We start from the raw sequence: 228152 nt of genomic DNA, 5'->3' as shown, positions 1-228152 counted from the left end.
CCGGCTTCGGCGCGCCCGGGGACGTCGTCGGCCACGGCGATCAGCCGCGGGTACCGCGCCGAGTCCGGGTAGTGCTGCCGCAGCCGGGTGTACGCGCGCGCATGTACCGCGCCCATCCATCCCATGCCGATCACCGCTACTCCCAGAGCGCGCTCATCACCGGACATCTGAACCTCCAAGGTCTTGTCTTCGATCGCCGCCCCGGCGGGGCGCAACCGGTCCTTTTGCCGTCGCCGGCAACTACTCGCTGAACGCGGAAACGAATGCGTCCAGTGCGGCATCGGAGTCTCCGGATGCCCACGCTTCCATGGCGACGACGCCGTCGTAGCCGCACTCACGCAATGCCTGCGCCACCGCCCGGTAGTTGATCTCCCCGGTGCCCGGTTCCCGGCGTCCCGGCACGTCTGCCACCTGAATCTCGCCGATGTACGCGAACGCCTCGGTGACGAGTTCGATCAGGTTCCCCTCGCCGATCTGCGCGTGGTAGAGATCCAGGTTGAGCCGCAGGTTCGGGTGATCCACCGCGCGCACCAGGGCCAGCGTGTCCGCGGCGCGAGCGAAGGGCGTTCCCGGGTGATCGACGGCCAGGTTCAGGTTCTCCAGGACGAATGTGCGGCCCGCCGTGGCGCCGAGCTCGGCGACCTTCGCCAAGGTGTCGGCGGCGGTCAGCCACATCTCGGGCGTCACCACCTCCACCGGCCGCACCGGCAGCCCCTCCGGGCCCAGTCCGGTCCCGTGCAGATTCAGCCGCGGGCAGTTCAGCTTCTCGGCGACCGGCAGCGACGCCTCGGCGCTCGCCAGCAGTTCAGCGATGCCGTCCGGCGTCGTCAGATCACCGGTGAGGTAGCCCGTCATCGACGAGAATTCGGCGCCGGTCGCCGCGAGCGCGTCGACGTCCTTGGTGCTCCAGTCCCAGATCTCGACCAAGAGTCCTCGCTCGTCGATCCGGCGCACCCGGTCGACGAAATCGAGGTCGAGGTAGAGCATCTCCGCGCATGCGGCGAGGCGGATTCCACTCATCAGATCTCCTGCGGCTTCCAGTTCGGACGCGAGGGCGCGAAGCCGCGCTGCGCGATGTCAGGACAATCTATCATTAAGTCTAGTGTCCTCCGACACTTTCACCGGGCAGGTTGTACGGCGTCACCACCGTGGCCGCCGCCGGACGCGGCCGGTGCTCGGGCAGTGCACCGTGAAATCCCATCAGCGCCCGCGCGGCTGAACGCAGGTCGGCGCGCAGTTCGTGGTGCAGCACGACGGTGATCACCCCGTCCCGCAACAGCTCGACGTTGTCCGGGGTGAGGTCGTGGGCGACGAAGGCGGCGCAGTCGCAGCCGGCCGCAGCGAAGGCTTCGGCGATCCCGCGGTTCCCGCCGCCGATGGAGTAGACGGCTGTTCTGGCACACCCGTCGAGCACTCGCGCCACCCGCAGCCGGGAGGTCGCGTCGAGACCGTCGGAGGTCACCGCGATCACCTTCCGCTCGGGGTCGAGGCCGGTGAGGGCCTGCCGGAAACCGATTTCCCGCTCGGACTCGCCGCGAAAGTCGTCGCCGCTGGTGATCACGAGCACCGGTGCCCGATCAGCGCCGAGGAAGCGGTTGAGCAGATAGGCCGCGGTGGCGCCGGCGGCGCGATTGTCCATACCGACGTAGGCCAGCCGCAGGCTGGTGGGCACATCGGTCACCAGAGTGATCACCGGGACTCCGGCCCGGGCCAGGCGACCGATCGCGTCGGCGATCTCCGGCACATCCGGCGCCTTGAGCAGCACCCCGTGGCTGCCCCGCCGCGCGATGCGGTCGAGCTCGGCGATCAGCTCGGGCAGCCGCCACCGCTCGGCCACGCGGTAGCGCGCCCGGAAGACCGCGGGCCGCAGTCCCGGCAGTTCGGCTTCCAGCGCACGGCGGGTCAGGGTGGAGAACCGCTGCGGTGTCTCCATGACGACGTCGATCATGAACTGGCGGCCGGACAACCGCAGCTGGCCGCGCTGAACGTCGAGTTCGGCGATCGCCTGCTCCACCTGCAGAACCGTGCCCGGGCGCACCCCGGGCCGGCCGTGCAGGACGCGATCGACGGTCGCTTCGCTGACGCCGGCCTGCCGCGCGATCTCCCGGACGGGGAAGCGATGAGCCATGCCGACCATTGTGCGCCCGCGCTGAGGGATTCTTGAGGGATTTCAGGTCTTGGATCACAGTCGGCCAGAGGTCACCATCGATGCATGACCATCGCCTCCGCTCCCACCGTCGCCACCCCGTCCGCCCGCCGGATCAGCCCGGCCGACTGCCGCCTCGCCGACTTCGTCGCAACACTGGAATCGGCCACCGACCTCGCCGAGTACCCGCACGCCACAGGCACCGAACGCGGCGTCCTCTTCTACGACTCCGCGCGGGTCCGCCAGATCGCGGCCGATCCGCAGCAGCGCATCGCCCTGCAGGACGAGCTCGCCCAGGCCCTGCTCACCGGCCCCGGAATCGTCGTCTTCACCGGGGCCTTCGGCCCCGAGTCGGCGCTCGACGAGAGCACGGGCGCCTTCACCGAGATGGTCGCCGACCAGCGCGCCGCCGGTGCGGCCGGCGGCGATCACTTCGCGGCCAACGGCGTCAACGACCGGATCTGGAACGCCCTCGGCAAGCTCGCCGATCGCGATCCCGCCCTGTTCGCCCGCTACTACGCGAACGACGTCCTCGCGCTGATCAGCGAGTCCTGGCTCGGCCCGATGTACCAGGTGACCTCAGCCATCAACGTCGTCAATCCCGGCGGCGTCGCCCAGCAGCCGCACCGCGACTACCACCTCGGATTCATGTCCCCGGAGACCGCGGCGACGTTCCCGATGAACGTGCACCGCGTCTCCCCCGCGCTGACTCTGCAAGGCGCCGTGGCCCACGTCGACATGCCGATCGAGTCCGGCCCCACCAAGTACCTGCCCTACTCGCAGCGCTACGAACTCGGCTACCTCGCCTTCAACCTCCCCGAGTTCCGCGAGTACTTCGAGACGAACTACGTGCAGTTGCCGCTGAACGCGGGCGACGCGGTGTTCTTCAACCCGGCGCTGTTCCACGCCGCCGGCAGCAACGTGTCCAGCGACATCGCACGCATGGCGAACCTGCTTCAGGTCAGCTCGGCGTTCGGCCGCGCGATGGAGTCCGTCGACCGCTCGGCCCTGCTGCGCGCCGTCTACCCGTCGCTGATCGACCTCTGGGCCAGTGACCGTCGTGCCGCCGAGAACGTGATCGCGGCGAGCGCCGAGGGCTACGCGTTCCCGTCGAACCTGGACCTCGATCAGCCGCTGGACGGCATGCACGGCGAGACCCAGGCCGAGCTGACCCGCCGCGCCCTCGACTCCGGATTCGATGCCGAGGCCTTCGCGGCCGCCCTCGACGCGCTCGACGCACGCCACCGCGCCTGACGATCGCGCGCGCACGGAGCGCACATAGGCTAGAAAGTACATATGAACGAACAATCTTTGGCCGGACGATCCGTGCTCGTCAGCGGCGGCACCCAGGGAGTGGGTGCCGCCGTCGTTCGCGCAGCGGCTGCGGCGGGTGCCGCCGTGGCCTTCACCGGTCGGCGTCCCGAACTCGGTGAGGCCCTGCGCGACGAACTGCTCGCGGGCGGCACCGAGGCCCTCTTCATCACCGCCGATGTCGCCGACCCCGCGTCGGCGATCGCCTCGGTCGAGCAGGCCGCCGCCCGTCTCGGGCGCCTCGACGGGCTGTGCAACGCGGCCGGTCTCACCACGCGCGGCACCCTCCTGGACACCACCCCCGAGTTGTTCGATCAGCACATCGCCGTCAACCTGCGCGGCCCCTTCTTCACCATGCAGGCAGCGGTGAAGCAGATGATCGAGCAGGGCGAGGGCGGCAGCATCGTCAACATCATCAGCCTCGACGCACACGGCGGGCAGCCGTTCCTGGCGCCCTACGTCGCCGCGAAAGCCGGGCTCGCGGGACTCACCAAGAACGCGGCGCACGCGCACCGCTTCGACCGAATCCGGATCAACGGTCTCGCCATCGGCTGGACCGAGACCGAAGGCGAAGCGCAGATTCAGCGGCGCTTCCACGATGCCGACGACGACTGGGCCGAACAAGCGTCCGCACGGCTCCCGATGGGACGCCTCAACCAACCCTCGGAGATCGCCGACCTCGTCGTCTTCCTGCTGTCCTCGCGTAGCGGCGTGGTCACCGGCTCCGTCATCGACTGGGACCAGCAGGTGATGGGGTGCTACGGCTGACCGCAGCCTCCACCCCGTCTCGACCGCACGTTCGCACGTCGCCCCGACCACCTCCTCCTCCTCCGACGAGAGACTCATGACCACCGAGCAGTCCGCATCCGTCCCCACCACTCCGCCCGCCGGCTCGCCACCCCTGCGGATCGGCCTCTTGGGCGCCTCGCGCATCGCACCCGAATCCGTGATCGGCCCGGCCGCCGCGCTGGGGCACCGCGTCGTCGCCGTCGCCGCCCGCGACCGCAGCCGCGCCGAGCAGTACGCCGCCGAACACGGGATCGAACGTGTCCTCGACTCGTACCAGTCCGTGATCGACGACCCCGAGGTGGAGGTGGTCTACAACCCACTGGCCAACTCGCTGCACGGTGAGTGGAACCGGAAGATCGCGGCCGCCGGAAAGGCGATCCTCAGCGAGAAGCCGTTCGCCCGCAACGCCGACGAGGCCCGGGAAGTCGCCGCCGACATCCAGGCCGCAGGCGTGCCGATGCTGGAGGGCTTCCACTACTACTTCCACCCCGGCTTCCTGCGTTCGATCGAGCTGCTGCGCGGCGGCGCCGTCGGCCGCGTCCGGGAGATCCGGGTGCACATGAGCATGCCGACCCCACCGGACACCGATCCGCGCTGGTCGTACGAGCTGGCCGGCGGAGCGATGATGGACCTGGGCTGCTACGCGCTGCACGTGTGCCGCACCGTGGGCGAACGGCTCGGCGCCGGGACACCCGGCCTCACCAGCGCCTCGTGCGAGACCCGCGGCGGACAGGTCGACACCTCGGCCGACTTCGCGCTGTCGTACACCGACGGCACCGTCGCCCGCGCGCACGTCTCGATGGAGGGCGAGGAGTACGACTTCACCGTCACCTACACCGGCGACGAAGGCACCCTCCACGTCCACGACTTCCTCGGACCGCACCGCTCGGACCTGCTGACCCTGACGCGCGCCGACGGCACCGAGACGGTGGAACAGGTTCCGGCGCGCTCGACGTACACCTACCAGCTCGACGCCTTCGCCGCCGCGCTGCGCGGCGGGGCGCCGCTCCCGGCCGGCCTCGACGACGCCGTGGCGAACATGACCATGATCGACGAGGTGTACCGCACCGCCGGCCTCCAGCCGCGCTAGCGTCCTGTGACGCCGAAGGACGGGTTCTCACGCCCGCTCGCGCTGCTCGCGGCGGGCGCGCTGTTCATGGAGAACCTGGACGGCACCATCCTGGCGACGGCCGCTCCCGCGATCGGCCACGACCTCGGCGTCGCCCCGGAATCGGTCAACACGACGATGGTGACGTACTTGCTGGCCGTCGCGATCTTCGTCCCGGTGACGGGCTGGCTGGCCGACCGGTTCGGCACCCGCCGCACCTTCCTGTGGGCGATCGCCGGCTTCACCGTCGCCTCGGTCGCCTGCGCGTTCGCGCCGGACCTGTTATGGCTGTGCATCTTCCGCGCGTTCCAGGGCATCGCCGGCGCGCTGATGGTGCCAATCGGGCGTCTCGCCGTCCTGCGCGACCTGAAGCCGACGCACCTGCTCGCGGCGATGGCGTATCTCACCTGGCCGGCGCTGATAGCCCCGGTTGCCGCACCGTTCCTCGGCGGCGTGATCACCGACGCCCTCGGGTGGGAATGGATCTTCCTGATCAACGTGCCGATCGGCATCGCGCTGGCGGCGGCCGGGCTGTGGCTGGTGCCGCGCAGCGAACCGCCCCCGGCCAAGCGCCTCGACTGGCCCGGCTTCGTGCTGGTCGCCGGGTCGATCACTTGTCTCACCGGCGCGATGGAGGTCGCGGCGACCGGAGCCCCCTGGCTGGTCGCCGTGCTACTGGCGGCCGCGTTCACCCTCGCGGGCGGCGCGATGATCATGCTCCGGCGCCGCACCCACCCGCTGTTCGACATCGACGTGCTGCGCATCGTCACCTTCCGGGTCGGCAATGTGAGCGGCAGCGTGTACCGGATGATGATCACCGCGGCACCGTTCTTGTTCGCCCTGCTGTTCCAGGCCGGATTCGGGTGGAGCGCCGCCGCGGCCGGCGCGGTGATCACCGCTGTCTTCGCCGGCAATCTCGGGATCAAACCGCTCACGACGCCGATCATCCGGCGGCTCGGCTTCCGCACGACGCTGATCTGGTCGAACATCGCCGGAGCACTGCTGCTGACGGTGTTCGTCGTCGTCACCGCCGCCACGCCGGTCTGGCTGATCGTCGTACTGCTGGTTCTCGGTGGGGCCTTCCGGTCCATCGGCTTCAGCGCCTACAACACGGTGCAGTTCGCCGACGTCCCACCCGACCAGCTGTCCGATGCGAACACCCTCAGCTCGACGCTGCAACAGGTCGGCACCGCACTCGGCATGGCCGTCGCCGCGCTCGCCGTCCGGATCAGCGTCGTCGCGATCGGCGAAGACGGCGCGCACGATGACGCCTCCCTGCCCTACCGGCTCGCCTTCGTCGTCGCCGGGGCGATCATGCTGCTTCCGCTCGCGGGCGCACTCCGCATGCCCGCCGACGCCGGCCGGCATGCCACCCGCCGCTGACCACAAACCGATCCCTCGGTGCGATGTCGGCGAAACCGGCTTTCACCGCACTCGGCCCGCCGGACACAAGCCTGCTCAGCGGAGCAGAGGGAGATTCTCTCCCCTTGTTCCCGCCATACGGCCGCTATCCGGCGGGCCGGACGGGCGAGTCAGCGCGGAGGCGCGGTGGTGCCGCGCACCGTCAGGGCCGGCGGCAGCACCACGCTCGAGGGTTCGGTCGCACTCCCGCGCATCCGGTCGAGCAGCAGTGCGCCGGCCCGCTCTCCCACCTCGAAGCTGAGGTCGTCGACTGTGGTCAGGCTCACCAGCCGGGCGGCGGCGAGCGAGGTGTCGTCGTAACCGACCACCGACAGGTCGCCGGGCACTACCAGCCCCAGGTCACGTGCCGCCGCCAGCGCACCGACGGCCAGCACGTCGTTGGCCGCGAACAAGCCGGTGATCTCGCGATGGTCGGCCAGCAGTCGTTTCGCCCCCTCATAGCCTGCTTCGTCGCTCGCCGCCCCGTCCCATCCGGTGGAGTGCACGTGCGCGCCCAGTGCCGTCGCCTCCGCTTCGAACGCGGAGCGCCGGACCCGGGCGGCGCCGGACCCCACCGAGAGGTGCCCCAGCCTCCGGTGCCCGAGCCCCACCAGGTGGCGGGCGACCAGCCGGCCGCCCTCGGCATCGTCGTTGGCCACCGAGTCGAAGGCGGGCACCGGTGCCTCCGGCAGATCCCGCGTTCCCACCACCACGATCGGCGGCAGACCGTCTCCCGCCAGCGCGTGCGGCGGGTCCATGCCGACCACCATCCCGTCGACCCGCATGGCGAGGAACGATTCGACGGGGTCCTCGGCTTGGTCGTCGGTCGCGACGTCCACGACGCTGAGCCGATACCCGCCCCGGCCGAGCGTGGCGTGCAGCCCCCGCACCATGTCCACGAACCAGAGGTTGGTGTAGTCGTCGATGAGCACCCCGACCGAGCGAGTCCGCCCCGCCGCGAGATTCGCCGCCGCCCGCGAGGGCCGGTAGCCGAGCTCGGCGATCGCCGCCCGCACCGCCCGCCGGGACTCCTCGCCCACCTTCGGCGAATCCTGCAGCACCAGGGACACCAGCGACTTCGAGACGTCGGCGGCCTTCGCGACGTCGTAGATCGTCGGACGTTTCGCCGCCACGTTCACCTTCCCTTCCGCCGGGAAATCTAGATCTATTGACAGGACATAGTATGCCGGGTCACAATCGGTGTCACGCTCAATTGGAGCGGTCCAACACATCTTAGCCCCACCCTGGAGAGTCATGAGCAAGGACAGCATCGGCGTCGCCGTGATCGGCGGCGGCATGGCCGGCAAGGCCCACGCCGCCGCCTATCGGCAGGCCACCGCGACCTATGGCCCCGGCCTCCCGCCGGTCCGGCTGGTCTCGATCGCCGACGCCTACGAACCCCTCGCCGCAGACGCGGCCCGCCGCTTCGGCTTCGAGCGGCACGACACCTCGTGGCAGGCGATCGTCGACGCCGACGACATCGACGTGGTCAGCGTCGTGGTCGCCAACCACCTGCACCGCGAGATCGTCGAAGCGCTGCTGGCCGCCGGCAAGCACGTCCTCTGCGAAAAGCCCCTCGCGGCGAGCCTCGACGACGCGCAGGCCATGGTCGCCGCCGCCGATGCCGCCGCCGAGCGCGGCCTCGTCGCCCGCATCGGACTGACCTTCCTGCGCTCCCCCGGTATCGCCTTCCTCGGCGATCTGGTGCGCAGCGGACGCCTGGGCGAGTTCGTGAACTTCGACGGCGAGTACTGGACCGACTACGCCTGCAATCCGGACGGGCCGATCAGCTGGCGATTCAAGGGCGGCCCGGGAACCGGCGCACTGGCGGACGTGGGCAGCCATCTGAGCTACATCGGCGAGCTCTTCGGCGGCCGCGTCCGCGCTGTCCGGGGAGGCACCCTGCACACCGCGTACCCCACCCGCCCCAAGCCGCTCGGCCAGGTGGTCGGGCACGAGGGCGGCGCCGTCTCCGACGAGCGCGAGCCGGTCGAGAACGACGACGTCGCCGGCTTCTTCGTCGACTACGCCGACGGCGGGACCGGGTCCCTCCAGGTCTCGCGCGTGGCGCCGGGCCACCCGAACACGCTCAAGTTCGAAGTGTTCTGCACCAAGGGCTCGGCCTCCTTCGACTTCCGCAATCCCGGCCAGGTCCACGTCAACGTGGTCGGCGACGGCGACGCCGATCTGGGCGGCACCCGCACGATCGTGCTCGGCCCGGAGCACCCGTACTGGCGCGGCGGACTCGCCATGGATGCCCCGGGAGTGGGCGTCGGGCAGAACGACGGCTTCGTCTTCCAAGCCCGGGCCTTCCTCGACGAGGTGGCCGGCGTGCCGGCGAGCGATGGCCTCCCGCCGAACGCGGACTTCGCCGAAGGTCTGCACAACATGCGGCTGCTCGACGCGGTGACCCGGTCCGCACTCGCCGGCGGAGCCGAAGTACCCGTCCCCTGATCATCCACCGCAAGCCCTCAACCACCACAAGGAACTCACCATGAAGCACACCCTCGGCGTTTACACCGCCATCCTCCACGACCGTTCCCTCCCCGAGGCCCTCGACGTGATCGCCGGCCTGGGCCTCAACGGCGCCGAGATCAACGCCGGCGGTTTCCTCCCGCCGGTGCACATCCCGCAGATCGACGACATCGTGACCTCCACGACCGCCGCGCAGGACTACCTCGGCGTCTTCGAGGAGAAGGGCGTCCGGCTGGCCGGCCTCAACGTCAACGGAAATCCGCTGCACCCGAATCCGGTCATCGGCGACCAGCAGGCAAACGACCTGCGCCGGGCCATCCGCGCCGCGGGCGCCCTCGGCCAGAAGCGCGTGGTCACCATGTCCGGGCTGCCCGGCGCCGAACCGGGTGCGACGCGCCCCAACTGGGTCGTCAACGCCTGGAGCTCCGGCGCCCTGGACGTCCTCGACTACCAGTGGGACGTGGCCGTCGAGTTCTGGAAGGAGATCGCGCAGCTGGCCGAGGAGAACGACGTCAAGGTCGCCATCGAGATGCACCCGCAGAACCTGGTCTTCAATCCGCCCACGCTGCTGCGCCTGATCGAGCAAGTCGGGACCGACCACGTCGGCGCCGAGATGGACCCGAGCCACCTGTTCTGGCAGTGGATCGATCCGATCGCCGCCATCGACTACCTCGGCGACCGCGTCTTCCACGCCGCCGCCAAGGACGTCCGGATCAACGACAACGCGAAGATCTACGGCGTCCTCGACGAGCGGTTCCGCCGGCTCGGCCCGGACGAGAACCGGGTGAACCTCGGCGGCGACGAGTGGGTCAACGAGTGGCCGAAGGACTCCGCGTGGGACTTCGTCGCCCTCGGCCAGGGGCACGACACCGAGTTCTGGGCCGAGTTCCTGCGCGCCCTGTATCGGGTGGACCCGGACATGGCGTGCAACATCGAGCACGAGGACACCGCGTTCGGCCCGATCGAGGGCCTCGAGGTGGCCGCCAAGGTGCTGCTGGATGCCGAGCGCAGTCTCTGACCCGGAAGACCCCCGAAGGCCCGCGTCCAACCGCCGTAGCGGGAGGTCGCGGGCCTTCGATGCACCCACTGCCGCGGGTGACGTGTGCTCCTACTCGGGCGCCTTCACCCCGAGCACCGGGACCGGCGCGTCGAGGATGAGTCGCTGGCTGACGCTGCCGAGGAGGGCCTTCCCGACCGCCGACCGCTTCTTGAAACCGACGACCAGACGACTGGCGCCGGAGCTGGCGATCTCCCCGAGCACCAGTTCCGCCGGATCGCGATCGTCACGTTCGCTGCGCTCGACCACCCGGATCGCGACCTTGTCGGACACCCCGTCGACGTCGAGGGCGCGCAGGCCGAGGTTGACGGCGACGACGTCGGAGTCGAACCGCTCCGCCTCGGTCACCGCAGCGTTGAGCGCTGCCTTGCCTTCGGGGCTGTCCGCTACCGCAACGACAATGGTCATGGTCTCTCCTTCAGTGAGTCGGGCCGGGGCGGCCGCTGTGACGCCGGCACTCCCGGCGGAACATCCCGCCAGAATGACCGGACTATCGGTCTATTCTCTCTCGATGTCGGCCATTTGTACAGACAAACGGCCGAGGTATTCGTCGCGCTACGACAGCGCCTCGCTGATCACCGCGAGCGCGGAATCGTGCGCATCCCGCAGCGCGGTGACGACGTCCTTGGCGCGGTGTTCGTTCGAGATGAGCTCCACGCCCCAGGGGCCGGTCCAGCCGAGGCCGTGCAGGGTCTGGATCAGTCCGACCAGGTCGAACGCCCCCTCCCCGCACGGCAGTCGCCGGTCGCGGGTGTCCTCGAACATCGTCCCCGACACCTCGGCGGCGGCATCGTCGAGTTCGACGCCGAAGATGATCTCCCGACTCAGCGATTCGCGCAGGTCGGCGAGCGGCGTTCCCGCACGGAAGACGTGCCAGCTGTCGACCAGCACACCGCAGTTGGGCCGGTCGACTGCGTGAACCAGGTCGGCGGCCATCGGAATGGTGCTGACCATCGAGAACGGCATCGCCTCGATGGCGACCCGCACCCCGCGGTCGGCGGCGGCGTCGGCGAGATCACGCAGGGGCGCCACGAGCGGATCGATCGAGTCGAGCGAGTCCCCGAACGCCGTGCCGATCTTGATGTGCGCGGCGTCCAGGGCGACGGCCGCGTCGAACAGCAACTCGCGCATCGCGTCCGACGCCTCCCGGCGCGGGCCGGTCTCCCACCAGTCGCCGAGAATCTCCACCTCGGTGTACTTCAGTCCGGCGTCGGCGATCTTGGTTCGCAGCGCATCGAATCCGATCTGCTCCCGGAGCAGCTTCAGATCGTCCTGCACGAAGCCCATCCCCGCCCATCCGGTACTCGCGACGGCCGCGATGCGGTCGTCGACGGGCACCGGGCTCACTTCACTGGCCATCAGCGGTGCCACGTCGCCGGCACTCGTCCAGCAGGTGGCGAACAGTTCGATTCCGTTGTCTGGCATGGTTTCTCTTTCTATCGAGCCTGGTCGGTGCGGGTCACGCGACTCGTCCCGAGCAGATGTACGTGTTCTCGCGGGGGTCAGTCGGACTCGATGCCGACTTCGGCGCCACGGGCCTGCTCCGACCGGTAGCAGGCGTCGACGATGCGCGCGACGGTCAGCGCATCGGAGACCGGCGAGACCACCGGGCTGCCGTTGCGCATGCTCTCGACCCAGCCGCGCATCTCCGGATGGAAGTTGCTGAGGTTCTCCAGTTCAGGCAACTCGGAGAACTTGTTGTCCTCGGTGCGGGCGAACGGCGGAGTGAAGTAGCTCTGGGTCCACTCGGTCCACCCGGCGCGGTAGCCGTTCCGGTCGGCGTCGACGTACACGCGCAGACGCTGGGGCAGGACGCCCACTTCGAGCTGACCCGCGGTGCCGTAGACGGTGATCCCCGAGCTCTCGAACCACTCGCGGTTGTCGTGCCCGTCGAAGCTGAACGTCATCGACATGTCCGGGTAGTTGAGCAGCACCGCGGCCGAGTCCTCACGGCTGTCGGCGCCGGAGAGCTTCGGCGACTTGTGCACGCGTGCGTTGACCGACTCCGGCGCACCGAAGACCCGGACGAGCGAGTCGAGCATGTGGCAGCCGAGGATCCACAGCACACCGCCCATGTCGGCCGGCTGGTTCAGATGCTGGGTGAGGTGCTCGCCGACCAGGGCAGCGCCGCGCGCAGACACGGTGACGACGTCACCGATCACCCCGTCGTCGATGAGGCGTGCGGCTTGCTCGATCGACTCGGCCAGCCGGACGTTGTAGCCGACCTGCACCACCAGCCCCTTGGCGTTCGCCTCGACCTCCAGCTCACGCAGCCGCTTGAGGTCGGCGACGTCGCCGCCGCCAGGCTTCTCGACCACCACCGACTTGCCGGCGGCGATCGCCCGCTCGGCGTGGGCCACCATGTCCTTGCTCTTCGAGTGCACCATGATCGCGGTGATCTCGGGATCACCGAGCACTCCGTCGATGGTGCGCGCCTCGAGTCCGTACTTGTCGGTGAAGTACTTCAGGCGCGAGTCGTCGTCGGCCGCCGCCACGACGGAGACGCCGTCGATCTCCCACAGCGCCCGCACACGGGCGGAGGCGTGGGGATGTGTGATGCCGAGCAGGCCTACGACGATCGGTTCGGACACGGGAGCTCCTCTATGGCAGTGGTCAGACTCCGACTCTCACAGAGCGGACACTTCGTACGGAATACTACTCCGCACCTTTGACAGGTCAAGCTGTTTCTCCGGTTACTCGCCGACCGGGATGCTCTGCGGCGCCTCCGCGGCCCATCCCAGATACCCGCTCAGCTCTGCGGCACCGGTCCGCACCAGCGATTCCACCGATCTCCCGTCCGCCCTCTCCCGGAGAATCCCCTCACGCAGTCCGCTGACCGACAGCGACGCCACCACCTCACCGCGATGATCGAGGATCGGCGCGCCGATCGCCGCGATCCCGGGCGTCACGGTGTTGTCGCTCACCGCGACGCCCCGCGACCGGATCTCTTCCAGTTCGGCGAACAACTGCGCGCGCCAGGCGATGTCACGCGAGGACTCCTCGTGCGCGGCGGTGGCCGCATACTCCTCCCACACCTTCCGCGGCTCCATCGCGAGCATCGCGCGGGGAGCGGCCCCCACGTGCAGCGGCAGCGACCGGCCCAGCCGCAGCACGCGACTGTTCACCCGGATGCCGTCGAGACGTTCTATGCACACCGCCCGCGTACCGTTCCGGACGCACATGAACGTCGTCTCCCCCAGCTCCTCGTGGATGCGGGTCATCACCGGCAGCACTGCGCGCCGGATGTCGAGCCGCCGTGTCAGGAGTTCGCTGAGGCCGAGGATCTTGGCGCCGATGCGATAGGCGCCGCGCCGTTCGACCTGTTCCACCCAACCCACTTCGATCAACGTGGCGAGCAGCCGGTACACCGAACTCGCCGGTTCGCCGAGCAGCTCGGTGAGCCGGGCCGAGGTGGCGACCACCTCGTCGCTCAGGGCGTCCATCAGTGCACCCGTCTTCAGGATCAGCGCGGGGCCTCGGCCCGTCTCGGGCGCGGCGTCGACCAGCTCGCCGACCGGCTCCGTCCGGCTGCGGCGCATCGCCCCCGACAGGCCCTCTGCAGCACCGGACAGCACCTCGACGGCTCCGGCTTCCCGCGCGATGACGCTGTCACTCAGGCCTGCCACGGCCAGGGCACCCAGGACGGCGCCGTCGAGGCCCCGGACCGGCACCGCGAGCGACGCGATCCCCTCGGTCACCTCGCCGTCGTCGCTCGCCCAGCCCCGCTTTCGCGCGGCCTCGACGCGCCGATTCAGCTCCGCCGTCATCGTGGACGTGGCGGGCGACGAGGCACTGGCCGGCTCGGCGGCCCGGCCGTCGTCACCGGCCAACAGAACACGGCCGGCGGCGCCCGCGTGCCAGGGGACCACCTTGCCCGGAGCCAGATCCAGCATGTCGACGACGGAACCGTCGACATGCCCGATGCACAGGGCCCCGCCCGCCGACGGAACGAACAGATACGCGTTCAGCCCGAGCAGGTCGCGGACCCGCTTGAGCTGACGGCGCAGCTCGGCGCGGTCGACGTGCGCCGCCACGGCCGAGTCTCCCCACCGGAGTACGGCGGTGCCCAGTTCCAGCGCGCCGGCCGCGTCGGCGCGGACGACGTCGATCTGCTCGAGCGCGTCGAGGGTTCGATAGATCGTGGGCCGCGGTTCGCCGACGATCTTCGCCAGCTGTGCCGGCGTCGACGGCCCGACCCGGCTGACCTCGTCGACCAGCTGACTCGCCTTCACCAGCAGCTGGATCGCACTCATCGTGGAACCCCGTTCAACTCTGCGCTCCTTCTTCAGCCGGCCGTGCAATGCAGATCGCACCGCGTGCCGGCGCCGATGAACCTCGTCGACTCGTGCAGTTTTCTATACGCACCATTGTCTCTCATGCTACCTTGTGGACATGATGTCTACCTGACGATAGTTAATTCTGACGGTGTGGAAGTCGCGACACCTCCCAGGAGCTCTCCATGCACCTTGACTTTCTGTATCAAGCCCTTCCCATGCGCGTCCGGTTCGGGGCCGGCGCACTGGCGGCCCTGCCCGACGAACTCGACCAGCTCTCCTTCCGGCGAGTGCTCGTGCTGTGTTCGCTGGAACAGCGGGCCACCGGCGAGTCGGTCGCGGAAGTCCTGGGTGAGCGGTCCGTCGGCGTCGCCGCGGACGCCGTCATGCACGTCCCCGCCGAGGTCGCCGCAGCGGCATCCGACCGCGCCGCCGAGCTGGGCGCCGACGCCTGCGTCACCGTCGGCGGCGGCTCGGCCATCGGCCTCGGCAAGGCGATCGCCCTGCAGCACGGCCTGCCCGTCGTCGCGGTGCCCACAACCTATGCGGGCTCGGAGATGACGCCCGTGTGGGGTTTGACCACCGACGGGCGCAAGGAGACCGGCCGGGATCAGCGAGTGCTGCCGGCCAGCGTGGTCTACGACCCCGACCTCACGCTGACCCTTCCGGTCGCGATGTCGGTGACCAGCGGCATCAATGCGATGGCGCATGCCGTCGAAGCGCTCTACGCCCCCGACGCCTCGCCGATCATCTCGCTCATGGCCGAGGAGGGCGTCCGTGCCCTCGCGGAGGCTCTGCCGCAGATCGTCGCCGACCCGGGCAGCACCGGGGCCCGCAGTTCCGCGCTCTACGGCGCATGGCTGTGCGGGGCCACCCTCGGCGCCACGACCATGTCGCTGCACCACAAGCTGTGCCACGCGCTCGGTGGTTCCCTGAACCTTCCGCACGCGCCCACGCACACCGTGGTTCTGCCGTACGTCCTCGCCTTCAACCTCGAGGCGGCTCCGGCGGCGGCGGCCGCGCTCGACCGCGCGCTCCCGGGCAGCGGGGATCCCGCGCACCGGCTCTGGGAGCTGGCCGGCGAGATGGGCGCACCGCGCTCGCTCGCCGAGCTCGGGATGGCGGAGTCCGACATCGACCGGATCGCCGAAGAGGCGACCAGCAAGTCGTACGGAAATCCGCGGCCGGTCACCTACGACGATGTGCGCGCGCTCCTCCGATCCGCATGGTCCGGATCCGAACCGAACTCCCGCACGTGATCCCTCACGCCTGATTCCCAGCCCGACCACCCATCGATCAGCACGCCGGTCAGCCCACCGGCCCAGCCAAGCGAGTCACCATGAACCACCCCACCGACAGCACCGCGAGCACCGCCGTCTCCGAGCAGCAGACCGCGATCGAAGAACGGCTGATCCGTATCGTTCAGCAGTCCTTCGCCGACTGCGAGGACCCGCGGCTGAAGTTCCTGATGCAGGAACTGGTCGCCCACCTGCACGCGTTCGTCCGGAGCACCCGGCTGACCGAGGCCGAGTGGAACACGGCGATCGAGTTCCTCACCGAGGTGGGACACATCACCGATGACCGCCGGCAGGAGTTCATCCTCCTCTCGGACGTCCTGGGGTTGTCCATGCAGACGATCAACGTGAACAACGAGGCGTACGAGGACGCGACCGAGGCCACGGTGTTCGGCCCGTTCTTCGTCGACGATGCGCCGCGCATCGAGCTCGGCGGCGACGTGGCCGGCGGCGCCGCCGGACAGCCCTGCTGGGTCGAAGGCACCGTGCGCGACACCGACGGGCGGCCCGTGCCGAACGCCCGGATCGAGGTCTGGGAGGCCGACGACGACGGCTTCTACGACGTTCAGTACGACGACGACCGGGTCTGCGGCCGCGCGCACCTCTACAGCGATGAGGACGGCGGGTACCGCTTCTGGTGTCTGACCCCCACGCCCTACCCCATCCCCCACGACGGGCCCGTCGGGCGCATGCTCGCCGCGACCGGCCGCTCACCGATGCGGGCGTCGCACCTGCACTTCATGGTGTCCGCGCCCGAGCTGCGCACCCTCGTGACCCACATCTTCGTTTCGGGCGACGAGTTGCTCGCCTCCGACACCGTCTTCGGCGTGAAGAAGTCCCTGGTCAAAGATTTCGTCGAGCAGAGCCCCGGCACCCCGACGCCGGACGGGCGCGACCTCGGCGACCACACCTGGGCGCGGGCCGACTTCGACATCGTCCTGGCCCCGGCCGACAGCTGAACCGCCCGCCCCCGGTCCGAGGTCAGTCCGCAGCCGCTTCCCGGATCGCCGGGGCGAAGAGTGCCGTCAGATTCGCGGCCACTTCGGGAGCCGGCACCTCCGGCGGCATCGCCACGTAACTGAGGGCCATCCGGGCGATCGCCCCGGCGATCGGGCCGGCCGTCTCCTCGGACAGGTCGATCCACGAGGTCGTGACGATCTCGGTGAGCCGCTCCTTGGCGGCGGCGATCAGCGGCGCCGCATCGGTGGTGACGAGTCGATGCAGATCACTGTTGCCCTCGCCGCCCAGGAGGGAGGCGATCATCGGGTCGGCGGCGGCGCCGGTGAAGAATCCGACGAACCCGTCGGTGAGGGCCTGGTCCAGATCGCCCGGCGAGGAGTCGACGCCGACGGCGATCTCGGCCGTGAACTCGTCCACCAGCCGCAGCGCATAGGCCTGCGCCAGTCCGTTGCGGGAACCGAACTCGTTGTAGACCGTCTGCCGGCTGACTCCCGCATGCCGGGCGACGTCGGACATCGTCACCTTTGACCAGTCCCGCTGGATCAGCAGGTCCCGCAGACCGTCGAGCAGAGTGTTGCGCAGCAGCCGCTTGCTGGCCTGCGCGTAGGTGGTCGGAAGGCTCACGCGCCCCAGCGTAGTCGCGCCCGGCCCGCCGACCGCGGTGCTCACACCGCCGACCCGAGGCCGGCCGCGATCTGGGCCCGCAGAGTGCGCGCCGCGGCGGCCCGGCCGACGGTGACCGCACCGAGCAACCCGCCCGGGCCGGTCACCGTGACCGTGGCCGACCGCTCCGCCAAGGAACCGTCGACCAGCACCTCGCCGGCGGCCGTCGGCCGGCCGACGATCTGCACGTTGACGCCGTACTGCACGGTCCACGCCCGCGGAACCTCGGCGTAGACCGGAGCCGGTTCGCCCGCCAGATCCGCGATGATCGATCGCGCCACCACCGCTCCCTGATCGAGGGCACCGAACCAGTGCTCGCACCGCGCCGGATCACCGGTCAGCGGATCGGAGACCACCACCGCGTCACCGGCGGCATAGATGCCCGAGACATCGGTGCGCAGAGCTTCGTCGACGACGATCCCCCCGTCGGAGACCCGCACACCGACGCCGGCCGCCAGGCCCACCTCGGGGGCCATGCCCACCGCGGCGACCACGGTGCCGCGCACCGTCGAACCGTCTTCCAGTTCCACCCCGTCGGCACCGGCTCTGACCACCCGGCTGCCACACCTCACATCGACCCCGTTGTCCCGGTGCAGGCTCTCGACGAACTCCGACACCTCCGGTGGCACAACACGATTCATCACGCGATCGGCGGCTTCGAGGACTGTGACCGCGTGTCCGGCGGCTGCCGCCGAGGCGGCCAGTTCGAGTCCGATCAGGCCGCCGCCGATCACCACCAGCGCCCCCGAGGAGTTGATCGCCGACCGGATCCGCTCGGCGTCGCCGACCGTGCGGAGCGCCAGGACGTCCTCCTCGAGCCACGCGGGCCGGATCGGCTGTCCTCCGGTCGCCAGGACCAGCACCCGATAGGCCAGAGTGGTGCCGTCGTCGAGATCGACTGTCCTGCGCGGCGCGTCGACGTCGAGAACCCTGGTACCGCCGAGGATCTCGATCTCCTTGTCCGCCCAGGCCGCGGGCTTGAGCAGGGAGATCCGGTCCGGACGCAGGTCCGCGCCGAGCAGGTCCTTGCTGAGCGCGGTCCGGCGGTACGGGAGGCCGGGCTCGCCGCCGACGATCGTCACCGGCCCGGCGAAGCCCTCGGCGCGCAGCGTCTGCGCGGCCGTCGCGCCGGCCACGCCGGACCCGACGATGACCGCGCCGGCAGTCGGCGTCATGAGCGGCTGACCTCGACCATCTCGAAGTCGATCTTGGCGGCACCGCAGTCCGGGCAGCTCCAGTCGTCGGGGATGTCGTCCCAGCGGGTGCCCGGCGGGAAGTCCTCCTCGGGCCAGCCTTCGGCCTCGTCGTACTCGAATCCGCACTGGAGGCAGCGGAACACCTTGTAGTCGTTGACGGCGCTCATGTCATTCTCCGATCGGGACGAAGTCGATCTTCTCGCGAACCCCGCAGTCGGGGCAGGCCCACGCGTCGGGCACGGCGGCCCAGGCTGTTCCGGCCGGGAAACCCTCGCGCGGTGCGCCGTCGGCGACGCGATAGACGAACTCGCAGTTGGGGCACCGGTAGGCGCTCGGCGGCCGGCCCGTTCGCTGCTTCGGGGCGACGGCCACACCGCCCGCGGTGGAACTCGGTGCGCCGGCGGCGTTCACCGGGCCCGGCCCATCCTCTCGGACGGAGGGCGCCGCGCCGTACTTGGCGAGCAGGGCTTCCTCCTTGCCCGGCTGCAGATTCGCCTTGGTCAGATCACCGTCGTAGTGCGCGATGACGCGCTTGTCCATGACCTTGCGCCACAGCGGCGGGAAGTAGGCGATGGTGATCATGCTGGCGTAGCCGCTCGGCAGGTTCGGCGAGTCCTCGAAGCTCCGCAGCGTCTGGTACCGCCGGGTCGGATTCGCGTGGTGGTCGCTGTGCCGCTGCAGGTGGTACAGGAAGATGTTGGTCGCGATGTGGTCGGAGTTCCAGCTGTGCTGCGGGGTGCAGCGCTCGTAGCGGCCGCGGGCGTTCTTCTTCCGCAGCAGGCCGTAGTGCTCGAGGTAGTTGACCGTCTCCAGCAGCGAGAAGCCGTAGACCGCCTGCAGCACCATGAACGGCAGGATCTGCCACCCGAAGATCACCGCGAGGGCGCCCCACAGGACGATCGACATCGCCCAGGCGTTGAGCACGTCGTTGCTCGGGTGCACCACTGCGCGCTCGAGCCGCTTCATCCGGTTGGCCTCCAGCGACCATGCGGACCGGAGCGATCCCCACACGCTGCGCGGCAGGAAGGACCAGAAGGTCTCACCGAAACGCGAGCTCGCCGGATCCTCGGGAGTGGAGACGCGGACGTGGTGGCCGCGGTTGTGCTCGATGTAGAAGTGCCCGTAGAAGGTCTGGGCCAGCGTGATCTTGGAGAGCCAGCGCTCCATAGTGACCTTCTTGTGGCCGAGCTCGTGGGCGGTGTTGATACCGATGCCGCCCATCGCGCCGATCGAGAGGGCCAGACCGATCTTGGACACCAGGCTCAGGCCACCCCCGTCGACTCCCAGCCAACTCAGATCGTTCGCCGTCCAGAGGTAGCAGGCGAAGATCAGGCTCGCGAGTTGGAACGGGATGTACACGTACGTGCAGTAGCGGTAGTACCTGTCGTTCTCCAGCTGCTCGATCAGCTCCTCCGGCGGATTCTGGCCGTCGGGGCCGAAGAAGACGTCTAGCAGCGGGAGCAGCAGATAGACCAGCATCGGGCCGATCCACCACCACACCGGCGACAGGGTGTTCATCCAGCTCCAGTCGAGCTGGTGCCCGATCCAGTTCATCAGCGCGATGAATCCGGTCGCGACGAAGATCGCCGTCGGGGGGATCAGGCCCAGCACCCAGAGATGACGCTTCTTGTCGCGCCATTGCAGGTCCGGGGCGTCGGGGCTGTCGATCGTCGGATGTGCCATGTCTTCCTCTCCTCGTCTGAACTACGAGTCAAGTTGACACTAGGCCGTATTGCGTCCGTTGTCTATACAGATTGGTAAATTTGTACACTCGCGGGTGGCCTACCTGCATCGGGTCTGCCGGACGCCTACCATCTAGGCCGTGCAGTATTCGCGTTTCGTCGCCCTCGGCGACAGTCAGACCGAAGGCCTGTGCGACCCGGATCCGCGGTACGAGTACCGCGGCTGGGCGGACCGGCTGGCCGAGCGATTGGCTCAGCTCAACCCGGAGTTGCGCTATGCCAATCTGGCGGTGCGCGGCAAGACCACACGCCAGACGCGAGAGGAACAGCTCCCGCGCGCCCTCGCGATGGAACCGGATCTCATCACCGCGCCGCTGGGCATGAACGACGTGCTCAGCAGCTCGGACATGACGCGGATCCACGACGACCTCGAAGCGGTCTACGACGTCCTCGCCGGGACCGGTGCGACGGTACTGATCTCGACCTATCCCGACGTCGCCCGCACCATTCCGCTGGGCCGGCGGCTGGAGGACAAGCTGCTCGCTCTGAACGACATGATGCGCGGCTTCGCCGACCGGTACGGCTTCGTGCTGGTGGACCTGTACACCGCCCCGGTACTCACCGACCTGAGGACATGGGCGCCCGACCGGCTGCACGCGTCACCGCTGGGCCACGAGCGTTTCGCCGCGGGGGCCGCGCACGCCCTGGGGCTGCCGGACAGCTCTCCGGAGTGGGGCGCTCCCCTTCCGTCGCTACAGGATCCGCATCGCCTCTACCGGCACGTCCGCGACGGACGCTGGGCCGTGCAGTATCTGACCCCCTGGATGATCCGCCGCCTCCGCGGCCGCTCCCTCGGCGACGGCCGCACCCCCAAACGGCCCGACCTCACTCCGGTCATCGAGGGGCAGCCGCTGTCGTAGGGTCGCATTCATGACCTACACGCACTTCGACGTCGCCGACTCGGGCAAGATCCGGACGGTCACCTTCAACCGGCCGGAGAAGCGCAACACCTTCACCATGGAGATGTGCCTGGAGCTGGGGCGACTGTTCGATCGGGTCGATGCCGACGACGACGTGCGGGTGGTGATCTTGACCGGCTCCGGCCCCGCCTTCTGCGCGGGCGCCGAGCTCAGCGAGGGCTTCATCAGCGACGCCGAGCTCACCGAGGAGCAGCGCGCGATGGTCGCCGAGGTCGGGACCGTCGACGGCGTCTCCCGCGATCCGGGCGGCTGGCTCGCCCTGAAGATCGCCCGGTCCACCAAACCGGTGATCGTCGCCTTCAACGGTGCGGCCGTCGGCATCGGCGTCACCATGAGTCTGCCCGCCGACATCCGGATCGCCGCCGAGTCCGCGCGGTTCGGCTTCGTGTTCACCCGGCGCGGGATCGTGCCCGAAGCCGGTTCGACCTGGTTCCTGCCGCGGCTGGTCGGCATCTCCCAGGCGGTGGAGTGGGTGGTCACCGGACGGGTCTTCGGGGCCGAAGAGGCGCTGCGCGGACGGCTGGTGAACTACGTGGTGCCCGATGACCAGTTGCTGACCAAGGCCCGCGAACTCGCTACGGAGATCGTCGAATCCACCTCGGCCGTGTCCGTCGCGGCGGCCCGCCGCATGCTGTGGCACGGCCTGGAGCTCCCGTCGCCCTGGTACGGCCACGCCGCCGAGTCCCACGGCATGTTCGCCATGGGCGCCTCCCCGGACGGCCGCGAGGGCGTCGCCTCGTTCTTGGAGAAGCGTCCCGCCGAGTTCCCGATGTCGGTGGCCGACGAGCTGCCGGGCTTCGTCCCGGACTGGCCGGCCCGCCCCGCCGACCTGTAGCCCCGTCTCGCCGCTCGAGCGGCCCTTCCTCGCAGATCGAGGATCAACGGAAGAGCAGACCGCCGTCGATCAGGCCGGCCTGACCGGTCATGTAGTCCGAGTCGGGCCCGGCCAGGTAGCTGACGTAGCCGGCGACGTCGTCGGGGGTCTCGGCGCGACCCAGGGCGATGCCGGAGACGAATTTGTCGTAGGTCTCGCCGATCTCGGCACCGGTCAGTTCGGCGAAGCGGCGGTCGATGTCGACCCACATGTCGGTGCCGACCACTCCCGGACAGTAGGCGTTCACGGTGATCTTCTTATCCGCGAACTCGCGCGCCGCGGCCTGGGTGAGGGCGCGTACCGCGAACTTGCTGGCGCTGTAGCAGCCGAGCATCGGGAAGCCGTCGTGCCCGGCGATCGACGAGGCGTTGATGATCTTGCCGGGGCGGCCGAGCTCGATGAACGTGGCCGCGGCCGCCTGGATCCCCCAGAGCACGCCGTTGATGTTGATCCGCCACAGGCGATCCACTTCCTCGGGTCGCACATCGGCCAGCGCCTCCACCATCGCGATGCCGGCGTTGTTCACCATGATGTCCAGACCGCCGAGGTCGGCCACCGCGCGCTCCACCGCCGCGAAGACCTGATCCCGGTCACTGACGTCGGCACCGACCGTGGTGGCGCGGACACCGAGGGCCGCGACCTCGTCCTTGACCGCCTCGGCGGACTCGGCCGTCAGGTCGACCAGGCAGACGTCGGCGCCGTCCCGGGCCAGACGGAGCGCGATGCCCCGGCCGATCCCGCGGGCGGCGCCGGTGACCAGCGCGACCTTTCCGGCGAGCGGGCGGGCGGGATCGGTGTCGGCCATGAGAACCTCCGGGTCACTGCGGCGCCCCTCCGGCGCTCGACTGACCTCACCGTAGGAACGGGCCTCGCCTCCCGGCGAGAGTTGCAGGGGGTTGCACCCGCACGGGCTCCGGGTCAGCCGGCGAGGTCGTCGGGGCCGATGTCGTGGTCGGGGAAGGTCAACACCGGCTGTGCGCTCTCCAACTCGGTACGGAAGCGACGCGCCTGCAGATCCTCGGCGGCGGCGCCGATGAGACGGTCGGCGGCTGCGCCCGTCCGCGCGAAGCGCATGTCGACCAAGACTCCGTCGATCCGCACGTCCACGCACCACCGGGCGGCACCGAGCACACGAGCGGTCAGGACGAAGGGCGTCGCCACCAGCGCCGCGAGACCGGAGATCACGTACACCAGCCCCAACACCAGCGGAAGCAGCACCGCAGTCTCGACATGGCCCGGCAGGTTGACCAGATCGACCACCCGGTCGAGCAAGGTGGGCTTCTCCCGTTCGGCCGCCGCACAGGTGTCCTCTACCGGATCGGGATCGGGCAGCGGAAGGGTCTGATCGATCCAGTGCACGGATTCGACCCCGAACCCGCCGTGGCCCACGGCCGGGCGCCACGCCAGCAGCCGGCGCCGCACCGACCAGGACTCGCCGCCGAGTGTCGTTCCGGATCGCATGCCGGTCGATCCTAGCCAGTCGGCGGCGATCTGCGACCGAACGGCTCGGGCCACAAGAGCGAACCGGCCCCGGCGGACGGAAAGTCCACCGGGGCCGGTCGGCACCACAGTCAGCGGTGTGTCACTTCTTGACCAGGTTCTCGTTGGTCAGCTTGGTGACACCCTGGTCGGCCTTCTCCACGAGCGAGGCCGGCGGCTCGAAGTGGCTGCCGTACTTGCTCGCCAGATCCTTGGCTCGCGCGACGAAGCCGGGGACGCCGCCTTCGTAACCGTTGATGTACTGGATGACACCACCGCTCCAGGCCGGGAAACCGATCCCGAAGATCGAGCCGATGTTGGCGTCCTCGACGGAGGTGAGCACACCCTCGTCGAAGCACTTCACAGTCTCCAGCGCCTCGGCGAAGAGCATGCGCTCCTTCATGTCCTCGAGCGGAATCTCCACCGAGCCCGAGTTGAAGGTCTCGCGGACGCCCGGCCAGATCAGGCCGCGCTTGCCGTCGGCGTAGTCGTAGAAGCCCGCGCCGTCCTTCTTCGAAGTGCGGCCCAGCTCCACCATCTTGTCGATGACGGCGTAGGAACCGTGCGACGGGATCTCGATGCCCGAGGCCTTGGCACCGGCCTCGGTCTCCTTGCGGATCTTCTGCATCAGGGTCAGCGTCAGCTCGTCGGACAGCTGCAGCGGCGCGGCCGGGTAGCCGGCCTGGCTGCCCGCCTGCTCGATGAACGCCGGCTCCACACCCTCGCCGACGGCCGCGATGGCCTCGTTGATGAAGGTGCCGATGACGCGGCTGGTGAAGAAGCCGCGGCTGTCGTTCACGACGATCGGGGTCTTCTTGATCTGCAGGGTGTAGTCGACGACCTTGGCGAGCACCTCGTCCTTGGTCTTCTCACCGCAGATGATCTCCACCAGCGGCATCTTGTCGACCGGCGAGAAGAAGTGGATCCCGATGAAGTCCTCGGAGCGCTTGACGCCCTCGGCGAGGATGGTGATCGGCAGGGTCGACGTGTTCGAACCCAGCACGGCGTTCGGCTCGACGATGTCCTCGATCTCCTGGAAGACCTTGTTCTTCACCTCGACGGACTCGAACGCGGCCTCGATCACCAAGTCGACGCCCTTGAAGTCCTGCGGGTCGACGGTCGGGTGGATCCGGTCGAGCAGAGCCTTGCTCTTCTCTTCGGTGGTCTTGCCACGCGAGAGAGCCTTCTCCTCGAGCTTGACCGAGTAGTCCTTGCCCCGGTTGGCGGCGTCGATGTCGATGTCCTTGAGGACCACGTCGATACCGGCCTTGGCCGAGACGTAAGCGATCGCGGCGCCCATCATGCCGGCGCCGATCACACCCACCTTCTTGGCCTGCCACTTGTCGAAGCCGTCCGGACGCGAGCCGCCGCCGTTGATGTGCTGCAGATCGAAGAAGAAGGCCTTGATCATGTTCTGCGCCACCTGTCCGGTGACCAGCGACACGAAGTAGCGGGTCTCGATCAGATCCGCGGTGTCGACGTCGACGTAGGCGCCCTCGATGGCCGCGGCCAGGATGGCGCGCGGCGCCGGCATGTTGGTGCCCTTGATCTGCTTGCGCAGGAGCGCCGGGAACGCCGGGAGGTTGGCCGCGACGGCCGGGTTGGTCGGCGCGCCGCCCGGGATCTTGTAGCCCTTGACGTCGAACGGCTGCTGAGCCTCGGGGTTGTCCTTGATCCAGGCCTTGGCCGCCGGAATCAGGGCGTCGACGCTGTCGACCACCTCGTTGACCAGGCCCAGGTCCTTGGCCTTGGCCGGACGCAGACGCGGACCCTGCAGCAGCACGCCCATCAGGGCCTGCTGCATGCCGAGGAGGCGCACGGTGCGGGTGACGCCGCCGCCGCCGGGGAGCAGGCCGAGGGTCACCTCGGGCAGGCCCACCTGGGCGCCCTTGACGTCCGCGGCGATGCGGTAGTGGCAGTGCAGCGCCAGCTCCAGGCCGCCGCCGAGCGCCGCGCCGTTGATGGCGGCGACGACCGGCTTGCCCAGAGTCTCCAGGCGACGCAGCACGGCCTTCATGCCGTTGGTGCGGTCGGTGATCGCCTTGGCGATCTCCTCTTTGGTCTCGGTGCGGTCGGCGGTCATGTCCTTGAGGTCGCCGCCGGCGAAGAAGGTCTTCTTCGCCGAGGTCAGCACCACGCCCGCGATGTCGTCCTTCTCGGCCTCGAGACGGTCGACGGTGGCGGCCAGCGAATCCATGAACAGCTGGTTCATCGTGTTCGCGCCCTGATTCGGGTCGTCCATGGTGAGGATGACGACGCCGTCGGCGCCGGACTCCCACGCGATCATGTTGTCACTCATGTGTTCAGTCGTTTCCTTAGTCTCTCTGGTCTTCAGACGCGCTCGATGATGGTCGCGACACCCATGCCGCCGCCGATGCACAGGGTCACCAGGCCGTAGCGGCCACCGGTGCGCTCGAGCTCATCGAGGCAGGTGCCCAGGATCATCGCGCCGGTGGCGCCCAGCGGGTGACCGAGGGCGATCGCGCCGCCGTTGACGTTCACCTTCTCGTGGGGGATGCCCAGATCCTTCTCCCACTTCATGACGACCGAGGCGAAGGCCTCGTTCAGCTCGAAGACGTCGATGTCGTCGACGGTCAGTCCGGCCTTCTCCAGCACCTTCTCGGTGGCAGGGGTGGGACCGGTGAGCATGATGGCGGGCTCCGAGCCGACCTCGGCGTAGGCGACGATGCGCCCGCGCGGGGTCAGGCCGTTGCGCTTGCCGGCCTCTTCCGAACCGATCAGCACCAGGCCGGCGCCGTCGACGATGCCGGAGCTGTTGCCACCGGTGTGAACGTGCTCCACCTTCTCGACGCTCGGGTACTTCTGCATGATGACGTCGTCGAAGCCGGCCATGTCGGCCAGCGCCTGGAAGGCGGGCTTCAGCTTGCCGAGGCTCTCGGCGGTGGTGCCCGGACGCATGTGCTCGTCCTGCTCCAGGAGGGTCACACCGTTGATGTCCTTGACAGGGATCACGGAGTTCTTGAAGCGGCCGGCCTTCCATGCCTCGTCGGCACGGCGCTGGGACTCAGCGGCGAAGGCGTCGACGTCCTCGCGGGAGAAGCCCTCCATGGTGGCGATCAGGTCGGCACCGATGCCCTGCGGGGCGATGTAGTTGTCGTAGGCCGTGGCGGGGTCCATGAAGAGGGCACCGCCGTCGCTGCCCATCGGCACGCGCGACATCGACTCGACGCCGCCGGCCAGGACCAGGTCGTCGAAGCCCGAGGCCACCTTGGCACCGGCCAGGTTGCAGGCCTCCAGGCCCGAGGCGCAGAACCGGTTGATCTGGGTGCCGGGAACGCTCTGGCCCAGCCCCGAGGTCAGCGCCGCGGTACGGGCGATGACCGCACCCTGTTCGCCGACCGGCGAGACCACGCCGAGGACGACGTCGTCGATGGCCTTCGGGTCGAGGTCGGGGTGCCGCTCCAGGAGGGCGTCGATCAGACCGGAGATCAGGTCGATCGGCTTGACGCTGTGCAGCGCACCGCCGCGCTGCTTGCCACGAGGCGTACGCACCGCGTCGTAGATGAATGCTTGGTCAGGCACAAGTGTTCCTTTCACACGAACCTAGATGGTTACCCAGTGAGGCTAACGCGGATTAACGCATTTGGCTATACCCACAGGTGGATCCGTAGGAATCCGTTCCTTCATCAGCTATGGTCGGTTCACAATGCCGTCCCCCAGAAGCCCTCGCCGCGATCGCGCGGAGGATCGTCGCCGCCAGCTGTCCGCCGCGGCCGCGTTCCTCTTCGCCGACCGCGGCTACCCGCATGTCGCGGTCTCCGACATCGCCGCACGCGCCGGAGTCAGCACTCCGACGGTGTACCGGTACTTCGCCGACAAGCAGGCGCTGCTCTTCGCGGCCACTCAGTCCGGGGTCGACACCTTCGAATCGCACACGCGCGAGGCCCTGCGTCGCGAAGAGCAGCGCGATCACCCCGACTCCGCCCAGGCGGTGGTGACGGCGGCGACCGCGCTCAGCGCCACCGACCCCGGCGCCACCTCGCTGTGGCGCTGGTCCGGCCAGCATCTGTCCGACGAACAGAACCGCGAGGTGGTGCGCCGCACGCGCAGTGTGCTGCGGCGCTGGGCGGCGGCCATCGCCGAGAGTCGTCCCGACCTGTCCGAGCGCGAATCGATGTATCTGGCCGGCGCCGTGCTGTCGGTGGCCGGCAGCGTGATCGGCCGCCTCTCGCGGACCGACCGTCAGCTCGCGGAATCGACTGTGGAGCAACTGGTCTGGCGACTGTTCACGTTGCGTCCGGCGCTCGCACCGCCGCTCCCGGAGCCGATGGCGACGCCCGCCGCGGGCGACGGTCGGCGCGACGAGATCCTCGACGCGGCAGCCCAGCTGTTCGCCGACCGCGGCTATCCGGGAACCGGCATGGACGACATCGGTGCGGCCGTCGGGATCACCGGCCCCAGCGTCTACAAGCATTTCCCGTCCAAGGACGCGATCCTGGTGGCGATCGGCCGGCGCAGTGCGCTGCGCCTGGAGGCCGGTGCGATGGCCGCCGCCCTCGTCACCTCCGACCCCGCCGAGCTCCTCGATCTGCTGGTGGACTCCTATGTCCGGGCCATCACCGCTTCTCCCGACCTTCTCGTCGCTCTGACCAGCGGTTACGCCCTGGCCGAGCAGCCTCAGGCAGCCGACCTGCTGGCCAGCCAGCGGCAGTACGTCGCCCGCTGGATCGAACTGCTGAAAGCGGCCCGCCCGGAGCTTCCGCCGCCGGTCGCGACACTCACCGTGCACGCGGCACTGGCCGTGGTGAACGACGCCGTGCGGATGCCGCGCAGCACTCCACGGCCCGAGTTCGCCTCCCGCATGGCCTATCTCGTGAAAGGTTTACTTCATGAGTGACGACGATCCGCCTACCGCCGGCCCGTCCATCGACTACACGCGCGATCAGATCGTGCAGCGACTGCGGGTGGATCCGGAATTCGCGACTCGCCTCTGGTCGGCGTTCGGCTTCGCCCACGATCCCGACACCCACGAGCCTGACCGCGACACCGCTGCGGATCCCGGCGAGCCCGACTTCGCGTTCACCGAACGGGATGTAGCGGCACTGGCCGTCTTCGTCGGCAAGGATCGCGAGATGGATCCGGCCGCCCAGTTGGCCGCGGCCCGGTCCATCGGCCAGGCCACCGCCCGCCTGGCCGAATGGGAGGCCGAACAGATCCGGACCCTGGCCGCCGATCCCCGCGTCGAGATGAGCACCGAGCAACTGACCGACGCGGTGGCCCAGATCCACAACTTCATCTGGCGGCGCCACCTGCAGGGCTTCCTCGAACGCGGTTCGGTGGCCGACACCGGTTCCGGTGAGCACGGCGACGTGATCATCGGTTTCGCCGATATCGTCGGTTACACCTCGCTGTCGCGCCGGCTGCAGCTCGGTGAGCTCGAAACACTGCTCGAAGCCTTCGAATCCGCGGCCCACCGGATCATCACCTCGGGCTCGGGACAGGTGATCAAGTCCATCGGCGACGCGGTGATGTTCACCGCGCCGACCCCGTCGGCGGCCGCCGAGATCGCACTGGAACTGCACGCCCTCACCTCCGACGGGCAACTTCCCACCCTCCGGATCGGTATGGCCGCCGGTCCCGCGCTGATCCGGATGGGTGACGTCTTCGGCGAACCGGTGAACATCGCCGCCCGGCTGGCCAGTGCGGCTCGGGCCGGAACCACCCTGGTCGACCAGACCCTGGCCGACGCCCTGGCCGAGGATCCGGCGATCCACCTCAACCACCTCAGCTCGCTGTCGGTCCGCGGCTATCGCAGGCTCAAGGCGCACGCCCTCACCCGCGGCCGGCAGGCCGTCGGCGATCCGGACGGCACCGGACCGGCTCCCGAATCCGAGGAGAAGCGGCATCGCAAGCGGGAGAAGAAGGCGCGGCGCAAGGGTGCCAAGGAGTTCACCAAGAAGCTCGAATCCGACGAGTCCCGGTGATTCACGACGGAGGAAAACCGATAGCCGGGTGTCGTACGTTCGGTCTACCCTGATCGGGTGAATGACGAACCAGCCGCGGTAGAAGCGATCGACCTGGTGAAGCGCTTCGGCGACTTCACCGCCGTGGACGGGGTGAGTTTCTCGGTCCCGGCAGGGACCGTACTCGGCATGCTCGGTCCGAACGGAGCAGGTAAAACCACCACCGTCCGCATGATGACCACCCTGTCCCAGCCGACCTCCGGCACCGCCCGGATCAACGGTTTCGACGTGCGCGAGCAGCCCGGGCAGGTCCGGCGCAGCATGGGCCTGACCGGGCAGGCCGCCACCGTCGACGAACTCCTGACCGGTCGCGAGAATCTCGCGATGATCGGCGGCCTGTACGGGATCGGCCGCAGAGAACTGCGCGCACGCAGCGACGAGTTGCTCGAGCAGTTCTCCCTCACCGAGGCCGGCGACAAAGTGGTGCGTGACTATTCGGGCGGCATGCGCAGACGCATCGACCTGGCCGTGAGCCTGATCAGCGCGCCGCCGGTGCTGTTCCTGGACGAACCCACCACCGGCCTGGATCCGCACAGCCGAAACGAGTTGTGGGACGTGCTCCGCGGGCTCGTCGCCCGGGGCACCACCCTGGTCCTGACCACGCAGTACCTGGAGGAGGCCGACCAGCTGGCCGACCGTATCGTCGTCGTCGATCAGGGTCGGATCATCGCCGACGGCACCCCGCTGGCCCTCAAGGACCAGGCCGGCTCGGCCAGCGTCGTCGCGACCCTCACCCACGCCGCTGACCTGGCCACCGCCCATGCGCTGATCGCCCCGATCGCGGGCGGGCTCAGCGGCTCGGGGAGCGCCGAGGTCTTCCTCGACGAGGCCGGCCGGTCGCTGACCCTTCCCGCGGGTGGCCTGGCCGACCTGACCACAGTGGCCCAGCTGCTGGACGAATCCGGCATCGCCGTCGACGACCTGAGCCTCTCACGCCCCAGCCTCGACGACGTCTTCCTCTCCCTGACCGGCCACCGCACCGCCCCCGACGAACCCACCGAGGACGAGACATGACCGCCCCAGCCACCGCCACCGTCGCCGCCGACAACCCCGCGCCGGTCGCCTTCTCCCCGCCCAGCCTGTGGCGGCAGACGGCGATCATGGTGAAGCGCAGCCTGATCCATACCCGCCGCATGCCCGAGATGCTCGCCGACGTCACGGTGCAGCCGATCATGTTCGTGGTGCTGTTCGCCTTCGTCTTCGGCCCGGCGATCCCGGTGGCCGGCGAGACCAGCTACAAGGAGTACCTGCTCCCCGGCATCATGGGCCAGACGATCGCGTTCACGGCCTTCATCGTCGCCACCGGTATCACCGCCGACGTGGACAAGGGCATCGTCGATCGCTTCCGCTCGTTGCCGATCTCCCGGATCTCGTATCTGTTCGGCCGCTCGATCGCCTCGGTGCTGCACTCGATGATCGGCATCGTGGTGATGGCGCTGACCGGTCTGGCGATCGGCTGGCGGATCCACACCTCGGTGGCCGAGGGAATCGCCGGCTTCGCCCTGCTCGTCCTTTTCGGGTTCGCGCTGATCTGGTTCGGCGTGCTGATCGGATCGCTGCTGCGCTCGGTGGAGGCGGTCAACGGCGTCATGTTCACGACCATCTTCCCGCTGACCTTCCTGTCCAACGCCTTCGTTCCGACCGCCCCGATGGCACCGTGGCTGCGAGCGATCGCCGAGTGGAATCCGATCTCGTCGCTCGTCCAGGCGCTGCGCGTGCTGTGGGGCAACGGACCGGCCGCCGGTCCGGACTCCGCCCTGCCGCTACAGCATCCGGTGATCGCGACGGTGCTCTGGTCGGTGGGCCTGACCCTGGTCCTCGCACCCTTCGCGCTGCGCGCCTATCACCGTCGCACCGCGGACTGAGTCTTCCAGGACACGATCGGAGCGCTCAGGTCAGCCGACGGCGACGGCGGACTCCCGGACCGGCGAGGTCTGCTCCACCTCGCCGGGCGAGCGGGGAACCATTGTGGTGGCCGCGGCGCCCAGCAGCGCGATGACTCCGAACAGATAGAAGGCCGCGTTCGCCGAGACGCCCGCCCCGATGAGCAGGCCGCCGAACAGCGGGCCGACGATACCGCCGAGCCGACCGAAGCCGGCACACCAAGCGACGCCGGCGCCGCGGGCTCGGGTCGGGTAGTAGTTCGCCACGTAGCCGTAGATCAGTACCTGAGTGCCGATGGTGCCCACGCCGGCGACGGCCACCGCCGCGAGAAGCACTCCCACCGGGAGCCCCAGGGTGAGACCGATCATCGCCACCGCCGCCAGGCAGAACGAGGTCGCCACCACGCGCTGCGGGCCGCGCCGGTCCGCCAGTCGCGCCGCGATCAGCCCGCCGACGATCGCACCGCCGTTGAGGACCAGTAAGAACGCGATGGATCCCTTGGCGTCGAACCCGGCCGACTTCATGATCTGGGGCAGCCAGGTGTTGAGTCCGTAGGTGAGCAGCAAGCCGGCGAAGCTCATCGCGCCCAACAGGAGCGTCGGCGCCAGCAGCGGGCGACGGGCGAGAGCACCGAATCCGATGTGGGAGGACTGCGGCGCGGTGGGGGCTGCCGGAGCGGTGTCGACGTCGATGCCGACGCGGGCTCCGACCTCACGAGCCTCCGCGAGCCGCCCGCGGCTGGCCAGCCAGCGCGGAGACTCCGGCATCTTCACCACGGCCAGCGGGAGCAACGTGATCAGCGGCAGCGCTCCGATCCAGAACAAGCCGCGCCATCCGACGGCGGACTCCAGCCCGATCGCCGCCAGCGCGGCCAGTACACCGCCGGCCGGGATACCGCTGTAGACGATCGCGTTGAAGACGTTGCGTCGCCCTTCCGGGGCGAACTCGGCGATCATCGCACCCACGGTGGCGACCACGCCCCCGATCCCGATGCCGGTCAGGCAACGAAGTACGCCGAAGACCGCGACGTTGGGTGCCAGCGCGGTGGCGCCCATGCCGACCGAGAACCAGACGATGCTGGACAGCATCATGGTGCGGCGGCCGAGGCGATCTCCCAGGCCGCCGGCGAGGAAGGCACCGATCATCATGCCGACGAGCGCATACGACCCCAGCGCCCCCGCTGTGCCCGCGCTCATCGGACCGAGTTGGGACGGGTCGTCGAGCAGCGTGGGGAGGACGGCACCGTAGACCACGAGGTCGTAGCCGTCGAAGACGACGGCCACCGTGGCGAGGGCGACGACCCACAGGACGTTGCGGGGTATCGGCGCCGCGGTCGGGGCTGGGCTGGTGTTCATGGGACTGCCTCTCAAAGGTCGGGTACCGACAACCTTTGTGAATCAGGCCATAGAGAACACTGGGGCCTTGCCTAGTCCTGACCCCGGCCCGGATTGATAACCGGCGGCACCGGATCGAACGCGCCCGTGCATGACCGCTGGTCGCGGCCCGGCTACGCGGTGTGACTGAGGGCTTCGAGCGGATCGGCGTAGATCGCATCCAGGGCGACGGCGCCGGCGGCCTTCTGCTGCACGGTGATCGCCGACCGGGCGACGCGCACGTCGCGGTTGGTGATCACCGACGTGGCGCGCAAGGCCTTGGACACCACCGGCAGGGCCTCCGGATAGTCGGTGAACGCCTGCCCGCCCAGGATCACGTGGTCCGGGTTGAAGATGTCCGAGATCAGTGCGACGGTGCGGCCGAGGATCTCGGCACGCTCGGCCAGGATGTCGTGCGCGACGGTGTCGCCGGTGCGCGCCGCATGCCGAAGACCTTCCAGGGTGTCCACGTCGAGACCGGCGGCTGCCGCGGCCCGCAGGACACCCGAGTCGCCGATGGCCTCCTCGAGCCTGCCGGTCTTGTCCGGGTCCAGCAGCCGGGTCTCGCCGGTCGGGAAGTGCCCGATGGTGGGCGGACCGGCCGCCGGGGTGTGCACGGTGCCGTCGACGCTGAACGCGATGCCGGCCATTTCGCGGGCGTAGAAGTACAGGAAGTTCTGGCTCGACTCGGCCGGGTTCACCACGAGTTCGGCGGCGGCCATGGCCTCGACGTGCGAGGCCACCGAGACCGGCAGTCCCAGCGACTGGGCGATCAGCTCGCCGACCCGCACCCCGGACCAGCCCAGACGCGGATGGTCGACGACGCCGGAGCCGGACACCCGGCCGCCGATGGCTACCCCGCCCCACAGCAGGCGCTTGCCCACCCAGCGGTCGGCGAACCGGCGGGCGCTGGTCCCGATGGCGGTGATCACCTGGTCGGGCGTGGCGGCCTGCGGCGTCGGGATGTTGATCGCGCCGACGACGCGGTGCTGCAGGTCGTGCGTGGTGATCGCGGTGGTCCGGTAGCCGATGTGGATGCCGACCGTGAGGAACTCTCCGGTGTTGATCTCGAAGGGCACTCGCGGGCGGCCGACCGCGCCGGGCGGGGTCAGATCGGCGCGCTCACGGATCAGTCCCGCCTTGAGCAGCGCGCTGACCTGGCGGTTGACGGTGGAGATCGACAGTCCGGTGAGGGCTGCGGTGTCGTCGCGGAAGACCGGCCCGGAGACGCGGGCGGTCCGCAGCACCAGGGCCGCGGCCTTGGTGGACAGCTGCAGGCTGGCGACGCCCGAGTGTGGGGTACTCACGCGGACCGCCGGGCGTGCGGGTGCCGACGTCGCGCGCCGAACCTTGACGGTCTTCGCTCTCTGAGCAATCTTCGCTCCCTGAGCAGCAGTTCTCGTTCCCTGAGCAGGTCCGGGCGCGATGACACTTTTTTCGAGTGTGGAAGTCATTTTGTGTTGTCCTAGGGGTGCCGAGTGCGCGGCCGAGGGACGGCACAGCGCAGCGTTGATCGAATGCCCGCGAGCGGGCCGGGGCTGGGTTCAGCGCATTCGGCAACAACACAGGACACGAGCCAGCGGCAGGCGGCACCCCAGAGCGGTGGTCATATAGGTGACCTCCGGGATGGCATACGGCTGACCGGTCATAGCGCTCAAGCTAGCAAGCTTGTGCGCGGTCGGCAACATCGGGTGGCCGGCCGCCCGCTGGTCAGCGGAATGTCGCGAGACCGACATCGGTGGCGGCGAGGTGGCCGTGCTCATTGGTCGAGACCACGGTGATGCCGCGGCGCCCGACGATCAGCTTGGTGATCGAGGCGTTCACCATGGCCCGCGCCAGCGCCGGCCAGGACTCGGCCGGGACGCCCCACAGGCGGGCGACGAGCGCGGTGATGGTGCCGGCAGAGGAGACGACGAGCACCGTCTGGCCCGACCCGGCCAGTTCCACCGCCCGATCGGCGGCTGCGCCGGTGCGCGCGACGTACTCGGCGTAGGACTCCACCGAATCCGCCGCACCGGCCGTCCAGCGCAGCAGTGCGGCGTCGAGCACCTGCTGATAGCCGGCCGGAGTGTCGTACAAGTCCGGCGACGGCCCGCCGGGCAGCGCCGGGATCACGTATTCGTCCCATCCTGGATCGACGGCTGAGGCGGGCAGTCCGGCGGGGTGCACCTCGCCGAAGGCGGCCAGGACACCGTCCAGAGTCGCGCGCTGCCGGGGCAGGTCACCGCTGACGGCGGCGGTGAACTCGGGCACCTGCCGCGCCAGTTCGAGCCCGGTGTGCCGCGCCTGGGCGAAGCCGAGATCGGTCAGTCCGGGAGCATCGGGGGCCGCCGGTTCGGACGAGTAGGCGTGCATCGGCGCCTGACCGTGGCGCACCAGATAGAGGACACCCACGGCTCAGGCCCGATGCAGGTTGGTGCCGGGCCGGCTCAGCACTGCCTGCGGCAGCACCGCGTAGCGGCCGAGTTCGGTCACCGCGAAGGCGATCGCGGCGACGTCTGCGCCGGTGATCATCTCGCCGGCCGGGATCGCACCGTCGCCCTTGGTCCACTCGGACATATCGGTGTCGACGAAGCCCGGGCATATCGCTGTCGCGGCCACGCCGTTGACGGACTCCTCGAGGTTGAAGGTCTCGCACATCGAGATCAGCGCCGCCTTGGTGGCGCCGTAGGCCGTCATGGTCGGCTCGGGGTAGACGCCGGTGATCGACGACAGCGCGATCACCTTCGCCGCACCGTCCTCGCCGGCGGTGGCCCGCAGGGTCGGCAGCAGCCCCTGCATCAGCAGGAACGGAGCGCGGACGTTCACCTGATAGAGCTTGTCGAAACGACGGACCGGGAAGTCGGCGACAGCGCCCAGCGTGCCCATGCCGGCGTTGACCACCAGCGCATCGCACCGGCCGTACGCCGCGACGTGGGCGTCGGTCAGGGCGGCGATCGCGGTCTCGTCGGTCATGTCGGCGGGGACCGCCTCGACGCGGACACCCAGCGCGCGCAACTCGGCGGCCTTGGCGGCGAGCGCCTCCTCCCCGCGCGCGCTGATCGTCAGGTCCCAGCCCGCGTCGGCCAGGCGCTCGGCGATGGCCGCGCCGATGCCGCGCGAGCCGCCGGTGATCAGTGCTGCTTTCGGTGTGCTCATTTCAGTGCTTTCAGTCCGTCGGCGATGAACGAGGCGGTGGCCTCGGCGGCACGCTCGGCACCGGAGGCCCCGGAGGAGCCGCCCTGCAGAGCGCGGTGGGTGATGCCCTCGGCGATCACCGCGAGTTTGAAGTCGGCCAGGCCCAGGTAGAAGCCCCAGTCGCCCAGGTCCACCCCGGCCACCTCGGCGTAGCGCTGCGCCATCGCTTCGCCGTCCGGGTAACGATCGCTGGTCCAGGCGGCATCGAAGCCCAGCACGCGGGAGAACACCGGCTCCCGGTAGACGGTCATCAGGGCCACATCGGTGAGCGGGTCGCCCAGCGCAGACAGTTCCCAGTCGACGACGGCGGCGATGCGCGCCGGGTCGTCGGCGGCGATGATGGTGTTGTCGACGCGGTAGTCGCCGTGCACGATCGTCGATCGCGCGGACTCGGGGACCCGCTCGGCCAGGGCGGCGGCGAGACGCTCGACGTCGGGCAACTCGCGCGTCTTCACGTGACCCCACTGCCGGGTCCACAACTTCACCTGCCGGGCCGCGAAGCCCTCCGGGCGACCGAAGTCGGCGAGCCCGACCGCCTTGTAGTCGACGGCGTGCAGGTCGGCGAGCGTGCGGACCATGGCGTCGAAGTTCGCCCCCACCTCGGCGTCCGACCAGGATGCGAGGTCGTCGGTGGACCGGATCACCTGACCGTCGACGAACTCCACCACGGTGCAGGGCGCGCCGATCACGTCACCGGTGCGGTCGAGCGCCACCGGCGTTGCCACCGGAACGTCGGTGTCCACCAGCGCGGAGGTGACGGCCCATTCGCGTTCCATGTCGTGCGCGGACGGCGTGAGACCGGCCATCGGCGGCCGGCGCGCCACCCAGCGATGCACGTCGTCGTTCACGGCGAACGTCAGATTGGAGCGTCCACCGCTGATCAGGTCGATGTGCAACTCGCCTGTCACCTCGACGCCGTTGTCCGACAACAGCTTCCGCACATCGTCGGCGCGAAGTCCCAGATGATCAGCCATGCCGGACTCCCGCTTCCTTCTGCTTGCGGGCGCGGCCGACGGCCCGCTTGGCCAGCGCCCAGCGGTGCACTTCCGAGGGGCCGTCGTAGATCCGGAAGGGCCGCACCTCGTTCGCCAGGCGGGCGAGCGGAAGATCCTCGGAGACGCCGAGTCCGCCGCACATCTGGATGCAGCGATCCAGGATCCGGGAGAACGCCTCGGCCCCGAAGGTCTTGGCGATCGACGTGGAGTCCGAGGCGTGCTCGCCGCGGTCGAGTTCGTAGCAGGCGCGGGTCAGCAGCGCGCGGCTCGCGGCGAGGTCGATCTCGTTGTCGGCCACCATCTGCTGGATCATGCCGAGGTCGCCGAGCTTGCCGCCGAAGCCCTCGCGGGTGCTGACGTAGTCCAGCGCGATGTCGTGCGCGCGCTCGGCGATGCCCATCCAGCGCATGACGTGGGTCATTCGCGCCGGACCGAGCCGCACCTGGGCGTAGCGGTAGCCCTCGTCCACCTCACCCAGCACGTCCTCGTCGGGTACGAACACATCGGTGAAGGTCACCTCGCAGTGCCCGCCGAGCATCCCGCGGTCGTAGGTGCGGACGTGCCGGTCGACGCTGATCCCCTCGGTGTCGCCGGGGGCCAGGAACATGGTGGCACCGCCGCGGTCGCCCGGCTCGCCCTTGGTGCGCGCCATGATGATCCACATCCCGGCGCCGTCGGCGCCGGTGATGAACCGCTTGACGCCGTTGATCCTCCAGCCGCCGGGGGCGCGGACCGCATGGGTCCGCAGGGCGTTCGGGTCGGCACCGGCGCCCGGCGCCGGTTCCGTCATGGCGAAGGCGCTGCGGATCTCGCCCTTGGCGAGAGGCTCGAGGTAGCGGTCCTTCTGCTCGGGGCTCGCGACGTGGGCGAGCATGTGCACGTTGCCCTCGTCCGGCGCACCCAGGTGCAGGGCCACCGGCCCGAAGGTGGAGCGGCCGGCCGCGGTGAACACCGGAGAACGATCTGACATGTCGAGCCCCAGGCCACCGAACTCGATCGGCGCGTGGGGCGCGAAGATCCCCAGCTCCTTGGCCTGAGCGTTCAGCGAACGCCGCAGATCGTCACCGCCGGCCGCCTCGATGTCGCCGGCGAATTCGTTCTCCAGCGGCAACACCACGTCGTCGATGAAGGCCCGGGTCCGGTCGACCAGGTCGAGGACCTCCGGGTTGTAGGACAGATCGACAGCCATCTCACTCACTCCCTACCGAACGCTCGCTCGGTGGATCTACCGTGGCATCGCGCGTCTGGTTCGTCAAGCCGGCGGCGTGTACCCGACCAGTTCGCGGGCGAACGCGAGGTTCCGGGCGATCAGCTCGTCCGGCCCCAGCGGGCCGTCCGGCCGGTACCAGGTGGAGACGCCCACGCACATCGTGGTCAGCGCGCGCGCCGCGTCCTTCGGGTACGGAGTGGTGAACACCCCGGCCGCGACCCCGGCGTCCACCGCCTCGTCGACCAGCCGCTGCTGCGCATCCCGATGTCCGACGTACACGGCGCGATAGTCCCCGTCCATGCTGCGGATCTCGGTGGACCCGACGAAGGCCTGCTCTCGGCGGTACATGTGGAACCGCAGCAGCGACTCGACGAGCGCCTCGAAGCGCGCCAGCGGATCGTCGCCGGCCTCGGCCAGGGCCGCCGCGCTCCGGTCGAGCAACTCCGACATCGTCAGCTCCGAAAGACCTTGGAGCAGCGACTGCTTCGACGGATAGTGGTGATACAACCCGGGGACCGACAGTCCCGCGCGTGCCGCGATCTCGCGGACGGTGGTGCCGTGATACCCGTGCTCGGCGAAGGCTTCCAGAGCGGCAGCGAGCGGAGCGGGCAGCTCCGGCGGTCCGTAATCACGCCAGGTGGTCATGCCCCGACACTAATCGCCACCCGGGACCACGCCCGCGAGGCCGTCCGGCAGCAACATCCGGACACAGACCTCGATCAGTTGCTCACGGTCGAGATCGACGGCGCCCTCGGTCCACGAAGCCAGAACTCGACTCAGCCCTCCGACCTGGAAGTATGCCGCCGCCGTGGTCTCCGGACCCCGGGGGACGCCGATCGCCTGGACAGCCGAATCGGTGGTCAGCTGAACGAACAACCGGGTGGACTCGCCACGCTTGGCGGCCACCACCGGACTACGCAGGGTGTCGGTGAACAGCAGTCGCCCCTTGCGCCGGTCGGTGTCGATCACCCCGACGACGGCGCGCACGGCCTGCGCCACCTTCTCGCGACTGTCCCCGCCGGCGGCGAATGCCGCGAGCGCCTCCTCGGCGATCTCGGCGATCACCCCGTCGTAGGTGGCCGCGACCAGTTCGTCGACCCCGGCGAAGCTCTCGTAGAAGTAGCGCGGAGTCAGGCCGGCGTGCGCACAGATTCCCCGCACGGTCACCGCGCCGGCCTCCTCGCGCGCCAGCAGGTCCAGAGCCGCGTCGATCAGGGTGGCGCGCCGGCGCGCGACCCTGGTGTCCCCGGCCTCTCCACCATAGGAGCGCAGGGACGGTTCCGGACGAAACGAACTCACCCCCTCATCTTGACACCTGGAGTCCACGGGAGTTGAATCAAACGCAATAAGTGGTAACATGTGTTATCAGATGAAGGGAGCGGCCATGACCGCAGATGCCGTCAGCCCCAGCCAGGCGCACAGCCTCGCCCGGGACGCCGAGACCATGCCGCGCTCGACGCGTGACGAACTCGACCGTGTCCAGATCGACGACCTGGACATGCTGGGCCTCGCGGTCCTCGCCGGGCCGGCGAACGTCATCATGCAGCTGGCCCTGCCCGCCGTGGGCTACGGCGTCTACGAATCGAAAGTGGACTCGGGCAATCTGTTCAAGCGCCCGACCAAGCGGACCCGCACCACGCTGACCTACCTGGCCGTCGCCGCGATGGGCTCACCGGATATCCGCAAGGCCTACCGCCAGGCGGTCAACAAGTCGCACGCCTACGTCCGTTCCGACGCCGACAGTCCGGTCAAGTACAACGCCTTCGACCCGAAGTTGCAGCTGTGGGTGGCCGCCTGCCTGTACCGCGGCTGGGAAGACATGCAGCGGATTTACGGCGATCCGGCCAAGATCACCGAAGAGGCCTACCAGCAGGGCGCCGTCATGGGCACCACCCTGCAGATGCCGCGCGACCTGTGGCCGGCCACCCGCGCCGATTTCGAGGCGTACTGGCAACAGACCGTCGACGAGCTCGAGATCGACGACACCATTCGCGAACATCTGATGAAGATCGTGCGGATGGACTTCACCTACCCCGCGCTGCGCCTGCTCTTCGGCCGGTACTCGGAGACCATGACCATCGGCTTCCTGCCCGAGGAGTTCCGCAAGAAGATGCGCATCGAGCAGACACCGATGCAACGGCGGATCTTCAACGCGCACAACGCCGTGGCCCGCCAGGTGATCCGGTTCATGCCCAAGCCGCTCCGTGAGTTCCCGTTCAACGTGATGCTCGTCGACCTGGAGTGGCGCCGCCGCACCGGCCGCCCCCTCGTCTGAGGGCGGTCAGCGGAGGTCTTTGAGCGCCGAGCGATCCAGGCCGGCGACGTCGGTGTGACCGGTCAGGCCCAGGGTGAGGTCGAGTTCGGCGATGATGTTGGCGACCGCGTCGCGGGCGCCGTCGGCACCGTTGAGCGCGAGCCCGTACATGTGCGGCCGCCCGATGCAGACGGCGTCCGCCCCGAGTGCCAGAGCTTTGAAAACGTCTGCGCCCGTGTAGAAGCCGGAGTCGGCGAGGATCGTGGTCCGGTCGCCCACCGCGTCGGCGATGTCGACCAGTGCGTCGGTCGAGGAGATCGATCCGTCGACCTGCCGGCCGCCGTGATTGGAGACGACGATCCCGTCCACGCCGAGGTCGACTGCCTGCCGCGCATCGTCGGGATGCAGGACGCCCTTGAGCACGATCGGCAAAGAGGTCCGCTCCCGCAGGGAGGCGATGTCGTCCCAGTTGAGCGACGGTCGGGAGTAGATGTCCAGGAAGGTCTGCACCGCCGCCCGCGGCTCCGGTGCTGCCAGGCGCTTCATCAGCGACGACTGCGGGTTCTTCCACAGGTCGCCGGGCACGTTGCGCGCGATGGAGAACAGCGTTCTGATGGCGCCGAGCGAGATCTCCGGCTTCTCGCCCGTCGCCTCCCGCAGACGCTCGCCCACGATCTCCCAGAACGACGGATCCGACGTGTACTGGTCGATGCCCTCCCCGCGGGCGAACGGCAGCGAGCCGAGGTTCAGATCCTGCGGGCGCCAGCCCAGCATGGTGGTGTCGAGCGTGACGGCCAGCGCCGCCGCTCCCATCTTCTCCGCGCGCGTGATCAGGCTCTCCACCAGGCGGTCGTCGGTGGACCAGTAGAGCTGGAACCAGCGAGGCGCCCCGGGCGAGGTCGCGTCCATCGCGGCGGCGACGTCTTCCATCGGGGCGCACCCCTGATTGGAGAAGATGTACGGCACACCGAGTTCGGCGGCCGCGCGCCCGATGTGCACATCGGCATCCGGATACGCCAGTGCGCCGGCACCCACCGGCGCGAAGAGCACGGGAGCGGGGAGCTTCTGGCCGAAGAGTTCGATCTCCAGGCTGCGACGGCTCACATCACGCAGTACCCGTGGAACGATCGCCCAGCGATCGAGTGCGGCACGGTTGGCAGCCATGGTGCGACCCTCACCCGCACCACCGGCGATGTACGCCCAGCCGCGGCGGTCCAGCTTGGCCCGGGCCCGGCGCTCCAGCTCCGCGAAATCTGCGGGGACCGTGGGCTTCCGGCCATGGATCCCGGCCGTGTAGACGTCGTTCTGCCGGGACCGCCCGAAGTTCACCGAGACCATCTGCGCGTCACTTCCCGCCCTCGTCGGCGTGGTCGTCGTCGCGCTGCAGATAGAAGTAGAAGTGCCGATCGCGCACCAGCGAGGTCTTGCCGTTCATGATGCCCATGAGCGTGTTCTCGTCGACCCGTTTGAAGTGGTCGATCACCGGCTGCCCGTCGTAGACCATGGAAGCCGTCACCTCACCGCGGAAGCCGACGGGCCAGAGGCTGGCCTCCCCCTTCCCGATCTCGGTGTTGGAGTACAGCTTTCCGTCCGCGTCACGACAGACCATCGGGGCGACGTCATACCAGCTGCGGAACCACTTGCCGTGCCAGCCGACCTTCTCCAGTTGCCCGTCCATCGGGTGTCCCGACGGCAGTTCTCCACCCCGCCAGTCGCCGAGGATCTCGTCCACGGTCACCACGGGCAGGGCGGCCCAGATGGCATCGAGTTCGGCAGGTTCGCTGATCTGCTGGGAGGCGACGCGCTCGAAGAAGCCGGCCACCGCCTCGCTGGACGTGATTGGGGTCATACAGCGAGCTTAAGCGGGCGGTCAGGAGAAGTACATCTCCTCGGTGACGTCGTACCGGCGCGCATCGATCGCGTCCAGGAAGGCGTTGTGCCGCACCTGCCACGGCGCCTGGTCGGCGGCTTTGGGCAGCCGATCGCCGGCGCGTTTGACGTAGCCGGAGTCGAGCTCGAAGAAGGCGTGCGCGGCCGGCTTGCGCCCCTCGAGGGTGGGGTAGGCGCGAGTGAAACCCTCACTGCGCATGTGCGCGATCAGGTCGGCCACCGCCTTGCTGGTCAGGTCGACCCGCAGGGTCCACGAGGCATTGGTGTATCCCACCGACCAGGCGAAGTTCGGCACATCGTTCAGCAGGTAGGCGCGGTACCCGTAGTGCTCACCGGGTTCGACGGCCCGGCCGTCCACCGAGAGTGCGATCCCGCCGAACGCGATCAGATCCAGTCCGGTCGCGGTGACCACGACGTCGGCTTCGAGTTCACGGCCCGAGCTCACCTCGATACCGGTCGGAGTGAACCGTGCGATGGTGTCGGTGACCACCTCCGCGCTGCCGTCGGCGATCGTCTTGTAGAAGTCGCCGTCGGGAATCACGCACAGGCGCTGATCCCACGGCGCGTAGGCGGGCTTGAAATGGGTGTCGACGTCGTACCCCTTGGGCAGGTAGTGCATCGCCAGCCGCCGGAAGAACTTGCGGGCGGCGTTCGGGAAGCGCCGACAGAACAGGAACAGACTCAGGGTGATGGTCGCGTTCCGGTATCGGATGAGGTCGTGCGCCAGTTGCTTCGGCAGAAAGCGCTGCGCCAGCCTGGTCATCGGGTCCGACCACGGCTGCGGGAACATGTACGTCGGCGACCGCTGCAGCATGGTGACGTGCCCGGCGTCCGGGGCCATCGCGGGTATCAGGGTCACCGCCGTCGCCCCGCTGCCGATCACCACCACCTTCTTGCCCGCGTAATCGAGGTCCTCGGGCCAGAACTGCGGATGCACGATGGTGCCGGAGAACTCGTCCTCGCCCGGGAAGTCGGGGCGGTACGCGGCGTCGTACCGGTAGTAGCCGGTGCACAAGTAGAGGAACCGGGTCGTGATGGTGCGCGGCTCTCCGTTCACCAGGAGATCGACCGTCCACAGATCGGTGTCGGTGTCGAAGTCGGCGGAGACCACTTCGGTGGAGAACCGGATGTGCGGATAGATGCCGAAGTCGCGGGCGGTGGACTCCAGGTAGTCCCGGATCTCGTCCCCCTCGGCCATGGTCCGGTCTCCGCGCCACGGGTTCCACGGGAAACTGAGCGTGAAGATGTCCGAGTCGCTCCGGACACCGGGATACCGGAACAGATCCCAGGTGCCGCCGATCTGCTCGCGGCGCTCCACCATCAGGTAGTTGAGTTCCGGGTTGCGCTCGCGCAGCCGGTAGGCCGCATCGATTCCGGACAGCCCCGCACCCACGATCAGAACATCAAAGGACTCGGATTCGTTGTGCACCATGGTCTCTGAGGAACCTCTCGTTGATCGACGTCGTGGCCGCCGGTGACGGTGTCAGGCGGATTTGGCTGTTCCACCGGATTTCTTGGCGGCCGTCTTCTTCGCCGCGGTCTTCTTCGCCGCAGTCTTCTTCGCTGCAGTCTTCTTCGCTGCCGTCTTCTTGGCGGGCGTCTTCTTCGCTGCTGTCTTCTTGGCGGGGGCCTTCTTTGCCGGGGCCTTCGCGGCGGCGGTCCCGGTGCCTGCCTCGTCGGCTTCGTCGGCAGCCGCCCGGTCCTTCACCGAGGCGCGCAGCGCCGCAAGCAGATCTGCGACGTCGTCGTCACTGGCCTCAGGCGCGGACTCCGGTTCGGGAAAGGCCTGTCCCCCCTCGGCTTTCGCCTCGATCAGCTTGCTCAGTTCGGTCTCGTAGACGTCCTCGTACTGGGACGGATCGAAATCGGTGGCCATGGTCTCGATCAGCGAGGAGGCCATCTCCAGTTCCTGCGGGCGGATCTGCACATCCTCGTCGAGGAAACCGAACTCGGGGGTGCGGACCTCATCGGGCCACAGCAGAGTCTGCAGGGTCATCACGCCGTCGATCACGCGCAACGCGGCCAGGCGGGTCCGGCTGCGCAGGGTGAACATCGCGATCGCGAGCCGGTCGGCGCTCTCCAGCGCTTGTGCCAGAAGGGTGTAGGCCTTGGGCGACTTCGATGCCGGCTCCAGGTAGTAGGCCTTGTCGAAGTAGATCGGATCCACCTGGTCGGCCGGGACGAACTCGAGGATCGAGATCTCCGGGCTCCGCGTGACCGGCAGTGTTGCCAGATCGTCTTTGGTAAGGATGACCGGCTTGCCCTCGTCGCTCTCGTAGGCGTTGGCGATCTTGCCGTACTCCACTTCGGTGTCGGTCCCCTCGCGCACGCGCCGATAGCGGATGCGGGTGCCGTCGCTGGCATCCACCTGATGCGAGGACCGATCGTGGCTCTGCGTCGCGGAGTAGACCTTGACCGGCACATTCACCAGGCCAAAGCTCAGATCACCCTTCCAGATCGAGCGCATGGGCCCATTGTGCCAAAGAACACACTCCCTGCGGAGACCGGAGCCCACACCCGGGCGCGCGGGCCCCTATCGGCGCTACCGCCAGACCCAGAAGTCCACCGCCTTGTCGCCGCCGAGGAAGCCGTACCCGAGGTACACACCGTTCGGCAGGCGGCGAAGTTCGTCGTGCGCGAACGGCAATCCGCTGCGCCGGTAGTCGATGCGGATCACTCGCCTGCCGTCGACCGCCGAGGGCGCGTAGTAGACGTCGGCCGGAAGGATCTGCCCGCCGAACGCCCGGTTGGTCAGCCACCCGCGGTGGAAGACCTTGCCCGCCCAGACGGCGGAGGCCGCGGCCGACGCCGCATCGTTGGGAGGTCCGACCGGGCGGGTCTGCCCCCGCATCACCCCGAGCGGCACCGGGCCGGCGTCGGCGGTGCGGAACAGTCGGTCGAACTGGGCTTGGGTGCAGCTGTCGCGCAACGCCGCAGCAGTATCCGACCGGGACATCGTGGTGTCGGCGGTGGGACATCGTGGCGCCGCCTGCGCGGGAGCGACGCCGACGAGCGCGCCGGCCCCGAGGGTGACGGCGGCGAGCGCACTCGCCAGCAGGGTTCGGTGGTTGGATCTCATGACGACTCCTCAAGTCGATGTTCGACCCCTGATTTCCACGGTAGACCTGCCGGAGCTCGAAGAGAACAGGCCAGAATGAATCCATGAGCGGTTCTGAACTGGAGGTCGATGGGCACGCGATCGCGCTGACGAACCTGGACCGCGTGCTCTACCCGGAGGCCGGCACCCGCAAGTACGACGTGATCTCGTACTACCTGGCGATCGCCGACGCCATGCTTCCCCATCTGGCGTCGCGGCCGGTGACCCGCAAACGATGGCCGTCCGGCACCGAGGGGGCTCCATTCTTCGAGAAGACCCTGCCTGCCGGCTCGCCGCCCTGGATCCCGAGGTTCACCATCGCGCATGCGGCGGACGACAAGGTGTACCCCGTCGCGCAGAACGCCGCCGTGCTCGTCTGGTTCGCACAGATGGCGGCATTGGAACTGCATGTGCCGCAATGGCGGATCGACCTGTCCGACGACGACGGTGATCGGCACACCGACCGGCTGGTCCTGGACCTGGATCCGGGGCCGGACGTGCCGCTGACCCAATGCGGGCAGGTGGCGCTGACCATTCGGGACGTACTCACCGACACCGGTATGGCGTCGTACCCGGTCACCAGCGGAGGCAAGGGGATCCACGTCTACGCGCGCCTGCCCGCTCCGGTGCGGGCCGACTCGGCGCGCGCGGTGGCCAAGGAGATCGCGTCTGCTCTGGAACAGGCCTACCCGGCCGATGTCACCGCCTCGATGACCAAAGCCGCGCGGCCCGGAAAGGTCTTCATCGACTGGAGCCAGAACAGTGCGGCGAAGACCACCCTCGGGCCGTACTCGTTGCGGGGGCTCGCGCGGCCGTGGGCAGCGGCCCCGCGCGCGTGGTCGGAGCTGTCCGACCCCGACTTGACGCAGTTGCTGTATCCCGAAGTGCTGGAACGGTATTCCGAGTCCGGCGATCTGCTGGCCGGGTTGTCCGGGCCGCGGCCCAGCCCGTCCGACGGTGTGGTCGACCTGGGTGCCTACCGGCGGCATCGGCGCGTGAGCAAGACCTCGCCGCCCCGGCCCGCACCGGCGTCCCCACCGGACGCGGAACCGAAGACCGAGTCCGCCGGCACGGTGGTGTCGCTGCGCCCGATGCTCGCCGTCGACGAGGCGATCGATGGGCTCGATCCACAGGAGTGGGCCTTCGAGGGCAAGTGGGACGGGTACCGCATCCTGGCGAGCGTCCACGACGGCCGGCTACGCCTGCAGTCGCGGTCCGGGATCGACATGACCGGGGACTTCCCCGAACTGGCCGGCCTGTCCGACGTACTCGCCGGCCGCGATGCGGTGCTCGACGGCGAAGTGGTCGCACTCGATCCAGCCGGGCGGACCGACTTCACTCTGCTCGCCGGGCGCCGCCGGCGGCGCGCCGAGCACACCGTCAAGCTCTACCTGTTCGACGTCCTGGCCATCGACGGGGACCATCTCGAGGGCGCCCCGTGGGAGCAGCGCCGGGCGGTGCTCGAAGACTTGGCACCGTGGTTCGACGACGTCCCGTTCGTCGAGATCCCAGCCCTGTTGGACGGGCCGGGGCAGCGGGCGGTCGACGAGGCACGACGCAACGGCTGGGAGGGCGTGGTGGCCAAACGCCGCTCGTCCCCGTACCGGCACGGCTCCCGCAGCCCCGACTGGCGCAAGCAGAAGAACTGGAGCGACGTCGAGGTGGTGATCGGCGGTTTCCGGCTCGGCCGGGAGGGCGCCCGCACCCTGGGCTCGGTGCTGGTCGGGCTGCCCGAGGAGACCGGGCTGCGCTACATCGGGCGGGTGGGTACCGGGTGGACGCACGCACAGGCGGCCGACCTGCTCGCCGAGTTGAAACCGCTGGAGATCAGCCTCTGTCCGTTCCTGGGCGGGGTGGATGCTCCGGTCGCCTCGAGTGCCACGTGGGTCCTGCCCAAACTGGTCGCCGATGTGCAGTTCATGGACTGGACGTCCACCGGCCACCTCCGCCACCCGTCGTGGCGGGGACTGCGCCGCGACAAGCTCCCCGGGGATCTGTAGTCCCCGGGGAGCAGCAGGGGTCAGCTCAGATGGTGGACTTCCTGCAGGCCGTAGACCGGGGTGTCGAGGCCCTCGAAACGCGCCTTCAGCTGCAACGCCAAGTACAGCGAGTAGTGACGCGACTGGTGCAGGTTGCCGCCGTGGAACCACAGGCCCGGCTGCTGAGTGGGCTTCCACATGTTGCGCTGCTCGCCCTCCCACGGACCGGGATCCTTGGTGGTCTCCGAGCCCAGGCCCCAGACCTTTCCGACCCGGTCGGCCACCTCCTGGCCCATCAGGTCGGCGGCCCAGCCGTTCATCGAGCCGTATCCGGTCGCGTAGACCACCACGTCGGCCGGCAGTTCGGTGCCGTCGGACAGCACCACCGAGTCCTCGGTCAGATGGTCGACGCCACCCTTGGCCAGCTTGATGGTGCCGTCGGCGACCAGATCGCAGGCGCCGACGTCGATGTAGTAGCCGGAACCGCGGCGCAGGTACTTCATGAACAGACCGGAGTCGTCGTCGCCGAAGTCCAGGTCGAAGCCGGCGGCTTCCAGACGGTCGTAGAAGTCCTTGTCCCGCTCGCGGATCTGGTCGTACAGCGGGATCTGGAACTGATGCATGATCCGGTAGGGCAGCGAGGCGAACGTCAGGTCGGCCTTCTTGGTGGTCATCCCGTCGGCGACGGCCTGCTCGCTGTAGAGCGCCCCCAGCCCGATCTCCATCAGTGAATCGGACTTGACGATGTGCGTGGACGACCGCTGCACCATCGTGGTGTCGACGCCGTTCTCCACCAGCGCCTTGCAGATGTCGTGCGCGGAGTTGTTGGCGCCGATCACCACCACCTTCTTGCCGGCATAGCCGTCGGGGCCGGGGTGCCGGCTGGAGTGGTGCTGCTCGCCCGCGAAGACGTCCTGCCCCGGGAAGGTGGGCACGTTCGCCTTGCCCGACATGCCGGTGGCCAGCACCAGCTGCGTCGGGTGCAGGGTCAGTTCTTCACCGTCACGGACCACGTGCACCGTCCAGCGGCCGGAGGCCTCGTCGTACGACGCCGAGGTGCACTCGGTGCGAGACCAGTACGGCACCTCCATCACCTTGGTGTAGAACTCCAGCCAGTCGCCGATCTTGTCCTTGGGCGCGAAGACCGGCCAGTTGGACGGGAACGGCAGGTACGGGAGGTGGTCGTACCAGACGGGATCGTGCAGGCAGAGCGACTTGTAGCGCTTGCGCCACTGATCGCCGGGGCGGTCGTGCTTGTCCACCACCAGTGACGGCACGCCGAGCTGCCGCAGGCGCGCGCCGAGCGCGATGCCGCCCTGCCCCCCGCCGATCACCAGGACGTACGGCTGCACCGCGCGCCCGAGTTCGAGTTCCTCGTCGTCGCGGCGCTGCGCCCACGACCTCTGGTCGGGCGCCGAGCCGTGCACCGCGCCGAGCGGACGGCCGAAGCCGTTGGGCTCTTCGTGCCCCTTGAGTTCCTGCAGGGTGGTGAGCAGGGTCCAGCCCTGATCGGTCCCGTCGGGGCCGGGCTTGATCCGCAGGTGTCCCTCGCAGCGGCCCACGGAGGTCTCGAGCGCGATGAAGGCCTCGGCGACGTCATCGGTCGCGGTGGCCGGCTCGGTGGTGCCCCAGTTCGACGGCGCGGTGTCGGCGAGCCTCTCGGTGAGCATCGCCGCGATCTCGTCGTGCCCCTCCGCGGTCTTGAGATTCCAGGTGAAGGCGACCAGATCACGCCAGTAGCCGTCGGCGGAGAACATGGCGGTGGCGCCCTCGACGTCGCCGGCCTCCAGCGCCGCCGAGAACCGCGCCAGCCACGCGTCGATCCGTTCCTGCGGCGTCAGCAGTTCGGTGGCTGCCGTGTCGGATGCGGGTGTCGTGACCTCGGGTTCCAGGGTCTGAGTCATCGGAGACTCCTTTCATCGGTGATCGGAATCACAGTTGAGCGGTGTGATGGCCAGCACACTCCGCCGGGGGGCGAGCGGCAAGGGTTGCAGCAGGTTGCAACGTCCGCCGGCGCTCCGGCGCTTGACGGCGCCGCGACACCGGAGCATGGTCGATGTGACCGCAACCACACCTGGAGGATCCGTCGCAGTGTCCTTGACCCCTCCCCCGGAACCGGCCCTCGCCGCCGGCGACGACCCGCGCGCCTACGCCGCGGTGCTGCACGCCGTCTACGACGCCTCCATGGCGGGCGAGAAGCCGCCCGCCCGGCCGCGCTCGGTGATCGGCGAGTCGTGGGATCGGGTACGACAGGCCGGGGTGCGCCCGGACGCCGACACCACCGATCCGGTGCTCGACGTGGTCGATCTGCAGGAACGACGCACCACCTCCGGTCTGCGCGAGCTGCTGACGCCCCTCATGGCGCACCTGGACACCCTGATCGTGGACGGCGAGAACATCCTGGTGGTCGCCGACGCCGGCGGGCGGGTGCTCTGGCGCAACGGGGTCAACCGGGTACTGCATCGCGCGGACCGGCTCGGCTTCACCGAGGGGGCGTCGTGGGCCGAACGCTCGGTGGGCACCAACGCGATCGGCACCGCGCTCGCCTCCGGCCGGGCGGTGCAGGTGTTCTCCGCCGAGCACTTCGTGCGCAGCCACCACGAGTGGACGTGCGCCGGCGCTCCCATCCACGATCCGCGCACCGGCGGCGTCCTGGGGGTGATCGACGTCAGCGGCCCCGCGGCGACCATCCACCCGACCACCCTCGCCCTGGTCGACACCGTCGCCAAGCTCGCCGAGTCCACCCTGCGCGAGGCGCACCGGGCCAGGCTCGACGAGCTCCGCGCGGTGGCCGCCCCCATCCTGGCCCGGGCCGCGGGCCCCGCCTTCGCGGTGGACTCCTACGGCTGGGTCGCCGCTCTCGACGGCGTCGATCCGCGCACCCGGCTCCCGCTGCCCCGGCTGCCCGCCACCGGCCGGCACCACCTGACCGGCATCGGGGATTGCGACCTGGAACCGATGCCCGGCGGCTGGCTGGTGCGCGTCGCCGACCCGGACACCGCGCCCGGCCGCGTGCAGGTGGAACTGCTGGGCGGTGACGAGCCGCTGGTCCGGGTCTCCAGCGCCGGCGGCACCTGGGTGCACCGGCCGTCGCCCCGCCACGCGCAGCTGCTGCGGCTCCTCGCCGACCATCCGGCAGGGCTCAGCGCCGCGCAGGTGGCCGAGCTGCTCTTCGGCAATCCGGAGCAGCGCATCACCGCGCGCTCGGAGATGTCCCGCCTGCGTAAGCACCTCGGCGGACTCCTGGCCGCGAACCCGTACCGGTTCGCCGAGGGAGTCGTGGTCACCTCCGCGGACTGACTTATGGCCCTGGTCACCGCGACCCGGTCGTGACGTGCAGCCGCGGCACGGAAAGGTCTAGCCTGGGTTCCGTTCGTCCGCGTTCGCGGAAGCGGTATTCGAAAGGCACAGCCGATGAGGGTCGTGGCGCAGATCAGCGATCTGCACTTCAACGGGACCGACGAGCACCGGAACCGGTCGGCCGCCGTTTTCGACTACGTGCACTCCACCACCGGCATCGCCGCGCTGCTGGTGACCGGCGACCTGGCCGACGAGGGCTTGCCGGCCGAGTACGCCGAGGCCGCCGCCACCCTCGTCACCGACATCCCCACCCTGACGCTGCTGGGCAATCACGACGACCGCGGCGCCTTCACCGCCCAGCGCGACGGCGTCGCGACGACCGGTCCCGTCAACTCCTCTCTGCTGTTGGACGATCTGCTGGTCCTCGCATTGGACTCGTCGATCCCGGGCCGCTCGGACGGCTACCTGTCGGACGAGACGCTGGGCTGGGCGCGCGAGCAGATCGTTGCGGCCGGCGATGTGGACGTCCTGGTCTCCTGGCATCATCCTCCGGCCGACATCGGCCTGCCGCACATGGATGCGCGACGCCTGAACGACCCCGACCGCGCGGCGGCGCTCCTGCAGGAGCACCCGAACATCGTCGGCGTGGCGACCGGTCACGCCCACACCCCCGCGGCCACCGTCTTCGCCGAGCGCCCGCTGGTGGTGGCCCCCGGCGTCGCGTCGACGCTGAACCTCCCGTTCGAGGGCAGCGACTGGGTGAACTCGACGCAGGGGCCCGGCCTGGCCTTCCACGTGATCGACGACCACCGGCTCACCACCCACTTCCGGGTGCTGTCGCACTGGTGACCGGTCCGGGGACCGCCTGACAGCGAGGCACCCTTCCGCCCCGACCCGCGCGACTGCGCCACCCCACCGATGCAGACCGCCCCGCGATCGGATGATCGCGGGGCGGGCCTGGCGGCGCCTGCTCACAGGTGGGAGATGATGTCTTCCACTCGATCCTTGGCGTCACCGAACAGCATCTGGGTGTTGTCCCGGAAGAACAGCGGGTTCTGCACACCCGCATAACCGGCGGCCATCGAGCGCTTGAACACGATGACGTCCTTGGCGTTCCAGACCTCCAGCACCGGCATGCCGGCGATCGGCGACGAGGGATCCTCGGCGGCCGCCGGATTGACCGTGTCGTTGGCGCCGATCACCAACACCACGTCGGTCTCCGGGAAGTCGTCGTTGATCTCGTCGAGCTCCATCACGATGTCGTACGGCAGCTTGGCCTCGGCCAGGAGCACGTTCATGTGCCCGGGCAGCCGGCCGGCGACCGGGTGGATACCGAACCGGACGTCGACGCCCTTGGCCCGCAGCTTGGCGGTCAGATCCGCGACCGGGTACTGCGCCTGTGCCACGGCCATGCCGTAGCCGGGGGTGATGATGACCGACTTGGCGTCGCCCAGGAGCTCGGCGGCCCCGTCGGCCTGGATCTCCCGGTGTTCGCCGTAGTCGGTGTCGTCGGCCGGACCGGCCTCGATCCCGAAGCCGCCGGCGATCACCGAGATGAACGAGCGGTTCATGGCCTTGCACATGATGTAACTCAGGTAGGCACCCGAGGAGCCCACCAGCGCACCGGTCACGATCAGCAGGTCGTTGCCGAGCAGGAAGCCCGACGCAGCCGCGGCCCAACCGGAGTACGAGTTCAGCATCGAGATGACGACCGGCATGTCGCCGCCGCCGATCGAGGCGACCAGGTGCCAGCCCAGGAACAGGGCCAGCGCGGTGATCACCGCGAGGAGCACGTAACCGGTGGTGTCGTCCTTGACGTCGCGGGCGACGTAGACACCGGTCAGCACGATGAAGGCCACCAGCGAGCCGACGTTGATGAGGTTCTTGCCCGGCAGCATCAGCGGGGCGGACTTCATCCTGGCCGACAGCTTCAGGTTGGCGACGATCGAACCGGTCAGGGTGACCGCACCGATGAAGATACCGATGGCGACCTCGGCGGCGTGGATGCCGATGATGGCGCCATGATCGTCCGGCGCGACACCGTCGAAGTGAGCACCCTCGATGGCGCCGTTCCAGCCGATGAGCACAGCGGCCAGACCCACGAACGAGTGCAGCAGCGCGATCAGCTCAGGCATGCCGGTCATCTCGACGATGCGGGCGCGCCACAGACCGATGGCGGCGCCGACCACGATCGCTCCGGCGATCAGCACCACCGGCAGCCAGTGCATGTCGTAGTCGGGGAGGTCGAAGATGTTGTCGACGGCCAGGGCGATGGTCGCGACCAGCGCGATCGCCATGCCGGCCATGCCGTAGGTCAGACCGCTGCGCGCCGTCTCGTGCTTGGACAGCCCGGCGAGCGAGAGGATGAACAGCAGCGATGCGACGATGTACGCCGCAACAGTGATTTCAGTGATTCCCATGAGTTATCACGCGCCCTTACTGAACATGGCGAGCATCCGGCGCGTGACCGCGAAACCACCGAAGACGTTGATGGAGGCGACGAGGATCGCGATGGTCGACAGCACCAGGACGGTCGTGTTGTCGGTCGCGACCTGCAGCAGCGCACCGACGATCACCACACCCGAGATCGCGTTGGTGACCGACATCAGCGGCGTGTGCAGCGCGTGCGCCACATTGCCGATGACGTAGTAACCGATCACGATCGCCAGCATGAGCACGGTGAAGTGCTGCGGGATCGGCGGCGGCGAGAAGGCCACCACCACGCCGAAGAGGATGATGCCGACCAGCGCCAGGGCCACCTTCTTGGCCGGGGCCATCGGTTCCTTGGGCTCGGCGGCCGGAGCCGGCGCCGCGGCGGCGGCCTTGGGGGCCGCCGACACCTGGACCGGGGGCGGCGGCCACATGCCCTCGCCGTCCCGGGTCACGGTGATGCCGCGCTGCACCACGTCGTCCATGTCGAGCGTGAGCTCGCCGTTCTTCTCCGGCGTGAGCAGCTTGAGCAGGTTGACGATGTTGGTGCCGTACAGCTGCGAGGTCTGCGCGGCCAGCCGGCCGGCCAGATCGGTGTAGCCGATGATGGTCACACCGTTGTCGGTGACGACTCTCTCGTCGGTGACGGTGCCTGCGGCGTTACCGCCGTTGGCGGCGGCCATGTCGACGATCACCGAGCCGTTCTTCATGGCGGCGACGGTGTCCGGGGTCAGCAGCTTCGGTGCCGGGCGACCGGGGATCAGCGCGGTGGTGATCACGATGTCGGCGGCGCGGGCCTCCTCGTCGTACATCGACGCGGTGGCGGCCTCCTGCTCCGGAGTCATCTCCTTGGCGTAGCCGTCCTCGGACTTCTCCGCCTCGAAGTCGACGTGCACGAACTCGGCACCCATCGACTCGACCTGCTCGGCCACCTCGGGGCGCACGTCGAAGGCGCGGACCACCGCGCCCATCGCCGACGCCGCACCGATCGCGGCCAGACCGGCGACACCGGCACCGACCACGAACACGCGCGCCGGCGGAATCTTGCCCGCGGCGGTCACCTGACCGGTGAACATCCGGCCGAACTCGTGCGCGGCCTCCACGACGGCGCGGTAGCCGGCGACGTTGGCCATCGACGACAGCACGTCCATGGACTGTGCGCGCGAGATACGCGGCACGGCGTCCATGGCCAGCGCGGTCACTCCCGCGTTCTGCAGCTTCTCCAGCAGTTCGGGGCTGCGGCCGGGCGCCATCATCGAGATCAGCACCGCGCCGCGGCGCATGCGCGCGATCTCGTCGTCGGTGGGCGCGTTCACCTTGACCACCACGTCGGCGGCCCATGTCTCGTCGGTGGAACCGATTCGGGCGCCTGCCTCGACGAAGTTCGCGTCCGGCTGTTCGGCGCGCTCACCGGCATCGGCTTCGACGATCACGTCGTAGCCGAGTTGGTTGAGCTGCGCCACGGTCTTCGCGGTCGCCGCGACGAGCGTCTCGCCCGCCTTCGACTCCCGGGGGATACCGATCAGCATGTCACTGCCTCTCCCACACTCATATCTGTTAACTCACCTAAATCTCATTGACGCCGACACCCGGTGGCGGACGCGGCCCAGCACAGCGACCAGCGACACGGGGTTGCGGAGCCGGTCTCCATGCGGCGGCCGGAAATCCGATCGGATTCGGCGCGATCTGCCGCGGGCAGCCATGGTGAGGCATCGTTCCCGCAGATAGAAGACGTGGCAAAAAGGTAGCACGGTGATCGGCAAGGACCATTCCCAGGGTTAGAAAGGTCACTTACCTGTCAGTACGCCGCGGAATTCAGTCTGCGCGTTCAGTTCCGGCGAGAACCCTGGTCGACGCAGCGTGCCGTCCGGCGCGGCGCCCGAAGTACGATCCCTCGCCCAACTGCGTGCCGCTGGCGTACCCCTTGCCGTCCTGCGCGATGTTGGCCGCGCAGGCGCCGGCGGCGTAGAGACCGTCGATCACCGACCCGTCCGGGCGCTGTACCCGGCCGTCGACGGTGGTGGCCATTCCCCCGATGGTGAAACCCGCGTACAGCGCCTTGCCCAGGGTCATGTCGAAGGCCGCCCACGGCCCGGTGTCCTGGGCGGCAAGGAACTCCGGGCTCTTGTGGAAGTCGGGGTCCTCGCCCCGCGCGGCGTGCTCGTTGTAACGGTCCATGGTGGCGTGCAGAGCGGCCCGGTCCAGACCGAGGTCGTCGGCCATCTCGTCGATGGTCTCCCAACCGTCGATGAACGGCGCCAGGGGGAACTCCGGGCGCTCCATGTGCGCCTCGTCGACGATCAGATAGGCGGCGGCACCCGGCTGGTCCATCACGAAGCCGGAGGTGCGGGAATGGTAGGAGTCCTCGGCGACAAACCGCTCGGCGTTCTTGTTGACCACCAGCCCGGTCAGCAGCATCGACGGCGGATACACGGGCGCGGTGATGAAGGCCTGGTCCATGTGCTTCAGTTCGGCGCCCACCGAGGCGCCGAGCCGGATGCCCAGACCGTCGTCGTAGGTGCTGCCCAGGGTGAAGGGTTTTTCGGCCAGCTGCGGCACGTACTCGGCGACCATGTCGGGATTCATCACGAAGCCGCCCGCGGCCACCACGACGGCCCCGGCGCGGATGAAGCCCTCGGCGCCGTCGGTGTTCTTCCAGGCAGCGCCCACCACCGCGTCGCCGTCGGTCACCAGCTTGCGGCCACCGGTCTCGTACCGGATCTCGACGCCCTCGTCGGCGAGGCGGTCCACCAGCAGGCCGATCACCATGCCGGCGCCGCCGGTGTCGCCGGGGACGGGCACCTTGTGCCCGCGCGGGGCGGGGACGGCCTGGGTGCTGTACGGCCAGACCTTCTCGTTGCCGGTGAACATCAGCCCCTGAGTCTGCGGCTGGATCACGGCCTTCTCCGGGTAGAAGCTGCGCTCGAACTCGAACCCGAGCGCTTCGAGCCAGTCGAAGTGCTCGACGCTGTCCGCGCAGTAGGCGGCGATCTTCTCCGGCTCCGGATCGCGGGAGACCGCGGTCAGGTACTTCTCCATCTCCGCGGCGCTGTCGTCGTGGCCGGTGGCCTGCTGCACCTTGGTGCCGCCGCCCAGGTAGAAGTGCCCGCCGGCCATGCAGCTGGTGCCGCCGGCGGCCGCCGAGCGCTCCAGCACCAGGACCTTCGCGCCGTCTCGCGCGGCTTCGAGCGCAGCGCAACAGCCGCCCATGCCCGCCCCGAGGACCAGCACGTCCACGGTGTCGCTGAATTCGGGAACGTCGTCGACGTCGATGGTCTCCGGAAGGTCCAAACCGCTCATGGACCCCAGAGTAGAACACGTTATAGAACTTGTTCTAGCCGTCGCGGCGATCCACCGGCGCGAAGGCCCGCAACCGGAGGCTGTTGGCGACCACGAACACCGACGACAGCGCCATCGCGGCACCGGCCATCATCGGGTTCAGCAGGCCCGCCGCAGCCACCGGAATCGCGGCCACGTTGTAGGCGAAGGCCCAGAACAGGTTGCTCTTGATGGTGCGCAGCGTCTTGCGGGAGAGCGCGATGGCATCGCACACCGACCACAGGTCGCCGCGGACCAGCGTCAGATCGCTGGCCTCGATCGCCACGTCCGTGCCCGTCCCCATCGCGAGGCCGAGATCGGCGCCGGCCAGCGCCGCGGCGTCGTTGACGCCGTCGCCGACCATGGCGACCACGTGTCCCTCGGCCTGCAGGTCGGCGATGGCCGCGATCTTGCCGTCCGGGGTCACGTCGGCGATCACCCGGTCGATCCCGACCTGGCGGGCGACGTGTTCGGCCGCGCCGAGGTTGTCGCCGGTCAGCAGCACCGGGGTCAGCCCCATCTTCTTGAGTTCGGCGATCGCCGCGGCCGAGCTGGGCTTCACCTCGTCGGCCACCACCACCACGCCCACGGGTTCGTCGTCGCGAGTCACGATCACCGGGGTGCCGCCGGCGGCCTGCGCGGCGGTGATCGCGGCGGTCAGCGACGACCCGAGAGCCGCGGTCACGTCGCGCGGCCCGCGCACCGCGACGGCGGCGCCGTCGACCTGCGCCAGCACTCCGGCCCCGGCCAGATTGGTGAAGCCGGCGGCCGGTGGAACGTCGAGCCCCCGGCTGTCGGATTCGGCGACGACGGCGCGGCCGATCGGATGCTCCGACCCGGCCTCCACCGCGGCGGCCAGCGCCAGCACCTGCTCCTGCGTGACCCCGTCGGCCGGGATCACCCGGTCCACCGCCATCACGCCGGTGGTGACGGTGCCGGTCTTGTCCAGGCAGATGGTGTCGATCCGCCGCGTGGACTCCAGCACTTCCGGCCCTTTGAGCAGAATGCCCAGCTGCGCTCCCCGGCCGGTGCCGACCATGAGCGCGGTAGGGGTGGCCAGGCCCAGGGCGCACGGGCACGCGATCACCAGGACCGAGACCGCGGCGGTGAACGCGAGCACCGGGCCGCCGCCCACGCCGAGCCAGAATCCCAGGACGCCCGCGGCGATCGCGATGACGATCGGCACGAAGATGCCCGACACCCGGTCGGCCAGGCGCTGCACCGGGGCTTTGCCCGTCTGCGCGTCGGCGACCAGTTTGGCGATCTGCGCCAGGGCGGTGTCCGACCCCACCGCCGCGGCCCGGACCACCAGGCGGCCGTCGGCGTTCACGGTCCCGCCGATCACCTCGTCGCCGGGCATCACCTGCACCGGGAGTGATTCGCCGGTGATGATGGCCTGATCGACCGCCGACGCGCCGTCGATCACCACTCCGTCGGTGGCGACCTTCTCTCCGGGCCGGACCACGAACTCCTGGCCGACGGCCAGTTGCTCGATCGGGATCGTCTGCTCCCGGCCGTCCACCAGCACGGTGACGTCCTTGACGCCCACCTCGGCCAGCGCGCGCAGGGCGTCGCCGGCCTTGAGCTTGGATCGCTTCTCGAAGTACCGCCCGGCCAGCAGGAAGGTGGTGACCCCGGCGGCCGCCTCCAGATAGATGTGCGAGGCGCCCTCGCCGCGCGAGGCGATGAAGGTGAAGCCGTGCCGCAGGCCGGGTACGCCGGCGGTGCCCCAGAACAGGGCGTAGACCGACCAGCCGAAGGCTGCGGTCACGCCGACCGACACCAGCGTGTCCATGGTGGTGGAGCCGTGCCGCAGGTTGGTCCACGCGGCCTTGTGGAACGGCCAGGCGCCCCAGACCACCACCGGCGCGGCAAGCGTCAAAGACAGCCACTGCCAGTAGGTGAACTGCCAGGCCGGAACCATAGCAAGCGCGATCACCGGCACCGTGAGCAGCGCCGAGACGATCAGCCGCTCGCGCAGCGAGGCCAGCTCGGTCTCCGCGCGCGAGGGCGCCGCCGCCGTATCCGCGGCGTCCTCTCGGGTGGGCTCCGGGACCGGAGCGGCGTCGTAACCGGCCGCCTTGATCGTGTCGACCAGGTCGGCCGGGGAGACGTCGCCGCCGTATCCGACGTGCGCGCGTTCGGTCGCGTAGTTGACCTGAGCGGTGACGCCGGGCAGCTTGTTCAGCTTGCGCTCGATGCGGTTCGCGCAGGAGGCGCAGGTCATGCCCATCAGGTCGAGATCGATCTCCCGTTCGGGCGCATCGGTGGTGGTGTCAGTGACCGTCATGCCGCACTTCCGTGGTCTGTTCGTTCTGGTGGGTGTCGTGTGTGGGCGCGGTGTCCAGGTCCCAGGGGCCCACCGCCCGGCCGATGCCGAAGGTGATGCCGAGGACCACGCACAGTCCGACGACGAAGACGGCGATGCGCACCGCCGGGCGGGTGAACGCCGCGGAGGCACCTGCTCCCGGCCCGCTCATGCGAGCTGGTAGCCGGCCTCGGTGACGGCGGCCGCGATCGCCGCGCCGTCGAGGTCGGCGGTACTGGTGATCTCGACCCGGCCGGAGTCGACGTCTACCGCGACGCCGGTGACGCCGGGGATCTCCTCGATCTCCTCGCGCACCGACATCGCGCAGTGGTTGCAGGTCATACCGGTGACGGTGACGACGGTGGTGCTCATTGTTCTGGTTCCTCTCTGTGGCGCGGGCCGCGCCCGCGACGATTACTGCACCCACCCGGACGGGCGGTCAGCTCTTGACCAGGCGGGAGATGGCCTTCATGGCCTCGTCGATCTTGACCGCGGCGGCCTCGTCGCTCTCCCGGGCGGCTCCGACGACGCAGTGGTTCATGTGGTCGTTCAGCAGGCCGAGGCTGACCGCTTCGAGGGCCCGCTTCATGGCGGTCACCTGGGTGAGAATGTCGATGCAGTAGGCCTCGTCCTCCACCATGCGCTGCAGTCCGCGGGCTTGTCCCTCGATCCGCTTGAGGCGCCGGACGTAGGCGTCCTTGTCGTCGATGTAGCCGTGGCCACTGCTCATGTGAATCACTCCTCGTCGATACCCTCCCACGGTATCTCCGAGCCTCCGGGACGTCAACCCGTACCCGGTAGGGGTATACGTTCTTGACAAGTCACCGCCGCCCGGCGGGTGCGGAAGGATCAGCGCGGGTCGAGGCTGTCGGCCAACTTGGCCAGGGCCGCGGCGACGTCCTGGAGGGCGTCGGCCACCTGCCGCCGGACCAGGAACTGATCGTCGGGGATCGCCGAGGCCGCCTGGGCGGCGATGGCGGTGAGCCCGGCGACCTCCGTCGCGACCGCGACCGGCACCTCCGGCGCGACCGTCGGCTCCGGCTCCGCCACGGCCCGCACCGCGGTCACCGGCGCGACGACTGTCCGCGGGCGACCGTCCGCATCGATCACCTCGATCAGCGAGGTCCGGGTCGCATCGGCGTAGTCGTTGATCTGAATCATGGAGCCCAGCGCATGCGCACCGACCGTGGGCACGGCGCCGTCACGGCCGAGTGGTGGCGCGTGCTTGCCCTCATGTTTGTCCCGGCCCTTGCGCTTGCCGTCCTTGTCCTTGCCGTCCTTGTCCTTGCCGTCCTTGCCCTTACCGCCCACGTGATCCTCCTCTTGCGTGCCGGCCGCCGGCCCGGACGGCCCGTCGGCCGAGGCCGTCGCGTGTCGGGCCGGAGGCACAGTCGCCGGACGCGGCGGATCCGCGGGCCCGGGCGCCGGAGCGGTTGCCGGAGGGGGTCCGGACCTGCTGCGGGCAGTGGGCATCGGAAACCCCCACCCCGGTGTTGCGGGAGCGGTGCGGTCGGCCGGGAGTCCGCGGCCGGCATACGACGGTCGGGCACGAGCCGGCGTGGGAGCCACGGCCGGGCGGGACTGTGCCGGGCGGGGCTGTGCCGGGGCGGGGCGCGGCGCCGTCACTCCGAACGTATGCGAGCCGCCGTGCCCGTCGAACAGCGTGCACGGCGAGTCGTCGATCGACTTCACCGAACAGGGCGGAAGGTCCCGGCGGGCCTGCGGCGTGCGCGCGAAGTCCCCCCACAGCAACCAGGGGCGGGGCGCGGTGCCGCCGCGGCCGCCGTCGCTGGCATGCGGACCGGAATGTCCGGCCGGGAGTTCACAGCCGATCGGCCAGGAAATCTGCAGTTCGATGCGCAGGGCCGCGCGGTCGGCGGGGCCGGCCACGATCGACGACCAGCAACGATCTCGCTCCATGCCGATCCCCTCGTTTCGCGTGTGATGGCTGCAGTCTACGAATATCCGGCAACAGACACTAGGGAAACACACACGAGCGGAATGGCGCGCAGGCGCGACTCACGCCGGCACCGTGTGCGCTCCGACCGCGTCGGGCACCACCATGCCGTCGCGGAGCACGAACGGCTGCGAGACGGCGGAGCCGGCCGGGTTCGGGTGGTCGCTCCGAAAGTGGCAGCCGCGGGACTCCTCGCGAGCCGATGCCGCCGCCACCACCGCGCGGGCGGTGAGGGTCAGGGCCGCGTCCTCGGTGTCCGGGCGTTCGCGCTGCGGGCGCCCGGGGGCCGCGTCCAGGACCTTCACCACCGCGGCGAGCCCGTCGGCGTCACGGCGCAAGGCCACCCGGGCGGACATGAGGTCTTGCAGGACGCCGCGTTCGGCCGCCGGGCGCTCGGCCGGCACTTCCGCCGGTGCCGCCGGCACGGGCACCGAACGCCGTGCGACTGCAATCTCCGCCGCCCGCCACCCCATCACCAGACCCTCGAGCAGACTGTTGGAGGCCAGCCGGTTGGCGCCGTGCAGTCCCGTCCGGGCCACCTCGCCGGCGGCGAGCAGCCCCGCGACGCCGGTGCGTCCGTGCGCGTCGGTCACCACACCGCCGCAGAGGTAGTGCGCCCCGGGCACCACCGGCAGCCGGCCGTCGTCGATGCGCACGCCCGCCGCGCGCACCCCGGCCAGGACGGTCGGGAACCGGTTCTCGAAGTCGTCGATGGCACCGGCGTCCAGGTAGACGCAGGGAGCGCCGGTGCGCTCCATCGCCGCGGTCACCGCCCGGGCGACCACGTCGCGCGGGGCCAGGTCGCCCAGCGGATGCACGCCGCGGGTCACCGAGTGGCCGTCGGCGTCGACCAGCCGCCCGCCCTCCCCGCGCAGCGCCTCACTGACCAGGGTCCGGCGGCCCCGTGCGCCCGGCACGTACAGCATCGTCGGATGGAACTGCACGAACTCCAGATCGGCCACCGCCGCGCCGGCCTCCAGGGCCAGCGCGATGCCGTCGCCGGTCGCGCCGGCCGGGTTGGTGGTGGCCGCGTACAGGTGCCCCACCCCGCCGGCCGCCAGAAGCACCGTGGGGGCGCGCACGACTCCGTCGCCGGCCGCATCGGCGTACGACACGCCCACCGCGGCACCGTCCGGTGCGGTCACGACCGCGGTGGCGCGGGCCTCGTCGAGCACCGTGATCTGCGCCCGCGCCACGGCCGCCCCGAGTGCCGCCTGCACCTGCGCCCCGGTCGCGTCGCCGCCGGCGTGAATGATCCGGCGGACGGAATGGCCGCCTTCGCGGGTGCGGAGATACCGCCCGTCGGCGCCGGTGTCGAAGCGTGCTCCCCAATCGACCAGCCGCCGCACCGCGGGCCATCCCCCCGCCACGATCTGTTCGGTGGGACCGGCGGCGGTGAGCCCGGCGCCGGCGGTCACCGTGTCCTGGACGTGCAGGGCCACGCTGTCGCCCGGGTCGTCCGGCAGGACCACGGCGATGCCGCCCTGGGCGTAGAACGTCGAGGTGGACTGCTCGCGCTCCTCCGGGCGCCACGACCGCCCCTTGTTCAGCACCACCACTCGCAGGCCCGCTTCAGCAGCGGTGAGGGCCGCGGTCAGGCCCGCGACGCCGGCACCGACCACCACCAGGTCCGCCCGGATCTCCGCGCTCATCGTCCACCTGCCCTTCGCCGCGTACGTCTTCGGTTATCGACCCGCGGTCGAAAACTCGGCGTCCAGCCTACGCCCGCGCGACCGCGCACATGAGCACGGGCACATCCGGTGACTCGACCGACCCGGCGCCGGGCGTCTTGACCCAGGTCACGAAACTCCATTCCCCGGCGAACCCCGACTACACTCCGTAACGGTGATGACTCAATCGCCAGTCGACGACGCCCGGAAGCAGTTGCCGGCGGTCTCTGCGGCCACGGAGGTCACCCGCTTCACCTCCACCGCGTCGCATACCGCCCTCGGCGTCGGACGCTTCCTGTTCAACTCGGCCCGCGGACTGCGGCACGGCCGACTGCCCGGCACCGGCACCGTCGCGCACGAGGTCCGCGTGATCTTCGAGAACCTCGGTCCGACCTACGTCAAACTCGGGCAGCTGATCGCCTCCAGCCCCGGGGTGTTCAGCCCGGAGATGTCCGAAGAGTTCGAATCCCTCCTCGACCGGGTGCCGCCGGCGCCCATCGACCAGATCCACCGGATCGTCGAATCCGAGCTCGGCCGGCCGGCCCGGGAGGTCTTCGCCACCTTCGACGACGAGCCGATCGCCTCCGCCTCCATCGCGCAGGTCCACACTGCGACCCTGCTGAGCGGCGAGGAGGTGGTCGTCAAGGTGCAGCGCCCCGGCATCGCCGACCGCCTGGCCCCCGACGTGGCCATCCTGGAGCGTCTCGCCGGACTGGTGGAGCTGTCCGAATACGGCCGCATGCTCAGCGCCCGCCACGTGGTTGAGGACTTCGCCGACGGTCTCAACGCCGAACTCGACTTCCGCAACGAGGCCACCACCATGGCGGAGTGGTTCGATTGTCTGCAGCCGGGGCCGTTCGGGGACCGCGTGCGCGTGCCGAAGGTCTACCACGACCTCACCACCGCGCGCGTGCTCACCATGGAGCGGATCTACGCCACCCGCATCGACGACGCCGCGGCCGTCCGCGCCGCCGGGCACGACGGCGAAGCCCTGTGCCGCAATCTGCTGCTGTCGCTGCTGGACTCGGCGTTCCACGGCGGCCTCTTCCACGGCGACCTGCACGCCGGCAACGTCCTGGTGGACGACGAGGGCACGCTCGTTCTGCTCGACTTCGGCATCGTGGGGCGCTTCAACGCGCGCACCCGCCGGATCCTGCGGCAACTGGTGGTGGACCTGATCGTCAAGCAGGACTACGACTCCGCCGGCCGCGCCATCTTTCTGCTCGGTGCGGTCCACAAGCCCGGCTCCACCACCAAGGGCGGCGAAGATCTCAAGAAGGTCACCGTTCCGTTGTCGACCACCGAGATGGGCTCGATGAGCTACACCGACCTGGGCCGCCAGCTGGCCGCGGTCGCCAAGGCCCATGACGCGCGGCTGCCCCGCGAACTGGTGCTGGTGGGCAAACAGCTGCTGTACGTGGAGAAGTACATGAAGCTGCTGGCCCCCCGGTGGAAGGCGATTTCCGACCGCGAGATCTACGGCTACATGGCCGGGATCATGAAAGAGGCCGAGCGCGACCGCCGCGCCGACCGGGGCGGACCGGCACGATGAGACCACAGACCTAATAGTCTGAACACCGACAGGACGATCCCAGCTGCTTGGAGCCCGACACATGAGACGATTCTGGATGGCCCTGCTGGCCTTCCTCGGAATCGCGTGCATCGCCGCGGCGATCACCATTCCGACCTACCTGGTCCCGAAGCTCAAGGTGGTGCCGCTCGACCTGGACATCACCTCCGATGCGAGCACCGTCTCGGACGAGGGCCAGGCCGGGGAGCGGTTCCCCGCGGTGATCTTCGATCGCTGCTCGGTGTCCGAATCCAAAGCGGCACAGCTGAACGTGAACCTGCGTCAGCAGCGCCGGTCCATCATCGTCGAGCCCTCCAACGCCGACCAGGCCACCCTGCAGTCCGCGCAGACCGTACTGATCGAGCGCGTCGAGGACGCCGACGGCGCTGAGACCACGCCCACCGTGGCCGCGGCCGGCGACGAACGCACCTGCTCGGACGGTCTGCTCACCGCGAACATCGACCGCGTCTCGGTGGACCGGCAGACCTCGGCGCCCAACGGGGACGTCAGCTCGCTGCAGTTGGAGGCCGACCCCGAGGGCGTGCCCGTGGAAGACGTCTCGGTCCGACTCGACGACCGCAAGGGTTTCCAGTACAAGTTCGGCTTCGGCGTGCAGCAGCGCGACTATTACTACTACGACCTGAACACCCGCCAGGACACCGTCGCCAGCTTCGTCGAAGAGAAGACGATCGACGGCCTGGACGTCTACCACTTCAAGACCGAGGTCCCCGAGACCGATCTGTCCGACCTGCCGAATCCGCAGGACGAGGCGCCGCTGGGCACCATCTTGAACATGCCCGCCAAATGGTGGGGCATCAGCGGCCGCGGGGTCCGGGCCAACGACCTGATCGAGATGCACCGCTTCGGTGCCGCGGTCCGGCACGTCTACGTGGAGCCGGTGACCGGCACCATCGTCGACGGCTACGAGGAGCAGCACCAGTACTTCCGCTCGGTCGACGACAGCGAGGATGCGCCCGCCGCGATCCGCGACTTCCGGATGGATGCGCTCAAGGCCAACTTCAAGTGGTCCGACACCACCGTCTCCCAGCAGGTCGCGCGGGCCGACAAGTATGTGGGCCAGCTGCGCTGGGGCGGCACCTACGTGCCGATCATCCTGGGTGTGCTCGGCGCCCTGTTCCTTCTCGGCTGGGGCTGGCTGTTCTTCCGGGGCCGCAAGGACGACGCCGGAACCCCGGCCGACCCCGACACCCCCGATGACGGCACGCCGGGCGACCACGACTACCGGCCGGCCGCTGCCGGCGCGGGCGCCGCGGCGGCAGGGGCGGCTGCCGCCCCCACCGAGTATCTGGGCGATGCCGAGCAGACCACCGAGTTCGGCGGCGAAGCCCCACTCAGGGCCGACGAGTACTGGGCGCCCGGGGCGGCCGGTGAGCAGACGACGGGACTGCCGCCGATCGACCCGACCGCCGACACCGTCGCCTTCGAGCCGCTGCCGGATCTGACCCTGCCGCCGATGCCGGCCGCGCCGGCCGACGACTTCGGACCGCTGGATCTCCCGGACCTGCCGGATCTCCCGGACCAGCCCGCCGAGCAGACCGGAGACGATGAGTTCTGGGCCAACCCGCTCGGCGACACCGATTTCCGGGACAATCCGTTCGGGGACGACCAGCGCGGCCGGCACGAGCGGCCGGACTGACACTCCGGTTCTGCGCGGCCGGATCGTTGAGGCGCACTGACCGCGGCCGCACGCGCAGCCACTTCGGGTACGCGCAGACTGCAGTCTGCGCGTACCCGAAGTCAGTGCGCGGGGACTTCTCGGGCGGTCAGGTGTTGCGGGCCGCCGCGCGCCCGGCCGCCCGGCCGGAGAAGATGCAGCCGCCCAGGAAGGTGCCCTCGAGCGCGTTGTAGCCGTGGACGCCGCCGCCGCCGAAGCCGGCGACCTCGCCCGCCGCGTACAGCCCCTCGAACACCTGACCGTCGGGCCGCATCACCTGCGAGTCGAGATTGGTCTCCAGCCCGCCGAGCGTCTTGCGGGTGAGGATGTTCAGGCGCACCGCGATCAGCGGGCCCCGCTCGGGATCGAGGAGCCGGTGCGGCTTGGCCACCCGGACCACCTTGTCGCCGATGTAGTTCCGCGCGTTGTGCATCGCCATGATCTGCGCGTCCTTCGAGTACCCGTTCTCCACCTGCGTGTCACGGGCGGAGATGGTGCGCTCCAGGTCCTGCAGGTCGATGTGACCGCCGCGGCCGATCTCGTTCATGCCGGCCACCAGCTCGGGCAGGGAGTCGCGCACCACGAAGTCGATGCCGTGATCGACGAAGGCTTTGACCGGCCCGGGCATGCCCTTGGCCAGTCGGCTCTTGGCGGCGGTCTTGAACGACTTCTCGGTGATGTCCGGATTCTGTTCCGACCCCGAGAGCGCGAACTCCTTGGCGATGATGTCGGCGGTCAGAATGAACCACGAGTAGTCGTATCCGGTCGCCAGGATCGCCTTCATCGTGGAATTGGTGTCGAAGCCGGGGAAGTTCGGTGCGGGCAGCCGGTTGCCGTTCGCGTCGAGCCACAACGACGACGGTCCCGGAATGATCCGGATGGCGTGATCGGGCCAGATCGGATCCCAGTTGTGGATGCCTTCGGTGTAGTGCCACATGCGGTCGCGGTTCACCAGGTTGGCGCCGGCGCCCTCGGCGATCTGCAGCATGCGCCCGTCCACGTAGGCCGGGACTCCGGCGATCATGTGCTCGGGGACCGGGCCGAGCCGCTCGGTCGGCCAGTTCTCGCGCACCATCTCGTGGTTGTGCCCGATGCCGCCGGTGGTGACGATCACCGCGCCGCCGCGGATCTCGAAGTCACCGGCCTCGGTGCGCGAGGTGGCGATGCCGCGGTCGGCCTCAGTGGGTTCCAGGACGGCGCCCCGCACGCCGACCACGGTGTCGTCGTCGATGACGAGCTCGTCCACACGGTGCCGGAACCGGAACTCCACGAGCCCCTGCTTCTCGGCCTCCAGCACCGGTTCGGCGAAGATCCGGACCACTTCGGGGCCGGTCCCCCAGGTGAGATGGAAGCGCGGCACCGAGTTGCCGTGCCCGTCGGCGAAACCGCCGCCGCGCTCGGCCCAGCCGACCACCGGGGTGAATCGGAGTCCCAGCTGGTGCAAGTAGTCGCGCTTGATGGTGGAGGCGAAGTCGACGTAGGCCCGTGCCCACTGCCGCGGCCAGTAATCCTCGTCCTCGCGGTCGAATCCGGCCGAGCCGAGCCAGTCCTGCAGTGCGAGCTCCGGGGAATCCTTGATGCCGAGACGACGCTGTTCGGGGCTGTCGACCAGGAACAGTCCGCCGAGTGACCAGAAGGCCTGTCCGCCGAGGTTGTTCCTGTTCTCCTGGTCGACGACGATAACCTTCTTGCCGGCTTTGACCAGCTCGTACGTGGCCACCAGACCCGCCAGACCCGAACCGACGACCACCGCGTCGGCCTGACTTTCCTCGCCCACAGCAGATTCCCTTCCCCGAACGTCACCGGGCGCACGCATGTGGCCCGCCCCACAGCCTAATCGCCGCCGGATGGGTCACACTCTTTTGCGGGTCCGTTATCCGTCCGTTACTCTTCGAGTCGAAGGAAGTCCCCGGGTCCTTGTACCCTGTGATGGCGCGCCGTTCCGGCGCTCTGGAACGTCGGGGTTTCACCACACGACCGAGACCGCCCACGGTCAAGATCGCCCTAAGGAAGATGTATGTTCTCCAGCGTCCGTAAGCGCATGCTTGCCGCTGCTCTCGCCACCGCCACCGCTTTCGGTGCCGCGGCCGTCGTCGCTCCGTCCGCGCAGGCCGCGCCCGGCTGCAACGTGGAGCAGGTCCGTTCCAATGCGATGGGCCGCAGCGTTCCGGTCTGCATCATCAGCGCCGCCGGGAACAACAACCCGACGCTCTACCTGCTCGACGGTCTCCGCGCCCCGCGCAACAACAGCGGCTGGCTGATCGAGACCAACGTCGCCAACTACATGCAGGGCAAGCGCACCAACGTCGCCATCCCGTTCGGCGGAGGCGGCAGCTTCTACACCGACTGGGAGCAGCGCGACCCGGCCCTGGGCAACAACAAGTGGGAGACTTTCCTCACCCGCGAGCTCCCCCGCTACATGAAGGCCCGTCACGGCTCGGACAACCGCCGCAACGGCATCGCCGGTCTGTCGATGTCGGGCACGTCGGCGCTGAACCTGGCGTCGCGCCACCCGAACTTCTACCGGGCCGTCGCCTCGTACTCGGGCTACCCCACCGTCACCATGCCGGGCTTCAACCAGGGCATTCAGGCCTCGGTCGCCGAAATGGGCGGTAACCCCACCAACATGTGGGGCATCTGGCCGGCCGGCCAGTGGGCCGCCAACGACCCCTTCCTCAGCGCAGGCAACCTCGCCGGCAAGCACGTCTACGTCTCGTCCGGCACCGGTGTCGGCAGCCGCTACGACAGCACGCTGACCCCGGGCAGCGCCGGCTTCAACCCGGTCAAGTTCGCCCAGATGGTGCCCCTCGAGGTGGCCGCGTCGACCAGCAGCCAGCTGTACATCGGCCGCCTGGCCACGGTGCCCGGCGTCCGCCTGACCACTCACATCAGCCCCGACGGTGCGCACTGGTGGGACTACTGGCAGTCGCGCTTCAAGGAGTCCTGGACCAAGACCTTCCGTCCGGCGTTCTTCTGACGCCCGAGCCGCAGTCCAACCGGGACTGACTGCGGCGCAGGACCGAACAACGGCTGAGGCCGGGCTATCGCAGAAGATAGCCCGGCCTTAGCCGTTTCTGCCGGCCCGGCCCGGTTAGGCTGGTGGGCGTGGCAACCGGACAGACGATAATCACCCGCAAGACCCGTTCGGCGATCTTTCTGACCCTGTGCATCAACCCCGGCGGCGAAGAAGGCGTGCGCGACGGCCTCGAGAAGATCGGGGGCCTGACCACCGCGGTCGGTTCCCGCGCCCCCGAGGCTGCGCTGGCGGCGATCGTCGCGATCGGCTCGGACGCCTGGGACCGCCTGTTCACCGGGCCGCGCCCGGCGCTGCTCACCCCGTTCACGCAGTTGGAGGGCCCGGTGCACACCGCCCCGGCCACTCCCGCGGACATCCTGGTGCACATCAAGGCCGACGACATGGGTCTGTGCTACGAGCTGGGCCGCCAGCTCACCGAGGTCTTCGGCGACGCCGTACGCACCCAGGAGGAGGTCCACGGCTTCCGGTACTTCGATCTGCGCGACCTCACCGGGTTCGTGGACGGCACCGAGAACCCGGTCGGCCAGGACGCCATCGATGCGATCACCGTCGGCGACGAGGACCCGGCGTTCAGCGGCGGCAGCTACGTCGTGACCCAGCGTTATGTGACCGACTTCTCGGCCTGGGACGCGATCTCCGTCGAGGAGCAGGAGAACGTCTTCGGCCGCACCAAACTCGACAACATCGAGATGGACGACGATGTGAAGCCGGCCAACTCGCACATCGCCCTCAACGTCATCGAGGACGCCGACGGCAACGAGATCGACATCGTGCGAGACAACATGCCGTACGGAGCCATCAACGGCAGCGGCGACAAGGGCACGTTCTACATCGCCTATTCGCGCGGTCCCGAGGTGAGCGAGGAGATGCTGCGCAACATGTTCCTCGGCGACCCGCCCGGCAACTACGACCGCCTGCTCGACTTCACCACGGCGGTGTCCGGCGCCCAGTTCTTCGCCCCGCCCGCCGAGTTCCTCGAAGAGCTGCCGTCGGCCCCGCCGTCCGCCGTCGCGCCCGAGCCGGAGCCCGGCCCGGAACCGGTCGCCGACGGTTCGCTGCGCATCGGCAGTCTCCGCAGGCCCGACTGACCGCGCGGCACCCCGTACCGCACCACCCGCCACCCACCACCAGAGGAGCCACGATGAACAATCTGCACCGCGAACTCGCCCCCATTTCGTCCGCCGCCTGGGCCGAGATCGAAGAGGAGGCGAGCCGGTCCTTCAAGCGCAACAGCGCCGGCCGCCGCCTGGTGGACGTGAAGGGCCCGCTCGGCCTGGACGTCGACTCGGTGACCCTGGGTCGGCGCGCCAAGATCGACTCCCCGGCCGACGGGATCCAGGCCTACATCCGCCAGGCGCAGCCGCTCGTGGAGTTCAAGGTGCCGTTCTCGGTCTCTCGCGAGGCCGTCGACAACGTCGACCGCGGCGCCCCCGACTCCGACTGGGATCCGGTGGTGCGCGCGGCCAGCGAACTCGCCCGCGCCGAGGACAAGGCGATCTTCGAGGGCTTCGCGTCGGCAGGCATCACCGGCATGACCGAATCCGCCAAGCAGGAGGCGCTCACGCTTCCCGAGAACGTGGTCGACTACCCCGAGGCGATCAGTGCGGCCATCAACCGCCTGCGCCTCAACTCCGTGGACGGCCCGTACTCGCTGGCGCTCAGCGCCGACCTGTACGCGGAGGTCAACGAGACCGTCAACGACGGCTACCCGGTGCGCCAGCACGTCATGCGGATCCTCACCGACGGCGACATCATCTGGGCCCCGGCGATCAGCGGCGCCGTACTGGTGAGCACCCGCGGAGGCGACTTCGAGCTGTCGATCGGCCAGGACGTCTCGATCGGCTACGACTCGCACGACGCCGACGTGGTGAACCTGTACTTCATCGAGTCGTTCACCTACCTCACCTACACGCCCGAGGCCGCCGTGCCGATGCGCGACAAGAGCTGACGGCCCGAACACCGCAAGCGCCGCCGCATCCGACCGGGTGCGGCGGCGTTTGCGGTTCGCTACGCCCGGCAGACGTCGATCTTCCGGCTGCTGTCGAGCCGGGCTTCCGACGTGGCCGTCTGCACCTTCCGGTACGTCCAGGCACCGTCGCACCAGCCCAGATCCGATGCCTTCAGCGACATCGTGCTCAGCGGATTGCCCACACCGTTGAGCTGGCTCACCCCGGTCCCCGTCGCCGTCTGCCCGCCCCAGGAGTCCCAGGTGATCCTCGCGATGGTGCTCGACGCCGTCGAGCCGAACGAGATGACAGCCGGCCGGGCGGCTCCGAAACCCACCGCGTACGGGATGTACTGGTCGCGGCCGAGGACCGGCTCCGGCTTGTCCTCGGAGTCGTCGCCTGCGCACCGGCACAGCACCACCGTGGTCACCGTGCCGTCGCCGATCTCGTCGCCGCCGCGATACCCGATCCGGTAGCCGGTGCCTGCGCCTTCGTCTGCGGGGAAGGTCGCGACGCCGTCGCCGCTCGTCGTCGGCTCACCGTAGAGTTCGACGACGCGCGAGCCGGGTGTCCCGGCTGTCACGCCGTCGATGGTGACGCCCGTGGCGCCGGCCGGATCGCCCGGGGCGATCTCGATCAGTGTGCGGTCGGCGTCGAAGGTGTAGGTGCAGTCCTTCCAGACGATGATGAGCCGATCGCCCTCGGTGCGTCCCGAGGTGGGGAAGCCCTCGTTGTCCGCCGCGACCTGGTCGAGAGTGTCGCCGATCTTCGCGTCACCTCGGCCCGTCGGGGCGAGCCGGCTGTCGGCCACCTCCGCGTTCTGTACCGCCGCGAGGCGCGCGGTCAACTGCTCGGCGTTGTCGGCGGTGACGAACACTCCGCCGCCGTCTCGGGCGACGCACTGCAACGAGTCCGCGTCGGTGCGGAATCCGACGGCGCTGATCGTGGTCTTGGGCTTGGCCGCCCGAATGCTCGCCGCCGTCTCGCAGGGGTCCGGCGCACATGTGGACTCCCCGTCGGACACCAGCACGAGGGCGCTCTCGGTGTCCGGCAGTAGGGCCGCCCCCTCCTGCAGTGCCGTGCCGATGGGGGTGAACCCCTGCGGCGTCAGACCGTCGAGCGCCTCGGTCACCTCCGCCGCATCGGCCGAGCCGAGCGGGCGCACCACCTGAACGTCCGCGCACGCCGCCTGCCGCCCGGCACTCTTCGCGGAGACCTGCGCACCGAAGACCACCAGCCCGAAGTCGGTGTCGGGCGGCAGCGAACTCACCAGCTCCTGCGCGGCCGCTTTCGCGGCCGCCCAGCGCGGCCCCGGTGCATCCGCGGTGTTCATCGAATCCGACGCGTCGAGGACGACGACGGTGGGGATGCCCGCCGCCGCGGAATCGGCCCGCACCGCCTGCCCGTCCGACTCACGTGAACATCCCGCCGCCAGTGCCAGCACCGCCACCACCGCGGCGGCCATCCGCCAACTCCTGCTCATCGTTCGATCTAATCCGACCACCACCCGGCCCGCGGGACGGCCGGCCGGAATTGACCCGAATGGCGGACGATCGCGGCCGCCGCGCGAGAACCGCTGACGCGCAGCGCCGTTCGTTTGCCGTAAAGGTCCAGTTCGGGCGGACACAGGCCGGATAAACCCGTCGCCGCCCCTCCGGCCCCAGCGTAAGCTGGCCGGGTGCTGATCCGTCTGCTGCGCGTCTACCTGATGAAGTACCGGGGGCCCCTCGCAGCCGTCATCCTCCTCCAGTTGGCCGCGACCGCCGCCATGCTCTATCTGCCGACCCTGAACGCCGACATCATCGACCTGGGTGTGGCCCGCGGCGACACCGGCTACATCCTGAGCACCGGCGGATGGATGCTGCTGATCTCGGCGGCGCAAGTGGTGTGCTCGGTAGTCGCGATGTACTTCGGCGCCCGCGCCGCGCTCGGCACCGGGCGGGACATCCGCCGCGACCTGGTGCATCGCGTCAACGACTTCTCCGCCCGCGAGGTCGGCCAGTTCGGCGCGCCGTCGCTGATCACCCGCACCACCAACGACGTCCAGCAGGTGCAACTGCTCGCGGTGATGGGGATCTCGATCCTGGTGATGGCGCCGATCATGGGGATCGGCGGGATCGTGATGGGCATGCGGATCGCCTTCTCGATCTCGTGGATCCTGGTGGTCGCGGTCCCTGTGCTGGGGCTGACGATGGGCCTGATCATCGGCCGCATGATTCCGGGCTTCCGCGCCATGCAGGAGCGCATCGATGCGGTGAACCGCGTTCTGCGCGAACAGATCACCGGGATCCGCGTGGTGCGCGCCTTCGTCCGCGAACGGTACGAGGTGAAGCGTTTCGGCGTGGCCAACGACCGTCTCGCCAACGCCTCGCTGCGCGTCGGCCGGATGATGGCGCTGATGTTCCCGGCCGTCATGCTGGTCACCAATCTGACCCTGATCGCGGTCCTGTGGTTCGGCGGCAAGCAGATCGCCGCCGGCAGCGTGGAGATCGGTGCGCTGACCGCGATGATCAGCTACGTCATGCAGATCATGATGTCGGTGATGATGGCCAGCTTCCTGGCGATGATGGCCCCGCGCGCCGGCGTGTGCGCCGACCGTATCTGCGAGGTCCTCGACACCGAGACCTCCGTGCATCCGCCGCTGGTGCCCGTGCCGATCACCGGTGATCCGGCGGTGGTCGAGCTCGACGGCGTGCAGTTCTGCTATCCCGGCGCCGACGATCCGGTCCTGTCCGGTATCGGCCTGACCACCGCGCCGGGAACCACCACCGCGATCGTCGGCTCCACCGGCTCGGGCAAGACGACGCTGATCAATCTGATCCCGCGCCTGCTCGACGTGACCGGTGGCGCGGTCCGCGTCGGCGGCGTCGACATCCGCGACGTCGACCCCGACCAACTCAGGCGCCACATCGGCCTGGTGCCCCAGCGCGCGTACCTGTTCTCCGGCACCGTCGCCGACAACCTCCGGCAGGGCAAGCCCGATGCGACCGAAGACGAGATGTGGGCGGCCCTGCGGATCGCGCAGGCCGCCGACTTCGTCCGCGCCATGCCCGAGGGCCTCGACACCGACATCGCCCAGGGCGGGACCACCGTCTCCGGCGGTCAGCGGCAGCGGCTCGCGATCGCGCGGGCCCTCATCCGCAAGCCGTCGATATACCTGTTCGACGACTCCTTCTCCGCCCTGGACCTGGCGACCGACGTGCGGCTGCGTGCCGCCCTCGCCCCAGCCACCCGGGACGCGGCGGTGATCGTGGTGGCCCAGCGCATCTCGACCATCCTCGGCGCCGACCAGATCCTGGTCCTCGACCGCGGCCGGATGGTCGGCCTGGGTACCCACGAACAGCTGCTGGTCACCTGTCCGACGTACCGGGAGATCGTCGAATCCCAGCTCGCGATCGGGCAGGCGTCGTGACGCGCCCGGGTGCCGCCGGACCGCCGGGAAGCGCCCCGGCGCTGGAGAAGCCGAAGTCGTTCAAACCGACGCTGAAGCGGCTGATCCGCGAGCTCGGGGACTACCGGGGCCGCATGCTGGTGGTGCTGGGCTCCATCGTCGCGTCGGTGACCCTGACCGCGCTGGCGCCGCGCGTGCTCGGCGACGCCACCAATCTGCTGTTCGAAGGCGTGATCGGTTCCCGCCTGCCGGCCGGGCTCACCAAAGAGCAGGCCGTCGCGCAACTGCGCACCGCCGGGCAGGACACCTTCGCCGACATGGTCTCGGCCATGGACGTGGTTCCCGGCCAGGGCATCGACTTCGACGCCGTCGGCTGGGTGCTGCTGACGGTGCTGGCGCTGTACGTGGGTTCGGCCCTGCTCGGCTGGCTGGCCGCCTACCTGCTGAACCAGGTGGTGGTCGGCACCGTCACGCGGCTGCGTGCCGACGTCGAGGAGAAGATCCACAAGCTCCCGCTCTGGTACTACGACCAGTCCGCCCGCGGCGACCTGCTCAGCCGGGTCACCAACGACCTCGACAACCTGTCACAGAGCCTGCAGCAGACCATCAGCCAGCTGCTGAACTCGATCCTGATGGTGATCGCGATCCTCATCATGATGCTGACCATCTCGCCGCTGCTGTCGTTGATCGCGGTGGCCACGGTGCCGCTCGCAGTGATCGCGACCGCGCTGATCGCCCGGCGGTCCAAACCGCATTTCGTCGGGCAGTGGCGGTCGACCGGTCTGCTCAACGCGCAGGTGGAGGAGAGTTTCACCGGACACGAACTGGTCAAGGCCTTCGGTCGCCGTGCCGAGGTGGAGCAGACCTTCAACGAGCAGAACGAGGAGCTCTACGCCTCCAGCTGGAAGGCCCAGTTCATCTCCGGCATCATCATGCCGACCATCATGTTCCTGGGGAACCTGAACTACGTCGCGGTGGCCGTGGTCGGCGGCCTGCGGGTGGCGTCGGGGCAGCTGAGCCTCGGCGAGGTGCAGGCCTTCATCCAGTACTCGCGCCAGTTCACCCAGCCGCTCACCCAGATCGGCTCGATGTTCAACCTCATGCAGAGCGGTGTCGCCTCGGCCGAACGCATCTACGAGGTGCTCGACGAGGCCGAGGAGGCCCCCGATCCCGCCTTCCCGGCGACCCCGGTCAGCGACGTCGGCCACATCGTGTTCGACGACGTGTCGTTCCGCTACCGTGCCGACCGGCCGCTGATCGAGAACCTGTCGCTGGAAGCCGCACCGGGCCACATGATCGCGATCGTCGGCCCGACGGGGGCCGGCAAGACCACCCTGGTGAACCTGATCCTGCGCTTCTACGAGGTCGATTCCGGCCGGATCTTCGTCGACGGCGTGGACGCGGCGACGATGACGCGCGACGATCTGCGCGAGCGCACCGGAATGGTGCTGCAGGATTCGTGGCTGTTCGGCGGCACCATCTACGACAACATCGCCTACGGCGACCCGTCCGCCACCCGCGAGCAGGTGCTCGAGGCGGCCCGGGCCGGGCACGTCGATCACTTCGTGCGCACCCTGCCCGACGGGTACGACACCGTCATCGACGACGAGGGCGGCGGCGTCAGCGCCGGCGAACGGCAGCTGATCACCATCGCGCGGGCCTTCCTCGCGCGGCCCAGCATCCTGATCCTCGACGAGGCGACCAGCTCGGTGGACACCCGCACCGAGCTGCTGATCAGCCAGGCGATGGCCGATCTGAGCAGCGACCGCACCAGTTTCGTGATCGCGCACCGGCTGTCGACCATCCGCAACGCGGACCTGATCGTGGTGATGGAGGACGGCCGGATCGTCGAGCAGGGCACGCACGACCAGCTGCTGGCCGCCCGCGGCGCCTATTACAACCTGTACAACGCCCAGTTCTCCGGAGCCGTCGAGTAGTTCCGCGGGCCCCGTCGCGAGGTTCGCCGTGCCGGCCTGAGAACCGGGACCGAAGGCTCATGAATTAACGCACCTGAGCTCCATAGTATCGGGGGGTGACCTCCGACAGTGAGCGCCGGCCGATGAGCTGGCATCGCCGCGCCGGCATGCCCGTGCGCGTGTGGATGGTCGTGTTGATCGCTCTCGGCCTGGCGCACTGGGCGATTCCCGAATCACGCTGGCTGCTGGTGCACGTTTTCACCATCGGCCTCGTCGCCAACTCGATCCTGCTCTGGTCGCAGACGCTGGCCGAACGGTTCCTCGGCTATCCCCTTCCGCCCGAACGGCGGCGCCTCCAGCTGGCGCGCATCTACGCGCTCAACGTCGGCCTGGTGGTGACCGTCGTCGGCATGCTCACCGTCTCCTGGCCGGTGACCCTGGTCGGCGCCGTCCTGATCGGCGCGGTGCTGGCCTGGCATGCGGTGGCCCTGGCCCGGCTCATCGTCGAGGCGCAACGGCACCGGGCCGCCGAGGGAATGGAGCCCGCGGAGAACGCGATCAGCGTCTGGTTCTTCGTCGCCTCGGCGTGCCTGCTCCCGATCGGCGCGGCGTTCGGAGTGCTGCTGGCCTACGGCTTCGCCGACCCCGAGCAGGCCGGATTCCTGCTGACGCACCAGGCACTGAACATCCTGGGGTTCCTGGGGCTGGCTGCCGCGGGTGTTCTGCTGGTGATGTTTCCGCGGCTCCTCGGCGCCCCTGCGGTGCGAACCCGTCGCCGGCCGATCGCCCTCGCCGTCCTTTCCGCCGGTATCGCGGTGATCTGCGCCGGGGCCCTCTCCGACCATCCGGTGATCGCCGCCGTCGGCGTGGGCATCTACCTGCTCGGCTGGTTGGTCATAGTCGTCCCGTTCGTGCCGGTGGCCGTGGCCCAGCCGCCGAACTCCTATGCGGCGGCGTCGATCTCGGCGGCACTGCTGTGGCTGCTCGGATCACTGGCGGCATACGCGACGGTACTGCTCACCGGCCCGTTCCAGACCGAACGGATCAGTCTGCTGACCGTTTGGTTCCTCGCCGGTTTCGCCGCGCAGCTGCTGTTCGGCGTGATGAGTCACCTGCTCCCGACCATGATGGGCGGCGGCCCGGTGACCGCCGCCGGTCTGGCGGAGATGAACCGCTGGTGGCTGTGGCGGGTGCTGGTGATCAACGGCGGCCTGGTGCTGTGGCTGCTGCCGCTGGGCAGTTGGGTCAAGGTGGCCCTCTCCGCGCTGGTGATGCTGGCGTTCATCGCGTTCCTGCCGATTATGATCCGCAGCGCCCGGGCTGCGATGAAGGTCCGCGGGGCGCTGTCGTCCGGCGTCGAGTCCACCGCCGGGAAGCCTTCGGGCACCGCCGATTCCACCGCTCCTTCGCCGCCTGCTCCGCAGCGCGGTCTGCAGGCGGTCGCCGCGGCGACGGCCCTCGCGCTGGTCGTGGCCGTCGGTTCGGGCCTGGGCGGGGAGACGGGAACCCAGGTGTCCGACGCCGCCGGTTCGGCGACCCCCACCGGTGAGACGACCACCGTGCAAGTCGACGCGATCGGCATGCGGTTCACCCCAAAGACCGTTTCGGTGCCGGCCGGCGACCGGCTGGTGCTGGAGGTCACCAACAAGGATTCGCAGGTGCACGACCTCGTGCTCGCCACCGGCCAGTCGACCGGCCGGCTGGCCCCGGGCGCCACCGCGACCGTCGACGTCGGCGTGGTGGGCCGCTCCGTCGAGGGCTGGTGCTCCATCGTGGGCCATCGGCAGCAGGGCATGGTCCTGCACATCCGGGTCGAGGGCGACGACGCCGACGACCACCTCGCCGCACCGGGTGGCGTCCACGGACCGGCCCCGGCGGTCGATCTGATGGCCGATCCGGACCCGGACTTCGTCGCGCGGGATGCGCGGCTGGCACCGGCGCCGTCCGGCACCGTCCACCGGTACACCTTCGAGGCGACGGAGGTCCCCGGCGACGTCGCGCCCGGTGCCACCCAAACCTTGTGGACCTACAACGGCCAGGTGATGGGGCCCACGCTCCGCGGCAGACTCGGGGACGTCTTCGAGATCACACTGGTGAACAAGGGCTCCATGGCGCACTCGGTCGACTTCCACGCGGGCATGGTTTCGCCCGACCACAACATGCGCGACATCGATCCCGGCGAACGGCTGGTCTATCGTTTCCGCGCCGAGCACACCGGAATCTGGCTGTACCACTGCGCCACCGCACCGATGGCCGTCCATCTGGCCGCCGGAATGTTCGGCGCCGTCGTCATCGACCCGCCGGGCCTCGCACCCGTGGACGCGGAATATCTGTTCACCCAGTCCGAGTGGTTCCTCGGCGCCGACGGAGGACCGATCGACGCCGACAAGGTCGCGGCCGGCACGCCGGATCTGGTGATGTTCAACGGCTACGCGAACCAGTACGTGCGCCGGCCTCTGCACGCGAAGGTCGGCGACCGCGTCCGCATGTGGGTGCTCGACGCCGGCCCCAACCAGCCGCTGGCCTTCCACGTCATCGGCGCTCAGTTCCACACCGTCTATTCCGAGGGCGCCTACGTGCTGGGGCCGGGGGATCCGCTGGCCGGCGGCTCTCAGGTGCTCGGCCTGCTGCCCGCCCAGGGCGGCTTCGTGGAGATGACTTTCGCCGAGCCCGGCACCTACACCTTCCTCAACCACCGCATGCTCGACGGTGATCGCGGAGCGATGGGCAAGATCGTCGTCGAATAGGCCGCGCGCCCGTTCTGGCGGCGCGGGACTACCCGCCGCGGAGGGCGCGAGCGGCCGAGGTGGCCAGGGTGTCGGCGATCTCGTTGTAGTGGTCGCCGTTGTGGCCCTTGACCCAGCGCCACTCCACCTGGTGTCGCTTGGACTCGTCGACCAGGCGCTGCCACAGCTCGGCGTTCTTCACCGGCTTCTTGGCGGCGGTCTTCCAGCCGTTGCGCTGCCAGCCGGCCACCCACTTGGTGATGCCGTCGCGCACGTACACCGAATCGGTGTAGAGGATCACCTGCGACGGCCGGGTCAGCGCCGCGAGCCCCTCGATGGCTGCGGTCAGTTCCATCCGGTTGTTGGTGGTGTCCGGCTCGGCACCCGACAGTTCCTTCTCGTTGCCCTTGTAGCGCAACACCGCGCCCCATCCTCCGGGACCGGGATTGCCCAGGCACGCCCCGTCCGTGGAGATCTCGACCACCGTTTCGCTCATGATCCCCAACGCTACCGGGCACCCGGTCGGCGAAACGAACCTCGATGATCGAGCGCAGTCGAGATCTCTCCACGACCAGTCCTGGAATACTGATCCCATGTCCGACGACGCGACGCTCCGGATCCACCTGTTCCGCGCGGTGAACGTCGGCGGCGCGAAGCTGCCGATGGCGCGGCTCCGGGAGATCGCCGCCGACCTCGGCGCACAGCGGGTCGCCACCTACATCGCCTCGGGCAACCTGCTGTGCCGGCCGCCCGGCGACCCCGCCGAGTTCGACCGCGCCCTCGAGAGGGCCGTCGAGTCGGAGTTCGGCTTCTTCCGCGAGGTGATCTCCCGGACCGCCGGCGACCTGGAGGACGCCCTGGCCGCCTACCCCTTCGGCACCCCACCGGACTTCGCCGACGCCCCCTACGGGCACATCTGCTTTCTCGCGGGTACTCCGGATCCGGCCGCGGCCGGGACCTTCGTCGCCCGGGACTTCGGCGGCGGCGAACAGTTGGCGCTGATCGGCGCGGATCTGCACCTGAACTACCCGGCCGGCGCCGGGAAGACCAAACTCTCGGCACCGATGATCGCCAAGGGACTCGGGGTGGCCGGTACGGCGCGGAACCTGCGCACGGTCGCCAGGCTCATCGATCTGGCCCGGGCCTGACCGACCTGCTCCTCCCCGCTGGCTGAACCGGGAGTGAGTGGACTAACGTTGATACCAGGGATTAGGTGTGCCTAACCTCCAAGCCCACTGTGGACCTGGAGCCGGGCGGGGCACAGCAGACGAGAAGGTGGAGTGATTGCCATGAAGATGAGCGAGGAACTGGAGACGGCGTTCGTCCAGCAGATCACCCGGGAGTACGAGGCCGCATTCCTGTACCGGCAGCTGGCCGCCGAACTCGAGCTGCGTGATCTTCCGGGCATGGCGACGTGGTTCCGCCGCCATGCCGAGATCGAGCTCGGGCACGCCGACCGACTGATCAAACACCTCACCGACCGGCGGAATCACCCCGTCATCGGCGACATCAGCCTCCCCTCGATCAAGCTGGAGACCGTCGCCGAGGCCTTCCAGATCGCCCTCGACGCCGAGCGGGAGGTGTCCGAGGCGATCCGCGCGCTCTGCCGCCTCGCCGACGCACAGCACGACTACGATTCGCGCCCGGTGATCGACTGGTTCATCACCGAGCAGATCGGCGAGGAGGCCACGGTCAGCGAGGTCCTGGGCCGGGTGACGCTGGTCGACGACGACGGCTCCGGGCTGCTCTTCCTGGACGCCGAGCTCGCTGGAGACGACCCCGACCAGGAGTGAGTCACACCTGGATGGGCGGGAACAGCTGCACCATCGAGTACTGCCGGTTCCGTCGCGCACCCCACGCGCTGATCGCCAGGGAGACGACGAAGATCCCGCCCAGCACCGCGACGGCGGTCCAGAATCTGGTGTCGATGCCCCCGCTGATCATCTGCCGCATGCCGGTGACCGCATAGCTCATCGGATCCCACGGATGCAGGATCTGCGCGGGTTTGGCAGTAGTCGGCACCGGATAGATGCCGCCGGAGGCCACGATCTGCACCATCAGGAAGGCCAGTGAGGCTACCCGGCCGACCGCGACGCCGAGCAGCACGTTGAACATCTGCAGCACCGCCAGGAACGCCGCCGAGATCAGCAGCATGAATGCCAGCAGACCGACCGGGTGATCGGGGTCCAGGCCGACGCCGAAGTGCGCGACGGCGAACATCACCGCGACCTGTGCCCCGGCGATCAGGAACGCCGGCCAGTACGAGGAGAGCACCGACCGCAGACCGCCCAGACCGCCGATCACCGCCCGCGGCTGCAGCGGTTTGATCAGCATCCAGATGATCATGGTGCCGATGAACAGCGCCAGGGTGAGGAAGAACGGCGCGAAGCCGGAACCGAAGGTGGGCGCCGGGTTGTGCGTGATGCTGCGCAGCTCGACCGGTTCGGCCAGGTTCCCGGCGACCGTCTGCCGTTGCTGGGCATCGCCGAAGTCGGGGATCTGCTTCACTCCGTCGGCGAGCCCGCTGGCCAGCTGCTGGGCACCGGCGTCGAGCTTGGGCATGCCCTCGGCCAGTTCGCCTGCACCGTCGGCCAGGGCTTCGCTGCCGTCGGTGAGCTGCGCCAGACCACCGGCCAGTTCGGCCGACCCGCTCTTGAGTTGCTGTGCCCCCGAACGCAATTGGTTCACCTGGCCGGATAGGCCGCCGGAGTTCAGCTGATCGAGGGTCGAGCGCAGCGGCGAGTCCGGGTCGGACATCTGCGCCGACAGCGTGTCGGCCTGCTTGCCGAGGTTCTTCGCCTGCGCCGTCGTCCCCGGGTCGAGCCCCTGGGTCTGCAGGAAGCCGAGCACCGGAGTCAGCCCGTCGGCCAGGGCGCGCGCATTCGGGTCGCCGCTGCCGCGCAGTGACTTGATGGTCTGGGCCACCACCTGCGCGGCCTGCGACTGCTGGTGCCCGGCCTGCCCGACCACCCCGAGCAGCTGAGACAGCTGCCCGCTGAGCTTCCCCAGGTCCTTCGCGGTCTCCGCGGAGATCTGCAGCGACTGCGCATCGGACAGCAGCGGCAGCAACGGGTCGGTGGCGGCGGTGATCCCGTCGGCCAGCTGGGCATTGCCCGCGGCCAGCTGTGCGGCGCCCTCGCGGGCGGTGACCATGTTGGTCGCCAGTTCGTCGGCCCCCTCGGCCAGGCGCTGCGCGCCGCTGTTGGCGGTGCCCAGTCCGTCGGCCAGCTGACCTGCACCGTCGGCGGCCTCGGTCAGACCGGTCCCCGCAGACTGCAGGCCGACCAGCACCTGGTCCACCGACTGTTCGCCGATCTTCTCGTTCAGTGCGGTCGTGACCTGCGCGGCGGCGTTGGTGCCGATGACGGTGGCCAGGTAGTTGTTGGCGTCGTTGAAGGTGAACTCGACGACGGCCTTGCGCGGATCCGACGTCGTGGCCGACAGGATCGAGGAGCTGAAGTCCTCCGGGATGGTGATGGTGAAGTAGTAGCGACCGTGCGCCAGGCCGTCGGCGGCATCGTCGGCGTCGGTCGAGCGCAGATCCAGTGCGCCGCTGGACTTGAGGCTCGCCACCACCTCGTCGCCGGCCTTCAGATCGCGGCCGTCCTGGGACGCACCGGCGTCCTCGTTCACCAGTGCGACGGGCAGCTTGTTCACCTCGTCGAACGGATTCCAGAACACCCACAGATACATGGCGCCGTACAGCAGCGGCAGCAGGATGATCGTGACGATCGCAACGCGCGGCATCACTCCCTTGGAGTACCGCTTCAGTTCGGTGCCCAGCGACATTCCCGCGAGCATGACTACTCACCGCCTTCGGTGTGGAGATGAACCGGGACCTGGCTGCGATGCCCCAGGGCCGGGTCGACGTGGTTGACGGTGCAGGTGATCACCGTCTGCTGCTGACCGAGCGCGGCCAGGCGCCGCACCAGGACGCGCTGGTTCTGGTCGCTGGTGACCTGATCGATGTTGCCGACCACCAGCAGTGGCGGGCGGCGCGTGTTGGCGAGGGCGACGCGCAGCAGGATCCCGTCGAGTTCGGACAGGTTCTCCACGTACTCGCCCAGCGGCGGCAGCGCCCGGTCGCCGAAGACCGGGCGGCAGACCTGCTCGTACACCGCCTCATCGGCCCTACGGATCAGGTGGTACCAGGGTGCGTCCCAGCGGAGCTGCTCGGTCACCAGATCGACGACGCGGACCGACGCGTAGACGCTGTCGAGGTCTTCGATGGCCGCCAGCGCCGAGGCTCGGAAGATCCTGGCGGGACCGGTGTGGCCCATGACGGTCAGCGAGCCGCTCTTCGGTTTCATCCGGCCGGCCAGGGTCATCTGCAGGGCCGTCCGGCCCGGTCCGGCAGGTGCCTGCAGAATGGTGAGACCGCCGAGCAGAATGGTCAGATCGAGCGGGCCGTAGACGTTCCCCCACGGGCCGGTCTGGGTGATACCGCGGGCCGTCACGGCGACCGGCGGGGACATCTGGCTCATGGATTTTCATGCTAGACCCGCAGGCCCCGGTCTCCGGGCAGCCGAAGCGCCTCAAGTGTGGAAACGCACGTTATCAGAAATTTCGAGACTCAGATCACGCCGTCGGCCCGCAACCGCTCGATCTCCGACCCGCCCATGCCCAGTACGTCGGCCAGCACGGCCTCGGTGTCGCGGCCGAGTTCGACCGCGGGGACGGCGCCGGAGTAGGCCCCGTCGATCCGCACGGACGAGCTCGCGGAGATCACCTGGCCGATGCCCGGCTGCGCCAGCGAGACGAGCACCGGCGCCGTCTCGGGCGACTCGGCGAAGTCGGCTGCCACCTCGGCGATGCTGCGGTACGGCCCCCACAGCACTCCGGCGGCAGTGAGTTCGGCGTGGACCTGCGCGGTGGAACGTTCGCTGAACCACGGCGTCAGCACCTCCGCGATCCGGTGCCGGTGCGCATACCGGCCTTCGTCGGTGCTGAAGTCGGCACCGGCCGACTCGGCGAGTGCGGCAAGGGATTCCGCGGTACCCGTCGCCGTCGTGAGTGCTGACCACTGGCGCGGGGTCAGCACCACCACCATCACCCGGTCGCCGTCGGCGGAGGCGAAGTCGACGCCGAACGCCCCGTACAGGTGGTTGCCGTGCCGCGCGCGCTGCCCGCGTTCGGCGGCCTCGGAGTACCAGCCGAGATCGGCCACCGCCGCCGCCGCGACGTCGTCGAGCGCGATCTCGATCTGCGCCCCCGCCCCCGTGCGGTCGCGCCGCCGCAGGGCCGCGAGCACCGCCGAGACCACCTCCTGCCCGCACAGCAGATCCCAGGCCGGAAGGACGTGGTTCACCGGCGCCGCCGAATCCTCCGGGCCGGTGAGCGCGGCGATGCCGCTGGCACTGTTGACCGTGTAGTCGACCGCCGGGCCGCCGTCGGCGCGCCCTTGCACCTTCACCGAGATCACGTCCGGGCGCCGCGCGGCGAGCGCCTCGTACCGCAGCCACTGCCGCCCGACCGCATTGTCGACGATGATTCCCGCATCCGGTCCCGGCGCCGTCGCCAGATCCAGCAGCAGATCCCGTCCGGCCTCCGACCGCAGATCCAGTGCGACCGAACGTTTCCCCCGATTGAGCGAGGTCCAGTACAGCGATTCCCCGGTCCGCGCCGACAGCGGCCACCGGTGCCGGTCGGCGGCACCGCCGAGCGGGTCGACGCGGATCACCTCCGCACCCAGCTGCGCCAGTGCCCGGCCGGCCGACGGGCCGGCGACGAAGCTCGCGAACTCGACGACGCGGATGCCCTCCAGTGGACTGCTCAGACTCATCGTTCGGCTACCTTCCTGTGCCGGCCTCGGTCGCCCCGTCGCCGCCCAGTCGCTCGAAGACGGCCGAAAGGCCTTGTCCACCACCGATACACATCGTTTCCACGCCGTATCGCCCCTGGCGTCGATCCAGTTCGCGCAGCAGCGTCGCGAGGATCCGGACGCCGGTGGCGCCCACCGGGTGTCCCAGGGAGATCCCGGAGCCGTTGACGTTCACCCGCTCCAGGTCCCCGGCCGACAGGCCGAGGGCGGTGGTGCAGGCGAGGACCTGTGCAGCGAAGGCCTCGTTGAGCTCGATCAGATCGACCTGGTCCAGTTCCAGACCCGCCCGCTGCAGCGCCAGCCGGGTCGACGGCACCGGTCCGATGCCCATCCGGGACGGCTCCACGCCGGCCACCGCCCACGAGACCAGCCGGGCCAGCGGCCGCAATCCCAGCTCGGCCGCCTTCTCCCGCGTGGTGACGACGCAGACTGCGGCGCCGTCGTTCTGCCCGCTGGAATTGCCTGCGGTGACAGTGGATTCGGGGTCGTGTCCACCGCGCACCGGCCGCAGGGCGGCCAGTTGCTCGAGGGAGACGTCGGCGCGGGGGTGCTCGTCGCGGTCGATCACCGTCGTGCCGCGCCGGCCCTCGACGGTCACCGACACCAGTTCGTCGGCGAAGCGCCCTTCATCGTGTGCGGTCACCGCGCGACGATGCGAGGTGTACGCCAGCTCGTCCTGCGCCTCGCGGCTGATGCCGTACTCGGCGCGCAGGTTCTCGGCGGTCTCGAGCATGCCGCCCGGGACCGGATGGTGGCGTCCGCCCGCGGTCAGCCGGCCCCGGCCGATCCGGTCGACCAGGGCGGTGTCCGCACCGCGCAGCCCGAAACGCAGGCCGAGCGCGTAATGCTCGGCCTGACTCATGCTCTCCGCACCGCCGGCCAGCACCAGATCGCACACCCCGGTCTGGACGCGCATGGCGGCGTCGAGCACCGCCTGCAGCCCGGCGCCGCAACGGCGATCCACCTGCATGCCGGGCACGCTGACGTCCAGGCCAGCGTCGAGCGCGGCGACCCGCCCGAGCGCCGGGGCCTCAGCGTTGGGGTAGCACTGGCCGAAGACGACGTCGTCGATGTCGGCGCTCCCGATTCCGGTGCGGGCCACCAGCTCGGCGATGACGGTCGCGGCCAGGTCCGCGGCGGGCACCGACGAGAGCGCTCCTCCGTAGCGCCCGACGGGGGTCCGGATCGGCTCGCAGATGACGGCGTCGCGCATGGTGCTTCCTTCCAGGGGACCGGGGCTTCGCATCGAAACCTATCCGTTCGCCGTCCCGGGCCCGGCCGATACCCGTCGTCTGGAAGGATCCGGGCATGGCCCGACTCTGCGAGACCGCCGACCTCACCGACGTGCAGCGCGACATGCTGCGCACCGTCCGCGCCTTCGTCGAAGGCGACGTCCTGCCCGTGGCGACCGAGCTGGAAGCCCGCGACGAGTACCCGACCCGGATCGTGGAGGCGATGAAGGAGCTCGGGATATTCGGGTTGACCATCGACGAGGAGTACGGCGGTCTCGGCGAGTCTCTGCTCACCTACGCCCTGGTGGTGGAAGAACTGGCGCGCGGCTGGATGAGCGTCTCGGGCGTGATCAACACCCACTTCATCGTCGCGCATCTGATTCAGCAGCACGGCACGCCCGAGCAGCAGGCCCACTATCTGCCGCGCCTGGCCCGCGGCGAACTGACCGGCGCATTCTCCATGTCCGAACCGGCTCTCGGCTCCGACGTCAGCGCCATCACCACCACCGCACAGCCCGACGACGGCGGATACCGGATCGACGGTCAGAAGATGTGGCTGACCAACGGTGCGACGTCGTCGTTGGTGGCCGTGCTGGTGCGCACCCCGCTCGGCGGTGACCGCCCGCACCAGAATCTGACGACGTTCCTGGTGGAGAAGACGCCCGGCTACGGCGAGGTGGCACCCGGGCTCACCATCCCCGGGAAGATCGACAAGATGGGCTACAAGGGGATCGACACCACCGAGCTGATCTTCGACGGCTACCGGATCGGCGCCGACCAGATCCTCGGCGGCGAGCCCGGCCGCGGCTTCTACCAGATGATGGACGGCGTGGAGGTGGGCCGGGTGAACGTCGCCGCCCGCGCGGTCGGCATGGCGCACCGGGCCTTCGAGCTCGGCATCGACTACGCGCAGCAGCGCGAGACCTTCGGGCGGCCGATCGCCGAACATCAGGCCGTCCTGTTCCGGCTGGCGGAGATGGGCACCAAAGTCGAAGCGGCACACCAGATGGTGGTGCGGGCCGCCCGCGTCAAAGACTCCGGCGACCGCAACGATCTCGAGGCGGGCATGGCCAAGTACCTGGCGTCGGAGTACTGCCACGAGGTGGTCGAGGACGCCTTCCGGATCCACGGCGGCTACGGCTTCGCGAAGGGTTTCGAGATCGAACGCCTCTACCGCGAGGCCCCGATGCTCCTGATCGGCGAGGGCACCGCCGACATCCAGCGCATGATCATCGGCCGCAGGCTGCTGGAGGACTACTCCCGCTGACGTTCCCCGGACGGGATCGTATATTCGGGTGGTGGCGCCCGGCGGCGTCCGTCCCGACCGTACGGAAAGGCCCCATGTCGCAGGTCAGCGCGGAAGACTTCGAAGACATCCTCGGCGCGGTGCGTGAGTTCGTCCGCACCCGCGTCATCCCCCGGGAGCAGGAGATCGCCGACTCGGACGCCATCCCCGACGATCTCCGACAGGCCGCCAGAGACCTGGGCCTGTTCGGCTACGCGATCGGCCAGGAGTGGGGCGGCCTCGGCCTCGATCTGGCCCAGGACGTCGAACTGGCCCAGGAGTTCGGCTACACGAGCCTCGCCCTGCGGTCGATGTTCGGCACCAACAACGGGATCGCCGGTCAGGTGCTGGTGAACTTCGGCACCGACGAGCAGAAGGCGCAGTGGCTGGAAGGCATCGCCGACGGCTCGACGGTGGCCTCGTTCGCCCTCACCGAGCCGGGCGCCGGCTCGGACCCGGCGGGCTTGCGCACCAAGGCCGTCGAGCGGGAGAACGGCGACTGGGTGATCGACGGCGCCAAGTGCTTCATCACCAATGCGCCGCTGGCGAACCTGTTCGTCACGTTCGCCCGGGTCCGTCCCGCCGACAGCAGCGGCCCGGGGATCGCCGTCTTCCTGGTGCCCGCCGACGCCCCCGGCGTCTCGGTGGCGCCCCGCGACCGCAAGATGGGGCAGGAAGGCGCCTGGACCGCCGACGTGCGCTTCGACGGCGTCACCGTGCCCGCCTCGGCGCTGGTCGGCGGCAGCGTCGACGTCGGCTACCGGGCCGCGATGACGTCGCTGGCCCGCGGCCGCGTGCACATCGCCGCGCTCGCCGTCGGCGCCGCGCAACGTGCCCTCGACGAATCCCTGCGCTACGCCACGGAGGTGACCCAGGGCGGCACGCCGGTCGGCGACTTCCAGCTGGTGCAGGCCATGCTCGCCGACATGGCGACCGGGGTGATGGCCGGCCGCGCCCTGGTGCGCGATGCCGCCGCCAAATGGGTGAGCGGCGAGGACCGCCGGATCGCGCCGTCGGTGGCGAAACTGTTCTGCACCGAGATGGTCGGCGACGTGGCCGACAAGGCGGTGCAGGTCCACGGCGGCAGCGGCTACATGCGCGAGCTGCCGGTGGAGCGCATCTACCGGGACGTGCGGTTGCTGCGACTGTACGAGGGCACCAGTGAGATCCAGCGTCTGATCATCGGCGGCGGCCTGGTCCGCCGAACCAAGAAGGAGAACCAGTCATGACCGGACTTCTGCACGGCAGAGTCGCCGTGATCACCGGCGGCGCACAGGGCATCGGCCTGGCGATCGCCGAGCGTTTCGTCGCCGAGGGCGCCCGCGTGGTACTCGGAGACCTGAACGCCGACCAGCTCGGCGCCGCCGTGACCGCGCTCGGCGGCGATGAGGTGGCCCTCGGGGTCGGCTGCGACGTCACCTCGATCGACGCCGTCCAGCGGCTCGTCGACGCCGCGGTCGACCGCTTCGGATCCCTCGACGTGATGGTGAACAACGCCGGCATCACCCGCGACGCCACCATGCGGAAGATGACCGAGGAGGACTTCGACCAGGTGATCGCGGTGCACCTCAAGGGCGCCTGGAACGGCACCCGCGCGGCCGCGGCGATCATGCGCGAGCAGGGTCGCGGTGCGATCGTCAACATGTCATCGATCTCGGGCAAGGTCGGCATGCTCGGCCAAACCAACTACTCGGCCGCCAAGGCCGGCATCGTCGGCCTCACCAAGGCCGCGTCCAAAGAGGTGGCACACCTCGGTGTCCGGATCAATGCGATCCAGCCCGGCCTGATCCGCACCGCGATGACCGAGGCGATGCCCGAGCGCATCTGGGAGTCGAAGATGGCGGAGATCCCGATGGGTCGTGCCGGTGAGCCGGACGAGATCGCCGGTGTCGCACTGTTTCTCGCGAGCGACCTGTCGTCGTACATGACCGGCACCGTCCTGGAAGTGACCGGCGGGCGGCACCTGTAGCGATGAGCTGGGAGCCGCGCACCGAGACCACCGAGGAGTACCTCGATCCGGGGCCGGTCGCCGCCCTGACCGCACTGTTCGACGACGGACTCCCCGCCCCCGCGCCGGGCGAGAGGCTGCCGCCGCTGTGGCACTGGGCCGCCCTGGCGCGCTGGCCGGTCTCGTCGCTGCTGGCCGCCGACGGCCATCCGGCGAAGGGCGACTTTCTGCCTCCGGTCGAACTGCCGCGGCGGATGTTCGCCGGGGGCTCGGCAAGCTTCCCGGGCGCGCTGCGGGTCGGCGACACGATCCGGCGCGTGGCCCGGGTGGAGTCGGTGACCGAGAAGCAGGGCCGCAGCGGTGCGCTGGTGCTGGTGGTGGTCGGCGTCGAACTGTATGCATCGGACGGGTCGCTCGCCGTCACCGAGCGGCAGAACCTGATCTACCGCGAAGCGCCCGCCCCGGTCGCGGTGGCGGATGTTCCGGCCCCGGGCCCCGTCGCGACGCTCTCGCCCGGCGGACCGCCGCTGATGCCCGACGGGGCGGACCGCTGGCGGCTGGTCACCGATCCGTCGCTGCTGATGCGCTTTTCCGCGGCCACCGCGAACGCCCACCGCATCCACTACGACTGGCCGTACGCCACGCGAGTCGAGGGCTACCCGGGGCTGGTGGTTCACGGACCGCTGATGACGCTGTCGCTGGCCGAGACGCACCGGCTCTCCGGTACCGGGCAGGCTGTCCGCTCGCTGAGCCACCGCAACTCCGCTCCCCTGTTCTGCGCGGACCCGGCGTACCTGGCCGCCACGGCGACGCCGTCGGGTAAGACTGTGGAGGTGATGAGCGCCGATCCCACCGCCCCCGGGGCCTCGCGCGTCCACAGCACACTCGAGCTGACCTTCGATTGACGTCCGGCCGGCGTCCGCCCGGCCCGAACAGGAGCACCATGACCCGCGTATTCACCGATCTCGACCAGGTTCGCGCCGCCGTCGGCGAGCCGATCGGGCCCAGCGACCCGCTGACCGTCGATCAGGCGCGCATCGATGCCTTCGCCGACGCCACCGGCGATCACCAGTGGATTCACGTCGATCCCGAGCGCGCGGCCGCCGGGCCGTTCGGCACCACCATCGCCCACGGCTACCTCACGCTGTCACTGCTGCCGCTGTTCGGCGCCGACCTGTTCCAGCTGAAGTTCGGCGGCGCCCGCATCAACTACGGTGCCAACAAGGTGCGCTTTCCGTCCCCGGTCCCGGTCGGCAGCGTCCTCACCGCGACGGCCACGATCACCGAGGTCGCCGAGAGCCCGGCCGGCCACGTCCTCACCATCAAGTACGTGGTGACCGCCGAGGGCGCAGCCAAGCCCGCACTGGTCGCCGAGACGCTGGTGGTCGTGACCCTCTGACTCTCCGCGGTCAGATCGCGTTGCGCGAGATCAGTTGTGCGGCGATCACGTTGCGCTGGATCTCGTTGGTGCCCTCACCGACGATCATCAGCGGGGCGTCCCGGAAGTAGCGCTCCACGTCGTATTCGCGGGAGTAGCCGTAGCCGCCGTGCACGCGGATCGCGTCCAGCGCGATCTGCATGGCGGTCTCCGAGGCGAACAGCTTGGCCATGCCGGCCTCCATGTCGGCGCGCTCCCCGCGGTCGAGCTTGGCCGCCGCGTCCAGGGTGAGCAGCCGCGCGGCCTGCTGCTTGGTCGCCATGTCCGCGAGCAGATTGCCGACGGACTGGTGTTTCCAGATCGGCTTGCCGAACGACTCCCGTTCCTGCGCATAGCGCGTCGCCGCGTCCAGGGCCGCCTGCCCGACGCCGAGCGCCCGCGCCGCGACCTGGATACGCCCGACCTCGAGCCCGCGCATCATCTGGCCCCAGCCGCGGTTCGGTTCGCCGCCGAGCACGCCCGACGCCGGCACCTGCAGCCCGTCGAAGACCAGCTCGCAGGCCTCCACGCCGCGGTACCCGAGTTTGGGCAGCTTCTTGGAAATCGTCAGGCCCTCACCGGGTTCGGCCAGGATCACGCTCATCCCCCGGTGCGCCGGCTCGGCGTCGCGGTCGGTCAGGCACAGCAGACCGATCAGCCCGGAGTGGGCGGCGTTGGAGATCCACGTTTTCGCGCCGGTGACCCTGTAGCCGTCACCGGTCGGGGTCGCGACGGTGCGCATCGCCTGCAGGTCGCTGCCGCCGCTGGGCTCGGTGAGCGCCATCGTCGCCCGGATCGCCCCTTCGGCCATCGGCGGCAGGTAGCGTTCCTTCTGCTCCTGCGTGCCGAACGTCCTGATCAGGTAGGTGATCACCGAGTGGCCGCCGATCGCCCCGGCCAAGCTCATCCAGCCGCGGGCCAGTTCCTCACAGACCCGCGCGAAGCACGCGGTGGACACGTCCACCCCGCCGTACTCGGCCGGGGCGAGCAGTCCGAAGAACCCCAGCGCCTTCATCTCCTCGATGAACTCTTCGGGGTAGATGTCGTCCGGTTCGAACTCGCGCACCCGGCCGGCGACCCGCTGATCCACGAAGTCGCGGACCACCGCGACCATGTCCTCTTCGTCTCTGGTCAGCGCCACCGTCGCCCTCTCGTCGCGGTCGGCCGCAGGCCACCCGTCGTGTCGATGACTCCGAGCCTACAAACCGCGATTCACAGGCGCCCGGGCACACCTCTCGATCAGCCTTCTGCGACGGTCCGGCCTTCGCCGTCGGCACCGGCCCGACGGGCCCCGTAGATCTGCTCGTATTGGACCTTGATGTCGCGCGCCTCGGCCTGCTGCCGGTAGGTCATCGGGCTGTTGCCCAGTCCGTGTTTCTGGAGCCGGCGCACGCGGTTCTGGTTCATGTACGACGTCGAGAAGATCAGCGCCAGCAAGGCGGCCAGCAGCACCATCAGCGCGCGGATCCAGATCGCGCCGGGGAAGGCGAAGAACAGCACCAGGTAGATCGGCAGAAAGCTCATCTGCGTCCGGAACAGGTGCCGGGGCGTGGCCATGGTTCCCATGAGGTCGTTGGCGACCCAGTCCCGCTGCGTGTCCGGCAGCTTGGCGCCGTACGTGTAGGCGATCCATTGGAACGGATTCGGCCGGCTGCTCATCGCAGGTGCATCCTCTCGGTTTAGATCGTGCCCTACTCAACGACACCGACCGTACACGATTCAGTAGCGCACTATCTATCGCGATAGAGTGGGCTCATGACGAGCACCGAGATCGACGGCAACCCCCTGCTGCTGGAGCGCCAGGTGTGCTTCGCCCTCGCCGTGGCCAATCGGTCGGTCCTGAAGGTCTACCGCCGCCTGCTCGATCCGCTCGGCCTGACCCACCCGCAGTACCTGGTGATGCTGGCGCTCTGGGAGCACGCGCCGCTGTCGGTCAAAGAGATCGGCGGACTGCTGCAGCTCGACTCGGCCACCCTGTCGCCGCTGTTGAAGCGCCTGGAGGCCGGCGGCCTGATCGAGCGCCGCCGCCGCGACGACGACGAGCGCGCCGTCGACATCGTCCTCACCCGGACCGGCGCCGACCTGCGCGACGAGGCCGTGAAGATCCCCGGCCAGGTGGTCGCGGCGCTCGGCGTCGGGCTCGACGACCTGGTCGAACTGCACGAGGTGCTGACCCGCGTCAACGCCGCCGCCCTGCGGGCCGAAGCGGAGGCCGGCTGATCAGCGCTTGAGCGGCCGCGCGATCAGGTCATGGGCCTCCGGCCCGCCGTCGAGCAACCGGCTGGTCCGGCGCTGCACCCGCCAGCCGGCCGAAGTCCGTTGCAGTGCCCAGTGATTGGCCGTCACCCGGGCCACCGCGTAGCGCCCGTCGTGGTGCACCAGCAGCAGTGAGTAGCCGACCGCGACCGCCGCGTCCCCGTCGATCGTGACGTGCGAAGGCCCCTGGAAGTGGGCGCAGCCGCCGGCGATCAGCTTCTGATGGGGGTCCGAGCGCACCATCTCGGCGACGGCCGCGGCTCCGTCCATCAGGTAGTCGTCCACCTCGTAGACGCCGTCGCCGGCCCACAGCGCCGCCACCTCGTCCGGGGCGCCGTCGTCCACCAGCGGCCCGTACGAGGCGATCAGGGCGGCGATCTCCCGCTCGTCCTCCAGCCTGGCCAGCCGCGTCTCCAGGGCGGCGAGGCGTTCGTCGTTACCGGTCATCGGACCTCCAGGTCGGCGAGGTCGGCCAGTCTGTGCAGCTGAGCCGCGTAGTCGTCTCGGGAGTCGGCGCGCACCGCGGCGTTGATCACCGTCGCTCCCGCCGCGACGAGCCCCTTCAGGGCGGCGCGGGTGCTCGCCGGATCGCCGCCGGGGTCCAGCGGCGGGCTCGAGAGCACCACGTCGAAGCCCGTCGGCGGCGACACGTCGTCGAGCAGTTCGGTCACCCGCCGGCGCCCGAGGGCGAACGGCGTCCAGCCGTCGGCGAGGTCGACGGCCCGGCGCAGCGATCGGCGGGTCCGGCCGCCGACCAGGAGCGGCACCCGCTGCTGGACCGGCTGCGGGTCGACGACCATTCCGGCGAAGTCGTAGAACTCGCCCGCGTGCACCGGCTGCTCGGCGCCGAGCGCGGCCCGCAGCGCACGCAGGGCGTCGTCGGCGCGGGCGCCGCGGCCTTCGAACGGCGCCCCGAGCAGCTCGAACTCCTCGCGCAGCGAACCGACCCCGACGCCGAGGGTCAGACGGCCGCCGCTGATTTTGTCGAGCGTCCCGTACCGCTTGGCGATCTCCAGAGGATGGTGGTAGCCGAGTACCAGCACCTGAGTGACGAAGCGGATCCGCGCTGTCTGTCCTGCCAGGAACCCGAAGGTGGACAGCGGATCCCAGTACGTTCCGCCGCGCTCGGCGGCGATCGACGCGGGTACGGCGACGTGCTCGCTGCAGGTCAGGTGCTCGAAGCCGAGGCGGTCGGCCATCTGCGCGATCTCGGCCAGATCCTGCGGCGAAGCCTCTGCCTCCCATGGCGAATGGGCCCCGGGCACCCGGGTGACGATCGGCGTCGCCAGCCCCACCCGCACGTCAGGCCTCCGGCTCTTGCCGGGTGCGCGCCAGCAGTTTCGCCATCATTCGCTGCTGGGCCAGCAGTATCTCGGCGCGGTCCATGCCGTTGCTCGCCGCGGCCCGCTCCCGGTTGCCGCCGGCGATCCAGACGGGTCCGTCCTTCAGGTGTGAAAGGCCTTCGCGAGCAACGTCATCGGGCTCGCTGACCGTCATCCCCGGGACGTCGAACGACAATCCGGCGCGCTCCATCGCAGGAGTCCGGGTGACGCCGAGGATCAACTCCAGCACGTCGACGCCGTGGGGCCGCAGTTCCAGCCAGAGCGATTCGGCGAAGCTGCGCCCGAAGGCTTTGGCGGCCCCGTACACGCTGAGGGTGCTGCCGCCGAGGTACCCGCTCAGCGAGCCGACCAGGAGGATGCCGCCGCGGCCGGCGGTGCGCATGTGCCGCCCGTAGTAGTGCGCGAGCGCCAGCGGCGCGGTGATGTTGAGATCGATGACCTCCTGAAACCGGTCCAGGTCGCCGTCGAGGAACTCGCTGCCGTACGAGTTGGCACCCGCGTTGTAGATCAGCAGGCCCACCTCCAGATCGATGGTGAGCTCGGTGATCGCGGTGATCGCCCGCGGATCGGTGAGATCGGCGGCCAGGGTCCGCACGGCGGTGCCCTGGTCCCGCAGCGCAGCCGCGGTCTCCTCGAGGGGCCCGGGTTTGCGGGCGATCAGCACCAGGTTGAGTCCGGCCTCCGCCAGTTGTTCGGCGAAGGCGCGGCCCACCCCCTCCGATCCGCCGGCGATGACCGCCCAGGGTCCGTACTCACTCAGGCCGTCCACGGCAATCCTCCTCGATGTCTGCGGAGCGGTGCGACACGTCCGCCGCCGCTCTGAACTCCAGACTGACACACGTTCTAATTATGCGCCGCCGGCGACGGGTTTTCCCGCCGCGGCACCGTTCCCGTGCCGCCGATTGTGCGATGCTGGGGCTCGCGGCGACCCGAAGGAGCTTCACCGATGCCTGATGTGAGAGACGCGCCCTCCGGCGACGATCCCGACGGCGCCGAGCCGTTACCCGGCGCGGTGGACGCGCGTTTCACGCTGGCCTCCGAGCGGACCATGCTCGCGTGGCTCCGCACCGCACTCGGCCTGATCGCCGCCGGCGTCGCGGTGATGCACCTGTTCGAGCCCTTCGGCAACGCTGCGGCCCGCACCACGCTCGGCATCTGTCTGCTCGCCGTCGGCGCGTTCACCGCGATCGTCGGCGCCGTGCGCTGGCACGAGATCAACCGCGCCCTGCAGAAGGGCGGCCCGCTTCCCGGGCCCTGGCCCATCTGGACGCTGACCGCACTGATCGTCGTCGTCGGAATCGCCTTCGCCTTCTGGCAGTGAACCTTTCGGCCCTGGTCTGAGCCGCGCGGTGGCGCTAGGCTGCCGATGAAGCCTGTTGTCCGGTGAGAGGTGCGCCATGTCGCGGCAGTACTACCGAGACCAGAAGTCCTGGCGCGACCTGCAGCGGTTCCTCCCCGAACGCCTCCGGCTGACCGTCGACACCGAGCCCGACGAGGAGTTCTGGGACTGGCGCGGCAACGACGTCCACCTGGACTGCTACCGGAATCCGGTGGCACCGGCCAAGGTGCTGCTACATCACGGTGTCGGCACCAACGGGCGGCAGATGACGCTGATCCTCGGCGCTCCCCTGGCGCGGCGGGGCTACGAGGTGATCAGCGTCGACGACCTCGGTTACGGGATGACCGGGGTGGCGCCGGGCGGGCCGTTCACTTACGCCGACTGGGTGCAGCTGACCCTGGATCTGATCGCCGCCGAACGCGCCCGCGACGACCGGCCGATCGTCCTGTACGGGCTGAGTGCCGGTGGCATGCTCGCCTACCACGTGGCGGCGGCCCTCCCGAAGGACTCGCTCGCCGGGATCGTCGGGATGACGTTCCTGGACCAGCGGGTGCGGCGGGTACGGGACGGCACGGCGCACGATCTGCTCACCTCACGTCTCGGCGTCCCGGCGATGGGCCTGGTGGCCGACACCCCGCTCGGGCGGCTGCGCTACCCGATGCGCGCAGCGTCGAAGATGAGCAAGCTGGTGAACAACCGGGAAGCGATGCGGGTGCTCAACAAGGACAAGAGTTCCGCGTCGAACGCGATGACCCTGGCCTTCCTGTCGTCGTACATGACCTACGCGCCGGCCACCGAACCCGCCGAGTTCGACACCTGCCCGGTGCTGCTGACCCAGCCGGCCGAGGACCGGTGGACGCCCGAGGAACTGTCCGAGCCGGTGCTCTCGGCGATCCGGAAGGTCCCGGTGGAGGTCACCCGACTCGCCGGTGCCGGGCACTACCCACTGGAGGATCCGGGGTTGCACCAACTCGAGGGAGCGGTCGCCGACTTCGTCGCGCGCACCACCGCCTGACGCCTCCGGCAGACCGGCACAGCTCAGAGCGGAAGCGCTCGGTCTTCCACCACGGTCTTCATCACCAGGGTGGAGGTCAGCCGCAGCACTCCGGGCAGGGAGGCCAGCCGGGTGTCGTACAGGCGCTGGAAGGCCGTCTGGTCTTCGGCCACCACCCGCAGCAGGTAGTCGGGCTCCCCGAACAGGCGCTGCGCGTGCAGGACGTTCGGGATCGTGGCGACCGCCTCCTCGAACGTGGCGAGCACGTCGCTGGTGGCTGCTTTCATGATCACGAAGACCAGGGCCTCGAAGGTGAGACCGAGAGTTCCGGCATCGAGTTGGGCGCGGTAGCCGCGGATGGCGCCGGAGGCCTCCAGTGCCTTCAGTCGGCGATGACAGGGCGAGAGGCTCAGACCGATCCGGTCGGCCAGATCGGTGACCGTCGTCCGGCCATCCTCTTGAAGGATGGAAAGAATCTGCTTATCGATCCGGTCCATACGAATAATCCTACCCAGGTCAGTCCGAATCACCGGAAACTATGCAAAGTTTGACCGCCTGATCAGCACTAACATCGTCATGCAGAGAAGGTTTCAGCGACGAGGAGGTGGCGGCGACATGGAGTTCGGTGCACTCGCGGCGTTCTGGCTGGTGTCGATGATGTTCGTGCTGACGCCGGGCGCGGATTGGGCGTACGCGATCGCGGCCGGTATCCGGGGGCACGCGTTTCCGGCCGTCGGCGGCATGCTGGGCGGTCACCTGGCCGCCACCGGGGTGGTGGCCACCGGCATCGCCACGGTGGTCGCCGGCTCGGCCACAACGATGACCGCCCTGACCGTCGCCGGCGCCTGCTACGTCGGCTGGCTGGGGTGGGCCACCTTCACCCGCCCGCCGACCCCGCAAGTCGGGACGGTCGACGGCGATCATTCGCGGCTCGCTCAACTCGGCAAGGGCTTCGGGGTCAGCGCCCTGAACCCGAAGGTGCTGCTGCTGTTTCTGGCGCTGCTGCCGCAGTTCACTTCCCCCGACTCGGGATGGCCGATCGGCGGGCAGATCCTCCTGCTGGGATCGGTGCACGTGGTCAGCTGCGCGGTGATCTACTTCGCCGTCGCCGGCGGCGCCCGCCGTGTGCTGCAGGCCCGCCCGGGCGCGGCCCGCGTGATGGGCAGGATCTCCGGGGTGGCGATGCTCGTCGTGGCGGTGGCGTTGATCGCCGAACAGGTTTACACGCTTCTGCCGGCCGGGCTCTGAACAGTCCTTGTGGCACTGCGCCCCAGCAACTCCGGCGCGACGCAGCGGCCCATATCGCTGGAGTCATGTCGCCTCAAGCCGGGGTTCGTCGACGTCGTCGGCGATTTGTCGCAACAGACGTCCCGCCAGGAACAGGAGATCCCGCTCCACCGGTGTGCACTTGCTGTCGATGGCCTCTGCGAGCCAACTACTCCGCTTCGCCCGATCGACTTCCAGTGTCTGGCGCCCCGTTTCGGTGACCGAGATCAAGGAAGCGCGGGCGTCGTTCGGGTCCGCCGCCCTGGTGACCATGCCCAACTCCTCGAGGGAGATGACGGTGCGGGCAATGGTCTGGGGAGCGACTCGTTCCCGATCGGCGAGCGCACGGGCCGTCATCGAGCCGACCCGATCCAGTTGGGACAGCGCCTGCAGCTGGGTGGCGGTCAGGCGGTGCCCCGAGGACATCGCCCGGATCTTGCGGGCGAATACGACGAGGTCCTCCCGAAGCCTGTCGATGCTTTGGTACGAGGAATCACCCAGATCGGTCATCTAGACAGCATAGCTGCCTGAACTGGAGGGCGATTTCGCGATATTCACCGGATGGTCCCTATACTTAGCCAGCAATGCTGTCTTATTCTGAGGATCACTTCACCGACGTGTGCTCGATGCACGCGGGGCCCCCGTGCACGCGCGAGGCCGGGGCGCAGACTCGATGAACACCGGCAGGTCGCTGGTCCCCAGCCTCATCTACGCGGCACTGACCACGTCGATCGTCTCCTCGCTCGGCATGCTTCTGGTGCCGTCGATCGCCGACGGACTCGATGTGTCGGTGAGCGCCGCCCAGTGGATGTTGACGATCAACCTGCTGGTCGGCGCGGTCGCCACCCCGATCATGGGCAGACTCTCCGACGGCCGCAACACCAAACGCCTGCTGCTGATCTCCCTCGGCGTCATCCTCGTCGGATCGGTCCTCGCGGGAGCAGCACCGACCTTCGGAATCTTCCTCATCGGCCGCGCGCTGCAGGGGCTGACGTACGGGATCGTGCCGGTGACCATCGTGCTGGCCCGCCGGCACCTCGGCGCCGGCCGCGCGGACCCGGCGATCTCGACGCTGTCGGTCACGGTCGCCACCGGCCTCGGGCTCGGCTACCCGCTGACCGGGATCCTGGCGAGTCTGCTCGACTACCGCGTCGCCTTCTGGTTCGCGTCGGTCTTCGTGCTGACGGCGATCGTCGTCGTCTGGAAGTGGGTGCCCACCGACGGCGAGGCCGGAACCTCCCGTCCCTTCGACACCGCGGGCACCGCCCTGCTGTCCATCGGTCTGGCGGCACTGCTCATCACCGTCAGCCAGGGGTCGCATTGGGGCTGGTTGTCGGCGGCCACGGTCATCGCCGCCGTCGCCGGCGTGGCGTGCCTCGCCGCGTGGGCGCTCGTCGAACTGCGCTCGCGTGATCCGTTGATCAACCTGCGCGTCGTCCGGGCACCCGACGTCCTGCTCGCGAACCTGACCGCGATCAGCCTGGGCGCCGCGATGTACATGAGCCTGTCGACCATCAGCATCATCGCGCAGGCGCCGAAGGCGTCCGGCTACGGACTCGAGCTGCCCCTGTTCTGGGCTGGTTTCGTGATGCTCCCGTTGTCGATCGGCAGTCTCGCCGGCAATCGTTTCGTCCGGCGCCTCGGGCCCGGCTCGATGACGGCGATGCTGCCCGCCGGATCGTCGATCATGGCCGCCTCCGCGCTGATGATCTGGCTGACCAACGACCAGTTGTGGGAGATCCTGCTCGGCATGCTCCTGTTCGGTGTCGGCATGGGTGCGGCGTACGCGGCCATGCCGGCCCTCGTCGCCCGCAACGTCGCCGCGTTCGAGGTGGGCAGCGCGGTCAGCTTCAACCAGGTGCTCCGCACGGTCGGCGGCGCGGCGGGCAGCGCCATCGTCGGCTCGATCCTCGCCGCCAGCCCCGGCAAGCACGGCATCACCGTCGCACTCGGGGTGGCCGCGGTGACCACCACAGCGGTGTGCATCGCGCTGGTGATCAACCAGGCCCGGGTGGTGCGCAAACCCACTCAGCCCGTCTGACGCGCACTGAATCCGGCTGGGCGCGCACCGTCTTCGTCTACGCGCACTCAGCAGAGTGCGCGTAGACGAGAAAGGTGTGCAAGGTGGGCGCGCCATAGGAACGCGGATGTCGGCGGTAGTCACTCGAAGTCAGCCCCGTGTCGGTTCGAGCCCGACAGGGGCACTGGAAAGACCGTCGAACATCGTCGGGGCGGCGTAGCGTTTGTCCGGTGAAGCGATGGAGCGTCCTCGCCATCCTCTGCGCCGCGCAGTTCATCATGGTTCTCGACACCACGGTGATGAATGTTTCGGTGTCCCAAGTGGTGTCCGACCTCGGTACCACCCTCACTCAACTGCAACTCGCAATCACTCTGTACACGCTGGTCATGGGCTCGTTCATCCTGCTTGGCGGGCGTCTGGGCGACACGTTCGGCCGCCGACGCGTCTTCGGCATCGGTCTGTTGGTATACGGCCTCGGATCCCTCATCACCGCCTTCAGCCCCAATATCGGCGTCCTGGTGTTCGGTTGGTCGTTCGTCGAAGGTGCGGGCGCGGTACTGGTGATCCCGGCGATCATCTCGTTGATCGCCGCCAACTACGACGGCAAGGACCGCGCCGTCGCCTACAGTGCGCTTGGCGGCATCACCGCCGCCGGCGCCGCGGCGGGACCGCTCATCGGCGGCTGGGTCACCGAAGCCTTCACCTGGCGGGTGGTGTTCTTCAGCGAAACCGTGATCTGCATCGTGATCCTCGCCGGCATCCGACTGATCTCCGACGACGCGAAGCCCCAGCGCACCGCGATCGACTGGGGCGGCACCGTACTGTCGGCCCTGGGCTTGGGCTTGATCGTGCTCGCGCTGGTCAAGGCCGGCTCGTGGGGCTTCATCAAGCCGTCCGGAGCCCCGGTGATCGCCGGAAAGACCATCACTCCGTTCGGGTTCTCGGTGGTGCCGTTCATGATCGCGGCCGGAATCCTGATCCTCTACGGCTTCGTCGGCTGGGAGAATCGTGTCATCGCACGCGGCGGCACCCCTCTGATGCATCCGTCGCTGTTGCGGAATCTGCAGTTGCGCAACGGCCTGGTGATGCTCGTCGCGCAGCAGTCGATCATCGGCGGCGTGTTCTTCGTGATCCCGGTCTATCTGCAGTACGCCCTGCTCCAGAACTCCTTCGAGACCGGGTTGAGCTTGGCTCCCATGTCGATCGCCATGTTGATCGCCGCGTTCAGCAGTCCCCGCTTCGCGACGACGCAGTCCCCGCGGCGTCTGGTGACCATCGGGCTGATCGGCGTCCTCATCGGGGCGTCGTTGCTAGTCACCACCATCGAACCGACCATGCAGAGCATCCCCTTCGCCGTCGGTATGGCGGTCTTCGGCGCCGGATTCGGTCTGGTCGCCTCCCAATTGGGCAACGTCATCATGTCGTCGATCGGCGAGCGAGAGCGAGGGGAAGCCGGGGGCATGCAGGGCACCGCGCAGAACATCGGCGCATCGGTCGGCATCGCCCTGCTCGGCGCCCTCCTGGTGACGGCACTCAGCAGCGGCTTCAACAATGCCGTTCAGTCGGATCCGACGATATCGCCGCAGACCAAGACCCAGGTAGCGCACGCAACTGCCGACGGCGTCCAGACCCTCGCCAAAGACCAGTTGGAAGCGGTGGGCGCGCAGCATCAGATCCCAGCGAACGAGATGAGCGCGCTCGTCACCGACTACCTGGATGCACAGCTGTCGGCGATCAAGGCAGCCATCCTGCTGGCGATATTCCTCGCGTGCCTCGGTCTGATCATCGCCCGACGGCTGCCACGCATTCCCGCCGCGCAGCTGTAGATTGCCGGCGCCTCCGCGCTGGTGATCAATCAGGCCCGGGTGGGACGCGAACCCACTCAGCCCGCTCCCCTGCGGCTCTCATCTGACCCGTGCCAGCACCCGCCGGGCGTTGCGGGCCACGGCCTCGTCGATCAGCCTGCCATCGGCACCGACGACTGCGGCACCCTGCGCCGCGGCAAACACGTCGAGCAGTCCGCGGGCGGCTTCGACATCATCCGCAGACGGCGCGAACACGGTCGCCACCGGCTCCAGCTGGGACGGGTGGATGCACGCTCGGCCCTCGAAGCCGAGGCGTTGGATCCGTTCGGTGTCCCGGGTGAACGCGGCGAGGTCGCGGATCTCCGGCGAGGCCGGGCCGAGGGGCGGAGCGATCCCCGCCGCGGCGGAGGCCGTCGCTGCGCGCGAGCGCGCCCAGAGGAGTTCGGAGCCGTCCGGCCCTGGCCTGGACCCGAGGTCAGCGGCCAGGTCCACCTCGCCCAACTGAATGAACGCGACGCGCGGGCCCGTGCAGATCTCGCGTACGTTCCACAACCCGGCCGCGGTCTCGATCAGCGGCGACACCGGGATCGGGACATCGCCCTCCAGCGCACTCAGCGCTTCATCGAGAGCGACCAGATCGCTCACTCCGTTGCACTTCGGCAACCAGATGCCCGTGGGCGCCGCCGGGATCACGGCTTCCAGATCGGCGATGATGTTCTCATCCGAGTTGATCCGTACCCACACCGGAACAGAGTCCGGGTCACGCGAATGCAGCCAGCGAGCGGCCGCCGACCGCGCAACAGCCTTCTCCCGCAGCGGAACCGCGTCCTCGAGGTCGAGGACTATCGCCCCGGCACCGGAGGCCGCCGCCTTGTCGAATCGCTCTGGCCGGTCACCCGGCACATACAGGTACGTCAACGCGTCCCGGACCATCTCGTTCACCCGATCGTCACCGAGCCGTTCACGAGCGCCTTCGCGATGACTGTGCGCATGATGTCGTTGGTGCCCTCGCCGATGGACATGAGCGGCGCATCGCGGTAGTAGCGCTCCACGTCGAACTCGGTCGAGTAGCCGTACCCGCCGTGCACCCGCATGGCTTCGAGCGACGCGGTGATCGCCGTCTCGGAGGCGAAGTACTTGGCCATGCCTGCCTCGCCGTCGACACGTTCGCCGGCGTCCGCTCTGGCCGCGGCCCAGTACGTCATCAGCCGCGCTGCCTGGGTCTGGGTGGCGATGTCTGCGAGCTTGAGCTGAATCGCCTGGAAATCGGCGATCGGACGGCCGAAGGCCTCGCGCTCCTTGGCGTATTTGAGCGCGGCGTCGTACGAGGCCTGTGCGATGCCGACACTGCGGCCCGCTATGTTCAACCGGCCGATCTCCAGGCCCGACAGCGCCTGTTGCATTCCGCGGCCTTCGACCCCGCCGAGCAGTGCCGAAGCGGGGACCACGACGTCGTCGAAGAACAGCTCACACGACTCGGTGCCCTTGTATCCGAGCTTGCCGAGGTCCCGCGACACCTCGAAGCCCGGCGTCGTGGTGTCGACCAACAGCAGACTCATGCCCCGGTGCGCGGGCGAAGCCGTCGGATCGGTCTTCACCAGAACGGGAAGGACGTTCGCATGGCGCGCATTGGTGATCCAGGTCTTGGTACCGCGGATCACGTACGTGTCACCGTCGCGGGTGGCTGTGGTGCGAATACCCTGCAGGTCGGTTCCCGCGCCGGGTTCCGTCAGGCCGATACCCGTGCGGCATTCGCCGCTCGCAAGCCTCGGCAACCACTGCTCCTTCTGTTCGGGAGTCCCGTGCTTGGCGATGATCCAGCACGATAGGTTGTGGCTGCCGAGAATCCCGGCGATGCCCATCCACCCGCGCGCGATCTCCTCGTACACCAGCGTGAACGAAACCATGTCGAGGTCGAGGCCGCCGTACTCCTCCGGCGTGGTGATGCCGAACAGTCCCATTTCCCGCATCTTGGCGACGATCTCGGTCGGATAGCGACCCGAGTGCTCCCACTCGTTCGCGACCGGCCGGATCTCACGGTCGACGAGCGCTCGGAGCGCCGCGCGGAAGTCTTGCTGTTCGGGGGAGAAGGTGAAGTCCATGAGTGCTCCAGCGATATGTGCGGGCGGCCGTTGGCCGCTCGGATGTGTCAGTTGCCGACGACGTCGGCGGCTTCGGTCAACACGGTCGACACCGAAGTGACGTCCGCGAGATGGAGGATGCGGTCGGCGAGGGTCACGGAGCCCCCGCCCACTCCGCAGTTGGCGACGAACTTCGCGCGTACATCAGCGGTCGACATCGGTCGTGCTCGAGATCCGCGGCTGGCGTCGACGAGGCCGGACTGCGCGGAACCGTCGACGCGGGTGATCGCGACGCGCGCGCCCACATCTGCGGCGGGCCGCTCGTCGTCGACGGCGTAGACCCGCACCCGCGCCGCGGTCTCGGCGACCTCCGGGCGCGCGATCGACTCTCCCGTGTAGGTCTCGACGGTCACGGCGCCATCGTGAAGCGCCGCGGCGACACTCCATGGAAGGTCGAACTTCGCGTCGTACGCCGTACGCGGGACCCGTTGCCCTGCAGCGGGACCCGCGACGATCCCCAGACTGTCCGGATGGATGCCGACGGCGATCTCGGCGATCTCGGAGACGTCCGTCCGCAGCTCTCGCGCGCGAAGCGCGGCATCGAGCGCCGAATGCATCAACTGGCAGCTCGGATACGGCTTGATCCCGATGCTTTCGGTCTCCCATCGGGTCCCGAGGTCCCCGATCACGGTGTCGAGCTCGGGGGCCCGGTGAGCGAACGCGCGATACAGCCCGCGGCCGCCCTCGAGCGCTGACACCGGACCGTCCGCGCCTTCGACCGCGAGTCGCGCGGCGATCACACCGTTCAACGACGCACTACCCGGATGGATCGTCTTCGTGTTCGACCCGGTCTCCAAGAACTCCAGAATTCCCGACGACGACGAAGCCGCGATCCCGATCGCATTCACGACGGTCTCCTCGCCTGCTCCGTAGAGCAGGGCCGCCGTCACCGCGGCAGCCGGGGGACCGACGACACCGGTCGCATGGAAGCCTCGCCCGTGAAACCCGTGCGGCGTGCCCGCACCGAGGCGGCAGGCGATCTCCAGTCCGGCGACGATCGCGGTCAGCGTCGTAGCGCCATCCGCACCGACCTCCTGCGCCACTGCGAACGCGGCGGGGAGGACCACTGCGGTCGGGTGCACGAGCGCCAGGGCATGCGTATCGTCGAAGTCGAGTGCGTGAACGAGAACCCCGTTCGCAAAGGCGGCCGCCGCCGTACCGATCTTCTCGACATCGCCGATCACGTGCGCTTGCGGAGGGCCGCCCAGACCGCGCGCAATCATGAGGGCCTCCGCGCCGTGCCCGAGCCGCCGCGCGGCGATCCCGTTGCCGAGTCCGTCGAGCACATGGTCGAGCGCGGCCGCGCGCGCCGACCGCGGGATGTCGGCCGGCCGCAGGCCGACGGCCCACCGCGCCAGTTCCGGGGCGATCATGACCGGCCGGCAGGCATCGGATCACCGAATGCTCCGCCTTCGACGAGCTCCTGCACGCGGGCACTGCTGTATCCGAGTCGTTTCACGACGTCGACGAAATGCTCATTGCGCCGCGGCGCCCGGCGGTAGGTCGACGGCTCGGCGCCGAAGCGGACCGGCGAGACCACCTGCGACACCTCACCCCAGTGCTCGTGTTCGGTGGTGGCGATGAGGCCCCTGGCAATCGTGTGTTCGTCGGTGAGCGCCTGTTCCACGCTGTTGATCGGGCCGGTCGGCACGCCCGCGGCACGAAGGTCGGCCACCCATTCGGCCGCCGTTCGCTGAACGAACCGTTCCTCGAGGAGGGGCAGGAGTTGATCACTGTGCTCGCCCCGCGCCGTGAAGTCGACGAACCGCGCGTCCTCGAGCAACTCCGGCATGCCGAGCGTCGTGACGAGCCGCACCCAGAACTTCTCCTTGGCGCAGCCGACGATGAACCAGTCGTCCAACGCGCGGAAAGCCTGAAAGGGCACCAGAGACGGGTGCGCCGAGTTCTTGGTTCGCGCCGGCACGTATCCCGCGTTGAGATGCCAGGTCGCCGGGTAGGTCAGCATCCCGATCGCGGTGTCGTAGAGGGACACGTCGCAGTCGCCGCCGACACCGTCGCGTTTGGCGGCGTGCAGCCCTGCCATCAGACTGAGTGCGGCGACGTAGCCCCCGGTGAAGTCGACGAGCGAGAGCCCAGACTTGGTCGGCGGACCGTCGGGGTCGCCGGTGAGACTCATCCAGCCGGCGAGCCCCTGCAGGATGTAGTCGTACCCGGGTTCGTTCGCGCGCGGTCCGGTCATGCCGAATCCGGTCAGACTGCAGCAGACGATCGCCGGGTTGAGATGTTTCAGCGCGTCGTACGTGATCCCGATCTTGGCAGGGACATCTCCGCGCAGATTCGAGTACACGGCGTCGGCGTCGCGCACCAGGTCCTCGAACACCTCGCGGCCGCCCGGCTTCGTCAGATCCAGCGAGAGGCTCGACTTGTTTCGGTTGAACGTCTCGTAGAACAGCGAGTCCTCGCCGTTCCGATACGGCGGGACGTACCGTCCGACGTCACCGCCCGACGACGGCTCCTCGATCTTGAGGACGTGTGCGCCGAGATCCGCCAGGTGGACCGAACCGAACGGACCGGCGCCGTACTGCTCCAGGGCGATGATCCGGATGTCCTCGAGCGGGCGCATCAGAGGTTCCCTCCTTGCGGGACCAACGTCACCAGGGGCTCGGCCTTCACCTCGGGGAAATAGTCCTGGCCGATCCCACTTTCCCTCGTCGCCACCATGACCGACCGCTTCCACTGAATGACGACGTCCCCGTTCTGGTTGACCCCGCGGGTGATCATCGAGACGATGCCCGCATAGGGCCGGGACTTCGACTTCCGAAGGCCGGTGCAGACGCTCTCCGCATAGATGGTGTCGCCGACGTAAACCGGGCTCTTGAGCTCGACGTCGGTGAACTCCAGGTTGGCCACCGCGTTTTGGCTCATGTCCAGCACCGACAGTCCGAGCACCAGCGCGACGGTGAGTCCCGAATTGACGATCACCTTGCCGTCGGTGACTGGATTCTGCTGCGCCAGATCGACATTGAAGTGGTTCTGGTTGGTGTTCATGGTCAGGCAGGTGATCCACGCGTTGTCCGTCTCGGTGACGGTTCGACCGAGGGGATGCTGGTACACATCACCGACCGCATAATCCTCGAAAAACCTGCCCAGCGTGGCGGGATGAGTGGTCATGACAGCTCCTTGAGGTATCGATTGACGCTACTGCGGCAACGTGGGCATCGGTGTGAGCCCGAGACCTGCACCACTCTAAACATCTGATCTTTAGTTGGCAATCACCCTGATATTGCGGTTAACACAATCGTTTCACGTCAGTACTAGCCAAATCATCTGATGTATTGCACGATGGTTCGGAGCGCTCCCATGACACAGATCACGCCGCAGGCGCGGCGAGCGGACGAAGTGAAGAAAGCGAGTGGAACTTCGATGAAACGACTTGGCGTAGACGTCGGTGGAACCTTCACCGACCTCATCCTGTGGGACGACGACGGGTCGGTGACCGTCCACAAGACACCCTCGACCAACCACGATCCGTCGATCGGCACGATGGACGGAATCGCGGTTCTCGCCGAGCGCGCCGGCGTCGATGTCGCGGACATCGAGATGTTCTTCCACGGCACGACGGTCGCGACGAACATCGTCCTCGAGCACAACGGCAGCGACGTCGGCATGATCACCACCGACGGGTTCCGCGACTTGCTCCACATCGCCCGGAAGAAGCGGCCGCTCAACTATTCGAACTACCAGGATCTGCCGTGGCAGAAGTGGCAGCTCGTACCGCGCCGGAACCGGCGCACCGTCGCCGAACGCATCGACGCCTCCGGCGCAGTCCTCACGCCACTCGACGAGGACGACGTCCGCCGCGAGGTCCGCCTGCTCAAAGAGCGCGGCGTGGAAGCCATCGCCGTCGCTTTTCTCCACGCCTACCGGAACCCGGCACACGAACAGCGGGTGCGGGAGATCATCGAGGAGGAGTACCCCGGCGTATTCGTCTCACTGTCGAGTGACGTCGCCTCCCAGTACCGCGAGTACGAGCGGTTCTCGACCACGGCGCTCAACGCCTTCGTCGGTCCCAAGACCTCTCGGTACATCGAGCGCCTCGCCGGCAAGGCCAAAGACGCGGATATCGGCGAGGACGTCCACCTGATGACGTCCGCGGGCGGACTGGTCACTTCTCGCAGTGCCAGCCACACGCCGGTGTCCCTGCTGACGAGCGGCGTCATCGCCGGTCTACTCGGAGGTTGCGCGATCGGCGCTGCGTCGGGCTACCCGAGCGTCATCACCCTCGACGTGGGCGGCACCTCTGCCGACATCGGCGTCGCACCCGACGGCAAGCTCCGCATGAAGCACCTGCTCGACACCCGGATCGGCGACTACCACGCGATGGTTCCGATGGCCGAGGTCGACACCATCGGTGCGGGTGGCGGGTCCATCGCCAGTATCGACAGCGGCGGCATGTTCCGCGTCGGGCCGCGCAGTGCGGGGGCCGTGCCCGGCCCCGCCTGCTACGGCAACGGCGGAACCGAGCCGACGTCGACCGATGCCATGGTCGTCATGGGGTGGCTCGACGCGGGCAGCTTCCTGTCCGGAAGCATGGAGGTCGATCCCGGGCTCGCGCGGGACGTCGTCCAGCAGATCGCCGACGCACTGAACTCCGACATCGAGCACGCGGCGATGGGCATCTTCTCGATCCTGGCACACTCGATGACCGAGGCCATCAGCCTGCACTCGGTGCGCAAGGGCTACGACCCGCGCGAATTCTCCCTGGTCGCCGAGGGCGGAGCCGGCCCGCTGTTCGCGTGGCAGATCGCCGAGCAACTCGGCATCCCACGCGTCATCGTCCCGGCGCACCCCGGCATCACCTCGGCCCTGGGACTGTTGACCACCGACATCCGCTACGAGGTGCCGACCACCGTCTGGACCTCGTCCGCCGAGCCGGACCTCGATCTCGTCGCCACAGAGATGGAGCGGCTCTCCAACGAGGCCACGGCTCAACTCCAGGCCGACGGCATCGACGATTCCCGCATCACCCTGGAGCGCAGCGTGGACTGCCGGTACGTCGGCCAAGGTTACGAACTGCGGGTTCCCGCGCCGGACGGCGAGATCACCGCCGAGTGGATCACCAGTGTCGCGGCCGCGTTCCACGAAGCTCACGGGCGAACTTACTCGCAGCGCTTCGACGACAAACCCGTTCAGCTCGTCAACATCCGTGTGACCGGCGTCGGCGCCGTCGACTACATCCGGATCGCGCCCATCGACGAAGGCGGGGCCGACGCGTCAAGCGCGTTGACATCGACCACGCGGGCACTGTTCTGGAAGGACGAGACCGCCGACCCGGCGTGGATGGACACTCCCGTCTACGACCGCGCACTCCTGAAGGCGGGCAACACATTCGACGGGCCGGCGATCGTGCGGCAGTTCGATTCGACGACCATCGTCGGTATCGGGCAGACCGCGACCGTCGACCGCGTCGGACACATCATCATCGAGAGGAACTCCTGACATGGCGAAGACGCTGATGCCCCGCGAAGGCGTGTCCCTCGCAGCCGAGGCACACAAGACGTGGAACGACGTCGAGGTCGATCCGATCACCCTGAAGGTGATCGGCGGATCGCTGAACTCCATGGCCAAGGAAATGGCCCAGGTTCTCTACCGCATGGCCTACTCAAGTCTCATCCGCGAGTCGGAGGATCTCGGTGCCGGAATCTTCGACGTCAACGGACGCGAACTGTGTGAGTCGGACTCGACACCGATGCACTGCGGTTCCATTCCCGCGTACATCCGCGGAATCAACCGCCGACTGGCCGGCACCTACAAGCCGGGTGACGTCGTCCTGCACAACCACCCGTACCACGGCGCCGCCCACTCCCCCGATTACGGCGTGGTGATTCCGATCTTCTGGGAAGGCGAGCACATCGGCTTCGCCGGCTGTACGGGGCACGTCTCCGACATCGGCGGCAACTTCCCCGGCCTGTGCATGGATGTGGTCGACGTGTGGGCCGAGGGCAAGCTCATGGACTCGATGAAGATCTACGACGCCGGCGTCCGCAACGACATGCTGATCCAGCACATCCTCGACAACGTCCGGACTCCCGAACAGAACCGCGGCGACCTCGAAGCGCTCATCGCTTGCGCCCGGATCGGCGAGAAGCGGTTCACCGAACTCCTCGAGAAGTACGGTCTCGACACCGTGATGAGCGCGGCTGAGGCGTGGATGAACTACTCCGAGCACATGCTCCGCGAACGAATCCGCGCACTGCCGAACGGCAGCTACGAGGCACCGCTCGGCTACCTGGACGACGACGGCAAGAACCGCGGAGTCCCCGTCAAGGTCGCGGTCCGCGTGCAGGTCGAGGATGAGGACGTGTTGATCGACCTGACCGGGTCGAACGACCAGGTGCCGACGGCCTTCAACGTGCCGTTCGAGGGTTCGGTGCTTCCCGTGGCCGTGAGTGCGATCCGCACCATCCTGCTGGACGAGTACGTGACCGAGGAGTTCGTGCCGCAGAACGACGGGTGCTTCCGTCCCGTACGCGCCTACGCACCGGAGGGCACGATCTTCAACCCGGACTTCCCGGCGTCGTGCTTCGCACGCTTCTCGCAGGTGAACCGGATCTTCGACTCGATCAACCTCGCGTTGGCTCCGATCCTTCCCGACCATGCGATCGCCGGTTCGTCTGCCGCACTGTGCGCGATCGCCTACTCCGGTGTCGCCGAGGACGGCGAATCGTACTGGGTCTACATCGAGATCAACGAGGGTTCGTACGGCGCCCGGAACGGCAAAGACGGTATGGACGCCGTCGACGCCCTGATGGCGAACACCCGGAACAATCCCATCGAGGAACTCGAACTCAACCACGCCATGCGGGCCGAGCGATACGAGTTGCGTGACGAGTCGCCCGCCCCGGGACAGTGGCGCGGCGGCATCGGCAGCGTGCGCAGGTGGCTCATGCAGACGGACACCTTCCTCGGCTCGGAGGCCGACAACCGCAGCGACCCCCCGGCTGGTGTTCTGGGCGGTGCCGAGGGAGTCTCGGGCTCGTTCGTCCGCAATGCCGGGCGCGACGACGAGGAGGTGCTGTTCTCGAAGGTCACCCAGGAAGTGATCCGGGAAGGCGAGACGCTCGAGATCCGCATGCCCTCGGGCGGCGGGTTCGGAGATCCGTTCCACCGTGATCCGCAATCGGTGCTGATGGACGTGTGGGACGAGTACCTCAGCGAGGAGGAAGCCCGGCGGGACTACGGTGTGGTCGTGGACACCAAAGAGTGGACGGTCGACGCTGAGGGCACTGCCGCACTGCGTGCGGCGCGGACCGAGTCTTGACACGTTCCGTCGACGCCGACGCGCTCAACGCTGTCGTGACCCCGATTCCCCTTGAGCACCAAGGGGAGTCGGGGTTCGGCCCGCTGGCCGGGATGCGTATCGGCGTCAAGGACAACATCGCGGTGGCCGGCGTCACGACCACCTGCGGGTCGGCTTTCTTCGCCGATGGCGCACCCGCTGAGCAGGATTCACCCGTCGTCGCGTCACTCAAGGCGGCGGGAGCGCGAATCACCGCAACCCTCAACATGGCTGAGTTCGCAGTCGGTGTCACCTCGCAGAACTCGGCGTTCGGCGGCCCGCGGAATCCGTGGGATCGACGGCGTGTCCCGGGCGGCTCCAGTGGCGGGTCGGGCGCGGCCGTTGCAGCCGGCATCGTCGATGTCGCACTGGGCACCGATACGGGCGGGTCGATCCGGCTGCCCGCATCGTGCTGCGGCGTGACCGGACTAAGGCCGAGCGTGAGCGTCGTGAGCAATGACGGCGTCTTCCCCGTGAGCCCGGCCTTCGATGCGGTCGGGCCGCTGGCCCGCAGCGCCGACGACGTACGACGCGTTTTCGAGGTACTCGTGGGCCGCGAGGTCCCTCCGGAACGTGCCGTCCGTATCGCTGCACCCTGGCCGTTCGTCACGTCCGACGTCGATCCGGCCATCGAGTCCGCGCTGCGTCGCGTCGTCGCGATTCTGCACGACTGCGACTACGAGATCACCGATGATCCGGTGCCGAGTGCCGATCGCGCGCAAGATGTCGTCTACACCCTCATCTACTCCGACCTCGCGCGACTTCACTCGGAGCGACTCACGACGGAGCCGGAGCGCTTTCAGCCTGCGACGCTGGAGCGGATCTCGCTGGGGCGGCGGATCTCCGACTCGCAGCGCGCGGCCGCGGAAACCGATCGGGATCTCTTCCGTGCCGCGATGGCCGAGTACTTCCGGACCGTCGATGTGGTCGTGACGCCGACGATGCCGGTGGACGTGCCACTCATCTCGGATGATCCTTCGGTGATCCCGATCTCCCGCAGAATGGGGCAGCTGTCGTATCCGTGGTCGCTGCACATCGGTCCGACGATGTCCTTACCGATCGGATTCCATCCCCAGACCGGTATGCCGATGGGCGCGCAACTGACTGCGGCGCCGGGGCGGGAGTCGAGGCTGTTCGAGCTGGCCGCGACGATTCAGCGCGAAACCGATTGGCACCTGCGAACTCCACCCGGCGCACTCCGAACCTGACCGTCAAGTCGGGCGGCGGAGGAGATCCATCTGCTTGTAGATGTCGTCGAGCTGGTCCAGGTGACGTCGCATGAGTGTCATCGCCGTCAACGAATCCCGGGCGGCGACCGCCTCATAGATCTCGATGTGATCGTCGTCGACGGCCGGCCACACTCCGGGAGGCGCCATATCCCGGCTGAACCGGCTTCCCAAGACCCCGAATACGGGAACCGTCACCAACTCCAGCAGCGGATTCCCCGCCGCCCGCAGGAGAATCCGGTGAAACTCCTGGTGCGCCATGTGCATCTCCACACTGACGTCAGCGGTCGGCTCATGAATCGTGGCACGCAGTTCTGCGAGGTGCTCCTCGGTCCGCCGGAACGCCGCCGCCCCCGCTGCCGGAACCTCGGTGAGTTGACGGACTTCCATGAGCTGGTCCACGGTGACGGCCTCGGCAGACGCCAGCAACGTGACTCCGGCCTCGACGTGCGCGCTGATCCGGCCGAGGCTCGGCGTCGAGACGAAGGTCCCGCCGGACGCGCCGCGCACCGAATGCACGAGATTCTCACTCGCGAGGGTGCGGATCGCTTCACGCACCGTGCTCTGGCCGACTCCGAACTCGGCGCGCAGGTCGGCATCGATCGGGAGTCGGGATCCGGGCTTCAACTCGCCTGCCAGGATCCGGGCACGGAGGCTGTCCGCGACGACGGCGTAGGCAGGCCGACGATCGTCGCGATCCGCTTCTGTCACAGTCAGTTACGCTCCTTTTCCCAGGTCAGGGTAACATGGCGTCCTTCCGCTTCCGCGTACTGAATCCGGTTGGCGACACACTGCTTTCGGACACGCGAACTGTCACGCCGCCGAGTTGGTCGCTGTCCTATTGCCCGGTGCGTGGGAAAGAATCGTGTCGTGCCTTTCGTGTTACGCCCCGCCCGGGCGTCGGACGCCGACTTTCTCGCGGAGATGCTGGTGGCCGCGTCCTTCTGGCATCCGCACGGGCCGCGCGGCAGCGTGGCGGAAGTCTTGGGCCGGCCGCAACTAGCGCACTACGTCGCCGGGTGGCCTCGCCCCGACGACGTCGGCGTGATCGCCCTGCACGACCGGCAACCGATCGGGGCAGCCTGGCTGCGAACATTTCCCGCAGACGATCCGGGTTACGGCTTCGTCGACGCCGCCACCCCGGAGTTGGCCATCGGCGTCACCGCGGAATGGCGAGGACAAGGCGTGGGCGACCGACTGCTGGGCGCGCTGATCACCGCGGCCGCAGAGCACGGGTTCGCCGCCGTGAGCTTGAGCGTGGAGCGACAGAATCCGGCCAGGCGTCTGTACGAGCGGCACGGCTTCCGGCGCGTCGGCGAGGAGTCCGGTTCCCCCACTATGCTCCTGCTACTGGGCGAAGGGTGATCGTCGCCGCCGGACGGCCACAGTGTCGGCTTGACGCGCACTGACTTCGGCTGGGCGCGCACCGACTTCGTCTACGCGCACTCAGCAGCGTGCGCGTAGACGAGAAGGGTGTGCAAAGTGGGCGCTGCCCTCAGCCGCGAGCCATGTCGACGAACTTCGACAGGTGCAGCTGGTGGGCGACGGTGATCGTCGCCGTCGGGCCGTTGCGGTGCTTGCCGACGATGATGTCGGCCTCACCGGCGCGCGGATCGTCGCGCTCGAAGGCATCGGGGCGGTGCAGCAGGATCACCATGTCGGCGTCCTGCTCCAGCGATCCCGACTCACGCAGATCCGAGACCTGCGGCCGTTTGTCGGTGCGCTGCTCGGGTCCACGGTTCAGCTGGCTGATCGCCACCACCGGGACTTCCAGCTCCTTGGCCAGCAGCTTGATCGACCGGGAGAACTCCGAGACCTCCTGCTGGCGGGACTCCACCTTCTTGCCGGAGGTCATCAGCTGCATGTAGTCGATGACGACCAGCTTGAGGTCGTGCCGCTGCTTGAGCCGCCGGGCCTTGGCGCGGATCTCCATCATCGTCAGGTTCGGGGAGTCGTCGATGAACAGCGGCGCCTCGCTGATCTCGCCCATCCGGCGCGCCAGCCGGCTCCAGTCGTCGTCGCTCATGTTGCCCGACCGCATGTCGCCGAGCTTCACGCGCGCCTCCGCCGACAGCAGCCGCATCACGATCTCGGTCTTGCTCATCTCCAGCGAGAACATGGCGGCGGCATGGTTGTTGTGCACCGACGCCGACCGCAGGAAGTCCATCGCCAGCGTCGAGTTGTGGGTCGGCACCATCGCCTCACCGGCCAGGTACAGGTGATCGGCGTTGTCGACTTGCACGCACCGCACCGGCACCGAGGCGATCGGCCGGATGCCGACGATCCGCCGCCCGCAGGTGCGTCCGCGCAATTCCTTGTGCCGCACCGCCTTCTCGTGCACGGTGAAGACGTCTTCGTCGGCAGCCATCCGGATCCAGCCGGTCGGCTCGCGCCGGTACACGTACCCCAGGCCGGCGATCAGGTCGGTGAGCACCTCGGACATGTGCCGGGTGACCGACGGGATGGTGATCCAGCCGTCCTCCTCCACGATCGCCCGCGCATCCAGCAGCCCGGCCAGCACGGCGCGACGCTGCCGCACCGAACCCCGGAGGTACTCGTCGGGGATCAGCCCGGCCAGGTCGGCCATCAGCGTCATCACGTCGACCGGTCCCTCGGCCTCGATCCCCACGCCGATCTCGGGGTCGTCGTAGGCCATGCCGGCCAGCGCTGCGACCGTGTACGGGCCGTAGGCGAACTCGCGTTCGGGCAGCTCGATCGGCTCGGCGGCGGGGATCCACGCCCGGCCGACGTGGCCGCGCAGGGCACCGGTGGTGAGCACCCGGGCGCCGTCGTCGACCTCGGCCAGCCACTGGTGCTCCTCGTCGGCGACGATCACGGCGCCGTCGGAGAACTCCACCTCGAAGCACGGCCGTTCGGTCATCACCTCACTGATGGCGATCACGCGGGTGGGCTTGCCGTCGGCGCCGATCAGCTCATCGCCGACGGCCACCTTGCCCATCCGGGTCCAGCCGGTCGGCGTCGGGAGCGGGGTGTCCAGCGCGAGGGCCTTACCCACACCGGGGCGCGCGGCGACGATGATCATCTGGCCCGGGTGCAGGCCGTTGGTCAGTTTGTCCAGATCGGCGAACCCAGTCGGCACGCCCAGCGACAGGCCGCCGCGGGACGCGATCGAGTCCAGCTCGTCGAGGGTGGGCTGCATCAGTTCGTCGAGGATCGCATAGTCCTCGGTGGTGCTGCGTTCGGTGACGTCGTAGATCTCCGCCTGCGCGCGGTCGACCACCTCGGCCACGTCCTGGCCGTCGGCACCGGCGTAGCCGTACTGGACGATCCGGGTGCCGGCCTGCACCAGCCGGCGCAGCAGCGCCTTCTCGGCGACGATCTCGGCGTAGAAGCCGGCGTTGGCGGCCGTGGGCACCGTCGAGATCAGGGTGTGCAGGTAGGGGGCGCCGCCGACCTTGCGCAGTTCGCCCTTGCGGTCGAGTTCGTTCGCGACGGTGACGGCGTCGGCTGGCTCGCCGCGCCCGTACAGCTCCAGAACGGCGTCGTAGACGGCCTGGTGCGCGGGCTTGTAGAAGTCGTCGGGCTTGATCCGCTCGAGGACGTCGGCGATCGCGTCCTTCGACAGCAGCATGCCGCCCAGCACGGACTGCTCGGCGGCGGTGTCTTGCGGCGGCTGACGGAGAGTCTCCTCCGGGGTGGCCGGGGGTTCGGATTGCGTCGGGTCGTGGGTGTCGTCAAGCGCCACGCCTTCTCCCCTCTGCCGCCGCCCGGCGGCCCCCGAAACAATGTCCATCCGATGAATCCAATCCTTCGGGAAGGTTAGGGCTCGGCTGCAGGCCCCGGCAAACGCCCCCTGTGGGCAACACTGTTGACAGGGTGTGGACAGGTCCGCGTCTCGCGGGTGAGTTTGTGTACAACACTGTGGACATAGCCCTGAATTGTTCCCGTTTTCTCGTTGTCATCGCAGTTCAGAACCCTTTAGACCTGTCCACAGAAAACGACTTTCCACGCCCTCGGCGTGTCGCATTGCGCCACGCCCGGGGAGGTGTCGAGGTGAACTTTAGGTGGTGCCATTCGGTCGAAGGACACCGCGGACGCGGGTGCCCGTGTTGAAATGGGTGGGTGCCAGATCTCGCTGCCCCCTCCCGCCGTCGGCCACTGCTGATCGCGCTGGTCCTGGCCCTCGGCGTCGCGCTCATCGCCACCGCCGCGCCCGCCACGGCGGCGCCGGTGCCCTCGGAGCTCCAATTCGGCAACTACGCGTCGGTGAACGCGAAGAAATACCAGTCGCTCCGCTTCGCCGACAACGGCCGCACCTTCTTCACCGCCGGGCAGTGGCGCTGCCAGATCGGCCCGCAGCCGGGATCGGTGGCCTGCAAGGGCCGCCCGGCCACCGCGCCTCCCCGGACCAAGGGCGTCGCGATCACCAACGACCTGCAGGGCCCGTGGTGGGTTCCGCCGGGCACCACCTACCGGTTCGGCTCGCAGGCCGGCTTCCGCGCCCCGGTCCTGAAGGTCGGTCAGCGGATCACCGTGGCCAACACCGTCTGCGCGGTTCCGCGCGCCAACGTGGTCTCCTGCGCCACCCCCAACCGCGCGTTCATCGTGACCCGCGCGTGGCACAAGTTCTACTTCCCCTCCGGCGACCGCGCCCACAGCGCCAACCCGGCACCGAAGTACCTTCCCGCGCGACTGCGCTGACCGCTGCTCGGCGTGTCGTGGGCGAGTCCCAGCGCCCGTTGCCGAACCCAGCGCTCGCCACTGCTGGGTTTGGCAACCAGCGCTGGGTCTACGAACGGCCGCTGGGTTTAGAGGCCAGGCGCCGAACGACTGAGCGCCGGTCACCCCGGAGGATGACCGGCGCCCGGCCGTAGCGGTTCTGCGTCAGTCCGAGACGACGGCGACCTCGATGGTCGCCTCCACCTTCGGGTGCAGCGACACGACCACGGGGTAGGTGCCCACGGTCTTGATGTGTCCCTTCGGGAAGGCCACGTTGCGCTTCTCCACCGACGGGCCGCCCGCACTGCGGATGGCGCCGGCGACGTCGGCGGCGGTGACCGAACCGAACAGCTTGCCCGAGTCGTGGCTCTTGACCGTCAGCGAGACGGCCTCGAGGCCCTCGAGGGACTGCTTCAGCTCGTTGGCGTGGTCCAGGTCGCGGACCACGCGGGCCCGCTGGGCCCGGCGGATGCCCTCGACCTGCTTCTCGGCGCCACGGGTGGCGACGATCGCCAGGCCGCGGGGCAGCAGGAAGTTGCGGCCGTAGCCGTCGCGCACCTCGACGGTGTCGCCGGCTTCGCCCAGATTCTCCACAGCGGTGGTGAGGATCAGCTTCATGTCAGTGATTCCCTTCCCGCTCAGCGTCCGGTCGACGTGAACGGCAGCAGGGCCACCTCACGTGCGTTCTTCACGGCCACCGCGACGTCGCGCTGGTGCTGGACGCAGTTGCCGGTGACCCGGCGCGAACGGATCTTGCCGCGATCAGACAGGAAACGACGCAGCAGCGCGGTGTCCTTGTAGTCGATGTCGACGGCCTTCTTGTCCTTGCAGAAGGTGCAGGCCTTGGCCTTGGTGACCTTCTCTACGCGGGGCTTGCGCCCCTTTTGCTTTGCCATGTTGTAGCTCCGTTGATGCTCCTCGGGCCCGCGGGCCCGGTATCAGAATGGTGGTTCGTCGTCCCCGCCGGCGAAGCCGCCGCCGGTCGGCGGTGCGCTTCCCCACGGGTCATCGGCAGGCTGCTGGGACTGCTGCGGACGACCGCCCCCGGCCGGCGCGCCTTGGCCGCCGCCCTGGTTGCCGCCGCCGTAGCTCCCGCCACCGCCGCCGAAATTGCCACCGCCGCCGCCACCGCGCGGGGTGCGGGTGACCTTGGCGGTCGCGTAGCGCAGCGAGGGACCGATCTCGTCCACATCCAGTTCCACGACGGTGCGACGTTCCCCTTCACGGGTCTCGTACGACCGCTGCTTCAACTTGCCCTGCACGACGACCCGGGTGCCCTTGGTGAGCGACTCGGTCACGTTCTCCGCGGCGTCGCGCCAGATGCTGCAGCGGAGGAACAGCGCTTCGCCGTCCTTCCACTCGTTCGTCTGGCGGTCGAAGGTGCGCGGAGTGGAAGCCACCGTGAAGTTCGCGACCGGCGCGCCGGACGCGGTGAACCGCAGCTCCGGATCGGCGGTCAGGTTCCCTACGACGGTGATGACCGTGTCAGTCATGGTGTTTCCCCTGGATCGTGTGGATGACCGTCGGACTCGAGAGACGGCCGCATGGTTTTCAGAACCAGACTAGTGGCCGCCACCGACGTCGTCAGTAGTAGTCATCCGCGGACTTGTGGATTTCGGCAGGTCCTCTTACTTGCGCATGACCTTGGTGCGAAGCACCGACTCGTTCAGACCCAGCTGACGGTCGAGCTCGCTGACCGTGTCGGGGGTCGCGGTGAGCTCGATGACGGCGTAGATGCCTTCGCTGTTCTTCTCGATCTCGTACGCGAGACGGCGCTTGCCCCAGATGTCGACGTTGTCGACGGAGCCACCATCGCTTCGCACAACATTGAGGAAGGTATCCAGGGATGGGGCGACGGTGCGCTCGTCCAGGCTCGGATCGAGAATGACCATCAGTTCGTAGTGACGCATAAGACCACATCACCTCCTATGGGCTATTCGGCCGTGGACGTTCCACGACAGGAGGGTCGCCTGCGTCGGCAACCTGTCAAAGATACATGAGCGGGGTGTGACCAGCGAAATCGCCGATCACCCGAGGCGTTAGAGTCATGGCCATGCCTTCAGCTGGTTCCGACCTCGCAGCGCGCCGGGGACTGCTGCATCGCGGGGAGACCGCGATCATCATGGTCACCTCGTTGCTTTTCACCCTCGCCGCGCTGACCTGGAGTTACCGCGCCAAACTGGCCTGCGGCGGTGCGCCCTTCGACGCGAACGGCCGCAGCGTACGCTTCCCGGTCGGCGACCCCAACGCCGTGATCCCGTGCTACTCGGACCTGATGTTCCTGTGGGTCGGACGCGACATCGACAACCACGTCTTCCCCTACATCCACGGCAGCATCGCCGAGGACGGCCACCTGATCGGCGGCGTCGTGGAGTACCCGGTCCTGTCCGGTCTGCTGATGTGGCTCGGCGCCATCGGCCAGCACACCGATCTGGGCTTCTTCATGCAGTCTGCCCTCATCCTCACCCCGTTCGCCCTGGTGACGACCATCCTGCTTGCCTGGATGAGCCGCTGGTGGGTGCTGCTGTGGGCGGCCACCCCGCCGCTGGTGCTGTACGCCTTCCACAACTGGGAACTGCCCGTGGTCTTCACCTCGGTCGCGGCGATCGCCGTGATGGCCTGGGGGGCGAGTCCCGGCCGCACCACCGGAGAGCGCCGACTGAGTCTGCGCACCTCGGCGATCATCGCCTCGGTGATCCTGGCCGTCGGCTTCTCCCTCAAGATCTATCCCGGCCTGTTCGTGCTGCCGCTGGCGCTGTACGTCCTCACCCGCGGTGAACGCGGCGACGACGAGATCGACGCCGCCGGAGCGGTCAAACGCGCCTTCGACTGGGCCGGTGCGGCCTGGGTGGTGGTGGCCGCGGTGATCACCACCCTGGTGGCGCAGGTGCCGTTCATGGTGGCCGGTTTCGAGGGCTGGAAGGCGGCCCTGGAGTTCCAGGGCCAGCGCAAGGCCGACGTGGACACCAACACCTTCTGGTACTGGGGGGTGCGGCCGCTGCTGAACGGCGACACCGACCTCTACAACGCCGTGGTCGGCGTCGCCTCACCGCTGCTGATCATCGCGTCCGTCGTGGTCGCGGTGTACCTGGCGTGGCGCCAGTACCGGATCGACGGCGTCTTCCCGTGGATCGGCGCCAGCTTCGCGCTGCTGGCCGGCTTCATGCTCTTCCACAAGGTTCATTCGCCGCAGTACACCCTCTGGGTGCTGCCGTTCTTCGTGCTGCTGCGCGTGCCGTGGGGCGCGATCGCGATCTACCTGGTGACCGACGTGATCCTGGATCTGACCATCTTCCGGCTGTTCGGGATCCTCAACTCCGGGGCACCGATGAAGTGGTGGGTCGAGGGCGGCGTGAACCTGGGCGTCTGGGCGCACGCGATCCTGCTGGCCTACTTCCTGGTCACCGCCGCGCGCATGCAGGTGCGCGAGCCGCTGGCCTCACTGCAGCGCACCCAGCTGCCGCCGAGGCCGCCGCTGACCCGGCTCGCCGACGCCGACGCCGGGGCCGCCTGGCACTGGCTGGGCACCCCGGTCCTCGGTCGCGCCGGGGTCACCCTGCGTCCGCTGCACATCACCGACGCCGAGGCGCTGGCTGCGGTGGCCGCCGGCCACCCCGGCCTGGGCCGGTGGACGTCCGACGTCCCCGGAGACACCGCCTCGGCGGCCGAGTGGATCACCGCCGCGCACCACGACTCACGCCGGCTGGCGTTCGCGGTGATCGACGACGCCACCGGCGAAGTGGTGGGCACCACCAGCTACTACGACGTCGACCAGGCGAACGCGACGCTGGCCATCGGCTACACCTATTACGCGCCGTCCGCGCAGGGCACCGTGATCAATCCGGCGGCCAAACTGATGCTGCTCGACTACGCCTTCACCCATGCCGGAGCGACCCGCGTCGTCTGGCACACCCACTCGGGCAACGAGCAGTCACGCGCCGCCATCGCCAAGCTCGGCGCCACCTTCGAGGGGCTGCTGGCCAAGCACCGCCGTTTCGACGGCGGATGGCGCACCACCGCGCAGTACGCGATGACCGACGACGACTGGGACGCGGCCCGGGCCGCGCTGGCCGAGCGGGTGGATCAGCTGGTCGCGGCCAGGTAGGGCGAGGTCCGCGGCACTCCCGCGGGCACGGCGGGCGCGTTGTGCCGGGCCAGCAGGTCCCTCACCACCACCGCGCACAGCACCAGCACCATCACCGCGCGGATCGCGACGGCGACGTAGAACCATTCCTCGGACAGCCACTTGCGTGACGGATCCAGGAACAGGCCCATCCGCGGCACCCACAGCAGGGCCTCGACCACCATCCACGCGATGAGCAGGCGCACGTACGGGATCGCGAGCACCGCGAACGGCAGCAGCCACAGCGACGACTGCGGATTCCACGCCTTCCCGACCAGGAGATAACCGGCCACCAGCAGGAACATCAGCTGCGCAGGTGTGGGCGTCAGCTCGGCCCGCAGGCCGAGGTAGACGACGCCGGCGATCACCGCCGCCAGCAGCGCCAGCGTCAGCCCGTTCAGCAGCGCCGTCGGCGGCTCCCAGCCGCCGGCCGTCATCACCAGGTGGTACAGGCTGTCGGGTTCGGCGCCGCGGCCCCACCAGGTCCGGAAGAACTGGGTCCAGCCCTGCGGATAGCTGATCAGCACGGGCAGGTTCACCGCGAGCCACGCGATCGCGCCGCAGACGAGCACCGTCCAGAAGTCCGGCAGCCGTCGGTGGCGATGACAGATCACCGCCAGCGCCGGGATCAGCAGCAGCGGGTAGAGCGCCGCGGCGGCGGCCAGCCCGGCGAAGACTCCGGTGAGCACCACCCGTTCCCGCGACCAGCACAGCAGCGCGAGCGCGACCAGGGCCACCGGGATCAGGTCGAAGGCGGTGAAGGCGTGGACGAAGACCAGTGGCGAGAGCGCCATCAGGGCACCCCGCCACAGCCGGCGGCGGTCGGTCATCATCGTCGCCCAGACCGCGATCAGCCAGAACACGGTCAGCAGCAGCGCCGAGATGTTGAAGAAGGTCACCACGTCGAGTTGCTGCGGGATCGGTGTGCCGTCGACCAGCGCTTGCCACCCCTGCGTCGCCTTCGCCGCGGCGTACATGGTCATCCCGATCAGCACCGGCTGATCGGTGTAGTGCCGCTCGCCGGTACCGGCCGGATCGGAGAACCAGTAGGTGCGGTAGGGCATGGTGCCGTGCCGCAGATCCTCCGGGCTGAGCCGCTCGGCGGCGTACGTGGCGACGACGTCGGTGTAACAGAGGCCGTAGTACTGGCGCTGGTTGTCCCAGTTCAGCCGCATCCCGGTGGACGTCTCCCCCGGCTCGGCGGGCGCCTGCTGCAGGCACCCCGCCTTGCCCGACCACGACACCGCCAGCACCACCAACGCCATCAGCAGCACCGCCCGCACCGGCGTCCAGAACCGGCTGCGCCCGATGGCCGCGTGCGCGCCGACCGGTCCACCGATCATCCCGCTGACGGCCGCGGCCTGCGCGTTGCTGCGGCTGGGCAGTTTCCGCGTGGTGTCGACCCGCAGGTCGTCGGCCAGCGGCGCCGGTGAATCCCAGCCCGTGTCCGGCGACGCGAGCTGCTCGGTGTCGGCCTCGGTGCCGCGCGTGCTCACCGGCGAATCAGGCCGCCGGGACTTCGGCGGAGTCGTCGGAGCCCGGCTCCGGCGGCGCCTCCGTCTCCGCGCCACCTGGATTCCGCCCGCTCTGACCGTTGCCGTTGGGCCGATTGCGGGTGGTGGGACCGCTGTCGTCGTCACCCCACGGAATCGTCCAGCCCGGCGCGACGGTCACGTTGCCGTCGTCGCCCTGGCCGGGAATCCGCGGCCGCGAGGGCGCCCGCGTGTTGTAGCTGGTCGTCGGCGGGGTGTAGGTCACCGGCGGGGGCTCGTAGGGCACACCGGCCTGACCGCCGACGGACTCCGGCTCGGGGAAGTTCTCGATCGGATCGCCCGCGAGGGCGTCGTCCATCGCCGCCTTCCAGATCTGCGCGGGCAGGCCGCTGCCGTAGATGGAGCTGCCGGAGTAATTGCGCAACGGCTTGTCACCCTTGGCGGTGCCGACCCAGACCGCGGTGGACAGCTGCGGGGTGTACCCGACCATCCACGAGTATCGGTTGTCGCCGGTCTTGCCCAGCTGGGCGGTACCGGTCTTGGCCGCCGACGGGCGCGAACCCAGCGACGAGTCGTACAGCGCGTTGCCGTTGGAGTAGGCGGCGACCGGTTCCAGCGCGGCCGTCACGTTGTCGGCGACCTTGGCCGGGAAGACGCGCTTACCCGAGTTGGGCTGGCGGTCGAACAGGACCGAGCCGGTGGAGGTCTCCACCTTCTTGACGAAGAAGGGCTCGCGGTAGATCCCCGATGCGGCCAGCGTGGCGTACGACGACGCCATGTCGAGCACGGTGGAGTCGTACTGGCCCAGGACCACGCCGCCCTCGGTACGACCGTTGGAGCCGACCAGGGTCGGCTGACCGTTCAGGGTCTCGGAGATGCCCGCCTTGTGCGCGGCCTCGACCACGTCGTCGGCACCGTTTTCCAGGTCCATCATCAGGCGGTAGTAGACGGTGTTGAGCGACATCTTCATCGCCGTCGCCAGGTTGCAGGTGCCGCAGGACTCACCCTCGGAGTTCTCCACCACCAGCCCCGTCGAGCTGGTGTAGGTGTCCGACGAGTACTGCTGCGACAGCGGGATGTCCTGCTCGAGGGCGGCGATCAGCGCGAAGGTCTTGAACACCGAACCGGTCTGCAGGCCGGTGGACGCGTAATCCCAGCCCTGGCCGTCCCAGCCGCCGAAGTAGCCCTCGATGCCGCCGGTGCCCGGATTCACCGACACCGACGCGCTCCGCAGATCCTTGGGTTCGCCGCTCATCTTGCTCTTGGCGGCGTCCTCGAGCGCGGACTGCACCTTCGGGTCGATCGCGGTGGTGATCTTGAGGCCCTCGGTGCGCACCTGCTGCTCGGAGATGCCCAGCGACTCCAGTTCGGTGAGCACTTGGCGCTTGATCAGGCCGTTGGGGCCCTTGGTGGTGTCCTCGGCGACCGGCTTGGGCGTGATGGTCTTGGGGAACGTCTGCTCGTCGCGTTCGGCCGGGCTGATGGCGCCGATGGTCACCATGCCGTTGAGGACGTACTCCCAGCGCTCCTGCGCCAGCTGCTCGTCGACGGCCGGGTCGTACATCGACGGCCCGCGGATCACCGCTGCCAGCAGGGCCGACTCGGAGACGGTCAGCTTGGAGACGTCCTTGTTGAAGTAGGCCTTGGAGGCGGCGGCGACACCGTAGGCGCCGCGGCCGAAGTAGATGGTGTTCAGGTAGGCGGCCATGATGTCTTCTTTGGACCACTTGCGCGACATCTTGGTCGAGATCGCCAGTTCCTTGAACTTGCGCTTGTAGCTCACCTCGTCGCCCACCATGGCGTTCTTCACGTACTGCTGGGTGATGGTGGAGCCGCCGCCGGCGCCGGCGCGGCCGGTGATCTTGCCGAGCGCGGCACGGGAGAAGCCGCGGATGGAGAAGCCCGAGTTCGATTCGAAGTCCCGGTCCTCGGCGGCCATCACGGCCTCGACCATCGATTCGGGGATGTCGGAGTACTTGACGTCGGTGCGGTTTCCTTCCGGCGGCACCACCCGGGCGATCACCCCGCCCTTGTTGTCGGTGATGGTGGCGACCTGGTTCTGCTTCACGTCACCGGGCGCGGGCACGTCGACCACCACGTAGGTGATGAGGAATGCGAGCACACCGACGATGGCCACGACCGGAACGATCGCGGCACCCAGGCCGAGCACCCAGGCGAGGATCCGCATGCCGCGTGACCGCTGGGACTCTCCGGCTCCCGCGGCCTTCTTCTTCTCGCTACTCATGCTCACTCACTTTTCCGAGTTTCGATGACGCTCACATCGAAAGTTTCTCTCACCACTGTGACCGCACACGCGGCTCAGTGCCAACTTCCGCGGCTTCGCGGAGTCCGGCTCCGGGGCCCGGTGTTCGCTCACCGATCGGGCTCCTATTTCGCGGCACGCCGGTGCGGCTCGGCCGCCGGCACCAATCCTGCAACGTACGACCGGATCAAATGGTTCCACCGGCACGTCCGGCACACTTCGACCACGTGGACGGAGAACTCGCCCGTCCGCGCCGCCAGGCGGGTGATCTCGGCGGGAGTGCGAGCCGAACCCGACGCCCGGCCCAGCGACTTCCCGAAGATCCAGGAGACCAGCGTGACCTGCTCTTTCCGGCAGACCGGGCAGGCCTGTTCGGAACCGAGACCGTGGAACTGGGCGGCGCGCAACAGGTACGGATCGGCGTCGCAGACCTCGTCGACGCTGACCCGGCCCGCGCGCACCTCGGCCAGCTTCGAGCGCTTGGCCAGCGCATAGTCCACGACCCGTCGGTGCACGAGTACCAGCGTAGTCCCGGCACCGCCGGCGCCGGCATGTGATGAGGATCAACACTTCGAAGCTACCGGCAAGTTGTGTGCGAGTTATATCGGTGCGATACATTTACTGCTACATCACGGAGCAGTAACGCGCAGACCTAACGACGACGAGCAGACCGAAAGGGGTGTCCATGCTGGAGCTGGCCATCCTCGGACTTCTGATCGAGTCGCCGATGCACGGTTACGAACTGCGCAAACGGCTGACCGGCCTGCTCGGCGCCTTCCGCGCCTTCTCGTACGGCTCGCTGTATCCGACGCTGCGCCGCATGCAGGCCGACGGGCTGATCGTCGAGGACGACACCCCCGGCCCCGCCGGCGCCAAAGTCCGCCGGGCGCGTCGCGTCTACCGGCTGACCCCGCAGGGCGAAGCCCGGTTCACCGAACTGGTCGCCGACACCGGACCGCAGAACTACACCGACGACGGCTTCGGCGTGCACCTGGCGTTCTTCAGCCGCACACCGGCGATGGCACGGATGCGCATCCTGGAGGGCCGTCGCCGGCAGGTGGAGGAGCGCCGCGAGTCGCTGCGCGAACTGCTGAGCCGGGCCGGTATCGGCTCGGACCACTACACCCGCCAGATGCACGAGCTCAGCTTGGAGACCTCCGAGCGCGAGGTGCAGTGGCTCAACAAGCTGATCGCCGACGAGGCGTCGGGATCGGCTCCCCCAGAACTCCCCGCGGCCGGCGCAGCCGGCAGTGGTGAAGAAGGTAAGAATCCGGCGGCACCGCAATCCGCCGTACCGCCGCAACAAGAAGGAGAACCCGACCATGGGTGACACCAATAAAGTGCGCGTGGCCATCGTCGGCGTGGGTAACTGCGCCGCATCCCTGGTCCAGGGCGTTCAGTACTACAAAGATGCCGACGAGAGCGCGGTCGTTCCCGGCCTGATGCACGTCAAGTTCGGCCCGTACCACGTCCGCGACGTGGAGTTCGTCGCCGCATTCGACGTCGACGCCAAGAAGGTCGGCTTCGACCTGTCCGAGGCGATCGGCAACAGCGAGAACAACACCATCAAGATCGCCGACGTGCCCCCGCTGAACGTCGCCGTGCAGCGCGGCCACACCCTCGACGGGCTGGGCAAGTACTACCGCGAGACCATCACCGAGGCCGACGGCGACGGTGTGGACGTGGTCCAGACCCTGAAGGACGCCGAGGTCGACGTCCTGGTCAGCTACCTGCCGGTGGGCTCGGAGCAGGCCGACAAGTTCTACGCGCAGTGCGCCATCGACGCGGGCGTGGCCTTCGTCAACGCGCTGCCGGTGTTCATCGCCTCCGACCCCGAGTGGGCCAAGAAGTTCACCGACGCCGGCGTCCCGATCGTCGGCGACGACATCAAGAGCCAGGTCGGCGCCACCATCACGCACCGCGTCATGGCGAAGCTGTTCGAGGACCGCGGCGTGGCCCTCGACCGCACCTACCAGCTGAACGTCGGCGGCAACATGGACTTCAAGAACATGCTCGAGCGTGAGCGCCTGGAGTCCAAGAAGGTGTCCAAGACCCAGGCCGTGACCTCCAACCTGAGCGGTTCGCTGTCGGGCAAGGTCTACGACAAGAACGTCCACATCGGCCCGTCGGACTACGTCCAGTGGCTCGACGACCGCAAGTGGGCCTACGTCCGCCTCGAGGGCCGCGCCTTCGGTGACGTGCCGCTGAACCTGGAGTACAAGCTCGAGGTCTGGGACTCCCCCAACTCGGCCGGCATCATCATCGACGCCGTGCGCGCCGCGAAGATCGCCAAGGACCGCGGCCTCGGCGGCCCGATCCTGCCGGCCTCGGCCTACCTGATGAAGAGCCCGCCCAAGCAGATCGCCGACGACGTCGCCCGCGAGCAGCTCGAGGCCTTCATCATCGGCGCCGACTAACACTCCCCGTCGACGGTCGAGCGCTGACTCGCCGGTCGAGCGCAGTCGAGACCACACCCGACGCCCGCCCCGGATTCTGTTCCGGGGCGGGCGTTCTGGGTCAGTCGGCACCGCGACCAACCCCACCTCACGGACTGACCGGGCACAGTCCGGCGACGTACTCCAGTTTGTCGAGCACGGCGTCCGGGATCACGAACGGATACAGGTCACCGGCCCCCATCGAGCGGTTCACCATGTTCAGCGTCGTCGACAGCGGTATCCACACCTGCGTCACGAGGTCGCGAAAGCTGCGGCAGCGCTTCACTTCTGCGGCCGGCAGCAGTCCGTACTCGACCACGGTCTCGACCGTGTCGCAGATGTGCAGGTAGTGCGCCCACGTCTCGGCGAAGTCTTCGTACGGGTGCATCGTGGCGTACGACGAGAGGTAGCGGCCCCGCCAGCCCTCCGGCGGTCCGGAATCATAATGCCGCTGCACACTGTCCTGATACGACGCGGTCTCGTCGCCGAACAGTTCCCGCGCGCGATCCAGGACGTCGCCGCCGCGTTCCTCCACCAGCTGCCACTCGTAGTAGTGACCCACCTCGTGCCGCAGGTGCCCGAGCACGGTCCGGTACGGTTCGTCGAGCTGATCGCGGACCTTCTCCCGATGGGCGGCGTCGCTCTCGGCCAGGTCGATGGTGACGAGACCGTCGGCGTGGGCGATCAGCACCTGTTCGGCTTCACTCGACAGGAAGTCGAAGGCCAGCCCGTTCACCGGGTCGTCGCACTTGCCGACGACGGGGAAGCCGAGGGCGTCGAGTTCGGCGACGAGGTGACGCTTGGCCCGTTCGGCATCGACCAACTGCGCCAACCCCCTCTCGTCGTCGTCGGACGGCCGGGTACGCGTGAGGTCGCACGCGAAGCACTGTCCGCCGGCCGTCGCCGTCAGCCACGTGCAGCCGGACAGGTTCAAGTTCGCGCACACGAACCAGCTCGCGCCGCCGGGATCGACGTGCTCGCCGGCATCGTCGACCGGAACGATCGCGGCTGCGGCGCGCGAGTAGCCCAGCGGCGTGCCGCAGGCGACGCACACCGAGTTCTCGAAGTACAGGGCGGCACCGCATCGGCGGCAGCGGTAGGTCTTCATCGCTCAACGCTGGCACGGCGGCGCCCATTTCGCTCGGTGAGCCGGGAGCACCCGCCGGTCACCTCCTAGACTCTCCTTTCGTGAGCGCAACGACGACGACGCTGGTGCTGGTGCCTCTTCTGGCGGTTCTCGCCCCCTTGATCGCCCGCGCGCTCGCGCGCTGGGTCGCCTTGCCGGGCATCGTCTTCGAACTGCTCCTGGGCATCGCGATCGGGCCGGCGGTGCTGAATCTGGTTCAGCCGTCCGAGTTTCTGGAGATGCTGTCGCAGTTCGGCGTCGCGATGCTCTTCTTCATGGCCGGGACGGAGCTGAACGCCTCGGCGATGCGCGGGCGCAGCGGCGCGGGAGCCTGGGGCGGATGGTTGCTCAGCTTCGGCGTCGGGACCGCGCTGGGCTGGATCGTCGCGCCGGGGCTCGGCGCGGTGATCATCGGCATCGCACTGTCCTCGACGGCGCTGGGGACGCTGGTCCCGGTGCTCCGGGATGCCGGCGAGTTCACCACGCCGTTCGGCCGGACGGTGAGCGCCGTCGGTGCGGTCGGCGAGTTCGGCCCGATCATCGCGATCTCGGTGGTGCTGTCGGAACGGTCGACGATCCAGGCGATCCTCGTCCTCGTCGGCTTCGCCGTGGTCGCCGTCATCGCGGTGTGGCAGGCCGGGCGGACCTCGTACGGGAGGCTCCACCGCTTCGTCGAATCGACCATGCACACCTCGGGTCAGTTCGCGATCCGCCTGGTGATGCTGATCGTGTCGGCTCTGGTCGCCCTCAGTCTGGCCCTGAACGTCGACATCCTGCTCGGTGCGTTCACCGCCGGAATCGTGTGGAAGCTTCTGATCTCCGATGCCTCCATCGAGACGCAAGAACAGGTCGAGAGCAAAGTCGAGGGTCTCGCGTTCGGCTTCCTCATCCCCATCTTCTTCATCACCACCGGAATCGATTTCGACCTGGAGGCGCTGCTCGCACAGCCGTGGACCTTCGCCGCCGTCCCCGCGGTGGCCGTGTTGCTGCTGCTGGTGCGCGGCATCCCGTCGACCCTTGCCGTGCCGGCCGGGACTGCTCGCCGGGAACGGCTAGCCGTCGGCGTGATGGGCGCTACGGGACTCCCGATCATCATCGTGGCCACGTCCGAAGGCGTGGCGGCGGGCTACATCTCGTCGACCACCGCCGCGATCCTGGTCGGCGGCGGCATGTTGTCGGTCCTGTTGTTTCCCGCGATCGCGACCGCTGTGCGCGCCCGCGGCGCCGCCGACGAGGCCCCTGCGGCCTGACCCCTCTCAGACCGCGCAGGCACCGCGTCGTTCGATCTCCGGGAAACCGTCCGGCAATTGGATCAAGCCGTCGGCCACCATCTGCAGCAGCAGGTGGGCCTTGTTCCCCACCGGCCGGCCGGCGCCCGCGTACTTGCTCGCCACCCGCCGGTAGTGCGTGCGGACGGTCGACGTCGCGACGAAGTGCCGGGCCGCGGTCTCCTGCACGGTCGCCCCGAGCACGTAGGTGGTCAGAATCTCGAGTTCTCGGGAGCTCAGCGGCGGCGCGGACCGCCGCCGCGGCGCACCGAGCCGGTACTCGAGGAGTGCCTTCAGATGATCGCTCGCCTCGACGGTGTCCGGCACCACGTCCACACCGGGAGCGGGAGCGAACGAGTTTCCCGGCGAGTCCATGGCGATCACCGTCGCTCGATCGCCCCACGGGGAGCCGCTGATCCGTACGAGGCGTTCGAGGCTGCGGACCACCAGCACCGCGGGCGGCGTCGTACCTCCGCCGGGGAGATCGACGTCGCAGAGCACCGCTGGGTGCCCGAACCCGTGCACCATGTCGAGCAACACCCGATCGGTCAGATCATGCTCGACGGCGATGCCGACGACCCTGATGTCCTGCATGTTCCCCTCCTCCGCACCCCTGTCCCGGCGAACAGTCCCCAGTCTGGATGATCGTGCGCGGACGTTCAGCAGGCGTTCCGGCAGACTTGTCGGGCTTCGTGGCGAATTGCTCCCCGTTTGCGAAATTGTCATGCGCGATTACACATTCGTCGCCGCGTGGACATACCCTTTGTGCATGGCCGCCGGACTGCGCATCCTCATCGCTTCGCCACTCGGGCGGGTGATCTCGGCGCCCCTGCAGAACGCTTTCGGCGACGTGACCGTCTCCGTGGCCACGACCGACGCGGAACTGACTTCCATGATCTCCGGCACCGTCCGCTACGACGTCGTCGCCGCCGACCTGATCTGGAACAAGCCCGAGATGGAGTGGCACTTCGACGGCCTCGACGTGATCGATCGTCTCCGCCAAGCCGACCGCGCGGCCCCTGTCCTGCTCGCAACCCAGGGCCACAGCATGGAGGCCGACCATCTCGAGGAGGCACGCCTGCGCCCGGAGGTCTTCGGCGTAGTCGCCAAGGCCGATGGCCTGCAGGCGATCACGGACGGGCTGCGGACCGTTGCGCACGGCCGCCGCCTGCCGCTGCCGCCCGGCCCCGTGCCCACACGGACCCCGCTGTACGAACTCTTCGATGGCCGTCGCGGTCATACCGCTGCCCGGATGGCCGGGGCCATCGCCGCTGGACGGGCCGCAGACAACGCCTCACTGGCGGCCGTCGCCAAGGTGTCGCCGAGCACCGCGAACAAGGTCACCAGCCACTATCTGGGGCCCGTGATCACCGCTCGCGGCGAGCACGACGACGGCCTCCCCCTGACTCAAGGCGTGATCTATCGGTGGTGCGGCCTGCACGCCCGCTATCTGACCAGCTGGTGCCGGCGCAACGGCCACTCCGACGTGCTCTGAACGAACTGCGCCTCAGGCAGCACCACGGCGGCGCTCGGCGCCGGCCCCATCGGCGGGGTCCGCGGTGAGCGGCGCCGGGGTCGGCACGTCGTCACGCAACTGGATCCAGCCGTCGGCGATCATCCGCAGCAGCAGCTGGGCCTTGTTGGCGACGGGGCGCCCGGCTTCGGTGTAGCGCGAGGTGACGCGGCGGTAGTGGGTGCGGACGGTGCTGGTGGCGACGTAGTGCTCGGCTGCCGTCTCCTCGACGGTGGCACCGAGTACGTACGAGGTGAGGACTTCACGTTCACGTGGCGACAGCGACACCCGTCCGGCGGCGGGCCCGAGCAACGACTGCAGCAGGATCCGCAGGCGGTCGGCCAGATCCGGTCCGTCGGGCAGATGCCGCAAGCCTGAACGCGCCGCGTCGGCGTCGCCCGATCCCCCGATCACCACGATCCGGGCGGCGGGCATCCAGTGCAGTCGAGCCAGCGAGGACCGGTCGCGCCCGTTGACCACGACCACCGCCGGTGGCTCGACGAGGGTCGTCTCACCGCCGACGTCGACCACGGGGTACCCGAATCGGGACAGCCAGGCCGCGAGGGCCTCCCGTTCCCACGTGCAGGCGCACGACACCCCCACCTGTTTGCCGCCACTACCCGCCATCGCCGTCCGTCTCCTTCTGCACCGACCCCGACCCCCGTTACCGAGACGGTATCGGCGCGGTGTCGCAGGCAGTAGACCCCAAAGATCTCGTCCTCCCTCTGGGGGACACCATTTCTCGGGGCACGGGGCTGGGTTCAGCCGGAGATCAACTCCCCTTCGGGGTCGTACTCGACACGGCTGATCCGGTCTCCGTCGGCCTGCAGCACCGTCGCCAGAACGCGACGGCCGGGAGGCAGGATCCGGATCGTAATGGTGCCCTCCCGAGCCTGCGACAGCGCCGGGATCATCGCCTGTACCACCCGCTCGCGAACCGGCTCGGGCGCGCCGTCGAGGCCGTGGTCATCGAGCATCAGCACCTCCACCCCGCGGGCCCGGGCCTGCCACGCCGCGTCGACGACGCCGGGCGCATCCAGCACCGGTGCGCGCAGCGAATCCCGGAGCCGGGCTTCGACGAGGGCGCACGATCGTCGTTCCTCGTCGGTCAACGGAGTGGGATCGGCGAGCCGTTCGAGCAGCGGGCGCGCCTGGGCGTCCAGCCGGACCAGTTGCCGGTCGCGCTCATCAAGCACTGCACCGTGCGCCGCCTCGGCGGCCGCTGCGGCGGTCGCCGCCGCGCGCAGCGCGAAGATGTCACTGGCCGCCGGCCGGATGGTCAGCGTGAAGAAAGTGGCCATCAGCAGCGGAGCCAGCGAAGGCAGCGACAAGGAGAGGCCATAGCCCAGCCCCTGGTCAGTGAGATGAGCCCACAGGCCGCACAAGCCGATCGCGGTCATCTGGGACGCCCATGCCGCCGAGGTGCGACCACGGACGCACAGGTAGGTGGCGAGTGCTGTAGTCGCCGACAGCGGCCACAGCGCCAGCTTGGTTCCGAACGGGATCTCCAGCACGGACAGCACCACCGCCATGCCGACCGGCCCGGCCGTCGAGATGTACCAGGTCCATGACACGGGCACCGGATCGCCCGGAGTGCGGATCAGCGCCACCGCGGCGACACTGACCAGCGCCCAGGCCAGCCACTCCGCCCACAGGCCGCCGGGAGGCGCCGTCATCGACCCGACCACCGCAAAAGTCAGGATGAAGAAGCCGACCATCGATGCGGCGGCCAGAGTCCGCAGACCCATCAGCTCCCGGACATCGCCCACACGCTCGGGCTCGTCGCCGGGCAGCTGGGGCAGTCCATCGACCTGCCCCCGAAGCAGGCGCCGGCTCATGGCCGCTCCCACCCGAGCAGCACTGTGGTACCACTGCCGGGTGCAGATCGGATCTGCGCGGAGCCGCCGGGAAGACGCGCCATGCGGCCACGGATACTCACCGCGATACCCAGTCGGCGCGAGGACACCGAGGCCGGCTCGAATCCGGCGCCGTCGTCGTCTACCTCGATCGTGACCGCCGACGAACCGACGACACCGCGCACCGAGCGGCGAGCCTCCGGGCCGGCGTGCCGACGGCTGTTGCGCAGGGCCTCGGCGATCGCCGCACCGACCGCCCGCACCGCGTCTGCGGGGACCGGCGGTCCGTCGCCGGGTTCGACGACCACTTCGAACGTGGCACCGACGTCGGCTTCCGCGGCTGTCGCACGCAGATGGATCACCGCGGAGGCCGGGTCGAACGGCCGGTCCGCCTCGACGCCCGCCCGGATCTCGTCGAGTTCCTTCAGCGTCACGACCGCCTGCGCCGGAACATCGTCGGCCCCTCTGCGCGAGGCCGACAACAGGGTGGAGATGACACGGTCGTGGATCAGCGCGTCGAATCGCTCGCGTTCCACCGAGCGAGCCTCCTGCGCTGCGGCTGTCGCTGCGGTCGCGTGTGTTTCGTCGGTGGTCTCGTCGAGCAGCCGCCCGGTCCGCAGCGCCATCACCGCGCCACCGACGAAGATGATGCAGAACATGATCGCGAACAGGATCTCCGGCAACAGCATCATCGGCTCCACGTCGCCGCGCGCGACGAAGTTGATCAGCTGCACACTCACACAACCGACCACCATGTGCACGAACACCAGCCACGCCGGCCATGCGACGACGGCTGCCAGGCTGGCCAATCCCGGGAAGGCAGAGAACCACACCGCCTGGAACTGTTCGATGCGAGTCCCGTTCCACGCGAACGGCCAGGTCACCACCGCGACGAAGAAGCTCAGGGCCGCGGTGGTCGCCACCCCTCTCATCAGCCGTCCGTCCCCGTGCCGCGACACCGCCCCCAGCAGCAGGCCGGGACCGAAGACCACCGCCACCATCGTCGGGGTCCACCACGAGGCCATGATCGACGACAAGGAGAGGATTCCGGCCGCGAGCAGGAGCAGATACCCGAGGTAGCCGACTCCGGTGAACAAGGCGAACATCCGGCTGATCCGGACGAGATTCTCGTGCCGGGGTGACGCCGCGACGACCGGCGTCGTTCTCACGCTCACCGATCGCGCTCCGGGATCGGCAGCAGGCCGTCTTCCAGGGCGCGCCGGTACAGGTCCACCTTGGTGCCGGCCGGGCGGCCGACCGCCGCATACTTGGCGCGGATCCGGCCGACGTAGTCGTTCACGGTCTCGGTCGACAGGCCGGTCAGCCGGGCGACGCGATCGGCCGACTCCCCGGAGGCGTAGAGCGACAGCACTTCCTGCTGGCGGGGACTGAGATCGACCGCGTCCAGGTCGGGGTCGCCGTCGATGGCCGCCGCCCATTCGGTGGTGATCACCGGGTTGCCGTCGGCCGCGGCCGCGATGGCCTGGACCACCCGCTCCACCGGCGCCGACTTGCGCACGATGCCCAGCACACCGACCTTGGCGGCCAGCCGCACCAGATACGGATTCTCCGCACCGGTGTACACCAGGACCGCGTGCCCGGCGGCGTGCAGCGCGTCGATGTTGGCGGTCGGCGACGACCCGTCCGCGAGGCGCAGATCCAGCAGCACCAGGTCCAGCTGCGGGTCCTGCGCCAGCAGCCCGGCCACCGTGTCCGAGGACGCGGTCAGCGACAGCCCCGGATGGTCGTCGAGCATCGCCCGCACCCCGAGCACCATCGATTCGTGGTCTTCGACGACGCCGATTCGTTTGTCCGCCATGGGATCCACTTCAGCACGAACCCCCCGGGCGCACGAAGCGATCCGGGGGGTTCGTCGGCTATTGTCGCCTGATTCACTCCGTCTAGTCGACGCCGAACTCCATCGCCGCACGGTCCAGCGAGACCTCGGCCGGGTTCTCCGGACCCTCGCCGCCGGCGATCGCGGCGGCGCCGCCCTCGGACAGCTCGCCGACCAGGTCGGCCGTCGCGCCGCCGACGATGCCCAGGGTCGCGTACTGCTCCAGGCGGGCGCGCGAATCGGCAATGTCCAGATTGCGCATCGTGAGCTGGCCGATGCGGTCGCCCGGACCGAACGCGGAGTCGCCGACGCGCTCCATCGACAGCTTGTCCGGGTGGTAGCTGAGCGACGGGCCGGTGGTGTTGAGGAACTGGTAGTCGTCGCCGCGACGCAGGCGGACGGTCACTTCACCGGTGATCGCCGAGGCGACCCAGCGGACGAGGGCCTCGCGCAGCATGAGCGCCTGGCTGTCCATCCAGCGGCCCTCGTACATCAGGCGGCCCAGGCGGCGGCCCTCGTTGTGGTAGTTGGCGACGGTGTCCTCGTTGTGGATCGCGTTGACCAAGCGCTCGTAGCCGATGTGCAGCAGCGCCATGCCCGGCGCCTCGTAGATGCCACGCGACTTGGCCTCGATGATCCGGTTCTCGATCTGATCGGAGACGCCGAGCCCGTGCCGTCCGCCGATCTCGTTGGCCTTCATCACCAGGTCGACGGCGGAGTCGAACTTCTCACCGTTGATGGCGACCGGACGACCCTGCTCGAAGGTCAGGGTGACCTCTTCGGTCGGCACCTCGACGTCCTCGCGCCAGGCGGCCACCCCCATGATCGGCTCGACGATGTCCAGTCCCTGATCGAGGTGCTCGAGCACCTTGGCCTCGTGGGTGGCGCCCCAGATGTTGGCGTCGGTCGAGTACGCCTTCTCCGCCGAGTCCCGGTAGGGCAGATCGCGGGCCAGCAGCCATTCGCTCATCTCGGTGCGGCCGCCGAGTTCGGTGACGAAGTCCGAGTCGAGCCACGGCTTGTAGATCTGCAGGCTCGGGTTGGCCATCAGCCCGTAGCGGTAGAACCGCTCGATGTCGTTGCCCTTGTAGGTGGAGCCGTCGCCCCAGATGTTGACGTCGTCTTCCTTCATGGCGCGGACCAGCAGCATGCCGGTCACGACGCGGCCCAGCGGCGTGGTGTTGAAGTAGGCCTTTCCGGCGGTGCGGATGTGGAAGGCGCCGCACTGCAGAGCGGCGATGCCCTCCTCGACCAGCGCCTCCCGGCAGTCGACCAGGCGCGACAGTTCTGCGCCGTAGGCGATGGCACGGCCGGGCACCGAGTCGATGTCGGGTTCGTCGTACTGGCCCAGGTTGGCGGTGTAGGTGCAGGGAATCGCACCCTTCTCCCGCATCCACGCGACGGCGACGGAGGTGTCGAGGCCGCCGGAGAAGGCGATACCGACACGCTCACCAATGGGCAGCGAGCTCAGGACTTTCGACATGCGACCAGGTTAAAGCCCGCGCCCGCCGTGGGGCGAATCGCGTCCGGATCCACGCGGACCGCTGTCACCGGCGAGCCGGTTCAGAAACCGCCGTCGAGGAACTCGGCGTAGGCGGGAAGGTCCAGCTGTCCGTGCCCGGACAGGCCGATGACCACCACTTCTTCCTTGTCGCTGCCGGCGACGTGCGCGGCGCAGGCAGCGATGGCGTGCGTCGATTCCGGCGCAGGAACGATCCCCTGCGTCCGGGCGAACTGCACACCGGCCGAGAAGGCCGCGTGCTGGTCGATCGCGGTGCCCTCCACCAGGCCGAGCTCAACCGTGTGACTCAGCGCCGGTGCCATCCCGTGATAGCGCAGCCCGCCGGCGTGGATCGGATCGGGCACGAAGTCCATGCCCAGGGTGTGCATCTTCAGCAGCGGGGTGAGGCCGGCGACGTCGCCGTGGTCGTAGCGGTACTCGCCCTGGGTGATCGACGGGCAGGCCGACGGCTCGGCGGCGACGATGCGCGGGTCGCTGCGGCCGTGGATCTTCTCCCGCAGGAACGGGAAGGCGAGGCCCGCCAGATTGGATCCGCCGCCGGCGCACCCGAAGACCACGTCGGCTCCGCCCGGCTCCACCGCGTACAGCTGGTCGACGGCCTCCTGGCCGATGACGCTCTGGTGCAGCACGACGTGGTTCAGCACGCTGCCGAGCGCGTACCGAGTGTCCTCGTTCTTCGCGGCCACCTCGACGGCCTCGCTGACGGCCATACCGAGGCTGCCGGAGGTGTGAGGGTCTTTGGCGAGCATGGCGCGGCCGGCTTCGGTCAGGTCCGACGGGCTCGGGTGCAGCGTCCCGCCGTAGGTGCGGATCAGGAAGCCGCGGTAGGGCTTGGAGTCGTAGGAGGCGCGGACCTGCCACACCTCGACGTCGACCCCGAACTGGGCGCCGGCGAAGGCCAGCGCGCTCCCCCACTGACCGGCGCCGGTCTCGGTGGTGAGCTTCTTGACCCCGTCGATGCTGTTGTAATACGCCTGCGCCACAGCGGAGTTGGTCTTGTGGCTGCCGACCGGGCTGACGCCCTCGTACTTGACGTAGATGCGGGCCTTGGTGTCGAGGGCCTCTTCCAAACGGCGCGCCCGGATCAGCGGCGAGGGCCGCCACATCTTGTAGATCTCGCGAACCGGCTCGGGGATCTCCACGTACACCTGGTCGGTGACTTCCTGGGCGATCAGGCCGGACGCGAACAGCGGGGCCAGGTCGTCCGGGCCCACCGGCTCCTTGGTGCCCGGGTGCAGGTGCGGGGGGATCGGCGCGTCGAGTTCGGCGGCCAGGTTGTACCAGTGCGTGGGGACATCCACGGTGATCAGATCGGGATTCCCGGCATCGACATTGCTCGTCATGGAAGTCACTGTAACGGTCGGTGTCCGCGGTCACACACGGTGCGCCCATGCGCCAGACTGGAGGACATGAGCACTGCGGCTTCCTGGACGGCACACGGGTTCGGCGGCCTCGACGACTTCGTGTGCGAGCGCCGCGAGGTCCCGGCTCCCGGTCCCGGCGAGATCACCGTCGACGTGCGGGCGGCCGGGGTGAACCCGGCTGATCTGAAGCATGTGCAGCGCGGCACCGACCCGGCGACGCTGCCGATCCCGATCGGCTATGAGATCGCCGGCACGGTGACGGCCGCCGGCCCCGGTGCACCGTTCCGGCCCGGACAGCGGGTGGTCGCGTTCCGGGTGCACGGCGGCTACGCGGAGGCGACCACCATTCCCGCCGCCGACGCGATCGTTCTCCCCGGCCACGTGGACGACGCTGCGGCGGCCGGGCTGCTGCTGGCCGGCTGCACGGCCGCCGAACTACTCCACCGCAGCGGCGCGCAGTCCGGTCAGACCGTCCTGCTGCACGGCGCGTCCGGCGCGGTGGGCGCGGCGCTGCTGCAACTGGCGCGGCTCGACGGCGTGCAGGTGGTGGGCACCGCCGGTCCCGAGCGCCAGGAGGCGGTGCGCCGATTCGGCGGCATCCCCGTTCCCTACGGCCCCGGTCTGAGCGAGCGGGTGCGGACGGCCGCCCCCGACGGCGTGGTGGCGGCGCTGGATGCCGCCGGTACCGCCGAGGCCACCGCCACCAGCCTGGAACTGGTGGACGATCGGCGCCGGATCATCACCGTCGCGGCGGCCGCCGCGGCGCGGGAGCACGGCTTCGTCGCGCTCTCCGGCGGGGCGCCCGGCAGCGCCGCCTACCGCGACGCGGTGCGGCGGCGACTGGTGTCGCTGCTCGCCGACGGCTCCCTGCGGGTCCCGATCGCGCGGACCTACCCGCTCGCCGAAGCCCGCGAAGCCCTGAATCTGGTGGCCTCCGGCCGCGCGCACGGCAAGGTGGTCCTGCTCCCCTAGAATCTTGGCGCTTTGACCGACCGCAGAGGTCGGTGAAAGAACCGAGAATCGCTCAATCCGGAAGCAGCGGTGCGTCCTCACCGTGGTGGCGGCCGATCAGCCGGCCGCGGGTCACCGCACCCCGGCCGAAGCGATCGCGGAGGTCGTCGAGGGCGACGTCCAGTTCGGCGTCGTGGCTGTCCGCGAGCTCGTCCCCGTCCCGGTCGAAGGGCAGGGCGAGCTGCACGGCACCGGGGGCGGACAAGTTGGTGAGCGACAGCCCGATCAGCGTGCAGCCGCGCTCACGGACCAGCGGCAGCGAGTCGTCCAGCAGACCCCGGGCCAGCGCCAGGACCACCGTGGTCGAGTCGGTGGGCTCCCCGATCGAGCGCGACCGCGTGACGCGCGAATAGTCGTCGAAGCGCAGGGAGAGCACCACCGTGCGACAGCAGCGGTGCGCCCCGCGCAGGCGTCCGCCGAGGCCGTCGACCAGCGCCAGCAGCGTCGCTTCCACCTCGGACTCGCTCTTGATCCGACGTCCCAGGGCCCGCTGCGCGCCGATGGACTTGCGGCGGCGCCCGGTCTGCACCGGCCGCGGATCGCGGGCCATGGCGAGCGCGTACAGGTGCCGCCCGGCGCCCTCGCCCAGCAGCGCCGACAGCCCGGATTCTCCGAGCTCGGCCATGTCGTGCACGGTCCGCACCCCGGCCTCGGCGAGCCGGTCCTCGGTCTTGGCCCCCACTCCCCACAACCGGCGCACGGGCAGCGGGTGCAGAAAGGCCAACTCTCCGTCGGGTGGTACCTCGAGCAGGCCGTCCGGCTTCCCGGCACCGCTCGCCACCTTCGCGAGGAACTTGGTACGCGCCACCCCGACCGTGATCGGCAGACCGACCTCGCCGCGGATCCGGGCCCGCAGCCGGGCCGCGATCTGAACGGGAGTGCCGCTGATCTTCTTCAGACCGGCGACGTCGAGGAAGGCCTCGTCCACCGAGATGCCTTCCACGAGCGGGGTGGTGTCGTCGAAGATCGCGAAGACGCCGCGGCTGGCCTCGGTGTAGGCGGAAAAACGCGGCGGCACCGTGACGGCCCGCCCGCGGCACAACGCCCGCGCTTCGTGGCCCGGCATCGGGGTCCGGACGCCGAGAGCCTTGGCCTCGTAGCTGGCTGCCAGGACGACGCCACCGCCGACCAGCACCGGGCGCCCGCGCAGCGACGGCTGATCACGCTGCTCCACCGAGGCGTAGAACGAGTCGAGGTCGGCGTGCAGGATCGACGCCTCGTCCCGTTCCCGCCGCTCGATCCGCACGCCGGCAGCATCCCACCGACCTACGACAACGCCGGACGTTCAGCCCTGGCGGACCGCCTTGAGCACCACGTCGTACATGTGCCGCGGCCCGGTGGGGCCGCCCCCGGGCCGGCCCCGTTCCACCCGCTCGAGGGTCACCACGTCCAGCGCGTCGGCGAAGCGCTCGGCGACGTCCTTGGGCTGGAAGTAGGCATCGGGATCGAAACCGTGCGCGCGGATGCCGTCCGGGTCGTGGGCCACCACCAGCAGCGTGCCGCCCGGCGCCAGCGCGCCGACGAGTTTAGCGATGACGTCCTCGCGCGCGATGTCGACCGGAAAGTAGTGCAGCGCAACCAGATCGAAAGGCACCCCGGGAACCTCGTCCACCGTGAGATCGGCGCGGCGCCAGTCGATGGTTTCACGTGAATCCAGCTCAGCGGCCCGATCGAGCGCGACCTGCGAGATGTCGACGGCGACCACGGCCCAGCCCTGATCGGCCAGCCAGCGGGCGTCGGCACCTTCGCCGCTGCCCACGTCGAGCGCACGCCCCGCAGCGAGGCCGGCGGCCTCCCGGATCAGCGCCGGATTTGCCTCGGCGGTCCACAGACGCTCGGCGCTGCTGTAGCGCTCGTCCCATTCGGCCGCCGTGTGCACATCGTCGCCGCGCTGATGCTGTTCGCTCATGCCGTCACCGTATCGATCGCCGGAGCTTCCCGCGGGAGAGGCGTGCGCGGCGCCCGCGTACGCGCCACACTGGAGACCATGTCCTTCCCCGTCCGCATCGGTGTCCAACTCCAGCCCCAGCACGCGCCCGACTACGGCCTCATCCGCGACGCGGTCCTGCGCGCCGAGGACCTCGGCGTCGACGTGCTGTTCAACTGGGATCACTTCTATCCCCTCTACGGCGATCCCGAGGGCGCGCACTACGAGTGCTGGACCATGCTGGGCGCCTGGGCCGAGCAGACCGAGCGCGTCGAGTTCGGCCCCCTGGTGACGTGCAACTCGTACCGCAACCCCGAGCTGCTCGCCGACATGGCGCGCACCGTCGACCACATCAGCGGCGGCCGGCTGATCTTCGGCATCGGCAGCGGCTGGTTCGAGCGCGACTACACCGAGTACGGCTACGAGTTCGGCACCAAGGGCTCCCGTCTCGACGAGCTCGCCACCTCCCTGCCCCGCATCACCGACCGACTCGGCAAGCTCAATCCCGCTCCCCTGCGCGACATCCCGCTGATGATCGGCGGCAGCGGCCCGCGCAAGACCCTCCCGCTCGTGGCGCAGTACGCGAACATCTGGCACGCCTTCCTCGGCGTCGACAGCTACCGCGAGAAGTCGGCCCTGCTCGCCGAATACTGCGCCGAGGTCGGCCGCGATCCCGCCGAGATCGAGCGGTCGGCCGAGGTCCGCTACGAGGGCGACAAGGCCGCCACCCTCGCCTACACCGACGACATCACCGCCGAGGGCGTCTCCCTGCTGACCGTGGCCACCAGCGGCCCCGACTACGACCTGTCCGCCGCCGAGCTGCTCTGCGACTGGCGCGACGCCAACTCGTAGGCGGTCAGCTCGCCAGCCGGCCCCCTCCCGTACGCAGATCCGCGGGGAGGTCGTCGTCGGCGTCACCGAGGCCGAGGTGCTCGCGCAACGTGACGCCTTCGTACTCGGTGCGGAACAGCCCGCGCCGCTGCAGTTCGGGCACCACGTAGTCGACGAAGTCGTTGAAGGTGCCGGGGGTCTGCGCACTGGAGACGATGAAGCCGTCGGCCTCGCCGCCGTGGAAGGACTCCTCGATCTGGTCGGCGACGTCGGTGGCCGTGCCCACGAACTGCGGCAGCAGCACGCCCTGCGCGTAGAGCTTGCCGATGTCGCGCAGGCTCAGCTCGTCGCGCCGGCTGAGTCGGCGGGCCACGTCGAACAGGCCCTGGGTGCCGCTGACCTGCACGTCTTCCACGGGTGCGTCCAGGTCGTAGACGGAGAAGTCGTGGTCGGTGTGCACCGACAGCGTGATCAGGCCGGAGATCGGGTCGGCCAGCTCGTTGTGGAAGGCCTGCTTCTCCCGGGCGATCGACTCGGTCTCCCCGATGAACGGGATGAACGAGGGGAACACCTTGACGTGGTCGGGGTTGCGGCCGAAGTTCTCCGCCCGCGACTTGATGTCGTCGTAGTAGGCGCGGCGGCCCTCCGGGGTCGGATCGATCTCGAAGATGGCCTCGGCCCAGCGCGCGGCGAAGTTCTTGCCGGTCTCCGAGGCGCCCGCCTGGATCAGCACCGGCCGCTGCTGCGGTGACCGCGGCTGATTCAGCGGGCCGCGCGTGCGGTAGTGCGGACCGTCGTGGTCGACGGTGTGGATCTTCTGCGGATCCGCCCACACCCCGGACTCCTTGTCCGCGGTGACCGCGTCGGCCTCCCAGCTGGACCACAGTTCGACGGCGGTCCGCACGAACTCCTCGGCGCGGGCATAGCGCTCCTCGTGCGCGACGTGCTCGTCGTAGCCGAAGTTCTGCGCCTCGGCCTGCGAGAGGCTGGTGACGATGTTCCAGGCCACCCGCCCGCGGGACAGGTGATCGAGCGAGCCGAACACCCGCGCCAGTTCGTACGGGTGGAAGTAGGTGGCCGACTTGGTGATCGCCAGCCCCAGCCGGGTGGTCACCGCCGCGATACTGGCCGCCACCAGGCTCGGATCGAGGGTCGCGGCGGCCTGGGTCCCTCGGCGGAAGGGTTCGGACTGGTCGCCGCCGAAACGCACCGGCGCGGCCAGCAGGTCGGCGAAGAAGGCGAAGTCGAACTTCCCGCGCTCCAGGATCCTGCCCACGCGGTGGTAGTGCTCCGGCCCGAAGTAGTCGGTCTCCGAGCCGGGGTGGCGCCAGGCGGCATGCGAGTGGGTGACGGGTGAGGCGATCAGGAAGCCGCCGAGATGGAGTTGTCGTGTCATGCGATCAGCCAAGTCTCCTGCGGCGCCGGTGCCCACCAAAAGACTCACCCTGGGCCGGACCCGCCGGCGTCGGCGTCGGCTGTTCTAGGGTCACGGGCAGGCCGGGGGCCTGAGTAGCGCGGGGATCTCGCCTACGATCAGGGCATGGCGCCCCGCACCCTCCCCGTCCTGGTCTACGACGGGGATTGCGGCTTCTGCACCACGTGCGCGCGATTCGCCGAGCGGCGCCTGACGTGCGATGTGGAGATCGTGGCCTACCAGGCCGCCGACCTGGACGACCTCGGTCTAACCGCCGAGCAGTGCGCGGAAGCGGTGCAGTGGGTGCGCCCCGACGGGACCGTCTCGTCGGCCCATCTCGCGGTCGGCGATCTGCTCCGGGCGTCGGGACTGCCGTGGTCCGTCGCGGGCCGACTCGCCCAGACGCCCCCGTTCTCCTGGTTCGCCGCAGTGGTCTACCGCTGGATCGCCGCGAACCGCCATCGCCTGCCGGGCGGTGGTTCGGCGTGCTCGATCGAGTCGCCATCCCCCGGTCACCGCCCCGACTGAACGACTAGATTGGACCCCATGACCCTCGCTCGCCGGCGCCTCACCGCGCTGCCCGCTCTGAGTCTTCTCGCCGCAATGCTCGTCGCGCTGCTGGTGAGTGCGCCCGCCGCGGCCGATGTGCCGACCCAGATGCCGGCGCAGGTGGTCGACGCCGCCGACGTCCTGACGGTGGACCAGGAGGACGAGATCACCGCGGCCGTCGAACGGCTGTCGGCCGATCGGGACGTGCAGCTGTGGGTGATCTACGTCCACGACTTCGGCGGCATGTCACCGGGCGCATGGGCGCGGCAGACCGAGCAGCTCAGCGAGATGAGCTACCGCGACGTGCTGCTGGCCGTCGCCGTCGACGACCGCACCTTCCATCTGGGCAGTGCCGAACCCATCGATGACTACCCGGCCTCCGCTCTGCAGGAGATCGCCGGGGACACCGTCGCCCCCGCCGTGCGTGACAGCCGGTGGACCGAGGCCGCGATGTCCACCGTCGACGACCTGTCCGGGACGCGCTCACGCACCTGGCTCTGGGTGACGATCGCTGTGCTGGTGGTGGCCGCCCTCGCGTGCCTGCTCGGCGCATACCTGTACCGCCGCAACCGGAGCGGGCAGGACGGCGACGGGGACGACGACGACACCTCCGATCTCACGGTCGCCGAGCTGACCGCCCAGCCGCTCTCGGTCCTCGAGCCCTGGTCGACCGAAGCTCTGCTTCACACCGACAACGCGGTCTCGGTCAGCGGCGACGAACTCGCGCTGGCCGAACGCGAGTACGGCGAGACCGCGACGGCCCCCTTCCGGGACGCTCTGAACACCGCAGAAAGCGCTGTCGCGACGTCGTTCCGCCTACGGCGCCGACTCGATGAGGAACCCGGACCGACCGCTGGCGAGCGGCGATCGCTGCTGGTGCAGATCATCAGCATGTGCTCGGACGCCGACGGCGCCCTCGACGATCGGGTCGCCGACTTCGACGCCCTGCGCGACCTGCTGTCGGACGCCGGCGACCGTCTGGACGCGCTGGCCGAGCGCGCCGACGCGCTCGCCGACCGGCAGCGCGGAGCCGTCGGGGACGAGGCCTCCCTGACTGAGAGGTTCACCGGTCCCGTCGTGGATTCGGTGGCCGGGAACGGTGCGCTGGCGGGCGATCTGCTGCAGTTCGCCGCCGACAGCGTGGCCCAGGGCCGCGAGGCCGTCGCCGACCGGGCTGAGCGGCGTCAGCCGACGGTGGCCGCTATCCGCTCTGCCGAGTGCGCCCTCGATGCGGCGGGCAGGCTACTCGACGCGCTGGCCGATGTGGGCCAGAACCTGGTCGTGATCGCCGAGGTGCCCGGGGGCCCCGAAGTGGCTACCGCCTACGTGGCCGCCGCCGAGAGCTTCATCGACACCCGCCGCGGCGCGGTCGGCTGTCAGGCGCGCGCCTGCCTGTCGGAGGCCGAGCGACTGCTGGACGAGGCACAGTCGTCCGCGGATGCGCAGGAAGCGACGACGCTGTCGGATGCCGCGACGGCACTGGCCGAACAGGCGCTGGCACTCGGCGCCCAGGACGTCGCCGAGTGGCGCATCGGTCAACGCGGCGACGGCGCCGCGGTGCTCACCGGCGTTCTGGTCGACGCCGTGATCTCCCCCGATGCCCAGGCACCTCTTCCCGCGGAACTGGGCAACGGCGGGTTCAGCAGCGGCGGCCGCAGCCCCGGTTCGTTCGGCGGCTCAGACACCTCCGGCCGGATCGGCACCGGCGGACGCTACTGAGCAGGCTCCGGCCCGACGCCGCCACTGCCGGGGAGTTCTGGCCGAACTGGGTTAGAGTCGCGCTGTGTCCACAGTCCCGCCCACCGCCCTGATCACCGGAGCAAGCCGCGGCGTCGGCGCCCGTATCGCCCGCGCGCTGGCCCCCACGCACCAGCTGATCCTGGGCGGACGCGGGTCCGACGCCCTCGATGCGCTCGCTCTCGAGCTCGACGGTGCGGTGACCCTCGCGGTGGATCTGCCGGACTACGACGCGGTGGCCGCCGCGGTGGAGACCATCACCGAACTCGATGTTCTGATCCACTGCGCCGGCGTCGCCAGCAGTCTGGAACCGGTGGCCGACACCCCGGTCGACGAGTGGCGCTTCGTCCTGGAGACCAACGTGATCGCCGCCGCCGAGCTGACGCGGCTGCTGCTTCCGGCGCTGCGGGCGCGCAGCGGCCACATCGTCTTCTTGAACTCCGGCGCCGGAATGAGTGTTCGTCCGCAGTGGACGCCTTATGCGGCAAGCAAGTTCGCGCTCCGCGCCCTCGCCGACGGCCTGCGGGCCGAAGAACCCGGCCTGCGGGTGACGTCGGTGTTCCCGGGCCGCATCGACACCGACATGCAGCGCGACATCGTCGCGCTGGAAGGTCGCGAGTACGACCCGTCCCGCTTCCTGAAGCCGGAGACGGTGGCCGCGGCGGTGGTGCAGGCCGTCTTCGCGCCGGCCGACGCCCACCCCACCGAGATCGTCCTGCGGCCCCGGGGCTGATCGCCAGCTTCCGATGGTCGAGCCCCTCCGGCGGTCGAGCCCCTCCGGTGATCGAGCCCCCGATGGTCGAGCAAAGTCGAGACCAGTCGTGTGACTGGCGATCTCGACTCCGATCGATCAGCGAGAGGGCTCGATCACCGGAAGGGCAGCTGGGGTGCCGATCAGGCGGCCGCGGCCATCGGGGCGTGCCCGAGGAACTCGAGGATCATCTGGCGGCGACGCTGGTAGGCCTCCTCGAATTGCGCCTGCGGGTCGCGGGGACGATCGATCTCGATCACCTCGGCGACGGTGGCGGGACGGTGCGTCAGCAGAACCACCTTGTCAGCCAGCAGCAATGCCTCGTCGACGTCGTGGGTGACGAACATGATGGTCATCTTGGTCCGCTCCCACACCGAGATGAGCAGCTGCTGCATGTCCAGTCGCGTCTGGGCGTCGAGCGCACCGAAGGGCTCGTCCATCAGCATCACCTTCGGCTCGCATGCGAGGGTGCGCGCCAGTTGGACGCGCTGACGCATACCGCCGGAGAGCCGCGCCGGCAGGTGATCGAGATACGCACCCAGCCCGACCTGGTCGAGGTACGCCGACGCGGCCGCCCGCGATTCCCGACGCCCCGCACCATGGAGCTGGAGCGGGAACTGCACGTTCTTCAGCGCCGTCCGCCACGGGAACAACGCATCCTCCTGAAAGACCATCGCGCAGTGCGCATCGTTACCGGTCACCTGACGGCCGTCGACGGTCGCGACCCCGCTCATCGGGGTGAGCAGCCCGGCGAGAGCCCTCAGGATGGTCGACTTGCCGCAGCCCGACGGGCCTAGCAGCACGACGATCTCGCCCGGCTCCACGTCGAGGGAGACCTCCGCGGCCGGCACGCCGTCGAAGCCGAGCACGAGATCTTTCAAGTGCACGCGCGCACCGGCTTGCTGGTCGGACACCACCGGGAAGTCAGCGGTGGCCGGGCCGGTGATGCTGCGGGTGAGGGTGGCGAAGCTCATTGTTCTCTTCTTTCTTTGGTGATTAGCCGTGATGAAATATGTTGCGAGGGCGGATGTTCCACTGATGTCGGAGGGCGGCTCAATGGGCTGTCACCGCTTGTTCCTCGGCAGCCAGTTGTTGATGCGGCGCCCGATCCGCTCGACGATCCAGGCGGTGAGCAGTCCCAGCGCGCCGATGGACAGCATTCCGACGACCACACCGGCGTAGTCGAGCAGGCCGTACGCCTGCCAGGTGTAGTAGCCGATGCCGAACTGCCCGGAGATCATCTCGGCGCTGACGACACAGATCCAGGCGACGCCCATCGCGACGGACAGCCCGGAGAAGATGCCCGGCATGGCGCCGGGAAGGGTCACCTGACGCAAGATCGTCCACTGGCTTGCACCCATCGTCCGGGCCGCCTCCTCCCAGACCTTCGGCATCGAGTCGATGGCGTGAATGGTGCTCACCACCACGGGGAAGAACGCCGCGAAGAAGGTGATGAACACGATCCCCTGCTCGCTGGAGGGGAACAACAGGATGGTCAGCGGTACCAGCGCGATCGCCGGGATAGGGCGGATCATCTCGATCGACGGCCGCAGGGTCTTTCGCGCGGTCTCGGACTTTCCGATCAGCACCCCCAAGGTGATGCCGACCACGGCGGCAAGCAGGAATCCGAGGATGATCCGCTGAAGGCTGGCGAACAGGTCCTCGTAGTAGGCCTGGCTCCCGAGCAGGCCGGTGAAGTGGTCCCAGACCGCCGCCGGGGTCGGCATCCGGTCGAATCGCAGCCAGGCGACGACGCCGTTGGTGGTCAGCAAGTGCCAGGCGATGATGAACAGCACGATCGGGATCGCCGGCAGGAGCACCGCCCCGGCCAGCCCACCGGGGCCGAAGTCCCGGACGCGGGCGGCGGTGTTGCTCACACGATGGCCGAGTCTTCCGGTGAAAGAAGAGGCCGACTCGAATGCCCGCTCCGTGCTCGCCGGATCGGTGAGTTCGCCTGGAACCACTGTCTTCTCAGCCGTGGCGGTCTCAGTCATGGGGGTGCTCCTCTCCAGAACTGCCTCTGGGTGGTGGGTTGCTGGGGTATCGGCGGCGCTAGACGGCATGTTCACTGCACCTGCTCGGCCGCGCGAACCGCGGCGTCGAAGCCGATCGGTTTCGCTGTCGGATGGTTGTCGAGGTAGGCCTGCGCGCCACGCTCGGTGGCGAACGGGAGCAGGCTCCGGGTCAGTGCGGTGGAACCGTCGTGCACCCAGGTGGCCTGCGCCGCGAACAGTTTCAGTCCTGACTGGGTGTCCGGGACGTATCCGGCGCGCACCTCGGACGTCCCGCCGGTGGCGATCTGCCGCAGCAGGCAGGTCGGTGTGGCCGCCTTGCGTGTCTCGGCCTCGCCCTGGAACCAGACTTCCGAGGCCGTCGCCGGGTCGTCCACCGGGAGACCGCAGGTGCCGTCGTACCCGGTCAGCCGGCTGGGATTGGCCACGTCACCGGTGCGCGCTGTGAAGTCCGCGCCGTACAGCTGGCGCAGGTATTCGTCGTTCGTGAAGGCGCCGACGTCGAAGTCCGGTTCCACCGACCCGCGCTGCACGAGAAAGGCTTTGACCTGTGCGAGGGTCTCGGCGAACTGCGGTTTGATCGCCGGATCGAACGACACCATCCCGTTCGGGCCGTTGTAGAGGTACGCGACCTCGGGCTCAATTCCGGTCAGTTCGCTGATCCGGAGCGCCGACGCCATCGGGCGATCGGCGATGACGTCACTGGTGTTCTGCATCGCCCTCAGGAACTCGGTCATCACCTCCGGGTTGGCGCGGGTGAATTGTTTGCGGGCCACGACGCCGTGGAAGGTCGGTACGCCGTTTTCGCCGCCGTCGAAGAGCAGGCGGGCCTGCCCGCGGAAGATCATCAGTTGCGGCCACGGGACGAACTGGGCCAGTCCGTCGACCTGACCGCCCTCGATCGCTGCGGCCCCGATGGAGGGATCCTGGTTGGCGACCTGGATGCCATCGGGGTCGATTCCGGCCCGCTCGAGCGCGGTGGCGAGCATGCCGTCTCCGGCCGAGCCCAGGCTTGTCGACACCTGCCTTCCTTGCAGATCGGCCAGCTCTGTTGCATCGGAGGAGGTCGGAACCACCACCTGGTTGAGCGACCCCTGCGGGTTGTAGCCGGTGGTCGCGACCAACTCGGTGGCGGCGTCGTCGAAGCGGGCCGACTTGGATCCGTTGGTCACCAGCGGGTAGTCGCCCATCGAGCCGATGTCCACCTGGGTGGCGATCATCGCGGCGGTGAGCGGGGCCCCCGACGAGAAGTCGTGCCACTGCACTCGGTACCGCTTGCCGTTGCTCCGACCGAGCCTCTCCAGAGCCTTCTCGAAGGTGCCCCGGTCGCGCAGCAGGGTGCCGGCGTTGATGGTGTTGAGGGTCTTGGACTGGTAGCCGATGTTCACCACGTCGGTCGGACCGTCCACCAGTGAGCAGGCACTCAGCGAGCTCACGAGAAGCGTCGCCGCCGTGGCCGCGGTGATCAGCGGCCGGAAGCTGCGAGCGACGCGGGACGGGGTGGCGCGGCGAGCGGAGCTGCATGAGTTGACGTTGAACATGGCCCCAACATTCGGCGTTCCGCGTTACCGGCAAGGGGTGGATCTCTTGCGAATTTGTTAAGCCACCCAGGTCAGGGCACTTCTGGCCCCGCAATCCGCGCCGGGTGCACGCCTGGGGACGACCGCGGAACGCGCCGCCACCTCCGCTGTTCGGGTTCACGCCGGTCCCCGACCGGATGGCGCCGGCGCGCTGCCGAGTCGACCGATAACGCCACCATCGGCAGATGGCGCTGGATACCGGGTTCCGGAAGTCTTGAATCATGACGAACATGACTGCGCGACCGGGGGTCGAAGAACAGCGGGAGCCGGACTATCGCTTCACTCTCGCGAACGAGCGGACCTTCCTCGCGTGGCAGCGCACCTCCCTCGGACTGCTGGCCGCGGCGCTGGCCTCCCTGCACTTTCTGAGCGATACCCGCGTGGTCGCCTACCTGCTGGGCGGCGGCCTGGGAGCGCTCGCCACCGTGACCGCGCTCGGCGGCCTGATGCATTGGCGCCGGAGTGATGGGGCGATCCGCCGGGGCGCGCCACTGCCCGCCTCCCGGATGCCGGAGCTGATCGCTGCGACCCTGGGCCTGATCGGGGTGGCCGCCGCAGTGGCCGCCGCAGTGGCCGCCGGGATACGGTGACGGCTCCCGCGTTCGGTACCGACCCGGGCCTGCAGCCCGAGCGCACCGCGCTGTCGTGGACGCGCACCTGCATCGCGCTGGTCGCCAATGGCTTGCTGGTGAGCGCCCGGGACCTGATCACCCAGCCGGCGCAGTGGAATCCGTGGACCACCGGCGCGACCGCAGTGACCCTCGGGGCGGCGGGGCTGCTCTTCCTGATCGGCAGGCAGCGCGCCCGCCGGTTGGCCCGCTACGAGGTGGACGGCCCCGTCTCGTCGCCGGTCGTCATCGCCGCGGCGGGAATCGGCATCGTGATTCTGTGCCTGACGCTGCTCGCGATCGCCATCGCGACGACCGCCCGCACTGCCTGAGATACCGCGTTCACTCCCCCGCCGGCCGTACCGCCGTCGAGACGGGGCGTCCGCGCCGGACGCGCCGAATCACCAGCGCGCAGAGGACCCCGGCCAGCACCCCGTACGCCAGATTGCCGGTGGCCAGTGTCACGGCGATCGTGGTCAGCATCCCCGTACTGTCGGCGAGCGGGGCCGCTCGCAGGGTGCGTGGAGAGATCGACTTCCAGTCCATCGTCGTGAACGAGACCACCACCATCACCGCGACCAGGGCGGCCATCGGAATGGCCCGGAGCGTCGAAGAGAAGAACACGATCAGGCACAGCAGCGCCAGCGCAGCGGTCACGGTTGACAGCCGGGACCGTCCCCCGCACGCTTTCACGTTCATCATCGTCTGGCCGATCATCGCGCAGCCGCCCATGCCACCGAAGAATCCGGTGACCACATTGGAGATCCCCTGCCCCTGCCCCTCGCGGAGAGGACTCGAGGAGGTCCCGGTGAGGCCGTCGACGATCCGCTGCGTGATCAGCGTCTCCAGCAACCCGACGAGTGCCAGCGCGAGCGCGTACGGCAGCACGATGCGCAGGGTTTCGATCGACATCGGGACGCCGGGCAGGGTCGGCGACGGCAGCGAAGAGGAGATCTCCCCTTCATCACCGACGCGGGGTACTCCCAGCGCGAACACCACTGCCACGATCGTCAGCAGGGCGGTGGCCACCAGCGGTCCCGGCAGTGCGGTGGTCACCCGGGGCAGCACCACCATGATGAGCAGCCCGACGGCGACCAGTGGATAGACCAGCCACGGCACGCCGACGAGATGCGGGATCTGCGCGGAGAAGATGAGGATGGCCAGCGCGTTGACGAAGCCGGTGAGGACGCTGTTCGGGACGAATCGCATCAGCTTGGCGACGCCGACCCAGGAGAGCACGATCTGCAGCACCCCGCCGAGGATCACCGCGACGATCAGATACTCGACACCGTGCTCGGCGACCAGCGGCGCGACCACCAGGGCGATCGATCCGGCCGCCGCCGAGACCATGGCGGGCCGGGCGCCGACGACGGAGATCGACAGCAGGAAGATCACCGAGGTGAAGAGCCCCACCTCGGGACCGACCCCGGCGACGATCGAGAACGAGATGGTCTCGGGGATCAGCGCGAGCGCGGTCACCAGGCCGGCGAACACCTCGATGCGCAGCCATCGCGCGCGGATCCGCAACCCGCTGGCGGGTGCGGGAGTGGTGGATGCATCGGCAACGGACATCAGTGAACCTCTTCTGCTCGAGGCGATCGCCGCTCGGAGCCTTGCATGGCGATCACGAAGCGTCCGGCGGGGAGAGCCACGGTGCTCTCCCCGCCGGACGAGGGGTGTTTCTACCAGCGATCGGTACTGCGAACGGTCGAGGCCGGGGCCCTGACCGAGGTCGGCCCGCCGGTCAGGCCGAGACGTCTTCGGTGGACCGCCGCGGAACGAAGTCGATCGGCGATCCCGGCGGGATCAGCTCCTCCACCTTGACGGACTCCTCGTAGTCGCGGATCGCCCGGTGCGCATGCTGCATCACCCACCACCGGACGAAAGTCTGGTTGACCGGTTCCCGCTCCTTCGGATCTTCCAGCAGGTTGATGATCCGCGCGAAGCCGAGCGGGATCTCCGGATCGTGGAAGTGCTGCTGCCGCACGAAGCTGATCTTGAACTGCGACCATTTGACCGCGTGCAGCTCGTCGTTCAGCCACACCATGCAGTTCTCGCGCGCGGACTCCTCGGCCCCCTCGAAGAACTCGCGCTGGTCGATGCCATCGATCAGGCGGTCGTCGGGGATGTCGCAGTCCGCATACCGCAGCAGCGTGGTGAACATGTCGGTGACGTGCATCATCTCGTTGCTCTCCCGCGGCTCGACGTGACCCGGCCAGCGGATGATCGCCGGGGTCCGGATACCGCCCTCCGCCGAGCTGAAGTACGAGCCGTCGAAGAAGCCCGCAGTCCCGCGCCCGGCGAGGTGATCCTCCGGCCCGTTGTCGCCGGCGAAGACGACGATGGTGTTGTCGGCGACGCCGAGCTCGTCGAGCTCGTCGAGGATGCTCTGGAAGTCCGCGTCGAGCATCAGGAGCGCGTCACCCCAGTCCCCGTTGTCGCTCTTGCCCTTGAACTCTTCGCGGACCTCGATCGGGAAGTGCAGCAACGAGTGGTTGTGGTACAGGAAGAACGGCTTGTCGTCAGCGACGGCGCGCTCCATGAAGTCCTTTGCGCGCCTGTCGTATTCGGCATCCATCTGGCCCTTCAGCTCCACGGTGAGCTGTTCGTCGGTGGTGCGGACACCGTCTGCCTTGGTGCCGTCGTACATGTACGACCAGCCGTCTCGCTCACCGACGTACCAGGGGTCGTCGGGCCACAAACATTCGTCGTACGTGCGGGCCGGCCCGTACCACTCGTCGAACCCGTGGTCGGTGGGCCAGCGACCGTCCTCGGCGCCGATGTGCCATTTGCCGTAGCAGGCCGTCGCGTAGCCGGCGTCCGACAGGATGTCACCCATCGTGCGCTCCCAAGCGACCAGACCGCCGGCGTTGCCGCCGAGCGCGATCGTGTGGTTGCCCGAGCGGATCGGGTAGCGGCCGGTCATCAGCGCCGACCGCGTGGGGGTGCACTGCGGCTCGACGACGAAGTGCGAGAGCTTGAGACTGTCTTTGGCGAAGGTGTCGATGTTCTTGGTGTCGGCGCCGCGCAGAATGCCGCCGCCGTAGCAGCCGAGCTCGCCGAGGCCGAGGTTGTCCACGTGAAAGTAGACGATGTTCGGTCGATCAGAGGATGAAGCCATGATGGCGTTTCCTTTCTATTGAGGGTCTGTCGTGTCCTGGTAAGGAACTGTCGGGGACCTGTCCGCGGAGGATCCGCGAACTCAGTCGAGAGGGGTTCCGGTGGTACGCGGGTTGACGGAGAACAGCGAGACGCGGTCGGCTCGATAGCGGACCGACTCCAGATCGAACGGCGTACCGTCCGCCAGGCGGGTGAGCCTCTGCAGCAAAAGGATCGGCTCACCGGGCTTGATCTCGAGGTGCCGCGCTGTTCCACGGTCGGCGGCGACCGCCTCGATGGTGTTCTCGGCCTCACCGAGTCGGGCGCCGAGTTTGCGCTCGAGGATGGAGAAGACATCCTGGTTCTCCAGGTCCTCGCCCTCGAACGCCTCCATCGCCTCCGGGCGCAGAGCCGACGTGTCTAGGGACAGCGGCACATTGGCCACCGACCGCAGCCGCTCGATGAAGGCGATCGGGTTGCCTTCGGGTAGCTGCAGCTTGGCGGCGATCAACGGGGTGGCGGTCGACCGGTGCACCGCCAGGACCCGATTGGCCACCTTCAGCCGATGCCCGGCCAGTGACTCGGCCAGACCGACCAGCCGGTCGATCGGTTGCCGGAGCTTGGCGCCGGTGACGAAAGTGCCCGCGCCCTGGACCCGGGTGATCAGTCCTTCCGCACGCAGGAGATCGAGGGCCTCGCGAATCACATTTCGGCTCACGCCCATTTCGCTCGCGAGCTCGTTCTCCGGCGGCAGCATCGGGCGGGGAGCTCCGATGCCGCCGAACTCGCCCTCGAGAATCTGCGTGCGCAGACTGTCGCGGACCCATCGCGAGGCGTCTTCCCGTCGACCTTCGTACTGGCGGGCGGGAGGCCGGGGGAAGTCCTTGGGCGGAATCCGTGGTCTCGAGGTCATGACACAAGACTCGCAGCGGCCCGTTCCGAATGATTTGCTGTGAAATTATCGCTCGATTACGCCGCTTTCACGGGTCGTCCCCTCGCTGGCCAGCGCACTCTCGGCGGCCGAACGGACCGAGAAACGCCACCCGGCGCGCTATCGGGTTCACCCGTTCGCCGCCGCCGCCGTCGCCGCCGCCTCCGCTGAACCGGTGCCTGCACGACAGCGGCCGGCCCGGGCGTCGTGCGCCGCGGGCCGGCCGTGCCGGCTCCGGAGTCCGTCAGATGTCGAGAAACCGTTCGTCACCGGCGTTGCTGGTGATGAAGCTGCGGCGCGCATCGACGTCTTCGCCCATCAGGATCGAGAAGAGTTCGTCGGCGAAAGCCGCATCGCTCACCGTCAGCCGGCGCAGCATCCGGGTGTCCGGATCCATCGTCGTCTCCCACAGTTCACTCGCACTCATCTCTCCGAGTCCCTTGTAGCGCTGGATACCGTCCTCACTGATCCGCCGGCCCGCCGCGCGACCCGCGTCGAGAAGCAAGTCGCGCTGCCGGTCGGTATAGGCGTACTCCACCACCCCCTTGGGCCACTTGAGCTTGTACAGCGGCGGTTGCGCCAGATACACGTGGCCGTGCTCGATCAGCGGACGCATGAACCGGTAGAGGAGTGTCATCAGCAGGGTGGATATGTGCCGGCCGTCGACATCGGCGTCGGCCATCAGCACGATCTTCTGATAGCGCAGTTTGGCCAGATCGAACTCGTCGCGCACTCCGGTGCCGAAGGCGGTGACGATCGACTGGACTTCGGTGTTCTTGAGCGCCCGGTCGATTCGGGTCTTCTCGACGTTGATGATCTTGCCCCGGATGGGCAGTATCGCCTGATACATCGAATCGCGGCCCGACTTGGCGCTGCCGCCGGCCGAGTCTCCCTCGACGATGAAGATCTCGCTGCGCTCGGCGTCGTTGCTCCGGCAGTCGGCCAGCTTTCCGGGCAGGCCCCCCAGTGCGCCGGCCGTCTTGCGGCGCACCAGTTCCCGGGCGCTGCGCGCCGCGATTCGGGCCCGCGCCGAAGCCGCCGCCTTCGTGGCGATGGCCTTTGCCTCGCCGGGGTTGGCGTCGAACCACTCCGACAGCCGCTCGTGACACACCTTCTGGACCAGAGAGCGAATCGAACTCCCGCCGAGTCGGGTCTTGGTCTGCCCCTCGAACTGCGGGTCGGCCACCTTCACCGAGATCACGGCGGCCAGTCCCTCCCGGATGTCCTCTCCGGACAGGTTGGCGTCCTTGTCCTTCAGCATCTTCAGCGACCTGGCGTACTTGTTGACGACCGCGGTCAGGGCGGCGCGGAATCCTTCATCGTGCACTCCCCCTTCGGTCGTCGCGATCGTGTTGGCGAACGTCAGCAGCGATTCGGTGAAACCGGTGTTCCACTGCAGCGCGATCTCCACCTCGCACCCCTCGCCCCGCCCGCCGAAACCGATCACGGTGGGGTGCAACGGTTGCCGGGTCCGCCCGATATGTCGGGCGAAGTCACTCAAGCCGCCCGGATAGCAATAGATGCGCGGTTCCCGATCTGCTCGGCGCTCGTCGGTCAGCGTCATCTCCAGGCCGCTGTTGAGGAATGCCATCTCCTGCAGGCGGCGGGCCACCGTGTCGAAGTCGTAGTCGGTGGTCTCGAAGACATCGGGGTCGGCCCAGTAGCGCACGGTCGTACCCGTATCGCCGGTGGCCGCACCGCGCTCGAGGGTCTGCGGTTCGGAGGCGAGATACTGCTGGGTCCAATGGTGCCCGTCGCGGGCGATCTCCACGTCCAGCCTGGTGGAGAGTGCGTTGACCACGGACACGCCCACCCCATGCAGCCCGCCGGAGACTGCGTAGGCGCCGCCCTCGGCGTCGAACTTCCCACCTGCGTGCAGCTGGGTCATGATCACGTCGACCGTCGGTATCCCGGAGGCGTGCCGGGCCACGGGGATACCCCGCCCGTCGTCGGCGACCTCGGCCCCACCGTCGGCGAGGAGCCGGACGTCCACCCGGGTGGCGAAGCCGGCCATGGCCTCATCGACCCCGTTGTCGACCACCTCCCACAGCATGTGGTGCAGACCGCGGGCGCTCGTTGAGCCGATGTACATCCCGGGTCGCTTACGTACCACGTCCAGACCTTCGAGGACGGTGATGGACTCGGCACCGTACTGCGTGGTCATCGAAGTTCCTCCGGACGGACGATGCAGCGGAAGCCGATGTGCCCGGTCGAGGCATCCTCGGTGTGGCCCTGCCGCGCCGACGGCCGGTAGCGGTCGCAGTAGTTCGGCGAGCACAGGTGCGAGCCGCCCTTCACCGTGCGGCGCACGTACGGTTCGCCGTCGGCGGCAGCCGATTCCTGGACTGGGTTGCGCGGGATGCAGCACGGGCCGGCCGGTGCCGTGTTCTTGCTGCTGTGCGCGTGGCTGTCGGTGTGCTGCTCACGGGTCCATTCCCAGACATTGCCCGCCATGTCGTAGAGACCGAAACCGTTCGGGCGGTACCGGCCGACCGGCGAGGTTCCCGCATAGCCATCGGTTTCCAGGTTCTGCCAAGGGAACTCGCCCTGCCAGACGTTGCCGCCCGGACGGCCATGGGGTTCGCGTTCCTCACCCCAGACGTACGTCGCCCGGTCCAGTCCGCCACGGGCGGCGAACTCCCACTCGGCCTCGGTCGGCAGCGACTTGCCGGCCCACTCCGCATAGGCGCAGGCGTCGAGGTAGGAGACGTGGGTGACCGGATGCAGATTCCGTTCGCCGACGTTGCTGCCCGGGCCCTCCGGCGCCCGCCAGTGGGCACCAGGCACGTACGCCCACCAGCGCCGGTAGTCGTCGAGGGGAACCCGCCCGTCGGGCGGGGTGAAGACCATCGACCCGGCCACCAGGAGGGACGGGTCGGCATCGGGGAAGTCTGCGGGGTCCGGCTGCTGCTCGGCCGTCGTGACGTAGCCGGTGGCCTTCACGAAGCGGCGGAAATCCGCCACGGTGACCGCTCGCGAATCCATCCAGAAGCCGTCGACGTAGATCTGATGCGCCGGGCGTTCCTCCCGATAGTGGACATCCGAGCCCATCCAGAAGGTGCCCGCCGGGATCCACGCCATGCCCTTCGGTATCGATGCGGGAGCTCTGCGGCCGGGCATGTCGAGTTCACTGAGGCTCATGGCGAACATGCTGCCGAGGACACGTTCCCCGGCGGTTTCCCCGACGTTACGCCACGGTGATCGGCACGTATTACCTGTTCACAGCGTTGACCACGGCGTGGGCGCCGTGCTGCGCCACCTCAGAGCTGTTTGAGGTCGGACTGCTCCCAGACCGCTCGCATCGAGACCACTTTGCCGTTCTCGTCGAAGATCATGATGTCGATCGGGGTGATCTCGAAGGACATGTCCGCGGTACCGGTGACCAGAGTGAACTCGAAGACGGCGGTGTCGCCGGCGATCTTGACCCACTTGAGGTCGGCTTTGCGCGAGTCGAGTCCGGTGATGATCGAGTAGAACTCGATCAGCTCCTCGCGGCTGTTGCGGATCGGCGCACCGATCGGGTCCTCCACCGTCGCGCCGTCGGCGTAGAGGTCGACGATCTCCTCCGCGGTGCCGTTGGACAGGCGATCGATGTAGGCGTTGACTGCTTCGGCCATTTTCTCCGCGCTCATGCGTGACTCCCATGAAGTAGAACGTGTTCTAGTGAGAGCACGATAGCAGCAGGGGGCCCGCCTCGGGCTGTGTCACGATGAGTGCCATGGCGGCTGCTCGGGCGAAGGGACTGGTTCACCTCGGTGACACCTCGTTCCGGCGCAAGGACGTGATCGCCGGTTACCACGACATGCTCGACGTGCTGGCGCAGTTCCGCGTGGACGCGCGGCCGTGGGATGCGCTCACACAGGTGGAGTTCTACGGCCTGCTGCGCACCCTGGCCCCCGACGTCTTCGGCAGTGGTGCCGAGGTGACCGAGGACGACGCCGCCAAACGCGCCCGCACCTACTCCAACGCCCTGGTCAAGCTCGGTTTCGTGGACGAGAGTCAGCGACGGATCACCGCGCTGGGCACCATGTTCGCCGGCGGCGGCCCGCGCCGGCAGGACCCGTTCGACCGGCTGTGCTCGCTGACCCCGGAGAACTCGGCGGTGCTGCGCGGTGCGCTCACCTACACCGAGAAGACCGACTCCGGACGCTACTTCCCCGTCCGGCTGATGGTGCGCGTCCTCAATCGCCTCGACGCGCTGAGCACCGACGAGTTCGCGCTCGCCTTCATCGCCGGACCGCGCGCCTACGGCGTCGACGTCGACGCGATCGTCGGAGCCGTCGAGAGCATGCGCGCCGACGGCCGCGGGCTCGACGAGGCGCTGACCGCAGCCGAGCGCACCGCGGAACAGGACCACTACATCGACGGCGGCGCGTTCGCCGCGGAGGCCTTCCCCAACGGCAAGGGCCCGACGTTCACCGAGCGCTACCGCCGGTTCCTCGACGCTCTCACCTTCTTCCGGGACCAGCCCGACAACGGCACCCTCGCCCGCCTGCGCCGCGCGGCGGCCGACGGCGGCACCACGGTCAAGGCACGTTTCGACCCCGGCCGGTACCTCCCGGACCTGAAGAAGACCGGCGCCGGGCCGATCACCGTCCACCGCTCGGCGCGCTACGCCGGCTGGACCGACGCCCCCGCCGACTTCCGCCGGGCGATGGTCGATCTGTTCAACGGCAGCCGCGCCACCGCCCTGGTGCGCGAGTACTTGGACAACAACCTGCGCATCCTGGCCGCGACGGGCGTGATCTCCGTCGCCGACGATCAGGTGCGCATCGGGTCGGCGTACGCCCGATACTTCTTCGCCACCGTCGACGAGCAGCTCACCGTCGTCGGGGCGGCCCCGGACGACGCCGAGCGCGCCGCCGGCCCGGCACAGTGGTTCGGGCCGGACGCCCTGGCCCGCACCGACGCCCGGATCGCCGCCGACCGCGGGATCGGCCCGGACGAGATCGAGGCCTTCGTCGCCGCGGCCGAACGCGAACGTTTCGACCGGCTGGTCTCGGCCGCCTTCCCGCCGGAGGACGTCGTCGGCCATCTGCGGCTGATCGGCGCCGACCATCGTTCCGCTGCGGTGAACGCGCTGCGGGAGAAGGCTTTCCGTGGCAAGGCGACGGTGCCGTGCATGTACGAGTATCTGATCGGGCTGTCCCTCTACTACGCGTCTGGACGCGCCTTCGACCCCCGCAGCGCCTTCGGCCTGTCCCTCGACGGCGACTTCTTGCCGATCAGCCACGCACCCGGTCTGCGCGGTGACATCGAATTCGAACTCGACGGCCGCCGGGTTCTGGTGGAAGCGACCCTGATGGATCCGGCGACACAGCGCCGCGGCGAGTTGGAGCCGGTCCTGCGTCACGCGACCAATCTGTCGTGCGAGCAGCCGGGCGCCCAGACCGTGACGCTCTTCGTCGCCAACGAGGTGGATCCCAACGTGGCGCGGATCTTCGGCTTCGCCCGGGTGATGGACATGGCGCCCACCGACGGCGGCTCGGGCACGGCCAGCCCGCTGATCGTCTCGATCTGCACCCGCGACTGGGTCGACATCGCCGCCGCACCCTTGTCGCCGGTCCTGGAGATGATCGCCGCCGAGGCCGACCGGCTGGATGTCGAACACCTCAACTCCGAATGGAACGCCGACCTGGTGGAGACTCTGCGCGGCGTCGCCGCGCCGGCTCCCCCGTCTTCCGATGCGCGTGAATCACACCGTATGTCCGACTGAGGCAGGCGTTACTGATAGGTAGGTTAAGATTCGTGCTGTAAGTCCTGAGATCCGAGCCACAATCGTCTCGTCTAGTCCAGACGTCGCGGCTCGGATCTCCGGTCACTATCGACTTCGGAGCAGTACATGACCACGGTGCAACCTAAACCGAGAATGCAGCGATCGCGGCTCATCCGCTTGATCGTCGCGCTTCTGGTGACCATCCCCCTCGTCCTCGCGGCGGTTTACATGTGGGTGCTCTGGGACCCGACCAAGAAGGTCAACCAGATGCCCGTGGCGATCGTCAATCTGGACACCGGTTACGGCGAAGGCGAGGACGAGATCCAAGCCGGCACCAGCGTCGCCAACAACCTGGTGGAGTCGGGTTCCCTCGGCTTCGAGATCACCGACCAGAAGGACGCGTACCACGGGCTGCGGACCGGCGAGTACTACTTCGTCATTCAGATCCCCCAGGACTTCAGCGAGACGCTGGGCACCATCGCGTCCGCGGCCGAGGCCCCGGCGCTGATCTCGGTCACCTTCAACGACTACAACACCCTGAAGGCCTCCCAGATCGGCGGCTCGGCGATGGAGAAGATCCATCAGTCCGTGCTGAAGGGCGTGGCCAGCACCACCGTCGGCGGTCTGGTCGACGGCGTGCAGACGCTCAGCGACGGTCTCCGTGAGGCCGCTGACGGGTCGGTGCAGCTCTCCGACGGCACCAAGACCCTGGCCGATGGAACGCAGACCCTCGCGACCGGCATCGACGACGATCTGGTGCCCGGCGTCGGGCGGGCTACCGAAGGCAGCGCGCAGCTGGCCAGCGGCGCCAGTCGTCTCTCCGACGGCTTGGTGACCCTGCAGGGCGGCACCGACACGCTCGGCGACGGCGCCACGCAGGTGGCCGACGGCATCGAACGCCTCACCGGGCAGCTCCCGCTCGCCGAGATCGATCGTCTGCTCAAACAGGCCCAGCAGGTGGTGCCCAACTCCTCGCAGCTGTCCACCGTGACCGAGCTGATCGAGGGGCTGCAGGCCCTGAAGGCGGGCAGCCGGCAGATCGCCACCGAACTGACCGACCCGAACGCCCAGTACCGCGGCGGCCTCAACCAGCTGGTCGACGGCGGCGTTCAGCTCAAGGAGGGCTCGGCCGAGCTCGCCACCGGCATGGTCCAGCTCGACGCCGGCGTGGCCAAGCTCTCCGACGGCGCCGGCCAGCTCAACGACGGCGCGCACCAGCTCGAGGACGGCGCCGGTCGGCTCAGCGACGGCCTGACCAGCGGCGCCGAGCAGGCTCCCGACTTCGGTGACCAGGAAGAGCGGGTGTCCCTCGCGTCCCTGATCTCCACCCCGGTCGCCAAGGAGACGGTGCACATCGCCCAGGCCCAGTTCCAGGGTCCGGGTGGCGCGGTGACCATTCTGATCATCGCCACCATGCTCCTGCCGATCATCGTGTTCATGAGCTTCCGCGGGCACCGCTTCGTCACCGACGACGAGACGCCGCGCAGCCTGCCCTTCATGCTCCGCCGCGGCCTGGTGGTCACCGCGATCAGCCTCGCCGCCGTCCTGGTGGCAGGCCTGGGTGCCTGGGCCTACCTGGATCCGTCGCCGGATCCGGTGCACATGTGGCAAGTGATCCTGATATCCATGGCCGCCACGGTCATGAACGTGGCGCTCATCTCGATCCTGTTCACGCTGTTCGGCTACGTGGTGGGCAGTCTGAGTTCGCTGGCCTGGATGATGCTGCAGCTGTTCTCCTACGGCGGCATCTGGATGATCCAGACGGTCCCGGCACCGTTCCAGTGGCTGCACTGGATCTCGCCGATGACCCTGGTCCGGCACGGGTACGTCGCGGCGTTCAACGGGGTCTCCGGGTTCTGGCCGGCATTCATCGGCATGCTCGTGATCGCCGCGCTCGGGATCGCCGCCACACTGGCGGCCGTGCAGTATCAGCGCAGGCGGTACGAGCGCGCCGTCGCAGGCCAGGAGCCGCCGCCCAGCGACTCGGACACCCAGGAGCTCGAGCCCGCGACATAGGACGCAGTCGGGCACCAGCCCGCATCAGCCTCGGCCGGGGCGCCAGTTCGTGATCAGGACCTCGGCCGAGGCGTTGCGGTCTTTCCGCTGGTACGACGAGTTCGCGTAGCTGTAGTCGAGCGTGTGCACCACGAACTCGTGCTCAGCCGCCCAGTCCGCCAGCTGGCTGTGCTCGGAGCCCTTGTGGCTCAGGACGTTCGAGAGTCCGAACGTGCCGCCGCGCGCGGCGAACCGGGCGAGCTCGTCGAGCAGATCGGTCTCGTCGTCGACGGTCCACGCGCTCTGCTCGTTGTACGGTGCGGTACCCAGGATGTAGGGCGGATCGCAGTAGACCAGGTCGGTCGCCGTCAGCTTGCCGAAGACGTCGCGGAAGTCCAGGGTCCACAGTTCCGGCTGCAGCCGGTGCATCCGGTCGACGGTGTCGAAGAGGTTCTTGCGGACCCGGCCGTTGAAGTCGCGTTTACCCACCGGCATGTTGAACTCGCCGCTGCGGTTGTAGCGGATCTGGTTGTTGAAACCGAAGACCACCAGGGTGAAGAAGACGTACGGCCGCCGCCGGTCGGCGCCGTCCATCCGATTGAAGTCGGCCCGCAGCCGCAGGTACGCCTCCTTGTTCACCCGACCGAGACCGTTGGACGAGTTGGCACCGTAGGCGTCGTAGCCGTGCTGCTGACTGTCGGACAGGCCGTACTCGACGATGATCGCCTCCACCTGCGCGATGATCTCCGGGTACGGCACCTCGCGGAACAGCTCGCCGAGGCCCATCACGTCCACCTGGACGTCGTTGAAGGCCACTTCCGGGTACCCGGAGTTCATGCCGACCGTCATCGATCCGCTGAACACGTCGACGAAGCGCCGGTGCTCGGGGCCCGGCGGCGGCAGCAGCGGGATGATGTCGGCGACCAGCCGCTTCTTGTTGCCGGTGTAGTTCAGCGGGCTGCGCACCGGCGCGGACGGGGGGCCGTCACCCGCGGCCGTCGACTCGGCCGCGGTCGGGCGCACCCGGCTCGGCGGCGGGGCAGACGGGGCGTCGTCGTCGACGTGGCAGACGAAGAGCCGCTCGACGATCTCCCCGATCCCCGACTTGCCGGTGGTGAACTCGCGGTGCGGGACGTCGACCACCTCGACCGGGCCGCGCCGCTCCATCACGCGCAGGATGTCCTCGTCGGACAGCCGGGCCGCCGAGCGGGCGTTCCCCCGATCCCCGGTGTCGTTGTACGACATGACGATCGTCGACGCGTCCAGCGCGTCGATCAAGTCGGTGAAGGCGGGCACCGCCTGCGTGGTGCAGTAGTCGCTCTTGAGGTGGCGGCGGTCCATCTTCCGCGCCTTGAACTGCACCGGGCCCTGCTGCCAATCGGTCACATTGTCGAGCACGTGGTACAGATCGCCGTACTGGCGCGAGTTGTAGGGCGGATCGATGTAGACCAGATCCCAGCGGTTCTCCCGGACCAGCTGGTTGGCGTCGCGGCGGGTGACGGTGTGCTCGCGCTCGAACTCCGCCGGCCGCGGCAACCCGAAGACCAGCCGGGCCTGCGTCGTCGCGGCGCCCTCCCGGTAGGCGTCGTAGTGGCCGACGGTGGCGGCGGCCCGGTCCATCCCGTACAGCAGGCTGGCGATCAGCACGGCGCGCTCGCGCTCGGTGACGGCGCCGCGCGTGTACCAGTCCTCGATGCGCGTGCGGTAGTGACCGATCAGCCGCGAGTTGGGTTCGCTGTAGTACGTGCCGCCGAATGTCTCCGAGAAGTAGTTGGACGCCAGCGCCGCGACGTCGGCGTCGTTGATCTCGGTGACCAGGTCGGTCAGCCGGCCGTGGCGCAGCGCCCCGGCACCGAAGAAGGCGCGGTAGACGGTGGTGTTGGAGGAGAGCAGATCGTTGAAGGTGACGGCCAGCCCGGCGTGCGCCAGCGACTCGCCCACCACCCCGGTGCCGGCGAATAGATCCGCCGCGGTCTCGGGCGGTTCGGGCAGGGCGGCCAGCACCTTGCCGATCACCGGCAGCACCGCTCGTTTGGAACCGAGGTAGCGCCGGTTACGGAGTTCGAATGTCTTCACGACCTGCGTCTTTCCATTTCTGCATCTTCCGCAGAGACGGTATCACCGAGGTCGGACAGAGTCCGGGCGCCTCGCCGTCTGAGCGCGGCCCTCGCCCGCCCTCCGAACCGCCCCATCCGCCCCCTGAGCCGATTGAGCCGCTAGGCGAGATCGTGTCGAAGGGTTCGCGGCCGTAGCAGGCCTTGTCTTCGACTCGCCCGCTTCACTTTCGTTCGCGGTCGGCTCAGACGGCGTAAGGAACGCTCACTTCAGGTCGGCACTGGACTTGCCGAGCACGCGCCGCGCGATGATCAACTGCTGAATCTGCTGGGTGCCCTCGAAGATGTCCAGGATCTTGGAGTCGCGCGCCCACTTCTCCACCAGCTCGGTCTCGGCGTAGGCGCCGGTGGCACCGATCTCGACGGCCTTGTTGGTCACCTCGGTGACGGTCCGGCCGGCCTTGGCCTTGCTCATCGAGGCCTCCAGCGAGTTCGGCGTGGCGTTGTCGGCCATCCAGGCGGCGCGCAGAGTGAGCAGCCAGGAGGCCTCCCAGTCCGACTCCAGGCGGATGAACTCGGCCACGGCGGCGTGCTGCACGGCGACGGGCGTGTCGTAGTCGACGGGATGGCCCGCCTCCTCCAGCATGCGGCGCATCTCCTCGAGCGCAGCGCGGCCGACACCCACCGCCATGGCGGCGACCACCGGTCGGGTGTTGTCGAAGGTCTGCATCACCCCGCCGAAGGCCTTCTTGACGTCGATGTCCGGGGTACCGAGCAGATTGTCGGCCGGCACGCGGGCGTCGGCGAAGCGGATCACCGCGGTGTCCGAGGACTTGATGCCCAGCTTGTGCTCCAGGCGCTCCACCGAGACGCCCTCGGCGTCCAGCGGCACCACGAAACTCTTGATCGCGGCGCGGCCCTGCGACTTGTCGAGGGTGGCCCACACGACGACGTGGTCGGCGCGCGAGCCGGCGGTCACGAAGATCTTCTCGCCGTTGATCAGGTAGTCGTCGCCGTCGCGCACCGCCGTGGTCGACACGGCGGCGGAGTCGCTGCCGAAGCCGGGCTCGGTGATGGCCATGGCGGCCCACACGTCGCCGAAGCGCTCGAGCTGCTCCTCGTTGGCGACGGCGGCGATGGCCGCATTGCCCAGGCCCTGACCCGGGATCGACAGCATCAGCCCGACGTCGCCCCAGCTCAGCTCGCGCGCATTGAGCACCGCGCGCAGGTTGGCACCGTTGACGGTGTCCTCGCCGGAGTCCTTCTCCCCCTCGGCGGCCCGCTCGGTGGTGCGGGCCTGCTTGGCGAGCTTGCCCAGCTCGTCGAGTTCGACGGGGTATTCGTGCTCGGCCAGGTCGTACTTGCGGCTGATCGGCCGGAAGATGTGCTCAGCTGCCAGGTGGGAACGCTCGACGGTGGAGTCCAGCTTCTCCGGGAGCTCAAGATTGATCGCCATGAGCAACTACCTTACTACTCGGTAAGATCGATGCCAAGGCGCGCCTCCCGCCGGCTCTTGACAGACTGGGAATCGTGCAGCTCCACGTCCCGCTCCGGCTCCGGCGGCTGGCCGGCACCGATCCTGGCCGGGCACGGCTCACCAACTCGATCGCGGTGTCGGTCGCCGTACTGCTCGCCGCCCTCGCATCGTGGCTGATCGTGCGGTACGACATCAGCGACCGCGGCTTCCTGGTGGTCGGAATCCTGGGGACCGTGCAGGTTTCCACCTCCATCAAGGGCCCCACCGCCCACGATCGCCTCGTCACCACCGCGCTGTCGCTGATTCCCCTGATCGCCGCTCCGACCGTGGCCATCCTCCTGGACCACTGGCGGTACGTGGAGATCGCCGTCTTCATCGTCCTGGCCGGCGGCGCCACCTGGGCGCGGCGCTTCGGCCCGCGCGCCGGGGAACTCGGCACCATCGCCTTCCTGGCGTACTTCTTCGCCCTGTTCCTGCGACCGCCGCTGGCCGAACTCCCCGGGTTCCTGCTGATCTTCGCCTGCGTCTGGGGCGCGTCCGTCCTGGTCCGCCTGGCCCTCACGCACGAGCGGCCCGCGCACCAGCTGTCACTTCTGCTGGCCGAGCTGCGCGCCACGGGCCGGGCCACCGTGGCCCTGGCCGTCGCCGTGGCCCCGGAATCGGAGCGCTCGCCGGCGCTCGACACGCAGATCCGGCGCCTGGACGACGTCGCCCAGGCCGTCAACCGCTGGCAGCACCACTTCCCCACCGCCCAGACCATCGACTGCACCGCAGAAGACCTGATCACCCGCACCCTGGACGCCCGGATCGACGTCGAGCACGCCGCCTTGGAGGTGGCCGCCCTGGTGCGCGACGACCACCCGGACAACGTCCGGGCGGCGCTGGCCGACCCTCTCGCCGATCTGGACATCCTGCTCAGTCCGCATTCGACGGCCGCGGACATCGAGGCGGCGACCGTGCGCGCCCAGCGGCTGATCGATACCGGCGACGACGACACCCCGCTCGGGCTCACCGCGATCCTGCTGGCCCGCGCGACCCTGGCCAATCGCGCGCTGCGCGAGGTGGACCTGACCCGTCCACTACGGACGGCACCCCCGGCGGTCACGCCCGCCCCGCCCGCTCACCCCGCGCCCGTGGCGGCCGACCGGCCCGCGGTGCACTGGTGGTGGTGGCGGACGTGGCCGATGACCGAGCGACTGGCCCTGCAAGCGATGGTGGCCGCCGGCACGGCCGCCGTGGTCGGCGAACTCATCAACGCCTCCCGCTGGTACTGGGCGGTGATGGCCGCGTTCCTCATCTTCGTCGGCAGCACCACCCGCGGCGCGGTCCTCACCCGCGCCTCGCACCGGGTGGTCGGCACGCTCGGCGGCATCGTGGTGGGCCTGGTGGTCGGCTTCCTGATCGACGGGCCTTCCCCCTGGCACGTCGCGTTGGCCGTGGTCAGCGTCTTCGGCACCCTCTACTTCGGGCCGCTGAAGCAGTTCGCCGGCGCCTTCTTCAGCACGCTGCTGGTGGTCGCGATGTACGGGCTGCTCGGCGTCCTGAATCCGCAGTTGCTCACCATCCGTCTCGAGGAGACGGCGGCCGGCGCCGCGGTCGGCGTGGCCTGCGCCTACCTGCTGTTCTCGGCCAGCTCACGACCGGCGCTGAACTCCGCGATCACCGGCTACCTGGAGGCGCTGCGCACGCTGGTGAAGCGCATCGGCGTGGCGTTCACGACGACCGGGCCCGCGCCGGACCTCCTGACCGCCACCACCCGGCTCGACGCCGCGCAGGCCGATCTGGTCACGGCCACCTCCAGCATGGCGATGACCTTCGCCAACGGCCGCTGGTCGCGCACGACCGAACTCAAGTACCTGCTGAACATCACCACCCATTCGGCCGAACGCGCCGCCAAGGCGGCACTGTCCGTGACCGGGCCGCAGGCGACCGGAGAGCTGGCCGGCCCCGCGGCCGGCGCCTTCGACACCGCCGTGGCGCAGGTGGACGCCGACGCCGAACAGGCGCGGGCCGCCCTGGTCGACCGCGCCCGCCCCGGCATCGACCCCGACAGCACGGTGATCATCGACCAGATCGAGAAGATCGGCCTCCCACCGAAATCGGCGGCGGCCCAGGTGATGCTGATGCTGTCCCGGGTCGACGGGGCGCTCCTGCGCGCCGCCGCGCTCCGGGACCGGAGCTGAGGACCTGAGCACCGTGCAGCATCACGTCCCGTTCTGGCGCCGCGTCCTGGTCGCCACCGACCCCGGCCGGCTCCGGCTGATCAACGCCTGCACGGTGGCGATCGCAGTGCTGATCAGCACCGTGATCGCGTGGCTGCTGGTGACCTTCGCGCACGCCGACCACGCACTCCTCGCCATGGGGGCGTTCCTCGCCCTGCAGATGGGACTGGTGGTCAAGGATCCGGTGGACCGCGACCGCGTGGTGTCCACCGCCCTGCTGGCCGTTCCAATCGTGACCGGTCTCTGCGTCGCCACCCTGCTGGCGCGGTGGCACTGGCTGGAGATCGTGGTCTTCGTCGGTGTCGGCGGCACGGCCACCTGGCTACGGCGGTTCGGGCCGCGCGCCTGGGCCGTGGGCGCGATGGCCTTCTTCGCCTACTTCTTCGCCCTGTTCCTGCGGCCCTCACTGGACCAGCTCCCGGAGTTCTGCCTGGTCGCAGTATGTGCGGTGGGGTCGGTTCTGCTGGTCCGCCTGGCGACGGCGCGGCCCCACCCGCAGCGGCGGATCGCCGTCCTGCTCGCCGAGCTCCGCGGCGCCGGATCCGGTGCGCTCGCCGCAGCGATCGCGACGGCACCCGGCGACGACCTGTCCAAGACGCTGCACACCCGCCTGGCGCGGGTGGACACCGTCTCCCGATCGATCAACGCCTGGCAGACCCAGTTCTCCACCGGGCATGTGATCGACTGCGACGCCACCACCTTCGCCACCCGCGTCCTCGACGCCCGCATCGACACCGACCACGCCTGCCTGGAGATCGCCGAGCGGCTGCGCGACGGCGACCCGGACCTGACCCGACTGGTCGCCGAGCCGGTGGCCGACCTGGGGTCGGTCCTGGCCTCGCGCACCCCGCCGGACGCGGTGCGTGCCACCGCCGAGCGGGCGGCTGCGCGCCTGAGTGCACGCCGGTCCGCCACGCCCGCCCAGGCCGCCGCGGCGATCACCGACCGCGCGGTGATCGCGCAGGCGCGACTCCGCGAGGTCGATCTGCGTCACCCGCTGCCCGAGCCGGAACGGCCCGCCGATCCCGGCCCCGCCCCGGGGCCCGCTACGCCGGGCGCACCGGTTCCGCCGTGGTGGCAGCCCTGGAAGCGCTGGGCGGCCACCACCCGCATGGCCGTCCAGGTGATGGTGGCCACCGGCCTGGCCACCATCGTCGGCGAGGCGATCTCGGCCGACCGCTGGTACTGGGCGGTGCTGACGGCCTTCATCGTCTTCGTCGGCACCACCACCCGCGGCGCCATCCTGACCCGCGCATCGCACCGCGTCCTCGGCACTTTTGCCGGTGTGACGGTCGGATTCGCGCTGGCACTCCTGCTGGACGGGAACGTCCCAGGACTGATCGTGATGTGTGTGGGCGCCGTCTTCTGCACCCTCTACTTCGGCCCTCTGCTGTACGCGGTCCAGGCGTTCTTCATGACCGTCGTCCTGACCGCCATGTACGGTCTGCTCGGCGTACTCGACCGGCACATCCTCGAGTTGCGTCTGGCCGAGACGGTGGCCGGCGCCGCGATCGGCGTGATCTGCGCCTACCTGGTGTTCTCCACCAGTTCCCGACCGGCGCTGCGTGCCGGGGTGAACCATTACTTCGACGTCCTCGATGCGTTGCTCGAAGACATCCGTGCCGCGCTGACCGGCACGGGAGCCGGCCGGCAGCTGCTCGATGAGGTGTGCGGCGGCTGGATACGGCGAACGCCGACGTGTCGGGGACGCTCGAGGCCATGTCGATCAGCCTGCTCGCCGGCAGACGCACGCTGTACGCCCGGCTGGAACACCTGATGGGCGCCTCGACGCGGTACGCAGACCGGCTCGCCAAGATCGCGATCAGCGCGACCGCGCAGCCGGCCACGGACTCCCCCGACGCCGCCGCCCTGGCGTCCCGGTTCGAGGCCGCCGTCGATCACGTCCTGGCCTCGGCCGCGCTGGCCCGGGCCGCAGTCTGCGACGGCGCACGCGAGCCGGTCCAGGTGAACCAGACCGTCGTGCTCGGCCTGTTCGCGGACTCCCCGTCCGACCCGCGCTCCCCACAGGCGGGCGCGGTGATCATGCTGTCCCGCCTCAACTGGGTTCTGCTGCGTGCCGCGCAGGTACGGCGCGACGCCTGATCCCCGGCAGGCTAGGTTCGTAGTCGATGTCCACACCCGCTTATCCCCCGTCGCCCGTCGCCCCGCCCGCGGCGCTCGTCGTCGACGGCAGCTACCAGTTCGGCACCTACGACGGCCCCATCCCGATCATCAACCCCCTCGACGCCGGCGCCGGCACGCGGCGGCGCCCCCTGCGCCGGGTGAACCGCAACCTGCGGCTCAAAGAGTGGGAGGCCTTCCAGCTGGGCGACGACGACTGGTTCGTTCTCGGTGCGGTCTACAACGCGAAGACCGTCGGGCTGATTCAGGTGCTCGCGGTGAACAAGCACGAGGCGACCATCACACGCTGGGAGACCAAGATGCCGGCGCCGACCCTGTCGGTGGCGCGTGGGCTCCTCGGCTCGTCCTCGCGCGGCCGCGTCGCCGACTTCCGGGTGGAGATCGGCAACCATCTCGACCGCGGCCGGGTGGCCGTGGACGCCCATCACCCCGGTCGGCGCAACCACCCGTCGATGGGCCTGCACGTGACCGGCTACTGCGGTCCCGAGGACGCCGGCCATCTGGTGGTGGTGCACCCGTTCAGTGCCGACCGCGCGCTGTACTCGCACAAGGTGATGATGCCGATGTCGGGCAGCCTGGTGATCGGCGGCGAGCAGGTCGGATTCACGCCGGACCGCGGGCACCTGATCATCGACGACCACCACGGCGACTATCCCCGCCCCATGCGCTACGACTGGGTCACCGGCATCCGGTGCTCCGACCCCACGGGCTCCGGCGGGGCAGGCACGGTGGAGGGCTTCAACCTCACCGCCAATCAGGTCCTGGACCCGGCCCAGTTCAACGAGAACGCCCTCTGGATCGGCAACCGGGTCCACCGGCTGCCGCCGGTCACCGTGGAACGCCCGCAGGGCCCCTGGGGCAAGTGGCTGATCCGCGACGCCTCCGGCGCCGTGGACGTCACCTTCACCCCCACCGTCCGGTCGACGATGCACGTCGGACCGCGCAAGTCGTTCGCCGAGTACTACGCCCCCTACGGCTGGTACGAGGGAGCCATCGAAGCCGAAGGCGCCTCCATGAACGTCGACGGCATGTTCGGCGTCGGCGAGCAGAAGCGAATCACCATCTGACGTTTCCGGTATCGAGCGGAATCGCCCCCAGCTGATCCAGCCGAGTCGAGATCCATCGCACCCTCGCTGATCGAGCGGAGTCGAGATCCATTGCAGCACAACGTGTCTCGACTGCGCTGGACCGGCGAAGGCGGCTCAGGGGACGACATTGACCATCCGGCCGGGGACGTAGATCACCTTCCGGGGCTCGCCGTCGAGCAGGGCGGCGATCTTCTCGTCGGCGAGGGCCGCGGCCACCACGGTGGCCTCGTCGGCGTCGGCGGCCACCTGGATGCGGCTGCGCACCTTGCCCTTCACCTGCACCGGCACCTCGACCACGTCCTCCACAAGGTACCTCTCATCGGCCTCCGGGAACGGTCCGCGAGCGAGAGACGCGTTGTGCCCCAACCGGTTCCAGAGTTCCTCGGCGAGATGCGGAGCCAGGGGAGCGAGCATCAGCACCAGCTGCTCGACGGCCTCCCGGGGTGCGCCGTCGGGGTAGTTCTTGGTGAGGTGATTGGTCAGCTCGATCAGCTTGGCACCCGCGGTGTTCATCCGCAGTGCGTCGAAGTCCTCGCGCGTGCCGACGATGGTCTTGTGGAGCACCCGCAGCGTCTCCTCGGGCGCCGCGACATCGGCGACCCGAACCCCGCCGGTCTCCTCGTCCACCACCAGGCGCCACACGCGCTGCAGGAAGCGCTGCGCACCCACCACGTCCTTGGTGGCCCACGGGCGGGACTGGTCCAGCGGCCCCATCGCCATCTCGTAGACGCGCAGCGTGTCGGCGCCGTAATCGCGGCAGATGTCGTCGGGCGCAACGGAGTTCTTGAGGGACTTGCCCATCTTTCCGTACTCCTGGCTGACCTCCTGATCGCCGTGGAAGTACTTCCCGTCGCGCTCGCTCACCTCGTCGGCCGGCACGTACACGCCGCGCTCGTCGGTGTAGGCGTACGCCTGGATCATGCCCTGGTTGAACAGCCTTCGGTACGGCTCGGCGCTGGTGACGTAACCGAGGTCGAACAGCACCTTGTGCCAGAACCGCGAGTACAGCAGATGCAGCACCGCGTGCTCCACGCCGCCGATGTACAGGTCCAGGCCACCGGGATCGTCCGGCCCGTGCAGCGCCGGCCGCGGGCCCATCCAGTAGGCCTCGTTCTCCTTGGCGCACAGGGTTTCCTGGTTGGTGGGATCGATGTAGCGCAGCTGGTACCAGGAGCTGCCGGCCCACTGCGGCATCACGTTGGTGTCGCGGGTGTAGGTCTGCAGGCCGTCTCCCAGGTCCAGGTCCACCGTCACCCACTCGGTCGCCTTGGCCAGCGGGGGAGAGGGCCGGCTGTCGGCGTCCTCGGGGTCGAAGGCCACCGGCGCGTAATCGGCCACCTCGGGCAGCTCGACCGGCAGCATCGTCTCCGGCAACGCGACCGGTGCGCCGTGCTCGTCGTAGACGATGGGGAAGGGCTCGCCCCAGTACCGCTGGCGCGCGAACAGCCAGTCGCGCAGCTTGTACTGGACGGTGCCCACACCGGCACCGTCTGCCTCCAGACGCTCGATCATCGCGGCCTTGGCCTCGCCGACCGCCATGCCGTCCAGGAAACCCGAGTTGACCAGCGGTCCGTCGCCGGTGAAGGCGACCTCGGCGATCCCTTCCGCGCTGCCGATCACCTCGCGGATGGGCAGCCCGAAGGCGGTGGCGAAGTCGTAGTCGCGCTCGTCGTGCGCCGGCACGGCCATGATGGCGCCGGTGCCGTAACCGATCAGGACGTAGTCGGCGATGAAGACGGGGAGCTGTTCGCCGTTGACCGGGTTGGTGGCGTAGCCGCCGGTGAAGACACCGGTCTTGTCCTTGTTCTCCTGCCGCTCCAGATCGCTCTTGGCGGCGATCGACGCGCGATACGCGGCGACGGCGGCCTTCGGGTCGTCGGCGCCGCCGGTCCAGCGCTCGTCGGTGCCGTCCGGCCACGACTGCGCGACCAGCTGATCGACCAGCGGATGCTCGGGGGCCAGCACCATGTAGCTCGCCCCGAAGAGAGTGTCCGGGCGGGTGGTGAAGACCTCGATGGAGGCCTCGGTGCCCGGGACGGGGAACTGCACCTGCGCGCCGCGCGAACGTCCGATCCAGTTGCGCTGCATCGTCTTGACCTTCTCCGGCCAGTCCAGCAGCTCCAGATCGTCGAGCAGGCGATCGGAGTACGCGGTGATCCGCATCATCCACTGACGCAGATTCTTGCGATAGACCGGGAAGTTCCCGCGCTCGCTGCGGCCGTCGGCGGTCACCTCTTCGTTGGCCAGCACGGTCCCGAGCCCGGGGCACCAGTTGACCAGCGAGTCGCTCAAGTACACCAGCCGGTGGGAGTCGAGGACCTCCCGTCGGCCGGTCTCGTCGAGTTCCGACCAGACCCGGCCGTCGTCCAGAGCCCTTGCCCCGGAATCGAATTCGGCGATCAGCTCGGCGATGCGGCGGGCCTTGCCCTGCTCGGGGTCGAACCAGGAGTTGTAGATCTGCAGAAAGATCCACTGCGTCCAGCGGTAGAAGTCGGGATCGGTGGTGGCCACCCGGCGCCGCTCGTCGTGGCCCAGACCGAGACGGCGGATCTGCTGCAGATAGCGCTCGATGTTCGCCTCGGTGGTGGTGCGCGGGTGCGTGCCGGTCTGCACCGCGTACTGCTCGGCGGGCAGGCCGAACGAGTCGAAACCCATCGTGTGCAGCACGTTGCGCCCGATCATCCGCTGGAAGCGCGCGTAGACGTCCGAGGCGATGAAGCCCAGCGGGTGGCCGACGTGCAGGCCGGCGCCCGAGGGGTAGGGGAACATGTCCTGAACGAAGAGCTTGTCGGGCGCCTGCGGATCGGTGCCGGAGAACTCCGAGAAGTCCCCGGCGAGGGGCCCGACGGGGTTCGGCGCGGCGAAGGTCTGCTTGGCGGTCCAGTACTCCTGCCAGCGCGATTCGATGTCACCGGCGGTCTGCGCGGTGTAACGGTGACCTGGGGTGCTGTCGGCGATGCTCACCCGACCAGGGTAAATCGTCACCGATGCCGCGTGCGAAGCGCCTCGGTCGTACAGTTGGGGCGTGTATGTCGTCTCCATGATCGCCGCGATCGTCGTCTTCGCAATCGCCGCGCTGTGGGCTGCGGTGGGCGTGACCGGCCTGCTCGGGAGGTTTCCGGGCAATCGCTGGGTCGGCGTCCGCACCACCGAGACCATCGCCACTGAAGAAGCGTGGGTTCTGGCGCACCGCGTCGCCGCCCCCGGGTTCCTCGGCGGCGCGGTCGCACTGACCCTCGGCGGCCTGCTGTCCCTGATGAACCCGTGGGGCTTCCTGTACGCCCTCGGCGGCCTGCTCATCGGCCTGCTGGCGGTATCGGTGGTCAGCGGTGTGGCCGTGCGCGCCGCGGAGAGCGTCGCCGTACCGGAGAGCGGCTGCACCAGCGGCTGCTGTTCCGGCGGTGACACCGCCGCCACCGAGCCCGCGGCCGGCTGCGCGGGGGAGAGCAGTACCGATCCGGCCGCCGACTGCGGTCAGTCCAGCTGCGGCTCGTGCGCCCTGGCCGGGATGTGCCTGCCGGAGTCCGCGGCGGGAAGCGGCCCCGGTCACTGATGTTCGGCAGACTCCTGTCGAAGTCGCCGATCGACGGCTTCGTCCTCTCCATCATGCTCGCAGTGGTCGTCGCCGCCTTCTTCCCGGCGCGCGGCGCCTTCGCCGAGGTCCTCGACTACGTCGTCATCGCGGCCATCGCCCTGCTGTTCTTCCTGTACGGCACGCGGCTGCACCCGCGCGAGGCGTTGCGCGGGCTGACCCACTGGCGCCTGCACCTGACGATCCTGGCGTTCACCTTCGTGCTGTTCCCGATCGTGGGCGTGGTCCTGGCGCCGCTGCTGTCGCACGTAATCGGCCAGGACCTGTCGGCCGGCATCCTGTACCTGACGCTGGTGCCGTCCACCGTGCAGTCGTCGATCGCCTTCACCTCCATCGCCCGCGGCAACGTCCCCGGCGCGATCGTCAGCGCCTCGGTCTCGAACCTGCTCGGCGTCGTCCTGACCCCGCTGCTGGCGGTGTGGCTGATGAGCACCGACTCCGGCGTCCATGTGGACGCCACGGCGGTCACCAAGATCATGCTGCAGATCCTGCTGCCGTTCATCGTGGGCCAGCTGGCACGGCCGTGGGTGGCGCCGCTGCTGCAGCGGTACGCCGAGCCGACCAAGTACGTCGATCGCGGTTCGATCGTCCTGGTGGTCTTCGTCGCCTTCAGCGAGGGCGTGCGCGACGGCCTGTGGTCCCTGGTCAGCGCCTGGCAGGTGGTGCTGATGACGATCATCGCCACGGCGCTGGTGATCGTGATGCTGGTCCTGTCCGGCTGGCTGCCCAAACGGATGGGCTTCGATCGCGCGGACACCGTCGCCATCCAGTTCTGCGGCACCAAGAAGTCTCTGGCCACCGGTCTGCCGATGGCGACCGTGCTGTTCGCCGGCTCCCAGGTGGGCCTGATCGTGCTGCCGCTGATGATCTTCCACCAGGTGCAGCTGATCCTCTGCTCGTGGCTGGCGACCCGGTACGGGCGGCAGGCCGACGACGAGGACGTCGCCGCCGCCCCATGAGCCTCTATCGGCCCGGGACCCGGTGTGCCAGGCTGGAGACATGACCGGACGCAAGCTCAACGGACTCGTGGTGGCCGTCACCGGCGGCGCCGCAGGAATCGGCCGCCAGATCGCCGGACAGGCGGCGGCGGCCGGCGCGCACGTGGCGATCGGTGACCGGGACCGCGCCGGCGCCGAACGCGCCGCCACCGAACTCGGGGGCCGAGCCCGCGGCTACCGGCTCGACGTCACCGACGAAGCCGCCTACACCGCCTTCCTCGACGCCGTCACCGCCGACCTGGGTCCGATCGACGTGCTGGTGAACAACGCCGGCGTGATGTGGGTCGGGCCGTTCGACGCCGAGCCGGAGAAGGCCACCGAGGCGATGTTCGCGGTCAATGTGCTCGGGGTGATCCGCGGCGTGCGGCTGGTGGCACCGGGCATGCGCGAGCGCGGCAAGGGCCACATCGTCACCATCGCGTCGGCGGCGTCGAAACTGGCACCCCCCGGTGAGTCGACCTATGCCGCCAGCAAACACGCCGTGCTCGGCTACCTGACGGGCGTCCGCGAGGAACTGCGGGGGAGCGGTGTGCAGATCTCGGCGATCATGCCGGGCGTGGTCGACACCGCCCTGGCGGCCGGCACCGACACCGGTGCCGCGAAGCTCCTCAGCCCCGACGACGTCGCCGCCGCCGTGATTCGGGTGATCGCCAAACCGCGGTTCATCACCACCATCCCGGCGTACATCGGCCCGCTGGTGGCTTTCGCCGGGGTGCTGCCGCAGCGAGTGCGCGACCTGCTGCTGCGCCAGGCCGTCCCCGATCAGGTGGCTGCGGCCGCCGGCGCCGACCGCAGCGAGTACGAGAAGGACGCTCTGAACTGACCGAGTGGCAGGGGATCAGACGGTCTCGTCGCTCGCGGTGAGCACTGCCGCCTCCCGGCGCATCTTCACCCGGTGACGCAGCCAGCGCACCAGCACCACCAGCACCCCGCCGACCACGAGTCCGATCACCAGGACACCCATCAGTTGAACCCCGGCCGTGGCGCCCAGCAGGTACGCCAGCAACAGCACGCACGTGGCCCACGTAGATCCGCCGATGACCGTCGCGATCGCATAGCGCCGGGCCGGGACGTCGGACAGTCCGGCGGCGATGGGCACCAGGGTGCGGACGTAACCGATCCACCGCCCGACCGGAACGGTCAGGTAGCTGTTGTGCCGGACCCGCTCCTCGGCGTGCTCCCAGTTGTCGTCGCCGAACTTGCGTCCGGCCCACGACTGCTGAATTCGCGGGCCGGTGCGGTGACCGAGGTAGAAGCCGGTCATGTCCCCGCACAGCGCCGCGGTGCACGCCACCGCGATGAGGACGTAGATGTTCGGCTGCCCGATCGCCGCCGCGACGCCCGCGGCGATCAGCGTCGCCTCGCTGGGCAGGATCAGGCCGCAGACCAGGATGGCGGTCTCGGAGTAGACCACCCCGAACACCACCAGGTAGACGGCCCAGGCGGGGGCGAGATCGACCACGGAAGTCAGCCAGTCGGAGATCTCGTGCATGTCAGTTGGTACGCGGATCTGCCGGGTAGGTGGCCAGCAGGGGGAGCGGCCACTCCTGGCGTCGAAGGACCTCGTGCCACACGTCGACGGTGGCGGGCGCGAGCAGATCCGACGGCAGGCTTCCCGCGATGAGCCAGCTGTCCTCGGCGAGTTCGTCGTCGAGTTGTCCCGCATCCCAGCCCGCGTATCCGGCGAAGATCCGGACTCCGCTGAGCACCGGTTCCAGATCGCCGGGATCGGCGTCCAGGTCGACCATGCAGACCGGGCCGCGGACCTGATGCAGCTTGGGCTGGGCGGCCACGTCGATCCCGGTCTTGGCCACGCCCAGGCACACCGCCGACTCGGTCTGCACCGGTCCGCCGATGAAGACGGCGCGGGGAGAGGCGGCCAGTTCCGACCACTCCGGGAGAATGTTGAACACCGCGGCCTGGCTCATCCGATTGAGCACCACCCCGAGGGTTCCGTTCTCGTCGTGCTCGATCACGTAGATCACCGTGCGCGCGAAGGTCGGGCCCGTCAGCGAGGTCGATGCGATCAACAGGGAACCGGGTCCCACCTGCGCCGGATCGCGGTAGTCATCGCCAGCCACGGATCAATCATGGCACAGCGGGGCCACAGCGTCTCTTCCCTCCCGTCACAGGTTCGCTCGGTAGGCTCGATCAGTGCGTTTCCTCCGATCGCTGCGGCACTCGCCCGGCCTGTGGCGACTGCTGCTGGTCCGGCTGACGAGCCAGCTCAGCGACGGCGCCTTCCAGGCCGCCCTGGCCTTCTCCATCTTGTTCAATCCGGACCGGCACACCGATCCGATGGCCGTCGCGGCGGGTTTCGCCGTACTGCTGCTGCCGTACTCGCTGATCGGCCCGTTCGCCGGGGCGCTGCTCGATCACTGGGACCGACGGCGAGTCCTGGTGTGGGTGAACGTCTTACGGGCCGTCGCCGTGGCCCTGGTGGCCCTGGCGATGGGCAGCGACGCCCCGGAGCCGGTGGTGCTGGTGGCGGCGCTGATCGTGACCGGCTGCAGCCGCTTCGTCGCCTCCGGGCTGTCGGCGGCGCTTCCGCACGTCGCCGAACGCGACGTGCTGATCGAGATGAACGCCTTCTTCACCACGCTCGGCGCCGTTCTGCTGGCCGGCGGGTCCCTGATCTCGGTGGGTCTGCGGGCGATCTTCGGCTCCGACAATGCGGGCTCGGCGGCCACCCTGCTGGCCGGCTCGGCGATCGCCCTGCTGTCGGCCACCATCGCCGCCGGTTTCGCCAAGCGCTTCCTGGGCCCGGACACCCCCGACGATGCCGGACACAACGCGCTGTACGCGGTGGCGCACGGTCTGGGGCACGGCCTGCGCGCCGCCGCCTCCACCCGGACCGTCGCAGTGGTCCTGTCCGCGATCGGCGTCCACCGCTTCGTCTTCGGCATCAACACCCTGATGCTGCTGCTCATCGTGCGTTCGACCGACCTGGGCCCGATCCGCGGACACGACGTCGGAGCGCTGGCCGTGATCGGCGGCGGCGTGGCGCTCGGCGCGCTGGTCGCCGCCTTCACCACACCCGTCCTGGTACACCGGGTCGGCCGCCGCTGGACCATCGTCACCGCGCTCACTGTGGCGCTGGCCGCCGAGCTGGCGCTGATCGAGATCGGGTGGGCCACCATCTGCACCGCCGCCGTCCTCCTGGGCCTCGCCGGGCAGACCATCAAGCTGTGCGGCGACCTGGCCATGCAGGCCGACGTCTCCGACACCTACCGGGGGCAGGTGTTCGCCGTCCAGGACGGACTGTTCAACGCCGCTTTCGTCGCCGCCATGGTCCTCGCGGCCATGTTCCTGCCGCTCGACGGCATCGCGCCCGGCCTGGTGCTGTTCGGCGCGGGACTGTACTTCTTCGCCGCGATCGGCGTCTGGCTGATGCATCCGCCGAAGATCCGGACGAGCCGGTCGATCACCCCGGCCCCGCCGTTGATCGACAGCTGACCCTCGCGCGACCACGTCCGCAGTTCACTACGCATTTCGACTTCGCCCGCGGGACGGTTCGCAGGCGTCGACCGCTGTCGAAGCCGGCCCGACAGAGGCCCTATGGCGTCGACGGAGGGAGATTAATTCTCCCTTTGTCGTCGCCATACGGCCGGTGTCACGCCGGGTCAGCACGTTCGGCCGCCCTCAGCGTGGAGGCCGCTCAGTCGGGCTCGACCACCCGGTCCGCGTACCCGTCGCCGTCGGTGTCCTCCAGGATCGCCTCGGGGCGACCGTCGCCGTCGGCATCGATCTCCAGGCGCCCGGGGGAGGGCGGCGTGCTCTGGTGCCCGGCCGGGGCGCCCGGGACCGACTGCTCCCACAGCCCCAGTCCGGAGTCCCGGAAGAATCGCTCGGGGACTCCGTCATCGTCCAGGTCGAGGACCGCGCGATCGGCGACCCCGTCGCCGTCGCTGTCCCACATCGCATCGTCGATCCGGCCGTCGCCGTCGAAATCGAGGGCGACCGCATCGAGTACCCCGTCGCCGTTCAGGTCCAGGTCGGCCGGACTGTGCCAGGTCGACGTCGCCCCGTCACCGGTGCCGAAGAAGTACTCGAGGGCATCCATGTGAGTTGGACGCTCGGCGGACACGGCCGGTTCCCCGACACGCCGCCGGCGTCTGAGCTCGGGGCCCTTCGACAAGCTCATGGGACGAACGACCAGCTCAGGGGAGAACGGGTCGGTCAGGGGACGAACGACAAGCTCAGGGGCGAACGGGTCGGTCAGTAGCCCATGGTGCGGATGGCGCCGGCGAGGTCGTCGAGCTGGGAACGGCGCACGTCCAGATGCGGCGAGATCCGCAGCAGCGCCTGTTCGGTCGCCAGGGGTGCCCGCCACGAGTCCGCGCAGGTCACCAGAATGCCAATGTCCTGGAGCCGGCGCTGCGCCGCGGCGACGTCACTGGGCTGCCAGCCAGGCGGCGGCGCCAGCGTCACCAGCGCCGACGGCTCCTCGATCGGTTCGAGGACCTCCCACGAGGCGATGCCGTAGAGCCGTTCCCGGGTGATCTGGCCGATCTTCGCGAGTTCCCGGAAGACCCGCTGCTGACCGATGTCCAGGAGTTCACTCACCGCCTGGCCCAGACCCAGCGCGCCGGCCACGTACGCATCCGACGAGTCGATCTGCACCGGCCGGATGGCGTCCGAGCGCACCGCGATGAAGCCGACGCCGCGCGGTCCGGTCAGCCACTTGCGGGAGGTGCCGTAGACGATGTCGGCGCCGGTCACCGTCGGGACTTGACCGACCGCCTGCGCCATGTCGACCACGACGGGAACGTTCGCGTAGTGGGCCACGTCGACGATCTCGTGCACCGGCTGCACCACACCGCCGGCCGAGCCGATCTGGCAGACGTGGATGAATGCGGGCTGGTCGAACTGCAGCATGTTCTCCAGCGCGTCCACGTCGACGTGCCCGTAGACGTCCGCCGAGGGCATGGTGCGCACGGCCAGCCCGCGCCGCTCGAACTCGTCGAGGTTGGGACCGAACTCGTTGGTCGCCACCCAGACGGTGGAGGCGACCGGCAGATTCCAGTTGTTGAGCAGCGCACGCAGACAGGTCCGGGCGCTGTCCCGGTACGACAGCTCGTCGGCGGTGTGCCCGATCAGGGACGCGAGCCCGCGACGGCCCGCCTCGAGCGCCCCGGCCTGCTCCTCGGCGGCCACGTACGAACCGCGCTCGGCCTCCCGCCACAGATGCGAGGTGATGGTCTCGATCCCCGCGCGCGACGTCCGGCCCGCCGAAGCGGAGTCCAGGTGCGCGATGGTCGGCTCGATCCGAGCCGCATGCCACTCTTCCCCGAGGTCGCTGCAGTACATACCCGGTAATCTACCGTTGCGCCCACCACTGCAGTAGGGCCGCCTCGGCGTCCTCGCGGGAGAGCGGTCCCGAATCCAGGCGCAACTCCTTGAGGTGACGCCAGGCTTCGCCGACCTCGGGCCCGGGAGACAAGCCGAGCAGTTCCATGATGGCGTTGCCGTCCAGGTCGGGCCGGACCCGGCTGAGGTCCTCCGCGGCCTGCAGCTCGGCGATCCGCTGTTCCAGATCGTCGTAGGTCTCCTGCAGCCGGCGCGCCCGGCGCCGGTTCCGCGTGGTGCAGTCCGCACGCACCAGCTTGTGCAGCCGGTCGAGCAGGGGGCCGGCGTCGGTGACATAGCGCCGCACCGCCGAATCGGTCCACCGGCCCTCGCCGTAGCCGTGAAACCGCAGATGCAGGAACACCAGTTGGGAGACGTCGTCGACCGTCGCCTTGGGGTACTTGAGGGCGCGCAGGCGCTTGCGGACCAGCTTGGCGCCGACCACCTCGTGATGATGGAAGCTGACGCCGCCGCCGGGTTCGTGCTTGCGGGTGGCCGGCTTGCCGACGTCGTGCAGTAGCGCCGCCCAGCGCAGAATCGGATCGGGCCCGCCCTCTTCGAGGTCGATGGCCTGCTTCAGGACGGTCAGCGAATGCTGGTAGACGTCTTTGTGCTGGTGATGCTCGTCGATGGTCAGCTTCATGCCCGGGACCTCCGGGAGGATCCGGTCGGCCAGACCCGTCTCCACCAGCAGGTCCACCGCCTCCAGCGGGTGCTCACCGCAGATCAGCTTGTCCAGCTCGGCCTGGATCCGCTCGGCGGTGATGCGGTCGATCTGCCCGGCCATCTCCTCGGTGGCGGCCCGCGTGCGCTCCGACAGCGTGAAGCCCAGCTGGGAGACGAAGCGGATGCCGCGGAGCATGCGCAGCGGATCGTCGTTGAACGAGTCCTCCGGTGCGGCCGGTGTGTCGATGACACCGGCCAGCAGGTCGTTCATCCCGTCGAGGGGATCGCAGAACTCCTGGCTGCCATCCGCAGCCACCCGCACCGCCATCGCGTTGACCCGGAAGTCCCGCCGGATCAGGTCCCCCTCGAGGGTGTCGCCGAAGGTCACCGTCGGCTTCCGGCCGACGCGGTCGTAGGCGTCGGCCCGATACGTGGTGATCTCGATCATGTGGTCGTCTTTGGCCGCGCTGACCGTGCCGAACTCGATGCCAGTGTCCCAGACCGCGTCGGCCCAGCCGCCGAGGATCTGCGCGATCACCTCGGGTCGCGCATCGGTGGTGAAGTCGAGGTCGTTGCCGAGGCGGCCGAGGACCGCATCCCGGACGCTGCCGCCCACCAGATAGAGCTCGTGGCCGCCCTCGGCGAAACGCTGCGCGAGCGGGGTGAGCACGTCGCCCAGGTCGCGAAGAGTGATCGCTGCGGCGGCGAGCAGCCGGGAGCGGCGCTCGGCCCGGTCCGCGGCGGCGGCATCCTCCGCGGGCGCACTGTCGGTCATGACATGCCAGCCTACCGAGGCCCCGGACGCCGGCTCCGCGCGCACGGCGGTCACTTGAGCTAACAGCAGGTGACTAGCGGATAGAGTCGGGGTGTGTCTGCTGAGTCCCCGGTGAGCCGACCGGACGTCGTGAACGACGGTCCGGCCGCCGGTGACCCGCAAAGTCCGCGGCCCCGCCGGAATCGGCGCGGGCGTCGTCGTGGCCGGCGCCGAGGCAAGGGCGGTGGTCAGCCGCAGAATCAGGGCGCCGGCGGCAGCACGAAGAAGGCCGCTCCGGCCGGGGAGGGCACCAACGACGACCCCGCGAAGGCCGACGGCGCGCCGACCGGTCCCAAACCTTCGGATCTGGCCGCGGCCCGCCGCCGCCGTGAGGCAGGCACCCCGGCCGCCATGCCGCCGACCCGGCGGCGACCGAACGGCAACGCCCGGTCCAGCAGCGATTCCGCACAGGCGCCGCGGCTGCGCACGGTGCGCGAGACCTCGGCCGGCGGTCTGGTGCTCTCGCACCTCGACCAGCCCTTCGACCAGCTCAAAGCGGTCCTGATCGGGCGCATCGACCGGCGCGGCCGGATGATGTGGTCGCTGCCCAAGGGCCACATCGAGACCGGGGAGACCGCCGAGCGCACCGCGATCCGCGAGATCTCCGAAGAGACCGGGGTGTCCGGCACCGTCGTGGCGCCCCTCGGGAAGATCGACTACTGGTTCGTCAACGAGGGCCGGCGGATCCACAAGACCGTGCACCATTACCTGCTCCGCTACACCGGCGGGGAACTGTGCGATGCGGACTACGAAGTGAGCGCCGTCGCCTGGGTGCCGCTGACCGAGTTGCCGCGCCGGCTGACGTACGCTGACGAACGGCGGCTCGCCCGAACCGCCGAAGCGGTGATCGCCGAACTCTGCAGCGACCCCGCCCTGCTGGCCCGTTCCGAAGCCGAAGCCAGCCGCACCGAGCCGAACGACTATGAGAAAGCCGCTGCTGCCCGCAACCAGCGCCGTAACGAACCGCCGCCGGCGAAGCCGCGGCGGCGCCGGCGGCGACCGCGGCGTGGGGGAGCGGGGAGCCGTACCGACGGTGCGGGCTGACCTCGTGCGGCGTCGCGCCGCTCTGCTCGCCGCCGTGGCGGCCGGCGTGCTGCTGATCCTGGGGCTCACCTCGGTGCCGTCGGTCGTCGCACCCGCTCACGCGGTCGAGCCCGGGTACGCGCGGCTGACCCTGACCGAACTCACGCCGTCGACCGTCACCAGCGCCGGCGGCGACGTGGTCCGGGTGCGCGGACGCGTGACGAACACCTTCGACCGGCCGATCAGCACTCTGAAGGTCCGCTTGCAGCTGGGGTCGCAGGTGCGCACCGCCGTGGGCCTGCGCACCAGCCTGATGGCGCCGTCGTCGGCGTTCCCGGTGCTGACACCGCAGCGATCGGTCGCCGAAACCATCACCCCGGGCCAGAGCGCCGCGTTCGATGTCGAAGTGCCGATCAGCGGCTCGGGCGGTCTGCAGATCGAGGACACTGGCGTCTATCCGTTACTGGTCAGCGTCACCGGGGTGCCCGAGTCCGGCGGCCTCATGCAGGTGGCCGAGTCCCGGAGCCTGCTGCCGGTGCTCTCCCTGCCGGCCAGCGCCACGCGAGCGACCGGCTTCGTCGACCCGGCCTACGGTGCCGGCGATGCGCGTCTGGGCCGGGACGGTTCGGTAGCGCCCGACACCTCCGCCCCGGCGGCGCTGACCATGATCTGGCCGCTGGCAGCCACCCCGCAACTGGCGCCCGGAGTCCTCGGGGGCGAGACCGAACCCGTCCGGCTGATCAGTGACCGGCTGGCCGAATCGCTGAAGCCCGAGGGCCGCCTCGGAGCCCAGCTGACGGCCCTGGAGAAGGTGGCTCAGCCCGACGGGCCCGACGCCCGGCTCCGCGACGGCCTGTGCGTGGCCGTCGACCCGGATCTGCTGGTGACCGTGCACGGCATGACGCTGGGCTACGTGGTCAGCGAGGACCCGTCCGACCCCCGGTCGGCCACCGTCCCCGGCACCGGGCAGGCCGACGCGCGCGCCTGGATCGCCCAGTTGCGGTCCATCGCCGAACAGCTCTGCGTCACCGCACTGCCGTTCGCCCAGGCGGGACTGGACTCGCTGAGCACCATCGGCGACGAGCAGCTGTCGACCACCGCCGTCACCGGCGCCGCCGACATCGTCGACGCGCTGCTGGGCATCGAATCCGCGCGCGACGTGACCATCCCGGCCGTCGGCACCCTCTCGAACGCCGGCCGCGACGTCCTGACCTCCCAGGGCCGGACCGGAGCGGCGATCGCTTCCTCGGCGGTGGAACCGGCCGCCACTGATGCGCTCGGCCGGTACCGGTCCGGCGGTGTCGGCCTGCAGACCTACGACGTCCCCATCAGCGCGGCGCTCGGCGCCGCAGGCACCCGCCCGGCCGTGCCGTCGATCATGCCGAGCTGGCAGCAGCCCGACCTGCGCGGGGAGTCGCCGGTGAGCCGCCGGCAGTCGGCCCTGGCGGCACTGGCCTTCCCGATGCTCACCGTCCCGGACTCCGACGACGCCCGGCGCGGACCGGTGACCGGTCGCAGCGCCTTCGTGATGCCGCCGACCTATTGGTCGCCGACCGCCGAAGACTCGGCGGCACTGCTGGGGGCCGCCGATCTGCTGCTGGCCTCGGGCACCGCGCGCGAAGTCCCGCTGCGCGACGTGGCCGGCAGCCTGCCCGAGGCCACCGAGACCGCCCCGCTGGTGACCCCGGGAGACACCGACCCGCTGGTGGCCAAGGGATTTCCGATCAGTTCCGCGCAAGCCGGCGAGGTCCGGTCCCATGTGGCGCTGACCTCCCAGCTGAAGAGCTCGCTGGTCGGCTCACCGGACACCGTCACCACACCTCAGGCCTATGTCGCGCCCCTGTACGAGGATGCGCTGCGCGGCATCGCCACCCCCGAGACGCAGACGCTGAACGAGGCACGACGACTCCGCACCATGCGGATCGAGGCGGTCTCCTCGACACTGGACCACATGAGGCAGGCGGTGTCGCTCCTGGATCCCGGCGGCCGCTACACCCTCGCCTCCGAGCGAAGTCCCCTGCTGCTGATCGTCCGCAACGACCTGGCCCTGCCGATCCGCGTGGAGATGAACATCGACGCCCCCGAGGCACTCAACGTGGGTGAGCTCGGCGTGCAGGAGATCCCGCCGATGGGCACCCGGCAGATCCAGATCCCGACACACGCCTCCACGTCCGAGCGGGCCACCGTCAACATCGCCATGGTCACCTCGACCGGCGTTCCCCTCAGCGAGCCGATCACGCTGTCGATCTACTCGAACGCCTACGGGAAAGTTCTGTTCTGGATCACGATCATCGCCGGGGTGCTCCTGGTGCTGCTGGTGGCGCGGCGGCTCTGGCACCGGTTCACCGGCGAACCCGATCCGGCCGACGAGGACCGTCCCGAGCCCGATGCCGACGAGATCCGGCTCGCCTCCATTCCGTACCAGCAGCGACTCGACCTGACCCGTGAAGACCCCGGCGATTTGCCGCCCGCCGACCGGAAGGACCCATGAGTTCCCGCCGTGAACGGCCGCAGCCGCCGCGCGCCCACCCGACCCGGCACGACCCGCCGCACGCGGGCCGGCACGAGACCGCTCCGGCCGCGGGCCGCGTCTCCGGGCCGCTCGCCGGCGCACCCGAACCGCACGCGCTGGCCAGCACCGAGATCGAGGCCGAGAACGCCGCGGCCCGCGGCGGGGTGGACGACTCCGACTCATCGGTGATGCGGACCGGCGGCTCCATCGCGATCGCCACCCTCACCAGCCGGATCACCGGCTTCGTGCGCACCGTCCTGGTGCTCGCCATGCTCGGCCCGGCGGTGTCCTCGGCGTTCCAGGCCGCGTACGTGCTGCCGAACATGATCGCCGAGGTGGTTCTCGGCGCGGTGCTGACGGCCATCGTCATCCCCGTCCTGGTCCGCGCCGAAGCCGAGGACGAGGACGGCGGTGCCGGCTTCATCAACCGGATCTTCACGCTGACCGTGGTGGTGCTCGGCGTCGCCACCGTCTTGGCGCTGATCGCCGCACCGCTGCTGACCGCGCTGAACGTGGGCGACGGGAAGGTGGATCGGCCGCTGACCACGGCGCTGGCCTACCTCCTGCTGCCGGAGATCCTGTTCTACGGGCTGTCCGCGCTGTTCATGGCGATCCTGAACATGCGGAACGTGTTCAAACCGGGAGCCTGGGCCCCGGTCCTGAACAACATCGTGCAGATCGCCACGCTGGTCCTGTACTTCCTGATGCCCGGCGACATCACCATCAACCCGCTCCGCATGAGCGACCCGAAACTGCTGGTATTGGGCGTCGGCACCACCATCGGCGTGGTGGTGCAGGCGGCGATCCTGCTGCCCTACCTGAAGCGGGCCGGGGTCAAGCTCCGCCTCGAGTGGGGCATCGACGCCCGCCTCCGGCGCTTCGGCAACATGGCGGTGGCCATCATCGGCTACGTGCTGATCCTCCAGGTGGGCCTGGTGATCACCTACCGGATCGCGGCCTCGGCCACCGACTCGGGGATCGCGGTCTATGCGACGCAGTGGCAGTTGCTCCAGTTGCCGTACGGCGTGCTGGGCGTCACCATCCTGACCGCGATCATGCCCCGGCTGTCCCGCAACGCCGCCGCCGACGACACCGGCGCGGTGATCGACGACATGTCGCTGGCCACCCGCCTGACCATGCTCGCGCTGGTGCCCACCGTGGCCTTCATGACCTTCTTCGGTCCCGCCCTCGGTATCGCCGTCTTCAACTTCGGGCAGTTCAAGGCTGCCGACGCCTCACAGCTGGGTTCGGTCCTGGCCTGGGGCGCGTTCACACTGATCCCGTACGCGATGACGCTGGTGCAGCTCCGCGTGTTCTACGCCCGCGAGGATGCGTGGACACCGACCGTCATGGTGCTGGGCATCACCATCGTGAAGGTGATCTCGTCGTATCTCGGCCCGGTGCTGTTCAGCGACCCGGAACTGGTGGTGCGCTGGCTGGCCCTGTCCAACGGACTCGGTTATCTGGTCGGCGCCGTGGTCGGCCACCACCTGCTGTACCGCAAGCTCGGCAACGCCAAGATGCGGCACGTGGTCCGCACCTCGTGGCTCACCGTCGCGGTCTCCCTGGCGGTCACCGCGGCCGTGTGGGCCGTCTCGCGCCTGACCGGCTTCTCTCAGATGTCCACCCACGCCGGCAAGATCGGCTCGATCGTGTATCTGGGCGTCACCGGCGTGGTGGTTCTGGGCGTGACCTATCTGTTCCTGGTGGCTCTGCGCATCCCCGACATGGTGACCATCAGCGCCTCGGTGATGCGGCTGGTCGGCCGGTTCGTCCCGGCGGTGGCGCGCCGAAACCCACCGGTGACCGGCGCGGACGCCGAGGCGACCACCATGACCGTGCAGTTCGCGCGGGTCAGCCCGGACGAGGCGCTCCCGTACTCTGGTCAGGTAGAGGTACGACGACGCTTCGACCGCGGTTCGGCCAGCTGGCACGAGTATGCGGTCACCAGTGGTGGTGCTGCCGGGGAGACCACCGTCCTGCCGCGGATCGGCGCTGACCCCGCCGTGCCGCCGTCGCAGATGCCCACCCGCACCGCCCACCGCAAGCCACCGGCTCCGCCCCGAACAGGACCGCCCCCGATGACGCAGAAACCCCCGGCGCCCACGCCCTCGCGCGGCCCACGCCTGGTACCCGGCGCCGCGATCGCCGGGGGTCGCTACCGCCTGCTCGAGGCGCACGGCGGGACCCGGGGACTGCAGTTCTGGCGCGCGCACGACACCCAGCTCAACCGCGAAGTGGGCCTGACCTTCGTCGACCCGGAGCAGCAGGCGCCGCCGTACCGTCCGGAAGACCGGGACGAGCAACCGGACGGGCCGCAGGCCATCCTGAACCGCACCCGCCGGCTGGGCCGGCTGCACTCCGCGGGCGTCGCACGGGTCCTCGACGTGGTCCGCGGCGCCTCCGGCGGCATCGTCGTCACCGAATGGGTGCCGGGCTCGTCGCTGGCCGAAGTGGCCGAGGCCGGACCGTCGGCCACCGGTGCCGCCCGCGCCGTCCGGGCGCTGGCTGCGGCGGCCGAAGCCTCCCACCGGGCCGGTGCGGCGCTGTCCATCGACCACCCCGACCGCATCCGCGTCAGCGTCGACGGCGATGCGGTGCTGGCCTTCCCGGCCGTCCTGTCCGGCGACGACCGCGCCTCCGACGTCCGCGGACTCGGTGCGGTGTTGTACGCGCTGCTGCTGGGCCGCTGGCCGCTCGACGCCGCCACCGGACACGAGGTGACCACTGCCCAGGCCCAGGGCGGCCCGGTCGGTGGTCTGCCGCCGGCGGCCCCCGATCCCGAACGCAAGGGCCGTCCGATCGCGCCGCTGGCGGTGAAACCGGAGATCCCGTTCGAGATCTCCGCGGTGGCGTCGCGCGCCCTCGAGGGCGGTACCGCCATCCGCACCGCCGGCACGGTGCAGCACATCCTCGATCAGGCGACCGTCGTCGACCTGGCCACCGACGTGATTCCCCGCGCTGACGACGAGCGGGCCCCGGTGTCGGTGGCCCCGCTCAGCCGGACCCGCAAGGAGCGGCTCCTCGGTGAGGGCGACGCGGGCAAGCGCAACAGTGCGCTGCTGATCGGCTCCGGCCTGTTCGTGCTGTTCGTGCTGGTCGCGCTGATCCTATGGCTCACCGACACCTTCGGCTCCGACGACGGCAACGACCTCGAGTCCTTCCTCCCGGAGACCACCACCAGCGCGCCCGCGGCGGAGACTCCGGCGGCCACCGCCGTCCCGGTGGTGCCGCAGGAGGTGTCGATCTTCGACCCCGAGGGGGAGTCGGACACGATGGCAGCGCAGAACGTGGGGAACGTGCTCAGCGGCGGCAGCCCGGCGTGGCAGACCTCCCAGTACCGGGGGACCGGCGTCTACGGCGGGCTCAAGGAGGGACTGGGGCTGATGTTCCAGCTCGCTCCGGGCGCTTCGGTCAGTGAGGCGACCTTCACGACGCAGACGCCCGGGATCAAGGTGGAGTTCCGCACGTCCGAGCAGGCCACCCCGAATCTGAACGCCACGTCGATCGTCGGTTCAGGCACCGTCGGCGAGACCGATTCGACGCTCTCCTTCGACAGTCCGGCCACCACCCGGTACCTGCTGGTGTGGATCACCGAACTCCCGGAGACCGAGGACGGCCGCTACCAGGCGATCATCGACAAGATCGCCTTCAGCGGCAGCTGACGAGCCGACCCCGCCGATCGAGCGGGGTCGAGATCACCGCCTCGGTGCTAGGCGACCACCTCGCCGGCGTCGCTCCGGCGCACCGCCGCCGGGGTCCAGCCGGGTGGGCCGAAGACGTAGCCCAGCTTGTCCCGCAGACGCGGTGCCTGCCGCACATCGCGGGCCAGGTTGACGTACTCGTGCGTCTGCAGCTTCCAGATGTTGTACGTCCCGACCTGCTTGGTCAAACCGTAGTGGGGGCGGTGCATCTCGCGCTGGAAGCTGCCGAACAGGCGATCCCAGACGATGAAGGTGCCGCCGTAGTTGCGGTCCAGGTACTCCGCGTCGCTGCCGTGGTGGACACGGTGATGCGAGGGCGTGTTCATCACGAACTCGACGGGCCGCCACATCCGGTCGATGCGCTCGGTGTGAATCCAGAACTGGTACACCAGGTTCAGCGAGTAGACCGCGAAGACGACGGCCGGCGGAATCCCCAGGAAGGGCAGGGGAAGCCACATGATCATGCTCATCGAGTTGTTCCACTTCTGCCGCAGCGCGGTGGCGAAGTTGAAGTATTCGCTGGAGTGGTGGGCCTGGTGGGTGGCCCAGACCAGCCGGACGCGGTGCGCGATCCGGTGCTCCCAGTAGAAGAGGAAGTCGAGCGCGACGAATCCGATCACCCACGTGTACCAGGCGTTGATCGGCAGCTGCCACGGCGCCAGGTAAGCGAAGATCGCAGTGTAGGCGAGCAGCGCCACCACCTTGGTGGCCGCCGAGGTGCCGATGGAGACGACGCCCATCAGCAGCGATGCTTTGGTGTCCTTGGAGAAGTACGACCCCTTGGGTGCGCGTCCTTCCTCGTCGGTGTCCTCGAGCTTCGCCGCGGCGAAGAACTCGAGGCCGAGCATCAGCACGAAGAACGGAATCGCGAGCACGGTGGGCTCACGCATCGCGGCGGGCAGGAAGTCGAGCATGGTCATCCCCCGGGAGAACGAGCGGCAGAAACTGTGTCTGACACTGTAGCGTGTCAGATGTCCGCGGGTCCAGGTTCTGCGCCGAATCGGTCACCGTAGGATGGGACGACGATGGCACAGCAGAACGAGCGTATCTACGGGGGAGTGAGCGCCCAGCAGCGCCGGGACCAACGTCGCGCGGCCCTGGTCGAGGCCGGATTGCAGTTGTTCGGCACCGAGGGGTATCTGAACGCCCCCGTCAAACGGATCTGCGACGAAGCCGGGCTCACCCAGCGCTACTTCTACGAGTCGTTCAACGATCGCGAGGATCTGCTCGACGCCGTCTACCGGGCGTGCGTGGACATCCTGCGGACGGCCACCACCACCGCCGCGGCCGACTATCTGGCGCAGGTTCCCGAAGTCGCGGCCGGGGGTGCGGTGCCCGAACAGCACATCCCGCCGCTGGCCCGCATCGCCTTCGGCTCCTTCCTGGAGACCCTCACCGCCGACCCGCGCCGCGCCCGGGTGATCCTGATCGAGGTGGTGGGGGTGAGCCCGGCACTGGAGGAGCTCCGCCTCGGCGCCATCCACGACTGGGCCGACCTGATCGTGGGTTTCACCATGCCCGGCCCCGAGGACGCCGCGCGGCACACGATCGCGGCGATCGGGCTGGTGGGAGCGATCACACAGCTGCTGGTCGACTGGCAGACGGCGGCGGCCAACCCGGTCGACGCGCGGTTCGGGCCCGAGCTGTTCACCGTGGAGGCCATCCACGACGTCACCACCGAGATGCTGGTGGGCACCTACCGCCACGTCCTGCGCCCCTGAGCCACCGGGGGAGCCGCCCGGGCGCCCGTCAGCCGTTCGCGGCCAGCCTGCCCTGAATCGCCGCGACGGCGTCCGGCAGATCGTCGACCACGAACTCCCACTGCGAACCGTCCGACAGGGTCAGGCACAGCCGCTCGACGCGGCGGGCGAAGCGGCCGCCGCGGCCCGGTGCCGTTCCGGCCGCAGCCACGTGCTTGGTCGCCACCGCGAACCGCAGGCCGTCGACCCGCGCGGCGAGTCCTTTCGGCTCGAAGACGAGGTGCGTCTTCGTGAGCTGAAGTTCGCCGCCGGCCAGGCCGCGTCCCACCGGGCGGCGCGCCTTCCACGTGCGCTCAGGCTTCTGGTCGGTCATCTGCTCCTCCTGGGCAACCGGCTTCTCCTCCGATACGGTACGACCCCGCGGAACCTTCCGGGACCCCGGTGCGTCTAAGTAGTGTGAGTGCAACGAGCCCGGTGTCCGGTGATGAGGTGCGCAGTCCCAACATGAACCCTTCGATCGCTGCAGACGATCCGATCCCGCCTGAGCCCCCGTTCTCGGCCGAACTCCTGGCCGACTACGACGCCCAGGCGCTCTCGCCCGCCCTCACCCGGCATATCGCCGCCCGTCTCGACGCCGATCCACGCGCCCGCCGGATCCTCGACGCCCTCGCCGCGACGCGGGCCCAGCTCGCGGACGCACCGGTGGAACCGCAGGACCTTCCGGCCGACGTCGAGGAGCGTCTGCGCCACCTCGTTCGCAAGCCCGGGAACATCAGCCCCTAGGCTGGTGTTGATAGCTGACGTACCCGACGGCTGCGCGACGAACGTTCGCCCGGCCGACGTAAATTCCTGCACGGAGGGCTGATGACCGAGACCGACAACACGATCCACGACCTGATCATCGTGGGATCCGGCCCGGCCGGCTACACCGCCGCCGTGTACGCCGCGCGCGCCGAGCTCAAGCCGGTGGTCTTCGAGGGGATCTCTTTCGGCGGCGCCCTGATGACGACCACCGAGGTGGAGAACTATCCCGGCTTCCGCGCCGGCATCCAGGGTCCCGAGCTGATGGACGAGATGCGTGAGCAGGCGGTCCGTTTCGGCGCCGATCTGCGCACCGAAGAGGTCGACACGATCCGCCTGGAAGGCGAGGTCAAAGAGGTCGAGGTCGGTGGCGAGGTCTACCGCGCCCGCGCCGTCATCCTGGCGATGGGGGCGGCCGCCCGCTATCTCGAGGTGCCCGGCGAGCAGGATTTCCTCGGCCGCGGAGTGTCCTCCTGCGCCACCTGCGACGGCTTCTTCTTCCGCGATCAGGAGATCGCGGTGATCGGCGGCGGCGACTCGGCCATGGAGGAGGCGACCTTCCTCACCAAGTTCGCCAGCAAGGTGACGCTGATCCATCGCCGCGAGGAGTTCCGCGCCTCCAAGATCATGCTGGAGCGCGCCCGCGCCAACGACAAGATCGATTTCCTCACCAATGCCACGGTCAGCGAGGTGAAGGGCGACAACGGCGTCTCCGAACTGGTGATCACCGATACCCGCACCGGCAGCACCAGCACGCTCCCCGCGACGGGCATGTTCGTCGCCATCGGCCACGATCCGCGCAGCGAACTGGTGCGCGGGCAGGTGGCGCTCGACGACGAGGGCTACGTGCAGGTCCAGGGCCGTTCCACCTACACCGACGTCCCCGGCGTCTTCGCCTGCGGTGACCTGGTCGACCACACCTACCGCCAGGCCGTCACCGCCGCCGGCAGCGGCTGCAGCGCGGCGATCGACGCCGAGCGCTGGCTCGCCGCCCGCGAGTCCTGACCTTCCCGACCCACCGAAGGAGAATCTCATGGGTGCCCACACCGTCGACGTCACCGACGCCACATTCCAGTCCGAGGTCCTCGAGTCCGACAAGCCCGTGCTTGTGGACTTCTGGGCCACCTGGTGCGGCCCGTGCAAGATGCTCGCGCCCGTCGTCGACGAGATCGCCCGCGATCACGGTGACGCCCTGACCGTCGCGAAGGTCGACGTCGACGCCAACCCGGTCGTGGCCCGTGACCTGCAGATCATGGCGATTCCGAGCCTGATCGTGTTCTCCGGCGGCAAGCCGGTGGCCACCATGCGCGGCGTCAAGTCCAAGGCGGCGATCCTGCGCGAACTGGCGCCGATTCTCGACGCGGCCGGATAACGGTCGGTCACATTCGACCGGTTCATTTGTCGAGGTCCTCGCCGACCTGAGAGAATGGGCTCGTACTGGAGCGCGGGGAGTAGCTCGCCACGTCCAGCTCAAGGCATGAGGAAGCGGGTAGTACATGGCAACGTTGCGTCCGGGTGACCGTGGCTCAGGGGTCGCCGAGGTCCGCACGATTCTTGTCGGAATGGGCCTGCTGGCGGCGCCGGACGCCGCCTCGACGGCGGCCGGCCGTCACGCCCAAGTGAACGACGACGTGTTCGACGCCGCCTGCGAGCGCGCCGTTCTCGCCTTCCAGCAGCAACGCGGCCTGATGGCCGACGGGATCGTGGGGCGATCGACCTATGCCGCCCTCCGCGAAGCCTCGTACCGGCTGGGCAGCCGAGTCCTGACCTACCGGCTGTCCGCGCCGATGACCGGTGACGACGTCGCCACCCTGCAGGGCCGCCTGCAGAACCTGGGCTACTACCACGGCCTGGTCGACGGCATCTTCGACAACGACACCCACCAGGCCGTCTGCCTGTATCAGGCGGAGTACGGGCTCACCTCCGACGGCATCTGCGGGCCGGCCACGCTGCTGTCCCTCAACCGGCTCGGTTCCCGGGTGTCCGGCGGTTCCCCGCACGCGATCCGGGAAGAGGAGCACGTGCGCCGCTCCGGCCCGCAACTCACCGGCAAGCGCATCTTGATCGACCCCTACGGTGACGCCGTCGACGAGACCGAACGGGCGATCCTCTGGGATCTGGCCGCTCGCCTCGAGGGCCGCATGTCGGCGGCGGGGATGATGACGTCGCTGTCCCACGACCGGTCGGCGTCACCGAGCGACGAGGAGAAAGCACGCGTCGCGAACGTGATCGACGCCGACCTGATGATCGCGCTGCGTCTCGGCCACTATCCGAACGAGCGCGCCAACGGTGCTGCCACGTTCTACTTCGGCAACCACCACGGCTCGTACTCCACCATCGGCCGCCATCTGGCCGGATACATCCAGCGCGAGGTGGTCGCCCGTACCCCGCTGCTCGACTGTCGCGCGCACGAGCGGACGTGGAACCTGTTGCGGCTCACCAAGATGCCGACGGTGATCCTGGAAGCCGGGTACAGCACCAACCCCGAAGATGCGCGGCTGCTCAGCACCGCCGAGTACCGCGACACCATCGCCGAGGCGATTCTGGTGGCCGTGAAGCGCCTGTACCTCCAGGGCCAGAACGACCGCCCTACCGGTACCTACACGTTCGCCGATCTCCTTGCGGCGGAACAGCTTCCGTACTGATCGTCAGCGCTCAGCGCGAACCCTGCAGTGCCAGGCTGTCCGAGATGACGAGTTTCTGCAGTGCCCGCTCCACCTGCGTCTTCCAGCCGAGGCCCTCGTCGAGGGTGAGCCGCAGCCGCGGCAGGTACTGATCGTCGGCGACCACCTCGAAGCCGGACTGCTCCAGAAAGCTCGTCGGCATGATGCAGGTGTCGCAGACGTTGCCTGCCACGCCGCCGCCGAGTAGGAGAGACACCAGATCCTTGGCGAGCTCTTCGTCGGACGACGTGTAGCCGAAGGCCTCGATCGCCCGGACGCCGCGGCCCACCACGTCGGCGATCACCGCATCCAGGAGCAGCGGTGCGGCGTCGTCGAACCCCGGCTCGGTGTTGATCTTGGTCAGCAGCACCGCATCCGGACCCACCGGAGCGGTGGGGAAGCGCTTGGCGCGGGGCACCCGTCCGGGCGGCGCATAGAAGGCGGTCCCGACGATCCGTCCGGTGGTGGGTTCGACGGCCACCTGACAGCAACTGCCCCATTCCAGAAGCAGACCCGAGATCCACGCCTCCTTGTCGAACTCGCTCTCGAATCCGCCGAGCGATCCGGTGAACGCATCGTCGAGGGTGTCCGAGACGGCTTCGGGATCCACTTCCCAGAAGACGCAGCGTCGGGTGTGCCGTGGAAGGCTGTCGAAGCCGTCCAACTCCAATGGCGTGATGGACACCCCCATCGCAGTTCGCCTCTCCTCTCCGGGCCGGAATTCGTCGGTGTCACAGTGACGTTTCGGCGCTGTACTTCCCCATAGGGGGTTTCCGGTGCCGGAATCGTCCTATTTTTCGGCGATCACACCGACGATGCGTTCCAGATCGTCAACCGATCCGAACTCGATCACCACCTTGCCTTTGCGCTTGGACAGGCTCACGGTCACCTTGGTGTCGAGCCGATCGGACAGCCGATCGGCCACGTCCTGCAACCCCGGCATCTGCATCGGCGGGCGCCGCTTGGACGGGGTGGGGGAGTCGGGCGTGCCCTCGTGGTTGGCCAGCGTCACGGCTTCTTCTGTGGCGCGAACTGACAGACCCTCGGCCACGATCCGCGCCGCGAGTACTTCCTGGGCATCGGTGCCGGCCTCGAGCGCGAGCAGCGCGCGCGCATGACCGGCCGACAGCACGCCGGCCGCCACCCGACGCTGCACCGGAATCGGCAGCTTCAGGAGGCGAATCATGTTGGTGATCACCGGGCGGGAACGGCCCAGCCGGTTCGCCAGCTCCTCGTGTGTCACGTCGAACTCTTCGAGGAGCTGCTGATAGGCGGCCGCTTCTTCGAGCGGGTTCAGCTGCGCGCGGTGGATGTTCTCCAGCAGAGCATCCCGGAGGAGATCGGCATCGCTGGTCTCCCGGACGATCGCCGGAATCTTCTCCAGTCCCACCGTGGTGCCGGCCCGCCAGCGCCGTTCGCCCATGATCAGCTGGTAACGGACTCCGTCGGCCTTCGGCGTAGAGAGCTCCCGGACCACGATCGGCTGCATGAGGCCGAACTCCCGGATCGAGTGCTCCAGTTCGGCCAGCGCTTCCTCGTCGAAAACAGATCGCGGCTGTTGCGGGTTCGGCTCGATCTCCGCGGGCGGAATCTCCCGGTACACGGCACCGATCTCGTCGCCGACGGCGGGTTGCGGTGCCACCGCCGCCGGTGCGCCACCGCCGATCACCACGTCAGCGGCCGCGCTGCCCATGCGCGTGGTGTTGACGCCCTGCCGACTGGAAGACTGGCCACCGGCCGTCCCGGGCGCCTCCTCGGTGGGCCCGGTGGGAATCAAGGCGGCGAGTCCTCGTCCGAGGCCACCGCGCTTCTGATTGTCTCGCTGACTCACTGCGCCTTCTCCTTCACACCCTGCAGAGCGAGCTCCCGCGCCGCATCCAGATAGCTCATGGCTCCACGTGAACCCGGGTCGTACTCGACGATGGTCATCCCGAAACCGGGAGCTTCGGAGACCTTCACGCTGCGCGGAATGATCGTCTGCAACACCTTGCCACCGAAGTGCGAGCGCACCTCCGCCGCCACCTGGTCGGCCAGCTTGGTGCGCCCGTCGTACATCGTCAGCAGGATGGTGGACACGTGCAGATCGCGGTTCAGGTGTGCTTGCACTAGTTCGATGTTGCGCAGCAACTGCCCGACACCCTCCAGCGCGTAATACTCGCACTGGATCGGAATGAGCACTTCGCGCGCCGCCACCATCGCGTTGACGGTGAGTAGTCCGAGCGACGGCGGGCAGTCGATCAGGACGTAGTCGATCCCGAACTCGGTGAGCACGTCGAGGTCCAGCGAGTTGCGCAGCCGGCTCTCGCGCGCCACCACCGAGACCAATTCGATCTCCGCACCGGCCAGATCCAAGGTGGAGGGGACGCAGTAGAGGTTGTCGTTGGAGGGGGAACGCTGAATGGCATCCCGCAACGACACGTCGTCGAGGAGCATCTCGTACACGGAGGCGATCCCAGGCTTGCGGTGATCGATCCCCAGTGCGGTGCTGGCGTTGCCCTGCGGATCGAGGTCGATCACGAGCACGCCGAGTCCATGCAGGGCGAGTCCCGCGGCGAGGTTCACCGCCGAGGTGGTCTTACCGACGCCGCCCTTCTGATTGGCCACGGTCATGATCCTGGGGGCCGGGGGACGGGGGAGTGTTCCCGCTCCGCCCGGCGTCAGGATCTGGCTGGCGCGTTCGGCCGCCGCCGCGATCGGCGTATCGGCGAACACCGGAGCTTGCGGTTCCGGCGGCGTTCCACGTGAAACCCCGTCGGGAGAAACGCTCTTATCATGCTTCGGCAAACCGGCATCCCTTCGATCGTCATCATCATTCTGCGCCTTGCGCCTGAAGGACACCAACTCTCAACCCCTCCTCTTGCGACGTCGTTCCGCACGCTTGCCGGCCCGGCGATCTGCTTCGGTCTCCACGCGGTTGCCGATAAGGACTGTCGACGGTGGATCGACGACGTCGGCACCGACCTCACGCACCGACAGGTTCCGCAGTCCCACGCGGGCGGCGGCTTCGGCATGCTCGGCGATCTCCTCCTGAGCCGTCCTGCCCTTCAGTGCGATCAGCTCGCCGCCGACGCGAATCAGGGGAGCGGACCAGCGCGCGAGACGATCGAGGGGCGCCACGGCGCGTGACGTCACGACATCAGCTCCGCCGACCCGCTCGATGATCGGCGCTGCTTCCGCGCGACCACGAACCACCGATACGTTGTCGAGCGACAGCCGATCGACCACTTCCTCGAGGAAGGTGGTCCGGCGCAACAGCGGTTCCACCAAGATCACCTCGAGGTCGGGACGGGCGATGGCGAGTGGAACACCGGGGAATCCCGCGCCGCTGCCGATGTCCACGACGCGGGCGCCGGGCTCTATCACCTCGCCGAGGACTGCGCTGTTGAGGATGTGTCGGGACCAGAGCCGCGCCGGCTCACTCGGTCCGATCAGCCCCCGCAGCACCCCTTCGTCACTCAGCACCCTCGCGTAGTCTTCGGCACGCTCCAGTCGGTCGCCGAATACCTCGGCGGCAACGGGGGGTACCGGTTCGTGCTCATCTGCCGTACCGCTCACGGCACTCCTTCCGTAGGCTTCCACTGTTTCACGGGAAACTGTTGCGGTCCTACTCGTCGCCTGTTTCACGGGAAACCGCGCTGCCCTGAGACGAGGTTTCCCGTGAAACACCCTCGCTGCGTGTCCCGAGGCGTTTCACGTGGAACCGCTCGAACTACAGCCGTGTAATTCTGGTCCCGGATGCAGAACAGTCCCGGTCGAAACCGGGACTGTTCACTGGGGCAATCGATCAGCCCTTGATCACCACCACGCGACGCCTGGGCTCCGAACCCTCGCTCTCGCTGTAGACGCCGTCGACGGCCGCCACGGCGTCGTGCACGATCTTGCGCTCGAACGGAGTCATCGGATCCAGCTCCTCGCGCTCACCGCTGTCGCGCACCCGCTCGGCCACCTTGGTCCCCAGCGCCGCGAGCCGCTCACGACGATCGGCGCGCCAGCGCGCGATGTCGAGCATCAGCCGGCTGCGGTCGCCGGTCACCTGCTGCACCGCCAGGCGGGTGAGCTCCTGCAGCGCATCCAGCACCTCGCCCTTGCGGCCGACCAGTTGATCGAGGTCGTCGCCGCCGTCGATGCTCACCACGGCCCGGTCGCCGTCGACGTCCAGATCGATGTCGCCGTCGAAGTCGAGGACGTCCAGGAGTTGCTCGAGGTAGTCTCCGGCGATCTCGCCCTCTTCGACCAACGGATCGTCGTCGCCGTCCTCGTCGCCGTCCTCGTCGCCGCCGTCGTCATCGTCGTCCTGGCCGGCGGACGGGGGAGTGGCCTCCTCGAGGCCCTCGCCCTCGTCGACCGCACCGCCCGTGTCGTCGACCTCCGCGTTGTCGACGTCCCCGGTCTCAGCGGCGGGGGTCTCGACGTCGGGGTTCTCGACGTCGGGGTTCTCGACGTCGGACTGGGTGGCTTGTTCTGTCATTTCCGATACCTCACTCACTACATCAACGTTGTGGCCGGGCGCGCTCACTGGCGGCCGCCGCGGCGGTTCTTCTTGCTCTTGTTGCTCTTGCGGGCCTGAGTCTTCTGAGACTTGGCCGCGGTCTGCGCATTGGCCGCCTCCTTGGCGACCTTCTCTACGACTTCGTCGTCGGGACTCCGCCGCTCGGCTTCCAGCCGCGACTGCGGGCCGCCGTGATCGGTCACCTTGAGGACGGTCTCAGCGACGGCCTTCGATGCTTCTTCGACGCTTCCGGGCGCGACGATCTTCTTTCCGTGCGCGGCGGTCGCAGTCTCGTGCCAGTCCTTGGCCGCGGCGGCGCGTTCTTCGTCGTCGGCCGCCGTCTCGGCCACCAGGGCCACGCCCTCGCGGCCCTCGAGTTCGCGTGCGGTCTTCTCCGAAGCCGGAACCGTGGCGTGCTTCCACACGCTGCCCGAGGGAGCAGCCGCGATCAGCTTCACCTGTGCGAGCTCGGTCTTGTAACCGGGCACATCCACTCCCGCCTCGGCGCCCGCGGCCTCGGCCTGCTCGATGATCCGGTCGTAGATGGCGGCGGCCTGCCGCGCATAGATCCGCGCTTCGTCGAACTTGCCCGAACGAAACAGGGCCGTGGCGACCATCCTGGCCCAGTCGGCCTTGCGATCATGCGCCAGCTCGGACACCGGGGAATCGGGGTTCGCCTGCTCCCATGCATCCTGGTAGGCGGTGAGGATCGCGCTGTCGTCACGCATCACGGTGTTGAGGCGTTCCTCGTGGCCGTCGTTCAGCCAGGCGATCAGCTGCTGCCGGCGCAGGGTCAGGTAGCCGTCGAGGGCGGCCAGGTCGGCGTCCTCGGCCCCGGCGTCCGTGCGCGCGGCATCGGTCCACTGGAAGGCCAGGCTGGCACGCAGGTCGGCGTCCTCGGACAGCCGGACCAGTTCGTCGGCGGCCTGCACCAGTCCGTTGCGGCCCCGGTACAGCCAGTCCGCGTTGCGCTGACCGAATCGGGTCACCTTGCGGAACTCCGTGCCCGCATCTCCGGGACGGCCTTCGCGCAACGCCGTGTAGCCGCGGTCCATGGCCTTCTTCGGATCGAAGTTGCCCGGCAGCGGACGCTCACCCGGTCGGGGAGCGGAGGCGCGGCGCTTCTCCTCGCGGATGGCCTTCTCGTGGTTCTCTTCCTTTTCGATGCGGCCGAAGACGAGGTGCTGCTGGCCGTAGGTCCAGAGGTTGTTGCTCACCCAGTACATCAGGATCGCCACCGGGAAGAAGGGGCCCGTCGCCAGAATGCCCAGCGGGAAGACCCAGAGCGACAGCCGGTTCATGATCCGCGTCTGCGGATTCTCCATCGCTTCCGCCGTCTGCCGGCTGACCGAGGCTCGCGAGTTCATGTGGGTGGCGAACGAGGCGACGATCATCAGGGGGACCACGAGCGCCGCGATCTGCCAGCGCGTGAAGTCCACCGGCATGCCCTCGGGCACGAACGCCGCGAACTCAGTGGTCGGCTGCGTGATGAACGACGACAGCGGCACGCCGAACAATCGCGCGTCGAGGAAGTTCTCCACCAGCTCGGGGCTGAAGGCGTAGTTGCCGAGTGCACGGGTCTGCTCGGACGTCAGACCTTCCTGACCCACGCCGGTGCCCATGCGGTTGAAGGAGCGCAGCACGTGGAACAGACCGATGAACACCGGGATCTGCAGCAGCATGGGCAGACAGCCGAGGAGCGGGTTGAAGCCGTGCTCCTTCTGGAGCTTCTGCATCTCCTCGGTCATCTTCACGCGATCGTTGGAATACTTCTTCCGGATCGCCTGCATCTGCGGATTGATTTCCTGCATCTTCTTCGTCGTGCGGATCTGCTTGACGAAGGGCTTGTACAGGATGGCGCGCAGCGTGAAGACCAGGAAGACCACCGACAGCGCCCACGCGACGCCGGAACCGCCCGGGCTGTCCGGCAAGATCTTGTCGAACAGCCAGTGCCAGACCCACATGATCCAGGACACCGGGTAGTAGATGAAGTTGAGCACGGCTCACAAACCCCTATCTGACATAGCTCGCTCACCGTCGCCGGTTGAGCCATTGGTATGGGAAGTCTCAGTGGTCCGGTCGGCGCGGCGGGGGCGCCGTTCGGGGACCGGGTCGTAGCCGGGCTTGTGCCACGGCCCGCATTTCAGCAGTCGCCAGATCGTCAGCAACGATCCGTAGACCACTCCTCGTTTCTCGAGGGCCTCGACGGCGTAGCTGCTGCACGTCGGTTCGAAGCGGCAGGTGGGCAGACGCAGCGGTGAGATCCAGGTGCGGTACAGCTCCACCAGAAAGATCAGGGAACGTCGCGGCAGCAGGTACAGCCTGGAGGAGAGGGTCATCGGGCCACCGTGCCGTTCGGCGCGACGGCGGATTCGACGGCAGCGGTCACTTTGGGATCGCCGAATGCCTGTCGCAATTGCTGCTCCAGCTCCGTCGACGTCCGGCGAGCCGAACTCGGGCGGGCCCGGATCACCACGTAGGCCTCGGAGGTGCCGAGCACGTCCCGGCTGCCGGCGAAGGCGTGGCGCAGACGGCGGGCGACCGCGTGACGAGTCACCGCATCACCCACCTTCTTCGACACGATCAGCCCCAGGCGCGGGCCGCCGAACGCCGCGACGTCGGTGCGGACGCCCCGTGGGTCGGGCCAGCGCGCGGCCAGGGGAGCGACGGTGATCAGCAGATCACGCGCCGAAACCCGCACTCCCTTGTCGAGGGTGCGGGTGAAGTCCGAGCTGCGCTTCAGACGCGTTGAGTCAGCGGACACCGAGCGGGCCGACCGGACTCACGCGGCTCAGGCGGTCAGCTTGGCGCGGCCCTTGCGACGGCGACCGGTCACGATGGCACGGCCGGCGCGGGTCCGCATGCGCAGACGGAAACCGTGCACGCGCGCGCGGCGACGGTTGTTGGGCTGGAACGTACGCTTCCCCTTGGCCATGGGAACTCCTCGAGTCTCGATACAACGGCGGTCTTCAAGCCCGCATGGTTCCGGTGGTGATTTGACCGGCCTGAATCCGGGTGAGCCGGATTCCGCAGCCCATGCTCGGGCGACCTGTCGAGACTACTCAGCCCGCGTGTCCAAATCAAACGAGTCACGCTGCGTCGACTATTCTGCTCCCTTCGATTCCGCACGCGGCCATCACAGCCCGTACCCTGTGGAATCACCCGGGATCCCTTGATCCACAGTGTGCATAACTTTGTGGACAGGTCGCTCGCAAGTGCAGATTCATGACACGCTGGGAAGCCGGGCACTGTGTAGAGCGCTGTGGAGTCACCGGGGACAGGAGTTGAGTCGTGACCGACGATCAAGCGTCATTCGGCGAGGTCTGGAACCTCGTGGTCGATGAGTTGAACAACACGGTCGACGACGGCACCCCGCTCCTGTCACGACAGCAGAAGGCCTGGCTCTCGCTGGCCCGCCCGCTCACCATCACCTCCGGATTCGCCCTGCTCACCGCCCCGAACGCACTGGTTCAGGAGCAGATCGAACGCAACCTCCGGGACACCGTCGGCGCCGCCCTGAGCCGGCACCTCGGACAGCCCGTCGAGGTCGCGGTCCGCATCTCCGAACACCAGGAACAGACGCCGGCCCCCGAGCCCGAGCCGGCCCCGGCGCAGCCCGGCGCCCAGGAACCGGCCGCCGCCGCGGAGGTCGGTCGTCCGATGCCCGACCGTCCGGCACACGACCCGCGCACCGGTGGCACGCGCGACTGGGCGGCCTACTTCGACGACCGCAACACCACCGCGCCCTCCGACAGCGCGGTGACCCTGCACCCCAAGTACACCTTCGACACCTTCGTGATCGGCGCCTCCAACCGCTTCGCGCACGCTTCGGCGGTGGCGGTGGCCGAAGCCCCGGCGCGCGCCTACAACCCGCTGTTCATCTGGGGGCAGTCGGGCCTGGGCAAGACGCACCTGCTGCATGCGGCCGGCCACTACGCCCAGCGCCTGTTCCCGGGGATGCGGGTCAAGTACGTCTCCACCGAGGAATTCACCAACGACTTCATCAACTCGCTGCGCGACGACCGGCAGATGGCGTTCAAGGCCCGCTACCGCGAGGTCGACATGCTGCTGGTGGACGACATCCAGTTCCTGGAGGGCAAGGAAGGCATCCAGGAGGAGTTCTTCCACACGTTCAACACGCTGCACAACAGCAACAAGCAGATCGTCGTCTCCTCCGATCGGCCGCCGAGCAAACTGGCGACGCTGGAAGACCGGCTCCGGACCCGCTTCGAGTGGGGCCTGATCACCGACGTGCAGCCGCCGGATCTGGAGACCCGCATCGCGATTCTGCGCAAGAAGGCGCAGATGGATCAGCTCGCCGCCCCCGACGAGGTGCTGGAGTTGATCGCCTCCCGGATCGAGCGCAACATCCGCGAGCTCGAGGGAGCGCTGATCCGGGTGACCGCGTTCGCGTCGCTGCAGAACACCGATCTGGACCTTTCGCTGGCCGAGGTGGTGCTCAAGGAACTCATTCCCGATTCGGGCGCGGCCGACATCAGCGCCGCCGGGATCATCGCGATCACCGCGGACTACTACAACATCTCGGTCGACGACCTCCGCGGTCCCAGCAAGGGCCGGCCATTGGTCGGCTACCGCCAGATCTCGATGTACCTGTGCCGCGAGCTCACCGACATGTCGCTGCCGCAGATCGGTGAGGCCTTCAATCGCGACCATTCGACGGTGATCCACGCCGACCGCAAGATCCGCAACACGATGGGCACCAGCACCGACGTCTACAACGACGTCCAGCAACTGACCGCTCGCATCAAACAGCGCGCGCGGGGCTGACTCTCAACCTCTCCCGCAGACTTGTCAGACCCGTCGGCGGCCGGCGAACCGGCCGTTCTCTGCGTCCCGGCCGCGTGAGAAAGACCAGGTCGCGGCCTGTCGGGCTCCTGTGGACTTCCTGCGGACAACCACCGTCCACGGTGTGGACGAGCCCGGGACAGATGGGAACGCAGGACCGCGTCCACAGCGTCACCGAGTTGTCCACCGTCGTGCTCCACCGATGCTCCACACGCTCGAGCGCGTGCCCACCTGCGGCGACGGGGCTTGTCCACAGATTCCACAGGACTTATTACTAAGAAGAATTTCTTTCTTTAGATCTTCTTTTCAAAAGAGGGGCTGGGGATACACCGGTTCGACACCGGATGCCTCCCGACACGCCGGGATCGGGGCGCGACATCCGGAACTGGGTGACAACTTCGGCGCCCAGCGCTCTACAGTGGGATTCGGCGACCACCCGTCGCCTGGTCGGTGCTCGCCGCCGACCGGTACGTCGAGAAGGGCAATCACAGCAGATGAAGTTTCGTGTCGTGCGCGACGAGTTCGCCGATGCCGTCGCCTGGGTCGCCCGGAGCCTGCCGTCCCGTCCGCCGGTGCCAGTGCTCGGTTGCGTGGTTCTGACCGCGAACGACGAGGGGCTGCGAGTCGCCGGATTCGACTATGAGGTCTCCGCCACCGAGACCATTTCCGCCGAGGTGGCCGAACCGGGAACGGTGCTGGTCTCCGGCCGGCTGCTGGCCGACATCACCAAGGCGCTGCCCAACAAGCCGGTCGATGTGAGCATCGACGGTGCCCGCGTGGCGATTTCGTGCGGCAGCTCCAAGTTCTCCCTGCCGACCATGCCGGTCGAGGACTACCCCGAACTTCCCGACGTCCCCGAGGAGACCGGCACCGTGACCGGTGCCCTGTTCGCCGAGGCCGTCTCCCAGGTCGCGGTCGCCGCCGGTCGTGACGACACCTTGCCCATGCTGACCGGTGTCCGCGTCGAGATCGATGGTGACCGCATCGTGCTGGCCGCCACCGACCGTTTCCGGCTGGCGGTGCGCGAGCTGGAGTGGTCCCCGCGCGACGGTGCCGCCACCGGTGCCGCGCTGGTGCCGGCCAAGACGCTCTCCGATGCGGCCAAGTCCGCCGGCGCCGACCACGCCGGTTCGGTGGCACTGTCGTTCGGCTCGGGCCAGGCGATCGGCGCCGACGGCATCCTCGGCATCGCCAGCAACGCCAAGAAGACCACCACCCGGCTGCTCGACGCCGAGTTCCCCAAGTTCCGTCAGCTGTTCCCGGCCAGCCACACCTCGGTGGCCGCCATCGACAGCGCGGCTCTCATCGAGGCGATCAAGCGTGTCTCGCTGGTGGCCGAGCGCGGCGCGCAGATCCGGATGGACTTCTCCGGTGATTCGGTGCTGCTGACCGCCGGTGGTGACGAGGCCGGTAAGGCCGAAGAGTCGCTGGACGTGCAGTTCTACGGCGACCCGATCCTGATCGCCTTCAACCCGACCTATCTGCTCGACGGCCTGGCCGCGATCGGCACGTCGACCGTGCAGTTCGGTTTCACCAATCCCGAACCCGACGGATCGGGTGAGCGGCGCGCAGCCATCCGCCCGGCGGTGCTGCGCCCGGCCGGCGAGGACGAGCCGGTCGCCGACGAATCCGGTGCCTTCCTGGCCCCCGCCGGCGAATTCAGTTACCTGTTGATGCCGGTCCGCCTGCCCGGCTGACCGTTCACCGCCGTTTCGCCCCGCTCGAGAGGAAATCATTCATGCAACTGGGACTTGTGGGTCTGGGAAAAATGGGTGCCAACATGCGCACCCGCATCAAGGCCGCCGGTCACGAGGTGGTCGGTTACGACCCGCGTCCCGAGGTCAGCGACGTCGCGAGCCTGGCGGAGCTGGTCGATACGCTGCAGGCTCCCCGCGTGGTGTGGCTGATGGTGCCGCACGGTGAGGTGACGCAGCAGAGCGTGGAAGATCTGGCGGGTCTCCTCTCGCCGGGCGACGTGGTGATCGACGGTGGGAATTCGCGGTTCACCGATGATCAGCCGCACGCAGATCTGTTGGGCGACAAGGGAATCGGATACATCGATTGCGGCGTCTCCGGCGGTGTCTGGGGTCTGGAGAACGGCTACGCACTGATGGTCGGGGGTAGCGAGGCCGATGTCGCGAAGGTGATGCCGATCTTCGACGCGCTCCGGCCGGCCGGTCCGCGCGAGAACGGCTTCGTCCACGTGGGCCCGGTGGGCGCCGGGCACTACGCCAAGATGGTGCACAACGGCATCGAGTACGGCCTGATGCAGGCCTACGCCGAAGGCTACGAACTGCTGCAGGCCGAGCCGCTGATCGAGAATGTCACCGGCACGCTCAAGGCGTGGACGCAGGGCACCGTGGTGCGGTCGTGGCTGTTGGATCTTCTGGTCCGGGCACTGGAAGAGGATCCGGGACTGTCCGAGATCTCGGACTACACCACCGATTCCGGTGAGGGCCGATGGACAGTGGAGGAGGCCGTACGCCATGCGGTGCCACTCCATGTGATCACCGCCGCGCTCTACGCCCGCTTCGCCTCCCGGCAGGAGAGCTCCCCGGCGCTCAAGGCCGTCTCGGCGCTGCGCAACCAGTTCGGCGGGCATGCGGTCCGTGATCTGCAGGGGCGGAGCGTCGGCGAGACCGCTACCCCCGAGGAGTGAGGCGTCTGCGCGCGCGTTCAGTGGTGAGGTAGCGACGTGTTCGTGCGAACGCTGGGGCTGACCGACTTCCGGTCCTGGGAACAGGTGGAGTTGGACTTGCGTCCCGAACCGACGATCTTTGTGGGGCGCAACGGATTCGGGAAGACCAACCTGCTCGAATCGCTCTTCTACTCGGCCACGCTGCGCTCGCATCGGGTCTCCTCGGATGCACCCCTGGTACGCACGGGAGCCCGGTCGGCGCGGGTCCGGTCGACGGTCGAGAACGACGGCCGCGAACTCTCAGTGGAACTGACGATCGCCGCTCAGGGCGCCAACAAGGCGACGGTCAACACCGCCCCGGTCCGTCGCACGCGCGAGATCCTGGGCATTCTGCGGACGGTCCTGTTCGCCCCCGAGGATCTCGCGCTGGTCCGGGGCGATCCGGGGGAACGGCGCCGGTTCCTGGACGAGATCACGGTGCAGCTGCGCCCGATCGCGGCCGGCTCGCGCGCCGATTACGACCGCGTCCTGCGTCAGCGCTCGGCGTTGCTGAAGACCGCCGGGGCCGCGATGCGGCGGTCGTCGACGGAGGCGGACTCGGTGATGAGCACCCTCGACGTCTGGGACGAGCAACTCGCCCAGTTCGGCGCGGAGGTGACCGCCGATCGTCTGTCCGTTGTTCGCGATCTCAATCCTCTTGTGGCACAGGCATATTCATCAATCGCTCCGCATTCGCGGCCGGCCGAGATCAAGTACCGGTCAGCGGCCGGGCCGGAGGTGGACGCCAGCGAGGGCGGTCCGGAGGCCGTCGACGAGATCCGGCAGGTGCTGGCCGGGCGGCTTCGTGAGGTGCGCTCGAAGGAGATCGACCGGGGCCTCTGCCTGGTGGGTCCGCACCGGGACGATCTGCTGCTGAACCTGGGCACCGAGCCGGCCAAGGGGTTCGCCAGCCACGGGGAGTCGTGGTCGATGGCCCTCGCTCTGCGTCTGGCGTGCGTCGACCTGCTCCGGGCCGACCGGGTGGAGCCGGTGATCATGCTCGACGACGTCTTCGCCGAGCTCGATGCGGCGCGCCGGGCCAAACTCGCCGAGTTCACCGCCTCGGCCGAACAGCTCCTGATCACCGCGGCGGTCGGAGAGGACATTCCCGGGGTGCTGGCCGGGCGGCGCATCTCTGTCGGACTGGTGGAGGAGGATGGCGAGCGACGGTCACAGATCATCGGTGAGGAATCGATCGCCGGCGGCACCGAGAGCGACGACGCCGACCAGGGCGAGGGAGCGGGGCAGGCATGACGACCGGCGGCGACAGCGAACACACACCGGGTTACGAGGTGGCGCGCAAAGCTCTGGAGCAGGCCCGTGCCGAGGCCAAGGCGGCCGGCAAGCAGGTCGGTCACGGCCGGACCGGCCCGCTGGCCGGGAGCACCCGCAAGACCGGCGACCGCAAACGCCGCCGCTGGTCGGGTGCCGGCCCGGACAGCCGGGACCCGCAGCCGCTGGGCCGGCTGACCGGTTCCATCGCCCGCGCGCGGGGCTGGTCGTCGAAGATCAACGAGGGCACGGTGTTCGCCTCCTGGGAGGGAATCGTCGGTACCGACATCTCTGCGCACGCCGAACCGACCGCACTGACCGACGGTGTCCTGCACGTGAGCGCGGAGTCCACCGCGTGGGCCACCCAGCTGCGATACATGCAGTCGCAGATCCTGGCCAAGATCGCCGCGGGCGTCGGCGACGGGGTGGTCAAGAGCCTCCGGATCACCGGTCCGTCGGCGCCGTCGTGGCGCAAGGGACCGCTCCACGTGTCCGGGCGCGGGCCCCGCGACACCTACGGCTGATGCCTCCGCGGCGGAGGGTTCGCTCATTGGCCCGAGACGCCCCTGAACGCCGCCGGGACACAATCGGACCCATGTTGGGGCAGATTTGCCGACCAGTGACCCATTTAGGGCATGGCGAAGCGCGGTTCTGATCGACTTCGAAGTACACTGGTGGGTAACTGTTCTCTACGCGAAGGAGCGGACCCGTCCCGTGGCCGACAAAAGCAATCCCGAGTCGAAGAAGCCCCGCAAGTCCGCACCCGGTGAGTACGGCGCCGATTCCATCAGCATCCTGGAAGGTCTCGAGGCGGTCCGCAAACGCCCGGGCATGTACATCGGCTCCACCGGAGAGCGCGGTCTGCACCACCTGATCTGGGAGGTCGTCGACAACTCGGTCGACGAGGCGATGGCCGGCCACGCCACCCGCGTGGACGTCACGCTGCTCGCCGACGGCGGACTCCAGGTGGTCGACGACGGTCGCGGCATGCCGGTCGGCATGCACGCTTCCGGTGCGCCGGCCGTGGAAGTCATCATGACCCAGCTGCACGCCGGCGGTAAGTTCGATTCGGACTCCTACGCCGTCTCCGGTGGTCTGCACGGCGTCGGCATCTCCGTGGTCAACGCCCTTTCCACACGCGTCGACCTGGAGATTCAGCGTGACGGAAGCATCTGGGAACAGATCTACACCTATGCCAAGCCGGGCCCGCTGAAGCAGCTCGGCGACAGCAAGCGCACCGGCACCACCGTGCGCTTCTGGCCGGACCCGGAGATCTTCGAGAGCACGGTCTTCAACTCCGAGACCGTCGCGCGCCGGTTGCAGGAGATGGCCTTCCTCAACAAGGGCCTCACCATCACCCTCACTGACGAGCGCGTCAGCGAGAACGAAGCCGAAGCCGAGATCGACGGTGAAGAGGGCGACGCCAGCATCAAGTCCGAAGACGAGAAGGCTTCGGCGATCGCCAAGGTCAAGTCCCGGACGTACCACTACCCGGACGGCCTGGTCGACTACATTCGTCACCTCAACCGCACCAAGACCCCGATCCACAACACCGTGATCGGTTTCGGGGCGAAGGGCGAGGGCCACGAGGTCGAGATCGCCATGCAGTGGAACTCGGGTTACTCCGAGTCGGTGCACACCTTCGCCAACACCATCAACACCATCGAGGGCGGCACCCACGAAGAAGGCTTCCGCGCCGCACTCACTTCGACGGTCAACAAGTACGCCCTGGACAAGAAGCTCATCAAGGAGAAGGACGGCAAGCTCACCGGCGACGACATCCGCGAGGGTCTGGCCGCCGTCATCTCGGTGAAGGTGGCCGATCCGCAGTTCGAGGGCCAGACCAAGACCAAGCTGGGCAACACCGAGGTGAAGGGTTTCGTGCAGCGCACCTGCAACGAGCATCTCGGTCACTGGTTCGAGGCCAACCCGGCCGAGGCCAAGATCATCGTCCGCAAGGCCGCCGACTCGGCGCAGGCCCGCATGGCCGCCCGCCGGGCCCGCGAGCTGGTGCGCCGCAAGACCGCCACCGACATCGGCGGCCTGCCCGGCAAGCTCGCCGACTGCCGCAGCAACGACCCCCGCAAGTGCGAGGTCTACATCGTGGAGGGCGACTCGGCCGGCGGCAGCGCCAAGTCGGGCCGCGACTCGATGTACCAGGCGATCCTCCCGATCCGCGGAAAGATCATCAACGTCGAGAAGGCGCGCATCGATCGCGTGCTGAAGAACGCCGAGGTCCAGTCGATCATCACCGCGTTCGGCACCGGCATCCACGACGAGTTCGACCTCGAGAAGCTGCGGTACCACAAGATCGTGCTGATGGCCGACGCCGACGTCGACGGTCAGCACATCGCGACGCTGCTGCTCACGCTGTTGTTCCGGTTCATGCGCCCGCTGATCGAGCACGGGCACGTCTATCTGGCGCAGCCGCCGCTGTACAAGCTGAAGTGGCAGAAGGGTGCCGAGCCGGAGTTCGCCTACACCGACCGCGAGCGGGACGCCCTGCTCGAGGTGGGCCGTGCAGCCGGCAAGAAGATCAACCCCGACGACGGCATCCAGCGCTACAAGGGTCTGGGTGAGATGAACGCCAGCGAGCTGTGGGAGACCACCATGGATCCTGACGTCCGCATCCTCAAGAAGGTCACCCTCGACGACGCCGCCGCCGCGGACGAACTGTTCTCCATCCTGATGGGGGAGGACGTCGCCGCCCGCCGCGGCTTCATCGCGCGCAACGCCAAGGACGTCCGGTTCCTCGACGTCTGACGCCCGTCCTTCTCACCCCACGTCTGTCAAGGATCACCGCGATGATCCTGCCGCCAAGAAAGTGATCTCATGAGCGACGAACCCAACGTGCCCGCCCCGGACGCGAGCGGTGCCACCACCGACCGCGTCGAGCCCGTCGATCTCGGGCAGGAGATGCAGAACAGCTACATCGACTATGCGATGAGCGTGATCGTGGGCCGCGCCCTGCCGGCGGTCCGCGACGGCCTCAAGCCCGTGCATCGTCGTCTGCTGTACGCCTCCTTCGACGCCGGCTTCCGCCCGGACCGCGGCTACGTGAAGTCCGCGCGCCCGGTCTCTGAGACCATGGGCAACTACCACCCGCACGGCGACAGCTCCATCTACGACGCCCTGGTGCGCCTGGCTCAGCCATGGTCGATGCGCTATCCGCTGATCGACGGTCAGGGCAACTTCGGCTCGCGCGGCAACGACGGCGCCGCCGCCATGCGGTACACCGAGGCCCGGCTCACGCCGCTGGCGATGGAGATGCTCCGCGACATCAACGAGGAGACCGTCGACTTCGTCCCCAACTACGACGGCAAAACCGAGGAACCGACGGTGCTGCCGTCGCGCATCCCGAACCTGCTGATCAACGGCTCGGGCGGCATCGCGGTCGGTATGGCCACCAACATTCCGCCGCACAACCTCAACGAGGTCGCCGACGCGGTGTTCTGGGCGCTGGAGCACCCGGAAGCCGACGAGGAAGCCACTCTCGAGGCGTGCATGGCCGCGGTCAAGGGCCCGGACTTTCCCACCGCCGGCCTGATCGTCGGCGGCCAGGGCATCAAGGATGCCTACACCACCGGCCGCGGCAGCGTCCGGATGCGCAGCGTCGTCGACATCGAAGAGAACAAGGGGACCACCACGCTGGTGGTCACCGAGCTGCCGTACCAGGTGAACCCGGACAACCTGATCGCCTCGATCGCCGAGCAGGTGAACGACGGCAAGCTCAAGGGCATCAGCAAGATCGAGGACCAGTCCTCGGACCGCGTCGGCCTGCGGGTCGTGGTGACGTTGCGCCGCGACGCCGTTGCCAAGGTGGTTCTGAACAACCTGTACAAGCACAGCCAGCTGCAGACCAACTTCGGCGTCAACATGCTCTCGATCGTCGACGGGGTGCCGCGGACCCTGCGGCTCGATCAGATGATCCGGTTCTACGTGGCCCACCAGATCGACGTGATCGTGCGGCGGACCCGCTACCGGCTGCGCAAGGCCGAGGAACGCGCGCACATCCTGCGCGGTCTGGTGAAGGCGCTCGACGCCCTCGACGAGGTGATCGCGCTGATCCGCCGGTCGGCGAACACCGAGGAGGCGCGCGGCGGCCTGATGGGGCTGCTCGAGATCGACGAGATCCAGGCCGACGCGATCCTCGCGATGCAGCTGCGCCGGCTGTCGGCCCTGGAACGCCAGAAGATCATCGACGAACTGGCCGAGATCGAGCGCGAGATCGCCGACCTGAAGGACATCCTGGAACGTCCGGAACGGCAGCGCGCGATCGTCCGCGACGAGCTCAGGGAGGTCGTCGACAAGTACGGCGACGAGCGCCGCACCAAGATCATCGCGGCCGAGGGCGATGTCGCCGACGAGGACCTCATCGCCCGCGAGGACGTGGTCGTCACCATCACCGAGACCGGCTACGCCAAGCGCACCAAGACCGACCTGTACCGCAGCCAGCGCCGCGGCGGCAAGGGTGTGCAGGGCGCCGGCCTCAAGCAGGACGACATCGTCGCCCACTTCTTCGTCACCAGCACGCACGACTGGCTGCTGTTCTTCACCACCAAGGGCCGCGTCTACCGGGCCAAGGCCTACGAGCTGCCCGAGGCCAACCGCACCGCGCGCGGGCAGCACGTGGCCAACCTTCTGGCCTTCCAGCCGGAGGAGCGGATCGCGCAGGTGATCCGGATCAGCGCCTACGACGACGCCCCGTACCTGGTGCTGGCGACCCGCAACGGTCTGGTGAAGAAGTCCGCGCTCGACGCCTTCGACTCCAACCGGTCCGGCGGAATCGCGGCGATCAACCTGCGTGGCGACGACGAGCTGGTCGGTGCGCAGCTGTGCAGCGCCGACGACGATCTGCTGCTGGTGTCCAAGAAGGGCCAGTCGATCCGGTTCCACGCCGACGACGAGACGCTGCGCCCGATGGGCCGGCAGACCTCCGGCGTGCAGGGCATGCGGTTCAACGACGACGACGAACTGCTGTCGTTGAGCGTGGTGATCGACGATACGTTCCTGCTGGTGGCGACCTCGGGCGGCTATGCCAAGCGCACCGAGATCTCCGAGTACGCGGCCCAGGGCCGCGGCGGCAAGGGCGTGCTCACCATCCAGTACGACCGCAAGCGCGGCGAACTCGTCGGCGCGATCATCGTCGACCTCGACAGCGAGGTGTACGCGATCACTTCCAGCGGTGGCGTGATCCGCACGCTGGCCAAGCAGGTGCGCAAGGCCGGTCGCCAGACCAAGGGTGTGCGCCTGATGAATCTGGCCGACGGTGATCATCTGCTGGCGATCGCTCGCAATGCGGACGAGCCCGACGACGCGGAGCAGGAAACCACGTAATCGCCACGCTAGCGATTAGGGTTGTCTGGAACCCATCAGGGAGGACTCTTCAGTGACCAAAGCCAACGAGCCCGAGGACTCCGGATCCGAGCGTGGCAAGGTTCCGACTCCGTGGCAGCGCGGTGAGACCACCGCCGCTACGGGGCTGACGGCAGGCGACGTGGCCAAGGCGGCTGGGGCGATCACCGGTGACGCACCGACCGGGAAGGGTGCCCCGTCGGGTGCACCTACCCGGGCGGTCCCCGCGATCTCTCCGGAGGCGTCCGGTCAGGGCACGGGGCCGCGACCCGGTGGCTCCGGACCGGGCCCGCAGAGCAGCTCCAACGGCCCGGCACCTCAGGGCCCTGCTCCGACGCCCAAGGGTTCGGCGCCCCAGGGGCCGGCCCCGAAGGAGCCCGCATCCCCGCCGACTGGTCCCCAGGGTCCGGGCCCGCAGTCGGGTGGTCCGCAGTCGGGTGGTCCGCAGTCGGGTGGTCCGCAGTCGGGTGGGCGTCCGTCCGGCGGACCTCAGCCTCCGTCCGGCGGTCCGCCGACCGGCCCCCAGTCCAGTGGTCCTCAATCAGCTCCCCAGCAGGCGGGGCCCCAGCAGGCCGGACCGAAGTCTGGCGACCCGCAGGGTGGTCCGCAGAAGGGGTCGGCGCCCCAAGGCCCGGCAACTCAGGGCCCCGGTCCGGGCGGCAAGCCGGCTCCCGCTGCTCCTACGGGCCCCTCGGCTCCGGGGCAGGTGGCCGCGGCGGCAGCAGCTGCGGCCGGTGCCGCACCCAAGCCCGCCGGTGGACGTCCCGATCAGCGTCCTGATCTGGATGCCATTCATCGGACCGGCCCCGGTTCGGAGGCGGCCGATCGGGCTGCGGTGCGCCGCATCCCGGCGTCGTCGAGCATCGGTACGCCGCTCCGCGCGGCTGTGCAGGTGCGGCGCGTCGATCCGTGGTCGATCTTCAAGGTCACCGGAATCCTGTCGGTAGCCGGATTCCTGATCTGGATGATCGCGATCGCGGTGCTCTACGCGGTCCTGTCGGGCATGGGAATCTGGGATCAGATCAACAGTTCTTTCGAGACGATCGTGAGCGCCGACGGCACCGATGCCGGCTCCGATCTGATCAGCGCCGGTCAGGTCTTCGGGTTCTCGGCCCTGTTCGGGATCTTCGGTGCGATCGTGCTCACCGCGCTGGCCACGATCCTGGCGTACATCTACAACGTGTGCGCGGATGTCGTGGGCGGCTTCGAGGTGACGCTCGCGGACTTGGACTGATCCGGATTCATCCCTCTGACCAGCCATTTTGTCTCACGGCCGGCCTGTCGGGTAATGTTCCATCTCGGTTCACGGGCCTATAGCTCAGGCGGTTAGAGCGCTTCGCTGATAACGAAGAGGTCGGAGGTTCAAGTCCTCCTAGGCCCACCACCGTATCCCTCCGGTTCCGCCGGTTCGGGGCCTTAGCTCAGTTGGTAGAGCGCCGCCTTTGCAAGGCGGATGTCAGGAGTTCGAATCTCCTAGGCTCCACAAACAACACAGCAGGTCAGGCCCTTTCTCGGCGAAAGCCGGAAAGGGCCCTTCTCATCCCGTGACAACAGATTCACAACGGACCGATGAGCTCACCCATGCGAAGAATTCGACCGCCGTCAGTTCGCGTTCGGGTTCTCGGCGATCATCTTCATCTCCGGGGAGAAGGCGTAGATCTTGCCGCCGTCGACGGTGACCCACCAGCGATCGCACATCAGCCGGGTCTTCTTCTCCTGTCCGTCGGGCCACCAGCTCGCCGACAGTGACGGGCGGGTGGTGAAGTCGGCGGTGGACGCCTCCTTCGTCAGATGGTCAGCGGTGTACGCGCGGTTCAGTTCCTGGGCGTTCGGCTGCCCCGGCTCGGCGATGGTGAAGCAGCCGGGTGGGTTGAGGCGGCCGGTGTACGAGGCGACGAGGATGCGCTCGTTGCCGGTGGTACGCCGCTTCACGGTGACGTCGCGGGCGTCATCGGGCAGCCACGAAGGTGCGATGTGGTCGGCCTTCGCCGTGATACCGGTGTCGGCGGTCTTGACTTCGATGTGTCTCGGGGCGGACGGATCGCTGCATGCGGTCAGCGCCACGGCGGTGGCGGACGCGGTGACGGCGAGGACGAGGGTGCGGGTTGCGTAGTTGATGTTCATGTCTTCAACGGTATGAAGCAGGCAGGGGTCGGCACATCGGCCGCGCGTCGCATCTTTGCAGTTCAGCGCTACATCGTGGGATGTACGCGGTGTGCGTCGATCGGTGGAGGAGCAGAGGCTGATCCGCCGCGCCCGGGCGGGTGGGCGTGGCCGGTCGTCAGGCCGCCGCGGCGGCGCGGCGGGCAGCGGTGTCGGCGACCAGCCGGGTCCGCAGTTCGGATTCCAGTGCGGCCAGGGCGGCATTGCAGTCGCGGACCGTCTGGTTCAGATCGGCCAGGGTGCCGGCACCGGGACGGTGCTCGGCTTCGAGGGCGGCGTCGCGGACCAGGTCCAGTCGCAGGGCGATGTCGGCGACGTGGATCAGGGTGGCTTCGTTGTCCCCGCTGGAGGCCAGGAACTGGGTCCACCGGCTGAGGACGTCGGCCAGGCGGGCACGTTCGTCGACCACCTGCTCGCGCAGCGCATGAATCGCCGGGAGGCGATCATCGACTCGCGCGCCGATCTCGGGCAGGGTGCGCGGCACGATCTCGCCGCGGGAGATCTCGCTGCGTTCCTCGTCGGCGATCGCGTGCAGGAACTCGGTGAGGGCAAGCCGAGTCACCGGCGCCCACCGCCGCGCGGTGGAGCGGGCGATCACCTTGTCCAGCACCAGCACGGTGAGGATGAAGGTCACCAGACCGGCGGCGAGTCCGGCGAGGATCACCCACTCGTTCCACAGGTCGGTGGATATGTCGATCCACAGGATCACCGCCACCAAGACGATGGCGCCCACGCCGCTCGCCACGCGCCTGCCGTGCCGGAGCACGCCGTCCCCGTTCATGTGACTCGCCGCTTTCCTCGACCGGAGTCGGTGAGCCCACCGCACCCCCGGTGCCGTCTTCGATGGCCACACCATAGCCCGAAAATGCCGTGCCACCGCAGCGCGGTGACACGGCACTTCGTTACCGGACCCGGAGGTCAGGGCAATGCTGCCGGACTCACTTGTCGCCGGTCAGCTTGTCCTTCAGGCCGGCGGCGGCGTCCTTGAGATCCTCGACGCCCTTCTTCACGGCGGACGAAGCCTGATCGGCCTTGCCCTCGTTCTTCAGCTCGTCGTCGCCGGTCACCGAGCCGCCGGCCTCCTAGGCCTTGCCCTTGAGCTCTTCGGCCTTGTTGCTGAACTTGTCGTCCATCGACATGTGCTGCCTCCTTCTGTTGTTGTGATGTGGTCATTCCCGCGCGTCCAGGTGAACCATCACCTGCACGTGCACATCCGAACCGTCGAACGCGGTCCGGAGGTCGTCGATCGCGGGCTCCAGAGCCGCCACGATCTGGTCGTAGGTTCGGTCCGGCCGGGAGTCGACGGTGATCCGGATGATCCGCCGATCCCGGTCGTCGAGGGCCTGTGCGGCCACCTTGCGGAACATGGTCTGCGTCGACAGCTGCTCCTGCACCGCCTGGGCCACCTGCTGCAGGGGGATGCTCATCGTCCCCTCCGGGCCGCTCCCGGCGATCGACAGCGGCTGCTCGGGGCGCCGCGGCGCGATGGTGGTCCGGATCAGCCGCCAGCCCCAGTACGCGGCGACCAGCGCGACCGCGGCGAGCACCGCCGCGAACCAGGTCTGTGCCACGGTGTCGCTGATGGCTGCGGTGTCGAGCCGGCTGATCCAGTCGCTGACCGGGTCGACGGTGAAGCGGAACGCCGCCACCGCGGCCGCCAGGGCCAGGCACAGCAGACCGAACAGGCCCACCGAGACTCGGTGCAGAGCAGCGGAGCCGTGGTTCATCGGAGAGCCTCCTTGCGGGCGGAGCGGATCTTCACCGTCACCCGCGGCGGCCCGGCGGCGGCGACGGCCGAGGTCGCCACCTCGGACGCCTGCTCGCGGTCCACGGGTGCGTCGGCGATCACGGTCACCCGGGTCCGCCGCCGGCCCGCCACCGTGGTCACGTCGCGCACTCCCGGAAGCTCGGCGACGGCGCTGCTGCAGCGGCGTGCGAGATCGGCTCGGCGGGTCCACACCACGGGGTAGGCCTCCAGGTTCACATGGGTTCTGCGGCGAGGCTTCAGGGCCAGCCACAGCGCGGCCAGGCCGACCACGGCGCACACCGCGGGGATCACCCACATCCAGTTCTGCCAGGTCGCCGTCCCGAGACCATCGGCCGCGCGGTTGGTCCAGGTATCCCCGGAGATCGCGCCGGTGCCGGCCAGCACGTCCCGCACCAGGATCCCGGCCAGCACGAGCAGTGCCAGTCCGAACAGGCCGCCGGCTACAGCCGCTCCGGGGAACGCGGTGGGGGAGGGCACCGTCGTCTCGGCGATGTCGCGGACGGGGCGGTCGGCCCGATCGCGCGTCGCGGACACATCCACGCTCATGCCGGTTCCTCCTTCGGGAGCGGTGCGGCGACGGGTTCGTCGTCCGCGGCGGGCAGTTCGATCAGGCCGTCGCGCCGGTTCCGCACGGCGGCACCGGGCACCAGAGCGGCGACGGTGACGTTCACCCGAACAGGGCGGCCGCCGGTGAGCCGGTCGAGCTCGTCGGCCACGTGCGTGCGCACCTGGCCGCAGATCCGGGTCACCGGTGACGGCCAGGGCACGGCCACGGTCACGTCGACGACGTGCGCGGTGCCAGCGAGACTGTCCACCCGCGCCCGCGGATAGTCGGTGCCGGCGGTGGTGTCCCGGCTGACCATCGCGCCGACCCGGCCGGCGAGCGAGCCCGAGTGCCGGACCACCCCGTCCACGTCGAGTGCGGCGCGCAGCGCCACCTTCTCCAGGACCACGTCGGCCATCGTGAGCCGGCCGCGGGACTGTTCGGGTCCGAGCGTCGCCGTCGCCGTGTCAGCCACGGTTCCGGCTGCGCGCCACCGCGCGCAGATCGATGGTGCCGTCGATGTGCAGGCCGGCCACCAGGCCGACGGCGCCGAGGACCAGGGCCAGCACCAGGCCGCCCAGACCGCCGGTGATCGCCGCCAGAGCCAGGAGCAGCCCGCCGATCAATCCGATTGCTGCGGTGTTCATTCGCCGTCTCCTTCGCTGCCGGCCGTCTCGGGCTGCGGTTGCGGTCTCGCTGGAGTGACGTCTTCGACGGTCACCGCGATCGGGACGCCGCTGAGCTCGCTCGCGACGGCACCGGCCGCGGCCGCCACCTCGCGCAGATCGTGGGCCAGGTCGACGACGATATGCACGGACCCCTCGGTGTCGGACAGCTGCACACCGGCGACACGCTCGCCGGGCAGGTACGTCGCCACCTCACCGAACATTCCGCCGTCGAGATCCACCACCCCGGGAACCGCGAGGACGGCCCGGGCGATCTGTGCGGCCAGCGGCTCGGCGGCCTCGGCCGCGGTGCCGGAAGTGTCAATCGTCATCACTGCACCCTCTGCTCGCCGGAGTCCTGGTCGTCATCGGCGAAGTGGATGTCGTGGACGGTCACGTTCACCTCGGTCACCTCCAGGCCGGTCATCTGCTCGATCGCGTTGATCACGTTGCGGCGGATGGCGCCGGCCAGCTGGTGGATGGCCACGCCGAACTCGGCGACGATGGCCACGTCGACGGCGGCCTGCCGCTCGCCGACCTCCACGTCGATGCCCTGGGTGACGCTGGTGGTGGCCCCGGGGAGCACGTCGCGCACCTTGCCGACCGCCCGTTCGCCGGTGGCGCCCAAGTCGTGCACGCCGTCGATCTCGCGGGTCGCGATGCCGGCGATCTTGGCGACCACCACGTCGGCGATGGACGTGGTGCCGTGCGTGCCGTTGAGCGAGGTGGTCGAGTTGCGGGACAGCTCCACGTCCTTGCCGCGGCTGCGCTTCTCGCCGCCGGAGGACTCGACGGTGCTCGGCTCGGTGACGGTCGGTTCACTCATGGTGATTCCTTTCGGCGAAACCCCGTCGGATTCGGGGCCGTGTATAGAGTCAGTCGCACGACCACAGAAAGTTGCACGCGTTCTTGTGAATGATCTGAATCACAGCCGGTCCGCCGGGGGCGACTTCGAGATGAACGGCTTCTCCGACGAGGAGCTGGCGGCCGCTGCTGCCGCCGGCGACCCGGAGGCCTTCGATCAGCTGATCAGTCGCACGGCCCCGATCCTGCTGCGCTTCGTCCGCCGCATGGTCGACGACGCGCAGGTGGCCGAGGACATCGCCCAGGAGACGCTGCTGGCGGTGTGGCGCGGGCTGCCGGACTTCGCCTTCCGCAGTCGGGTGCGCACTTGGATTCTGGGCATCGCGCACCGGAAGGTGGTTGACCATTACCGGCGCCACCGCGACTATCCGACCGACGGGCAGGACTTCGAGTCGCTGGCCTCCGCCGAGCCGCTGCCCAGTGATCAGGCCGAGCGCGCCGAACTCGTGGTGGCCCTGCGTGCCGAACTGACGCAGTTGCCGCCGACCTCCCGGGCGGTGTGGTGGCTGCGCGAGGTGGAGGGCCTGTCGCTGGCGGAGATCAGCGGGGTGCTCGGGATCAGCAACGGCTCGGTCCGCGGCCACTTGCAGCGAAGCCGTGCTTTCCTCACCACCCGGCTGGCACCGTGGAGACCGGGGGCAGGTGGTCCGGCAGCACCGGAAGAAGTCGGGATCAGCGGCGAAAGGAGGCGGGAATGAGTTCAGAAGCGTACGGCGGGGACGCCACTGACGCCTGGCTGGTGCAAGCCAGCCGGCAGCTGGACGAGCCGTCCGGCGACATCGCCCGGCTGATCGCGAATCTCGGCGACAGCCTGCCGCGGCTGCGCCGCCCGGGACGTGACCTGGCCACCGACGACCCGCTGGTGCGGGTGAACGACCGCGTGCTCAAGAAGCTGCTCGCAACCGTGGTGCGAACGAGCGTGGGCCGCCTCGTGGTGCACGTGGAACTCGTCGGTGACGACGCCGAACTGACCGGCGTGTCGATCGGGCTGATCGCCCGATACCGCGACGACTTGCCGCACAGCGCCGGCCTGGTCCGCGATCATGTGGCGCAGATCCTGGCGCAGACACTGGGCGCCGACGCCACCGAGCAGGCCCGCGGGCACATTCATGTGCGCTGGCAGGACGTCTACACGCGGGAATGGCTGACCTGAGCCGCCCGCCGGTCAGCGGATGTTGCGGCCGACGAAGTTCGCGGCCGCGGCGGTCATGCCGTTGACGGCGTAGCGGCCGTGGACGGTGTTGGGTCGGTCGACCGGCCCGCCGTCGCAGATGTTGTCGCCGGAGATGCAGTAGTCGCGGGTCTTGTGCCGGTACAGCGCACTCACGCGCATCGGCGGGACGCCGACCTCACGGAACCAGCGGTCGGCGGGGGCGCCGAAGGTCACCACCCCGGCCACGTGGCGGGCCACCGAGGCGGGCAGCGGGGTGGGCACGTCGGCCAGTACGAGCGCCGGTCCGGCGATCTGATCGCTGACGGCGTAGGTCGCGACTACTCCGCCCTGGGAGAAGCCGCCGAGCACCAGGCGCGTCCGCGGGCATGTCTGGGCCAGGTACCGCAACTGATTCTGGGCGCTGCGCACGCCGGCGGCGACGCTGCGCAAGAAGACGGTGCCCTTCTGGAAGTCGTCGCTGGCCTGGTATCGCACCGGGGAGACGCGCACGTCCTTGCCCGGGAACCGGGACTGCAGAGACCGGTGCATCGCCCGGCCGGTGGTGCCGACCGGGGCTCCCGCCTCCGCGGTGCCGCGGGCGAAGAGCAGGTGCACGTCGGCGCAATCGGCGGCCGCCGCGGTACCGGTGCCGATCGGCACCGCCAGCCCCAGGAAAATGCCGACCGATACGAGTACCACCAGCAACCGTTTCGCCATGCACAGCATGGTAGCGAGCGCCCGGGCGAATTGCCGGGCTAGAGGCGGAAGCGCCCTATAACTAACATGCGTTAGATACCCTGGTGAGGTCTACCCGGTCAGCACACACAGTGATGCCCGCCGCCATCCACAGGAGGAACCCGATGAACCCCACCATCACGATCGCCGCCGGTGCCTTGCGGGGGAGCGTCGACGGCGGCGTGGCCTCGTTCAAGGGCATTCCCTACGCGCAGCCGCCGTGCGGGCCGCTTCGCTGGCGCGCACCGCAGCCGGTGATCCCGTGGGAGGGGACCCGGGACGCCACCGAGTTCGGCCCCGATTGCACCCAGGCCCCCGGCGACTTCGAGACGCTGCGGACGACACCCTCGGAAGACTGCCTGTACCTGAACGTGTGGAAGCCGCAGGACGCGACCGAGCACGACGCGCTCCCGGTGATGGTCTGGATCCACGGCGGCGGCTACGTGGGAGGCGGGACATCGTCACCGGTCTACGACGGATCGTCCTTCGCCGCGGACGGCATCGTCGTCGTCACCCTCAACTACCGTCTCGGCCGCTTCGGCTTCTTCGCCCACCCGGCCCTCACCGCAGCGAAGGAGGGGCCGGTCGGCAACTTCGGCTACATGGACCAGATCCAGGCCCTGGAGTGGGTGCGCGACAACGTCGCGGCCTTCGGCGGAGACCCCCGCCGGGTCACCCTGGTAGGCCAGTCCGCCGGCGGGGAATCGGCGCTGCACCTGATGACGTCGCCGGTGGTCGGGGACCTCTTTCACCGAGTGATCGCCATGTCCGGCGGCGGTCGGCGTGCACTCCTGGACCGCCCGATGACCGACGGTTCGGTGGGCAACGCCTCCGCCGCGGGAATGGACAAGCGGTTCGCCGTGAAACGCGGTGTCTTCGGCGACGGAACCGACGATCTGGCCAAGCTGCGCGAGCTGGCCCCGGCCACCGTCGCGGGCCGGGACAACGTCGGCATCCTCGGCGCGAAGAAGCTGCTCGGTGGCTCTGTGGCGGGCGTGCCGATCGTCGACGGGGACCTCGTCGTCGGCGAGCCCTACGAACACTTCCTGTCCGGCGCGGCCAAGCAGATCCCGATCATGATCGGCTCGACCGCCTTCGACCTGCCCCTGCACTTCCCGCCGAGCAAGATCCGCCCGCTGAAATGGTTCGACGACCAGCAGCAGGCGAAGGCGGCGTACCACGACTCGGCGGGCCGCAGTCCGCTCGACCACGTGAAGACCCTAGTCGCGGTCAGCACCGACATGACCATGCACGAACCGGCGCACTTCGTGGCCTCCACGATGAAGAAGCAGGGACAGCCGGCATGGCTGTACCGCTTCACCTACACTGCGCAGTGCCGCCGCCCGGACAGTCTGGAGCAGGGGCACTCGGGCGAGCTCCCGTTCCTGTTCCAGACGCTGGAGTCGACCTACCCCGACCAGATCGCCGACGAGGACCGGGCGACCGCCGCGGCCTTCCACGCCTACGTAGTCAACTTCGTCACCCACGGCGACCCGAACGGCACGGGACTCCCCGCATGGCCGCAGATCGTCCCGGACGAGTACGACCTGATGAACTTCACCCTCGACGATGGTCCGGTCTTCGGCCCCGAACCGCGTGCCGGGGTCGAGCTGGTCGCCCGGGCCCAGGAACGAGATCTCGCGAATGCGGCCGACGGCCGGCGCCGGGAGGGCTAGGAGGACCGGGAGACCGAGGCGTCGCCGACCGGCTCGCCCTCGGTCTCGTTGCTCTCGGCTGCGTTGCTCTCGGTGGGGAAGTCCTCGGCCGGGTCCACCGCCGAATCGACGGGGGCGTAGCCGCCGCCCTTGGCCAGCTCGGCGATGGCGCGGAACACCCGCTTGGACGACTCCGCCCAGGGCATCAGGATCGGGAAGACGTGGAACATGCCGGGTTCTTCCATGGCCCGCAGGCGCACGCCACCCTCGTCCAGCCGTGCGGCGAACTCGCGGATGCCGTCCCGGAACATCTCCTCGTCTCCCCAGCAGACGAACGTCGGCGGGAACCATTCCGGATCGGGCTTGGAGTACACCACCGAGACGCGGCCGTCATTGGGCTGGATACCGCGCAGGTACGAGGTCACCGGGATGTTCCACGGCAGCACGTCGAGGCGCGCGTTGTCCATCACTGAATCCTGGTCCAGGTCCAGATCCACCTCGGGCGAGAACAGCGCCAGCCCGGCCGGCTTGGGAATCCTCTGCTCCTGCAGGTAGACCACCAGCGAGGTGGCCAGACCACCGCCACCGGAGTCACCGGCGACGATGAGGTTCTCTTCGGAGATGCCGCGGTCCAGCAGGCCCTGGTAGGCGTCGGCCGCGTCGTGCAGCGCGGCCGGGAACGGGAACTCCGGCGACATCCGGTAGTCCGGGATGAAGATCTGGCAGCCGGAGAGCCGCACCAGTGCGGCCGCGAACATGGTGTACATGTTCGGCGTCGTGCCGAAGTAGCCGCCGCCGTGCAGGTAGAGGATGGTCGCGTTGTGCGCCTTGGGTTCCTTGTCGCTCGCGACCTTCTCCGGCTTCTCCCGGCACCACAGGCCCTCCTGGCCACCGACCACGTCCGCCTCGATCTCGACGCCGCCCATCAGGCCGACCACCGGCGGCAGTACCGCGCCGCACAGGTTGTCGAGGATCTTCTCCACGGAGCGGAACTCTTCGATCGGCAGACTCACCGAGTAACCGAGGAACGACCGGATGGTCTGCCGGGTGACCGCTTGGCCCAGGTTGTCCAGGAAACCCGCCGGACCCCGGAGCGGGTTGTGGAACGGTACCCGGGCCAGTCCGTTGAGCATCGTCTCGGCCAGGCCGACCATCGCGAGCGCCGTCACCGGGCGCGACGCGGTGCGCACGCCTTCTCTATCTGCCATCACCATGGCAGCAAGCCTATGTCAGAACCGGCGAACCGGGTATGTCTAACACCCGATCGGTAGCGGGTCAGCGAATGCGGCGGGCGGCGAAATCGGCGCCCTGGATCGTCATGCCGTTCACCGAGTACAGGACGTGCAGCGCGTTGGGCTGGCCGACCGGGGCGCCGTCGCAGACGGTGTCACCGGGAATGCAGTAGCTGACGGTCTTGGCGCGGTAGGCGGCGCCGACGCGCATCGGGGGAGCCCCGACGTCGCGGATCCACCGGTTCGACGGAGGCGCGAACAGGACGACGGCCGAGACGTGTTCGGCCACCGAAGCCGGCATCGGAGTCGGGGCCTGTGAGCGGTACTGCGCGTATCGGGCCGGGATGTCGATGCGGTCGGCGACGGCGTACCCCGCGACCACCGCGCCCTGCGAATAGCCACCGAGGACGATGTCGGTGTTCGGGCAGCGCCGCGCGATCGATTCGATCTTCGCCTGCGCGTTGTCGATGCCGCGGACCACGTTGCGGACGAACGCGGTGCGGTCGGAGAAGTTGCTGCTGGCGGGGTAGTTGACCGCGGTGGTGCGCACGGTCTTGCCCGGGAGCCGGTTCTTGAGGGCCTCGGAGAACGAGAGCCCGGTGACACCAAGCGGGGCGCCCGCTTCCGCGGTGCCGCGGGCGAAGACCACCTCGGTACTCGGGCAGCCCGGAGCGGCGGCGGCCGGCGCCGACGAGACGGCGACCGCCCCGGTGATGGCAGTGACAGCCGCGACCAGAATCAGCAGGATCCGCTTGAACATGCCCGTATCGTACGGGACTTAAGTCCCGGTTCAGCAGCTCCGGTCCGGGCGGGTTACAACAGAATCCACAGATAGGCGATCAGCGCCAGCGCCCAGAAGACCACCCAGAGCCACCCGAGATAGATGGCCCACTTGGCGAACCAGAATCCGGCGCGCTTGCCGTGGGTGGTCTCTTCGCGGCCCCGGTAGCCCAGCCACAGCCCGAACGGCACCGTGATCAGGAAGAAGCCGATTCCGGAAAGAACGAAACCGACGATCGCCACCACGCTCAGCGACGGCCCTGCGGTGGAGGGACTGGACGACGGGGAGGCCTTGCGCGCCGGGGGACGTGTCACCGGATCTGTCTTTCCGCCGGAACCGGGGGTCGTGGTGGCCGATTCACCGGCCCGGTCTGCGGCGTAGTTCGTGGTCTTCTGGTCGGGCGAGCCGACGGTCGCCTTCTGGTCGGCAGGTGATCCGACTCCGCCGATCACGGTGGTGGTTTCCGATGCTTCCGGCACCGCGGAGTAGGCGAGGGGCGGTAGCGGGGCCGCCGCAGCGGGAGCGCTCTGCGCCGGCTTCTGCTGGCCCGGACCCGGTTGCGCAGGCTTCTGCTGGCCCGGACCCGGCTGGCCCGGACCCTGCTGGGCGGGTCTCGGGGGCGCGGCCGGGGAGGACCCGGGCTTCTGCGGGCCCGAGCCCTGCTGGATCGGACCCTGCTGGATCGGAACCTGCTGGATCGGACCGCGGTCGCCGGGGCCACCCGGTCCGGCCGGTCGGGGGCCGCTCGCCTGCCCTGCGGGCCGAGCCTGGGGCGTGGGACCGGATTGGGGACCGGACTGGGGCAGCGGGCCCGATTGGGGGCCGGGCCGGGACTGCGGTGCCGGCCGGGCCTGGGACGTCGGGCCGGACGGGGGTGTCGTGCCGGACTGGGGTGCGGGGCCGGGCTGGGAGCCGGCTGCAGGGCGGGGGACCGAGCCCGGCTGACCGCCGGACGGAGGCACGCTGCCCGGGGCAGGCCCCGGAGCACTGCCACCCGGGGCGTTGCCACTCGGAGCGGTGCTTCCCGCCGGACGACCCGTGGCCGGCGACTGACCGCCCTGCGGACCGGACGGGGCAGCCGGAGGCGGTGTGGGCGCCGACCGGGCGGGAGCAGACGAGCCCGCCGAAGCGGGGGCGGGACCGGATCGGACCGGACCGGGCGGGGACGCCTGCGGCGGTCCCGGCTGTGCGGTGGACGACGGCGACGGCGAGGTCTCGGGCGACCGTTCCCAGGGGGCCGGGACTACGCCGTTGCCCTCGTCGGAACCGGACTGCGGAGCCGTCGGCGGAGTCGCGGGCCCGGGCGCGCTGGGCGAGGGACCTGCTGCGGAGTCGGGAACGTCGTCGGTTGCCACGGATCCAAACTACCCGTTCGGGCGGTTCGGCAGCACGAACCAGTAGGTAGATCAGCCCAAGTCGTCGATGCGCGGCACGCTGGGCGAGACCGGCGGATGCTCTGTGCGCGCGCGGCGGGCCGCGAGCACGATCGCCGCGAGCAGGGCGGTGACGACGGATGCGGTGATACCAGCGGCTCTGCACGACATGGCTCCAGCGTGCCAGGTCGCACGACCGAGAGCCACTTGACGTGGTTGTATGGACACCGTGAGTGAAGAGAAGAAGACCGCAACCCTGCACACCAATCGCGGCGACATCGTCATCGACCTGTTCCCGAACCAGGCGCCCAAGACCGTCGCCAACTTCGTCGGCCTGGCCGACGGCTCGCGCGACTACTCCGAGCCCAACGCCAAAGGTGGTGACAGCGGCCCGTTCTACGACGGAAGCGTCTTCCACCGCGTCATCGACGGCTTCATGATCCAGGGCGGCGACCCGACCGGCACCGGCCGCGGCGGCCCCGGCTACCGCTTCGAGGACGAGTTCCACCCGGATCTGCAGTTCGATCGCCCCTACCTGCTGGCCATGGCGAATGCCGGCCCGGGCACCAACGGCTCGCAGTTCTTCATCACCGTGGGCCCGACCCCGCATCTGAACCGCAAGCACAGCATCTTCGGTGAGGTCACCGACGCGGCCTCGAAGGCCGTCGTCGACGCGATCGCCACCACCGCGACCGATCGCGCCGACCGCCCCGTGGACGAGGTCGTCATCGAGAGCGTCGAACTCAACTGACGGTGCAGCACGCCTGCTACCGACATCCCGACCGCCCCACCGCAGTGTCCTGCACTCGGTGCGGGCGGTTCGGGTGTCCGGAGTGCCTGCGCCCGGCCCCGGTGGGCCAGCACTGCGTCGACTGCATCGCCCAGGAGGCGGCAGCGGTCCGCGTCGACCCCACCGCTCCCGCTGCGGGTGGGGCCAACGCGACCCCGTACGTCACCTATTCGCTGATCGCGGTGAACCTCGCGATCTTCGTGGCCTGCCTGCTGCAGGCCCGGGGCGTGGACCTGGTCCGCTCGAGCATCATGACGACCGGGTTCCTGCCGACCGGCTTCAACCTGGACTTCGAATACTGGCGCCTACTGACATCCGGGTTCCTGCACTGGTCGGTCACGCACATCGCGGTCAACATGATCTCGCTGTACATCGTCGGCCGCGATCTGGAACGCCTCTTCGGTCCGGCGCGGTATCTGACCATCTACGTCACCAGCCTGCTCGGCGGCAGCGCCGCCGTGCTCGCCCTGCAGCACTCGCCGGCGCTCACCGCTGGCGCCTCGGGGGCGATCTACGGCCTGATGGGCGCGCTGCTGGTGGTGGTGGTCCGGCTGAAACTGCCGACCACCTCGGTGCTGCTGGTGATCGGCTTCAACATCATCCTGTCGTGGACCATCCCCGGCATCTCGCTGTGGGCCCACCTCGGCGGCCTCGTCTTCGGCGCCCTCGGGGCGCTGGCGGTGCTGTGGGTGCCGGTCGTCACGCTGGCCCCGGAACAGCGCACCATGGCCAAGGTGACCCGCGTCGGCTGGTTCGGGCTCGGCGCCCTGCTGCTGATCGCCCTCGCCGCCGGTGTCGGTCTGGTGACCTCGCTCAGTCTGTAGGCGGGTCCTCGTCGCGGATGTCGCCGTCGTCGCGGGTGCGGTCGTTGAGGACCAGACCCGCGGCGACGAGTTGTTCGGCCACGTGCCGCGGCTCGGCGCCCAGATCCCACCGCCCGAAGACCAGCAGGCGCCCGTCGTCGAGCTCGATCAGCAGTTGACGCGACCGGAAGGCCAGACGGCGGGTGCTCAGCATCTCGACCGAGTCGATCTCCTCCGGAGTCACCGAGAACCGCCCGCGGAGGGTGCCGACGGTCAGGACCGGGCCGGGCGCCAGCACCAGCCGGGGACGGCGCACCAGCGCGACGACCGCCGAGGCGATCACCACGAGTGCGGCAACGGCCAGGAGCACCAGGGCCGGCGGTTCGGCGTACGAGGCGGCGGCCGCGACGG

207 protein-coding genes, 2 tRNA genes and 1 pseudogene (2 of these 210 only partly in view) are annotated in these 228152 nt (G+C 69.0%); 89 read left to right on the top strand and 121 right to left on the bottom strand.

Annotated elements, in window-relative coordinates; all coding sequences use genetic code 11:
* The 3 genes from ABD732_RS02370 to ABD732_RS02360 form a co-directional block, all read right to left on the bottom strand.
* Positions 1-167: the 5' portion of a Gfo/Idh/MocA family protein gene (locus ABD732_RS02370; protein WP_344780184.1), read on the bottom strand. 1000 nt of this gene lie to the left of the window's left edge; only the first 167 of its 1167 coding nucleotides appear in the window; it begins with the start codon at positions 165-167; its stop codon lies off the left edge, out of view.
* A 73-nt stretch (positions 168-240) separates the two neighbouring features.
* Complete coding sequence (locus ABD732_RS02365) at positions 241-1020, bottom strand: TIM barrel protein (RefSeq protein ID WP_344780182.1); 780 nt, start codon at positions 1018-1020, stop codon at positions 241-243.
* 79 nt (positions 1021-1099) lie between these two features.
* A complete protein-coding gene (locus tag ABD732_RS02360) occupies positions 1100-2128 on the bottom strand; it encodes a LacI family DNA-binding transcriptional regulator (protein WP_344780180.1) in 1029 nt (342 codons plus the stop codon).
* 84 nt (positions 2129-2212) lie between these two features.
* Between ABD732_RS02360 and ABD732_RS02355 the strand changes: the two genes are divergently transcribed.
* The 4 genes from ABD732_RS02355 (at position 2213) to ABD732_RS02340 (ending at position 6737) form a co-directional block, all read left to right on the top strand.
* Positions 2213-3400: a phytanoyl-CoA dioxygenase family protein gene (locus ABD732_RS02355; RefSeq protein WP_344780178.1), complete on the top strand. Its 1188-nt coding sequence runs from the start codon at positions 2213-2215 to the stop codon at positions 3398-3400.
* A 42-nt stretch (positions 3401-3442) separates the two neighbouring features.
* Positions 3443-4225: an SDR family oxidoreductase gene (locus tag ABD732_RS02350; RefSeq protein ID WP_344780176.1), complete on the top strand. Its 783-nt coding sequence runs from the start codon at positions 3443-3445 to the stop codon at positions 4223-4225.
* A 76-nt stretch (positions 4226-4301) separates the two neighbouring features.
* A complete protein-coding gene (locus ABD732_RS02345; protein WP_344780174.1) occupies positions 4302-5336 on the top strand; it encodes a Gfo/Idh/MocA family protein in 1035 nt (344 codons plus the stop codon).
* 6 nt (positions 5337-5342) lie between these two features.
* Entirely contained in the window at positions 5343-6737 is a 1395-nt protein-coding gene (locus ABD732_RS02340; RefSeq protein WP_344780172.1) for an MFS transporter, read from the top strand.
* 149 nt (positions 6738-6886) lie between these two features.
* Here the strand turns inward: ABD732_RS02340 and ABD732_RS02335 are convergent, their stop codons facing one another.
* Positions 6887-7888, bottom strand: a complete 1002-nt coding sequence (locus tag ABD732_RS02335) for a LacI family DNA-binding transcriptional regulator (RefSeq protein ID WP_344780170.1) — start codon at positions 7886-7888, stop codon at positions 6887-6889.
* Positions 7889-8009: 121 nt separating this feature from the next.
* On the opposite strand from ABD732_RS02335, the gene ABD732_RS02330 reads away from it, so the two are divergent.
* Together ABD732_RS02330 and ABD732_RS02325 are read left to right on the top strand one after the other, a co-directional pair.
* Positions 8010-9209 carry a Gfo/Idh/MocA family protein gene (locus ABD732_RS02330; protein WP_344780168.1) on the top strand — a complete coding sequence of 400 codons (1200 nt, stop codon included), beginning with the start codon at positions 8010-8012 and terminating at the stop codon, positions 9207-9209.
* Positions 9210-9249: 40 nt separating this feature from the next.
* Positions 9250-10248: a sugar phosphate isomerase/epimerase family protein gene (locus ABD732_RS02325; protein WP_344780166.1), complete on the top strand. Its 999-nt coding sequence runs from the start codon at positions 9250-9252 to the stop codon at positions 10246-10248.
* 90 nt (positions 10249-10338) lie between these two features.
* Here the strand turns inward: ABD732_RS02325 and ABD732_RS02320 are convergent, their stop codons facing one another.
* From ABD732_RS02320 to ABD732_RS02305, 4 genes are all read right to left on the bottom strand, one after another.
* Positions 10339-10695 carry a universal stress protein gene (locus ABD732_RS02320; protein WP_344780164.1) on the bottom strand — a complete coding sequence of 119 codons (357 nt, stop codon included), beginning with the start codon at positions 10693-10695 and terminating at the stop codon, positions 10339-10341.
* A gap of 147 nt (positions 10696-10842) precedes the next feature.
* Entirely contained in the window at positions 10843-11712 is an 870-nt protein-coding gene (locus ABD732_RS02315; protein WP_344780162.1) for a sugar phosphate isomerase/epimerase family protein, read from the bottom strand.
* Between the two features lie 77 nt (positions 11713-11789).
* The gene (locus tag ABD732_RS02310) at positions 11790-12878 is read right to left on the bottom strand and encodes a Gfo/Idh/MocA family protein (RefSeq protein WP_344780160.1); all 1089 of its coding nucleotides are present in this window, start codon (positions 12876-12878) and stop codon (positions 11790-11792) included.
* A gap of 102 nt (positions 12879-12980) precedes the next feature.
* Positions 12981-14540, bottom strand: a complete 1560-nt coding sequence (locus tag ABD732_RS02305; RefSeq protein ID WP_344780159.1) for an IclR family transcriptional regulator — start codon at positions 14538-14540, stop codon at positions 12981-12983.
* 206 nt (positions 14541-14746) lie between these two features.
* Here ABD732_RS02305 and ABD732_RS02300 point away from each other — a divergent pair, with 206 nt between their 5' ends.
* Positions 14747-15820 (top strand): maleylacetate reductase, encoded by a 1074-nt coding sequence (locus tag ABD732_RS02300; RefSeq protein ID WP_344780157.1) that lies wholly within the window; start codon positions 14747-14749, stop codon positions 15818-15820.
* An 80-nt stretch (positions 15821-15900) separates the two neighbouring features.
* The gene (locus ABD732_RS02295) at positions 15901-16815 is read left to right on the top strand and encodes a dioxygenase family protein (RefSeq protein WP_344780155.1); all 915 of its coding nucleotides are present in this window, start codon (positions 15901-15903) and stop codon (positions 16813-16815) included.
* A gap of 22 nt (positions 16816-16837) precedes the next feature.
* On the opposite strand, the gene ABD732_RS02290 is transcribed toward ABD732_RS02295, so the two are convergent.
* From ABD732_RS02290 to ABD732_RS02275, 4 genes are read right to left on the bottom strand one after another with little or no spacing between them, the layout of a single operon-like run.
* Complete coding sequence (locus tag ABD732_RS02290) at positions 16838-17440, bottom strand: TetR/AcrR family transcriptional regulator (RefSeq protein WP_344780153.1); 603 nt, start codon at positions 17438-17440, stop codon at positions 16838-16840.
* A gap of 41 nt (positions 17441-17481) precedes the next feature.
* Positions 17482-18654 carry an NAD(P)/FAD-dependent oxidoreductase gene (locus tag ABD732_RS02285; RefSeq protein ID WP_344780151.1) on the bottom strand — a complete coding sequence of 391 codons (1173 nt, stop codon included), beginning with the start codon at positions 18652-18654 and terminating at the stop codon, positions 17482-17484.
* Positions 18651-18842, bottom strand: coding sequence for a rubredoxin (locus ABD732_RS02280; RefSeq protein ID WP_344780149.1), 192 nt, complete (start codon positions 18840-18842; stop codon positions 18651-18653). The genes ABD732_RS02285 and ABD732_RS02280 overlap by 4 nt, the downstream gene beginning before the upstream one ends.
* Position 18843: 1 nt before the next feature.
* Positions 18844-20358 carry a fatty acid desaturase gene (locus ABD732_RS02275; RefSeq protein ID WP_344780147.1) on the bottom strand — a complete coding sequence of 505 codons (1515 nt, stop codon included), beginning with the start codon at positions 20356-20358 and terminating at the stop codon, positions 18844-18846.
* Between the two features lie 139 nt (positions 20359-20497).
* On the opposite strand from ABD732_RS02275, the gene ABD732_RS02270 reads away from it, so the two are divergent.
* On the top strand, positions 20498-21277 hold the full coding sequence (locus ABD732_RS02270) for an SGNH/GDSL hydrolase family protein (RefSeq protein ID WP_344780145.1): 780 nt from the start codon (positions 20498-20500) through the stop codon (positions 21275-21277).
* A gap of 10 nt (positions 21278-21287) precedes the next feature.
* Positions 21288-22172: an enoyl-CoA hydratase-related protein gene (locus ABD732_RS02265; RefSeq protein ID WP_344780143.1), complete on the top strand. Its 885-nt coding sequence runs from the start codon at positions 21288-21290 to the stop codon at positions 22170-22172.
* A gap of 43 nt (positions 22173-22215) precedes the next feature.
* Here ABD732_RS02265 and ABD732_RS02260 read toward each other — a convergent pair whose 3' ends face one another.
* From ABD732_RS02260 to ABD732_RS02245, 4 genes are all read right to left on the bottom strand, one after another.
* Complete coding sequence (locus tag ABD732_RS02260; RefSeq protein ID WP_344780141.1) at positions 22216-23016, bottom strand: acetoin reductase; 801 nt, start codon at positions 23014-23016, stop codon at positions 22216-22218.
* A 113-nt stretch (positions 23017-23129) separates the two neighbouring features.
* Positions 23130-23672, bottom strand: coding sequence for a hypothetical protein (locus ABD732_RS02255; RefSeq protein WP_344780139.1), 543 nt, complete (start codon positions 23670-23672; stop codon positions 23130-23132).
* 121 nt (positions 23673-23793) lie between these two features.
* Complete coding sequence (locus ABD732_RS02250; protein WP_344780137.1) at positions 23794-25989, bottom strand: 3-hydroxyacyl-CoA dehydrogenase NAD-binding domain-containing protein; 2196 nt, start codon at positions 25987-25989, stop codon at positions 23794-23796.
* 32 nt (positions 25990-26021) lie between these two features.
* Positions 26022-27233 (bottom strand): acetyl-CoA C-acetyltransferase, encoded by a 1212-nt coding sequence (locus tag ABD732_RS02245; protein WP_344780135.1) that lies wholly within the window; start codon positions 27231-27233, stop codon positions 26022-26024.
* Positions 27234-27357: 124 nt separating this feature from the next.
* Here ABD732_RS02245 and ABD732_RS02240 point away from each other — a divergent pair, with 124 nt between their 5' ends.
* From ABD732_RS02240 to ABD732_RS02225, 4 genes are read left to right on the top strand one after another with little or no spacing between them, the layout of a single operon-like run.
* The gene (locus ABD732_RS02240) at positions 27358-28548 is read left to right on the top strand and encodes a TetR/AcrR family transcriptional regulator (protein ID WP_344780133.1); all 1191 of its coding nucleotides are present in this window, start codon (positions 27358-27360) and stop codon (positions 28546-28548) included.
* Entirely contained in the window at positions 28541-29635 is a 1095-nt protein-coding gene (locus ABD732_RS02235; protein ID WP_344780131.1) for an adenylate/guanylate cyclase domain-containing protein, read from the top strand. Before ABD732_RS02240 ends, ABD732_RS02235 begins: the two co-directional genes overlap by 8 nt.
* A 57-nt stretch (positions 29636-29692) precedes the next feature.
* A complete protein-coding gene (locus tag ABD732_RS02230) occupies positions 29693-30688 on the top strand; it encodes an ATP-binding cassette domain-containing protein (protein WP_344780129.1) in 996 nt (331 codons plus the stop codon).
* On the top strand, positions 30685-31539 hold the full coding sequence (locus ABD732_RS02225) for an ABC transporter permease (RefSeq protein WP_344780127.1): 855 nt from the start codon (positions 30685-30687) through the stop codon (positions 31537-31539). Before ABD732_RS02230 ends, ABD732_RS02225 begins: the two co-directional genes overlap by 4 nt.
* 30 nt (positions 31540-31569) lie before the next feature.
* Here ABD732_RS02225 and ABD732_RS02220 read toward each other — a convergent pair whose 3' ends face one another.
* From ABD732_RS02220 to ABD732_RS02185, 8 genes are all read right to left on the bottom strand, one after another.
* Positions 31570-32913: an MFS transporter gene (locus tag ABD732_RS02220; RefSeq protein ID WP_344780125.1), complete on the bottom strand. Its 1344-nt coding sequence runs from the start codon at positions 32911-32913 to the stop codon at positions 31570-31572.
* A gap of 152 nt (positions 32914-33065) precedes the next feature.
* The gene (locus ABD732_RS02215) at positions 33066-34385 is read right to left on the bottom strand and encodes an ROK family transcriptional regulator (protein WP_344780123.1); all 1320 of its coding nucleotides are present in this window, start codon (positions 34383-34385) and stop codon (positions 33066-33068) included.
* Positions 34386-34641: 256 nt separating this feature from the next.
* The gene (locus ABD732_RS02210) at positions 34642-35325 is read right to left on the bottom strand and encodes a histidine phosphatase family protein (protein ID WP_344780121.1); all 684 of its coding nucleotides are present in this window, start codon (positions 35323-35325) and stop codon (positions 34642-34644) included.
* 3 nt (positions 35326-35328) lie between these two features.
* Positions 35329-36069 carry an SDR family NAD(P)-dependent oxidoreductase gene (locus ABD732_RS02205; protein ID WP_344780119.1) on the bottom strand — a complete coding sequence of 247 codons (741 nt, stop codon included), beginning with the start codon at positions 36067-36069 and terminating at the stop codon, positions 35329-35331.
* Complete coding sequence (locus ABD732_RS02200) at positions 36066-37082, bottom strand: phosphotransferase family protein (protein WP_344780117.1); 1017 nt, start codon at positions 37080-37082, stop codon at positions 36066-36068. Before ABD732_RS02200 ends, ABD732_RS02205 begins: the two co-directional genes overlap by 4 nt.
* Positions 37075-38292: an acyl-CoA dehydrogenase family protein gene (locus ABD732_RS02195; protein WP_344780115.1), complete on the bottom strand. Its 1218-nt coding sequence runs from the start codon at positions 38290-38292 to the stop codon at positions 37075-37077. Before ABD732_RS02195 ends, ABD732_RS02200 begins: the two co-directional genes overlap by 8 nt.
* A gap of 63 nt (positions 38293-38355) precedes the next feature.
* Positions 38356-38958: a TetR/AcrR family transcriptional regulator gene (locus ABD732_RS02190; RefSeq protein ID WP_344780113.1), complete on the bottom strand. Its 603-nt coding sequence runs from the start codon at positions 38956-38958 to the stop codon at positions 38356-38358.
* Between the two features lie 9 nt (positions 38959-38967).
* On the bottom strand, positions 38968-39672 hold the full coding sequence (locus tag ABD732_RS02185; protein WP_425552962.1) for a TetR/AcrR family transcriptional regulator: 705 nt from the start codon (positions 39670-39672) through the stop codon (positions 38968-38970).
* Between the two features lie 25 nt (positions 39673-39697).
* On the opposite strand from ABD732_RS02185, the gene ABD732_RS02180 reads away from it, so the two are divergent.
* On the top strand, positions 39698-40588 hold the full coding sequence (locus tag ABD732_RS02180) for an oxygenase MpaB family protein (protein ID WP_344780109.1): 891 nt from the start codon (positions 39698-39700) through the stop codon (positions 40586-40588).
* Positions 40589-40594: 6 nt separating this feature from the next.
* Here ABD732_RS02180 and ABD732_RS02175 read toward each other — a convergent pair whose 3' ends face one another.
* The 5 genes from ABD732_RS02175 to ABD732_RS02155 form a co-directional block, all read right to left on the bottom strand.
* Positions 40595-41905, bottom strand: coding sequence for an alpha-hydroxy-acid oxidizing protein (locus tag ABD732_RS02175; RefSeq protein WP_344780107.1), 1311 nt, complete (start codon positions 41903-41905; stop codon positions 40595-40597).
* Positions 41906-41912: 7 nt separating this feature from the next.
* Positions 41913-42416 carry a DUF4334 domain-containing protein gene (locus tag ABD732_RS02170; protein ID WP_344780105.1) on the bottom strand — a complete coding sequence of 168 codons (504 nt, stop codon included), beginning with the start codon at positions 42414-42416 and terminating at the stop codon, positions 41913-41915.
* Between the two features lie 21 nt (positions 42417-42437).
* Positions 42438-43889 carry a flavin-containing monooxygenase gene (locus tag ABD732_RS02165; protein WP_344780103.1) on the bottom strand — a complete coding sequence of 484 codons (1452 nt, stop codon included), beginning with the start codon at positions 43887-43889 and terminating at the stop codon, positions 42438-42440.
* A gap of 51 nt (positions 43890-43940) precedes the next feature.
* The gene (gene ku, locus ABD732_RS02160; protein ID WP_344780101.1) at positions 43941-44924 is read right to left on the bottom strand and encodes a non-homologous end joining protein Ku; all 984 of its coding nucleotides are present in this window, start codon (positions 44922-44924) and stop codon (positions 43941-43943) included.
* Positions 44925-44999: 75 nt separating this feature from the next.
* A complete protein-coding gene (locus ABD732_RS02155) occupies positions 45000-45536 on the bottom strand; it encodes a hypothetical protein (RefSeq protein WP_344780099.1) in 537 nt (178 codons plus the stop codon).
* An 83-nt stretch (positions 45537-45619) separates the two neighbouring features.
* Between ABD732_RS02155 and ligD the strand changes: the two genes are divergently transcribed.
* On the top strand, positions 45620-47554 hold the full coding sequence (gene ligD / locus ABD732_RS02150) for a non-homologous end-joining DNA ligase (RefSeq protein ID WP_344780096.1): 1935 nt from the start codon (positions 45620-45622) through the stop codon (positions 47552-47554).
* A 20-nt stretch (positions 47555-47574) separates the two neighbouring features.
* Here ligD and ABD732_RS02145 read toward each other — a convergent pair whose 3' ends face one another.
* Positions 47575-49437: an NAD(P)-binding domain-containing protein gene (locus ABD732_RS02145; RefSeq protein WP_344780094.1), complete on the bottom strand. Its 1863-nt coding sequence runs from the start codon at positions 49435-49437 to the stop codon at positions 47575-47577.
* A 187-nt stretch (positions 49438-49624) separates the two neighbouring features.
* Here ABD732_RS02145 and ABD732_RS02140 point away from each other — a divergent pair, with 187 nt between their 5' ends.
* The gene (locus ABD732_RS02140) at positions 49625-50833 is read left to right on the top strand and encodes a GAF domain-containing protein (protein WP_344780092.1); all 1209 of its coding nucleotides are present in this window, start codon (positions 49625-49627) and stop codon (positions 50831-50833) included.
* Between the two features lie 114 nt (positions 50834-50947).
* Positions 50948-51682: a metallophosphoesterase gene (locus ABD732_RS02135; RefSeq protein ID WP_344780090.1), complete on the top strand. Its 735-nt coding sequence runs from the start codon at positions 50948-50950 to the stop codon at positions 51680-51682.
* 122 nt (positions 51683-51804) lie between these two features.
* Here ABD732_RS02135 and pntB read toward each other — a convergent pair whose 3' ends face one another.
* The 9 genes from pntB to nadB all read right to left on the bottom strand — a co-directional run bounded on the left by pntB (position 51805) and on the right by nadB (position 62498).
* On the bottom strand, positions 51805-53253 hold the full coding sequence (gene pntB, locus ABD732_RS02130) for a Re/Si-specific NAD(P)(+) transhydrogenase subunit beta (RefSeq protein ID WP_344780088.1): 1449 nt from the start codon (positions 53251-53253) through the stop codon (positions 51805-51807).
* A 6-nt stretch (positions 53254-53259) separates the two neighbouring features.
* The gene (locus tag ABD732_RS02125; RefSeq protein ID WP_344780086.1) at positions 53260-54792 is read right to left on the bottom strand and encodes a Re/Si-specific NAD(P)(+) transhydrogenase subunit alpha; all 1533 of its coding nucleotides are present in this window, start codon (positions 54790-54792) and stop codon (positions 53260-53262) included.
* Between the two features lie 286 nt (positions 54793-55078).
* Positions 55079-56563, bottom strand: a complete 1485-nt coding sequence (locus ABD732_RS02120; protein ID WP_344780084.1) for an FAD-binding protein — start codon at positions 56561-56563, stop codon at positions 55079-55081.
* 34 nt (positions 56564-56597) lie between these two features.
* Complete coding sequence (locus ABD732_RS02115) at positions 56598-58871, bottom strand: heavy metal translocating P-type ATPase (RefSeq protein ID WP_344780082.1); 2274 nt, start codon at positions 58869-58871, stop codon at positions 56598-56600.
* Positions 58858-59061, bottom strand: coding sequence for a hypothetical protein (locus ABD732_RS02110; protein ID WP_344780080.1), 204 nt, complete (start codon positions 59059-59061; stop codon positions 58858-58860). The genes ABD732_RS02115 and ABD732_RS02110 overlap by 14 nt, the downstream gene beginning before the upstream one ends.
* Positions 59058-59261 carry a heavy-metal-associated domain-containing protein gene (locus tag ABD732_RS02105; protein WP_344780078.1) on the bottom strand — a complete coding sequence of 68 codons (204 nt, stop codon included), beginning with the start codon at positions 59259-59261 and terminating at the stop codon, positions 59058-59060. The genes ABD732_RS02110 and ABD732_RS02105 overlap by 4 nt, the downstream gene beginning before the upstream one ends.
* Before the next feature lie 67 nt (positions 59262-59328).
* Complete coding sequence (locus tag ABD732_RS02100; protein WP_344780076.1) at positions 59329-59619, bottom strand: metal-sensitive transcriptional regulator; 291 nt, start codon at positions 59617-59619, stop codon at positions 59329-59331.
* Between the two features lie 119 nt (positions 59620-59738).
* Positions 59739-60200, bottom strand: a complete 462-nt coding sequence (locus ABD732_RS02095) for a hypothetical protein (RefSeq protein WP_344780074.1) — start codon at positions 60198-60200, stop codon at positions 59739-59741.
* Between the two features lie 708 nt (positions 60201-60908).
* Complete coding sequence (nadB, locus tag ABD732_RS02090; protein WP_344780072.1) at positions 60909-62498, bottom strand: L-aspartate oxidase; 1590 nt, start codon at positions 62496-62498, stop codon at positions 60909-60911.
* A gap of 196 nt (positions 62499-62694) precedes the next feature.
* Here nadB and ABD732_RS02085 point away from each other — a divergent pair, with 196 nt between their 5' ends.
* Both ABD732_RS02085 and pgfA read left to right on the top strand, forming a co-directional pair.
* Positions 62695-64068 carry an ABC1 kinase family protein gene (locus ABD732_RS02085; RefSeq protein ID WP_425552961.1) on the top strand — a complete coding sequence of 458 codons (1374 nt, stop codon included), beginning with the start codon at positions 62695-62697 and terminating at the stop codon, positions 64066-64068.
* Positions 64069-64129: 61 nt separating this feature from the next.
* On the top strand, positions 64130-65743 hold the full coding sequence (pgfA, locus tag ABD732_RS02080) for a cell envelope lipid trafficking protein PgfA (RefSeq protein WP_344780068.1): 1614 nt from the start codon (positions 64130-64132) through the stop codon (positions 65741-65743).
* A gap of 127 nt (positions 65744-65870) precedes the next feature.
* Here pgfA and ABD732_RS02075 read toward each other — a convergent pair whose 3' ends face one another.
* On the bottom strand, positions 65871-67538 hold the full coding sequence (locus tag ABD732_RS02075; RefSeq protein ID WP_344780066.1) for an FAD-binding dehydrogenase: 1668 nt from the start codon (positions 67536-67538) through the stop codon (positions 65871-65873).
* Positions 67539-67778: 240 nt separating this feature from the next.
* Here ABD732_RS02075 and ABD732_RS02070 point away from each other — a divergent pair, with 240 nt between their 5' ends.
* The 3 genes from ABD732_RS02070 to ABD732_RS02060 all read left to right on the top strand — a co-directional run bounded on the left by ABD732_RS02070 (position 67779) and on the right by ABD732_RS02060 (position 70746).
* The gene (locus ABD732_RS02070; RefSeq protein ID WP_344780064.1) at positions 67779-68738 is read left to right on the top strand and encodes an alpha/beta hydrolase; all 960 of its coding nucleotides are present in this window, start codon (positions 67779-67781) and stop codon (positions 68736-68738) included.
* A 128-nt stretch (positions 68739-68866) separates the two neighbouring features.
* The gene (locus tag ABD732_RS02065; RefSeq protein WP_344780062.1) at positions 68867-69886 is read left to right on the top strand and encodes a Dyp-type peroxidase; all 1020 of its coding nucleotides are present in this window, start codon (positions 68867-68869) and stop codon (positions 69884-69886) included.
* Positions 69887-69939: 53 nt separating this feature from the next.
* Entirely contained in the window at positions 69940-70746 is an 807-nt protein-coding gene (locus ABD732_RS02060) for a family 1 encapsulin nanocompartment shell protein (RefSeq protein ID WP_344780060.1), read from the top strand.
* Between the two features lie 59 nt (positions 70747-70805).
* Here ABD732_RS02060 and ABD732_RS02055 read toward each other — a convergent pair whose 3' ends face one another.
* Positions 70806-72227, bottom strand: coding sequence for a vWA domain-containing protein (locus tag ABD732_RS02055; RefSeq protein WP_344780058.1), 1422 nt, complete (start codon positions 72225-72227; stop codon positions 70806-70808).
* 195 nt (positions 72228-72422) lie between these two features.
* On the opposite strand from ABD732_RS02055, the gene ABD732_RS02050 reads away from it, so the two are divergent.
* The 3 genes from ABD732_RS02050 (at position 72423) to ABD732_RS02040 (ending at position 78798) form a co-directional block, all read left to right on the top strand.
* A complete protein-coding gene (locus tag ABD732_RS02050) occupies positions 72423-74156 on the top strand; it encodes an ABC transporter ATP-binding protein (protein WP_344780057.1) in 1734 nt (577 codons plus the stop codon).
* Positions 74153-76072: an ABC transporter ATP-binding protein gene (locus tag ABD732_RS02045; protein ID WP_344780055.1), complete on the top strand. Its 1920-nt coding sequence runs from the start codon at positions 74153-74155 to the stop codon at positions 76070-76072. Before ABD732_RS02050 ends, ABD732_RS02045 begins: the two co-directional genes overlap by 4 nt.
* Positions 76073-76167: 95 nt before the next feature.
* Positions 76168-78798, top strand: a complete 2631-nt coding sequence (locus ABD732_RS02040; RefSeq protein ID WP_344780053.1) for a multicopper oxidase domain-containing protein — start codon at positions 76168-76170, stop codon at positions 78796-78798.
* Positions 78799-78826: 28 nt separating this feature from the next.
* Here ABD732_RS02040 and rnhA read toward each other — a convergent pair whose 3' ends face one another.
* Positions 78827-79273, bottom strand: coding sequence for a ribonuclease HI (rnhA, locus tag ABD732_RS02035; RefSeq protein WP_344780051.1), 447 nt, complete (start codon positions 79271-79273; stop codon positions 78827-78829).
* 97 nt (positions 79274-79370) lie between these two features.
* Here rnhA and ABD732_RS02030 point away from each other — a divergent pair, with 97 nt between their 5' ends.
* Positions 79371-79925 carry a DUF1697 domain-containing protein gene (locus ABD732_RS02030; RefSeq protein WP_344780050.1) on the top strand — a complete coding sequence of 185 codons (555 nt, stop codon included), beginning with the start codon at positions 79371-79373 and terminating at the stop codon, positions 79923-79925.
* Between the two features lie 141 nt (positions 79926-80066).
* Positions 80067-80570 carry a ferritin gene (locus ABD732_RS02025; RefSeq protein WP_344780048.1) on the top strand — a complete coding sequence of 168 codons (504 nt, stop codon included), beginning with the start codon at positions 80067-80069 and terminating at the stop codon, positions 80568-80570.
* Between the two features lies 1 nt (position 80571).
* Here ABD732_RS02025 and ABD732_RS02020 read toward each other — a convergent pair whose 3' ends face one another.
* The 4 genes from ABD732_RS02020 to ABD732_RS02005 all read right to left on the bottom strand — a co-directional run bounded on the left by ABD732_RS02020 (position 80572) and on the right by ABD732_RS02005 (position 85811).
* A complete protein-coding gene (locus ABD732_RS02020) occupies positions 80572-82578 on the bottom strand; it encodes a YhgE/Pip family protein (protein ID WP_344780046.1) in 2007 nt (668 codons plus the stop codon).
* Between the two features lie 2 nt (positions 82579-82580).
* Positions 82581-83261 carry a hypothetical protein gene (locus tag ABD732_RS02015; protein ID WP_344780044.1) on the bottom strand — a complete coding sequence of 227 codons (681 nt, stop codon included), beginning with the start codon at positions 83259-83261 and terminating at the stop codon, positions 82581-82583.
* A gap of 89 nt (positions 83262-83350) precedes the next feature.
* Complete coding sequence (locus ABD732_RS02010; RefSeq protein WP_344780042.1) at positions 83351-84559, bottom strand: CoA transferase; 1209 nt, start codon at positions 84557-84559, stop codon at positions 83351-83353.
* Positions 84560-84566: 7 nt separating this feature from the next.
* Positions 84567-85811: an acetyl-CoA C-acetyltransferase gene (locus ABD732_RS02005; protein WP_344780040.1), complete on the bottom strand. Its 1245-nt coding sequence runs from the start codon at positions 85809-85811 to the stop codon at positions 84567-84569.
* Between the two features lie 95 nt (positions 85812-85906).
* Between ABD732_RS02005 and ABD732_RS02000 the strand changes: the two genes are divergently transcribed.
* From ABD732_RS02000 to ABD732_RS01980, 5 genes are all read left to right on the top strand, one after another.
* Positions 85907-87097 (top strand): acyl-CoA dehydrogenase family protein, encoded by a 1191-nt coding sequence (locus ABD732_RS02000; RefSeq protein WP_344780038.1) that lies wholly within the window; start codon positions 85907-85909, stop codon positions 87095-87097.
* Positions 87098-87171: 74 nt separating this feature from the next.
* The gene (locus ABD732_RS01995; protein WP_344780036.1) at positions 87172-88344 is read left to right on the top strand and encodes an acyl-CoA dehydrogenase family protein; all 1173 of its coding nucleotides are present in this window, start codon (positions 87172-87174) and stop codon (positions 88342-88344) included.
* A complete protein-coding gene (gene fabG, locus ABD732_RS01990) occupies positions 88341-89084 on the top strand; it encodes a 3-oxoacyl-ACP reductase FabG (protein ID WP_344780034.1) in 744 nt (247 codons plus the stop codon). The genes ABD732_RS01995 and fabG overlap by 4 nt, the downstream gene beginning before the upstream one ends.
* Positions 89085-89086: 2 nt before the next feature.
* On the top strand, positions 89087-89968 hold the full coding sequence (locus ABD732_RS01985; protein WP_344780032.1) for an HTD2 family dehydratase: 882 nt from the start codon (positions 89087-89089) through the stop codon (positions 89966-89968).
* Positions 89969-90006: 38 nt separating this feature from the next.
* Positions 90007-90462: a MaoC family dehydratase gene (locus ABD732_RS01980; RefSeq protein WP_344780030.1), complete on the top strand. Its 456-nt coding sequence runs from the start codon at positions 90007-90009 to the stop codon at positions 90460-90462.
* A 10-nt stretch (positions 90463-90472) separates the two neighbouring features.
* Here the strand turns inward: ABD732_RS01980 and ABD732_RS01975 are convergent, their stop codons facing one another.
* Positions 90473-91621, bottom strand: a complete 1149-nt coding sequence (locus ABD732_RS01975; RefSeq protein WP_344780028.1) for an acyl-CoA dehydrogenase family protein — start codon at positions 91619-91621, stop codon at positions 90473-90475.
* Positions 91622-91719: 98 nt separating this feature from the next.
* Positions 91720-92139, bottom strand: coding sequence for a DUF5313 family protein (locus ABD732_RS01970; RefSeq protein WP_344780026.1), 420 nt, complete (start codon positions 92137-92139; stop codon positions 91720-91722).
* 96 nt (positions 92140-92235) lie between these two features.
* Between ABD732_RS01970 and ABD732_RS01965 the strand changes: the two genes are divergently transcribed.
* On the top strand, positions 92236-92700 hold the full coding sequence (locus ABD732_RS01965) for a MarR family winged helix-turn-helix transcriptional regulator (RefSeq protein ID WP_344780024.1): 465 nt from the start codon (positions 92236-92238) through the stop codon (positions 92698-92700).
* Here the strand turns inward: ABD732_RS01965 and ABD732_RS01960 are convergent, their stop codons facing one another.
* The 3 genes from ABD732_RS01960 to ABD732_RS01950 are packed head-to-tail and all read right to left on the bottom strand — an operon-like array spanning position 92701 to position 94848.
* Positions 92701-93183, bottom strand: coding sequence for a nuclear transport factor 2 family protein (locus ABD732_RS01960; RefSeq protein ID WP_344780022.1), 483 nt, complete (start codon positions 93181-93183; stop codon positions 92701-92703).
* Entirely contained in the window at positions 93180-94037 is an 858-nt protein-coding gene (locus tag ABD732_RS01955) for an LLM class F420-dependent oxidoreductase (protein ID WP_344780020.1), read from the bottom strand. Before ABD732_RS01955 ends, ABD732_RS01960 begins: the two co-directional genes overlap by 4 nt.
* 1 nt (position 94038) lies before the next feature.
* Positions 94039-94848 carry an SDR family NAD(P)-dependent oxidoreductase gene (locus ABD732_RS01950; protein WP_344780018.1) on the bottom strand — a complete coding sequence of 270 codons (810 nt, stop codon included), beginning with the start codon at positions 94846-94848 and terminating at the stop codon, positions 94039-94041.
* 177 nt (positions 94849-95025) lie between these two features.
* Here ABD732_RS01950 and ABD732_RS01945 point away from each other — a divergent pair, with 177 nt between their 5' ends.
* Together ABD732_RS01945 and ABD732_RS01940 are read left to right on the top strand one after the other, a co-directional pair.
* Positions 95026-95400 carry a YidH family protein gene (locus tag ABD732_RS01945; protein WP_344780016.1) on the top strand — a complete coding sequence of 125 codons (375 nt, stop codon included), beginning with the start codon at positions 95026-95028 and terminating at the stop codon, positions 95398-95400.
* Between the two features lie 76 nt (positions 95401-95476).
* Complete coding sequence (locus ABD732_RS01940) at positions 95477-96433, top strand: alpha/beta hydrolase (RefSeq protein ID WP_344780014.1); 957 nt, start codon at positions 95477-95479, stop codon at positions 96431-96433.
* 23 nt (positions 96434-96456) lie between these two features.
* Here the strand turns inward: ABD732_RS01940 and ABD732_RS01935 are convergent, their stop codons facing one another.
* Positions 96457-96909, bottom strand: a complete 453-nt coding sequence (locus ABD732_RS01935) for an Lrp/AsnC family transcriptional regulator (protein WP_344780012.1) — start codon at positions 96907-96909, stop codon at positions 96457-96459.
* Positions 96910-97027: 118 nt separating this feature from the next.
* Here ABD732_RS01935 and ABD732_RS01930 point away from each other — a divergent pair, with 118 nt between their 5' ends.
* Entirely contained in the window at positions 97028-97660 is a 633-nt protein-coding gene (locus ABD732_RS01930) for a LysE family translocator (RefSeq protein WP_344780010.1), read from the top strand.
* Between the two features lie 63 nt (positions 97661-97723).
* Here the strand turns inward: ABD732_RS01930 and ABD732_RS01925 are convergent, their stop codons facing one another.
* On the bottom strand, positions 97724-98188 hold the full coding sequence (locus ABD732_RS01925) for a MarR family winged helix-turn-helix transcriptional regulator (RefSeq protein ID WP_344780008.1): 465 nt from the start codon (positions 98186-98188) through the stop codon (positions 97724-97726).
* Between the two features lie 163 nt (positions 98189-98351).
* Between ABD732_RS01925 and ABD732_RS01920 the strand changes: the two genes are divergently transcribed.
* Positions 98352-99719, top strand: coding sequence for an MFS transporter (locus tag ABD732_RS01920; protein ID WP_344780006.1), 1368 nt, complete (start codon positions 98352-98354; stop codon positions 99717-99719).
* 209 nt (positions 99720-99928) lie between these two features.
* The gene (locus ABD732_RS01915; protein ID WP_344780004.1) at positions 99929-101524 is read left to right on the top strand and encodes an MFS transporter; all 1596 of its coding nucleotides are present in this window, start codon (positions 99929-99931) and stop codon (positions 101522-101524) included.
* Between the two features lie 78 nt (positions 101525-101602).
* Here ABD732_RS01915 and ABD732_RS01910 read toward each other — a convergent pair whose 3' ends face one another.
* From ABD732_RS01910 to ABD732_RS01890, 5 genes are read right to left on the bottom strand one after another with little or no spacing between them, the layout of a single operon-like run.
* Positions 101603-102436, bottom strand: coding sequence for an HpcH/HpaI aldolase/citrate lyase family protein (locus ABD732_RS01910; protein WP_344780346.1), 834 nt, complete (start codon positions 102434-102436; stop codon positions 101603-101605).
* Positions 102437-102441: 5 nt separating this feature from the next.
* Positions 102442-103605 (bottom strand): acyl-CoA dehydrogenase family protein, encoded by a 1164-nt coding sequence (locus tag ABD732_RS01905; RefSeq protein WP_344780002.1) that lies wholly within the window; start codon positions 103603-103605, stop codon positions 102442-102444.
* A gap of 47 nt (positions 103606-103652) precedes the next feature.
* Positions 103653-105017, bottom strand: coding sequence for an MmgE/PrpD family protein (locus tag ABD732_RS01900; RefSeq protein WP_344780001.1), 1365 nt, complete (start codon positions 105015-105017; stop codon positions 103653-103655).
* A complete protein-coding gene (locus tag ABD732_RS01895; protein ID WP_344779999.1) occupies positions 105014-106228 on the bottom strand; it encodes a CaiB/BaiF CoA transferase family protein in 1215 nt (404 codons plus the stop codon). Before ABD732_RS01895 ends, ABD732_RS01900 begins: the two co-directional genes overlap by 4 nt.
* Positions 106228-106776: a MaoC family dehydratase gene (locus ABD732_RS01890; protein ID WP_344779997.1), complete on the bottom strand. Its 549-nt coding sequence runs from the start codon at positions 106774-106776 to the stop codon at positions 106228-106230. Before ABD732_RS01890 ends, ABD732_RS01895 begins: the two co-directional genes overlap by 1 nt.
* 252 nt (positions 106777-107028) lie before the next feature.
* Here ABD732_RS01890 and ABD732_RS01885 point away from each other — a divergent pair, with 252 nt between their 5' ends.
* Genes ABD732_RS01885 through ABD732_RS01875 form a run of 3 tightly spaced genes read left to right on the top strand, consistent with a single transcriptional unit; the run spans position 107029 to position 112152 of the window.
* On the top strand, positions 107029-109104 hold the full coding sequence (locus ABD732_RS01885) for a hydantoinase/oxoprolinase family protein (RefSeq protein WP_344779995.1): 2076 nt from the start codon (positions 107029-107031) through the stop codon (positions 109102-109104).
* A gap of 1 nt (position 109105) precedes the next feature.
* Entirely contained in the window at positions 109106-110926 is a 1821-nt protein-coding gene (locus tag ABD732_RS01880) for a hydantoinase B/oxoprolinase family protein (protein WP_344779993.1), read from the top strand.
* On the top strand, positions 110923-112152 hold the full coding sequence (locus tag ABD732_RS01875) for an amidase (protein ID WP_344779991.1): 1230 nt from the start codon (positions 110923-110925) through the stop codon (positions 112150-112152). The genes ABD732_RS01880 and ABD732_RS01875 overlap by 4 nt, the downstream gene beginning before the upstream one ends.
* A 3-nt stretch (positions 112153-112155) precedes the next feature.
* Here the strand turns inward: ABD732_RS01875 and ABD732_RS01870 are convergent, their stop codons facing one another.
* A complete protein-coding gene (locus ABD732_RS01870) occupies positions 112156-112881 on the bottom strand; it encodes a FadR/GntR family transcriptional regulator (protein ID WP_344779989.1) in 726 nt (241 codons plus the stop codon).
* A 159-nt stretch (positions 112882-113040) separates the two neighbouring features.
* Here ABD732_RS01870 and ABD732_RS01865 point away from each other — a divergent pair, with 159 nt between their 5' ends.
* Positions 113041-113535 (top strand): GNAT family N-acetyltransferase, encoded by a 495-nt coding sequence (locus ABD732_RS01865; RefSeq protein WP_344779987.1) that lies wholly within the window; start codon positions 113041-113043, stop codon positions 113533-113535.
* 130 nt (positions 113536-113665) lie between these two features.
* Here ABD732_RS01865 and dnaB read toward each other — a convergent pair whose 3' ends face one another.
* Entirely contained in the window at positions 113666-115924 is a 2259-nt protein-coding gene (dnaB, locus tag ABD732_RS01860) for a replicative DNA helicase (RefSeq protein WP_344779985.1), read from the bottom strand.
* A gap of 329 nt (positions 115925-116253) precedes the next feature.
* On the opposite strand from dnaB, the gene ABD732_RS01855 reads away from it, so the two are divergent.
* Positions 116254-116832, top strand: a complete 579-nt coding sequence (locus tag ABD732_RS01855; RefSeq protein WP_344779983.1) for a hypothetical protein — start codon at positions 116254-116256, stop codon at positions 116830-116832.
* 183 nt (positions 116833-117015) lie between these two features.
* On the opposite strand, the gene rplI is transcribed toward ABD732_RS01855, so the two are convergent.
* From rplI to rpsF, 4 genes are all read right to left on the bottom strand, one after another.
* Positions 117016-117468, bottom strand: coding sequence for a 50S ribosomal protein L9 (gene rplI / locus ABD732_RS01850; protein ID WP_344779981.1), 453 nt, complete (start codon positions 117466-117468; stop codon positions 117016-117018).
* A gap of 20 nt (positions 117469-117488) precedes the next feature.
* The gene (rpsR, locus tag ABD732_RS01845) at positions 117489-117746 is read right to left on the bottom strand and encodes a 30S ribosomal protein S18 (RefSeq protein WP_344779979.1); all 258 of its coding nucleotides are present in this window, start codon (positions 117744-117746) and stop codon (positions 117489-117491) included.
* A 42-nt stretch (positions 117747-117788) separates the two neighbouring features.
* Complete coding sequence (locus ABD732_RS01840; RefSeq protein WP_344779977.1) at positions 117789-118343, bottom strand: single-stranded DNA-binding protein; 555 nt, start codon at positions 118341-118343, stop codon at positions 117789-117791.
* Between the two features lie 135 nt (positions 118344-118478).
* Positions 118479-118760, bottom strand: coding sequence for a 30S ribosomal protein S6 (rpsF, locus tag ABD732_RS01835; RefSeq protein WP_344779975.1), 282 nt, complete (start codon positions 118758-118760; stop codon positions 118479-118481).
* Between the two features lie 143 nt (positions 118761-118903).
* Between rpsF and ABD732_RS01830 the strand changes: the two genes are divergently transcribed.
* On the top strand, positions 118904-120955 hold the full coding sequence (locus ABD732_RS01830) for a GNAT family N-acetyltransferase (protein ID WP_344779973.1): 2052 nt from the start codon (positions 118904-118906) through the stop codon (positions 120953-120955).
* On the opposite strand, the gene ABD732_RS01825 is transcribed toward ABD732_RS01830, so the two are convergent.
* The 3 genes from ABD732_RS01825 to ABD732_RS01815 form a co-directional block, all read right to left on the bottom strand.
* Positions 120934-122469: a glycosyltransferase family 87 protein gene (locus ABD732_RS01825; protein ID WP_344779971.1), complete on the bottom strand. Its 1536-nt coding sequence runs from the start codon at positions 122467-122469 to the stop codon at positions 120934-120936. The two genes, ABD732_RS01830 and ABD732_RS01825, sit on opposite strands and share 22 nt — an antisense overlap.
* A gap of 7 nt (positions 122470-122476) precedes the next feature.
* Positions 122477-124711 carry a transglycosylase domain-containing protein gene (locus ABD732_RS01820; RefSeq protein WP_344779969.1) on the bottom strand — a complete coding sequence of 745 codons (2235 nt, stop codon included), beginning with the start codon at positions 124709-124711 and terminating at the stop codon, positions 122477-122479.
* Positions 124712-124854: 143 nt separating this feature from the next.
* Positions 124855-125244, bottom strand: coding sequence for a DUF5318 family protein (locus ABD732_RS01815; RefSeq protein WP_344779967.1), 390 nt, complete (start codon positions 125242-125244; stop codon positions 124855-124857).
* Positions 125245-125414: 170 nt separating this feature from the next.
* Between ABD732_RS01815 and ABD732_RS01810 the strand changes: the two genes are divergently transcribed.
* On the top strand, positions 125415-126059 hold the full coding sequence (locus ABD732_RS01810; protein WP_344779965.1) for a PadR family transcriptional regulator: 645 nt from the start codon (positions 125415-125417) through the stop codon (positions 126057-126059).
* Entirely contained in the window at positions 126052-127146 is a 1095-nt protein-coding gene (locus ABD732_RS01805; RefSeq protein ID WP_344779963.1) for an inositol-3-phosphate synthase, read from the top strand. The genes ABD732_RS01810 and ABD732_RS01805 overlap by 8 nt, the downstream gene beginning before the upstream one ends.
* A gap of 127 nt (positions 127147-127273) precedes the next feature.
* On the opposite strand, the gene ABD732_RS01800 is transcribed toward ABD732_RS01805, so the two are convergent.
* Entirely contained in the window at positions 127274-128272 is a 999-nt protein-coding gene (locus ABD732_RS01800; protein WP_344779961.1) for a zinc-binding metallopeptidase family protein, read from the bottom strand.
* An 80-nt stretch (positions 128273-128352) separates the two neighbouring features.
* On the opposite strand from ABD732_RS01800, the gene ABD732_RS01795 reads away from it, so the two are divergent.
* Positions 128353-129540 carry a cation:proton antiporter gene (locus tag ABD732_RS01795; RefSeq protein ID WP_344779959.1) on the top strand — a complete coding sequence of 396 codons (1188 nt, stop codon included), beginning with the start codon at positions 128353-128355 and terminating at the stop codon, positions 129538-129540.
* A gap of 6 nt (positions 129541-129546) precedes the next feature.
* On the opposite strand, the gene ABD732_RS01790 is transcribed toward ABD732_RS01795, so the two are convergent.
* Positions 129547-130152 (bottom strand): LuxR C-terminal-related transcriptional regulator, encoded by a 606-nt coding sequence (locus ABD732_RS01790; protein WP_344779958.1) that lies wholly within the window; start codon positions 130150-130152, stop codon positions 129547-129549.
* Positions 130153-130327: 175 nt separating this feature from the next.
* Between ABD732_RS01790 and ABD732_RS01785 the strand changes: the two genes are divergently transcribed.
* Positions 130328-131053 (top strand): MSMEG_1198 family transcriptional regulator, encoded by a 726-nt coding sequence (locus tag ABD732_RS01785; RefSeq protein ID WP_344779956.1) that lies wholly within the window; start codon positions 130328-130330, stop codon positions 131051-131053.
* A 12-nt stretch (positions 131054-131065) separates the two neighbouring features.
* Here the strand turns inward: ABD732_RS01785 and ABD732_RS01780 are convergent, their stop codons facing one another.
* The 6 genes from ABD732_RS01780 to ABD732_RS01755 form a co-directional block, all read right to left on the bottom strand.
* Positions 131066-131698 carry a response regulator transcription factor gene (locus ABD732_RS01780; protein ID WP_344779954.1) on the bottom strand — a complete coding sequence of 211 codons (633 nt, stop codon included), beginning with the start codon at positions 131696-131698 and terminating at the stop codon, positions 131066-131068.
* 134 nt (positions 131699-131832) lie between these two features.
* Positions 131833-132909, bottom strand: a complete 1077-nt coding sequence (locus ABD732_RS01775; protein WP_344779952.1) for a hypothetical protein — start codon at positions 132907-132909, stop codon at positions 131833-131835.
* Positions 132906-134102 (bottom strand): sensor histidine kinase, encoded by a 1197-nt coding sequence (locus ABD732_RS01770; protein ID WP_344779950.1) that lies wholly within the window; start codon positions 134100-134102, stop codon positions 132906-132908. Before ABD732_RS01770 ends, ABD732_RS01775 begins: the two co-directional genes overlap by 4 nt.
* Entirely contained in the window at positions 134099-134746 is a 648-nt protein-coding gene (locus ABD732_RS01765) for a response regulator transcription factor (RefSeq protein ID WP_344779948.1), read from the bottom strand. Before ABD732_RS01765 ends, ABD732_RS01770 begins: the two co-directional genes overlap by 4 nt.
* 82 nt (positions 134747-134828) lie before the next feature.
* Positions 134829-136247, bottom strand: coding sequence for an argininosuccinate synthase (gene argG / locus ABD732_RS01760; RefSeq protein ID WP_344779946.1), 1419 nt, complete (start codon positions 136245-136247; stop codon positions 134829-134831).
* 80 nt (positions 136248-136327) lie between these two features.
* A complete protein-coding gene (locus ABD732_RS01755) occupies positions 136328-137629 on the bottom strand; it encodes a TrpB-like pyridoxal phosphate-dependent enzyme (protein ID WP_344779944.1) in 1302 nt (433 codons plus the stop codon).
* 66 nt (positions 137630-137695) lie between these two features.
* On the opposite strand from ABD732_RS01755, the gene ABD732_RS01750 reads away from it, so the two are divergent.
* Entirely contained in the window at positions 137696-138622 is a 927-nt protein-coding gene (locus ABD732_RS01750; RefSeq protein WP_344779942.1) for a quinone oxidoreductase family protein, read from the top strand.
* 52 nt (positions 138623-138674) lie between these two features.
* On the opposite strand, the gene dinB is transcribed toward ABD732_RS01750, so the two are convergent.
* Together dinB and ABD732_RS01740 are read right to left on the bottom strand one after the other, a co-directional pair.
* Complete coding sequence (gene dinB, locus ABD732_RS01745) at positions 138675-139907, bottom strand: DNA polymerase IV (RefSeq protein ID WP_344779940.1); 1233 nt, start codon at positions 139905-139907, stop codon at positions 138675-138677.
* A gap of 39 nt (positions 139908-139946) precedes the next feature.
* On the bottom strand, positions 139947-140570 hold the full coding sequence (locus ABD732_RS01740) for a class I SAM-dependent methyltransferase (protein WP_344779938.1): 624 nt from the start codon (positions 140568-140570) through the stop codon (positions 139947-139949).
* Positions 140571-140648: 78 nt separating this feature from the next.
* On the opposite strand from ABD732_RS01740, the gene ABD732_RS01735 reads away from it, so the two are divergent.
* A complete protein-coding gene (locus ABD732_RS01735) occupies positions 140649-141440 on the top strand; it encodes an LLM class F420-dependent oxidoreductase (protein ID WP_344779936.1) in 792 nt (263 codons plus the stop codon).
* A 4-nt stretch (positions 141441-141444) separates the two neighbouring features.
* On the opposite strand, the gene ABD732_RS01730 is transcribed toward ABD732_RS01735, so the two are convergent.
* Positions 141445-142815: an LLM class flavin-dependent oxidoreductase gene (locus ABD732_RS01730; protein WP_344779934.1), complete on the bottom strand. Its 1371-nt coding sequence runs from the start codon at positions 142813-142815 to the stop codon at positions 141445-141447.
* Positions 142816-142959: 144 nt separating this feature from the next.
* Here ABD732_RS01730 and ABD732_RS01725 point away from each other — a divergent pair, with 144 nt between their 5' ends.
* The 3 genes from ABD732_RS01725 to ABD732_RS01715 all read left to right on the top strand — a co-directional run bounded on the left by ABD732_RS01725 (position 142960) and on the right by ABD732_RS01715 (position 145852).
* On the top strand, positions 142960-143361 hold the full coding sequence (locus ABD732_RS01725) for a thiol-disulfide oxidoreductase DCC family protein (protein ID WP_344779932.1): 402 nt from the start codon (positions 142960-142962) through the stop codon (positions 143359-143361).
* A gap of 18 nt (positions 143362-143379) precedes the next feature.
* Positions 143380-145101: a TPM domain-containing protein gene (locus ABD732_RS01720; protein ID WP_344779930.1), complete on the top strand. Its 1722-nt coding sequence runs from the start codon at positions 143380-143382 to the stop codon at positions 145099-145101.
* Positions 145102-145165: 64 nt separating this feature from the next.
* The gene (locus ABD732_RS01715) at positions 145166-145852 is read left to right on the top strand and encodes an SDR family oxidoreductase (protein ID WP_344779928.1); all 687 of its coding nucleotides are present in this window, start codon (positions 145166-145168) and stop codon (positions 145850-145852) included.
* Positions 145853-146013: 161 nt separating this feature from the next.
* Here ABD732_RS01715 and ABD732_RS01710 read toward each other — a convergent pair whose 3' ends face one another.
* The 3 genes from ABD732_RS01710 to ABD732_RS01700 all read right to left on the bottom strand — a co-directional run bounded on the left by ABD732_RS01710 (position 146014) and on the right by ABD732_RS01700 (position 149423).
* Positions 146014-146844, bottom strand: coding sequence for an ABC transporter ATP-binding protein (locus tag ABD732_RS01710; RefSeq protein ID WP_344779926.1), 831 nt, complete (start codon positions 146842-146844; stop codon positions 146014-146016).
* 90 nt (positions 146845-146934) lie between these two features.
* Positions 146935-147747: an ABC transporter permease gene (locus tag ABD732_RS01705; protein WP_344779924.1), complete on the bottom strand. Its 813-nt coding sequence runs from the start codon at positions 147745-147747 to the stop codon at positions 146935-146937.
* A gap of 188 nt (positions 147748-147935) precedes the next feature.
* On the bottom strand, positions 147936-149423 hold the full coding sequence (locus tag ABD732_RS01700) for an ABC transporter substrate-binding protein (RefSeq protein ID WP_344779922.1): 1488 nt from the start codon (positions 149421-149423) through the stop codon (positions 147936-147938).
* Positions 149424-149692: 269 nt separating this feature from the next.
* On the opposite strand from ABD732_RS01700, the gene ABD732_RS01695 reads away from it, so the two are divergent.
* Entirely contained in the window at positions 149693-150052 is a 360-nt protein-coding gene (locus ABD732_RS01695) for a YidH family protein (RefSeq protein ID WP_344779920.1), read from the top strand.
* Entirely contained in the window at positions 150049-150402 is a 354-nt protein-coding gene (locus tag ABD732_RS01690; RefSeq protein WP_344779918.1) for a DUF202 domain-containing protein, read from the top strand. The genes ABD732_RS01695 and ABD732_RS01690 overlap by 4 nt, the downstream gene beginning before the upstream one ends.
* 10 nt (positions 150403-150412) lie before the next feature.
* On the opposite strand, the gene ABD732_RS01685 is transcribed toward ABD732_RS01690, so the two are convergent.
* From ABD732_RS01685 to ABD732_RS01660, 6 genes are all read right to left on the bottom strand, one after another.
* Positions 150413-151642, bottom strand: a complete 1230-nt coding sequence (locus ABD732_RS01685; RefSeq protein ID WP_425552958.1) for a SulP family inorganic anion transporter — start codon at positions 151640-151642, stop codon at positions 150413-150415.
* 172 nt (positions 151643-151814) lie between these two features.
* On the bottom strand, positions 151815-153191 hold the full coding sequence (locus ABD732_RS01680) for an arylsulfatase (protein ID WP_344779916.1): 1377 nt from the start codon (positions 153189-153191) through the stop codon (positions 151815-151817).
* 81 nt (positions 153192-153272) lie between these two features.
* A complete protein-coding gene (locus ABD732_RS01675; RefSeq protein ID WP_344779914.1) occupies positions 153273-154082 on the bottom strand; it encodes a GntR family transcriptional regulator in 810 nt (269 codons plus the stop codon).
* Positions 154083-154344: 262 nt separating this feature from the next.
* Entirely contained in the window at positions 154345-156264 is a 1920-nt protein-coding gene (gene gyrB, locus ABD732_RS01670; RefSeq protein WP_344779912.1) for a DNA topoisomerase (ATP-hydrolyzing) subunit B, read from the bottom strand.
* Entirely contained in the window at positions 156261-157181 is a 921-nt protein-coding gene (locus tag ABD732_RS01665) for a formylglycine-generating enzyme family protein (protein ID WP_344780344.1), read from the bottom strand. The genes gyrB (ABD732_RS01670) and ABD732_RS01665 overlap by 4 nt, the downstream gene beginning before the upstream one ends.
* A gap of 179 nt (positions 157182-157360) precedes the next feature.
* Positions 157361-157732: a nuclear transport factor 2 family protein gene (locus ABD732_RS01660; protein ID WP_344779910.1), complete on the bottom strand. Its 372-nt coding sequence runs from the start codon at positions 157730-157732 to the stop codon at positions 157361-157363.
* Positions 157733-157818: 86 nt separating this feature from the next.
* Between ABD732_RS01660 and ABD732_RS01655 the strand changes: the two genes are divergently transcribed.
* Positions 157819-159816 carry an AlwI family type II restriction endonuclease gene (locus ABD732_RS01655; RefSeq protein WP_344779908.1) on the top strand — a complete coding sequence of 666 codons (1998 nt, stop codon included), beginning with the start codon at positions 157819-157821 and terminating at the stop codon, positions 159814-159816.
* Positions 159817-159969: 153 nt separating this feature from the next.
* Positions 159970-161832 (top strand): YhgE/Pip family protein, encoded by a 1863-nt coding sequence (locus tag ABD732_RS01650; RefSeq protein ID WP_344779906.1) that lies wholly within the window; start codon positions 159970-159972, stop codon positions 161830-161832.
* 24 nt (positions 161833-161856) lie between these two features.
* Here the strand turns inward: ABD732_RS01650 and ABD732_RS01645 are convergent, their stop codons facing one another.
* Together ABD732_RS01645 and ABD732_RS01640 are read right to left on the bottom strand one after the other, a co-directional pair.
* Positions 161857-163887: a DNA adenine methylase gene (locus tag ABD732_RS01645; RefSeq protein ID WP_344779904.1), complete on the bottom strand. Its 2031-nt coding sequence runs from the start codon at positions 163885-163887 to the stop codon at positions 161857-161859.
* 243 nt (positions 163888-164130) lie between these two features.
* Positions 164131-165321, bottom strand: a complete 1191-nt coding sequence (locus ABD732_RS01640; protein WP_344779902.1) for an acyl-CoA dehydrogenase family protein — start codon at positions 165319-165321, stop codon at positions 164131-164133.
* Between the two features lie 74 nt (positions 165322-165395).
* Between ABD732_RS01640 and ABD732_RS01635 the strand changes: the two genes are divergently transcribed.
* The 4 genes from ABD732_RS01635 to ABD732_RS01620 are packed head-to-tail and all read left to right on the top strand — an operon-like array spanning position 165396 to position 170773.
* The gene (locus tag ABD732_RS01635) at positions 165396-167525 is read left to right on the top strand and encodes an FUSC family protein (protein ID WP_344779900.1); all 2130 of its coding nucleotides are present in this window, start codon (positions 165396-165398) and stop codon (positions 167523-167525) included.
* 13 nt (positions 167526-167538) lie between these two features.
* Positions 167539-169341, top strand: coding sequence for an FUSC family protein (locus ABD732_RS01630; protein WP_344779898.1), 1803 nt, complete (start codon positions 167539-167541; stop codon positions 169339-169341).
* On the top strand, positions 169284-169667 hold the full coding sequence (locus tag ABD732_RS01625; protein WP_344779896.1) for a hypothetical protein: 384 nt from the start codon (positions 169284-169286) through the stop codon (positions 169665-169667). The genes ABD732_RS01630 and ABD732_RS01625 overlap by 58 nt, the downstream gene beginning before the upstream one ends.
* 26 nt (positions 169668-169693) lie before the next feature.
* The gene (locus ABD732_RS01620) at positions 169694-170773 is read left to right on the top strand and encodes a DUF2804 family protein (protein WP_344779894.1); all 1080 of its coding nucleotides are present in this window, start codon (positions 169694-169696) and stop codon (positions 170771-170773) included.
* Between the two features lie 135 nt (positions 170774-170908).
* Here the strand turns inward: ABD732_RS01620 and leuS are convergent, their stop codons facing one another.
* Positions 170909-173758, bottom strand: a complete 2850-nt coding sequence (gene leuS / locus ABD732_RS01615; RefSeq protein WP_344779892.1) for a leucine--tRNA ligase — start codon at positions 173756-173758, stop codon at positions 170909-170911.
* 61 nt (positions 173759-173819) lie between these two features.
* Between leuS and ABD732_RS01610 the strand changes: the two genes are divergently transcribed.
* From ABD732_RS01610 to ABD732_RS01600, 3 genes are read left to right on the top strand one after another with little or no spacing between them, the layout of a single operon-like run.
* Positions 173820-174347 carry an SdpI family protein gene (locus ABD732_RS01610; RefSeq protein ID WP_344779890.1) on the top strand — a complete coding sequence of 176 codons (528 nt, stop codon included), beginning with the start codon at positions 173820-173822 and terminating at the stop codon, positions 174345-174347.
* Positions 174347-175345: a bile acid:sodium symporter family protein gene (locus ABD732_RS01605; RefSeq protein WP_344779888.1), complete on the top strand. Its 999-nt coding sequence runs from the start codon at positions 174347-174349 to the stop codon at positions 175343-175345. The genes ABD732_RS01610 and ABD732_RS01605 overlap by 1 nt, the downstream gene beginning before the upstream one ends.
* Positions 175346-175385: 40 nt before the next feature.
* The gene (locus ABD732_RS01600) at positions 175386-176207 is read left to right on the top strand and encodes an SDR family oxidoreductase (protein ID WP_344779886.1); all 822 of its coding nucleotides are present in this window, start codon (positions 175386-175388) and stop codon (positions 176205-176207) included.
* A gap of 15 nt (positions 176208-176222) precedes the next feature.
* On the opposite strand, the gene ABD732_RS01595 is transcribed toward ABD732_RS01600, so the two are convergent.
* Positions 176223-176876, bottom strand: a complete 654-nt coding sequence (locus ABD732_RS01595) for a DedA family protein (protein ID WP_344779884.1) — start codon at positions 176874-176876, stop codon at positions 176223-176225.
* A 1-nt stretch (position 176877) separates the two neighbouring features.
* Entirely contained in the window at positions 176878-177465 is a 588-nt protein-coding gene (locus ABD732_RS01590; RefSeq protein WP_344779882.1) for a YqgE/AlgH family protein, read from the bottom strand.
* A 73-nt stretch (positions 177466-177538) separates the two neighbouring features.
* On the opposite strand from ABD732_RS01590, the gene ABD732_RS01585 reads away from it, so the two are divergent.
* Complete coding sequence (locus ABD732_RS01585; protein ID WP_344779880.1) at positions 177539-178840, top strand: MFS transporter; 1302 nt, start codon at positions 177539-177541, stop codon at positions 178838-178840.
* 202 nt (positions 178841-179042) lie between these two features.
* On the opposite strand, the gene ABD732_RS01580 is transcribed toward ABD732_RS01585, so the two are convergent.
* The 3 genes from ABD732_RS01580 to ABD732_RS01570 all read right to left on the bottom strand — a co-directional run bounded on the left by ABD732_RS01580 (position 179043) and on the right by ABD732_RS01570 (position 182174).
* The gene (locus ABD732_RS01580) at positions 179043-179447 is read right to left on the bottom strand and encodes a lysozyme family protein (protein WP_344779878.1); all 405 of its coding nucleotides are present in this window, start codon (positions 179445-179447) and stop codon (positions 179043-179045) included.
* A gap of 155 nt (positions 179448-179602) precedes the next feature.
* Positions 179603-180694: an aminotransferase class V-fold PLP-dependent enzyme gene (locus tag ABD732_RS01575; protein ID WP_344779876.1), complete on the bottom strand. Its 1092-nt coding sequence runs from the start codon at positions 180692-180694 to the stop codon at positions 179603-179605.
* Between the two features lie 10 nt (positions 180695-180704).
* Entirely contained in the window at positions 180705-182174 is a 1470-nt protein-coding gene (locus ABD732_RS01570) for a CCA tRNA nucleotidyltransferase (RefSeq protein ID WP_344779874.1), read from the bottom strand.
* A 93-nt stretch (positions 182175-182267) separates the two neighbouring features.
* On the opposite strand from ABD732_RS01570, the gene ABD732_RS01565 reads away from it, so the two are divergent.
* From ABD732_RS01565 to murJ, 3 genes are read left to right on the top strand one after another with little or no spacing between them, the layout of a single operon-like run.
* Positions 182268-183257, top strand: coding sequence for an NUDIX hydrolase (locus ABD732_RS01565; RefSeq protein ID WP_344779872.1), 990 nt, complete (start codon positions 182268-182270; stop codon positions 183255-183257).
* Positions 183247-185727 (top strand): DUF6049 family protein, encoded by a 2481-nt coding sequence (locus ABD732_RS01560; RefSeq protein WP_344779870.1) that lies wholly within the window; start codon positions 183247-183249, stop codon positions 185725-185727. The genes ABD732_RS01565 and ABD732_RS01560 overlap by 11 nt, the downstream gene beginning before the upstream one ends.
* Positions 185724-189413: a murein biosynthesis integral membrane protein MurJ gene (murJ, locus tag ABD732_RS01555; protein WP_344779868.1), complete on the top strand. Its 3690-nt coding sequence runs from the start codon at positions 185724-185726 to the stop codon at positions 189411-189413. The genes ABD732_RS01560 and murJ overlap by 4 nt, the downstream gene beginning before the upstream one ends.
* Positions 189414-189460: 47 nt before the next feature.
* Here murJ and ABD732_RS01550 read toward each other — a convergent pair whose 3' ends face one another.
* A complete protein-coding gene (locus tag ABD732_RS01550; protein WP_344780342.1) occupies positions 189461-190366 on the bottom strand; it encodes a sterol desaturase family protein in 906 nt (301 codons plus the stop codon).
* Between the two features lie 111 nt (positions 190367-190477).
* Here ABD732_RS01550 and ABD732_RS01545 point away from each other — a divergent pair, with 111 nt between their 5' ends.
* Positions 190478-191173 (top strand): TetR/AcrR family transcriptional regulator, encoded by a 696-nt coding sequence (locus tag ABD732_RS01545; protein ID WP_344779866.1) that lies wholly within the window; start codon positions 190478-190480, stop codon positions 191171-191173.
* A 28-nt stretch (positions 191174-191201) separates the two neighbouring features.
* On the opposite strand, the gene ABD732_RS01540 is transcribed toward ABD732_RS01545, so the two are convergent.
* Complete coding sequence (locus ABD732_RS01540) at positions 191202-191525, bottom strand: hypothetical protein (protein ID WP_344779864.1); 324 nt, start codon at positions 191523-191525, stop codon at positions 191202-191204.
* A 131-nt stretch (positions 191526-191656) separates the two neighbouring features.
* Here ABD732_RS01540 and ABD732_RS01535 point away from each other — a divergent pair, with 131 nt between their 5' ends.
* From ABD732_RS01535 to ABD732_RS01520, 4 genes are all read left to right on the top strand, one after another.
* Positions 191657-191935, top strand: coding sequence for an anti-sigma factor (locus ABD732_RS01535; protein ID WP_344779862.1), 279 nt, complete (start codon positions 191657-191659; stop codon positions 191933-191935).
* Positions 191936-192016: 81 nt separating this feature from the next.
* Positions 192017-192958: a thioredoxin-disulfide reductase gene (gene trxB / locus ABD732_RS01530; RefSeq protein WP_344779861.1), complete on the top strand. Its 942-nt coding sequence runs from the start codon at positions 192017-192019 to the stop codon at positions 192956-192958.
* 28 nt (positions 192959-192986) lie between these two features.
* Positions 192987-193325, top strand: a complete 339-nt coding sequence (trxA, locus tag ABD732_RS01525; RefSeq protein WP_344779859.1) for a thioredoxin — start codon at positions 192987-192989, stop codon at positions 193323-193325.
* Positions 193326-193449: 124 nt separating this feature from the next.
* On the top strand, positions 193450-194598 hold the full coding sequence (locus ABD732_RS01520) for an N-acetylmuramoyl-L-alanine amidase (RefSeq protein ID WP_344779857.1): 1149 nt from the start codon (positions 193450-193452) through the stop codon (positions 194596-194598).
* A gap of 10 nt (positions 194599-194608) precedes the next feature.
* Here ABD732_RS01520 and ABD732_RS01515 read toward each other — a convergent pair whose 3' ends face one another.
* From ABD732_RS01515 to rpmH, 9 genes and pseudogenes are all read right to left on the bottom strand, one after another.
* Positions 194609-195307 (bottom strand): hypothetical protein, encoded by a 699-nt coding sequence (locus ABD732_RS01515; protein WP_344779855.1) that lies wholly within the window; start codon positions 195305-195307, stop codon positions 194609-194611.
* A 99-nt stretch (positions 195308-195406) separates the two neighbouring features.
* Positions 195407-196447 (bottom strand): ParB/RepB/Spo0J family partition protein, encoded by a 1041-nt coding sequence (locus tag ABD732_RS01510; RefSeq protein ID WP_344779853.1) that lies wholly within the window; start codon positions 196445-196447, stop codon positions 195407-195409.
* Positions 196444-197400, bottom strand: a complete 957-nt coding sequence (locus ABD732_RS01505) for a ParA family protein (RefSeq protein WP_344779851.1) — start codon at positions 197398-197400, stop codon at positions 196444-196446. Before ABD732_RS01505 ends, ABD732_RS01510 begins: the two co-directional genes overlap by 4 nt.
* 60 nt (positions 197401-197460) lie before the next feature.
* The gene (gene rsmG, locus ABD732_RS01500; RefSeq protein ID WP_344779849.1) at positions 197461-198195 is read right to left on the bottom strand and encodes a 16S rRNA (guanine(527)-N(7))-methyltransferase RsmG; all 735 of its coding nucleotides are present in this window, start codon (positions 198193-198195) and stop codon (positions 197461-197463) included.
* Positions 198196-198400: 205 nt separating this feature from the next.
* A complete protein-coding gene (locus ABD732_RS01495; RefSeq protein WP_344779847.1) occupies positions 198401-199084 on the bottom strand; it encodes a Jag family protein in 684 nt (227 codons plus the stop codon).
* 741 nt (positions 199085-199825) lie between these two features.
* Positions 199826-201105, bottom strand: a pseudogene (gene yidC / locus ABD732_RS01490) (membrane protein insertase YidC).
* A gap of 3 nt (positions 201106-201108) precedes the next feature.
* Positions 201109-201444, bottom strand: a complete 336-nt coding sequence (gene yidD, locus ABD732_RS01485; protein WP_344779845.1) for a membrane protein insertion efficiency factor YidD — start codon at positions 201442-201444, stop codon at positions 201109-201111.
* On the bottom strand, positions 201441-201869 hold the full coding sequence (rnpA, locus tag ABD732_RS01480) for a ribonuclease P protein component (RefSeq protein WP_344779843.1): 429 nt from the start codon (positions 201867-201869) through the stop codon (positions 201441-201443). The genes yidD and rnpA overlap by 4 nt, the downstream gene beginning before the upstream one ends.
* A gap of 27 nt (positions 201870-201896) precedes the next feature.
* A complete protein-coding gene (gene rpmH / locus ABD732_RS01475; protein ID WP_246993135.1) occupies positions 201897-202040 on the bottom strand; it encodes a 50S ribosomal protein L34 in 144 nt (47 codons plus the stop codon).
* A 356-nt stretch (positions 202041-202396) separates the two neighbouring features.
* Between rpmH and dnaA the strand changes: the two genes are divergently transcribed.
* The 10 genes from dnaA (at position 202397) to ABD732_RS01425 (ending at position 214698) form a co-directional block, all read left to right on the top strand.
* Positions 202397-203893, top strand: a complete 1497-nt coding sequence (dnaA, locus tag ABD732_RS01470) for a chromosomal replication initiator protein DnaA (RefSeq protein WP_344779839.1) — start codon at positions 202397-202399, stop codon at positions 203891-203893.
* Positions 203894-204405: 512 nt separating this feature from the next.
* The gene (dnaN, locus tag ABD732_RS01465) at positions 204406-205608 is read left to right on the top strand and encodes a DNA polymerase III subunit beta (protein ID WP_344779837.1); all 1203 of its coding nucleotides are present in this window, start codon (positions 204406-204408) and stop codon (positions 205606-205608) included.
* A gap of 41 nt (positions 205609-205649) precedes the next feature.
* On the top strand, positions 205650-206570 hold the full coding sequence (gene gnd / locus ABD732_RS01460) for a phosphogluconate dehydrogenase (NAD(+)-dependent, decarboxylating) (protein ID WP_344779835.1): 921 nt from the start codon (positions 205650-205652) through the stop codon (positions 206568-206570).
* 36 nt (positions 206571-206606) lie between these two features.
* Positions 206607-207842, top strand: a complete 1236-nt coding sequence (gene recF, locus ABD732_RS01455) for a DNA replication/repair protein RecF (protein WP_344779833.1) — start codon at positions 206607-206609, stop codon at positions 207840-207842.
* Positions 207839-208384 (top strand): DUF721 family protein, encoded by a 546-nt coding sequence (locus ABD732_RS01450; RefSeq protein WP_344779831.1) that lies wholly within the window; start codon positions 207839-207841, stop codon positions 208382-208384. The genes recF and ABD732_RS01450 overlap by 4 nt, the downstream gene beginning before the upstream one ends.
* Positions 208385-208574: 190 nt before the next feature.
* Positions 208575-210623 (top strand): DNA topoisomerase (ATP-hydrolyzing) subunit B, encoded by a 2049-nt coding sequence (gene gyrB, locus ABD732_RS01445; RefSeq protein ID WP_344779829.1) that lies wholly within the window; start codon positions 208575-208577, stop codon positions 210621-210623.
* 69 nt (positions 210624-210692) lie between these two features.
* A complete protein-coding gene (gyrA, locus tag ABD732_RS01440; protein WP_344779827.1) occupies positions 210693-213197 on the top strand; it encodes a DNA gyrase subunit A in 2505 nt (834 codons plus the stop codon).
* A 724-nt stretch (positions 213198-213921) separates the two neighbouring features.
* Positions 213922-214449 (top strand): DUF3566 domain-containing protein, encoded by a 528-nt coding sequence (locus tag ABD732_RS01435; protein WP_344779825.1) that lies wholly within the window; start codon positions 213922-213924, stop codon positions 214447-214449.
* 73 nt (positions 214450-214522) lie between these two features.
* Positions 214523-214599: transfer RNA gene (locus tag ABD732_RS01430), tRNA-Ile, on the top strand.
* A gap of 26 nt (positions 214600-214625) precedes the next feature.
* Positions 214626-214698 (top strand) — tRNA-Ala (locus tag ABD732_RS01425).
* Positions 214699-214817: 119 nt separating this feature from the next.
* Here ABD732_RS01425 and ABD732_RS01420 read toward each other — a convergent pair.
* The 9 genes from ABD732_RS01420 to ABD732_RS01380 all read right to left on the bottom strand — a co-directional run bounded on the left by ABD732_RS01420 (position 214818) and on the right by ABD732_RS01380 (position 219181).
* Complete coding sequence (locus tag ABD732_RS01420; protein WP_344779823.1) at positions 214818-215339, bottom strand: hypothetical protein; 522 nt, start codon at positions 215337-215339, stop codon at positions 214818-214820.
* A gap of 157 nt (positions 215340-215496) precedes the next feature.
* Complete coding sequence (locus ABD732_RS01415) at positions 215497-216159, bottom strand: hypothetical protein (protein ID WP_344779821.1); 663 nt, start codon at positions 216157-216159, stop codon at positions 215497-215499.
* Between the two features lie 157 nt (positions 216160-216316).
* Positions 216317-216445 carry a hypothetical protein gene (locus ABD732_RS18735; RefSeq protein ID WP_425552957.1) on the bottom strand — a complete coding sequence of 43 codons (129 nt, stop codon included), beginning with the start codon at positions 216443-216445 and terminating at the stop codon, positions 216317-216319.
* A gap of 102 nt (positions 216446-216547) precedes the next feature.
* Positions 216548-217105 (bottom strand): hypothetical protein, encoded by a 558-nt coding sequence (locus ABD732_RS01405; protein WP_344779819.1) that lies wholly within the window; start codon positions 217103-217105, stop codon positions 216548-216550.
* Positions 217102-217692 (bottom strand): Asp23/Gls24 family envelope stress response protein, encoded by a 591-nt coding sequence (locus tag ABD732_RS01400; RefSeq protein WP_344779817.1) that lies wholly within the window; start codon positions 217690-217692, stop codon positions 217102-217104. The genes ABD732_RS01405 and ABD732_RS01400 overlap by 4 nt, the downstream gene beginning before the upstream one ends.
* Entirely contained in the window at positions 217689-218165 is a 477-nt protein-coding gene (locus tag ABD732_RS01395) for an Asp23/Gls24 family envelope stress response protein (protein ID WP_344779815.1), read from the bottom strand. The genes ABD732_RS01400 and ABD732_RS01395 overlap by 4 nt, the downstream gene beginning before the upstream one ends.
* A complete protein-coding gene (locus ABD732_RS01390; RefSeq protein ID WP_344779813.1) occupies positions 218158-218337 on the bottom strand; it encodes a DUF2273 domain-containing protein in 180 nt (59 codons plus the stop codon). The genes ABD732_RS01395 and ABD732_RS01390 overlap by 8 nt, the downstream gene beginning before the upstream one ends.
* Positions 218334-218687, bottom strand: coding sequence for an Asp23/Gls24 family envelope stress response protein (locus tag ABD732_RS01385; protein ID WP_344779811.1), 354 nt, complete (start codon positions 218685-218687; stop codon positions 218334-218336). The genes ABD732_RS01390 and ABD732_RS01385 overlap by 4 nt, the downstream gene beginning before the upstream one ends.
* Complete coding sequence (locus tag ABD732_RS01380; protein WP_344779809.1) at positions 218687-219181, bottom strand: Asp23/Gls24 family envelope stress response protein; 495 nt, start codon at positions 219179-219181, stop codon at positions 218687-218689. Before ABD732_RS01380 ends, ABD732_RS01385 begins: the two co-directional genes overlap by 1 nt.
* 130 nt (positions 219182-219311) lie before the next feature.
* Between ABD732_RS01380 and ABD732_RS01375 the strand changes: the two genes are divergently transcribed.
* Both ABD732_RS01375 and ABD732_RS01370 read left to right on the top strand, forming a co-directional pair.
* Complete coding sequence (locus tag ABD732_RS01375; protein ID WP_344780340.1) at positions 219312-219917, top strand: RNA polymerase sigma factor; 606 nt, start codon at positions 219312-219314, stop codon at positions 219915-219917.
* Entirely contained in the window at positions 219914-220372 is a 459-nt protein-coding gene (locus tag ABD732_RS01370) for a hypothetical protein (RefSeq protein WP_344779808.1), read from the top strand. The genes ABD732_RS01375 and ABD732_RS01370 overlap by 4 nt, the downstream gene beginning before the upstream one ends.
* 12 nt (positions 220373-220384) lie before the next feature.
* Here ABD732_RS01370 and ABD732_RS01365 read toward each other — a convergent pair whose 3' ends face one another.
* Positions 220385-221089, bottom strand: coding sequence for a cutinase family protein (locus tag ABD732_RS01365; protein ID WP_344779806.1), 705 nt, complete (start codon positions 221087-221089; stop codon positions 220385-220387).
* Between the two features lie 143 nt (positions 221090-221232).
* Between ABD732_RS01365 and ABD732_RS01360 the strand changes: the two genes are divergently transcribed.
* Positions 221233-222783 (top strand): carboxylesterase/lipase family protein, encoded by a 1551-nt coding sequence (locus tag ABD732_RS01360; protein WP_344779804.1) that lies wholly within the window; start codon positions 221233-221235, stop codon positions 222781-222783.
* Here ABD732_RS01360 and ABD732_RS01355 read toward each other — a convergent pair.
* From ABD732_RS01355 to ABD732_RS01340, 4 genes are all read right to left on the bottom strand, one after another.
* Positions 222780-223976 (bottom strand): alpha/beta hydrolase, encoded by a 1197-nt coding sequence (locus tag ABD732_RS01355; RefSeq protein WP_344779802.1) that lies wholly within the window; start codon positions 223974-223976, stop codon positions 222780-222782. The two genes, ABD732_RS01360 and ABD732_RS01355, sit on opposite strands and share 4 nt — an antisense overlap.
* Positions 223977-224037: 61 nt before the next feature.
* Complete coding sequence (locus ABD732_RS01350; protein ID WP_344779800.1) at positions 224038-224754, bottom strand: cutinase family protein; 717 nt, start codon at positions 224752-224754, stop codon at positions 224038-224040.
* A gap of 53 nt (positions 224755-224807) precedes the next feature.
* Positions 224808-225254, bottom strand: coding sequence for a hypothetical protein (locus ABD732_RS01345; RefSeq protein WP_344779799.1), 447 nt, complete (start codon positions 225252-225254; stop codon positions 224808-224810).
* A 927-nt stretch (positions 225255-226181) separates the two neighbouring features.
* On the bottom strand, positions 226182-226319 hold the full coding sequence (locus ABD732_RS01340; RefSeq protein ID WP_344779797.1) for a hypothetical protein: 138 nt from the start codon (positions 226317-226319) through the stop codon (positions 226182-226184).
* A gap of 49 nt (positions 226320-226368) precedes the next feature.
* On the opposite strand from ABD732_RS01340, the gene ABD732_RS01335 reads away from it, so the two are divergent.
* Both ABD732_RS01335 and ABD732_RS01330 read left to right on the top strand, forming a co-directional pair.
* The gene (locus ABD732_RS01335) at positions 226369-226899 is read left to right on the top strand and encodes a peptidylprolyl isomerase (RefSeq protein ID WP_344779795.1); all 531 of its coding nucleotides are present in this window, start codon (positions 226369-226371) and stop codon (positions 226897-226899) included.
* A gap of 101 nt (positions 226900-227000) precedes the next feature.
* Complete coding sequence (locus tag ABD732_RS01330) at positions 227001-227762, top strand: rhomboid family intramembrane serine protease (protein WP_344779793.1); 762 nt, start codon at positions 227001-227003, stop codon at positions 227760-227762.
* Here ABD732_RS01330 and ABD732_RS01325 read toward each other — a convergent pair.
* A protein-coding gene (locus ABD732_RS01325; protein WP_344779791.1) for a PH domain-containing protein crosses the window boundary here: on the bottom strand, positions 227752-228152 show its 3' portion. The gene runs 76 nt beyond the window's last position; the window shows 401 of its 477 coding nt (coding positions 77-477); its start codon lies beyond the right edge, outside the window; it ends in the stop codon at positions 227752-227754. The two genes, ABD732_RS01330 and ABD732_RS01325, sit on opposite strands and share 11 nt — an antisense overlap.

Origin of the sequence: Gordonia caeni, assembly GCF_039537105.1 — a bacterium.
GTDB classification, from domain to species: Bacteria; Actinomycetota; Actinomycetes; order Mycobacteriales; family Mycobacteriaceae; genus Gordonia; species Gordonia caeni.
This window is presented reverse-complemented; position numbering and strand designations above follow the sequence as displayed.

Coding starts and splice junctions, on each gene's coding strand:
- ABD732_RS02190 (WP_344780113.1), bottom strand. CDS start 38,958: ATGACCACCTGGCGTGATTACGGACCGCCGGAGCTGCCCGCTCCGCTC.
- ABD732_RS01660 (WP_344779910.1), bottom strand. CDS start 157,732: ATGAGCGCGGAGAAAATGGCCGAAGCAGTCAACGCCTACATCGATCGC.
- ABD732_RS02155 (WP_344780099.1), bottom strand. CDS start 45,536: ATGAGATCCAACCACCGAACCCTGCTGGCGAGTGCGCTCGCCGCCGTC.
- ABD732_RS01605 (WP_344779888.1), top strand. CDS start 174,347: ATGTTCGGCAGACTCCTGTCGAAGTCGCCGATCGACGGCTTCGTCCTC.
- ABD732_RS01985 (WP_344780032.1), top strand. CDS start 89,087: ATGAGCTGGGAGCCGCGCACCGAGACCACCGAGGAGTACCTCGATCCG.
- ABD732_RS01545 (WP_344779866.1), top strand. CDS start 190,478: ATGGCACAGCAGAACGAGCGTATCTACGGGGGAGTGAGCGCCCAGCAG.
- ABD732_RS01575 (WP_344779876.1), bottom strand. CDS start 180,694: ATGTACTGCAGCGACCTCGGGGAAGAGTGGCATGCGGCTCGGATCGAG.
- ABD732_RS01785 (WP_344779956.1), top strand. CDS start 130,328: ATGGCCGCCGGACTGCGCATCCTCATCGCTTCGCCACTCGGGCGGGTG.
- ABD732_RS02070 (WP_344780064.1), top strand. CDS start 67,779: ATGTTCTCCAGCGTCCGTAAGCGCATGCTTGCCGCTGCTCTCGCCACC.
- ABD732_RS02185 (WP_425552962.1), bottom strand. CDS start 39,672: ATGTTACCACTTATTGCGTTTGATTCAACTCCCGTGGACTCCAGGTGT.
- ABD732_RS01820 (WP_344779969.1), bottom strand. CDS start 124,711: ATGAGTAGCGAGAAGAAGAAGGCCGCGGGAGCCGGAGAGTCCCAGCGG.
- ABD732_RS01390 (WP_344779813.1), bottom strand. CDS start 218,337: ATGAACACCGCAGCAATCGGATTGATCGGCGGGCTGCTCCTGGCTCTG.
- ABD732_RS01885 (WP_344779995.1), top strand. CDS start 107,029: ATGAAACGACTTGGCGTAGACGTCGGTGGAACCTTCACCGACCTCATC.
- dnaB (WP_344779985.1), bottom strand. CDS start 115,924: ATGGACATTGTTTCGGGGGCCGCCGGGCGGCGGCAGAGGGGAGAAGGC.
- ABD732_RS01380 (WP_344779809.1), bottom strand. CDS start 219,181: ATGAGTGAACCGACCGTCACCGAGCCGAGCACCGTCGAGTCCTCCGGC.
- ABD732_RS01800 (WP_344779961.1), bottom strand. CDS start 128,272: ATGAAGACCTACCGCTGCCGCCGATGCGGTGCCGCCCTGTACTTCGAG.
- ABD732_RS01840 (WP_344779977.1), bottom strand. CDS start 118,343: ATGACTGACACGGTCATCACCGTCGTAGGGAACCTGACCGCCGATCCG.
- ABD732_RS01340 (WP_344779797.1), bottom strand. CDS start 226,319: ATGTCGTGCAGAGCCGCTGGTATCACCGCATCCGTCGTCACCGCCCTG.
- ABD732_RS02000 (WP_344780038.1), top strand. CDS start 85,907: ATGGCCCGACTCTGCGAGACCGCCGACCTCACCGACGTGCAGCGCGAC.
- ABD732_RS01495 (WP_344779847.1), bottom strand. CDS start 199,084: ATGACAGAACAAGCCACCCAGTCCGACGTCGAGAACCCCGACGTCGAG.
- ABD732_RS02280 (WP_344780149.1), bottom strand. CDS start 18,842: ATGAGCGCCGTCAACGACTACAAGGTGTTCCGCTGCCTCCAGTGCGGA.
- gnd (WP_344779835.1), top strand. CDS start 205,650: ATGCAACTGGGACTTGTGGGTCTGGGAAAAATGGGTGCCAACATGCGC.
- ABD732_RS02250 (WP_344780137.1), bottom strand. CDS start 25,989: ATGAGTGACAACATGATCGCGTGGGAGTCCGGCGCCGACGGCGTCGTC.
- ABD732_RS02225 (WP_344780127.1), top strand. CDS start 30,685: ATGACCGCCCCAGCCACCGCCACCGTCGCCGCCGACAACCCCGCGCCG.
- yidD (WP_344779845.1), bottom strand. CDS start 201,444: ATGACCCTCTCCTCCAGGCTGTACCTGCTGCCGCGACGTTCCCTGATC.
- nadB (WP_344780072.1), bottom strand. CDS start 62,498: ATGAGCGCGGAGATCCGGGCGGACCTGGTGGTGGTCGGTGCCGGCGTC.
- ABD732_RS02260 (WP_344780141.1), bottom strand. CDS start 23,016: ATGGCCGACACCGATCCCGCCCGCCCGCTCGCCGGAAAGGTCGCGCTG.
- ABD732_RS01420 (WP_344779823.1), bottom strand. CDS start 215,339: ATGAACATCAACTACGCAACCCGCACCCTCGTCCTCGCCGTCACCGCG.
- ABD732_RS01910 (WP_344780346.1), bottom strand. CDS start 102,436: ATGGTCCGGGACGCGTTGACGTACCTGTATGTGCCGGGTGACCGGCCA.
- ABD732_RS02295 (WP_344780155.1), top strand. CDS start 15,901: ATGAACCACCCCACCGACAGCACCGCGAGCACCGCCGTCTCCGAGCAG.
- ABD732_RS01965 (WP_344780024.1), top strand. CDS start 92,236: ATGACGAGCACCGAGATCGACGGCAACCCCCTGCTGCTGGAGCGCCAG.
- ABD732_RS01740 (WP_344779938.1), bottom strand. CDS start 140,570: ATGAGCGAACAGCATCAGCGCGGCGACGATGTGCACACGGCGGCCGAA.
- ABD732_RS01415 (WP_344779821.1), bottom strand. CDS start 216,159: ATGAACGGGGACGGCGTGCTCCGGCACGGCAGGCGCGTGGCGAGCGGC.
- ABD732_RS01895 (WP_344779999.1), bottom strand. CDS start 106,228: ATGCGCCCGCTCGAGGACATCCGGATCATCGCCCTGGAGCAGTACGGC.
- ABD732_RS02355 (WP_344780178.1), top strand. CDS start 2,213: ATGACCATCGCCTCCGCTCCCACCGTCGCCACCCCGTCCGCCCGCCGG.
- ABD732_RS01780 (WP_344779954.1), bottom strand. CDS start 131,698: ATGGCGGGTAGTGGCGGCAAACAGGTGGGGGTGTCGTGCGCCTGCACG.
- ABD732_RS02255 (WP_344780139.1), bottom strand. CDS start 23,672: ATGCGATCCGGAACGACACTCGGCGGCGAGTCCTGGTCGGTGCGGCGC.
- ABD732_RS02330 (WP_344780168.1), top strand. CDS start 8,010: ATGAGCAAGGACAGCATCGGCGTCGCCGTGATCGGCGGCGGCATGGCC.
- ABD732_RS01880 (WP_344779993.1), top strand. CDS start 109,106: ATGGCGAAGACGCTGATGCCCCGCGAAGGCGTGTCCCTCGCAGCCGAG.
- ABD732_RS02325 (WP_344780166.1), top strand. CDS start 9,250: ATGAAGCACACCCTCGGCGTTTACACCGCCATCCTCCACGACCGTTCC.
- ABD732_RS01650 (WP_344779906.1), top strand. CDS start 159,970: ATGCAGCGATCGCGGCTCATCCGCTTGATCGTCGCGCTTCTGGTGACC.
- ligD (WP_344780096.1), top strand. CDS start 45,620: ATGAGCGGTTCTGAACTGGAGGTCGATGGGCACGCGATCGCGCTGACG.
- ABD732_RS01710 (WP_344779926.1), bottom strand. CDS start 146,844: ATGAGCTTCGCCACCCTCACCCGCAGCATCACCGGCCCGGCCACCGCT.
- trxA (WP_344779859.1), top strand. CDS start 192,987: ATGGGTGCCCACACCGTCGACGTCACCGACGCCACATTCCAGTCCGAG.
- ABD732_RS02195 (WP_344780115.1), bottom strand. CDS start 38,292: ATGGCTGTCGATCTGTCCTACAACCCGGAGGTCCTCGACCTGGTCGAC.
- gyrB (WP_344779912.1), bottom strand. CDS start 156,264: ATGACCACGCAGTACGGTGCCGAGTCCATCACCGTCCTCGAAGGTCTG.
- ABD732_RS01750 (WP_344779942.1), top strand. CDS start 137,696: ATGAGCACTGCGGCTTCCTGGACGGCACACGGGTTCGGCGGCCTCGAC.
- ABD732_RS02025 (WP_344780048.1), top strand. CDS start 80,067: ATGAAGATGAGCGAGGAACTGGAGACGGCGTTCGTCCAGCAGATCACC.
- ABD732_RS02015 (WP_344780044.1), bottom strand. CDS start 83,261: ATGAGCCAGATGTCCCCGCCGGTCGCCGTGACGGCCCGCGGTATCACC.
- ABD732_RS01790 (WP_344779958.1), bottom strand. CDS start 130,152: ATGCAGGACATCAGGGTCGTCGGCATCGCCGTCGAGCATGATCTGACC.
- ABD732_RS02215 (WP_344780123.1), bottom strand. CDS start 34,385: ATGACTTCCACACTCGAAAAAAGTGTCATCGCGCCCGGACCTGCTCAG.
- ABD732_RS01695 (WP_344779920.1), top strand. CDS start 149,693: ATGACTGCGCGACCGGGGGTCGAAGAACAGCGGGAGCCGGACTATCGC.
- ABD732_RS02305 (WP_344780159.1), bottom strand. CDS start 14,540: ATGAGTGCGATCCAGCTGCTGGTGAAGGCGAGTCAGCTGGTCGACGAG.
- ABD732_RS01905 (WP_344780002.1), bottom strand. CDS start 103,605: ATGGACTTCACCTTCTCCCCCGAACAGCAAGACTTCCGCGCGGCGCTC.
- ABD732_RS02105 (WP_344780078.1), bottom strand. CDS start 59,261: ATGAGCACCACCGTCGTCACCGTCACCGGTATGACCTGCAACCACTGC.
- gyrA (WP_344779827.1), top strand. CDS start 210,693: ATGAGCGACGAACCCAACGTGCCCGCCCCGGACGCGAGCGGTGCCACC.
- ABD732_RS01920 (WP_344780006.1), top strand. CDS start 98,352: ATGAACACCGGCAGGTCGCTGGTCCCCAGCCTCATCTACGCGGCACTG.
- ABD732_RS02055 (WP_344780058.1), bottom strand. CDS start 72,227: ATGAGCAGGAGTTGGCGGATGGCCGCCGCGGTGGTGGCGGTGCTGGCA.
- ABD732_RS02120 (WP_344780084.1), bottom strand. CDS start 56,563: ATGAGCGGTTTGGACCTTCCGGAGACCATCGACGTCGACGACGTTCCC.
- ABD732_RS02170 (WP_344780105.1), bottom strand. CDS start 42,416: ATGACCCCAATCACGTCCAGCGAGGCGGTGGCCGGCTTCTTCGAGCGC.
- ABD732_RS01930 (WP_344780010.1), top strand. CDS start 97,028: ATGGAGTTCGGTGCACTCGCGGCGTTCTGGCTGGTGTCGATGATGTTC.
- ABD732_RS01730 (WP_344779934.1), bottom strand. CDS start 142,815: ATGACACGACAACTCCATCTCGGCGGCTTCCTGATCGCCTCACCCGTC.
- ABD732_RS02010 (WP_344780042.1), bottom strand. CDS start 84,559: ATGAGTCTGAGCAGTCCACTGGAGGGCATCCGCGTCGTCGAGTTCGCG.
- ABD732_RS02365 (WP_344780182.1), bottom strand. CDS start 1,020: ATGAGTGGAATCCGCCTCGCCGCATGCGCGGAGATGCTCTACCTCGAC.
- ABD732_RS01335 (WP_344779795.1), top strand. CDS start 226,369: ATGGACACCGTGAGTGAAGAGAAGAAGACCGCAACCCTGCACACCAAT.
- ABD732_RS02180 (WP_344780109.1), top strand. CDS start 39,698: ATGACCGCAGATGCCGTCAGCCCCAGCCAGGCGCACAGCCTCGCCCGG.
- ABD732_RS01620 (WP_344779894.1), top strand. CDS start 169,694: ATGTCCACACCCGCTTATCCCCCGTCGCCCGTCGCCCCGCCCGCGGCG.
- ABD732_RS01360 (WP_344779804.1), top strand. CDS start 221,233: ATGAACCCCACCATCACGATCGCCGCCGGTGCCTTGCGGGGGAGCGTC.
- ABD732_RS01405 (WP_344779819.1), bottom strand. CDS start 217,105: ATGAACCACGGCTCCGCTGCTCTGCACCGAGTCTCGGTGGGCCTGTTC.
- ABD732_RS02315 (WP_344780162.1), bottom strand. CDS start 11,712: ATGCCAGACAACGGAATCGAACTGTTCGCCACCTGCTGGACGAGTGCC.
- ABD732_RS02175 (WP_344780107.1), bottom strand. CDS start 41,905: ATGGTCTCGGTGAACTTCGGGCGGTCCCGGCAGAACGACGTCTACACG.
- ABD732_RS01755 (WP_344779944.1), bottom strand. CDS start 137,629: ATGACGAGCAATGTCGATGCCGGGAATCCCGATCTGATCACCGTGGAT.
- ABD732_RS02285 (WP_344780151.1), bottom strand. CDS start 18,654: ATGACGCCGACTGCCGGCGCGGTCATCGTCGGGTCCGGCGTGGCCGGC.
- ABD732_RS01735 (WP_344779936.1), top strand. CDS start 140,649: ATGTCCTTCCCCGTCCGCATCGGTGTCCAACTCCAGCCCCAGCACGCG.
- ABD732_RS01550 (WP_344780342.1), bottom strand. CDS start 190,366: ATGCTCGACTTCCTGCCCGCCGCGATGCGTGAGCCCACCGTGCTCGCG.
- ABD732_RS02360 (WP_344780180.1), bottom strand. CDS start 2,128: ATGGCTCATCGCTTCCCCGTCCGGGAGATCGCGCGGCAGGCCGGCGTC.
- ABD732_RS01945 (WP_344780016.1), top strand. CDS start 95,026: ATGCCTGATGTGAGAGACGCGCCCTCCGGCGACGATCCCGACGGCGCC.
- ABD732_RS01775 (WP_344779952.1), bottom strand. CDS start 132,909: ATGAGCCGGCGCCTGCTTCGGGGGCAGGTCGATGGACTGCCCCAGCTG.
- ABD732_RS01680 (WP_344779916.1), bottom strand. CDS start 153,191: ATGGCTTCATCCTCTGATCGACCGAACATCGTCTACTTTCACGTGGAC.
- ABD732_RS02060 (WP_344780060.1), top strand. CDS start 69,940: ATGAACAATCTGCACCGCGAACTCGCCCCCATTTCGTCCGCCGCCTGG.
- ABD732_RS01640 (WP_344779902.1), bottom strand. CDS start 165,321: ATGGCGATCAATCTTGAGCTCCCGGAGAAGCTGGACTCCACCGTCGAG.
- ABD732_RS01725 (WP_344779932.1), top strand. CDS start 142,960: ATGGCGCCCCGCACCCTCCCCGTCCTGGTCTACGACGGGGATTGCGGC.
- ku (WP_344780101.1), bottom strand. CDS start 44,924: ATGCGCTCGATCTGGAAGGGTGATCTGAGCTTTGGCCTGGTGAATGTG.
- pgfA (WP_344780068.1), top strand. CDS start 64,130: ATGAGACGATTCTGGATGGCCCTGCTGGCCTTCCTCGGAATCGCGTGC.
- ABD732_RS01375 (WP_344780340.1), top strand. CDS start 219,312: ATGAACGGCTTCTCCGACGAGGAGCTGGCGGCCGCTGCTGCCGCCGGC.
- ABD732_RS01685 (WP_425552958.1), bottom strand. CDS start 151,642: ATGTCCGTTGCCGATGCATCCACCACTCCCGCACCCGCCAGCGGGTTG.
- rpmH (WP_246993135.1), bottom strand. CDS start 202,040: ATGGCCAAGGGGAAGCGTACGTTCCAGCCCAACAACCGTCGCCGCGCG.
- ABD732_RS02110 (WP_344780080.1), bottom strand. CDS start 59,061: ATGAGCGGGCCGGGAGCAGGTGCCTCCGCGGCGTTCACCCGCCCGGCG.
- ABD732_RS02145 (WP_344780094.1), bottom strand. CDS start 49,437: ATGACTCAGACCCTGGAACCCGAGGTCACGACACCCGCATCCGACACG.
- ABD732_RS02265 (WP_344780143.1), top strand. CDS start 21,288: ATGACCTACACGCACTTCGACGTCGCCGACTCGGGCAAGATCCGGACG.
- ABD732_RS01400 (WP_344779817.1), bottom strand. CDS start 217,692: ATGAGCGTGGATGTGTCCGCGACGCGCGATCGGGCCGACCGCCCCGTC.
- ABD732_RS02100 (WP_344780076.1), bottom strand. CDS start 59,619: ATGAGCAGTGGCCACGGCTACATCGACGACAAGGACGCCTACGTCCGG.
- fabG (WP_344780034.1), top strand. CDS start 88,341: ATGACCGGACTTCTGCACGGCAGAGTCGCCGTGATCACCGGCGGCGCA.
- ABD732_RS02235 (WP_344780131.1), top strand. CDS start 28,541: ATGAGTGACGACGATCCGCCTACCGCCGGCCCGTCCATCGACTACACG.
- ABD732_RS01540 (WP_344779864.1), bottom strand. CDS start 191,525: ATGACCGACCAGAAGCCTGAGCGCACGTGGAAGGCGCGCCGCCCGGTG.
- ABD732_RS02165 (WP_344780103.1), bottom strand. CDS start 43,889: ATGGTGCACAACGAATCCGAGTCCTTTGATGTTCTGATCGTGGGTGCG.
- ABD732_RS02240 (WP_344780133.1), top strand. CDS start 27,358: ATGCCGTCCCCCAGAAGCCCTCGCCGCGATCGCGCGGAGGATCGTCGC.
- ABD732_RS01355 (WP_344779802.1), bottom strand. CDS start 223,976: ATGGTGATGGCAGATAGAGAAGGCGTGCGCACCGCGTCGCGCCCGGTG.
- ABD732_RS01980 (WP_344780030.1), top strand. CDS start 90,007: ATGACCCGCGTATTCACCGATCTCGACCAGGTTCGCGCCGCCGTCGGC.
- argG (WP_344779946.1), bottom strand. CDS start 136,247: ATGTCGAAAGTCCTGAGCTCGCTGCCCATTGGTGAGCGTGTCGGTATC.
- murJ (WP_344779868.1), top strand. CDS start 185,724: ATGAGTTCCCGCCGTGAACGGCCGCAGCCGCCGCGCGCCCACCCGACC.
- ABD732_RS01625 (WP_344779896.1), top strand. CDS start 169,284: ATGTCGATCAGCCTGCTCGCCGGCAGACGCACGCTGTACGCCCGGCTG.
- ABD732_RS02020 (WP_344780046.1), bottom strand. CDS start 82,578: ATGCTCGCGGGAATGTCGCTGGGCACCGAACTGAAGCGGTACTCCAAG.
- ABD732_RS02085 (WP_425552961.1), top strand. CDS start 62,695: ATGACTCAATCGCCAGTCGACGACGCCCGGAAGCAGTTGCCGGCGGTC.
- ABD732_RS02135 (WP_344780090.1), top strand. CDS start 50,948: ATGAGGGTCGTGGCGCAGATCAGCGATCTGCACTTCAACGGGACCGAC.
- ABD732_RS02030 (WP_344780050.1), top strand. CDS start 79,371: ATGTCCGACGACGCGACGCTCCGGATCCACCTGTTCCGCGCGGTGAAC.
- ABD732_RS01890 (WP_344779997.1), bottom strand. CDS start 106,776: ATGACCACTCATCCCGCCACGCTGGGCAGGTTTTTCGAGGATTATGCG.
- ABD732_RS01995 (WP_344780036.1), top strand. CDS start 87,172: ATGTCGCAGGTCAGCGCGGAAGACTTCGAAGACATCCTCGGCGCGGTG.
- ABD732_RS02320 (WP_344780164.1), bottom strand. CDS start 10,695: ATGACCATTGTCGTTGCGGTAGCGGACAGCCCCGAAGGCAAGGCAGCG.
- ABD732_RS01960 (WP_344780022.1), bottom strand. CDS start 93,183: ATGACCGGTAACGACGAACGCCTCGCCGCCCTGGAGACGCGGCTGGCC.
- ABD732_RS01830 (WP_344779973.1), top strand. CDS start 118,904: ATGCCTTCAGCTGGTTCCGACCTCGCAGCGCGCCGGGGACTGCTGCAT.
- ABD732_RS01515 (WP_344779855.1), bottom strand. CDS start 195,307: ATGGGGGTGTCCATCACGCCATTGGAGTTGGACGGCTTCGACAGCCTT.
- ABD732_RS01675 (WP_344779914.1), bottom strand. CDS start 154,082: ATGACCTCGAGACCACGGATTCCGCCCAAGGACTTCCCCCGGCCTCCC.
- ABD732_RS01385 (WP_344779811.1), bottom strand. CDS start 218,687: ATGACGATTGACACTTCCGGCACCGCGGCCGAGGCCGCCGAGCCGCTG.
- rpsF (WP_344779975.1), bottom strand. CDS start 118,760: ATGCGTCACTACGAACTGATGGTCATTCTCGATCCGAGCCTGGACGAG.
- ABD732_RS02350 (WP_344780176.1), top strand. CDS start 3,443: ATGAACGAACAATCTTTGGCCGGACGATCCGTGCTCGTCAGCGGCGGC.
- ABD732_RS01900 (WP_344780001.1), bottom strand. CDS start 105,017: ATGATCGCCCCGGAACTGGCGCGGTGGGCCGTCGGCCTGCGGCCGGCC.
- ABD732_RS01700 (WP_344779922.1), bottom strand. CDS start 149,423: ATGTTCAACGTCAACTCATGCAGCTCCGCTCGCCGCGCCACCCCGTCC.
- ABD732_RS02345 (WP_344780174.1), top strand. CDS start 4,302: ATGACCACCGAGCAGTCCGCATCCGTCCCCACCACTCCGCCCGCCGGC.
- ABD732_RS02115 (WP_344780082.1), bottom strand. CDS start 58,871: ATGACGGTCACTGACACCACCACCGATGCGCCCGAACGGGAGATCGAT.
- ABD732_RS01595 (WP_344779884.1), bottom strand. CDS start 176,876: ATGCACGAGATCTCCGACTGGCTGACTTCCGTGGTCGATCTCGCCCCC.
- rnhA (WP_344780051.1), bottom strand. CDS start 79,273: ATGAGCGAAACGGTGGTCGAGATCTCCACGGACGGGGCGTGCCTGGGC.
- rpsR (WP_344779979.1), bottom strand. CDS start 117,746: ATGGCAAAGCAAAAGGGGCGCAAGCCCCGCGTAGAGAAGGTCACCAAG.
- rplI (WP_344779981.1), bottom strand. CDS start 117,468: ATGAAGCTGATCCTCACCACCGCTGTGGAGAATCTGGGCGAAGCCGGC.
- ABD732_RS01970 (WP_344780026.1), bottom strand. CDS start 92,139: ATGAGCAGCCGGCCGAATCCGTTCCAATGGATCGCCTACACGTACGGC.
- ABD732_RS01810 (WP_344779965.1), top strand. CDS start 125,415: ATGCTGGAGCTGGCCATCCTCGGACTTCTGATCGAGTCGCCGATGCAC.
- ABD732_RS01535 (WP_344779862.1), top strand. CDS start 191,657: ATGAACCCTTCGATCGCTGCAGACGATCCGATCCCGCCTGAGCCCCCG.
- ABD732_RS01805 (WP_344779963.1), top strand. CDS start 126,052: ATGGGTGACACCAATAAAGTGCGCGTGGCCATCGTCGGCGTGGGTAAC.
- ABD732_RS02205 (WP_344780119.1), bottom strand. CDS start 36,069: ATGAGCACACCGAAAGCAGCACTGATCACCGGCGGCTCGCGCGGCATC.
- ABD732_RS02005 (WP_344780040.1), bottom strand. CDS start 85,811: ATGCGCGACGCCGTCATCTGCGAGCCGATCCGGACCCCCGTCGGGCGC.
- ABD732_RS01655 (WP_344779908.1), top strand. CDS start 157,819: ATGGCGGCTGCTCGGGCGAAGGGACTGGTTCACCTCGGTGACACCTCG.
- ABD732_RS01365 (WP_344779806.1), bottom strand. CDS start 221,089: ATGGCGAAACGGTTGCTGGTGGTACTCGTATCGGTCGGCATTTTCCTG.
- ABD732_RS02275 (WP_344780147.1), bottom strand. CDS start 20,358: ATGGCACATCCGACGATCGACAGCCCCGACGCCCCGGACCTGCAATGG.
- ABD732_RS01350 (WP_344779800.1), bottom strand. CDS start 224,754: ATGTTCAAGCGGATCCTGCTGATTCTGGTCGCGGCTGTCACTGCCATC.
- ABD732_RS01370 (WP_344779808.1), top strand. CDS start 219,914: ATGAGTTCAGAAGCGTACGGCGGGGACGCCACTGACGCCTGGCTGGTG.
- ABD732_RS01940 (WP_344780014.1), top strand. CDS start 95,477: ATGTCGCGGCAGTACTACCGAGACCAGAAGTCCTGGCGCGACCTGCAG.
- ABD732_RS02220 (WP_344780125.1), bottom strand. CDS start 32,913: ATGAACACCAGCCCAGCCCCGACCGCGGCGCCGATACCCCGCAACGTC.
- ABD732_RS01450 (WP_344779831.1), top strand. CDS start 207,839: ATGACGACCGGCGGCGACAGCGAACACACACCGGGTTACGAGGTGGCG.
- ABD732_RS01580 (WP_344779878.1), bottom strand. CDS start 179,447: ATGGATGCCCTCGAGTACTTCTTCGGCACCGGTGACGGGGCGACGTCG.
- ABD732_RS01765 (WP_344779948.1), bottom strand. CDS start 134,746: ATGGCGGACAAACGAATCGGCGTCGTCGAAGACCACGAATCGATGGTG.
- ABD732_RS01665 (WP_344780344.1), bottom strand. CDS start 157,181: ATGGCGTGGATCCCGGCGGGCACCTTCTGGATGGGCTCGGATGTCCAC.
- ABD732_RS01600 (WP_344779886.1), top strand. CDS start 175,386: ATGACCGGACGCAAGCTCAACGGACTCGTGGTGGCCGTCACCGGCGGC.
- ABD732_RS01570 (WP_344779874.1), bottom strand. CDS start 182,174: ATGACCGACAGTGCGCCCGCGGAGGATGCCGCCGCCGCGGACCGGGCC.
- ABD732_RS02300 (WP_344780157.1), top strand. CDS start 14,747: ATGCACCTTGACTTTCTGTATCAAGCCCTTCCCATGCGCGTCCGGTTC.
- dnaN (WP_344779837.1), top strand. CDS start 204,406: ATGAAGTTTCGTGTCGTGCGCGACGAGTTCGCCGATGCCGTCGCCTGG.
- ABD732_RS02200 (WP_344780117.1), bottom strand. CDS start 37,082: ATGGCTGATCATCTGGGACTTCGCGCCGACGATGTGCGGAAGCTGTTG.
- ABD732_RS01935 (WP_344780012.1), bottom strand. CDS start 96,909: ATGGACCGGATCGATAAGCAGATTCTTTCCATCCTTCAAGAGGATGGC.
- ABD732_RS01520 (WP_344779857.1), top strand. CDS start 193,450: ATGGCAACGTTGCGTCCGGGTGACCGTGGCTCAGGGGTCGCCGAGGTC.
- ABD732_RS01720 (WP_344779930.1), top strand. CDS start 143,380: ATGACCCTCGCTCGCCGGCGCCTCACCGCGCTGCCCGCTCTGAGTCTT.
- ABD732_RS01925 (WP_344780008.1), bottom strand. CDS start 98,188: ATGACCGATCTGGGTGATTCCTCGTACCAAAGCATCGACAGGCTTCGG.
- ABD732_RS02125 (WP_344780086.1), bottom strand. CDS start 54,792: ATGCTGATCGGTATCCCCCGGGAGTCGAAGGCGGGCGAGACGCTCGTC.
- trxB (WP_344779861.1), top strand. CDS start 192,017: ATGACCGAGACCGACAACACGATCCACGACCTGATCATCGTGGGATCC.
- pntB (WP_344780088.1), bottom strand. CDS start 53,253: ATGGGAATCACTGAAATCACTGTTGCGGCGTACATCGTCGCATCGCTG.